The sequence below is a fragment of the Vibrio hyugaensis genome (assembly GCF_002906655.1).
Lineage (GTDB): Bacteria > Pseudomonadota > Gammaproteobacteria > Enterobacterales > Vibrionaceae > Vibrio > Vibrio hyugaensis.
Map to the genome: position 1 here is coordinate 2,822,257 of NZ_CP025794.1, position 230,686 is coordinate 3,052,942.

Below are 230,686 nucleotides of genomic sequence, written 5' to 3' on the forward strand. Positions count from 1 at the left end.
GTTTGGTGGTTCCAATACACTTATTTCTGAGCCAACCGGTCCCATGACGGTGATCATGACAGCGGTATTAACCAGTATGATGGCCAAATACCCAGAAACGGGCATGGCCATGACCTTTACCGTGGTGATGATGGCGGGCGCGTTCCAAATTGTGCTCGGTACATTAAAGCTTGGTAAATACGTAACGTTAATGCCATACAGTGTTATCTCCGGCTTTATGTCGGGTATTGGTGTCATTCTCATTATCTTGCAGTTGTCGCCTTTACTTGGCCATGCTGCGCCATCTGGCGGTGTGATAGGGACACTATCGGCTCTGCCAGATACGATTTCTAATCTTAAGTTCAGCGAACTGTTTTTAGGTTTGTTGACGTTGGGTATCTTGTTCTTCTTCCCTAAGCAATATCGCAGATACGTTCCAGCACAGCTGGTGGCTCTTGTGGCGGTAACGTTACTCTCTGTCCTTGTCTTTGATGCCGATGATATTCGCCGAATTGGTGAAATCCCAGCAGGTTTACCTTCTTTGGTGGTGCCACATATCGATCCTGCGATGTTTACCGAAATGGTCATCGATGCATTGGTATTGGGTACGTTAGGTTGTATTGATACCTTATTGACTGCGGTTATTGGTGACTCACTCACGCGTAAAGAGCATGATTCAGACAAGGAACTGCGTGGCCAAGGTTTGGCGAACATGATTTCTGGGCTGTTTGGCGCTCTGCCAGGTGCGGGGGCGACGATGGGAACGGTGACCAACATCCAAGTTGGCGCTCGCTCACCGTTATCCGGTGTGATTCGTGCTTTGATTCTCGCTTTAGTCGTGCTTGTCGCTAGCGGTTTGACTGAACCCATTCCGATGGCTGTATTGGCAGGTATTGCGGTTTATGTTGGCTTTAATATTCTGGATTGGAGTTTTATCCAACGTGCCCATAAGGTGAGCTTTCCGGGTATGGCGGTCATGTATGGCGTCATGCTGCTGACAGTATTTGTCGATTTGATTGTTGCTGTAGGGCTAGGGGTATTTATTTCTAATATCATCATCATTGAACGCTTGAGTCGTGAGCAAGCACGCCAAGTTAAAGCCATCAGTGATGCTGATGAAGACGATGTACCACTGACCGATAGCGAAAGAGGCTTGTTGGACAGAGCCAATGGTAAAGTGTTGTTCTTCTATCTGTCCGGTCCGATGATCTTTAGTGTTTCTAAGGCGATCTCTCGTCAACACTCGAGCATTTCTGACTATGAAGTCATGATCCTCGACTTAACGGATGTTCCTATGATTGATGTGACGGTCGGCTTGGCTTTAGAAAACGCCATTAAAGATGCTTTAGACGCGAGCTGTGAAGTGTACTTGTTGTGTCCTAACCAACGTACTCGCGAGCAACTAGAGAAATTCCATGTGATTGATTTAGTGCCGGATGCGAATACATACAAGTTCCGCTATGAAGCGCTCAATGCGGCTATCAAGCATGTTGAAACTGATGAGCATCAAATGCTGACGCTTTAATCAACAGTCTCTATTAACTAAGCGCTGCTGGGGTTCTGGGAGCGCTTTTTTATTGTTTTAGATTGAGTGATTAAGAATCATAAAAGATAGGTATTTCTAATTTTATAGAAAGGTTTATTTGTATTCATCGTTATTCAACGATAAACTAATTCAACTTTAGTGCAATACCGATTGTCGGTTATGACGCCGACAGCAGTTTCCCCATTTGGTATTGGCATTCACGATTCATCAACAGATGGCAAGTATTACGCAATGTACGCATTAGAAATTGAACAGCTTCGCAAGACCTATGCGGGCGGATTTGAAGCGTTGAAGGGCATCAGCTTACAAGTAAAGAAAGGTGACTTTTACGCACTTCTTGGGCCGAATGGGGCTGGTAAATCAACCACTATTGGCATTATCTCTTCTTTAGTCAACAAGACATCTGGCACCACCAAGGTGTTTGGGTATGACATTGATACGCATCTTGAATTGGCGAAGCAAAACCTAGGTTTGGTTCCTCAAGAGTTCAACTTCAACCAATTTGAAACCGTTGAACAAATTGTCATGCAGCAAGCGGGCTATTACGGGGTTTCAAAAGCGCTAGCTAAAGAGCGTGCAGAAAAGTACCTGACCAAACTCGACTTATGGGAGAAACGTAAGGAACGTGCGCGTAACTTGTCTGGTGGTATGAAGCGCCGTTTGATGATCGCGCGAGCTCTAATGCACGAGCCTCAATTGCTGATCCTTGATGAACCAACTGCAGGGGTAGATATTGAACTGCGTCGTTCAATGTGGGACTTCTTAAAGGAGATCAACCAAGAGCAGGGCATTACCATCATTTTGACCACGCATTACTTGGAAGAAGCAGAAATGCTGTGTCGTAATATCGGTATCATCAACAAAGGTGAACTGATTGAAAATACGACCATGAAGGCGCTGTTGGGTAAATTGACGGTAGAAACCTTTATCCTAGATATTGAGTTCGACGGTGAAGTGCCAGTACTTCAAGGGGTAAGTAGCCAATCGATGGTCAATGGTTCATTGGAAATCGAATTAGATAAGAGCCAAGGGTTGAACTCGGTGTTTAACCAATTATCTGATTTAGGCGTAAAAGTGCTCTCTATGCGCAACAAAGCGAACCGTTTGGAAGAGCTGTTTGTCAGTATCGTACGTGGAGGTAACCAATAATGTACCAATTGTATTGGACGGCTTTTTGTAGCCTAGTTACAAAAGAAGTGAACCGTTTTACGCGTATTTGGGTGCAAACTTTGGTACCACCTGCGATTACGATGACGTTGTATTTCATTATTTTCGGTAACTTAATTGGCTCTCGCATCGGTGACATGAACGGCTTTAGTTACATGGAATACATTGTTCCGGGTTTGATCATGATGTCGGTGATCACGAACTCATACTCGAATGTGGCTTCTTCTTTCTTTAGTTCCAAATTCCAAAGAAACATCGAGGAATTGTTAGTGGCGCCAGTGCCGAACTACATCATCATTCTCGGTTTTGTGATGGGCGGCGTCGTACGTGGCCTATTAGTCGGAACGATTGTCACGTTTGTTTCGCTTTTCTTTGTTGATTTGAAAGTCGATCACTGGGGCATCATCATTGCGACTGTCTTTATGACGTCAGTGGTATTTTCACTTGGTGGCTTAATTAATGCGGTTTATGCGAAAACGTTTGATGATATCTCGATTATCCCTACGTTCGTTCTGACTCCGCTGACTTATCTTGGCGGTGTGTTTTACTCCATCAGTTTGTTGCCTGAATTTTGGCAAGGGGTGTCTAAGCTGAATCCAATCGTCTACATGGTGAACGCTTTCCGTTATGGTTTCCTTGGTGTGTCTGATGTGGGTATCGTTACGTCGTTTAGCGTATTGATCGTGTTTGTGGTTGCGCTCTACGCGGTGGCTCACTATCTAGTGACTAAGGGCATTGGGTTAAGAAGTTAACCTTAACAACACATTCAAGGGCAGCCATGAGAGCTGCCCTTCCTTAATGCACACCAATACATTCCCATACAATTTTTCGACTTTTAACATGCTAGGTTTGATTCATTTGTTGTAAATGCATTTGCTGTAAATGAGTGAAGCCATGAATATTGTCCCCTCTCCATCTTTCTCTTTTAAATTACTTCTTCCTAAATATTGGTCTGTTTGGTTCGCCTTTGGTCTGTTGGCGCTGATTGTCAATCTGCTTCCATTCTCAGCCTTACGTTTGTTAGGTCGAGGTATTGGCTCGCTTGCGATGCTGGCCATGAAGCGCCGTAAAGGCATTGCAAAGCAAAATTTAAAACTCTGCTTTCCTGAATACAGCGCTCAAGAATGCGATGAACTGGTAAAGACAAACTTTAAATACACGGGCATGGCGCTGATCGAGACGGGAATGGCTTGGTTTTGGCCTGAGTGGCGAGTTAAGAGACTTGCGACGATTGTCGGTAAAGAGCGCTTACTCGAACAAGAGAAAAATGGGCGTGGTGTGCTGGTGGTTTGCAGTCATCACCTTAATTTGGAAATGACAGCGCGTATTTTTAGTCAATTTGCCAAAGGCTATGGTGTTTATCGACCGAATTCAAATCCAGTTTATGAGTTTGTTCAGCATCGAGGACGCACGCGTTGCGGCCATCAAATGATTGATCGGAAAGACGTTAAATCGATGCTTAAAGTGCTGAAAAACGGTCAGCGACTGTGGTATCTACCTGACCATGATTACGGTGTGAAAAATTCGGTCTTTGCCCCGTTTTTTGCTGTCGAGCAAGCCGCGAGTACTGCTGGATCGAGTGTGCTTATTGATGCGACAAAATGCGCAGTGATGTCAGGGGTTACGGTCAGTGAAAATTCTCACTACACGCTCTATATTGGTGAGGATCTCAGTGGACGTTTCGAGCGCCGTAATCCGGTCAAAGCGGCAAGTATCCTAAATCAAGAACTTGAAGGCATGATAAGAAGAGACGTGCCAGCTTGGATGTGGCTGCATAAGCGGTTTAAAACTCGTCCGGAAGGTTTGAGTGGCGTTTATGCGTAAGAGGGATACAAAAAAGGTCGGCTTAGTGCCGACCTTTTTGTTTGCGAATTTCGTTTATTCAGCGTTTGCTGAATTCGCTTCGCTAGATTCTTCTTCTTTAGCTTCTACCGCCATATCAACAGTTTGGTTGTCGATGAGGCGTGCTTTACCTAAGAAGGCAGACATCAGGATCACGGCTTGAGTGGTCTCTGTTGTGATTGCTTGAAGTGTGCGAGCATCACGAATGAAGATTTCATCTGGCTGCAAACCGGCAGCGCGTAATTGATCATTCGCATCTTCAATCACTGAAGCGTAATCGTCACGACCACCACGCATCGCGCTACTGATCCAGCGCATAGTACGTGCTAAAACAGGTGCGCGTTGACGCTCATCAATCGTTAGCAGGCCATTGCGAGAGCTCATTGCAAGGCCGTCCATTTCACGAACGGTTGCGACACCAACGATTTCGATGTCCATTGCTAGGTCATCAACCATCTTACGAATAACAGCAAGCTGTTGGAAATCTTTCTCACCAAAGCAAGCCACATCAGGTTGAACGATGTTGAATAATTTATTTACGATAGTCGTCACGCCACGGAAATGGCCAGGACGGGAAGCACCTTCAAGAATCGTAGAAAGCCCAGGAACATCGACAAAAGTCTGTTTATCTAAGCCTTCAGGGTAAATGATCTCTGGTGTCGGTGTGAATACCAACTCTACGCCTTCACCGCTTAGCTTGTTAAGATCTTCTTCAAGTGTACGAGGGTAGTTATTTAAATCGTCTGCACGTTCAAACTGCATTGGGTTGACAAAGATGCTTACCACAACGACATCGGCGTGCTCGCGTGCTTTACGAACCAGCGTTAGATGGCCTTCGTGTAGGTTGCCCATGGTTGGGACAAACGCAACTTTACGACCTTCACGTTTGAACGTCTTGATCTGTTCACGAATGGCTGAGATTTCTGCAAAAGTGTGCATGCATTTATCCTCTAGGCAATAGTATGAGCGTCGTCTGGGAATACAGCGCTTTCAACGTCTGCCATGTATTTTGCTACAGCTGTACGCATATCGCCTGTTTCAGCAAGGAAGTTTTTCGAGAACTTTGGCATGTAGTTCGCCGAAATTCCGAACATATCGTGCATAACTAGGATTTGACCGTCCGTTACGTTACCTGCACCGATACCAATTACTGGTACATCAAGTACTTGCGTAATACGTGCTGCCAATTCAGCTGGAACACACTCGAGTAAAACAATTTGAGCGCCGGCTTCTTGCAGTGCTAATGCATCTTTTACCATACGATCGGCTTTTTCTTGATCGCGACCTTGCACCTTGTAACCACCAAAGATGTTTACAGATTGTGGTGTTAGGCCCAAGTGTGCACAGACTGGTACCGCGCGTTCCGTTAGCATTTTTACGGTATCTACTAACCAATCGCCGCCTTCAATTTTTACCATATTTGCGCCAGCACGCATGAGTGCTGCTGCGTTCTCACACGCTTGCTCTGGCGTTGCGTAGCTCATGAATGGCATATCAGCCATCAAGAGACAATTCGGGCTACCAGCGCGTACACAGCGAGTGTGATAAGCAATATCTTCAACGGTAACAGGTAACGTGTCGGTTTTACCTTGCAAAACCATGCCTAGAGAGTCACCTACCAGTAAAACTGGCATTTCTTGGCTTTCGAAAAGTTGGGCAAAGCTTGCATCGTATGCAGTTGAAGTAGCAAATTTACGACCTTCTTGCTTCCACTTAATTAGGTCGTTAATGGTCATTTTTTTCATTGTTTTATCCTCACTAGGAGTTGGCTATGACTGCCAAATATTGAGGCCGTTGCGATCTACTTTTTCAAGTAGTGACGACACCTCTATCCCGTCTGGGAGTTGTAAACTTGGTGCAATTTCCGCAAGAGGGTAGAGTACGAACTCGCGCTCTCTCATTCCATAATGTGGAACTGTCAGTCTTTCGGAATCAATCACCTCATTGCCGTATAACACGATGTCGAGATCCAAGGTTCTTGGGCCCCAACGCTCGTCTTTACGGACACGCCCTTGCTCTTGCTCTATCGCTTGGGTGCAATCGAGCAGTTCAAGTGGCGTCAAATTGGTTTTAATTGCCACAACCGCATTGATGTAATCCGGTTGGTTTTGCGGACCCATTGGTGTGCTGCTGTATAGCGAAGAAGCTTGAATAAACTCTGTTTTAGGCAGGGTTTTCAGTGCTTCAATCGCTAATTTAGCTTGGCTGACAGGATCAGCCAAGTTACTGCCTACCGCAATGTACGCTGTGATCATGAGTTTGGTTTACTCTTTTTCTTGCGATAGGTTTTACGGCGGCGTTGGCCTGTTTTTGGTGCTTGGCCATCTAGGTCTGCAGCCATGGCTTGGCGCATTTCTCGGCCAGCATTTTGGAAAGTTTCCCACCACTTAGCAAGCTTCTGAGTGTCGCCGCCTTCAATTTCACCGCGCATTTCAAGAAAATCAAAGCCAGCTCTAAATTTATTGAGCTCCATCAGGCGGAAAGCACGTTTACCATTGCGACGTGGAAGACGTAATTGCAGCTGCCAAATCTCGCGTATGGTCGCGGTATGACGGCGCGGAATGGCGATTGAGCGCACTTGGTCATCAAGAATGATGTTGCTTGCTTCCATGATGGCATCGTAATGGCACAGATTACGCTGTTCCATGAGTTTGTCTGCCATTGCACACAGTGGGTACCACAGCATTGCAGCAAACATAAAGGCAGGGTTAATACGCTTACCTTCTTCGATGCGCATATCGGTTGAATCCAACACTAAATCAAGCATTTGCTCAGTGTGAGATTCATAATCTTCAGTGAAGTGCTCTGAAATTGCAGGGAACAACTGTTGGAATAAGTTGTACTCACGCAATAAGTGGTAGGTTTCTAGCCCATACCCAGACTGAAGCAGTTTCAGTGATTCCTCGAACAGACGTGCCGATGGAATATCACGGAGTAGCGGTGCCATCTCTTCGATTGGTGCCGCGGTATCTTCTTCGATATCGAAGTCCAATTTCACCGCAAAGCGAACCGCACGCAGCATACGCACTGGGTCTTCGCGGTAACGGGTTTCTGGGTCACCGATCAGGCGAATAAGGCGATCTTCTAGATCTTCAATACCACGCGCATAATCGTGAATTGAGTAATCTGCGATGTTGTAGTACATCGAGTTAATCGTGAAGTCGCGACGTTCGGCATCTTCATCTACGGTGCCGTAGACGTTGTCGCGAAGTAGCATCCCTTCTTTCGATTGCTGGGAGATACTTTTGTTCTGTTGCTCTTGGTGGTGACCACGGAACGTTGCTACTTCGATGATGTCTCGACCAAACATAATGTGTGCGAGACGGAAGCGACGACCGATCAAACGGCAGTTTCTAAATAACTGTTTGATCTGCTCTGGTGTCGCGTTCGTTGCAATATCAAAGTCTTTTGGTTTTTGTCCAAGCAGTAAGTCTCGAACCCCGCCACCTACAAGATAAGCATCGAAACCGGCACCGTTCAGTCGGTATAGCACTTTCAGTGCATTGTCACTGATATGCTTACGCGAGATGTTGTGCTCTTCACGAGTAATTACATTAAGAGCGAGTTCTGGGATCATGGCAGATTCGCTTGGTGTATAGTCGTTTGTATTCATGTGCATCTGGCAATAACTGGGTTTAATCCAATCTTGCTTTGGTTAGTTTCTACGCCTCGAGGGCCAATTTTGCGGCTAATGATAGCCTACGCAGTGCCATTTGAGAATCACGGTGTGATCTCGATCTCTGCTGGAAGCTGTTCTAAGTGCCAATTTTCGCAACCCCAACGCAGTATTTCTTCAAGGTTTGCGCCTTTTACATCGTCAGGTATATCAAAGCCTAAAAATGTCATGGCATGCAGCAGAGCTGGCTTCGGATTATCGACATCAATAGCCGTCGCATGGTTTTGTTTTGACAGCTTATTACCGTTTGAATCCATCGCTAACGGTAAGTGTAAATAGCTTACTTCTGGTTGCCCAAGTATTTGGTACAAGCTGATTTGACGACCTGTGGGCTCAATTAAATCCGCACCACGAACGACTTCGGTAACCCCTTGGTCGATGTCATCTAATACTACCGCAAGATTATAGGCAAATAATCCATCTCGACGCTTAATAATGAAATCTTCATTTACTAGAGCTTCTGGAATCGTCATGGTGCCTTGTTTCTTATCGAGAAAATCAGCGATAGGTTTGGTCATTTTTAGGCGAATCGCGCCTTCTTTCAAGCCTTTATCTCGACATGTTCCCGGATAATAGCCGCCGTGTTCTTTAATTTGCTTGCGAGTACATTGGCAATAATAAGCGTCGCCATTCTTTAACCAAGCATCGATTTGTGTTTGGTATAAGTGATGACGTTCGCTTTGGTATACGACGTTGCCGTCCCAGTGCAAATGGTAAGCGCGTAGCGCACTTAGAATCTCGTCAGAAGCTCCCGGCATTTCTCTCGGTGGATCAAGGTCTTCGATACGTACCAACCAGTCTCCGTGATTGGCTTTCGCTTGAAAGTAGCTGCCGAGCGCAGCTACTAACGATCCAAAATGTAATGGCCCAGAAGGGGATGGTGCGAATCGACCTACATAGCGTGTCATGCGTGTATCTCGAAATTATTCTAATAAAGCTAAGCCAAAACAAAAAGGGAGCCTGAGCTCCCTTTCAATAATCATCATGCTTGGTTGATTAACCTTGCATTTGTTTCTCTTTGATCTCTGCAAGTGTTTTACAGTCGATACAAAGGTCTGCGGTTGGACGCGCTTCAAGGCGACGAACACCAATTTCAACACCACATGATTCACAGAAGCCGAAATCTTCTTCAGTGATTTTATCTAGTGTTTTTTCGATCTTCTTGATCAGGCGACGCTCACGGTCACGGTTACGCAGTTCTAAGCTGAACTCTTCCTCTTGAGAAGCACGGTCAACTGGATCTGGGAAGTTTGCTGCTTCGTCCTGCATATGGTGTACAGTGCGATCGACTTCTTCCCTGAGCTGATTACGCCAAGCTGTTAAGATTTTCGTAAAGTGTTCAACCTGTTCTGGTGACATGTACTCTTCACCAGGCTTTTCCTGATATGGCTCCACACCGGCAATGGCTAGGATGCCTATCGTTTTCTTCTTTGATTCTGGCATACAGCATCTCCTACTTACACCTAGTCAACTGCTTTGCAGTCAATTTAAGGCGGGTATCTATAGCAAAAAGAGGCGGTGCAGGCAATTACTGAATTGCAAACTTATCGTCATTGTGAAGATGACATCATTTTTTCTCTTAATTGATAAATTCAATAGCAGAGATTAGCTTGACTTCAGTATTGCTCAGTTCAGCTTTGTAGCAGAGAACTTCCACTCCAGCGTCTTGTGCTTGTTTTAGTAAAGTTGAATATTTCGCGTCTATATGGTGCGCCGCAGATACTTTTTCAATACCTGAATGTAAAACAGTGAATAAAAGTATGGCTCTACTTCCAGTTTGTGCCATTTCTGTGAGCTCTCGCAGGTGCTTTTGTCCTCGAGTAGTCACGGCATCAGGGAAATAGCCTTGGCCGGATGCGCTTTCTTCATCCAACAGCGTGACGCTTTTCACTTCTATATAACACTTTGATTTGTCACTTGCGCTGAGCAAGATATCAATTCGACTATTTTCATTGCCATATTTCACTTCAGTTTGAAGTTTGTCATACCCACACAGTTCTGAAATGACATTATTTTCAATTGCTTCTACGGCAAGTTGGTTAGCTCGAGCGGTGTTAATACAGATTTTATGGCCCTGTTGTGTCTCACTGAGCTCCCAACTATTGGGATATTTGCGTTTAGGGTTATCAGAAGTGGAGTACCAAACTTTGTTGCCAGGTGTGGCACAGCCTGTCATTGCACCAGTATTGGCGCAGTGGATAGTGCGAACTTCGCCGTTATCCAATTCGATATCGGCAAGAAAGCGTTTGTAGCGTTTGAGCAGAGTCGCTGACTCTAGAGTAGGTTCGAAATGCATTTTGCTTCTTTAGGGGGGACTGTTTTTATGTACAATGTTGCCAACATTACAACACAAGGTATTTCCTTTGTCACAATTGCCGATTGAAGCCGTGATGCCGCAATTACTTGCTGCGGTTAATCATCAACATCAAGTGATCTTAAAAGCTGCGCCGGGTGCAGGTAAGTCGACATTCTTTCCTCTAAAGCTTCTTCAAAGCCAAACCGTCACGGGCAAAATCATCATGCTAGAACCAAGACGTTTGGCGGCTCGGAATATTGCGCTTTACCTAGCACAGCAGTTGGGGGAACAAGTTGGAGATCGAGTTGGTTATCGTGTACGTGGTGAGACGAAGGTAAGTAAAAATACGCAACTTGAAATTGTAACGGAAGGGATCATGACTCGAATGATCCAAAATGACCCAGAGTTAGATGGCATCGACCTGCTGATCTTTGATGAGTTTCATGAGCGAAGTATTCATGCCGATACAGCATTGGCCTTTAGTTTAGAGGTTCAAGAAGCGTTGAGAGACGACCTCAAGCTGGTAGTGATGTCAGCTACGCTTGACCAAGATGCCTTACAAACCTTGTTGCCAGAGGCTGAATATATTGAGTCTGAAGGGCGAAGTTTTGAGGTGGAAACGCGTTATTTACCTCTGGGTACAAATGATCATTTGCCCACATCAATGGCAAGGACGATTGAAAGCCTAATTCAGAAAGAAACGGGGTCGTTGCTCGCCTTTCTGCCCGGCGTTGGGGCAATTAAGCTGGTCGCGGAACGTTTGTCACATCTTCCTAATACTGTGGAAGTTTGCCCTTTATATGGTCAATTGAGCTTTGCCGAGCAACAAAAAGCCATTGCTCCTACGACATCTGGTAAACGAAAAATTGTACTGGCTACCAACATTGCGGAAACGTCTTTGACCATTGAAGGTATTCGCTTAGTGGTCGATTCAGGATTAGAACGAGTTGCACGATTTGATTTGAAAAACGGTTTAACGCGTCTCGAACAAGTTCGAATTGCTCAATCGTCGGCAATTCAACGAGCCGGTCGTGCCGGTCGTATTGAAGAGGGCATTTGTGTTCGTTTGTATTCTGAAAGCCAATTCAAACAACAACCAGTAGTGCCTCAACCGGAAATTTTGCATTCCGATTTAGCAAGTTTAGTGATGGAGCTTGCTTACTGGGGGGCTGGGGATATCAGCGAACTGAAATGGCTCGATATTCCATCGATAACGTCTGTTGCTCAGGCTAAGCAGTTACTTTTGTCTCTAGGGTTGCTGACTAAGCAAGGTCAATTGACAAGTGATGGTAAATTAGCTCATGAATTGGGCGTCGATCCTCGTTCTGCCGCTATGTTGATTCAAGCACAGCATCACAGCAGTAAGATGTTAAATACCGCGCTTGCAGCGGTCGCCCTTATTGAAGAGCCAGAGCGCAATGTGACGAACATCGCTCATAGCTTGCATCGTTGGAAGAATGGAGCACATTCAAAAACATCGATGATGCTAAAACGCACTCAAACTTTAGCGCGTAAACTAGATTCTGCGTTTCACCTCTCTAATGTTGAAGAAAATGCGCTACCGTTGGTTTTGAGTTTGGCATTTCCAGACCGAATTGCGCAGCAACGTGCGAATCAATATGGGCGGTTTACCCTAGCCAATGGCCACGGTGCAGAGTGTCGACCAGAAGAGACATTGGGTGGTTGCGAGTATTTAGTCGCCATTGACTTAATGCGTTCGCATTCGAATTCCAGTCAAATTAATCTGGCTTGTGACCTCGATATCAACGAGTTAGCAGATGTGTTTGTCCATCTGTTTGCTAACGATGATGTGGTTGATTGGGATGAAAAGAAAGGGCGTTTGAGCGCTGAGCGACAATTTAAACTGGGCCAACTCGTGATTAAACGCGAGGTGTTACCAAGTCCCGGTAAAGAAAAAATGACACAAGCTTTACTCACGTATGTCCGCCGTCAGGGCTTACAGAGTCTAAACTGGACATCGTCAGCGAAGAGTTTATTAGAACGTATTCGCTGCGCAGTGGAATGGTTACCAGAGCAAGGTTGGCCGAGTTTCGATGAGGCAGGGTTGCTGGAAAGCTTGGAAGAATGGCTAGAGCCGTACATGAACACGGTTTCGTCAGTAAAAGATTTGGCGAAGGTGAACTTGGTGGAAGCACTCAATGCTCGACTGGGATGGCCTCTGAATCAAAATATTGATGAATGGCTGCCCGAAGACTATCGCTTGCCGACAGGATCGAAAAAGCACATTCGTTATCAGTTTGGTTACGAGCCAGTGCTGTCTGTCCGGATGCAAGAAGTGTTTGGTGAAAGCAGTTCACCGACGGTGGCCTTGGGGCGAAAGCGATTGGTGTTGGAGTTGCTTTCCCCAGCACAACGCCCTCTTCAAGTGACGACTGATTTAGCTGCCTTTTGGGCAGGAAGTTACAAAGAAGTGCAAAAAGAGATGAAAGGGCGCTATCCGAAACACGTTTGGCCTGATGATCCTGCAACTCATGTAGCGACAACAAAAACAAAAAGACAATTGAATAATGACTGATACAAAAAAGCCCGGTGCGAAAAGAACACCAGCCAAGAAAACAACGTCAAGTAAGGCGACAACGACGAAGAAAAGTTCGCCTAAGCGTCCTAGACGATCGCCATCGAAAAAGCCAAGCAATGGTAAACGTTCTTGGTTGAAAATCATTTGGTCATTCAGTTGGAAGGCGGGTATTGCGTTGGCCGCAGTATTGCTTTTCGTCGGGATTTATTTAGATAGTGTGGTGAAAGATCGTTTCGATGGGCAGTTATTTGATTTGCCAACGGTCGTGTACGCTCGCATTCTCAATTTGAATCCGGGTGAAAACATAACCATCAAAGAAATGCGTAACGAGCTAGATGTTTTGAATTACCGTAAGGTTAGTCAACCGCGTTATCCTGGCGAATACTCTTCCTCTTCGACTCGTATTGAGCTCATCCGTCGTCCTTTTGAATTTGCTGATGGCCCTGAGCCTGATCGTCACGTGATGTTGCATTTCTCAAGCAGCGGCTTAACGCGCATTCAATCTCTCGAATCAAAAGGTGATTTAGGTTACTTGCGTATTGAACCTAAGATGTTGGGTATGCTGGAGAAAGATCAAAACGAACAACGGTTGTTCCTACGTCGTGATCAGTTCCCTGAAATTCTTGTCGATGCACTTCTTGCGACCGAAGATCGTGATTTCTACCAGCATGATGGAGTCTCTCCTTTGGCGATTGGTCGTGCACTTGTTGCCAACATCAAGGCAGGCCGTACTGTACAAGGTGGCAGTACGCTGACCCAGCAGTTAGCAAAAAACTTATTCTTAACTCGCGATAAAACGTTATGGCGTAAAGTTCGTGAAGCGTATATCGCACTGATTTTGGATTATCGATACAGCAAAGATCGAATTCTTGAGGCTTACCTCAACGAAGTTTATCTCGGTCAAAGTGGCGGGGATGCGATTCATGGCTTTGCTTTGGCATCACGATACTACTTTGGACAACCAATCCAGGAGCTTCGTATCGACCAACTTGCGATGCTGGTGGGTATGGTTAAAGGGCCATCTTACTACAATCCAATTCGTTACCCTGAGCGCACGAAAACACGTCGTGATCTAGTTTTACGCCTCTTGATGCAACAAGACATGCTGACTTCTGAACAGTATGAACAAGCGGTCAATCGTCCGTTAGATACGCAAAGTAAACCTCGTATAGCAAGCCGTCAGCCCGCTTATTTCCAGCAACTGAATATTGAGCTGAAAGAAAAAGTGGGTGATAACTTCAAAGCTGAAACGGGGTTACGTTTGTTTACGTCTCTCGATCCTGTTTCGCAAAGTAAGCTAGAACAAGCGATTGCGAAAAAGGTACCTGAGTTGGCTAAACGAGCAGGTAAAGAACTTGAAGCAGCAGCAGTTGCTGTCGATCGCCACAGCGGTGAAATTCGTGCCATGGTTGGTGGTAAGCGTGTCGGCTACGAGGGCTTTAACCGAGCATTGAATGCGAGTCGTCCAATTGGCTCGTTAGTGAAGCCAGCAATTTACTTGACGGCATTAGAGCAACCAGAGAAATACAATCTCGCTACCACGCTTCACGATACGCCGTTAAGTTTGAAAGGCAGTAAGGGCAGCGTTTGGTCGCCACGTAATTTCGACCGTAAATTCCGTGGTGATGTGCCTCTATACCTAGCGCTAGCGAAATCTCTTAATGTGCCAACCGTTCGCTTGGGTATGGAACTCGGTATTCCTGAGGTTTCTGATACGTTAGAACGTCTCGGCGTTGATAAAAATGAAATCCGCCCAGTGCCATCTATGTTCTTAGGTTCTTTCTCTCTGACGCCATTTGAAGTCGCACAGATGTACCAGACGGTAACAAACTCGGGTAAACGCGCGAAACTGTCAGCATTGCGTTCGGTTATCGATATGGATGGTAATGTGATTTATCAATCACTGCCTCGTTCGGCTCAGGCTGTTGATCAGCAAGCGGCATGGCTAACTACGTACGCAATGAAGCAAGGTGTTGCACAAGGAACGGGCCGTTTCTTACAAAGCCAATTCTCATGGGCGGCGTTAGCAGGTAAAACGGGCACCAGTAATGACAGCCGCGATAGTTGGTTTGTCGGTGTTGATGGTCGGGAAGTGACAACCGTTTGGCTGGGGCGCGATGATAATAAATCCACCAAGTTGACGGGTTCAAGCGGTGCTCTGCGTGTTTACGCCGAATATTTGCAGCAACGTATCCCTGAGCGACTGGAATTGCCATGGCCAAAAGAAGTGACGACATTGGGTTTCCAAAAAGCGGCGAATGGTGCGTTGGAACTGAACTGTCGTAGCGAATATAAGTTGCCAGTGTGGGATAAAACAGGCCAAATAAAACAGCAGTGCGAGAAAAAATCGAACTGGTTGAATAATTTATTTGATTGGTAAGGCTACCAAAAACGCTATCACTGACTTGTTTCATTGGTCGATTCTTAGTAAAAGTAGTTGATCAATATTCAGTAAAGGAAGATGTGAATGTTCAAAAAGATGTCCAATAGCCCGTTAGTGCATGGTTTTGCGCTTTGGGTCTGCTCCTTTTTGATTGCCACACCTTCCTTTGCAAAACATCTTGAAGAGGACGGTTCTCGCCCTAAAATTGCGGTGGTTCTCGCTGGTGGTGGTGCGAAAGGGGCTGCGCATATTGGTGTGCTCAAAGCCCTTGAAGAGATGAACATTCCGGTTGATATCATTACCGGCACCAGCATGGGGGCTTATGTTGGTGGTTTGTACTCGACAGGTATGAGTGCAGATGAAATCGAAAGCTTTATCTACAGTGTTGATTGGAACAGCGGTTACCGAGACAGAGTAGATCGCAGCCAACGTCGCGTTCGCGACAAAGAATACGAAGACCGCTACCAAATAACGACAGATCTTGGTCTGAGGTTTGGTGAGGTGCGTTCCCCAACTGGTGTTGTGCAAGGGCAGAACATGTTGCGCATTCTGCGCGAAACGACGGGCAATCTAGGACGCTTTGACTCTTTTGACCAACTTGCTATCCCTTATCGTTCTGTCGCGACTGACATCGTCGAGCTTGATGAAGTCGTGCTCGATAACGGTTACTTAGTTGATGCGATGATGGCGAGCATGTCGGTACCGGGCGCGCTTCCTCCATACGAGCTCAACGGTCATATGCTGGTGGATGGTGGCGTTGTCAATAACATGCCTGTCGACGTAGCGCGCGCGATGGGAGCGGATATAGTCATTGCGGTCGACATCAGTACAGATTATAAAAACAAAGAAGACTTCACTGGTTTGTTTGCAGTTGCGGATCAGTTGTCGAATTATTTGGTGCGTCGTAGCACTCAAGAGCAAGCGGAAACTCTGAAAGATGATGATGTTTACATTCGTCCAGATGTTGGGCAAATGGAAACCGTAGAATTTGAAAAGATGCCGAGTGCATTTCAAGCTGGCTACGACATCACGAAAAAACTCAAACCCAAGCTTGAATCCTTGAGTGTCTCTAACGCGGAATACCAGAAATATATCGAGCACAAACAAGACGTTCGTAAAGGATTAGAATATGGTGATGAGCGTGTCGTTGACCAGATCGTCATTGTTAATAATACCCACTACAGTGATGTGCTGCTCACCAATCGACTAGAGCTAGATACTGGTCGTCCATTGAAAACGGCTGAAATCGAAAAAGCGGTCGAAAATTTATATGCCTTGGATCGTTTTGAGCTGATCACTTATCACTTTGAAGAAATCGAAGGCGTTAACCTATTGGTTTTTGATGTTAATGAAAAATCGTGGGGGCCAAATTACCTCAACTTCCGATTTTTTCTTGAAGACGACTTTAATACCGAAAGCCAATACGGGATTGGAATTTCGTCTAATTTTACCAACCTCAACTCCCATGGCGCAGAGCTTACTCTTAATGTCGATATGGGAACCGATAAGCTAATCGAAGCGGAGCTTTACTCCCCAGTTCTGTCGAGTCAGGAATTGTTTGTTTCTGGCAAGGTGAACTACAACACCGAAAATCGTAATTTGCCTGTCAATGATTTCGAAAATCCGGATATCTCGTCGGTATATGATTATCTTCCAGTGTCCTACACCGAGTTCATTACTGAGCTTTCTGCTGGAGTTCAACCTACCTTGTGGCAAGAGTTTCGAGTGGGTGGGCGCTATACAAAAGGGTCGATAGAAGCATCTACCTTCTCCTCTTTTGGTGAACTTGATTACGAGCGCTTAGGTGTGTTTGCCAATTATCGATTAGATACGCTCGATGATTTTGCTTTCCCAACTCACGGGATGTTGATCGATTTGGATTACTTGGTGTCTCACGATAAGAGCCCAGAAGGGTTCCAACCGACCGAACCTGATGAAAAGATAGAAGACACTGTCTATGAAATTACCGCCCGTTTTAAAGGCGCTGTGACTCATAGCCGTCATACTTTAGTCGGACAGGCCGAATACAGTTTTGTCGAGAGTAAGAATTCTTCCGTTCCATTAGACCCTAGAGAGCTTGGTGGTTTCTTGAACTTATCCGGTATTCCACGTAATAGCCTCATAGGGCAAAACTTGTTCTATACCAGTTTAGTGTATCGCTATAAGTGGATGGACAATGATTTTGGATTGTTTGAAGCGCCCGTTTATCTAGGGGCTTCACTTGAACATGGTGGTGTTTGGTCAGACAACGACCTGAAACTCAATGAAGCACCACTGTATAACGCCGCATCGATTTTCTTTGGTGTTGATTCGCCAATTGGACCAATCATGTTGGCATACGGTCGTACGGAGCAAGATTTAGACGCTGTGTACTTGATCGTTGGAACATCATTTAAATAACCGGGACAAGGACAGCAAAATCTCCGCATATTTAGCCAAAATAAACAGGACTTTAGTCGTAAGTTGCTATGTTGGTCAAAATGATGAGATTTTAATTTAAGGTTAAATTTGCTATCCTTTCGCCCACAGTTTGGCCTCTGCGGCGCTGTTTCTCAATCAAGAATTGAATGAAAACAAGGGCAATGGAGAGCCAAGTTTCCAAGGATGTTCACTCCTTTACTTTTAAAAACAGTAATAAGAAGGAGGAACCGCAATGAGAGGAAAAAGTCGTGCTTGAAGCCTACCGTAAACACGTCGAAGAGCGTGCTGCCGAAGGAGTTGTTCCTAAACCGCTAGACGCAGAACAAGTTGCTGGACTTGTTGAACTTCTGAAAAATCCCCCGCAAGGTGAAGAAGCCTTTATTCTTGACCTGCTAGAGAACCGTATCCCACCGGGCGTAGACGAAGCGGCTTATGTTAAAGCTGGCTTTTTGACGGCGGTTGCTAAAGGCGAAGTATCGTCTCCACTTGTTAGCCGTGAAAAGGCAGCAGAATTACTAGGTACGATGCAAGGTGGTTATAACATCGCTCCGCTCGTCGAGTTTTTAGATGATGATGTTCTTGCCGCTATAGCAGCAAAAGCACTGTCTCATACCCTGTTAATGTTTGATGCTTTCTATGATGTTGAAGAAAAAGCGAAAGCGGGCAACACGTTCGCTCAACAAGTTCTTCAATCTTGGGCGGAAGCCGAGTGGTTTACAACGAAAGAGAAAGTAGCGGAAAAAATCACGGTTAAAGTCTTTAAGGTAACCGGTGAAACTAACACCGATGATCTGTCTCCAGCTCCAGATGCTTGGTCTCGTCCAGATATTCCAGTACACGCGAAAGCGATGCTTAAGATGGAACGTGATGGCATCAACCCGGATCAACCTGGCAGCGTTGGTCCAATCAACCAAATTGAAGAACTGCAAAAAGACGGCATTCCACTAGCATACGTAGGTGATGTTGTTGGTACGGGTTCTTCGCGTAAATCAGCGACCAACTCAGTATTATGGTTTATGGGCGAAGATATCCCATTTGTACCAAACAAGCGTACTGGTGGTATCTGTCTAGGCGGTAAGATTGCGCCTATCTTCTACAATACGATGGAAGATTCAGGAGCGTTACCAATTGAACTAAACGTACAAGACATGAATATGGGCGATGTGATCGACATTTACCCGTACGAAGGTGTGGTTCGTAAAGAAGGTTCTGAGATCTCAAGCTTTGAACTGAGTAAAGTGCTGCTTGATGAGGTACGTGCTGGTGGTCGTATTCCATTGATCATCGGTCGTGGTCTAACGAGCCGTGCTCGAGTAGCTCTTGGTCTTGAAGAGACAGATTTGTTTGCTAAACCCGTTGATCCAACTGCTTCTGACAAAGGTTATACATTAGCTCAGAAGATGGTAGGTAAAGCATGTGGCGTAGAAGGTGTGCGTGCTGGTCAATATTGTGAGCCTAAGATGACAACGGTAGGTTCTCAGGATACGACAGGCCCTATGACGCGTGATGAGCTAAAAGATCTTGCGTGTCTTGGTTTCTCAGCGGATCTCGTGATGCAGTCATTCTGTCATACGTCAGCATATCCGAAACCAGTCGACGTGAACACGCACCACACACTACCTGATTTCATTATGAACCGTGGCGGTGTATCGCTTCGTCCAGGCGATGGTGTTATCCACTCATGGCTGAACCGTATGCTTCTGCCAGATACTGTTGGTACTGGTGGTGATTCGCATACTCGTTTCCCTCTGGGTATTTCATTCCCAGCAGGTTCTGGTCTAGTGGCATTTGCAGCAGCAACAGGCGTTATGCCTCTTGATATGCCTGAATCAATCTTGGTTCGTTTTAAAGGTGAGATGCAGCCAGGTATCACGCTACGTGATCTTGTACACGCCATTCCTCTATACGGTATCAAGCAAGGCCTGTTAACAGTAGAGAAAGCGGGTAAGATCAACGAATTCTCAGGCCGTGTCCTAGAAATTGAAGGTGTTGAACACCTGTCTGTGGAACAAGCATTTGAACTTTCAGATGCATCGGCAGAGCGCTCAGCAGCGGGTTGTACTGTGAAGCTTTCTCAAGAGTCGATTGATGAATACCTAAACTCGAACATCACTATGCTTAAATGGATGATTTCGGAAGGTTACGGTGACCGTCGTACAATCGAACGTCGTATTACTGCGATGGAAGAGTGGTTAGCAAACCCAGAGTTGATGGAAGCAGATTCAGACGCTGAATACGCACATGTGATTGAAATCGATCTAGCGGAAATCAACGAACCAATTCTTTGTGCACCTAACGATCCAGATGATGCGCGTCTTCTGTCTGACGTTCAGGGTACTCAGATTGATGAAGTATTTATCGGTTCTTGTATGACGAACATTGGTCACTTCCGTGCAGCAGGTAAATTGCTCGACAAGTTTAACGGCCAGCTTGATACTCGCTTATGGGTAGCACCACCAACCAAGATGGACCGTGACCAACTAACTGAAGAAGGTTACTACGGTATTTATGGCCGTGCCGGCGTTCGTATTGAAACGCCAGGGTGCTCGCTATGTATGGGTAACCAGGCTCGTGTTGCGGATAAAGCAACGGTAATGTCGACGTCTACTCGTAACTTCCCGAATCGTCTAGGTACTGGTGCGAACGTTTATCTATCATCGGCTGAACTTGCAGCGGTTGGTGCGATTCTAGGTAAGATTCCAACTAAGGAAGAATACCTGTCTTACATGGACCAGATTGATGCGACAGCAGCAGACACATACCGCTACTTGAATTTCCACAAGATGGAACAGTACACCAAGAAAGCAGATGATGTGATCTTCCAAGAGCCTGCATAATCTTAGCAAGTTTTGTTAATACTTGAATAAGCGCTCACCGATTGGTGGGCGTTTTTTTTGCAGAACGCTTCGCTCTAAGTGTTGGGAGGTACATGCAGGAATATTAGAGATAAATGCATGGGCTCAAAGGTGTTGACAGTAATTGTTCCTAAATCGGCAAAATGAAATCGTCTCTCGTCTCTCGTCTCTCGTCTCTCGTCTCTCGTCTCTCGTCTCTCGTCTCTCGTCTCTCGTCTCTCGTCTCTCGCTTCTCCCATCCAACATCTCCCTGTATACTCCGCACCAAATTGATACGAAAAGGCGATCACGATGGAATTTGAATTCATCCGCAACACATTGATGGGCGAATACTATGTCAAATGCAGCATGGGGCATGAGATTGTGGGTCGTTGGTTGCAAGAAGAAATAGGCAAAGACCCAGCAAAAATTGCTCAGGTAGAAGCTTTAATTAATCAGGCATTTTCTTCGCCATCTCAAGAGCATAGATTAACCGGTGCAGAGATCAGTTTGATGATCCACGGTGATGAGGTGCTAGTGCAAGAAAACGCACTGGGCCATGAGTATGAAGTGGAAATGGAAAGCGAGTTTGATTTCTACGATGCAGAGAGTACAGCCAGCTGTGGTATAGAAGATTTTTGTGCCTTGATAGAGCAATGGAAAGACTTTTTGAACATTTAATGCACAGTTTTGGGTAGTCAGACTTGAATTGCCTTATATTTGTGAAAAGGGCGCACCGATATGGTGCGCCCTTTTTGTTTATAAGTTTGTTAATTTTACTAATTCTATATAAATCAATGGGATAAAAAGTTGGCACGCCGCTTGGATTAATAAAACTGTTTCAGGATGAAAGCTGCGGAGAAGATTCAATGAAAATCATTAATGCCATTATAAAACCTTTTAAGTTAGACGATGTACGCGAAGCATTGGCTGATGTTGGTATTGAAGGGATGACAGTATCAGAGGTTAAGGGTTTTGGTCGTCAGAAAGGCCACACGGAGCTATACCGTGGCGCTGAGTATCAAGTCGACTTTCTACCAAAAGTAAAACTAGAAATCGCTACCCATGCAGACAATGTGGAGCGCGTGGTAGAAGCCATCACTAAAGCGGCGCAAACCGGCAAGATTGGTGACGGTAAGATTTTTGTCTACGACTTAAACCAAGCGGTGCGTATACGTACTGGTGAAATGGACGCAGAAGCACTTTAAGAATTCAAGGGATTGGAGAACTATCATGGAATTAACAACTACAGTAACGGAATTACGTTACGCACTCGACACTTTTTTCTTCCTCATTTCCGGTGCGTTAGTCATGTGGATGGCAGCAGGTTTCGCCATGCTGGAAGCGGGCTTAGTTCGCTCTAAAAACACAACAGAAATTCTAACTAAAAACATCTGTCTTTACGCGATCGCTTGTACCATGTTCCTATTGGTCGGCTACAACATTATGTATGTAGATAACGGTGAAGGCGGTTGGTTACCATCATTTGGTGCACTAATTGGCACACAAGGTGAAGGTGCAGACCACTCTCTAGAGTCGGACTTCTTCTTCCAAGTCGTATTTGTAGCAACAGCAATGTCAGTGGTTTCTGGCGCGGTTGCAGAGCGTATGAAGCTTTGGTCTTTCCTCATCTTTTCAGCAGTACTGACGGCATTTATCTATCCAATGGAAGGTTACTGGACTTGGGGTGGTGGTTTCCTATCAGAAGCAGGCTTTAGTGACTTTGCGGGTTCAGGTATCGTACACATGGCCGGTGCTTCAGCAGCATTAGCAGGCGTACTATTACTGGGTGCTCGTAAAGGTAAATACGGTAAAAACGGCGAAATCTACCCAATCCCAGGTTCAAACATGCCTCTCGCTACATTGGGTACGTTCATCCTTTGGTTCGGTTGGTTCGGTTTCAACGGCGGTTCTCAACTTATGGTTTCGGATTTTGAGAACGCGACTGCAGTTGGTCAAATTTTCCTAAACACCAACGCTGCAGCTGCTGCAGGTGCAATTGCCGCACTATTTGTATGTAAGACAACATGGGGCAAAGCTGATCTGACAATGATTCTAAACGGTGCGTTGGCTGGTCTAGTTGCGATTACCGCAGACCCTCTATCACCATCACCGCTTTATGCTGTAGCAATTGGTGCGGTATCAGGTGCGCTAGTGGTATTCAGCATCATTGCTTTGGATAAGATTAAGATTGATGATCCTGTCGGTGCTATCTCAGTTCACGGTGTGTGTGGTTTCTTTGGTCTAATGGTTGTGCCACTGAGCAACGGTGATGCAACGTTTGGTGCACAGCTTCTAGGTGCGGCAGTTATCTTTGCTTGGGTATTTGGTGCAAGCCTAGTGGTATGGGCTATCTTGAAAGCGACAATCGGTATCCGCGTGTCGGAAGACGAAGAGCTAGAAGGTATGGATATGCACGACTGTGGTGTTGGCGCTTACCCAGAATTCGTGACTGTGAAATAACGCTCACAATGTAATAAATAGTTACAAACTTAACATTAAAAAACCTGCTCCAATGAGCAGGTTTTTTTATTGATTAATTGTTTTCTTATTGAACATGCATATAATAACGCAACTGATAAACGTTATCATTAGCATGGTAAAGGATTAAACAATGAAAAAACTGCTAACTCTTTCAGCGATTACTTGCGCTACTCTGGCTCCAACAGCAATGGCTGCTGAAGAAGTGAACGTCTACTCTTACCGTCAACCTTTCCTAGTTGAACCAATGTTCAACGAGTTCACTAAAGAAACTGGCATTAAAGTAAACGTGAAGTTTGCGAAAAAAGGTCTAGCAGAGAAGTTGGCTCAGGAAGGCGAATACAGCCCAGCTGACGTAATCCTTACTACAGACATCAGCCGTCTAGCTGAACTGACTAACAAAGGTCTAGTTCAAAAGGTAGACAGCAAAATCATCGAAGAAAACGTACCAGCACAGTACCAAGACAAAGAAAACGAGTGGTTTGCTCTGACTCTACGTACTCGTAACGTTTACTCTTCACGTGACCGTGTTGGCAAACTAGGTAACGACTTCAACTACGCGGATCTAGCGAAGCCAGAATTCAAAGGCAAAATCTGTACTCGTAGCGGTAAGCACCCTTACAACGTATCTCTAGTGTCTTCTATGATCGCACACCACGGTGAAGCTGAGACAAAAGAATGGCTAGAAGGCGTAAAAGCGAACCTAGCTCGTAAGCCTCAAGGTAACGACCGTGCTCAAGTTAAAGCAATCAAAGAAGGTCTATGTGATGTTTCTTTAGGTAACAGCTACTACCTAGGTAAAATGGTTAACGACAAAGAGCAAAAGGCTTGGGCTGACGCGGTATACATTAACTTCCCTAACCAAGAGACAACAGGTACACACGTAAACATCTCTGGTATGGCGATGGCGAAGTTCTCTCCAAACAAAGACAATGCTGTGAAGCTAATGGAATTCCTAACGGGTGACAAAGCGCAGCAAATGTACGCAGAAGTAAACTACGAGTACCCAGTGAAGGAAGGTGTTAAGCGTTCTGAGCTTGTGGAATCTTGGGGTGGCTACAAAGCAGATACGATTTCTCTAGACGACATTGCTTCTCACCATGAAGCGGCAATTAAGCTACTAGATGAAGTGAAATTTGACCTTTAATTCTATGTGGGGGTATAACTGTACCCCCATTTAATTAAAGGATATGAGATGTATTTGCAACTGCATTTGTATTTCATAAAGCCTTGCAGTATTTAGGCAATGAAGAATAAATATTCTCTATGGAAAACCAGTAGTGGGGCGATCACCCTGTTACTGGTTTTGCCGATCTTAGCGATCTTCTATACCGCCATTGGCGAGACGGATGACCTGTTCACACACTTGATGTCGACGGTCATGCCTACCTACATCTATAACACCGTAGTTCTGACTGCTGGTGTGATGCTCCTTTCTTTGATTCTCGGTATTCCAAGTGCTTGGTTTATGGCTATGTGTAAATTGCCAACTGAGAAGTGGCTGCAGTGGGCATTAGTTCTCCCGCTTGCGATGCCGGGTTATATCATTGGTTACATTTTTACGGATTGGTTTGATTTTGCTGGGCCAATTCAAATCTTCTTGCGTGATATAACGGGGTGGGGACCTAGTGAATATTGGTTCCCTGATATTCGTACCTTAGGTGGTGCGACGTTCGTTCTTTCTCTTGTTCTTTACCCATATGTTTACTTGCTTTGTCGAGCTGCATTTATGGAGCAGAACGTCTCTCTACTACAAAGTGCGCGCTTACTCAAATGTTCCCCTTGGGAGAGCTTTTGGCGTATCTCTTTGCCGCTTGTAAGGCCTTCTATTGCTGTCGGCTTATCTCTGGTCGCTATGGAAACTATTGGTGACTTCGGAACCGTCAGCTATTTTGCGGTGAATACGCTAACTACGGCGGTTTACGATACTTGGCTTGGGTATTCGAACCTAAATGCGGCAGCGAAAATTTCAGCAATGATGTTGATGATTGTGGTGTTGTTACTGAGTGCTGAACGCTACAGTCGCCGTAAGCAGAAGCTGTTCCAAAGTCAGTTTAATAGTCATGAAGACTTCCGCTATGAGCTACGAGGTTGGCGAAAGTGGGGTGCATTAGTTTGGTGTTGGGGCTTGGTGGCAATCGCGTTTATCTTCCCATTGCTACAGTTAATTGATTACGCCATCACTTACTTTGCACAAAGTTGGACGCCGGAGTTTCGTGAATACGCATGGAACAGTTTGGTGGTGTCAGTCGTGGCAGCAATCATTGGTGTTGCGATTGCGTTGACCGTGAACTTCAGTCAACGCGTAAACGGCGGCCGCTCTAGCTTAGCGTTTATGCGTTTGTCATCGTTGGGCTATGCCGTCCCTGGTACGGTACTGGCTATCGGTGTGATGGTTGCGGTGTTGTTTATGGATCACCGTGTTAACGATATTGCTAAAGCGATGGAATGGGGTAGACCTGGGCTTATTTTCTCTGGCTCTATGTTTGCGCTGATTTTCGCGATGGTGGTACGTTTCTCGGCTGTTGCAATTGGCAGTGTGGAAAGTAACTTAAATAAGATCTCTCCATCGCTGGATATGGCTTCCCGTACCATGGGCTGTACGCCAAATACCATGCTTTGGCGAGTGCACTTCCCGTTGGTTAAACGTGGTGCCCTAATTGCTGGTTTGTTGGTGTTTATTGAGTCAATGAAAGAGCTCAATGCTGCGTTACTATTGCGACCATTTAACTTTGAAACCTTGGCGACGTATGTATATAACTTCGCTTCGGATGAGCATTTAGAACTTGCTGCTCTGCCAGCAGTATTACTGGTCCTTGTTGGGTTAATCCCGCTTGTAGTTGTTAATCGTTCACTGGAGCAAAGTCACTGATGAGCTGCGCATTATCCATTAAAAACCTAACTTGTCAGTATGACGACCAGACTGTCCTTGAATCACTTTCTCTCGAAGTTGAGCAAGGGCAGATTGTCTGCCTACTTGGCGCGAGTGGCTGCGGTAAAACAACGCTTTTGAAAGCGATTGCTGGCCTGCTTCCTCTGAGTTCAGGTCAAATGAGTTTGAACTGTCTTACGATTGATGACGGTAAAAACTGGCTACCACCAGAGCAGCGTAATATCGGTATGATCTTCCAAGATTACGCTTTGTTCCCGCACCTGACAGTCGCTGAGAACATTGCTTTTGGTTTGAAGAATGAAACGGCGCAGCAAAAGCTGATTAAAGTCGAAGAGATGCTCAGCTTGGTTCACCTTAAAGGTTACGGTGACCGTTATCCTCACCAACTTTCTGGCGGCCAGCAGCAACGTGTGGCGATTGCTCGTTCATTGGCTTACAAACCAGACCTTCTGTTGTTGGATGAACCGTTTTCCAATATTGATACCCAAGTTCGTCATGAACTGATCCGTGAGATCCGTAAAATCTTCAAAGAACAGGGGGTTACCGCGATCTTTGTCACCCATAGCCGTGAAGAAGCTTTTGCTTTTGCCGATAAGATGGCAGTGATGAACCATGGTGTGATTGAGCAGTACGGCACGGCATCTGAACTTTACTACCAGCCTTCGAGCAAATTTGTTGCGGACTTCTTAGGTGGTGGTAGCTACCTTGTTGCGAAGAGAATTTCCGACAATGAATATCAAACCCACCTAGGTGTGGTGGAAGCCAATGCTCAGCAGGAAATCCAAGTAGATGATGAGTGTGCATTACTGCTTCGTCCTCAACATGTTCAAATTACTGCGGATGAAGAGAGTGCAATCAAAGTACTTGAACAGCACTTTATGGGGGATCACTGTCGCTACGTGATAGATGTCAATGGTGACCGACTGTTGGCTACTTCAGCTCAGGCGTTGAATGTTGGAGATAGTGTGATGGTAAAAGTTGAAACCCAAGGTGTGTTAGCTTTCGCGTAATGTTTACATCTATAAAAATAAAAAAGCCCGGCGCTGATGCCGGGCAAGTGTTCTTCACCTATAGGATTGTGCTCAAAGCGAGCACAAGGTTCAGTTATAAAGACAAGAAGTCTTTAAACTGTTGAAGAACACGTTCTGCAGTGTCCTTATCTTGCATTTCTGCAAAAATTCGTAGTAGTGGCTCAGTACCTGAGAAGCGAGCAATAATCCAACCGCCGTTCTTGAAGTACACTTTCGCACCGTCTTCGTAGCTGACTTTCTCGATCTCAAATTCAAACTCAGGCAACTGCTTCTCAACATAAATCTTGTTGAACAGCACTTCTTTTTGCGCAGGTTTGAACTTGCAATCGCCTTCTGCCATGTAGGCATATCCGTACTTGCCGTAGATTTCATCCAGTAACTCAGACAGTTTCTTACCAGTGACTGAAATCATTTCTACTAATAGGCTTGATGCAAATACGCCATCTTTGCCTTTAATATGGCCACGAATAGTTAAGCCGCCAGAGCTTTCACCGCCAATTAGTGAGTCGTCAGCTTCCATTTGAGAGCTGATGTGCTTAAAGCCTACAGGTACTTCAAAGCACTTCTCACCGTGGTCTTCCGCAACTTTGTCTAACAAGTGTGTTGTTGCGATATTACGCACTACTGAACCTGTCCAACCTTTGTATTCGAGCAAGTAGTAGTAAAGCAGCAGTAGCACTTCATTCGGGTGAATAAAGTTGCCTTTCTCGTCGATAATACCAAGACGGTCCGCATCACCATCGGTACCAATACCGATGTCATAGCCTTCTTGCTCGACAAGGTGCATCAAGCGGTAAAGGGTTGCTGCACTTGGTGATGGCATTAAGCCGCCAAAGTCAGGGTTCTTACCGTCGTTGATTACGTCTACTTCACAGCGGCCGTTAATCAATACGGTTTGCAGCGCATTTTTAGCAACACCAAACATCGGGTCGACCAAAACGCGAAGGTTCGCTTTTTTGATGGCTTCAATGTCGATAAAGTCGATGATCGAATCGACGAACTCGTTCATCGGGTTAATAATATCAATCAGTTTGTCTTGTACTGCTTGATCAAAATCGACGCTTTTCACATCTTGTGCTGTAAGCGTTGCGATTTGAGACTCAATTTTTTCTGTGATGATTTCATCGGCATCACGACCACCTTCGATGAAGACTTTGATGCCGTTATAATCCGCAGGGTTGTGTGAGGCTGTAATACACGCTGAGTATGCACAGCCCATCTCTTTTGCTTTAAACATCACGATAGGCGTCGGCACGAACTTATCGATAAAGCTAACTACGATGCCATTTGCCGCCAAAACTTCAGCAAACCAGCGACCAGCTTTATCAGAAAGAAAACGGCGGTCATAACCGATAATAAAGCCGCGATCAGCAACGGACTCTGCGTTGGTAATGTTTGCGACTGCTTGAGCAACCAAACGTACATTATCTTTAGTGAACTCCTCACCAATAAATGCACGCCAGCCGCCTGTACCAAATTTGATCATGATTCGATCCTCGATAAGAGCGGCATCCCACCGCTTCTTAAATCTTTGCTAGCAACCCGATGCACTTATCGAATTCAAGTGCATCGGATAAATCAAAAGGGGGATAAGAACTCCCCAAAAACCTGATTAACCTAGAGTAACGATAACTTCGTTTACAGAGTCTTCAGCTTGAACTGGTACAGAAGCACCACTTACTGCTTCACCGTTCACTGTAATCGACTTAACACCTTTGCTTACTGAATCAGGGTTAACCACTTTGATGTTGTACGTTGCACCTAGCCACTGACGAGTCACTTCGAAACCAGGCCAGTTAGTTGGGATACAAGGATCGATAGTTAGGCCATCGAAGCCTGTACGCACACCAAGGATAAAGTTGGTAACAGCGAAGTAAGCCCAGCCAGATGTACCTGTTAGCCATGGGTGGTTTGCACGACCGTGGTCTTGGTGGTCACGACCCATGATGAACTGAACGTATGAGTAAGGTTCTGCAATACGTTTTTCAATGATGTCGTTTTGGTTGTATGGGTTTAGTGCATCGTAGAACTTCATTGCGCGGTCACCACGACCTAGTTTTGCTTCAGCAACCCAAGCCCATGGGTTTGGATGCGAGAAGATAGCGCCGTTCTCTTTTACGCCTTGGTAAACACGAGTCACGAAACCGATGTCATCGTTCGGCGTTGCAAATGATGGTGAGTTTAGGTGCAGGCCGTACTCAGAGAAAAGGTTCTCATCGACTGCGTCCATCGCTTTTTCACCGCGCTCTTGAGAAACCGCACCAGAAAGTACTGCTAGCGTGTTTGACTCAAGGTGCACTCGGCCTTCAGCTTGTTGCGCTGTACCGATCTTGTCACCATTTTTCGTTAGACCACGGATGTACCAACCGCCTTCGTCGTCCCAAAGGTGTGTTTCACACGCTTCACGCACGTTTGCTGCCATTTCCGTGTATTTCTCAACATCCGCTTCTTTGCCTAGGTATTTCGCTAGGTCGATAAACTCTTGCAGTGCCCAGAAGTGAAGGAACGATACCATTGAAGATTCGCCACCACCTAGGTTCAGACAGTCGTTCCAGTCTGCGCGCAGACCTTTACAGATACCCGTTTGACCCACGTATTCAGCCGAGAAGTCTAGTGCTGCTTTCATGTGGTCATAAACGCTTGCATCGCCGCCATCTGCGTAAGGGATCACTTCGTCGAAGAAGCTGTGCTCACCCGTTTCCATCACGTACTTACAGATGGTTGGGACTAGCCATAGGTGATCATCAGAACACGTGTCTTCGATGCCGTGGATCTTGTCTTCATCAGAAGGAGTTGGAACGACGGTTGGAGATTTAGATGGCTTAACATCAGCTTTCTCTGGATCGAACCAGTCTGGATCGAACAGGTGCAGACCGTAACCTGCTTTCACTTGGCCACGAAGTAGGTCAACAAGACGCTTGCGGGTCATTGCTGGGTTGGCGTGAGGAACAGAAATCGCATCTTGCGCTGTATCGCGGTAGCCAAGACCAGTACGACCACCCACTTCGATGAATGAAGCAAAACGAGACCAAACCACACAGGTTTCTGCTTGGTATAGGGTCCAAGCGTTGATCATGGTATCTAGACCTTCGTTTGGTGATTTCACTTGGAATTTATTACAACGCTCATCCCAGTGTGCTTTGATGCCCGCAAATGCATTGTCTACTTCAGCGAGATCTTGGTATTTAGCGCGAAGGCGGTCGCCGTTGCCTTTACCGATACCTAGGATGTATGCGAAACGAACTTCTTCACCTGGTTGGATAGTAAATTGCTTGTGTAGAGATCCACAGTGGTTGTAACACGTTTGTGCCGTGTTAGAACATTTACCTTGTTCTACTGCTAGCGGGTTTGCTTCGTCGCGGTATAGACCTAGGAAGCTGTCACGTTGGCCGTCGTATGAATCTGGGTCAAACGTTGAAGCTAGGTAGTAGAAACCTTCGAAATCGTTGGTGTTGTAGTACAAGTCGTATTCAATCACACCTTCATTGTAAGACGTGCCTGCAGAGTACAGAGACATCTGGTGGTTTTGGTTGTCTGATTGAATATGGCTGAACGAAAATTCTACAAACGAGAATGCACTGATTGTACGCGGCTTGTCTGAAGTGTTCTTGATAACCACATCCCAAACTTCAGCGTCTTCGCCTTTTGGTACGAACAGTGTTTTCGTTGCTGTAATGCCGTTGTATTCACATTTGAACTTAGAGTAAGACAAGCCATGGCGAACTTCGTAGTTTGCTTCGTCTAGGCTTTTTGCAACTGGTTGCCAAGAGATTGACCAGTAATCACCTGTCTCATCATCACGTAGGTAAACGTAGTGCCCAGGGCGATCGAATGTCGCGTTTGGACGGAATTTAGTAACACGGTTGTATTCTGGAGAGTTGTAGAACGAGTAGCCGCCTGCGTTGTGCGAGATAACGGTACAGAACTTCTCAGTACCTAGGTAGTTAGTCCATGGCGCTGGTACGTCAGGGCGAGTGATGACGTATTCGCGATTCTCGTTATCGAAATAGCCGTATTTCATTTGTGTATTTCCTTTTTACAATACTGCGTTTGCAGTCAAATTTAATAATTCTTTAAGCACGATGTATTGTCATCTAGCTTGGTATTACTTCCACGGTTTACGGTAATTCACTCCCTGCAAATCAAGCAGAGGAAGGTGTCCTTTCAAACGTGATAAATAGTCGGTCCAATCGCGGTGTTGTTTCTCAGTCCAACATGCTTCTGCCATGGCTGTTAAGCGAGGGAAAATCATGTAGTCCATACGCGATGGGTTGTTGATGATTTCGCACCACAAGGCAGTTTGAATGCCCCAAATGCGCTTTCTGATTGGGTCATCAGCAGGGACTTCTGCTAATGGCTCATAGTTGTATGCTTTCTCTAATGGCAATGGGTTTGCCCAGTCCACACCTGGCTCTTCTGGTGCATAGTCTTGAGTCATGTCGAGGTAGGTGGTTTGCGCTGGTTGCAGCACTACATCAAAACCTTGGCGAGCACAGTTCAATGCCGCTTCTTCGCTTAGCCATGAGTAGATCACCGTATCTTTACTGACCTTGTTGCCGTGTTGAGCTTCTTCCCAACCCAGCATGCGTTTGCCTAATTTTCGTAGCTTGTCTTCTGCATGACGTAAGAAGTGCCCTTGTAGCTCTTTGTAGTCGGTATAACCCAATTGCTCCATAAGAGCTTGGCAAGAAGGGCTCTTAGACCACACGCCGTTAGGTACTTCGTCTGCACCAATGTGGACATAAGGCGCTGGGAATAGAGCTGCTACTTCTTCAAGTACTTTGTCGATAAACTCGTAGCTACCCGGCAGGGCAGGGTTGATGACATTATCGTTGTAGTGCTGAATGCTGCGGTATTCGGTCTTGTCTTCCGCTTCAACAAGTAGGTGTGGCAGAGATTTGATTGCTGCGCGGCAATGCCCAGGAACGTCAATCTCAGGGATGATAGTGATGCCGCGCTGTGCTGCAAAAGCCACCACGTCTTTAATTTGCTCTTGGGTGTAGAAACCGCCGTAACGCTGAGTTAAATGGGTGTATTGCGGTTCGATGGTTTCATCGATACCACGCCACGCGCCGATGTCCGTTAGTTGAGGCAAGGATTTAATCTCGACACGCCAACCTTCATCGTCCGTTAGGTGCCAATGGAAGGTATTGAATTTGTAATGTGCCAACAAATTGATGAGGCGTTTTACTTGCTCTACAGAATGGAAATGACGAGCGCAGTCCAACATCATGCCACGGTAGCGAAAGCGAGGACTGTCTTTAATTGTGCAACAGACAACATCCATGGTATTGGTATGCCCATCATGCTTCATTAATTGCAATAGAGTTGCACAAGCGTGAGTAAAGCCGGATGAAGAACCCGCTTCAATTTTGATCGACTCTTCAGATATTTTAAGTCTGTAAGTACCTTCGTCCAGTGTTGGGTTACTTTTGAATAAGATTTTCCCACTGTTAGAAGAAGACAATTTGAATTGGTGAATGCGTTCAAGCTCTTCCAGCAACCATGCTTTTGCTGAATTCGCTAAATCTGTGTATATCGCGACACCAACTTGCTCATCGAAGCTAAACGACTGGTCACTCACTTCAATATAGTTGGGTTTTGGTAATAAAGGCTGTGCATGCGTTAAGCTTGCTGGAATATCACTGCGTTCACGATAAGGTGAGGCCAAAACGATAGGAGTAACATCAACTTGTGCGCGTTGTGGGTTTCCATCAACGACAAAGTCGATCATGGCTTCATTAAATCCATCCGAGTAATAACGGAATGGGTTTGAACCAATACTGAATTCACAGTAATAGTGATGGTTGGCAGCCAGTACCATACCTTCCGGTTTAAGTGTGCAAAAGCTACCAATTTGAGTCAGTTGACCATTTGAAACGCTGTCTGGAAGAATATAGCGGTCGAAAGCGAAAGTCAGGCTCCAACTGTTTAAGTCTTGGTCGCTCAAATTGTGAAAGGTGAGTCCAAAACGGCAGTTTTGTTTTTGCTCAGAAAGGACCACTAGATCAACACGATATTCCATGTTCACTCCTACTCAACACTCACGGCGTAAAGGTTATGCTCTGGTTTACCAGCAAACATAATAGCTCCTTCAATCGCATCAAATTGAGGCTCTACCACCCATTGTTGAACAGGAGGTGACAGCCAATGCAGGATGCGTTCAGCAATACCGCCCATTAAGCAAATACGAGTCGCCCCGCGTTTGTTTAACGCAACCAGAAACATCTCAATATCGGCAGCGGTCTGCTTAAGCATTTCAATCGCCAGTGCATCACCTTGTTCTGCATGTTGGAAAATTGCTGGAGAAAATTGACCGTAATCGCGAGGTAGAGCTTGTTTAGACCATGCCACTACGTTGTCGATGTCATTTTCAAAATGAGCCATGACATGCGCTGCTAGAGGTGTTTTTTCACGGATGCCATCTTCTGCTAGCAAGACTTGTTGAATCAGGCGTAATCCCATTACTGCGCCGCCGCCTTGGTCGGAGATCGGGAACTCACGTCCACCAACAACGTGTTGCTCAAGGCCTTTCAGGAAAATACCGCAAGAACCGGTTCCAGCAATCATGATTGCGCCATCTTTACCGCTGTGCGCGCCAATACAAGCACCGTAAGCATCAGTGTTGAGTGTCATACTGGCAAATGGGTGTTCCAAAGCCATGAATGCTTGCCAAGAGGTTTTGTGTTCAGCTCCCGCAAGAGCTAAGCCAACGTGCATAGAGGCAAAGTCTTGCTGAGTAAGGCCACCCTGTTGGGCTGCTGAAGCTATTGATTCAAGAATGGATGCCATTGCGACTTCCGCTCCCAGCATGATGTTTGCACTGCCGCTTTTCGCTTCACCAATGAAGTTACCTTGCGCGTCTTTGATACGGGCTCGGCATGAAGTGCCGCCGCCGTCAATACCTACAAAATACATCCCCATGGTTATTGCTCCTTAATTTCTTGAGAGTTCGCTAAAGTCGAGATGTGCTGAGCCTGACTCATTACTGCGAGTAGGTACCAAGCGCCATGCGGGATCCATTGTTCTCCCCAACGCCAGTTCTGAAGCATGTCGTCTTTCTGTGCTGGTGGATTAAATGCAATGTCTTCCTCATCTTCGAAACCGCCGGTGATACCGTTGCAAACGCCACCTTTTGCGTTGAAGAAACCATATTGAGGAAGGTAGTCCGGATTGTTACGGCCATGACCGTCCAACATGCACATGTCGTACGGGTTCAGACCAACAATCCAGTTGATAGAATCTTGTGCGAGTTTTGAAAGCTGTTGTTTTAGAATTTCTGACTCGATAAAAGGTTGTGCCAAATACGCCATGGTTGCCAGTGAACCCAAGCGAGCATTTTCACCTTGCCACCAGTAACCCGATTCATTGTTGTGTGCCACAAAGAACGCATCACGCTTCGCTTCGTCTACGCCTTTTACATATTGGCGTGGGTAACCAAATGGGTTCTTCACTTTATTGGTGATTGCGACTTCAAACTCACAAGCTTGGGTGATGATTTGTTTTGCTACTGAAGCGCGCTCAGAGTCGTCTTCAATCGCCAAGTATTCGCATAGCGCAATAACCGGAAGTCCTGCTTCTGCCGCATGGAAGTAAGGGCGGCTGCCATCTTGATTGGCTGCCCAAAAATGTTGAATGTACTCATCACTCATTTGACGAGCAGAAAGACGGTTTGCCCATACGCGGCTTTCTTCTAGGTAGCGGGTTTCTTTGGTGGTCTTGAATAGCTCAACGGCTGCAAGCAATGCGCAGTATTCATCGATGATGTTCTCTTCACCATCGTTTAGATATTGGGTGTTGTGCTCTTTTAAATGCCAGTAGCCGTTTTCTGCTGCATTACGGTATTTTTGTTGGTCGAACTCACCGTGAAACTCTAGACGTGCTGCTGAAGCTAATGCTGCAATGCTAATGCCAGCTCCTTGTCGGTAACCGGCTTGGTAGTCATCAAACTTATGACCAAGTTGGGTTTCGTAGGCGCAGATTTCACGTTGAGCTATGTCTTTACTCCACTTGTCGAACACCGTCATGTAGAAGAAGCCTTTTTCGTTTTGCATACGAACAAGGAAGTCTGCACCGAACAGTGCTTCTTCAATAAGGCGAGTAGAAGTGAATTTAGCCAGTTTGTCGTTGCCTTCAAGCAGAGACAAACCTTTCAACATGTTCCACACCACCATTGGTGTCTGCTGTGGGTTTAGGTAGTTTGCGTATGACAAATGACTCAGATATTTACTGACATCGCCTGAAGCGTCATACCAACCGCCGTGAACATCTGTGGTTTCGTCGGAATTTAGCAGTGGAACCTGACGATCTTGTTGATCAAAAATGCCACCACAACGTTGAGACTTAAAGTAGTGGATCACGTCAGATAGTGTTTGATCGAGAAGAATATGTTCACCAATTTCAAAGTGAGATGAACGCAAATGATCGAAACGAAGGTAGTAGTTACCAGGAGTATTAAATGAAGAAAAGTCTACAAGATAGAAATGACCTTGATGCCAGCTCGCTACTTTGCCTTGCTTTTCCACTGTTAGCGTAGCGACAGTTTGGTGGCTGTCCGCACAAACCAATAAAGCAGTATAAGAAGACAGACGTGGTTGGCTTGTCTGGATGATCGCTTTTTTAGGGCCCAGACGCTCGTAACCAATGTGGTTAGTCAGTAGCAGCATTCAAATTTCTCCGGGAAACAATAAAATATAAAGGGAAAAAGGGGCCAGATTTATACCTGACCCTCGTTATGATTAATCTTCAAATAAGTAACAACGAACAAAGTGGTTGTCAGATAGCTGAGTTACAGCAGGCAGTCGCTCACGACATTTGTCTGTGGCATGAACACAGCGTCCTGCGAATGGACAACCAACTGATTCTGGCGTCCAAAGTGGTATCTCGCCTTTGTTGCCTTTCAACTTCTCGTGGATTGACTTCGATGGATCAGGAACGGCAGAAACCAGTAGTTGTGTGTATGGGTGTTGAGGTTTATGAATGATTTCCTCTGTATCGCCCCATTCAACCATGTGGCCTACATACATAACCGCAAGATCTTCAGCGATGTAACGCGCTGTCGCGATATCGTGCGTGATGTAAAGCAGAGACATTTGTTTCTCAAACTTCATTTCTTCCATCAGGTTAAGAACACCGGCACGGATCGATACATCAAGCATTGATGTTGGTTCGTCAGCCAGTACCACTTCTGCACCAACCGCAATGTTACGAGCCAAGTTCACACGCTGGCGTTGACCGCCAGAAAGTTGATGTGGGAATTTTTGGGCAGTTTCCTTTGGTGGAATAAGACCAACTTGTTCCAGCAGGTCATACACGCGTTCTTCCAGTTCCTTTTTATTGCCCGGTGATACCTTTTTGTGGATCAACAGTGGTCGAGCAATATGGTGGAAAATGTTGTGTGTTGGGTTTAGCGAGCCGAACGGGTCTTGCCATACCATTTGCACACCTTCACGGTAAGTCATCAAATCGTGACGAGAAGTGATGTCTTGGATATCACGACCTTTGTATTCAATGATGCCATCGGTTGGTGCGTACATTTTAGCAATCATTTTTGCAGTAGTAGACTTACCTGAACCAGATTCACCTACCACTGACAAGCCGCGGCTCTTGTACATTTTGAAAGATACGTCGTTGATTGCACGCATCTTAGATTGTTTGATTGAGTTACTGTTTAAAGGGAAGTCCTTAACGACATTTTTACCTTCAATCAGCAGTTCGCCGAATTGTTTGCTCATAATTCTCTCCAGTGTAATTTTTGTTCTTAGCTAGCGTTATTTTTTGTTGTTAAACCTTAGCTTGAGCAATGGTGTCGCCGTACAAATGACAATTTGAGAGACGACCTGGTTCAATTTGACGTAGTTGGGTTGGTACTCGTGTACATGCTTCATGTACGCGGTCGCAACGAGCTTGGAAGCGGCAACCTTGTGGCACTTCTAGCAAGTTCAGCGGGTTGCCTGGAATACCAGTCAATTTGGTCTTTGGACCAGTTAGTGGAGGGAAAGAGCTACCCAAACCTTTGGTGTAAGGGTGGTAAGGACTTTCCAGAATCTGCTTAGAAGGTGCAACTTCAATTAATTCACCTGAGTACATGATGCCGATACGGTCAGAAAACTCGACCATTAAAGACAAATCATGCGTGATGAACAGGATTGAGAAACCAAACTCTTCTTTAAGCGCGTAAATCTTTTGTAGAATTTCACGTTGAACTACTACATCTAGTGCGGTAGTTGGTTCGTCCATGATGATCATTTTTGGATTCAGAGCCAAAGCGATTGCGATGACTAGACGCTGACGCATACCACCGGAGAACTGGTGTGGGTAGTCGCTTAAGCGGCTAGGGTGGATATCAACGATTTCCAGCAGACCTTCAGCTCGTGTTTTTGCTTGAGCACGCGTCATATTGGTATGACGCATGATGACGTCGCAGAACTGTTCTTCCATAGTAAGAACAGGGTTCAAAGCGTTCATCGCACTCTGGAATACCATCGACATTTCGCTCCAACGGAACGCTTGCATACGGTCATCGCTGTACTGGAGGATATCTTCACCATTGAAGATAACCTCACCACCAGTGATAAACGCTGGCGGCTTATGAAGGCGCATTAGCGAGAAGGCAACAGTCGATTTACCACAGCCTGATTCACCTGCTAGGCCGAATACTTCGCCGGGTGCGATGTCAAAGCTGACGTTGTTACAGGCGCGGACATCGCCCGCATCTGTAATGTAGTCTACGCATAGGTTACGGATAGAAATTAGTGGTGCAGTCATGATTATTTATCTCCGCTCCATAGTGCATTTTGTGGTGCCAGTTCAGGCTCACGCTCTTTCTTGTCTTTTGCTGCTAGTTTCTTCCAGCGCTTCATGCCTTTGTGAGAGCGAAGCTGCGGGTTCGCAATTTCATCAACGGCGAAGTTAAGTAGAGCAAGACCTGTAACCAGTAACGTTAGTGCAATACAAGGTGCTAGAACTTCCCACCATGCGCCGATTAGCATCGCCGATGAGGTTTGTACGTTGTACAGCATGATGCCCCAACTGATGGTGTTCGCATCGCCCAGACCTAGGAACGAGATTACGGCTTCCGTGTTGATTGCTAGCATTACTGAACCGATGAAGCTTGCACCTACGATTGGGATAAGGTTTGGTAGAATCTCAACGAAGATGATACGAAGAGATGACTCACCAAGAACCTCAGCCGCTTTAACAAATTCTTTTTCACGCAAGGCCATGGTTTGAGCTCGAACCACACGTGCACCCCAAGCCCAGGAGGTACCGGCAATGATTAATGCAATGGTGAGTGGCCCAGCCTCCCCGATAAAGGCGGCAAGTACAAACAGCAGCGGTAATTGTGGAATAACCAGCATGATGTTCATTGCGGCACTTAACACGTCATCAACACGACCACCAAAGTAACCAGCAGAGATACCGATAACCGTTGCTAGGAAACACACGATAACACCAGCACCGAAACCAACACCTAGAGATACTCGCGCGCCGTATGCCACTTGAGACCAAATGTCACGACCCATGCGAGACGTACCTAGAACGTGGTCCGCTTTTTTCGACATGATAAGCGTGCGACGGTCGTCGGCTAGATTTTTAGCCACCCAGCCATCAGGATTGTTTTGCGCTTGTTTTACAACAAAACCAGGGTATTCATGTGGGTTACCCGTGCGTTTGTCTGGTGCGTGTTGAGTAATTAAAGGAGCAGCCACTGCAACAAAGATAAACAAAGCGATAATGGCTAAACCAACACGTGCGAACGCGTTACCTAAAATCAGTTTAAATAGTTCTTTCATGATTATTTGCCTCCCTTACGTAGGCGAGGGTCTAGAATCATGTACAGCATGTCAGCCATTAAGTTGAAGCACAGCATGAACATAGTCATGATAATTAGCTGACCTTGAAGTACTTGGTAGTCACGTGCGTGAATTGCGTTTAGAAGCACCGTGCCTAGGCCTGGGTAGTTGAAGATCATCTCGATGATAAGCTGACCACCGATTGCCATACCTAGAGACATTGAAAGTGCAGTAACACTTGGTAGTAGCGCGTTACGTGCAGCGTAGTTAAATACAACACGGTTTTGGCTTAGACCTTTACCCTTTGCCATCGTGATGTAGTCTTCAGCAAGAAGGTTGATCATGTTGTTACGCATGTTTACTAGGAAGCCACCAATCTGAACAATCGTTGCACAGAACAATGGAAGAACCGCGTGATAACCAACGTCCTTTATGAATTCCCAGCTTGTCCAGTCAGGAATGGTACCCGGTGTGTAAGCGTAACCAGATGGGAACCATTTAAGACCTATTGCAAAAATAAACAGCGCTAACATCGCGATAACCATCTGCGGGATTGCTTGGATAATCAGCGTTCCAGGCGTTACAAATGCATCGTATTTGCTACCACGTTTCCATGCTGCAAAGATACCCAGTACAGATGCAATAGAGAATGAAAGTACAACTGCCGTACCTGCTAGGAATAGTGACCAACCAAATGCACTACCTAGTAGAGAGTTAACTGAAAGCGGGTAGAACTGGATAGAAGTACCTAGCTCCCAGCTTAGAATGTTTTTAATGTACGACAGGTATTGAACATAAATTGGACCATCAACGAAACCTAACAGCTCTTTCATTGCTGCGATTCGCTCTGGTGTTACCTGTACTGATGCGTTAGCAAACATCATGGTAACTGGGTCACCAGGCATTGCTCGCGGAATAATGAAGTTTAACGTCGCTGCAACCAAGAGCGCGACAAGATAGAACGACAAACGTCTTAAAAAATAACCCATAACTCACACCTTACTCACCCAGATTTTTTCCCTGTTTCTGGTTTCAGGTCGCTCCTAGCGAAATTTAGAGCGAAAAATCCCCTGACGACGAGCGCCATATGTTGGTTTGGTCACAAGGGGATTTTTATAGGCGGCACACGGGATGTGTGCCGCTAGAAATGAACTTCTACTTATTTAACTGGTTTTAGATCCAATACGTGAAGTAGACGCTCTGGGATACCAGCCCAAATGTTTGGACGGCCCTTAGGATTTTCTTCGTTCCACCAACCAGTGAAGCGAGTTGTGTTGTATTGGTACATGTAAGCACCAGACAATACAGGGATAGTCACTTGGTCTTGAGCGATGATTTGCTGGATACCGTGAGCGATTTCTAGCTGTTCTTGCTTATCAGCTGTTTTGTAGAAGCTGTTAAGTAGGCCATCTAGCTTATCGTTCTTGTAGAAGTGCATCGCGAAACGAGGCATACCGTCGCCAGACTGAAGCGCTGAGTTGTAAGCACTGTTCCAGTAAGTGTATGGGTCTGCACCGTGGAAGTAGTTGGTGTACGCAACATCGTAAGTACCTTCAAGCATTGCTTGGTTGTACACAGAGAAGTCTGGTGTACGAGCACGTGCTTTGATGCCTACTTCTGCAAGTTGCTCAACAGCAAGCTGTACAGTGTTGTTGAAGTCAGTCCAACCGTTTGGCGATTGAATTAGAAGCTCGAAAGACTTACCTGATGGTGTGTCAACAAAACCATCTTTGTTTACGTCTTTAAAGCCTGCTTTAGCTAGAAGTTGCTTAGCGCCTTCAGCGTTGTATGAGTTGTAAGCTTTGAACTTGTCATGAGTCTTTTCGTCAGACCAAGCTTCGAATGCGTAGCCAAGGCCAGATGCGAAGTCGTTCACAGTACCGCCGCCGTAGAAAGCGATATCAATGATAGTTTGACGGTCAAGAGCCATAGAGAATGCACGACGGAAGTCAACGTTAGTTAGTGCTTCGTTTTTCGCTGCATCTGGGTTCTTGAAGTTTACAACGAATGCCTGTGTACCTGCTGGCGGGTACCAGTAGTGGTGTTTAGGGCTCGCTGCTGCGTAAGTACGGTCGATATCTGGAACGAATGAAGAAGTCCAGTCCATCTCACCGTTTACAACTTTACCTAGGAATTGGTCGTTGTTTGCGATTTGTGGAACACGTAGACAGTCAACGTCTAGGTTCGTTGCATCCCAGTAGTTAGGGTTTTCACACTGGATGTACAGTTGAGGAGTGAAAGTATCGATCACTGTGAATGGGCCAGAACCTACTGGATTTTCGTTAGTGAATGTTGATGGATCTTTCACTTTGCTCCATACGTGCTTAGGTACTACTGGTACTTTAGCAATTTCGTAAGGAACGTTTGAGTTTGCTTCGCTTAGGCGGAACTTAACTTGGTAATCGTTAATTTTATCTACGCCAGTTACCCAAGAGTTGATACCAGATTGGTCTAGCTCTGGCTTCTCTTTAACTAGGTTGAAAGAGTAAACAACGTCATCAGCGGTAAACGCTTCGCCGTCAGACCATTTTACGCCTTTACGGATATCGAAAGTTACGCTCATTAGGTCGTCAGACATTTGGAAGTTTTCTGCTAGACGGAATACCGGTGTGTTACCGTGCATTTCGTTGAAAACAACTAGTGGCTCGTAGATAAAGTCAGTAGTTGTGTGCAGGTTTGTTGCACCCAAGAAAGGGTTAAAGTTACGAACAAAAGTTGTAAACTCTTTAGGGTGGATAGTCAGTTCACTGCGCTCAGCGGCTGTAGCTACTGATGCAAAACCTGTAGTAGCCGTTGCAATAATTGCTGTTGCTAGTGCTGTTTTTTTAATATTGGCAAGCATAGCTGTTCCTTACTATTTGCTTTCATTTCACTAATGGAATTGAATGTTATCAATTGATAAACACTCTCCAAGGCCCACCTCTTCACTACACTTCAAATTGTGTCGCTTTAAGAGTGGCCTGTAGGCCTTAGGCAGGACTAAGAAAACACCTTATCCACAAAATAATCAAACTCGATTCCCGTTAAAAACGTTAAAAACCCAGCCAACTACGTTACAAACGTCATTTTGTTCGTTTTTAAGTCTTTGTAGGCTAAAAAATAAACGTTGATATGTGTCGCAGTTTATATCCCCCTTAAATACTATGTGTTAGTGGTTGCTTACGTTTTTGGCCTTCTATTGTATGTTGTTTTTGTGTTCCCTTTGCTTTGGCGATCTGGCTCACACACGAAAATTTTGTTAATTAACTAGGTGAAATTTAATCTGCCGTTCTGTTGTGATTGACTTCGCAATCTCCGTTAATTGTTGGTCAATTTTCCCTTTAAAAGTAAAAAACAGCCCATTTCGGCGATGAAATTTGGCGGCTGATTATGCTTTTTTTATAGGGGAAAGGAAGTGTTTTTTCTGCGTATTTGTTCGAAATGACACGATGCTATTTGCCGTCACTCAACCCAGAAAAAACTTGGTCTAATCGCCTTTTAAAAATGATTCTGATATGTTGCTTCCAAGTCTTATAGGAAGGACTGAGGTGGGAAAGAGGTTCATTATTGAGTGGTGAATGAGGTGAATACATTTGAGCATTGCTGTGGAAGCTAGGATGGCTGCTTTTACTATCAAAAAAAGCCCTGCGCGAGGCAGGGCTTGAATTAAAATAGGCATGCTTAGCTAGTGAGGAGCCTTTGCAGTTTGTCCCGCTGTGCTTCGATGTAAGCACGTTCTGGGCTTTGTTCTTTACAGTGCTCAAGAATAAACTCTATCGAGTTTAAAACGGTTCTCCAGCGTGGTGTTTTTGGCAAAGTTTCGATGCGCATGTATTTATCAAGTGTTCGAGTCTGTAATGTACTGCGGTCTAGGTAAACACGCCAAAAGCCGCTTTGCTCAGCGAAAGCAAACTTGGTTTCTCCTGTAACGGACTCCCAGTATTCTAAAGCATGTGTCATCGCATCAACCAGTACTTCACGCATCAACTCTTGTTTATCTTTCTTATTGCCTAATGCTTTGTCGGCAAGACGAGTAAACTCTCCGCCCAGCTCTTTCAGTTTTTGTAGTTGATCTTTGTCTCCATCGAACGCATAGCATGAAAGAACTTCTACTGCCGTTTCCAGATTATGAATACGTGCTGCGTTTGCTCCACCACCAACGTTAAAGATGTACATAACGTCTAAACCAGAGCCTTCTGGCAGTTTGAGAATGTCTGCTTCAATGTTTTGACGAATATCTTCGATGTAGATATCAATCTTGCCACAGTAGTGTGGTTGCTTGACGGTTAAGAATTTTGGCGCAATGAGTTCATCAGCTGATGAGCGTTTTAACTGTTCTAGGCTGCGTTTGAAGAGTTTACAAGCCGCCTCGTTGGCAAAGCGAATTCGTTGGTCTTCTCTCAAGCAGATGATGGCTTCTGGAGCAGACTCAAGTTGCTCTAACAAACGTCCTTGTGTTTCAAGTAAACTAGCTTCTACTTCTGCGCGTTGACGTAGCTCAGATTCAAGCAACTTGTTTTCCATGTGACGCATTTCGGCTTTGCTTGCTGTCAAATGCGCTTGGATTCGAGCGGCGAGTTCTTGTTTATTAAATGGTTTGGACAAGTAATCATTTGCACCAGCCTCGAAGCCTCTTACACGATCTTCTGTCTGGCTTAATGCCGTTAACATGATGATCGGCAGTTCTGCGTGGTCGTAAGTGTTACGTAGCTCGCTGCATACCTGGTAGCCACTCATGCCTGGCATCATGATATCCAATAGCAACAGCTCTGGTTTCTCTTGTTCAATTAACGCTAGCGTATCAGGACCATCTGAAATCGTACGCACTCGATAGCCTTCCAATCGTAAGAAGCTCTCTAAAACGCGTAAGTTTACCGGTTCATCATCTGCGACGTAGAGTAGTGGGCCATCCGGGTTTTCTGGCAGAGATAAATCGTCGGTGTTTTCTAAATTTGCTTCAGGGATTTGGAAGTGACCACGAGCCGCCAGAGTTTGTGTTGCTTTAATTTCCTCTTCTGTTGCAAGAGGTAAAGTGAAGCTAAAGGTTGTTCCTACCATTGGTTGACTACTTACATACAGTGAGCCGCCCATCAACTCGATAAGCTGACGGCTAATGGATAGGCCGAGTCCTGCACCTTGACGGTAACGACTTGCATCTTGGCCCGCCTGAATGAGCGGTTCAAAGATGTGCTCCAAATGTTCCGCTGGGATACCTTGGCCAGTATCAACGACTTGGACGCGCACCTGATCGTCCACCACATTGGCCGAGATGACAATTTTACCTTCTGAGGTGTACTTAATTGCGTTACCAATCAAGTTGTAAAGCACTTGCTCTATACGTTGTGGATCGGCAGAGACCGCTTTTAAATCCGCCGGGACTTGGTTAATGATGCGGATTGTTTTGTTACCTAATAGGTGGCCAGAGAGTTCCAGTACCAAACGTGTTGCACTTGCTAAGCTTACCGCTGATTTTTGGATATCCATGCTGCCATAGCGCATCTTATGATAATCCAATAAATCATCAACGAGATTTGCCAAGCGCTGACCACTCTTAATAATAATGTCTAGCTGGTATTTTTGACTCGCTGGAATCGCACCGTTTGCGCCAGATACTAACGTCTCTGCAATCCCCACCATGCCGTGTAGCGGTGTCCGCAATTCGTGAGACGTAGTCGCTAGGAATTCATCTTTGAGTTTGTCTGCTAATTGCAACTCCTCGTTTTGCTTTTGAATCAACTTAATGTTGCTCTCAAGCTCTTCGTTTTGTTGTTTAATCGTTTGAATCTTTTCACGAATTGAGCGCTGCATACGCTCAAAGCTGATCGCAAGACGCCCGATCTCATCTTTTCGCTGAGTATTAAAGGTCGTTTCATCTAAGTCACCAGCAGACACTTTCTCTGCTGCCCAAGTAAGCTTGAGTAGCGGCGAAGTGATGAAATTAGATAAGTAATGTGAAGCGATAACGACTAATACGATCGCAATCAACATCGCAATCACAAACAGTTTCTCAAGCTGATGGACACGAGCAAACGCTTCTTTTTCAGGAAGTTGCACGACTAGCGCCCAAGTTAGGCCACGAGTTTCAATGGGTGCAAACGCCGCGATCATCTCTTCACCTAAGCGGTTGCTGTAAGTGCCTACTTCGGTTTCGCCCGCCAGTGCTTTATCGATAATTTCCAAGCTGTTTTGGATGTTTTCCTGCTTGGTGTTAATCGTGCGAGGTTTATGATCACTACCAACTAACAAGGTTTCAATAGAGGAATCACGATTAATTTCCGCAATAAGTTTGGTAATACCATTGTTCGGCAGGCGGAACATTGCATAGCTATGCAGGTAACCCTGCTGAACAATGGGCGCACCTAGCCAAGCAACTTGCTTACCACTTTCTACCTCAAAGTCAGAGACCACGATAGGCGTGTAATCTTCATTGACCTTACGACGCGCATTAACGTCCTCCGATAGACGTTTGAATGTTCGGCCCAAGGCGCTGTCGTTATAGCTGCCTGTCAGTAAGTTTGTGCCGTAATTGTCATCTTTATTGATCGAGTAAGTCACGTTACCGTCAATGTCGACCAACAAGATGTCGTTGAAGTCAGAGCGCTTTAACAGTTCTAGGTACGCCCAGTGGTAGCGTTTATGTAATAGACGATAACGCTCACTACCAACATAGTTAGAAGACTCTGGCAAAATTGAGGTTTTTATCTGGTCGCCACTGCCTTGGATATAACGTTGCTGTGCGTTTTCTCTCGCTTCGTCAATATCATGCCCTAGGCGACTGAATGCATTGACTAAACCATAGAATCGACCACCACTGGCATACGCCAATTCTGAGCGAACAAAGCCCATGACTTCAGTTTCTTGAGCCGCAAAGTAGTCGATGATCTGTTGTTGCTTCGTGTCACGCACAGAAAGTAGGTGTGAGGTACTTTGTTCTTGAAGATCTTTACTGTGTGACTGCAGGAAGAAAATCGCAGTGATCGTCAAAGGCGTGATACTAAGAACCAAAAACGCGGTCATTAGCGTGCTTTGCAGGCGCTTAAATTTCTGCTTTTTGTAGAATTTAAACATGAATAAGATTACAACTCATAAAAGGGCAGCGACCAAATTACTAGGGCTTGCCAAGGTTCTCGTTAAAAACGGATAAGAAGTTAGATTCGATAGAATTAACAAAATTAACGAGTTTTTTTTCTTTGACAAGAAAGTTGATTGCAAAGCGTGGGGAGTGACGCAGTTTTTCGAAGAGTTGAATGAAATTTAAGTAAGAAGTGCGCAGGATTTCACCTGCGCAAAGAGAAACTAAGACTTTTTCGCGTAGTAAATCGAGAACTTATTGGTCTTATTTAGCGTCTCGCAATTATTGAATGTTTGCTCAATAATTGGAGGGTATTTCAAGAAGCTGTTTGCAACGATGATCATTTCACCATCTCGCGTCATGTAGCGTGGTGCTTGTCCTAGTAAGGTTTCGGCAGCGTTGTAGTTGGTGTCTAAACCACTATGGAATGGTGGGTTACTAATGATGAAGCGGTAGTCTTTAGCCGTGTCTGAGTAGATATCTGAGGCAAAAACACGACCTGATAACCCATTCGCTTCGAGTGTTGCTTGGCTTGAAGTGATGGCATAAGCGTTGATGTCACACATTTCAATCGCAATTTCTGGATTGGCTTTCGCCATAAATGCGCCTAAAACACCAGCACCACAACCGAAATCGAGCACTTTACCTGACAGGTTTGGCAACGTTTCTAAAAGTAATTGGCTACCCAAGTCAAACTCACCATGGCTGAATACACCTGGAAGGCTTTTTACTTCAACGGATTGTTCACCAAGGGTAATGGTATAAGATTTAAACCATTCTGCTTGATCAAACGGCTTTGGTTCGCTCAAGCATGTTCCCCAGTAAAATGAACAACGACGAGCCGTGTCGTACTTCTTCACAGGACCATAGTCTTTAAACATTTTCTCAATGCTTTTCACGCCAGAGCGATTTTCGCCGACGACCACGATCTCAGTGTTGATGCCTAGCTTCGCCATTAACATAGCGAGTAAGTACTCCGCCTCTGGTTTTGCCTTTGGCCAGTACAGTAACACCATGTCTGCCTGCGTATCGGCATCAAACTCTGAACCAAAATGGCTTTTGATTTTTTCAGAAGTGCTGATTTGACGGTAATAGCTGTAGTTTGAAGTGAATACTTCAACAGACTCACAGTGATCCACCAGTTCCAGTGGAAACAAGTCTTCTACTTCACCAGCAACTAAAACGTGTTTTCCGTTAAAATACTCGAGTTGACGCTGAGCTATTTGGCTTGGAGCGATATAAGCAGACATAAATTTGGTTCATCAGAAATAATTAGGGCCAGATTTTCGCATAATCTGGCCCAAGCTTGAAGTGAATAAGCGGTTGTTAGCTATTGTCTTGTTGGTTGAGGAAGTCTTTAAACTCTTCTTCGTAGATATTGAATAGAACCATGGTCACGGCAAAGATCAGTGGGCCGTAAATAAGACCAATTAAACCAAATAGATGCAGACCACCTAGCAGCGAGAAGAAGATCATTAGCGTGTTCATGCCTGCGCTGCCTTGCATCAGCAATGGACGCAATAGGTTATCGATCGAACCAACTACAACGACACTCCACGCCGTCAAGAAGATTGCCCAAGTGGTGTCACCAGTCAGGAACAAGTAGGCTGCGGCTGGAATCCAGATCAGTGCGGTACCGACCACTGGAATGAAAGAGGCGAAGCCCATCATGGTGCCCCAGAATAAGCCCGGAAAACCAGCAAGCCACATACCGATACCGCCAGCGAAACCTTGCGCTATTGCGGTTAAGAATGAGCCCATAACTGCAGATTTCGATACTTGCTCAATTTCGGTCAGAATTTTGTCTTCTTGGCTACGAGAGAGCGGCAGAATATGGCGCATCGCCGAGATGATCTTATCGTGGTCACGCAGCAGGAAGAACAACACGAACAACATTAGGAAGAAATCCATCAAGAAGTTTGTGGCGTCACCTAAGATCTTGGCACTAATAGCAACCAAATTTGAACCAAATGATGTGGCGAATTGACCAATCTTCTCTGCGATAGCTTGAGGTTCTATTTTATCGAAAGGTAAGTACTCATTAACCAGCGCTAAACCTTTGACTACCCACGGGTGTTGGAAGATATCTTGGATACCACCATTGGTCACCCATTTATAGGTATTTTGAGAAAAGACGGACCCTTGCTGAACGATGGCAGCAAAGACAAACAACAATGGAATCACAATAATAAAGGTTAGAACCACACAGGAGAGTAGTGAGACCAAGTTTTTGTGGTTAGGCATTTTGCTCTCAAACCACTCATGTATTGGGAACATCAGTAGTGAAATGATAAAGGCCATTACGATCGAGTTTACATAGGGCTCAACCAATAAATAGCAGGCAAAAGCAGCGGCGAGCAGCGCAACAACTAGCACTCGATGACTCGACGTGATTTTTACATTATTCGGCATGGGATTAATCCAACTTACGGATGACTTTTACGAACAACGTCTTTAGCAATGACGCTGAATCTATATTACTTTGCCCCGACGATTCTTTCAGCCTTATGACATAGCTGAATTTGGAAGGGCAATGGACCTTGTTATAATGACCACAAATCAGGCGGTTATCAATCAAGAGATGGAAAAATGGGTTGTTGTAACGGTGACAAGAAGTGTCAGAGTGAAAAGAAAACTAAGCGTATTCCGTGGTTTGGTATCGTTCTTGGCGTGTTAGCTATCTTAGTGATTTTTAACTGGCAAGCGTAATGCAGGCAATAAAAAAGGACCGTGAAGGTCCTTTTTAGTATTGATGTTCTGGGAAAAAGCTTACTTCGCTTCTTCTGCCAGAATTGCAAAACAGCGATCTGCCGCTTCTAATGTTGCATCGATTTCTTTTGAACCGTGTGCAAGAGAAGTGAAGCTTGCTTCGAATGCCGATGGCGCTAGGTATACGCCGTGTTTCAGCATTAGGTGGAAGAAGCGTTTAAAGCGTTCTACATCACACTTAGTTACGTCTTCGTAGCAAGTGATGCTGTCTTGCTCTGTAAAGAAGAAGCCAAACATGCCGCCAACTTGGTTTACTACCAATGGCACGCCGTGTTTGTCGGCAAGTTCTTTGAAGCCTTGTGCAAGTTGCTTAGTTTTCGCTGCTAGGCGCTTTTCGTTTCCTTCTTCTTTTAGAAGGTTCAAACATGCAAAGCCTGCTGCCATTGCAACTGGGTTACCAGAAAGCGTGCCCGCTTGGTAAACAGGACCTGTTGGCGCTACGTATTGCATGACTTCTTTACGACCACCAAAAGCGCCCACTGGCATACCACCACCGATAACTTTACCCAGTGTTGTTAGGTCTGGTTTGATGTTGTAGTGTGCTTGCGCGCCACCAAGAGCAACACGGAAACCTGTCATTACTTCATCAAAAATCAGTAGTGCACCTTCTTGGTCACAGATTTCGCGCAGACCTTCATGGAAGCCTTCTACTGGTGGAATACAGTTCATGTTGCCCGCAACTGGCTCAACGATGATACAAGCGATTTCGCCTTTGTTTGCAGCGAACAGTTCACGGACTGAATCTAAATCGTTAAATGTTGCCGTTAGTGTGTGCTTAGCAAAGTCAGCAGGAACGCCAGGAGAGCTTGGTTGGCCCAGTGTTAGTGCACCAGAGCCCGCTTTGACTAGCAAGCTGTCAGCGTGACCGTGGTAACAACCTTCAAATTTCATGATCTTGTCACGACCAGTGAAGCCACGAGCAAGACGGATAGCACTCATGGTCGCTTCTGTACCAGAGCTCACCATGCGGATTTGTTCCATTGATGGCACTAGCTCAGATACAAGCTCAGCCATCGCAATTTCCATCTCAGTTGGCGCACCGAAACTTAGACCGCGTTGTGCTGCATCGATAACCGCTTCACGGATTACTGCGTGGTTATGACCTAGAATCATAGGACCCCAAGAGCCAACGTAATCAATGTACGCTTTACCATCGGCATCAAAAATCAGGGCACCGTCTGCTCGTTCGATAAATAGCGGAGAACCGCCAACGCCGTTGAATGCACGAACTGGTGAGTTCACACCGCCAGGAATGGTTTGCTGAGCCTTTTGATATAGCTCTGATGATTTGGTCATGGGGTTATCCTCTTTTGATTGCTCGGACCAAGTGGAGCGCATTGTACCTAGCTAAACTCAAGTTAGAAACGTTTTGGGTAATTTATGTGTAGTCTGGCGTTGTAATCTTACATATCAGCATCGGATATAAAGAATCGGCGGTGAATACTTGAACGAGTTGGTCAGGTATTGGATAATCGCTCTAATTAGCACAAATTTGACGTCTTGCTTCAGGCTTGACGCATTACACGAGTGAGAGAGGTCTTCGTGAGCGAAGTAAACGTACCATTATCTTTTTCTGATGCCGCGGCATCTCGCGTTCAAACGTTGATTGCGGAAGAAGAAAACCCAGCGCTGAAATTACGCGTATACATTACTGGTGGCGGCTGTAGTGGTTTCCAATACGGCTTCACATTTGATGAAAACGTAAATGAAGGCGACACAACAATCGTAAACAGTGGCGTAACACTGGTTGTAGACCCAATGAGCCTGCAATACCTAATCGGTGGCGTGGTTGATTACACTGAAGGTTTGGAGGGAGCACGCTTCTTCGTTAATAACCCAAATGCAACAACAACGTGTGGTTGTGGTGCATCGTTCAGCGTGTAATTAACACGACAACAGGCAGCCAATTGGCTGCCTGAGTTTTACGTAGCAGGAAGTCACGTAAACGCACTCCCGGTTCCAAAGAGAGCTGAGAGCTAAAAATAAAAAGGACTTTGTATGTCTGGATCTTCTTTTGGGCGTCGTATTGTAGAGCGTCCATGGCTAGTCTCTCTAACGCTTGTGATCGCTTTAGCTGCTTGGCTCGCAATGGGTCAACTCAAAGCACAAGACGAAACGGTTTCTCCTTCAAACTCTCAATCTGAAGACACGCCTGTTGCTAAGGTGATGTTCAACTCTTTTACCGCCCAACCAACCAGCAAAACCATTGAACTGTATGGTCGCACCGCGCCAAATCGCCAAGCTCGTCTCGGCGCAGAAGTGGCCGGAAAAATCATTCGTCTTAACGTAAATAAAGGCCAAAGTGTTAAACGAGGCCAAGTTATTGCCAATATTGATGAGCGTGACCTCGATATTCAACTTAAACGTGCCAAGGCGATGCTGCGCGTAAAAGAAAAAGAATTTAAAGCGGCGGAATCTTTAAAAATTCGTGGCTTACAAGGGGAGGTGGCTTTCGCGACGGCGCAAGCCGCATTAGTTGATGCTAGGGCTAACTTAAGTAATGTCGAAACAGCGCTTAGAAATACTAAAGTAAGAGCGCCGTTTGATGGCATTCTTGATCACAAATTTGTAGAAATAGGGGACTTCGTTGGCGTTGGAGACCCAATAGCGACCGTGATCGATCTAGAAAAACTGGTGATTGAAGCGGATGTCAGTGAGCGTCATATCCAATACCTAAAAGAAGGTCAGAAAGCAGACGTTCGCACCATCAATAATGTTCATCACCAAGGTACCATTCGGTACATTGGAAGAGTTTCTTCAACTTCCACCAATACTTTTCCGGTTGAAATTGAAATCAAGAACGATGAAATCGCAATGCCAGCAGGGATAAGTGCCGAAGTGGTTCTGTCTTTGAGCGAGGTTCTCGCGATCAAAGTCACAGCAGCTATGTTAGCGCTTGATGAAGAAGGAAACCTTGGCATTAAGACCTTGCGTGATCAACATGTTCACTTTGTACCGATCCAATTGGTTAAAGCAGAGAAAGATGGTGTTTGGCTGTCTGGCTTAGGTGATCAAGTTGACATTATCGTGTTAGGGCAAGGTTTCGCTCGTGATGGTGACTTAGTGATGGCGACGAAGGTGGCTGACGCCATTAAAGCCGCGAATCAGCAGTAAGGAGGCGATATGTTTGCTTTGATTGATGCTGCGCTGTCGCGTGCACGTACGATGCTAACACTCTTAGTCATGATCCTGATTGCGGGTGTTATCACTTACATTACGATCCCAAAAGAATCCAGTCCTGATATCACCATCCCTATTATCTATGTTTCGGTAGGTCACCAAGGCATTTCTCCAACTGATGCTGAGCGTTTGTTGGTACGGCCAATAGAACAAGAATTACGCTCCATTGAAGGGGTAAAAGAGATGACTGCCGTTGCCTCGGAAGGTCATGCCTCTGTGACGTTAGAGTTCAGTGTAGGCGTCGATCTTGCTGAAGCAATGGCCGATGTGCGTGATGCTGTCGATCTAGCTAAGCCGAAGTTGCCAGAAGATAGCGATGAACCGACCGTAAATGAAGTCACATTTGCCTCTGAAGAACCAGTACTTACGGTTGTGCTTTACGGGACTGTACCAGAACGTACAACCGTACAAATTGCCCGTGTACTTCGCGATAAATTAGAAAGCTATCGCCAAGTCTTGGAAGTGGATATTGCGGGAGATCGGGAGGACATTGTAGAGATCGTCGTCGATCCATTGCTGATGGAAAGCTACGGTTTGGATCAAGCGGATATCTACAACTTGATCGCGTTAAACAACCGTGTCGTTGCAGCAGGTTTTGTCGACACGGGGTACGGACGATTCTCAGTTAAAGTCCCTTCTGTTTTTGATTCTTTAAAAGACGTCTTAGAGTTGCCAATTAAAGTTAATGGCAAAGAGGTGATTACCTTTGGAGATGTCGCCACTGTGCGTCGCGCGTTTCGAGATCCAGAAAGTTTTGCTCGTTTAGATGGTAATCCTGCTGTTGTTCTCAACGTCAAAAAGCGCGCGGGTGAAAACATCATTGAGACGGTTGAGTTAGTCAAACAAGTAATGCTCGAGGCACAAAAGCGTTCAGAGTGGCCGAATAACCTACAAGTCAAATACACGTGGGATCAGTCTGATGACGTCAAACTGATGCTCAACGATCTGCAAAACAACATTCTCTCGGCAATCATTCTTGTGGTGATTGTTATCATTGCAATTCTTGGGGTTCGAACGGCGTTGCTTGTTGGGATCTCTATTCCGGGTTCTTTCCTTACGGGGTTATTAGTTCTGTCGGTATTTGGCTTAACGGTCAACATTGTTGTGTTGTTTGCTCTCATCATGGCAGTCGGCATGCTCGTTGATGGGGCTATTGTCGTGACAGAGTTTGCCGATAGGCGGATGCAAGAGGGTATACCACGTAAAGAAGCCTATCGTGATGCTGCAAAACGTATGGCATGGCCGATTACAGCCTCTACGGCCACCACTCTCGCCGCATTTGCTCCATTACTCTTTTGGCCAGATATTACTGGCGAGTTCATGAAGTATTTACCATTAACCTTAATTGCCACCTTGACTGCTTCTCTTGTAATGGCGTTGTTGTTTGTGCCGGTTATAGGCGGAATCATTGGTAAGCCTCAAGCTGTTAACCAGAAAAGCCAGCAAGAGATGGTTGACTTGCACAACGGAGAGTTTGAGAAAGCGACGGGCATTACAAAGCTTTACTATCGTACGTTGTCGATTGCGATTAAGCACCCACTTAAAGTGTTACTCAGTGCGATATTGCTTGCGGGTGGAGTCGGTTTTACTTACAGCAAAGCTGGCTTAGGTGCGGAATTTTTTCCGGAGGTAGATCCTGCTTTCTTTACCGTCAAGGTCCGTTCTTACGGTGATTTATCGATCAACGAAAAAGACGTCGTGATGAAAGAGATCGAAAAAGTCATGCTAGGACACGATGAGTTTGAAAGTGTCTATACGCGTACCGGAACGGATTCAAATGATGGTGATGAGATTGGTCAGATTCAGATTACGCCTGTCGATTGGCAATATCGTCGCAAAGTGAAAGACATCATTGAAGAGCTCAAACAGACTACTAATCAATTCTCAGGCGTAGAGTTGGAATACAAATTCCCCGATGCTGGTCCGCCAGTAGAGCATGATCTCGTCATTGAAATGTCGGCACAAAACTCAAGCATTGACCAGTTAGACAGTGCGGCCAAGATGGTTCGTTACTGGGCTGATCGTAATCCCGCTTTAACTAACTTGAGTGATACCACTAATAAAGAGGGAATTGACTGGCAGATTGATATTCGCAGGGACGATGCTTCTCGCTTTGCCGCTGATGCGACTTTGGTTGGTAATACTGTCCAGTTTGTGACTAACGGTTTGAAGATTGGTGATTATCTTCCCGATGATGCCGATGAAGAAGTCGATATATTAGTGCGTTATCCGCAGGATAAACGTGATATCGGTCGGTTTGACCAATTACGTGTAAAAACGGCTGCGGGTTTGGTGCCGATCACGAACTTCGCTCAAATTAAGCCTGATCACAAGCAGGATACGATTCGTCGTGTCGACGGTCGCCGAGTGATCAACATTCAAGCTGATATGGTCGAAGGTTATAACCTCACGTTAGAGTTACCTAAAATTACTGAAGAGGTTCAGCAGCTTGGTTTGCCAGCGGGGATTGAGTTTAAAATTCGCGGTCAAAACGAGGAGCAAGAAAACTCTTCTGCGTTTTTACAAAGTGCTTTCATGGTTGCACTAGGTGTGATGGCTTTGATCCTGATTACTCAATTCAACAGCTTCTACCAAGCATTTTTGATTTTAAGTGCTGTGCTGTTCTCTACGGTTGGTGTGTTTGCCGGTTTGCTTATCTTCCAAAAACCGTTCGGTATTATCATGTCAGGTATTGGTGTTATTGCGTTAGCGGGCATTGTCGTCAACAACAACATCGTCTTGATCGACACCTATAACCAAATGCGTAAACGTGGTCTAGAAAAGTCGGACGCGATATTACGGACTGGGGTTCAGCGCTTGCGCCCTGTGTTGCTTACCACAGTGACGACCATATTAGGTTTGTTGCCAATGGTGTTAGAAATGAACATCGATTTGGTGAATCAAAAAGTTGAATTTGGCGCACCAAGTACCCAGTGGTGGTCGCAATTAGCAACCGCGGTTGCTGGTGGCTTGGCATTTGCGACCGTGCTGACTTTGGTTTTAACGCCTTGCCTGTTAATGCTTGGACGTGAGCATAATATTGATGATTCTCAAACAGAAACAAAAGAGGCAGCCTAGGCTGCCTCTTGGTGATTCAATTTTTACTCGCATCACTCAACATTATTTCATCGCGAGTAACTTACTGTAACGGTCAAGCTTCGCCATGCTGGTTTTCGCGTTAGCCATAAAGGTTTGCTTCGCTTTCCCCGTCAAAGATTTCGATTGCGGCAATTTTACCGTTCTTGCGTTCTTGTGTACGCCGTTTACTAAGAACTCATAATGCAGGTGAGGTCCGGTTACTCGTCCAGTACCACCTAGAGTACCAATCGTTTGTCCTTGTTTAACACGTTGACCTGTCTTCACCATTCGTTTGGTTAAGTGTAAGTACTTAGTCACATAGGTATTGCTGTGTTTAATGAAGACGTAGTTACCATTGAATTTGTTGTAAGCCGACTTAAGCACTACGCCGTTACCCGCAGCCCAAATTGGGGTACCAACTGGAGCTGCATAGTCTGTACCACGGTGAGGGCGAACTTTCCCGGTTACTGGGTGAAGGCGACGAGGGTTGAAGTTTGAGGTTACACGGCGGAAATCCAAAGGTGCACGTAAGAAGGCCTTTTTCATTGCTCGACCATTTTCATCGTAATACTTGCCACTCTTTTCATCCAAAATCGCCGTAAAGGTATCACCTTGGTTTTTAAATACTGCAGCGATAATTTTGCCACGACCAATGACTTCACCTTCTACAACTTCTTCTTGATAAAGCACTCGGAAGGTGTCGTTTTTACGAATATCCAGCGCAAAGTCGATATCCCAACCAAAGATTCCCGCCAGCTCCATGATTTGATTTGCATTCAATCCCGATGAAATACCAGCATTCCAGAAGTTAGATTTAATCGTTGCTTCGGCGTAGTTGTATTGATAGTCGACTTCTTTTTTGTCGACTTCAGAGACGTATTTACTTCCCTGCAACTTGATACGAAAAGTTTCAAAAGCATTCAATGTACGTTTTAGCTGTATAAAATCGTTATTTTCATCAAAGCCAAATTGCAATCGGTCTCCGGGACGAAGCCGAGTAAGCTGCGCTTTGATCTCTTTATCTGAAGTGATGAGTTCGTGAAGAAGACGAGGGGAGAGCCCTACGCGATTAAACAGGACGGCAGCGCTTTCGCCATTTTTGACTTTATAGGTTTCCCAACGCAAAACAGAAGGAAGATTAGAAGAGGCGCTGCGCTCGGGAGATTCTACAGAAATCGGTACCGAATAGTGCTCACCAACTTTGAGTCGGCTTTGCTGCGGGTCGAGGTCTTGCGGATCAGGCAAAAAGAATAGTGCAAAGATGATGAGGGCACTAAAAAAGCCGATCAATACTTTGTGCAAGAGTGGGAGTCTGACAAAAATCGAATGCATAAGGTACTTGATTGCTAAATTAAACGTAAAAATTGACAACTACCTAGTCTAACGTGTTTCAAAATGCATCGCTATTCAAGTAAGATGTTCAGCTATTATATTTTTGCCAAATCTGTGGGAGTGAACAAGAATGGCGAGCATTGAAGCTGCATTAGCCGAGATTAAGCGCGGTGTTGAAGAGCTGATTCCAGAAGAAGAGCTGATCGCGAAACTAAAAGAAGGCCGTCCTCTACGTATTAAACTCGGTGCCGATCCAACAGCACCTGACATCCACCTAGGCCATACGGTTATTTTCAATAAGCTTCGCTTGTTCCAAGAGCTAGGTCATGAAGTGACGTTCCTAATCGGTGACTTCACTGCAATGGTTGGCGACCCAACAGGTAAGAACACAACGCGTCCACCACTAAGCCGTGAAGACGTATTGCGCAATGCAGAGACATACAAAGAGCAAGTATTTAAGATTCTTGATCCGGCTAAGACTAAGATTCAGTTCAACTCTGAGTGGCTATCTGAGCTTGGTGCCGAGGGTATGATTCGTCTAGCGGCAAACCAAACGGTTGCACGTATGCTAGAACGTGACGATTTTAAAAAGCGTTACGCAGGTGGTCAGCCAATCGCTATTCATGAGTTTATGTACCCACTACTGCAAGGTTGGGACTCAGTAGCAATGGAAACAGACGTTGAGCTTGGTGGTACTGACCAGAAGTTCAACCTACTAATGGGTCGTGAACTGCAAAAATCTCACGGTCAAAAGCCACAAGTGGTATTAATGATGCCACTGCTTGTTGGTCTAGACGGTGAGAAGAAGATGTCTAAATCTTCTGGTAACTACATTGGTATTAGCGAAGCACCAAGTGAAATGTTTGGTAAGATCATGTCTATCTCTGACGATCTAATGTGGAGCTACTATGAGCTACTGTCTTTCCGTCCTCTGGAAGAGATCGCACAGTTCAAGTCGGATGTTGAATCTGGTAAAAACCCACGTGATATCAAAGTGCTGCTAGCAAAAGAAATCATCGCACGTTTCCACTGTGAAGCGGACGCTGATGCAGCAGAGCAAGAGTTCGTTAACCGTTTTGCTAAGAACCAAATTCCTGACGAAATGCCAGAGTTTGATTTTGACGCGGGCACGCCAGTAGCAAACCTACTGAAAGAAGCGGGTCTATGTGCTTCAACTTCTGAAGCTATGCGTATGGTTAAACAAGGCGCAGCGAAGATTGAAGGTGAGAAAGTTGCTGATGCGAAGTTTGCGCCAGAAGCCGGAACTTACGTATTCCAAGTTGGTAAACGCAAATTTGCACGTATTACTATTAAGTAATCAATAACTGCTCAAAATGAAAGCGCCTAATCGGCGCTTTTTTTGTATTAAAATTTGGTGAAATCGTGTGACATTGACTGTAAAAACAGATGAACTTTGTTACTATACGCGCGCTGCAAAATGAGCAGCTTTATCGGAGATTTACATGAACAATACCGACCATCCTCCCAGTTGCTGGGTGAGTAAGATTAAGGGAGCGAAGTAACCCGCTTCGGTATTGGCGATCTCCGCCTTACCTGAGTGGTAAGGCATCTTTTCTATTTTTCCTTCTTGTTATTTCCTTCAACTAATTCTGAACAGACAGTGCAATTGCATTGATGTCTTCACGCATCTTGATTTTCTTATATAGAAAGCAAGTGCGCGAACAACTTTTTGCGCGCGTTGTCGATGGTCGTTACCAATGCCAATCGGGAGATTCGCCATGACGGTAATGAACAACACTTTTATTGAAACAACACCAAACTTCTCAGAGGTTGAAATTGGTGCCGCTCGTAATGCATTTCTGCAATATGAGCAGGAGCAACAGCTACACTTATTGACCGTAATGCCTATCGACGAAGCCGTCGGTATTTTACAGCACTGCTCGGTTGGTTATGTGAACAGCCTAATTGCTCAACTGGAACAAGCAGGATATGACAAACGAGCGAGACATTATGCGCACCAGCTGGGGCTGCATATGTCAGAGGTTGATACACCGGACGGTTATTTATCGACGAGTGTTATCGAGCATGTGAAGCAGCGCATTGGCTGGATCATTGCCCTTGCATTACTTGGTATTGTCTCTGGACTTATCATCGCTCAATACGAGGACACACTAAGCCAATTGGTTTTGCTGGCTGTATACATGCCTGTGATTGCTGCTGCTGGTGGTAATACAGGAACGCAGGCGGCTACGTTGGTTATCCGAGCTCTTGCAACTGGGGAGCTTAAGAAGCGTCAATGGCTTGCCGTGCTTTGGAAAGAAAGCCGCGTCGCTTTATGTATCGCGTTTACGATTTCTATCGTGATGATTGGCAGAATTATGCTGTTTAGCGGTAATCAATCAACGGGCGGTTTTGAGCTTGAAACCATCGCATTTGCTATTGCAGTCGCTCTGTTTATTCAGGTGACGATTTCGACGACATTAGGTGGGCTACTGCCTATTGTTGCTCGAGCATTTAAACTGGACCCAGCCGTTTTGGTGAGCCCAGTTTTAGCATCAATTGTTGATATCTCAGGTATGTGGATTTACTTTACCGTTGTTAACTACTTCTTAGGCATTGCCTGACTGAAGCTGATAATGTCTTGATAGAAGAGTTTCTCAAAACGCGTAATAGGGGCGACGACAGGTTTGTTATCGTCCCTTTTTTCTGGGAAATAATCCGATACAAACTGAACAAACACAGTGTTTGGTTTACCATTCTTATCTAACCCATACCCTGCCATATTGTAAGTCCCGTACAACGAGCCACTCTTTGCTATCAACTGCCCTTTGATTGGTGCTTTACGCATACTTTTGCGGTACTGCAAAGTCCCAGACTCACCTGACCTTGGCATAATGGCGATTAGGTTGAGTTCCTTTTCATGCTGCCAAATGTAACGCAGGATTGCTGCCATAGAGGTTGCTGAGATTCGGTTATTACGTGATAATCCAGAGCCATCTTCTAGTCTTGCATTACGGATATCGACGCCAGTATTGGCAAAAATAATTTGCTTGATCGCTTCTGTGCCATTGGCGAAGCTTCCTGCCTGGACAAAAAACTTCGCGCCCAATGTTTTGGTTAGTGTATCGGCAATAAGGTTATCAGAGCGTTTAAGCATTTGATCCAACAATTGAGGTAAAGGCTTCGATTCATGTATCGCGAGCAATTTACGCTGCTTTTCTGGAGGCGTGCCGATACGGATATTGCCTTTCAAGCTGATTCCAACTTGTTTAAGCAACTTCTCCAATTTTTTGCTGGTGTAACTTTCTGGATCTTGCACGGCAAATTTAAGAGGTAACGGTTTGTCCCCTCGGTCAACGAGGCAGCCGTTAAGTTCATAATGATTGTCAGGCTTGGCAATTAGGTCTAAATCGCAATGACGGCTCTTTTGAACGCTTCTAGAGACGGTTTTTACACTAGTGCTGACATTAATTGGCTGATGCTCAGGAACATAAACCCGCGTTGAACCGTTTTTCTTGGTGTAGATGGAAGCTTGAACACAGTTGTCATTCAGAGTGATCGCCGATGCTGGCGCGCTATAACAAACCCCTAGGATATCCCATGGCCAGCCGACCGCGCGGTTGTATCCAGTAAAGGCACTATTATCGAGCCATAGATCGCCTTTGATTTGTGTTAAACCGTTTTTCTTTGCGCGAGTCAGTAGATTTTTGAGATCGCCAGTCAGCAACGTTGGATCACCAGAAAAATGAATGACGGCGTCCGAACTAGAGCTTTCTAAGGTAGTGCGAAAAGCAAAGTTGTTTCCCAGTTCAAGTTTCGCAGCCAAGGCGGTGACGACTTTTAGCGTGCTAGCTGGCGGGAAATACTGGTCGGTTGGATGAATACCGGTTAGCTCACTTTGGTCGTTGAGTTTTTCAGCAATCAAGCTGACACGCGAACCTTCTGGTAAGACCTCTTGGTGAGGGTAGGCTATTGATGTGAGTGGGGCGAGACTAGAAAAAAGTAATAAAGACCAACGTAAGCGCATAATGACATTTCGTGAGGTTAGTTATGCAATTGAGTATATACCGAAAAATTGCAGAATTCTGGATATAAAAAATGCCCGCATAGTGCGAGCATTTTATCTTCAAGTCTTAAGACTGAATTAGAAGTCGTAACGTAGGCCTAGAGCTAGCTCGTCTTCTGCGTCAGCTTTAGTCGCTTTGTAGTTAGCAGACTCTGTTGAACCCATTTTATCGCCAGCATCAATTAGGTTGAAGTTGTACGATACGTAACCACGGAAGTTAGGCTTGAAGTAGTAAGACGCGTCGATAGCGAAGTTGTTCGCTGAAGTATCGCCGTTTGTCTCTGCGTTGTTGTATGTAGAAGTGAATACAGTTTGACCTAGAGTGTAAGCACCCGCTAGTTCGTAACCTGTGTAGTCTACAGTGTTTTTGAAGTCAGCTTCTTTTTCGCCGTCAGTGAATACACCAGCGAAGTATAGGTCGCTCATTGTGTAAGAAGCAGCAAGCATGTATTCGTTAGCGTCAGCTTGATCTGCGTAACCAGCACCTAGGTCAAGACCAGTGTCGCCTAGAGTGTAGATTGCAGATAGTGAGTAACCATCTTCGCCGTTGTCTTTGTATGCGCCGTTTTCTTCTACACGGTCAGCAAAACGGTAGCTAGCTTTAACAGCTAGGTTCTCGAATTGGCCTTTGTAAGAGAACATGTTGTCTGAACGGTCAGCAGCAGCTAGTTTGTCAGCAGCTGTGTTACCAGCGTAAGCCATGATATCAGTAAAGTCAGTGATAACACCTAGTGCACCGTCGTTTTTACCGTAAGTAACTTCACCGAAAGCACCGCCTAGACCAGCGTATGCGTAACGAGTGTCTAGATTGCTGTTACCGTCTACACCGCCGTCTTCAGCAGTAGTGAATTCACCTTCCCAGAAACCAACACCGTATAGGTTGTCGTTGATTGCTTGAGTACCAAGGAAGTTTAGACGGATGCGAGAGTTGTCCGCTACGTCGCCATCTTTCATAGATAGACGCGCTTCAGCACGGCCGCCCATTTCTAGAGAAGTGCCGTCTTGGTTGTAAAGTTCAGCTGCGTTAACGCCAGTTGCCATAGCTGCTGCAGATACAGAAAGAGCAATTAGAGTCTTTTTCATCTTATTTGTCCTAGTTAGCTGTCCATAATCATTGTTTTATGGGGGAGAGGTTGTCTCTCACAAGTTGTTGTAGTGCGTATAGTTTCACTCGTGAGAATCGCCCACATTCGAAAAAGCTATGACGTAACAACTTGCCGGACATGTTTTACTGCTAAAGTTTCCTTATGAGTTAGTAAAATGATATAAATCCAACTAATGAACAGTGTTCAATTGTTGTTGGTTTTAAAGTAAGTTGCTGTATTTTAATGATTATAGAGGGGTTAACATTGGTCTGACATTGATTTGTTTTTATCTTTTTTGATGTTTTTAATGTAATGAACAGTGTTGTTTTTCAATAAATTGCGATGATAGTTAAATCTAAAAACAATTCGTGGCTCTGCATTTCCTAAGCTGCCACGCTATGAAATCGAATTAGGGTGATTTCATATCGGAGTTTGTTTAAACTAACTGAAACAAATCTTTGAACGCACTACCTAACCATTCGGTTGGGTGGGCTTTTTTTGTCCAAAGACACCTTTGGCCTTGAGGTTATATAATGGAAAAAGTTCCAATGACAATGCGTGGCGAACAATTACTACGCACAGAACTCGAACGTCTACTAAAGCTTCGCCCACAGATTTCAGAAGCAATCGCAGAAGCACGCGAACTTGGTGACTTGAAGGAAAACGCGGAATACCACGCAGCTCGTGAAGAGCAGGGAATCTGTGAAGCACAAATTCGTGACATCGAATACAAACTGTCTGTGGCTCAGGTTATTGACGTAACTAAGATGGACAACACGGGCAAAGTAATTTTTGGTTCAACCGTCACTCTGATCGATTGCGATACAGAAGAAGAGAAGACCTACCAAATCGTTGGTGATGACGAAGCGGATATTAAAGCTGGTCGAATCTCTGTTAGTTCTCCAATCGCTCGTGGTTTGATTGGTAAGATGGAAGGCGACGAAGTCGTTATTCAAACCCCTGGTGGTGCGAAAGACTTCGAAATCGACAGCGTAGAATACGTGTAATCACTCGATATGTCTTATCGCTAGATGCAAAAAAGGTCGCCATTGGCGACCTTTTCTTCTTCCATAGAGTAAGTTGGGATTACTTACGAGGAATTTCGATTTTACGCTCTTCAGATTGGCGGTACAGCACAAGTACTTTACCAATAGTCTGAACTTTTTCAGCGCCCGTCTCACGTACGATAGCGTCGATGATTAGCTGTTTTGTCTCACGATCTTCTGATGCAACTTTCACTTTGATCAGTTCGTGATGGTTTAGAGCGATTTCAATTTCTGCTAGCACGGCTTCTGTAAGTCCATTTGCGCCCATTAGCACAACAGGTTTTAAACTGTGAGCCAGGCCTTTAAGGTGCTGCTTTTGTTTGGTGCTTAGGTTCATTACGCGGCCAATTTTCTTTAAAATAAGGGTTGAAAAAAGCTATTTTAACGCCATCTATTGCTGAAGACTATAATTTATTGAGTAATAGGTTGAGCCTATTAAAACAATAGCTCCTATTTGCGCCTTGTTGGGATTAAAATGAGTAAACAAAAACATTCGGCTAGTTCTGGTCGTTGGTTGAAAGAACACTTTGATGATAAATACGCTAACGAAGCTCGTAAAAAAGGCTATCGTTCTCGTGCTTACTTCAAAATTGATGAGATCCAAACGAAAGATAAATTGTTGAAACCTGGCATGACTGTGGTCGATTTAGGCGCAGCTCCGGGTGGTTGGTCTCAATATGCTGCTAAGATAATAGGTGACGAAGGACAAATCATTGCGTGTGACTTGCTACCAATGGATCCAATCGCTGGTGTAAGCTTCCTACAAGGTGACTTTCGTGACGATGCAGTATTAGAAGCGTTGTTGGAAAGAATCCAACCTTCGATGGTAGACGTAGTAATGTCTGACATGGCGCCTAATATTGCAGGCAACAACTCAGTAGATCAGCCGCGAGCTATGTATTTAGTTGAATTGGCTTTAGATATGTGTCGACAAGTTCTAGCACCTAATGGTAGCTTTGTCGTAAAGGTTTTCCAGGGGGAAGGCTTCGACGAGTACGTTAAAGAAGTCCGAAACATGTTTAAAGCCGTAAAAATCAGAAAACCAGACTCATCGCGAGCTCGCTCACGAGAAGTCTTTGTTGTAGCCACTGGTTACAAAGGTTAACTATTTCGCTCGTTTAGAGCATGGTTAACACTATAGCTACAGGTCATAAACTGTAGTACCCTACCTTTAATTACAATTAGTTATCGAGAGGCTGACACCTTGAGTGACATGGCAAAAAATTTAATTCTGTGGCTTGTTATCGCTGTCGTGTTGATGTCGGTATTCCAGAGCTTTGGCCCTGGAGAGAGCAATGGCAGAACCGTGGATTACACCACGTTTGTACAGGAAGTTGGCCAAGGCCAGATTCAAGAAGCAACTTTTAAAGACGGTGAGATTAGTTTCGTTCGTCGTGGCGGTGGTGCCAAAATGGTCACCTACATGCCAGTGTATGATCAGAAGCTTCTAGATGACCTAATTAACCAGAATGTAAAAGTACAAGGTACGCCTCCTGAAGAGCAGAGCTTACTAGGTACTATCTTCATTTCTTGGTTCCCAATGATCTTACTGATTGGTGTGTGGATTTTCTTCATGCGTCAAATGCAAGGCGGCGGCGGTAAAGGCGCAATGTCCTTCGGTAAGAGTAAAGCTCGTATGATGAGCGAAGAACAAATCAAGACGACTTTTGCTGACGTCGCAGGCTGTGATGAAGCAAAAGAAGACGTTAAAGAACTGGTGGATTACCTGCGCGATCCGAGCCGTTTCCAGAAACTGGGCGGTAAGATCCCAACGGGTGTTCTAATGGTTGGTCCTCCTGGTACCGGTAAAACGCTATTAGCAAAAGCCATTGCAGGTGAGGCGAAAGTACCGTTCTTTACTATCTCTGGTTCTGATTTCGTAGAAATGTTTGTTGGTGTTGGTGCATCTCGTGTGCGTGACATGTTCGAACAAGCGAAGAAAGCGGCACCTTGTATCATCTTTATCGATGAGATCGATGCGGTAGGTCGTCAGCGTGGTGCTGGTGTTGGTGGTGGTCACGATGAACGTGAACAAACACTAAACCAAATGCTAGTAGAAATGGATGGTTTTGAAGGTAACGAAGGTATCATCGTTATCGCTGCGACTAACCGTCCTGACGTATTGGACCCAGCGTTGCTACGTCCAGGTCGTTTTGACCGCCAAGTTGTGGTTGGTCTACCTGATGTACGTGGTCGTGAACAGATTCTTAAAGTACACATGCGTAAAGTGCCTCTTGCTGGCGATGTAGAGCCTTCTCTCATTGCACGTGGTACGCCTGGTTTCTCTGGTGCTGATCTTGCTAACTTGGTCAACGAAGCTGCACTGTTTGCTGCTCGCGGCAACAAACGCAATGTATCTATGGTTGAGTTTGAACTAGCAAAAGACAAAATCATGATGGGTGCAGAGCGCCGTTCAATGGTGATGTCTGAAGAGACAAAAGAGTCTACGGCTTACCACGAAGCTGGTCATGCTATTGTTGGTCGTCTCGTGCCTGAACATGATCCAGTGTATAAAGTATCTATCATTCCACGTGGACGTGCGCTTGGTGTGACAATGTACTTACCAGAGCAAGACCGCGTAAGCATGAACCGTCAACATCTTGAGTCAATGATTTCTAGTTTGTACGGTGGTCGACTGGCTGAAGAACTTATTTACGGCAAAGAGAAAGTATCAACTGGTGCATCAAACGATATTGAACGTGCAACAGATATTGCTCGTAAGATGGTGACACAGTGGGGTTTTTCTGAAAAATTAGGTCCGCTTCTTTATGCAGAAGACGAAGGCGAAGTATTCCTTGGACGTAGTGTGACACAGACTAAACACATGTCTGATGATACAGCGAAACTTATCGATGACGAAGTCCGTAAGATCATCGACCGCAACTACGATCGTGCGAAGCAAATTCTGGAAGACAACATGGATATCATGCATGCGATGAAAGATGCGCTAATGAAGTATGAAACCATTGATGCTGGCCAGATTGATGACCTGATGGAACGCAAAGCAGACATTCGTGAGCCTGCTGGTTGGGGTGATAAACCTACTAATAAACCAGAAGACGACGATAAGCCTCAAGCGAAGCCTGAAGTAAAAGCGGAAGAGAAGCCTGTTGAGCCTACTAAACCAGTAGAGCAATCAACGTCTCAAGAAGCGACTTCAAGCGAAGTGCCAGAAAAGAAAGACTCTGAATAAAGAGTAGTCTTTGATAAGAAACCCCGAGTTAAGCTCGGGGTTTTTGTTTATGTTGTAATTATTAAAGCTATGATCATTAAAGCAAACAATAAATCCCTCAACCTATCCCATCCTCACGTGATGGCGATTCTCAATGTCACGCCGGATTCATTCTCTGATGGTGGCAAGTTCAATAATCTTGATTCTGCTTTAATCCAAGCTGAGAAAATGATTAAGGCTGGAGTGAGCATTATTGATATCGGTGGCGAATCGACACGTCCAGGGGCGCCAGACGTTACATTAGAGGAAGAGTTGCAACGTGTTGTTCCTGTGATCAAAGCTATCCGTGAAAAGCACGATGTTTGGATTTCTGTTGATACCAGTAAAGCAGAAGTGATGCGTCAAGCGATTGAGGCTGGTGCAGACCTCATTAATGATGTTCGTGCCCTTCAAGAGCCGGGAGCGTTAGAGGTGGCTGCTGCATCAAACTTACCAATCTGTTTGATGCACATGAAAGGGCAACCTCGAACCATGCAAGCTAACCCTCACTATGATGATTTGATGAGTGATGTGGCTGAATTTCTGCATGAACGTATTACCGCGTGCGAATCGGTAGGGATCGAAAAGTCACAACTTATTCTTGATCCTGGTTTTGGTTTTGGCAAAACCATAGAACACAATTATCATATGCTTGCTCATCTCGACAAGTTTCATGACTTTGGTTTACCTATATTGGCTGGAATGTCGCGTAAGTCCATGATTTTTAAATTATTGGATAAGCCAGCGAGCGAGTGTGCTAACGCAAGCGTTGTCTGTGCTACTTTAGCAGCGATGAAAGGTGCACAGATCATTCGAGTTCATGATTTTGAAGAAACCATTGAAGCAATGAAAATTGTCGAGATGACGAAAAATAATATCTAAAAAAGAATTAAGGAAAGTTTTATGTCTGATAAAAGACGTTACTTTGGTACCGACGGTGTGCGCGGGAAAGTAGGACAATACCCAATTACCCCTGATTTCGTACTTAAGCTTGGCTGGGCTGCTGGTCGTGTACTAGCAAAACAAGGCACTAAGAAAGTGATCATCGGTAAAGATACGCGTATCTCTGGCTACATGCTTGAATCTGCGCTAGAAGCCGGTCTTGCTGCTGCGGGATTAAAAGCGACCTTTACTGGTCCGATGCCAACACCGGCTGTGGCATACCTAACGCAAACCTTCCGTGCGGAAGCGGGTATTGTGATTTCTGCTTCACACAACCCTTATTACGACAACGGCATTAAGTTCTTCTCGTCTGAGGGTACTAAATTACCAGATGATATCGAGCTTGCTATTGAAGCTGAGCTAGACAAAGACATCGAGTGTGTTGAGTCTGCTGAGCTCGGTAAAGCTACGCGTCTAAATGATGCTGCTGGTCGTTACATTGAATTCTGTAAGAGCACGTTCCCATCAGAGCTTAGCCTAGCAAGTCTTAAGATTGTCGTTGACTGCGCACACGGTGCGACTTACCACATCGCTCCTAATGTATTCAAAGAGTTAGGTGCAGAAGTTGTTGCTATGGGGGTTGAGCCAAACGGTACTAACATCAACGCTGAAGTTGGCGCGACTGACGTTCGTGCGCTACAAAAGCGTGTTGTAGAAGAGCAAGCTCATCTTGGTCTGGCGTTCGATGGTGACGGTGACCGTATCATTATGGTTGACCATTTAGGTAACAAGATCGACGGTGACCAAATCGCTTACATCATCGCACGTGACGCACTGCGTCGTGGTGAGCTAAAAGGTGGTGTCGTTGGTACGCTAATGACAAACCTAGGCATGGAAAATGGTTTGAAGCAATTAGGCATTCCATTTGTGCGTGCAGCAGTGGGTGACCGTTATGTGATGGAACAGCTGCTTGCTAAAGGCTGGAAAATTGGCGCGGAAAATTCTGGCCACGTTATCTTGCTAGACAAAGTAACAACGGGTGATGCTATCGTAGCAGCACTGCAGGTGATTGCGTCTGTAGTTGGTAGTGATATGTCGTTGCATGACTTGTCTCAAGGTATGACACTTTACCCTCAAGTGCTTGAGAATGTCCGTTTTGCTGGTGATAACAATCCACTTGAAGAGCAAGCCGTACTAGACTCTGTAGCGGCGGTTGAAGCGGAGTTAGGCGATAAAGGCCGTGTATTGCTTCGTAAGTCGGGCACAGAGCCATTGATCCGAGTTATGGTGGAAGGTGAGGATGCAGACCTTGTTCAGAGCTCTGCGCTTAAGATTGCCGAAGCTGTAAAAGCAAGTTGTTAATCATTGCTTTAATGCCTTTTGCGAGAGAAAAGGGCAACTTTTGCCCTTTTTTTGAGCGCTTAATGCGTTAGTGCTGATTTTTTGCTAATTTTCCCTTGTCAGCGTTACTGGCTTTCGCTAGTATTGCTCCGCCTCCCGTTAGGAGGTCGCTAGCCTTGTTCTAAAATGAAAATATTATTTTTGAACGGCGCTGGCTCAACAATTTGGAACATAGGTGGAAAAAATGTTTTCAGTTCTACTTGTGATTTACCTGTTGGCGGCGCTTGGTGTGATTGGCCTTGTGTTGATTCAACAAGGTAAAGGCGCAGATATGGGAGCCTCGTTCGGTGCAGGTGCTTCAAACACAGTGTTTGGCGCAAGCGGCTCAGGTAATTTCTTAACCCGAACAACTGCTATTTTAGCAACCGTATTTTTTATCATTAGCTTGTTACTTGGTCGTATGTCTACGCACAAGACTGAGTCACAATGGGTAGACCCAACATTAGGTCAACCAGTTGTAGAACAAGTTAAAGATGCAGCGAGTGAAGTTCCAGCACCTACTGGTGATGGGATTCCTCAATAAGCTGTAAAAGTTTATGCGCCGAGATGGTGAAATTGGTAGACACGCTAGCATGAGGTGCTAGTGCCTTTGGTGTGAGGGTTCGAGTCCCTCTCTCGGCACCATGAGTTTACAAACTTGTAAATCACTTGTTTGAGGGTATAATGCTCAGCAAGTCGGACGCGGGGTGGAGCAGCTTGGTAGCTCGTCGGGCTCATAACCCGAAGGTCGTCGGTTCAAATCCGGCCCCCGCAACCAATCTCTTCTTTCATTGGAAAGAATGATGCGATTGGCAAGTTTGCACAGTGCTAACCACACTGTGAGTTAAGAAAAGCATTTTTGGCTATTCTTAACGTATCAGGGTCCAGCAGCATAAAACCCCGACTTTCGGGGTTTTTTGTTATCTGAGTTTTTATAATCGCTCAGATACTGCTTGGTTTTTTGATTGGGCTCTGAGCCCTTTTTTTGTTTCTGGAGTGGTTAAAATGACTGGTTTAGAAAGACAACTTACTGAAATGCTTGAAGCTCCAGTAGAGGCATCAGGCTACGAGTTGGTTGGATTAGAATTTATTCGTGCGGGTGCGCACTCAACGTTACGTATTTACATCGACCATGAAAATGGCATCAATGTAGATGCCTGTGCAGAAGTTAGCCATCAGGTAAGTGCAGTATTAGACGTTGAAGATCCAATTTCTGTTGCTTACAGCCTAGAAGTTTCTTCTCCAGGCTTAGAAAGACCACTTTTCAAAGCAGCACATTACGAGCAATTTATTGGTCACGAGGTCAGCATCGTATTGAAAATGGCTGTTGCCAACCGCCGCAAGTGGGCAGGTACTATCCACAGCGTTGATGGTGAGACAATAGCGGTTACTGTTGAAGGGCAACAAGAAGAGTTTGCTCTAAGTAACATTTCAAAAGCTAACCTGATCCCTAAATTTTAGTTCCCTAAAAAAGTTTAAGCTTAGAGGCTAAATACAATGAGTAAAGAAATTTTAGCGGTAGCAGAAGCGGTATCGAATGAAAAAGCGGTACCTCGTGAGCGTATCTTTGAAGCTCTTGAGATTGCTCTAGCAACTTCTACTAAGAAAAAGTACGAGATCGAAATCGACGTACGTGTTGCTATTGACCGTAAAACGGGCGAATTCGAAACATTTCGTCGTTGGTTGATCGTAGAAGATGTAGAAAATCCAACAAAAGAAATCTCACTAGAAGCTGCACAGTATGAAGATCCAGAACTTCAACTAGGCGACTTTGTTGAAGATGATATCCCTTCAGTTACTTTTGACCGTATTACGACACAAACGGCTAAGCAAGTTATCGTACAGAAAGTACGTGAAGCTGAGCGTGCACAAATCGTTGAACAGTTCATTGACAATGAAGGTGACCTTATCACTGGCGTTGTTAAGAAAGTAAACCGTGAAACTATCGTAATGGACCTTGGTAACAACGCTGAAGCGGTAATCCTACGTGATGACCAACTTCCTCGTGAAAACTTCCGTCCAGGTGACCGTGTTCGTGGTCTTCTGTACAAAGTAGCTCCAGAAGCTCGTGGTTTCCAACTGTTCATCACGCGTTCTAAGCCTGAAATGCTAGCAGAGCTATTCCGTGTGGAAGTGCCTGAGATCGCTGAAGAAATCATCGAACTTAAAGGTGCGGCACGTGATCCAGGTTCTCGCGCTAAGATCGCGGTTAAAACAAACGATAAACGCATTGACCCAGTGGGCGCTTGTGTTGGTATGCGTGGTGCACGTGTACAAGCAGTATCTGGCGAACTTGGTGGTGAGCGTATCGATATCGTTCTTTGGGATGATAACCCTGCACAGTTTGTTATCAACGCAATGGCGCCAGCAGACGTAGCATCAATCATTGTTGATGAAGATGCACACTCAATGGACATCGCAGTTGAAGCAGACAACCTAGCACAAGCTATCGGTCGTGCAGGTCAAAACGTTCGTCTAGCTTCTCAACTGACTGGTTGGGAACTGAACGTAATGACTGTTGCAGATCTTCAGAAAAAACACGCTGAAGAATCTCAAGCATCAATCGAGAACTTCATGAAGTACCTAGACATTGAAGAAGACTTCGCTCAACTGCTTGTTGAAGAAGGTTTCTCAACGCTAGAAGAAATCGCATACGTACCAGTTAACGAACTGCTTGACGTAGACGGTCTTAACGAAGAACTTGTTGAAGAACTACGTAGCCGTGCTAAAGACGCACTAACCACTATCGCACTAGCACAAGAAGAGTCATTTGAAGGTCTTGAGCCGGCTGAAGACCTACTAGGTCTTGAAGGTCTAGAGCGTGAAATGGCGTTCAAACTAGCAGCGAAAGGTGTTGCAACACTAGAAGATCTAGCCGACCAAGGTATCGACGATTTAGAAGGTATTGAAGGCCTAACAGAAGAACGCGCAGGTGAGCTTATCATGGCTGCACGTAACATCTGTTGGTTCGGCGAAGAAGCATAATATCAGCAAGGAGGAAGCGGCATGACACAATTAACAGTTAAAGCTCTGAGTGAAGAGATTGGTACTCCAGTCGACCGCTTAATGGAACAACTTGCTGACGCTGGCATGAACAAAGCGAGTTCTGACCATGTATCGGATGAAGAGAAGCAAAAGCTTCTCTCTCACCTGAAGAAAGAGCACGGCGATACGTCGGGCGAATCTGAACCTACTAGACTGACGCTTCAGCGTAAGACTCGCAGCACTCTGAGTGTTGCAGCAGGTGGCGGCAAAAGTAAGGATGTTCAAGTAGAAGTGCGTAAGAAGCGCACGTATGTGAAGCGCAGCACTATCGAAGACGATGCAAAACGTGAGGCTGAGGAAGCAGCAAAGCGTGAAGCTGAAGAGCTTGCGAAGCGTGAGGCAGAAGAACAAGCCAAACGTGAAGCTGCAGAGAAAGCACAGCGCGAAGCCGAAGAGAAAGTGAAACGTGAAGCGGATGCAAAACGTGACGCTGAAGAAAAGGCAAAACGCGCACAAGCTGAAAAGGCTAAGAAAGACATGAATGCAAAAAATGCGGATGTTAATACGCAAGCGAAGAAAGAAGCTGACGAGCTAAAGCGTCGTCAGGAAGAAGAAGCCCAACGTAAAGCTGAGCAAGAAGCAGCGAAGCTTGTTGAAGAAGCTCGTAAACTTGCAGAAGAGAACGAAGCTCGTTGGTCTGAAGAAGAGTCTAAGAAGAAAGAACTTGAAAACTCTGACTACCACGTAACCACTTCTACGTACGCTCGTGAAGCTGAAGATGCAGCTGACCGTAAAGAAGAAGGCGGTGCTCGTCGTAAGAAGAAGAAACCAGCTAGAGAAGAGCAGTCACGTGGTGGTCGTAACCAACGTGGTGGTAAGGGCCGTAACAAAGGCAAACTTGCTAAGCCAACTTCAATGCAACACGGTTTCGATAAGTCTGCGACTGTAGCAAAACAAGACGTAGTAATTGGTGAAACAATCGTTCTTTCTGAACTTGCTAACAAGATGTCGGTTAAAGCGACAGAAGTTATCAAAGTGATGATGAAGATGGGCGCTATGGCGACTATCAACCAAGTGATCGACCAAGAAACAGCACAACTTGTTGCTGAAGAAATGGGTCACAAGGTAGTTCTTCGTAAAGAGAACGAACTGGAAGAAGCAGTACTATCTGATCGCGACACTAACGCAGAAGCAGTACCTCGCGCTCCAGTTGTAACAATCATGGGTCACGTTGACCACGGTAAAACGTCAACACTTGACTACATCCGTCGTACACACGTTGCTTCAGGCGAAGCGGGTGGTATCACACAGCACATCGGTGCTTACCACGTTGAAACTGACAACGGCATGATCACGTTCCTTGATACTCCTGGACACGCAGCGTTTACTGCAATGCGTGCTCGTGGTGCTCAAGCGACAGATATCGTTGTTCTTGTTGTAGCAGCAGACGATGGCGTAATGCCACAAACAGTTGAAGCGATTCAGCACGCGAAAGCGGCTGGTGTTCCTCTGATTGTTGCTGTGAACAAGATCGATAAAGAAGACGCGAACCCAGACAACGTTAAGAATGAGCTAGCTCAATACGACGTAATCCCTGAGGAATGGGGCGGTGAGAACATGTTTGTTCACATCTCTGCTAAACAGGGTACAAATATCGATGGTCTTCTAGAAGCTATCCTTCTTCAGTCTGAAGTTCTTGAACTTACGGCTGTAGCTGAAGGGATGGCGTCTGGTGTTGTTGTTGAATCTCGCCTAGATAAAGGTCGTGGTCCAGTTGCAACCGTACTTGTTCAATCAGGTACGCTAAACAAAGGCGATATCGTTCTTTGTGGCCAAGAATACGGTCGTGTTCGTGCAATGCGTGACGAACTAGGTCAAGAAATCACTCAAGCTGGTCCATCTATCCCTGTAGAGATCCTAGGTCTTTCAGGCGTACCATCTTCAGGTGATGAAGCAACAGTAGTACGTGACGAGCGTAAAGCACGTGAAGTAGCAAACTACCGTGCTGGTAAGTTCCGTGAAGTGAAACTTGCTCGTCAGCAGAAATCTAAACTAGAGAACATGTTCTCTAACATGACTGCTGGTGAAGTTGCTGAACTAAACGTAGTACTAAAAGCAGACGTACAAGGTTCTGTAGAAGCGATTGCAGACTCACTACTGAAACTGTCTACTGACGAAGTGAAAGTGAACATCGTTGGTTCTGGTGTTGGTGGTATTACTGAAACTGATGCAGTACTTGCAGAAGCTTCTAACGCAATCATCCTTGGCTTTAACGTTCGTGCTGATGCTTCTGCTCGTCGTGCGATTGAAGCAGCAAGCGTTGATCTACGTTACTACTCAATCATTTACCAATTGATTGACGAAGTTAAACAAGCAATGGGCGGTATGCTTGCTCCAGAATTCAAGCAAGAAATCATTGGTCTTGCTGAAGTACGTGACGTATTTAAGTCACCGAAACTGGGCGCAATCGCTGGTTGTATGGTTACTGAAGGTCTGATCAAGCGTAACAACCCAATCCGCGTACTACGCGATAACGTTGTTATCTACGAAGGTGAACTAGAATCACTTCGTCGCTTTAAAGATGACGTTCAAGAAGTTAAAAATGGTTACGAGTGTGGTATCGGCGTTAAGAACTACAACGACGTTCGCGTAGGCGACCAGATCGAAGTATTCGAAATCGTTGAAATCAAACGTACTCTAGACTAATTGACTAAAATTACTAAACGTCTAAAAGACAAATAGTAATTGGTTGTTGAATACACCATGGGGGGCTGGCTTGACCATCCCCCCATTCTTTCTATTTAAGAGAATGAATATGTCAAAAGAATTTAGCCGCACGCAGCGCGTATCGCAGCAGCTGCAAAAAGAACTTGCAATGATCCTTCAACGTGAAGTTCGAGACTCTCGCCTTGGTATGGTGACGATTTCTGATGTAGAAGTATCACGTGACCTTGCGTATGCAAAAGTATTCGTTACTTTCCTATGTGTGGGTGAGCAAACGCCAGAATCATGCCTAGCGGCATTACGTGAGCACGAAGTGCACATTCGTATGATGCTTGGTAAGCGTATTCGTCTACGTCTAACGCCTGAAATCCGTTTCTACTACGACAACACGTTAGTAGAAGGTATGCGCATGTCGAACCTAGTGTCTGAAGTCGTGAGCGAAGACAAACGCAAACAGCAAGATTCAGGTCGCGAAGAAGATCAGGCAGGGGAAGAGTAATGGCTCGTCGTCGTAAAGGTCGTCCAATTAATGGCGTTATCTTGTTGGACAAACCAACAGGTATTTCTTCCAATGATGCACTACAAAAAGTAAAACGTATTTTCTTCGCTGAAAAAGCAGGTCATACGGGTGCATTGGACCCACTAGCGACGGGCATGTTGCCAATCTGCCTAGGCGAAGCAACCAAGTTCTCTCAGTTCTTGTTGGATTCTGATAAACGCTATCGCGTGATTGCTAAGTTAGGCGAGCGTACTGATACGTCAGATTCTGATGGCGAAGTGGTAGAGACTCGTCCAGTCGACGTAGATCTAGCGAAGCTTGAATCGTGCATCGATACATTCCGTGGCGAATCGGACCAAGTTCCTTCAATGTTCTCTGCATTGAAGTACCAAGGTAAACCATTGTATGAGTACGCGCGTAAAGGTATCGAAGTACCACGTGAGTCTCGTAAGATCACGGTATACGAAATCGTGCTTCACCGTTTTGAAGGCGATGAAGTGGAGATGGAAGTACATTGTTCAAAAGGCACGTACATCCGTACTATCGTTGATGATCTTGGTGAAATGCTTGGTTGTGGTGCGCACGTGACGATGCTACGTCGTACGGGTGTTGCTAAGTACCCATATGAGAAAATGGTGACGTTAGAGCAGTTAAACGAACTTCTGGAGCAGGCTCATCGCGATGAAGTTGCGCCAAAAGAGCTGCTTGATCCGTTATTGCTACCAATGGATACTGCGGTTGAAGATTTACCAGAAGTAAACCTCAATGCAGAGCTTACCAATCTTGTTCAGCATGGTATGCCTGTACAGGTGTTCGGCGCACCTGCTGGTACGCCACTTCGCATGACTTCAGGTGAAGAGAAACTTTTCATCGGTGTCGCTGAACTAAACGATGATGGAAAAGTAGCACCAAAGCGTTTGGTGGTTTTCCGTGACGAAGCATAAGCTCACCAATGAATTGAAAATACCGGCGAAATCGCCGGTATTTTTGTATTGCGCGGATAAGGAAACTTCCCTATAATTCGCGCTTCGCGTAGCGGCTGAATCAGAGATTGGCTGCTACAACTTTAAACTTACTCTTATTAGGAGAGAATTATGTCTCTGAATGCAGAAACTAAAGCAGCAATCGTTGCAGAATACGCACAAGGCGAAGGCGACACTGGTTCACCAGAAGTTCAAGTAGCTCTACTTACAGCTTCTATCAACCACCTACAAGGTCACTTCAAAGCACACAAAGGCGATCACCACAGCCGTCGTGGTCTTCTACGTATGGTTTCTCGTCGTCGTAAGCTTCTAGATTACCTAAAAGGTAAAAATCTAGCTCGCTACCAAGACCTAATCAAGCGTCTAGGCCTACGTCGCTAATAAGCGACTGCATAGCAGTTTGTCTAAAAGGGGCTTTATGCCCCTTTTTTGTTGCCCGTTACTTATTTTGGCTGCTATAGCTTAGCCAAATCAAACTTATGCCGTTATACTACACGCGGCTAAATCTCGTTTTGAGATTTTCACTAAGCTCATCGTATTACAGTCAACCACGTCGACCAAAAGGTCGCGACTATTAAAAGTGTACTTCAGTCTGACTCAGTCCATTTTTACTAGTCGCGATTCGTAATACCTTGAGTGTCAATTAACACACTCTGAGGCGCCTTTATTCGTAAAGAACGCTCGGAAACAAGGAATAACAATGTTCGAAAAACCAGTTGTTAAAACGTTCCAGTACGGTAACCACACAGTTACTCTAGAAACTGGCGTTATCGCACGTCAAGCTACGGCTGCAGTAATGGTTACAATGGACGATACAGCAGTATTCGTTTCAGTTGTAGGTAAGAAAGAAGCGGTTGCAGGCCAAGATTTCTTCCCACTAACAGTAAACTACCAAGAGCGTACTTACGCGGCAGGTAAAATCCCTGGTGGTTTCTTCAAGCGTGAAGGCCGTCCTTCTGAAGGCGAAACGCTAACAGCTCGTCTAATTGACCGCCCAATTCGTCCACTATTCCCAGATGCATTCAAAAACGAAGTTCAGGTTATCGCGACAGTAATGTCTGTAAACCCAGACGTTCAGCCAGATATCGTAACAATGATCGGTACTTCTGCTGCGCTTGCTATCTCTGGTATCCCGTTCAACGGTCCTATCGGTGCTGCGCGTGTTGGTCACGTTGATGGTCAACTTGTTCTAAACCCAAGCAACACAGAGCTAGATGCATCTAAACTAGACCTAGTGGTTGCAGGTACAGAATCTGCGGTACTAATGGTTGAATCAGAAGCGGACAACCTAACTGAAGAAGAAATGCTAGCTGCGGTTGTTTACGGTCACGACCAACAACAAGTTGTTATCAACGCGATTAACGAATTCAAAGCTGAAGTTGCTACTCCTGCTTGGGATTGGGTTGCTCCTGAAGAGAACACTGCGCTTAACAACAAGATTGCTGAGCTAGCAGAAGTGAAACTTGTTGAAGCTTACCAAATCACAGAAAAGATGGCTCGTTACGACCGCATTCACGAAATCGCGGCAGAAGTAAACGAAGTTCTACTTGCTGAAGATCCAGAAGCGAACACAAAAGAAATCCACACTATCTTCCACGATCTAGAGAAGACAGTTGTACGTCGTAGCATCATTGCTGGTAACCCACGTATCGATGGTCGTGAGAAAGACATGGTTCGTGCGCTAGACGTACGTACTGGCGTTCTTCCACGTACTCACGGTAGCGCGCTATTCACTCGTGGTGAAACTCAAGCGATCGTTACAGCGACTCTAGGTACACAACGTGACGCTCAAATCATTGATGAGCTAACTGGTGAGCGTAAAGATCACTTCCTACTACACTACAACTTCCCTCCATACTGTGTAGGTGAAACAGGTTTTGTAGGTTCTCCTAAGCGTCGTGAGATCGGCCACGGTAAACTGGCTAAGCGTGGTATCGCTGCAGTAATGCCATCTGTAGATGAGTTCCCATACACAGTACGTGTTGTATCAGAAATCACAGAATCTAACGGTTCTTCATCAATGGCTTCTGTATGTGGTACTTCTCTTGCTCTTATGGATGCAGGTGTGCCAATCAAGTCTTCTGTTGCGGGTATCGCAATGGGTCTTGTTAAAGAAGGTGACGATTTCGTTGTTCTTTCTGACATCCTTGGTGACGAAGACCACCTAGGTGATATGGACTTTAAAGTAGCAGGTACTCAATCTGGTATCACTGCACTTCAAATGGACATCAAAATCGAAGGTATCACTAAAGAGATCATGCAAATTGCGCTTAACCAAGCTCAAGGTGCACGTAAGCACATCCTATCTGTAATGGATGAAGCAATCTCTGGTGCTCGTGAAGACATCTCTGAATTTGCTCCTCGCATTCATACAATGAAGATCAGCTCAGAGAAGATCAAAGACGTTATCGGTAAAGGTGGTGCAGTTATCCGTGCTCTAACGGAAGAAACTGGTACAACTATCGAAATCGAAGACGACGGTACTATCAAGATTGCAGCAACTGAAGGTGCTGCAGCGAAAGAAGCTATCCGCCGTATCGAAGAGATCACTGCTGAAGTTGAAGTAGGCCGTATCTACACTGGTAAAGTAGCTCGTCTAGCTGACTTTGGTGCATTCGTTACTATCCTTCCAGGTAAAGATGGTCTAGTACATATCTCACAAATCGCTGAGAAGCGTGTTGAGAAAGTGTCTGACTACCTAGCTGAAGGTCAAGAAGTTCAAGTTAAAGTACTTGAAATCGACCGTCAAGGCCGTGTACGTCTAAGCATGAAAGAAGCAGTAGAGAAGCCAGCAGAAGAGGCGTCTGACGCATCTGAAGCGAAAGGCGAGTAATCTTAGTTTCGACTTTTGGTCTTTTATTAGCTTAAGAGCCTGAAAGCATGCTATAAAAGGGGAGCATTTTCGCTCCCTTTTTTTGGTTTGTTTCGAAGTATTTACCCTCAAATGAGGATAACTATCCTATAGTGCATAAAAGAGAAACAGACCCAGAGCGGTCCAAACAGGAGTACTAATTAGTGAAATGGTTTCAAACCGCAAGTTTATGTGTTGCTATCGCGCTGACCGGTTGTGCTAATACATCTCAACAATCATCGGAGAAATGGATCTATCCACCGATGGCCGTTCCTCTACAGCCGAGCGTTCAACAAGAGGTTCAGATCGCGCGTCTGTCTCAGCTTCTACAACGTCCTGACCTAAGTGATGAAGTGCGCGCAAAAATGCATTACGAGCGTGGTAACTACTACGACAGTGTTGGTCTTCGTGATCTTGCTCGTTTGGACTTCAACCAGTCTCTACAATTAAATCCTGCTCAACCTGATATATTTAACTTACTTGGGGTGTACTTTACCCAGGTAGGTGAGTTTGATGCGGCTTATGAAGCCTTTGACTCAACGCTAGAATTAGCGCCAGAAAACTCTTACGCAGAACGTAATCGTGCCATTGCGTTGTACTACGGCGGTCGAATTGATCTTGCTTTAGAGGACATGACTAAGCACTACGAAGAGATGCCTAGTGACCCATTCCGTGCATTATGGTTATACATCATAGAAGCAGAGCAAAACCCTGAGCAAGCGAAAGCGAACTTAGAAAAACGCTACCAACGTGATCGCAGCGAAGAGTGGGGATGGGTGCTTGTTGCCATTATGCTTCGTGATGTGTCAGACGATGCCGCACTTAAAGCCATTATGGATGGAACGCGTGAAAATTACCGCCTTGCGGAGCGCCTGACAGAAACCTACTTTTATTTAGGTAAGCGCTACCAACTGGAAGGGGATGTGGCTGATGCCATTGCCTTGTATAAATTGGCGATTTCTTTCAATGTGTATGAGTATGTTGAGCATCGTTACTCTTTCCTAGAGTTGGCTCAAATATACGATAGGCTACAACAAGAACAGCTGGCTAAACTCAAAGCCGAGCAACAAAAAGAAGAAGCAAAATAACAGAAGGCCGCTCACTTAGAGCGGCTTTTTTGTGCTTGAAGATTTTGAACCTCTTCACTAAAATAGTTAGCCTTGCTAACTAAATGGGTTGTACTCGATGGCATTAGAAAAAAGCTTGATTGATTTGGAACGTTTTTGTGCAAAAGCGTGGCGTGTTTATGCCAAGGAAGATCCGCTTTCTCATTTGAGCTTTAACGAGTTTGATTATCTACGAGTGATCCAGCTTTACCCAGAGGGAGTTCGAATTACGGACCTTGCTGAAGAGCTGCAAGTCACCAAACCTTCAGCTTCAAATATGGTGGTTCGTTTGGAGAAAAAAGGATTAGTACAACGCATTGCTTGTAATGAAGATGCACGTTCAAAGCGTGTTCTTTTAACGGAAGAAGTCATTCAAGAAATGTCGTTAGAGCAAGTGGTTTACAAGGATATTTCTGAACAACTCGTGCGTAAACTTGATAAGCAAGAAGCACAGCAACTGAAAGCGCTACTGGATAAAGCGCTCGGAAACTAAACATACATTTTATTCTTTTATCTATTTAGTTAGCTTTGCTAACTATTGGTGGTAGTCATGCAAAACTCTATATACAAACAGTTTTGGAAATACACAATTCCGACCGTTGCAGCCATGTTGGTCAACGGCTTATATCAAGTCGTAGATGGCATTTTTATCGGTCGTTATGTAGGGGCTGATGGATTAGCCGGGATCAATGTAGCCTGGCCGATCATTGGCTCGATACTTGGTATTGGTATGATGGTGGGCGTAGGTACGGGTGCACTAGCCTCTATCAAACAAGGTGAAAAAGACAGTGAAGGTGCTAAACGCATTCTCTCAACAGGTCTTTTACTTTTAGTTGCTTTGATGCCTGTCGTAGCGACAACCTTGTTCTTCTTCGCTGATGACTTTATTCGTTGGCAAGGGGCTGAAGGTCGTGTTTACGAGCTTGGTTTGCAGTACCTGCACATCCTAAGCGTGGCGTGTGTGTTCTCGTTAGGGTCAATTGCAGTGCCGTTCTTGCTGCGTAATGACGATAGCCCGAACTTAGCTACCATCTTGATGGTGATTGGTGCCGTAATCAATATCGTGCTCGACTATCTCTTTATTGCTTGGCTTGGATGGGAGCTTAAAGGTGCTGCTATTGCAACGGCGCTGGCGCAGATGATTGTGACGATTTTGGGTGTGGGTTACTTCTTTACTTCCAGAGCCAACATGCGTTTGTCTTTCAGTGACTTGAAGATGCAGTTTGATGTTATCCCTAAGATTGTCATGATCGGCACATCAAGCTTCTTCATGTACGCATACAGCTCAATGATGGTCGCGCTGCACAACGCTCTGTTTGCTCAGTACGGTAGCGCTCTGTTAATTGGTGCTTATGCTATCTTGGGTTATATCGTAACGGTCTACTACTTGATCGCGGAAGGCATCGCTAATGGTATGCAGCCTTTAGTGAGCTATAACCATGGCGCACGCAACCAAGACAATATTCGTAAGCTGTTGAAGGTCGCAATGGGCACGTCAGTGCTCGGTGGTGTCGCGTTTGTTATTTTGATGAACATCTTCCCATACGAGTTTGTATCGGTGTTCAACAATGCCGATCAAAACCTGATTGATGCGACAGTGGTTGGTATTCGCCTCCATATGTTTGCATTGTTCTTGGATGGGTTCTTAGTGGTTGCTGCGGCGTACTACCAGTCGGTGAACAAAGGCAGCAAAGCCATGTTTGTGACCATTGGTAATATGGCAATTCAATTGCCGTTCTTGTTCATCATGCCGAAACTTCTAGGCGTAACGGGTATTTGGATTGCATTCCCACTATCTAACATCGCCTTGAGTTTAGTGGTGATGAGTATGTTGTGGCGCGATATTAAGAAGTTAATGAATGAGAGTACTGTAGAGCCGAGTGTTCAAGTTTCCTAATCGAAAAACGCAAACGAAAAAGCGAGGTTAACACCTCGCTTTTTTATTGGTTTGAAAACCCTGAGAAGAGCTTAGATGTTCTTCACTTCTAAGCCAGCAAGCTGATGCCAGTAACCGTTACATTGGCGGTCTTGGATCTTGCCTGGATTAGTGCCTTTCTCGTTTGAACGGAATTGGTCTAGTTCAGAGAAGGTACTGATACCGAGTGGGCTTAGACGAACCACATCAACCAAACCTCCCATACTCGGGAGATCATTGACCAAGTTGTAGCAGTAACCCGATTGAGTCTGAATGCCATTTAGGTTGAAGACTTCTTGACCTTCTTGGCTGCTGACTTGGATACCTGTTGGGTACTTAATACAGCAAGTTTCGCAGTCGTCTTTGGCTTTGTTTTCTGCACGAGCGGTAAAGCAGCGTGCCGAGTAAGCCAGTGGCAGGTAACCATGGCTGAAAACTTCCACTTCAAACTTATTGCGAATACCCAGCTCGTCACATTGAACCAGCGTGTTGCTGAGCCACTCACGCGATAGCTCTACTGGCATACACCAGCGGGTCATGCCTTGTTTTAGGAACAAGTTAAGCGTGTGGGCGTTGTATGTATTAACCGCTGGGCCTACTACGAAAGGCACTTTGTGTTCAGAAGCTAATTGAACTGCAGATACGTCGTTAGCTTCAATCGCGAAGTCACCATTGTCGATGTATTTCTTCATGATGTTGACTTCACTTGGCGCTTCTAATAGTGCCATCGTTGAAAGCACCACTTGTTTACCAGATGTAGACAGTTCTTTCGCGATATCAAACCAGTGCGCAGGTTTTATCTCTCGACGTTTTGAACACACGGTTTCACCTAGGTAGATGATGTCCGCAGAACTTGATTTTGCCTGCTCATAAAACGCTTCAATATCTTGCTTTGGCCAGAAGTACAACAGCGGACCAAGTGCGTATTTCATTGAGTTATCCATCTTAACCTCTACTGCCATTTACGGTGGTAAGCACCAAGTGTGGTTTGCGTACCTTCCGATACATTTGCCAACGCTGCATCCCAAGCCGCTTCTACTTGGTAAGCCTCTGGGTTTGCTTGGTAACGATCAATCGCTGCACGCCATGTGCGCGTTACTTGCTCTACGTACGCAGGGCTACGTTGGCGGCCTTCAATTTTTACTGAAGCCACATTTGCCGCAAACAGCTCAGGTATCATAGAAAGGGTGTTTAAACTGGTTGGCTCTTCCAGTGCGTGGTAGCGTTTCTTCTCGCCTTCAATTTCAGCGTCGAAACGACCTTTACACAAGGTTGGGTAGCCCGCGTTTTCACCGGCGCTGTAGCGATCGATCAGGATGTCGTTAAGACGAGATTCCAGACCGTTTTCTGTTTCTTGCCAGCGAACGTATTTCGCTGGAGAACACGCACCCACGGTGTTTGGTGACTCGCCGGTCATGTAAGACGACAAGTAACAACGACCTTCTGACATGATGCACAAACTACCAAAAGCAAAGACTTCCAGCTCGACATCGCTGGTGATGTTGCGAGAAAGCTGTTTCACCTGATGTATAGACAATACGCGAGGCAGTACAACGCGCTTTACGTTGAAGTTTTGTTTGTAGAAATCAACAGCCGCAACGTTTGTCGCTGAGGCTTGCACAGATAAGTGCAATTCTAGTTCAGGGTATTTGCGAGCAGCGTATTCCAGAACCGCAATGTCAGCGACAATCAAAGCATCAACACCAAGAGCCGCTGCGTTATCGACGGCATTTGTCCAGCGATCAAAGCCATTTGGATGGGCAAAGGTGTTGAGCGCAACGTGGATCTTTTTGTTGCGGTCATGAACGTATTGCACCGCTTTTTCTAGCTTCTTGCCGTTAAAGTTAAGACCAGCAAAGTGACGAGCGTTGGTATCGTCTTTAAAGCCGATATAGACGGCGTCTGCACCGCAATCAATCGCGGTTTTTAGCGCAGGCAAGTTACCCGCAGGACACAAGAGTTCCATATGCTCACAATTTTAGAGAATAAAAAGGTGCCCGCATTTTATGAAGAATTATGAATAGCGAAATTGACCTAAGTTAGGTTTAGCTCAATAAAGTTGAGATTTACCCCTTGGGAGTAAGGGGTAAAGGCAAAAAGAGAGAAAAATGAGTGGTTAGTTTTTATGACGACGGTTTTGCGCAAACAACTCTTCAACTTCATGTTTTGGTTGAGGGCGATAGAAATGGAAGCCTTGAATCGAGTTACATTGTAGGTTCGATAACAGTGTCGCTTGCTGGTGGGTTTCCACACCTTCGGCAACCACGGTTAAATCTAATGACTTACCGAGATTGATGATGTTCTCAATCACCGTCACTTGTTTCGGTAGGGTGTCGATGTCGTTGATAAACGCGCGGTCGATTTTCAACTCATCGATTGGGAAGCGAGCCAAGTAAGACAGTGAAGAATAACCAGTGCCGAAGTCGTCGATAGACAGAGCAAAACCAAGCTTTTTGATTGCGTTAAGCATTTGCAGTGTGTGTTCACTGTCACTCATTACCGCACTTTCGGTTAGCTCGAAGGTAATACAGCTTGGGTCAAGCTCGGTAGTGCGCAGTAGCTTCTCCATATAGTCGATCAATTGCGGGTTGCCAAACTGTTCTGGAGAGAGGTTGATCGCGACACGTCCGGGCAAAATGCCTTGCAGTTTCCAGCGTTTTACCGTGTTAAACACATCACGCATCACTACGCGACCAAGGTGTTCAATCAAGCCTGCACGCTCAGCTACGGGGATAAATGCGCCAGGGCTGATGTAACCTTCGACGGGATGCTTCCAACGTACTAGTGCTTCTGCACCGTTAATGCTGAAGTCACGCGCGTTGACCTTTGGTTGGTACCATACTTCTAAGCCGTTTTGTTGCAGTGCTTTTTGCAGTTCAATCTCTAACCATAAACGCATGCGCGCTTCTTTATTCATCTGATCGTTAAATTTAATCAGACGGTTACGACCTCGGTCTTTCGCTTCGTACATCGCGGTATCAGCATTTTGCAGCAGAATACGTGCGTCTTGGCCATCTTCTGGATAGCGCACGCTACCAATAGAACACGCAAGGCGCTTACTGAAATGATGCAGATCGAATGGTTGATTGATCAGAGAGATAATGCGTTCAGATAAAATCTCCGCCATGCGAGTGTTTTCTGGCTCAGGCAGGATGATGCCAAATTCGTCACCGCCTAAGTGACCAATGATAGCTTGATTTGGTAACGAACGTTTTAGGCGGGCGGAGACTTCTTGAATTACTTTGTCGCCGATATGGTGACCAAGAGAGTCATTGATATTCTTAAAGTTATCGATATCGAGGTAGAAAACCAGCAGTGGCGTTTGGCTTTTGATCAATTGTTCTAGGCGTTTGGTAAAGCCAAAACGATTATAAAGCTTGGTCAGGGAGTCGATGTGCGCGTCTTCATTGGTGGCAGAAGAGAGTAGTTTTGGCGCATCATCGGCGTCTTGGATCAATATGATTTGGGACTCGCTACCAAGAATTGCCGTAGTGTCCGCATGCAATTGGACTTTACGTTCAAATCCACAACGTGCGCTGGTTAAACAAACAAAGGGCTTTTCTGATAACAGCGTGCTGATGCGATGGGTGAAAACCTTTTTGCTGTTTTCATCAATGAACAAGCGAGTAAGCTCTTCACCCAGTAATTCGTGGGGAGAGTTTAACCCCAGTAAGCGAGCTGAAGCAGGGTTTGCAGAGATGATAATGTCATCTTCAACAAGCAATAAACCGTCAGGTAAGAGCTGGGTGAGCTTGGCAAACTTGCTTTCAGATTCTTCTAAAGAGCGAACCAGAATTTGTTTTTCTGATGTATCGACGGCATGAAAAACCACAAAACGGATTTCGTTTTCTTCGTGAACCGGAGAAAGACTGAAGTGCAAACTGGTTTCGAGATCGGTTTCGTCGAGTGTGATTTCTGCTTCGACATGCTCGCCTTTGAAGGCACGCTGATAGTAGGGCGCGAGCTTTTTGTAGAACTGCTCTCCCAATACCTGACTGTCGTTAAGGCCGATGATTTCATCATGACCTAAGCCTGCAATGTCACAATAGCGATCACTTACCATTCGATAATTGTGTTTCTTATCAAGAATGGCAAAAAAGAAAGGGCTATTTGAGGTTAGCGTTGCAAACCAATGTTGTAATTGCTGGGAAGGCATTAAGGTGTTACCGATCTCCAATGAGCCTGATTATTCGTCCGTGTAATAAAAACGCTATTTTGATAACTATAACTTTGAACATACCGTTATTAAAGCGTTTATCCACGACTTAGCGTCAATAATACACGTAAGGTCAAAAAAACGACGCTAAGGTTGGTAAAACTGCCTACTTCTAAAACAAACAGTTTTTTTGATACATAACAGGTACTGGTATTACTCTATTGCGTAATATAAACGACCTTATGACAAAGTAACGGATAATTAGCGTGTTAAACAAGATTCGCAGTCAACTAGTAAAGAACGCAGCATCAATTTTGCGATCTCCAGTCCAGTTATTGCCACAAACTGTTCAGAAAAAAGCCTTGTTAGAAGGCCTAAAAATGGTGTTCAAAGAAGCCTTAGAAGATGGCGATTTTGAGTTCCTTGAAGACAAGTGGCTAAAAGTTGCGATTAAAGACTTGAACTTAGCATGGTATATCAGCTACCAAGATGAAAAGTTAGTGGTAGCAGAGAAACCGGTTCAGGAAGATGTGAGTTTTAGTGGTAACCTTAACGACCTAGTACTTATTGCTGGTCGTAAAGAAGACCCTGACACGCTGTTCTTCCAACGTCGTCTTTCTATTGAAGGTGACACCGAGCTAGGCTTGGAAGTGAAAAACCTGATGGACAGTGTCGACTTAGAGCAGTTACCAAAAGCAATGCAGGTTGCACTGAACCAACTGGCTGACTTTGTTCAAAAAGGCGTTCAAGCACCAGCACAAGAAACCGGAGTAGCGAATGCTTATTCGAACTGAAGCCCCAGCGGACATTCTGACCATTGACCGCCTATTGAAACATGCTTTCCCCACTGAGGCGGAAGCCAATCTAGTGATGCGCCTACGTGAAAACGGCAAGCTCACTTTGTCGTTGGTAGCATGTACAGATGAAGGTGAAGTCATTGGTCACGCATTGTTTAGTCCTGTGACGCTAAACGGTGAAGATTTGTCTTGGCAAGGGCTTGCACCACTGGCGGTACATGAAGACTACCGTCGTCAAGGTATTGCGGCTGAAATGATTAAAGAAGGTTTCGATTCTTTACGTGATTTTGGTTACCCAGTCTGTGTGGTATTAGGTGAGCCTGAATACTACGCTCGTCAAGGTTTTGAAGCCGGTGAAGAGATGGGTTTTGACTGTGCATGGGAAGTTCCACAAGGTGCATTCCGTGTCGCTGAATTAGTAGAAGGCCAGTGTGATGATCGTTCAGGTCGTATTGATTACTCACCAGAGTTTTCTGAGTTGTAGTTTGCCGTCTATCTACTCGACTTAGAGAAACAAAGCCCGCATTAAAAAGCGGGCTTTGTTGTCGATGCGCAAAGAGAAAACGTGGATTAATCTTGCTCTTGGATACGTTTTTTGCCCCAAACCTCGATTTTGGCTTTTTTGCTCATACCTGCGGCATTCAGAGTCATGTTACCCCAGCTTTTATATTCCATATCCAGACGCTTAAATTTAGCATCTTCAGAGCCTGGTAGAGTCCATGCGCGCGTCGACATGCCCTTGGTTAAGGTGCCGACCATGGTCTTGAGTTTTTTTTCACTGCCATCAGTCATGGTCACTTTCATGTTCTTGATGCTCATGGTGCCTTGAGTACACTTGATTTTAATCTTGCTGAATTTACGATTTTTGAAAAGACCATTTGGCTCAACCGTATCAGTTTCCGTTTGGAAGTTTACGGTTTTTTCAGCGATCAGCTCCCAACCATCGTTGCTATCCTTAGCAAAAGTAGTAAAGCTGGTGGTCGCGATGAGCAATGTGATTGCGAATGATTGGAAAAGCTTCATAACACCTCTGACTTTAAATGCGAAATTTTGGTAGGATTGCCTCGTTCAAATAGGTGACAAAAGATGTCAATTAACGAGAAACAATATTTACATGAAATGGGGATCAGCACATGGGAGCTGACTCACCCAGAAAGATTGGAAGGCTATCAGTCGCCATTATTGGATTTGCAAAGTTCTTGTAAACTCCTATTGGTATCGCCAATGTGTCCTGAAAACGAGACAGCTTTGATGTTTGAGCGTGTATTGAAGAGCATTCAGCTCTCGCTCGCCGATGCGCTGTATTTAGAACCGAGCCGAGTATCTTCTTTAGGCGAGCACGAGTTGGAGTGGGTATGGTTTGCTGGGTGTGAAGTAGATGCAAACGTTAATGCAAAACAACTGACCTCCCCACTACTGAAAGATATTGATGGCAACAACGAACAACGTCGCGCCTTGTGGCAGCAGATCTGTTCGTATTCGTAACGGAGCAAAAGCGTGACGATTCAAATTACGCCGATGGAAGCTAAACACTTAGATCAAGTTTGGCAAATTGAGCAGCAAGCACATTCCCACCCTTGGGCTGAATCACTGGTTCGAGATTTATCGAGTCGAGGTGCTTGTCATCATGTGATGACGGAAGATCATCAAGTATTGGGTTACTTTTATGCGCAGAATATTGTGGGTGAAGTGACCTTACTCAACATCGCGATAGCACCGCACCAACAAGGAAAAGGCCTAGGTCAGAAGCTTTTGGATGCTTTCCTTGAATACTGTGAACAAGCAAAAGCAGAGAGCGCTTGGTTGGAAGTGCGTGAAAGTAACCATCCAGCTATTCATATTTATGAACAAGCGGGCTTTAATGAAGTGGATCGTCGTTACAATTATTACCCAGCCAAAACGGGCAATGGCAAAGAAGATGCCATCATTATGAGTTACTTATTTTTGATTTAGTTTTTAGTCATTACGAATTACCTCATCAAGACTTATGCTATAAATGCGTATCTGACTTCGAGGCTTTTGAATATGTAATAATAATTTTTTGAATTTTTTACATCTCTTTGTGTGGAGCTAGTTTTCCATTGTTGGCGCTAGGGAATGTGAGCCCTAGGGAAAGGGGGGATGAACCGAGCAAATTGAGTTCATGTCTTTCCAGTTTGCTAGCATAGCGATAATAAGCGAGAATACCGCACAATATCGAATAGTAGATATGCTTGCCCATTTTGTGAGCATGAAAGTAACTTAGAAGATTAACTAATGTCAAATCCCCTTTTTTTAGGCGAAGTTTCTAAGCGTAGAACGTTCGCTATTATTTCTCACCCGGATGCGGGTAAAACCACCATTACTGAAAAAGTACTGTTATTCGGAAACGCAATCCAAAAAGCAGGTACGGTTAAAGGTCGTGGTAACGCACAACACGCAAAATCAGACTGGATGGAAATGGAAAAGGAACGTGGTATCTCGGTAACCACGTCTGTCATGCAGTTTCCTTTCAACGATTGTCTGGTTAACCTACTTGATACTCCTGGACACGAAGACTTCTCGGAAGATACATACCGCACACTTACGGCGGTTGACTCGTGCTTGATGGTTATCGATGCGGCGAAAGGTGTCGAGGATCGTACTCGTAAGTTGATGGAAGTTACTCGTCTGCGCGACACACCAATCGTAACTTTCATGAACAAACTTGACCGTGACGTTCGTGACCCAATGGAAGTATTGGATGAGGTTGAAAACGAATTGGGCATGATGTGTGCGCCAATCACGTGGCCAATTGGCTGTGGTAAAGAGTTTAAAGGCGTTTACCACATTCACCGTGACGAAACGATTCTGTACGAATCTGGCCACGGCCATGAGATCCAAGAAGTTCGCATCATCAAAGGCCTAGATAACCCTGAGCTTGACGAGAAAGTAGGTGAAAGCCTAGCCGCAAGCGTTCGTGAAGAACTTGAACTTGTTATGGGCGCTTGCCCTGAGTTTGACCAAGAAGCGTTCCTAACGGGTGAGCTAACGCCAGTTTACTTCGGTACAGCACTAGGTAACTTCGGTGTAGATCATATGCTAGAAGGTCTGACTGAATGGGCTCCAGCACCGAAGACTCGTCAAGCGGTTGAACGTGATGTTGAAGCGACAGAAGACAAGTTCTCAGGTTTTGTATTCAAAATTCAAGCAAACATGGATCCAAAACACCGCGACCGTATCGCATTTATGCGTATCGTTTCGGGTACTTACACACAAGGCATGAAGATGAACCACGTTCGTCTAGGCAAGCAAGTGAGTATCTCGGATGCGGTTACCTTCATGGCGGGTGACCGCTCTCGTGCAGAACACGCTTACGCGGGTGACATCATTGGTCTTCACAACCACGGTACGATTCAAATTGGTGATACGTTCACTCAAGGTGAAGCGTTGAAGTTCTCAGGTATTCCAAACTTCGCACCAGAACTGTTCCGTCGTATTCGTCTAAAAGATCCATTGAAACAGAAGCAGCTACTAAAAGGCTTGGTTCAGTTGTCTGAAGAAGGTGCGGTACAGGTATTCCGTCCACTACAAAACAACGATTTGATCGTTGGTGCGGTTGGTGTGCTTCAGTTTGACGTGGTTGTGGCTCGCTTGAAGTCAGAATACAACGTTGAAGCAATCTACGAAGGCGTTAACGTGGCAACGGCGCGTTGGGTTGAGTGTGGTGATGCGAAGAAACTGGATGAGTTCCAACGTAAGAACCAAACTAACCTAGCGTTGGATGGTGGCGACAACCTAACGTATATCGCACCAACCATGGTTAACTTAAACCTAGCGCGTGAGCGTTTCCCTGATATCGATTTCCGTGCGACTCGTGAGCACTAATCGAATCTAACTCGCTTTATATCGCGTACTAGATCATAAGCCGCCGTTAGCTATACACTTAGCTAACGGCGGCTTTTTATTTGGCGCAACGCGAATTCTATTAGCTAAAAAGGGTGTGTGATGAACTGGTTTAAGAAAGGACTCAAACGCTATGACGATTGGTGCAAAGAAATGGGTCTGACACCAGATCAAAAGCGCAGTTGTGTGCCGTATAAACAAGACCCAGTTCATGAAGACGAGTCTGCTAAAAAAGCAGAGCAAGAGAAAGCAAACAATGAAACTGTTTGATACCCACTGCCATTTTGACTTTGACGTCTTTCAACAGGATTTTGCTCACCAAGTCGACCTCGCTCGTAAACAAGGGGTAGAGCGTATCTTGATTCCGTCTATCGGGCCGAGTAACTGGGCTCGTATTCAAGAGCTGGCCAATCAATACTCTCACCTTTATTACGCGCTGGGTTTTCATCCCTATTTTCTACAACAAGAGTTTGAGCAGTTTGTTCCTGAGCTAGAATCGCTGCTTTCCTCACGCAACCGACAATGCGTTGCGATAGGGGAGTGTGGTTTAGACTTTGCTATCGAGGTTCCCGCCGAGCTTCAAGAGCAGGCGCTCAAATTACAGTTCGAACTGGCAAAACGATTCGAACTACCCGTTATTTTACACAGCCGAAAAGCACACAATCGTCTCATCCAAATGGTCAAAGCCGCTAAGTTGCCGAAAGGTGGTGTGTTGCATGCTTTCTCTGGCAGTTATCAGCAGGCGATGGAATGGGTTCGATTAGGTTTTCTTATCGGAGTCGGAGGGACGATTACCTACCCAAGAGCGAACAAAACACGCGACGCGATTCAAAGGTTACCACTGCAACATCTTGTACTCGAAACCGATGCTCCAGATATGCCTATACTTGGCTATCAGGGCGAACCGAATCACCCTTCAAAACTCATTTATGTCTTAAATGAGCTGTCTGCGTTGCATATAGAAAACAAGCAATCGATTGCGTCTCAGCTGTGGGAAAATAGCAATTCTGCCTTCTCTATATGTGAATAAAATCTAAAGATGGTGTTTAAAAGCGAAAACGTTTTCCTTCTTATTGTGAGATAACTCACAAACGGGAGTGAATCAATGATGAATCTTATAAGAAAGTGTGAGGGTGGCATTACTTTAATTGATTCGGGATGAGTATAATTGCCCCCGCTTTATAGCTCCATTTTGTAACACGCCAATAAATAACTTATAAGGAAGTCATAAACTATGAGCCTGTTTATGAGCCTAGTCGGTATGGTAGTGCTTCTTGCTATTGCATTTGCATTTTCTAATAACCGAAAAGCTATCAACTTTAGAACTGTGGGTGGCGCATTTGCTATCCAATTTATCCTAGGTGCATTTGTTCTTTACGTACCTTGGGGCCGTGATCTACTAAACGGTTTCTCTACTGGTGTATCTAACGTTATCAACTACGGTAACGATGGTTCATCTTTCCTATTCGGTGGTCTTGTTTCAGACAAGATGTTCGAAGTATTCGGCGGCGGCGGCTTCATCTTCGCATTCCGCGTTCTTCCTACACTGATCTTCTTCTCTGCACTGATTTCAGTTCTTTACTACATTGGCGTTATGCAGTGGGTTATCAAGATTCTTGGTGGTGCACTACAGAAAGCGCTTGGCACATCTCGTGCGGAATCAATGTCAGCAGCTGCTAACATTTTCGTAGGTCAAACAGAAGCGCCTCTAGTTGTTCGCCCGTTTGTTCCAAAAATGACTCAATCTGAGCTATTCGCGGTAATGTGTGGTGGTCTAGCGTCTGTTGCTGGTGGTGTACTAGCAGGTTACGCATCTATGGGTGTTCCACTAGAATACCTAGTAGCAGCATCATTCATGGCAGCACCAGGTGGTCTACTATTCGCTAAGATTCTTCACCCAGAGACTGACCAGCCTCACGAAGATATCGAAGAAGCAATGGACGGTGGCGACGACAAACCAGCTAACGTAATCGACGCAGCAGCGGGCGGTGCGGCTTCTGGTCTACAACTTGCGCTAAACGTAGGTGCAATGCTAATCGCATTCGTTGGTCTGATTGCTCTGGTTAACGGTATGCTAGGTGGCATCGGTGGTTGGTTCGGTATGCCTGAACTAACACTAGAACTTATCCTAGGTTACGCGTTCTCTCCACTAGCATTCCTAATCGGTGTTCCATGGGACGAAGCAGTTGTTGCTGGTTCATTCATCGGTCAGAAACTAGTAATCAACGAATTCGTTGCATACTTGAACTTCACACCTTACCTAGGTGAAGGCGCTCAAGTTGTTGCAGCAACTGGTGAAGTAATGTCTGCTAAGACAACAGCTATCATCTCATTCGCACTATGTGGCTTCGCGAACCTTTCTTCTATCGCGATTCTACTTGGTGGTCTAGGTAGTCTTGCACCAAACCGTCGTTCAGATATCGCTCGCATGGGTATTAAAGCAGTTCTTGCTGGTACGTTGTCTAACCTAATGGCAGCGACTATTGCAGGCTTCTGCCTTAGCCTTGCAGCACTATAATTAGAATCGGTTCTTAATATATAGACGCCGTTTTAAATCATGCCCTGTAGCAAGAAATTGCTGCGGGGCATTTTTCGTTTTTCAGGCCTGAAAATTTTATCGTATGTAGGTCGATGCAATTCGCTTACGCAGTCGATGGAATAGGGGCTGGGAAATTTTGAGATACAAACCGTTTGCGCTCTATTTGGTGCTACAGTTTTGCGGTGAAACTCTATAATGTAGTGATCATGAAATGGTGGTTCTGATAACCACTTAATCACAGAGTGAATATTACATGCTCGATGGGCAAATGAATTGCCCTCCAATATCAGTTCCCACAAGCGTTTTATTGTGTGATGTGATATTAAAGACACCGCAATCATAGATTGTTGTGCCATAGGCCAAACTGGTACTGTGCGGTGACAAGGATAGCAATTGGTATATGATTTTTCGCAGTATATGCCGAGTCTTCAGGGAACCAAGTCCGTTCATTAATAGACTGCTTAGCTAAAATCTCACGCTGTCTCTACTTATTGATTATAGTTAGAGAAGTGATGTGAAGCTGAGTAGTGAATTTTTTGAATATTGATCGGAGATAGAAATGAGCGATTTAAAAGCAGCAGCGCTACGTGCACTGAAACTTATGGACCTTACTACGCTAAATGATGATGACACTGATGCAAAAGTGATCTCGCTATGTCATGACGCGAAAACTGCAGTAGGCAACACAGCTGCAATCTGTATTTACCCTCGCTTTATTCCTATTGCTAAGAAGACACTTCGTGAGCAAGGTACGCCAGAAGTTCGCATTGCGACTGTAACGAACTTCCCACACGGTAACGACGATATCGACATCGCTGTTGCTGAAACAAAAGCGGCTGTTGCTTACGGTGCAGACGAAGTAGATGTAGTTTTCCCATACCGCGCTCTAATGGCGGGTAACGAGAAAGTGGGCTTCGAACTAGTTAAGCAATGTAAAGAAGCTTGTGGTGATATCCTTCTTAAAGTGATCATCGAGACAGGTGAACTAAAAGAAGAAGCGCTAATCAAGAAAGCATCTCAAATCTGTATCGAAGCAGGTGCTGACTTCATTAAAACTTCAACTGGTAAAGTGCCAGTAAACGCAACACCAGAATACGCTCGCATGATGCTTGAAGTTATTCGTGATATGGGTGTTGCAGAATCTGTTGGTTTCAAACCAGCAGGTGGTGTGCGTACTGCTGAAGATGCAGCGGCATACTTAGCAATGGCTGATGAAATCCTTGGTGACAACTGGGTTGATGCTCGTCACTACCGTTTCGGTGCATCTAGCCTGCTAACAAACCTACTAAATACATTAGAAGTATCGGACCAAGTCGCTGATCCAACAGCGTACTAATTCCAAAAAAAGCGTCTGAACGGTAGCACCAGCTTTGGTGCTACCAAACCTCTTCTATCCTACTTTTACCATGGCTCATTATGAGCTTGGGAGGCACTAATGTATTTACCACAAGAAATCATTCGTAAAAAACGTGACGGCGAAGTTCTAACAGCCGACGAAATCAACTTCTTTATTCAAGGCGTAGCAAACAACAGTGTATCTGAAGGCCAGATCGCCGCTTTTGCTATGACAATCTTCTTCAATGAAATGACGATGCCAGAGCGTATCGCACTAACGTGTGCAATGCGTGATTCAGGTATGGTTATCGATTGGAGCCACATGAATTTTGGTGGTCCAATTGTCGATAAGCACTCTACTGGTGGTGTGGGTGACGTGACTTCTCTAATGCTTGGTCCAATGGTGGCTGCATGTGGTGGTTTCGTACCTATGATCTCTGGTCGTGGTCTTGGCCACACTGGCGGTACGCTGGATAAGCTTGAGTCTATTCCTGGCTATAACATCACGCCGACAAACGACGTGTTTGGTCAAGTCACTAAAGACGCAGGTGTGGCGATCATCGGTCAAACGGGTGACCTAGCACCAGCGGATAAGCGCGTTTACGCGACTCGCGACATCACAGCGACAGTAGACAACATCTCTCTGATCACGGCGTCGATTTTATCGAAGAAGCTTGCTGCAGGTCTTGAATCTCTAGTAATGGACGTAAAAGTAGGCTCTGGCGCATTCATGCCAACTTACGAAGCATCTGAAGAGCTAGCAAAATCTATCGTTGCGGTAGCAAACGGTGCAGGAACGAAGACAACGGCAATCCTAACGGACATGAACCAAGTATTGGCGTCTTCTGCGGGTAACGCAGTGGAAGTTCGTGAAGCAGTTCGCTTCTTAACAGGTGAATACCGTAACCCACGTCTACTTGAAGTGACTATGGCTTCATGTGCTGAAATGTTAGTACTTGGCAAGCTTGCTGAGAGCACAGAAGACGCACGTGCAAAACTGATGGAAGTGCTAGATAACGGTAAAGCGGCAGAGTGCTTTGGCAAGATGGTTGCCGGTCTAGGCGGTCCTGCGGACTTCGTAGAAAACTACGATAATTACCTAGAGAAAGCTGAAATCATCAAACCAGTATACGCAACTGAAACGGGCGTTGTATCTGCAATGGATACTCGTGCAATCGGTATGGCTGTGGTTTCTATGGGCGGCGGTCGTCGTGTAGCAACAGACGAAATCGACTACGCGGTTGGTTTTGATAACTTCATTCGTTTGGGTGAAGTAGCGGACAGTGACAAGCCTCTAGCGGTGATCCACGCTCGCACAGAAGAGCAGTGGGAAGAAGCGGCAAAAGCGCTTCGCAGCGCAATTAAAGTGGGCGGTGAATACACACCAACGCCAGAGGTCTACCGCCAAATCCGTGCAGAAGATCTTTAATCGAACAAGTAATTACACAAGGCCTACTCAATCATAATTAGAAGCCGAGTGGGCCTAAGGAACGAGCAATGAAAAGAGCATTTATTTTAGTACTAGACTCATTCGGTATCGGCGAAACCGCTGATGCGAAGCAATTTGGTGACGTAGGTTCGGACACGCTTGGTCATATTGCTGACCAGTGTGAACAAGGCTTAGCAAACAACGACAAACGTGAAGGCGCGCTTCGTCTTCCAAACCTATCTAAGCTGGGTTTGGCAATGGCGCATAAAGAGTCAACAGGCCGTTTTGCTCCTGGTCTAGACGCAGACGCAGAGATCATCGGTGCGTACGGTCACGCAGCAGAGCTTTCGTCAGGGAAAGACACGCCGTCTGGCCACTGGGAAATTGCAGGTGTGCCTGTACTGTTTGATTGGGGCTACTTCACTGACAAAGCGAACAGCTTCCCTAAAGAACTGACTGACCGCATCCTTGAGCGTGCTGGCCTGGACGGTTTCCTAGGTAACTGCCACGCATCGGGAACTCAAGTTCTTGACGATCTTGGTGAAGAGCACATGAAGACTGGCAAGCCAATCTTCTATACATCAGCTGACTCTGTATTCCAAATCGCATGTCATGAAGAGACATTCGGTCTAGACCGCCTACTAGAGCTTTGCCAAATTGCACGTGAAGAGCTAGAAGATTACAACATCGGTCGTGTTATCGCGCGTCCATTCGTTGGTGCAGGTAAAGGTCAATTCGAGCGTACAGGTAACCGTCGTGACCTTTCTGTTGAGCCACCATCGGCAACGGTTCTACAGAAACTCGTTGAAGAGAAGCAAGGCAACGTGGTTTCTATCGGTAAGATTGCGGATATCTACGCAAACTGCGGTATCACGAAGAAAGTGAAAGCGACAGGTATCCCAGCCTTGTTCGAAGCAACACTAGAGCAAATCAAAGAAGCGGGTGACAACACCATCGTATTCACTAACTTCGTGGACTTCGATTCAGCTTACGGTCACCGTCGTGATGTTGCAGGTTACGCGGCAGCACTTGAGTACTTCGATGGTCGCATCAATGAAGTGCTAGAGATTATGGAAGAAGACGACGTGCTTATTCTAACGGCAGATCACGGTTGTGATCCAACATGGCCAGGCACTGACCATACTCGAGAACATATTCCTGTGATTGTTTACGGTCAGAAAGTACCTGCGGGTTCATTAGGCCGTCGTGACAGCTTTGCTGATATCGGTCAAACATTGGCAACGTACTTCGGTACTTCTCCAATGGATTACGGTAAGAACTTCCTATAATTAGGAATTGAAAACTAGGAGCAATATTGCTCCTAGTTTTATGTTTGCAGTATGAAAATGCTGCTTGTCGGAAATGAGAATATTCTAGCCCAAAGCGCCAACAGCAGCGCGGATTGCTAGAGACAGGTTAAGGAAAAGAAACATGGCAACTCCACATATCAACGCAGAAATGGGTGCTTTCGCAGACGTCGTTCTAATGCCGGGTGATCCGCTACGAGCAAAATACATCGCAGAGACTTTCCTTGAAGATGTGGTTCAAGTATGTGACGTTCGTAATATGTTTGGTTACACAGGCACTTACAAAGGTCGTAAGATCTCGGTAATGGGCCATGGTATGGGTATTCCATCTTGTTCAATCTACGTGACTGAGCTGATCAAAGATTTTGGTGTGAAGAAAGTGATCCGAGTTGGTAGCTGTGGTGCAGTAAACGAAGACATCAAAGTACGTGATGTTGTGATTGGAATGGGCGCGTGTACGGACTCTAAAGTTAACCGTATCCGCTTCAAAGGCCATGACTTTGCCGCTATTGCTGACTACAAAATGGTTCGCGCAGCTGAAGAAGCAGCAAAAGCACGCGGCGTAGACGTAAAAGTAGGTAACCTATTCTCAGCAGAGCTGTTCTACACGCCAGATCCAGAAATGTTCGACGTAATGGATAAATACGGCATCGTGGGTGTTGAAATGGAAGCGGCTGGTATCTACGGTGTGGCAGCGGAGTACGGTGCAAAAGCACTGACGATCTGTACTGTTTCTGACCATATTAAGACTGGTGAGCAAACCACATCAGAAGAGCGTCAAAATACGTTCAACGATATGATGCTTATCGCACTTGATTCAGTACTGTTAGGTGATGAAGAGTAAGACGAAATTCTTTTCACTTTAAAGCATTAAAAAAACAGCCCGCATTGTGCGGGCTGCTTTTTTATCCGAGATCGAATGAGCAAGTTACTTTGTCAGTAACAGGTTTTCACCTTTTTTACGGCGGATCGGTTGTCTACGTAAAATCACAATGAACAGCATGCCACACACAAAGCTCATCAGGACCATCATGTACATGTAGCGATCACTTTTACGGTAGTGATGATCAGAAATCGCAGTGACTCGGCCCGTTTCAAAGGTCACGCGAACAAAGCCAATCACAGCGCCATCCGCCGATACGGGCTCAACGAGTTGTTGGCGACCGATAGAGGCCGTCGCCAGTGGTGTATCTAACCCTAGTACTTCACGTACCGAAAGCGCCTCTTCACTTGAAGCCAAACGCACACCTTGCGCATCATAAATGGTGGCATCAAATACTAAACGGTCTTGTGCAAGTTGGTTGGTTAGCTTAAGTAGACTTTCTTGGTCTTTATTAATGATCATTTCACTAGCGGATAACGACGCTTGCGAAATCAAAACTTTTGTCAGTGTTTCAAGCTGCTGCGCTTGAATCTTCTCGTTGCCCTTACTGATCACGACACTGTTTTTTATGGTGATAAATAGCATCACGCATAGCAGGATCAGCGCTAGGATTCGTAGGGCATTCCTCACTGAGAACAGGGATTCACTCATGCTGTTTACTCGTCCATTCAAAACAAAACAAAGACTTGCCTTTTTAGCTTGTTGAGGTAACGTTTTAGCAAAGTCACAAGGGATTATATACATGGACGCGTCAAAAAGCTTGCCTATCAGAAGGCATACGACTCTTTTAAAACGACTACCCGAAACTCGCTTTGCCACTCAGCTTGATAAAGCCAAGGCAAACTGGATTGTGTTTGGTGAACATCTAGAGCCTCGCAACTTTGAAGATATCGACTTTTTTACTGGTTTCTACAATCCAATCTTAGACACATGGAAAGTAGGGCAGTATGAAGTTGCATTGATGGCTGGGCAACTCACGCCAGAGCACGAAATTATTTTGAAGAACCTCAACCTTGATTATGCGTCGCTTAATGAAGTGCCGGATCTCTCTGCGCCGGGTTTGGTGGTTTTCGATATGGACTCTACTGCGATTCAAATCGAGTGCATTGATGAAATCGCTAAACTAGCCGGTGTTGGTGAAGAAGTGGCTGAAGTGACCGAACGAGCCATGCAAGGGGAGTTGGATTTCGAACAAAGTTTGCGTCAGCGCGTTGGTAAACTGAAAGGTTCCGATGAAGCTATTTTGGAGCAAGTACGCAGCCAATTACCATTCATGCCAGATTTTGAAGCGCTGATTGCGACCTTTAAAGCACTCGGTTGGAAGACGGCGATTGCTTCAGGTGGTTTTACTTATTTTTCTGATTTCATCAAAGACAAAGTTGGCTTGGACTTTGCTCAATCGAACCAATTGGAAATTATCGATGGCAAGTTGACCGGTCAGGTACTTGGCGATGTTGTATCTGCACAAACGAAAGCGGATATCTTGGTTGAACTTGCAGAAGAGTATGATATTGAGCAACACAATACGGTGGCCGTAGGCGATGGAGCCAATGACTTGGTGATGATGTCTGCCGCAGGGCTTGGTATTGCTTATCATGCGAAACCAAAGGTAGAACAACAAGCACAAACATCGGTTCGATTTGCGGGGCTTGGTGGAGTGCTATGCATTCTGTCAGGCGCTTTGGTTAAGCAACAGAAAATCAGCTGGCAAGCGAAGCCATAAGCTCAAGGTTTAAGACCGACCAATAGAAAACACCGCCTATAGTTTGGCGGTGTTTCTTTATTCGGTGAGTTCAAGCCTGACGACGACCTCTTCCGTGATGTCTTCAAACTCACTGTAGCCGACGAGAGCAGTCAGTTCTTTCTCTAATTTGCTGGCTTGATGGACACCAAACTGAGTAAGGTCGCTCAAATCTTGGCGCAGTAACGATGTCATCGGGTCAAAAATTGGCGCGGTTGAAATGCGTGTCGCATAGAACTCACCCATCATGCGTGCTTTCTTGATGAACTGAATACGCTCTTTCACACTGGTGAATTCTTGATGCAGTTTTGACTCGACAGCCGTGATCTTAATGCCTACTTTCGTCAGGCTAATATAAATGTCTTGATGCCTTGCCTGCGCGCCATCAATACGCTTAATAGGGTCAGCAATCAGCGTGCTAGAGCGCCCTTTAAATAGTGGTTCTAGTGAGAATTGTTGGTTATGACCCAAGCGAGCATATAACTCGATATGTTTAGGAAGTGGGAAGTTTACACCTATCACCGGCGTTTTAACCGAAGAGGCGGCACTCTTACTAATGAAGATTGGCGTACTTAAAGTACGTGAAAGCAGCACACTGTGTAGCCTCTCTAACAGAGGGTTACTTGGCAACATCTCTTTTTGCTGAATGAGCTTGTCTTGGTTATGTTCGATAATGCTATTGAAGAAGGCAATCACGCGCATGGTTTTGCTGTGTTCGTCTATCACCATTTGCACGCTACGACCATCCGGGCTAACTCGAATAATACGATAAGGCACATCGGACAACGGCAGCTTTTTATCGTAGAGTTGCAGCTCACGGAAGTTGATCTTTACTTCCTGCCCTGAACGCAACGCAGTTGGTTCATCCAGCCTGATCCCTAAACCACGCTTGGAGATATCCATAGTGAATCCGGCCGTTTTTACATTGCCTACATTCAACACTAATGGCGTTTTGAACCGATAACGAGGTTCTTTACGACGCGACTGAGCATCGAAATAGATACCTTTTGGGTTACCGGCGATCTTTCTCGGCTGACGAAATGCATTTAACGTATTTGCAGGAACGCGAGGCTTCTCTGTGAGCAGGTAATCTTGACCTGATTTGTCATCGGCGATTTCTTGTAGGATGCCGACGTGGGTCAGCCTTTGTGAACTCTCCGCCAGTTCAGAAGAGAAAGCCGCAAGGTCATTTTTCTCTTGGTTTGAGAGTTCAAAAATTGAAATTCGAAACGCACGCCAACTCGAACGTTTTGCCCCTAAGTGCCAAAACAGCTGACGTTGTTCTCTTGTCGCTTCTGGTCGAAGCATCGAATAGAAGTAGGTTTTGTTATCATGCTCATGGGTAAAAGAATAAAGCACATTCGTAGTGCCTTTTACTCCAGGAGTAATTAAGGACGCCATTCTCCGTTCATGAAATAACGAACCAAACACTTGTTGATTGCGTTCATCGTGCCAGTATTGCCATAACTTCTGGTTGTTTGGCGTTAGCATAGCAAGTTTCAGTTCACTTCCCTCAAAGAAGAGCGGCAAGTTGCTAGTGTGTTTAAGAGCGATGTGTTCATAGCCACGAGTACGAGCACGGATGATTTTGTCTTGGTTATCATGACGCGCGCGTTTAGCAGCACTATTTAGCGCTTCGTCAATCACACGAGCGATGATGTTGGTTTCGGTAAGGCGGATCGTTCTTAGATAGCGAATAGAGTCATTCTCATAGCAGTCATCAACGGCTAACACACGGTAGGTGAGTGGCTTTTCAATACCCGCAACTTGAGACTTACTTGCAAACTCGGTAAAGGTCACTTGAATGACTTCACCCAAACTGTACTTGAATGCGCTAGGGACTTTGAACTTGGCACCTGAACTGGACAGGTCGATACTTAATCCATGGATTACTTGGCCTTTTGGGCGAATGATCTCAACTTGAGACTGCACTTTTAAGCGCTTCTCTTGACGTTTTAGATCGTAACCCAGATGGACAGGTTCGGCTAAGAAAGGGCTTTTAGGATCGGTAAGCGATTGCTCTTCATTCTTGCCGTTGTTCTTGCTCATCACCCGGAAGTTATTGCGTGTGTTGACTAAGGCTTCCCACATGCCTTCTGTGTAGCTACCAAATTTTTTGAGGTTTTTGTGGTAAGCGTTAAAAGCGACGTCATCCAACCAATGTGGGATGCCATCTAATTGGTATTCACGACATTCACCTTTCACCCGACCTCGCAAATCAATACTCTTCTTACAAGGAGCCATGACACGGTTGAGTTCCATCTTCACAAGAATTTTGGCCGATGGTGGTTCTCCCTCGGTCAATTGACCAAGGACAAAATCAAAGTCATCAGCGCCATAAACAGGGATGAGTCGTTCCGCGAGCGAGAGAATTTCAGATTGCTGCATTATTTCTGTTAAAGTATATCGTTATTTAGATTATATCGGCTAAGCAAAGCAAACCTTGAGTATATCAAGAGTTCATGTTCAAGAAGGTCAGACATGGCGGTGCTTGGTCACATTTGTTGAAAAAACCGAGAGTTGAAAAAATCGAGGCATCATGGCGAAAGCAAAACGAGCGTATGTTTGTAATGATTGTGGCGCAGACTTCCCGCGTTGGCAGGGGCAATGTAACGCATGTGGCGCGTGGAATACGATTACTGAAGTTCGTATTGCAGCCTCTCCGACCGTTGCGCGCAATGAACGCTTGAGTGGTTATGCTGGATCAGCAACAGAATCGAAAGTTCAAACCTTATCGGAAATCGATTTACAAGAAGTCCCAAGATTCACCAGTGGTTTTAAAGAACTAGACCGTGTACTAGGTGGTGGTGTTGTTCCTGGCGCTGCGATTTTGATTGGTGGTAGCCCAGGTGCGGGTAAGTCGACCTTATTACTGCAAACCATGTGCTTACTCTCTTCTCAAATGCCAACCTTGTATGTGACGGGTGAAGAGTCTTTGCAGCAAGTCGCGATGCGAGCCTCTCGCCTTGGTTTGCCGAAAGACCATCTAAAGATGTTGTCGGAAACGAACGTCGATAAAATTTGCCAAATCGCCGAGAAAGAGCAACCTCGCATTATGGTTATCGACTCGATTCAAGTTATGCACGTGTCTGACGTTCAGTCGTCACCGGGCAGTGTGGCGCAGGTACGTGAATCAGCAACGGCATTAACGAGATACGCAAAGCAAAACAATGTCGCCGTCTTTATTGTTGGTCACGTAACAAAAGATGGTACCCTTGCCGGCCCGAAAGTACTTGAGCACATTATTGACTGTTCAGTTCTGCTCGATGGTGGCACTGATAGCCGCTTCCGTACTTTGCGTAGCCACAAAAACCGTTTCGGTGCTGTGAACGAGCTTGGCGTATTTGCCATGACGGGACAGGGACTGAAAGAGGTCAATAATCCTTCGGCGATTTTCCTATCCCGTGGTGAAGAGGAAACATCGGGTTCTTCCGTTATGGTGGTGTGGGAAGGTACGCGTCCTCTATTAGTAGAGATTCAAGCGCTAGTGGACTACTCACAACTGGCAAACCCGCGTCGTGTTGCGGTTGGCCTAGAACAAAACCGCCTGTCTTTATTATTAGCGGTACTGCATAAGCATGGTGGTCTTCAAATGGCAGACCAAGATGTGTTCGTGAATGTCGTCGGTGGTGTAAAAGTGACAGAAACCAGTGCTGACCTTGCGTTAGTTATGGCGCTTTTATCGAGTTTCCGCGATCGTCCGTTACCGAAAGATGTTGTCGTGTTTGGTGAGGTTGGCTTGGCGGGTGAGATTCGCCCAGTACCAAGTGGCCAAGAGCGTTTAAATGAAGCATTTAAACACGGCTTTAAGAAAGCGATAGTGCCAGCGGCGAATATGCCTAAGGGCGGAATTCCTGGTATGCAAATCCATGGTGTGAAAAAACTCTCGGAGGCCATCGAAGCATTTGATGAGTTGTAAATGCCATCTTGTGCCCCAATTTAAGGGGTAACAATAATGTTGAATCCATCCTCATTATTCTTGAATTAAGCACACAAATTGCGAAGTTTGACTATTATTTGAGGGTGGAAAATCGACGTTAAAATTTTTTTTGTTCCAATGGCACGCAAAGGTATCCGTCTTGACAGATTGTGATATACTCTGCGCGCACTTTATACCTTATTAACAGAGTAAGACAATGACTGATTTATCAAAATACAGAAACATTGGTATTTTCGCGCACGTTGATGCGGGTAAAACTACCACAACTGAGCGTATCCTGAAGCTTACTGGTAAAATCCATAAGACTGGTGAAGTACACGACGGCGAGTCTACAACTGACTTCATGGAGCAAGAAGCTGAGCGTGGTATTACAATCCAGTCTGCAGCAGTAACTTGTGAGTGGAACGGTCACCGCCTGAACGTAATCGACACTCCTGGACACGTAGACTTTACAGTTGAAGTATACCGTTCACTTAAAGTTCTTGACGGTGGTATCGGTGTATTCTGTGGTTCTGGTGGTGTTGAGCCTCAGTCAGAAACAAACTGGCGTTACGCGAACGACTCAGAAGTTGCTCGTCTGATCTTCGTAAACAAACTAGACCGTATGGGTGCAGACTTCTTCAACGTTGTTGACCAAGTTAAGAACGTACTAGGTGCAAACCCACTAGTTATGACTCTACCAATCGGTCGTGAAGACGATTTCGTTGGTGTTGTAGACGTACTAAACCGTAAAGCTTACGTTTGGGATGACACAGGTCTACCAGAAAACTACGAAATCCAAGACGTTCCTGCGGACATGCTTGATGACCTAGAACAGTATCGTGAAGAGCTAGTTGAAACTGCTGTAGAGCAAGACGACGACCTAATGGAAGCTTACATGGAAGGCGAAGAGCCGACTATCGATCAACTAAAAGCTTGTATCCGTAAAGGTACTCGTGATCTAGCGTTCTTCCCAACGTTCTGTGGTTCTGCATTCAAAAACAAAGGCATGCAACTTATCCTTGACGCTGTTGTAGATTACCTACCAGCTCCAAACGAAGTTGATCCTCAGCCTCTAACAGATCCAGAAACTGGTGAAGCAACAGGTGAAGTTGCTACAGTAGACGCTGACGCGCCACTAAAAGCACTTGCGTTCAAGATCATGGACGACCGTTTTGGTGCACTAACATTTATCCGTATCTACTCTGGTCGCATGAAGAAGGGTGACACAATCCTTAACTCTGCAACTGGTAAGACTGAGCGTATCGGTCGTATGTGTGAGATGCAAGCTGACGAACGTAACGAACTTACTGAAGCTCAAGCTGGTGACATCATCGCTGTAGTAGGTATGAAGAACGTTCAAACTGGTCACACTCTATGTGATCCTAAGCACGAATGTACTCTAGAAGCTATGATCTTCCCAGAACCAGTAATCTCTATTGCTGTTTCTCCAAAAGACAAAGGTTCTACTGAGAAAATGGGTATCGCGATCGGTAAAATGGTTGCAGAAGATCCATCATTCCAAGTTGAGACTGATGAAGATTCAGGTGAAACTATCCTGAAAGGTATGGGTGAACTTCACCTAGACATCAAGGTAGACATCCTTAAGCGTACTTACGGCGTTGAGCTAGAAGTAGGTGCTCCACAGGTAGCTTACCGTGAAACTATCACTCAACCAGTTGAAGATAGCTACACGCACAAGAAACAGTCTGGTGGTTCTGGTCAGTTCGGTAAGATCGACTACCGTATCAAACCAGGTGAGCCAAACTCTGGCTTCACGTTCAAATCAACAGTTGTTGGTGGTAACGTACCTAAAGAATTCTGGCCTGCAGTTGAGAAAGGCTTTGCGTCAATGATGGATACTGGTGTTCTAGCTGGCTTCCCAACTCTAGACGTTGAAGTTGAACTATTCGACGGTGGTTTCCACGCAGTTGACTCATCAGCAATCGCTTACGAAATCGCAGCGAAAGGTGCATTCCGTCAGTCTATGCCTAAAGCAGGCGCGCAACTTCTTGAGCCAATCATGAACGTTGACGTGTTCACTCCAGAAGACAACGTTGGTGACGTAATCGGTGATCTTAACCGTCGTCGTGGTATGATCAAAGACCAACAAGCTGGTACTACAGGCGTTCGTATTAAAGCTGACGTTCCTCTATCAGAAATGTTTGGTTACATCGGTCACCTACGTACTATCACTTCTGGTCGTGGTCAGTTCTCTATGGAGTTCGCACACTACGCAGCATGTCCAGCAAACGTTGCTGAGCAAGTAATCGCAGAAGTTAAAGAGCGTGACGGTAAGAAGTAATTCTTAAGTTAACTCTTTAAAATCTCAAAGCCCCGCCTAGTGCGGGGCTTTTTACTATCTGTTCTCTCACTTTCTATCAACAGCACTTGTTGCTGGGCTCGTCATTGAATCTTAGTTTTATTGATCCAAGGTTATGGTCTCAAAGTCTCGAACCGTGGTCTTTTCAAACTCAGCAATTTCTTCTTTTATCCACTGGCTAAACAATAGTGCTTTTGGTCGTTTCAGGTAACCAGTGGGAGCGCAAAGGTAATAAGCATATTTGGGTTGAATTCCTACATCGCCAATTCGAACCAGTTTACCTTCTTGAATATAGCGATAGGCCAAACTGTGCTTAACCAAAGCGACACCTTGTAGAGACAGTGCACCTTCCAGTACTAAATGAGAGCCACTGTATTTAAGGGTCGGCTTGGCTGACTTATGGCCTAGCGTCTCTAGCCACAAACGCCAATCTAAATCTGGCCACAAATCCTCAATCAGTTCTGCTTTGTGTAAATCTTCAATCCGATAGATTCCGTGTTCCTTTTGATAAATGGGATGACAAGCCGGATAAAAAGCCTCATCCATCAGCCATTGAGACTCTAAGTTTGGGTAATCACCACGGCCGTAACGAACACACAGGTCAATCTGACTATCTTGAAATGACACCAGTTCATTGGTGGGCTCCATCAGTAGCGATAACTCAGGGTGCCTCTGTCGAAAAACGGTAATACGAGGAACCAACCAATGATGGGCGAAAGATGGCAAGGTTGAAATAGAGAGGTGATTCGGATTGGGATCTTGGTTAATCAAACGCACACCTTGTTGAGGGTGATTAAACCCTCGTTCAGCTTGAGCAAAAAGTAAATTGCCTTCTGGTGTGAGAAGTATCTTACGGTGCTGGCGCACAAATAAATCGGTACCAAGAAACTCTTCCAATTGACGTATCTGTTGGCTAATCGCTGCTGGGGTAACAAACAAGTGTGTTGCTGCAACTTTAAAGCTGCCTTCCTTTGCTGCGATATAGAAGTAATACAGTCCCTGTAATGGTGGCATCCGCTCTTTCACATTAGTTTTCCTTAACTCAATGTCAGATTCTATCGTTTGAGCATTACAGGGTAGTCGTTGATTATTAAGTGGTCAATGTGAATCAAAAGGAGGAGATATGAACAATACAGCACAAACTTGTGGGCGATGGGCCTCGAAACCACGTCAGCGTTTAGTTCAGTATATCTTTTCCAAGTTAGCCGTATGGAGAAAGAATTACCGTACACGGCGTCATCTATCAGACCTTCCAGAGCATCTTTTGGATGACATTGGTTACAACGAAAGTGAAGTACAAAAGGAAATTCAGAAACCGTTTTGGCGAGATTGAACGCTAGCTAAAGAAAAAGCCAACGGGCAATTCACCGCTGGCTTTGTACTTGATGGTTTCACTTTAAGGCATCGCTTTCACTTCTACCGTAATCGTGTCTTGGTATTTACCGGCTCGGGCAAAGTCTGCATTACCAATAGTGACCTCAAACGGTATCCCCCAGTTTTTTACTCCACTTCTATTTGAAAAAGAGAAAGTAGAGTTGTTGCTTGCTGGGGTGTTGTTAATACGAAACGTATATGGAATTTTCAGCTCTTTCGATGCTTTATTAGTGAGGGCTCCATATTTTTGCTTTACTCGAACTTTTACGTTTGAGTTGGAGATTAAATCGAATTCAGCTAAGTACTTTTTATTGCTTTCTATCGTACCAAGCTCAAGAGCATAAGCGTTTGATCCCATTCCTCTCAGTGTGCTTGAATTTGTTGATGCCGTAAGTGACACAAATGCAGGGATGTTCAGCTTTACGGTCTTTCTTAGACGCTTAGTTCCACTCTCTAAGACCATTTTTGCATCTAGTTGAGCTGAGTAATTACCAGCGTTTGCAAGCTTCGCTTTTGGGACTTTTATCCACATTCGAGTTACTGGGCTATTCTCCAAAGGCAAACCAAACCCAAACCTTGGCTCATAGCTAAGCTGCCTGAAGTTCTTGTCTAATAACTGAGCTTCTAAGGTATCTGAGCGATTTTTTAAAACGCCCTGTTTTCTATTGTCTAGGCTAACAAAAGTCAGCATAGGACTGCATTGTTGTAGGCTTTTCGATAACTGAATATAAACAGGAATATTCGCACTCAAATCCTGATTAAACTGGATATTATTTTTATCGATATTGATAGACCATTTACCTTCACAGTCAGCTAATGCCAATTCAGGTAAAAAAAGCAAGAGTATGAGGTATCTATATCGTGTTCTCATAATTTAGCCCTCTTCGTATGTAACAGAAGGAAGATATATCAAGTTATCTTTCACATCTGGTATTGAAATTGATATTCCTGAGCCACCTAAACTATTAATCTTTAATAAATACTTACCTGGGGCGATGCCTTCAACAACAAACCTACCAGACTTGTTTGTAAAAATTTGATAATACTCATCGTTTCCAGTTAACGTACCTGTAGCTAATTCTATTGGTTTTCCAGATGCGCTAGAGATTATTGAACCAATGACCGTTTTAGAAGCAGCTGAGCCGATTTGTATTAGATGTCCAGTTGCAGAGCCAGGAACAATTGTTCGTTGATAATCTCCAATATTGTAGCCCGGAGGTGCGTTCGGAGCGGTAACGAAGGTGCTAGATTGAATATGTCCCGTTGAAAGCCCAACAGCGTTGCTGATTCTTGGTGTTGAAATAGCCTCTGGTGGATCTTGCGCAAATGCGTTTATTTCAACATCTGATTCTAATGAGTCATGTATATTGACTATTGCTACAGGCCCGGTTAGTGGACGTGATAGGGCTATGTGTCCATCTGCTAAGGTCAAACCTGTATTTGCTCTTAGCGCTATACTTTGGTTTGAACTGCTGTCGTCAAAATGTGTGTAGTCATACTCTGTATCAACAAGGAATCTGTTCCCAACATAGTTACCTTCTAGTCTACCTGTTGTGGATTCATTGTTGCCCTCGACAGTAACACCGTAACCATAGCTTCCTACATAATCATCAGAGTTTCTTTGGAGTTGCCCCCTGTATGTATCTGGTTCATTTGAGTAGCTAACGTTTGCACTATATACGCCATCATTCGAACTCCAATCCCACTCGACAGAAGCTAAGAAGCGTGTTTCGTCTATATTTTCATTCGGGTTACTTTCTTGTTCTACACCTAAGCTCACGTTCCAATCATAATAACGCCATATGAGCTCACCACTTGTTAGCCATGTAACTTCTTGCTCTTCAAAATCGTCATACTCGCCTGATAAAGATAAATCTAGATCGGTAAAAATGTTGATTACATAGTTTCCAAATAGGCGATAACCTGTGGAACTCTCGCTGTCTTCCCAAGGTATTGAAAAATAATCTTGTTGAAACTCGAATCCAAGTCGAAGGTTAGGTGTGCTGTAGTTGTCAGCTCCCCAAATTTGATGGGAGTAGTCCAAGCTAGTAATGGTGCCTATCTGTTCATTTGGTTTGTTGTTAACTGCAGAGGCTCTTATTCCCAGATTTCCAAGCGACGTCCCTAGGGTGGTAATAAAGCCGATTTGTTGTCCATCTGGGTGTCCGATACCGTTTAAGCCGACAGTTAGGTAGTCATTTATCCCATATTCATAGAATCCGGAGGCGATATAGTCATCAGAGTCATAATCAAACTTATTGTTTTCAATCGTTGAGAGCAGGCCTGCATAGAAACCAAAATCTGAAATGTCAGCACGTAGTAAACGAGAGTTAAAGAATTGACTATACACAATGGTGTCTTTTTTCCCTGACTGATAATCGACTTCTATTCTAATATCGTTCGTGCCTGAAGAGAGTGGCAAGTCGTCTAAATTATAGCGGCCAGGTGGTAGGCGAAATTCAGTCAAAAATATATCGTTGATGTATATTTCTATGTTGGCACTTTCATTCAATACTAATGGTTGTGTTCCCCCATTCTGGATGTTACGCGTTGGCTGTAGGTCTTGATAAAGTCTTTCGAATGCAACACCGCCAATAGGAAGGCTTGGTAAGTGACCTGGACTTTGTGGCGTGACATCTCCCAGCGTTACCCGCCAAGGAGACTCTGGTCGATCAAAGAAGAGTCTTACCTCTCCGCGATACAGCTCTGTGCTTTCTGAATCATTCCCCGAAAGAAAAAACGAGTACTCAAAGTTCGCACCATGGTAACCACCAATATTGCCATATGATATCCATTCTCCTAGCCAAGTGCCGAGGTTATCTATGTCCTGGCCATCGTTGTAATCATAGGTAGCTGAAGCATTGAAATTGTTTTGCCAAAACCAAAACGCACTCTCGGAGTATTGAGCTGGCTCATATTCTTCCCCGAAAGCAATGTTGAGTTGTCTAGATGCTGATTCTGCTACATCAACAATGACTATCAACTGGGTTTGATCAAATGCTAACTCAATTCCAAGTGTTTTTAGCTCGTCAATTGTTAAGTAAGGTTTACGAGTGTTTAGGATTGCTTCTCTCGTTTCTTCTGAAGCAAACTCTTTACTTAATTCAGCAAACTCAATGGTATTCACCGCACTGATCGAGGTGCCATCTGATAGCGTGGTAATTTCCCCAATTTCTTGCTCCGACCAAAACAATGGAAAAGGAAAAGGGAACTCCTGAGCTATAATAGCTGGGCTTGATAAAAAAAGTACCATAGCATAAAGAAAACGACGCATAAGCTCTCTCCGCTATTGAGCAAGTGAAATTTGAGTCGCTTTATTTACGTTTGTAGGAACCTTGAATTGCGCTTTCGAGCCCGGCATTAACCAAGACCCTGAGTCTTCGTTGAGATCTCGCCAAAAAAATGTTTTGTTTCCGCTATCGGTTTTTATATCAAAAGCAAGGTCGTACAAATCCAAAATTCTGTTTCCTTTGTTCTCGACCTGAATTTTATTGTCCGCCAGAGAAACTTTTGGTACAGGTTTACCATTGCTTGGGGAGACGAACGCTATGGTTGACATATCTATTAGCATGTTTACAGTGGAGCCATCACTTTCTTTATCTGCGTCAAGGTCAAGTTGACTAAATACAATCCGATAAACTGCGGTTGTAGATAAGGGGCTTTTAGGAATGAACTTAACTCGGAAGTTTTGTATCGCAGCGCTGGGAATTTGTGCTTGGGGTGGGAGAATAAGGAACTCATCCTCGGCTGGCGTTAAAACTTCTTCGCCGTCTTTATATCCGACTTTGAAAGCACTGACTTCTACAGCAATAGTTTTTTGTTCGACGTTACCAATAGTGTAGTTTCCACTAGATTGTCGGCCTGTATCCTCAAGGTCGAGATACATTGGGCTCACTTCATAGCTGTGTGCGTTAAAAGTAGTTGCTAGAAGGGAACATAGTACACAAACAAACTTTTTCATAATTCTCTCCTTGAAAAAGCTTGGCTCATTTGTGAGCCAAGCTTCCGTATTAGTGTCTGTGTCCATCTAAATATTATGTTCTACATTGGGCTTTTCGCTTTCAAGTGAACTCGGATTACGTCACGATATTTACCAGCTTTAGCAAAACCAGAACCTTGTGGTTTCACCGCTAAATCCATTTTTTTCACTTTATTGCGTAAGTGGACACCGTTGTTATTGACTTTCTTGTATGCAGAGGTTTTAACACCAGTGGTTTTCATTACCTCTGAACCGTTTAAGAAAATTTTGTAGTTTATGATCTCGCCGTCGTTGTGAACGCCTTTACCTTCCAAGCCTCGTGCTTTGAAAGTGATTTTCAGTTTCTCACCGTAATTACACCAAGCTTTAAGATGACCGATATCCACACGTTTGTTCGATGCTTTGGAAATTTGACCATGTGCATTTTTCGCGTATTTCAAAATGTTGTTAGGCATCGCTCGATCATTGATACGTAGTAAGCAGCGCTCTGGCACTCGTCCTTTCAGTACGACAGTTTTCGAATCGGTTGCTTCTAGCTTTTTGAAGTTAATAGTGTTATTAAACTTCGCGGCTGAAGCTCCAAATGCCACAGACGAAACAATCGCCGCTAGAACTAATTTTTTCATAACTCAATCCCTCGTTAGTAATGAATGCATATCGTTGCATCGCTCTACTAGCTTATGAGGGGAGGAGTCTCTCAACCTCACCGACAAAGGTGAGATGATGTTATTAGTTAGGGTGAAAAAGGGGTGAACTTGGTTCAACTCTATTTGATTACACCCTGACTAATGTTGAATCAATCAATAATCCTTTTTTATTTCTTATAGTTAGCTTAGAACTGATCTTTTGCCATCGCCATTAACTCGTAGCGAGAATGCACATCTAATTTATGCAATACGTTGGACGCATGAGTTTTGACCGTATTCACACTCACATTTGAGTGTCTTGCGATTTGCGTATTAGAGAGACCTTGAAGCATGAGTTTGCAGACTTCACTCTCTCTTTTGGTAAGTAAGAATTTAGAGCTAAGCTCTTCGGCCGCGACGACAGGATTTTCTGTGCCCTGTTGGTAGTGATGAATGGCTTTATTTAAGATGTGGCGCGGGAACCAAACATCGCCATTTGCGACCGCAGAGACGGCTTTGGGAAGCAGTTCAAGTCCATGGCAAATCTGCCCTGAGTAGCCTTTTTCTAGCCACTCTAATGAGGTTTGGGAGCTGACATTAACGGCGATCCACTTCTCATCTCGTTCGTTAGGCGCAATACCATATCGTTTAGGGCATGGCATGGTCTGTACGTCGAACAATATGATCGAGTTGAGGCTGTTTTCATCCAACTGGGTGAAGCGGTCGCTATTGACGAAGTTGACGTATGGAAAGGAAACCTTAATTAAGTCGCGAATCACCCTAGAGTATGAATTATCTCGACTTAAAAGGTGTACAACAAAATGCTGAGTACTGAATTCCATGGCAAATATTCCTGTAGGTCTAGTCTTTGAGTTTTTATTAACCTAGTTCTCAACGCGTTGATGTATAAAATTATTTAACGAATAGACTGCGGCATATGATTCATGCATTTTCATATTGTTGTAAGCAAAACTACGCTAACAAATCATGTGCACCTGTATTAAAAAAGGTTAGTACCAAATGACTAGAATACAAATATCGACAAGACAATAAGTTAGGAAAATCGGCGGTGAAGCTAGAGCGGGCGGAGTATGAAAAGGTATGAAAAGAATCACCCCTGATGCACAACTTTGTCAGCATCAGGGGTGATATTGGGGTGAGTTAGGAGGGATAATTACAAATCTTCTTCCCAAACAACGAGATCGCCTTTCGGCCAGTTGTGACCAATTTCATGATACTTTTGTTCAAGCACATGACGTTTTATCTTGAGTGTTGGTGTGAGCACACCATTCTCGATACTCCACGGGTCTTGGATCATCAATACGCCTTTAATCTGTTCATGAGATTCCAAATCTTGGTTCATTCTCTCAATCACTTTACGAGTGGTACGCGCGTAGCGCTCTCGATCAAAGTTCGGGAAGTCATGTGGTACGACCAACAGAATCGGTGCAGGCAGACCTAAGCCGATCAAGCACATCATTTCTACACGGCTGTACTCAAAGAGCTTATTCTCAATTGGCACTGGGGCAACAAACTTACCTTTGGCAGTTTTAAAGGTGTCCTTTTTACGACCTTGAATGGTGAGGTAGCCTTCCGCATCAATAAAGCCGATATCGCCTGTATGCAGCCAACCATCGCTGTCAAATGACTCCTGAGTTGCGATGTCGTTTTTGTAATAACCCGAGAATAAACCGTTACCACGAACCATGATTTCATCATCGTCAGCGATCTTGAGCTCAATACCTGGGCCTGCATTACCAACCGAACCAATTTTATCTGCTCGGAATGGGTAGTTGAGGGTGCTGTAAGCGAAAGATTCGGTCATGCCCCAAGCTTCGGTAATGTTGAGGCCGACACTGCGGTACCACTCCAATAAGGCAGGAGATACTGGCGCAGAGCCACATCCCAATACACGTGCTTGATCAAGGCCAAGGCCGTCAGCCAGCTTCTTCTTAATAAGAGAGTTGACGAAAGGAATCTTCAGCAGAATATTGAGCTTTTTCTGTGGCAGTTTGTCTTGGATACGTTGCTGGAACAGTGTCCATAAGCGTGGCACGGAGATAAACAGCGTAGGGCGGTGCATCTTCACGTCTTCAATAAAAGTATCGAGTGACTCAGGGAAAGCGGTGGTCACGCCACCCATGACTGAAGAACCAAAGATGTATACCCGCTCTGTGATGTGCGCGAGTGGCAAGTAAGAGAACAAGCGATCGTTTTCTTGAATACCAATATGGTTGATCAGTTGCTGTACAGACCAACTGAACGCGCCATAGGTCAGCATTGCGCCTTTAGGCAGGCCAGAAGTACCAGATGTATAAACCAGAGACATCAGCTTATCATCGTAGTGCTGAGGACGCTCTTTACTCGGCTGCGCGTTAGCGATCAATTCTTTAAATTGATGTTGGCACTTCGGCGCGGTGTCGTAAGGTAAAGCAATACTGATCACATCAGGCATGGCATCAATGACTTGTTGGGTCGCGGCCGGATCATCCAACTTACCGCCTATGATCGCTTTACTTTCACTGTGTGTGAGGCAGTACTCAATAGTATCTGCACCCGCAGTCGGGAAAATAGGTACGCTGACGTAATCGCCAAGCATCATGGCAAGGTCACAGATAAACCATTCGGCACAGTTTTTTGAAACCAGTGCGACTTTATCGCCTGGCTGAATCCCCAAATTGCGCAAAGCGGTAACCAATTTTAGTGCTTGGTTGGCCACTTCGGCGTAAGTGAACTCAACAAACTGTCGGTTGATGATTTGTTTTAAGTAGACTTCATCTGGGCGCTCCGCTGCCCATTTGAGAATCATTTCATTTGGTGGTGGGAGAGCGCAAGTCTGCTCACTTAACTCGTTAGGCTGAATCATTCTCTAACTCCATGTTAATCGCAGGGTTTGTTGTTGTTAATGTAATGTTAACGATAGCATGAGTATGATTATTTGGGGAGAGAAAAAACAGTAACTTGCTGTCAAGGATCACAGCTTATCGATTCTTTGGGCCAAAGTACGGTTAAGCCCATCATTAAAGTGTATTGGTGAGGTGCTTTTTATAGTGCTGATAAAGCTTCATCACTTTCACTACATAGAGCCGAGTTTCCTCAATTGGCAGTGTTTGTGTCAGTCGAAAATAGACTTCTTCATCATTTAAATTATTCATTTCTTTAGTAAAGTTTGGAACGGACTGTGTATAAGATAAGTAGCGCATTAAATTCGATAAACCGCAGTTGTAGGCTGCAATTGCGAGTAAGGTTCGACTCTTTTCTGAGTGAATAGCATGTAAATACTCCGTTTCGAGAATATGTAAATATGCCGTGCCTATGTCGATATTAAATTCAGGCTCAAACAATGCTTCTCTTTCTATCCTTCGGCCAAAATAGATCTGCTGAGAGACTTCTAATGCCCCACCGTTTTCCATCACCTGCATCAAGCCAATTGCATCGGCATGAGATACCGCATTGGGGTTAAATGCGCTTTCCGTATGAATGACAGCAAGAATAAGAGCAGGATCAATCTGCCATTGTTTCGATGCTGCGACGATGGTGGGTAAATACTGTAAGGCGGCAGGCGATGTTGGCTTTTTGATGAACGAATAAACCGTTTGGGAAGAAGGCGTATTTTTTCCTCGAAGTTCAATAACGCGATTTCTTGAACTGGTAGAGGCGGTTGGAGCAGGTTTCAGTCTGAGCTTTTTATTGTTTAACGATTGCCGATTTTGTTGAGCAACGGAGTTTTTGTCTACCGCAGTCATTTTTGCTTGAATTGGGTAAGAGGCATAAAGCAAAACACTGCTCAAGACGATGAGAAGGTGGTTTTTGAATAATGGAGAGTAGAAAGACATCTCGACTCCGGTTAAAAGTGTTTGTGCCCTTTTCTTAATTTATCGTGCAACCATTGATGGTATTTGCCGTAGTCAGAGTGTATTGGCCAAATCAAAGAGGCGTACAGCTGTTTCCCAAACAACGCACTTTCGCTGGGGGCCTTTGCTAACACCCCCTGATGCATGGAGTTATCAATCGTATGTTGCGGTAGGAACGCCATGCCTTTCTTAGCAATACATAATTCCATGATGGTACTGATGTCATCGAGTATCCACATGTTGTTTTTGGCTACATTCGAAAGGTCGATCAAATCTTCGCACCCATCTAATAAGAGTAGACGAGACTCAGTGGGCTTACCCTCTTGAATTAACTCTCGATGCACAACCCAATTGCAGTTGACGGTAAAAAGCTCATCAATATTAAAATCTAATTTGGTGCGGTGGTAAGGGTTACAGATAGCAATGTCGATTTGATTATTGCTGATGAACTGACCCAGTATCCGGCTTGGTTTGGTTACTACAGTCAGCTCTATTTCAGGAAAAGCTTCAGAGAACTCAATCAAGGCACTTTTCACCTCGTTATTGAACACCAAAGAATCAATGCCGACTCGCATGTGGTAGAGGTCAGTTCGGAGTAGCGACTCAGCTATCTGGCTCAGTTCGTTGTATTTATTAATTATGGGTGTCGCGAGTTGATAGATTTTTTTTCCTCGCTCTGTTGGCTCGACTTGTTTATTGCTTCTGTCTATCAATAAATACCCAAGCTCTTCCTCCAAGCTTTTTACCGCGCCACTTACTGTGGACTGAGACTTACCCAATTTTCTCGCCCCACTGCTAAAGGAGCCGTGAGTGATCACCGCGTGAAAAGAGATCAGATTATCGAATGGAAGTTTCATTTCGGGCTTCCCCGTATCTCTAGTCCATAAGTTTTAGCTTAAGAGGTATGAAGAAGGCTGAATTAATAATCTAGATAAATGTGATCTCGATCACGTTTTAAATTTACTGTACAAAATCTTATTTATGCCAGTTAAAGAAGAGGAGCTATTACTAATTAACTGAACTGTAGATAGAAGTTTTTCCAGATACCTCTAAAGAATAAGAACAAATGGACACAATATTATTGGCAGAATCGGTCTCACCGATGTTGTTCATTTTTGAGACAGTGATCCGGTGTCTACGATAAAAGGGCTAAGCAATTAGTACGAAACAAGGAAAGAGGGACAAACCATGATTACTAAACTTTATGTAGACATCACAAACTACCTAAATGAACTTAAAAATGATGAGCAGGGCGTTACTGCCATTGAGTACGGGTTAATTGGTGTCGCAATGGCACTTATGTTGATTGCAGTACTTGGTACCGGCAACAATGATTTTCTTGGTGCGTTACAAAATGCATTTGAGAAAATCGGTACTGAAATTAACAGTAAAAATGGTTAATCAAGGGCCAGCATATACATCAGTATGACTGATTCCTTAGAGCTATTTCTATATGCGATATTGCTGATTACATGCTTGATTATTTCCATTTCTGATGTGAGGGACAGAAGAATAGAAAACAAGCATGTGGTCATTATCGCGATAGTTAGCTTAGCTCTAGGTTTTTCAGACTACTCTATGAACAGTTTGTGGTACCTAGGGACATGTTGGGCCGCTTTAATTTTTCTTCATCGCTTGAGAGTTATGGGAGGCGGAGACGTTAAGCTCATCGCTGCCTTTTCACTATCGCTACCATTTGTCGGACTTTGGTTTGCACTTTGGTTAGTGGGCATTTTTGGTGGCGTATTGGCCGTTTTTTACCTCGCTAAACGTTCTCTACAAGCCAAAAATCAAGTCAAGCCTTCGATTCCAACTGGTTTACCTTATGGCATCGCTATCTGCTCTGGTTTCTATGTTGTTCTTATAACAAGGATAATAACGTAGGGAGACAGATCATGAGATCTCGTTTAGCGTTGTTTGTCGCTTTTCTCGCAGTATTTGTGGGCGGTTTGGGTATTTTTCACAACATTACGTCGACACAAAATCAAAATAAAACCGCGGAAGAAAATCGTCCTGTTAGATCCGCAATTGACGATATTCAGTATATCCAAGTCTGGCGTGCGGCAACCGATCTCGAACGCGGAATCCCGATTGATGTGAATAATGTCAAAAGAGAGCAATTGCAGTTAAACATTGCTTTGGAAGAGGGTATTAGTTCAGACATTAAATTGGATTTCTCTCCTTCGACGCTGCTCAACAAAAGCATTAAACAGGGGCAGCTCGTGCTGCCAGAATATCAGGTTAATGAGACTGACCCTCGTTACATTGATCTATTGATCACTGAAGGTATGGAACCTTACTCATTGTTAGTCAGCACTAGCAATTTAGTGCAAGGATATATTCGTCCCGGTACTTATGTAGATTTACTTGCCGTCAGTTCTCCTCAAGAAAACTTAGCTGATGAAGACAATGATGCTATCGATTTTAGTGGTGTGAACGCACAGCTGATCTTACAGAATGTAAAAGTTCTGAGTATCGGTGGGTCTTCGCAGGAAGAGTCGTCTGTGCAGTCGAACGTCTCAAGCGAAGATGAGCATCAAGTTGTTATTGTGGTTGAAGTTAGGCCTCAAGCGATCGCAAGACTTTCCATCGCCCAAAAAACCATGCACCTCGAAGTTTATAGGAGTCACAGATACAAAGAGCCTATTTTTGCCGAGGTTAGAGATGTGATCGGAAACTACAGTGGCGTAACAGAATTACGCGGTTCGTCTCGCCAATCAGCTCAGGGAGAGGAACTGTAATGAACAGCCAAATACTAAGAAAAACTCATATATATGTGCTGATTGTATTCGCCTTATTCTTTAGCTCTTTTACGCTAGCAGCCGATCGATACATTACTGTGAGTGATGGCCAACATATCCAAGTGAAAGAAGATATCTCAACGGTTTTTGTTAGTGACCCTTCTATCGTGGATTATAACGTCATCAATGAAAATACGGTCGTTGTCTTCGCTAAAGAAGTCGGCCAAGCCAGATTCATCATTTATGGCAAATCCAAAAAAGTCCTCCTTTCTGACCGAATTATCGTGGACATTGATTTGTCTCTTGTTCGTCGTCAACTCAAACTTCACTACCCAAACCTAGATGTAAAAGTGGAGTCAGTAGGCTCACAAGTTGCCGTGAGTGGTACTGTTGATTCTGAGCAACAGCGCGATGATATCTATCGAATGGTAGCAACGCTCCTTGGTAGAGAAAAAGTAGAAAAATGGGAAGAAACTCAAGTGCTGGAGTTTGAAAATGAGGCATTTGATATTGAAGAGCCTCAAGCGCTGATCTTTGCACGTAACATGACTTGGGAAGGGATATTGGAGCTCATCGAAGTTGCAACGGATCAGCAGGTCAATGTGAAAATCTCAGTCGCCCAAGTGACAGAAACTTTCGCCCAAACTGTCGGTGTGGATTGGTCTTCTGTGGGGGCCGATGTCGGTGAGTTTTTATTCCAACAATTTGATGCCGCTGATTTGACAACCTTAATTACTGCTTTGGGGAATGAAAATGTAGCTCAAGTACTCGCCGAGCCAAACCTTACCGTTATTTCTGGTGAATCTGCCAGCTTCTTAGTTGGTGGGGAAGTCCCAGTGATTGTGACCACCAACAATAATATCAACATTACCTTTCGAGAGTTTGGTATCAAACTCGATCTGACTGCCAAAGTGCTTCATGAAGAAAAGATCAGAATGCAACTCATGCCAGAGGTGAGCGAAGTTGAGCGTTATATCCGTGCTGCTGGCATAGAGGTGCCACAGTTCGCGACAAGACGAGCAATGACGACAATTGAGTTGGGTGATGGTGACAGTTTTGTTTTAGGTGGTTTGATGAGCAGTTCTGACCTAGAGGAACTGCAAAAAATTCCACTGCTTGGCGACATCCCTGTACTTGGTGCTGCGTTTCGTAAAGCTTCGACTGATCGAAGACGAACGGAGCTCATTATTGTTGCGACAGTGAATCTTGTGAAGCCAATGAAAAACAAAGAAATTCAGCTGCCCTACATGAACAAAACATCAACGTTACGCCGCTGGCTAAAAATATCGGACAGTGAAGACGGTAATAGAGGAAACGATCCAACCATTGAATTGCTTTCTCAAGGAGGGTTTATCGAATGAAATCGATCGTATTTACCATGCTAGTTACCGCTTTGTTATCTGGTTGTGCGGAGCGCTACTTTAACGGTTCAAGCACTGAAGCGCTTGTGTATCCAGAAACGCATGTATACCAATTTACCGTGAAATCAGGACAGCAAACGACAAATCAAATCGCGAGTATTTTGGATATCGTTGAGGAGAATGACTCTGGGGCGAGCTACCTCCTTGAGTACAGGAACACTAAAGGCAAAAAAGTCTTAGATGGTGTAATGAAAGGAAGAGAAAAGCTCCCTCTAAGGGCGGAAACATTTTCTCTGCGTCGCAACAATGCTTTGAGCAATGATATTCAACTGACTATTACCTATCACTCGCTTTTGACTCAGCCCTGTCAACCTTCAGAAATAGAAGAAGCAGATGTCAGTCGTAACTGTTTCTCCGAAGTGGCTAGGATGAAGCAAATCTCGCACAAGGAACGTTTAGTGGAGGGGTTGTAGATGTTCGATTTAGGGAAAACATTAAAAGAGACAAACACACAACAGGTTATTGAAAACACGCATGGTCCAGCTGGGTGCGTACTGCTTTATCAAAGTCTTGAGTGTATCTCTTTGGTGAAAGAGATGTTTGAGTTTGAAGGGTGGAATTCTCCCAACTGTCTCAAGCAATCAAATATTCCACAGAGTTTTTACTCTGAGCAGAGCGGTAATATCGTTATCTTGGAGTTAAATGAATCCGACGACATCGTACGAGATGCCCAGCACTTTGCGACACATTTGCCTACTCATAAAGGGATCATTGTGATAGGTAAAGAAGACTCGATTTCAACGCTCCGTCAACTTAAAGAGATGGGCTTTTATTACCTATTTTGGCCAATAAATAAACACGAATTTGCCGACTTTGTGATGAATGTTCATCGCAACTTACAGACTTATTCGGGAGTGAGTAAACAACGTAAAGCGAAACGAGTCGCAGTTGTTGGTAGTAAAGGTGGGATAGGAACATCGTTAATTACAACGGAACTCAGTTCGAAGCTTTCCTCACAAAACATCGATACGATTTTAGTCGATCATCAATACAACGACAGTAACATCGACGTACTTCTTGCAATGGAAGATTTCAAGTCACGAGCGATTGATGAGTTTTCTGTCCCTATCCACGAGTTAGATACGGAAGGGGCGCTTAGTTACCTGACTAAAATTCGTAAAAACCTTCGTCTACTCGCGTTACAGAGTGAGCGCAATCAAGATGATATTTTCAGTTACAACCAAACACTTTGTGAATTGCTCAGCAGAAATACGAACTTCATCATAGAGGACTTTTCTGGAAGTGTTGACTTTAGAGTCGATCCGCATTGGTTGATTGAGAACTACGATGTCGTGGTCGTGGTCTTTGAGCCATCAGTGTCGTCTGTTCGCAATGCGAAAGTGTTGCTCGAACAACTTGAGAGCAAGCAGGTTTCAATGAGTAAGCGTATCCGAACCATCACGCTTGCTAACCATCACCGTCCTGAAAATACCTTTGTCATCGAGCAAACTGATCTTAAAAAATACTTAGGTTCCGAGGTTAACTTGGACATGCCTTACTGCCGATCTTTGTCTCATTTGCTGCTTGAAGGTAAGCGTGCTCATAAGCATGACCGTTCTATAAACCGCACAATAGAAGACCTTACTCGCCTGATTAACGGTCAGCAAACACATCATTCAACGAGCTGGTTATCCAGATTGGGGGCACGATGAGTTCAAACAAAGAGTTATACATCACATTTCGTTCGCAGATATTCGAAGCCTTAGATGTTGAGGCAATACAAAGCCTATCAAGACCTGAGATTGAGGTGCAGATTCGAAATGCGGTTGATGTACTGGCAAGTAACTTTGAGCGACCTGTGACCTCAATGATGAAGTCGAGCTTGGTCAAAAGTATGCTTGATGAGCTATTTGGTTTGGGGCCTATTCAGTCTCTTGTTGATGATAAAAACATCACGGATATTATGGTTAATGGGGCGAATAATGTATTTTTTGAGAAGCACGGTAAACTCGAAAAATCAGAGATTACTTTTGTCGATGAGGCTCAAGTTCTCAGTATTGCTAAACAGATAGCATCGCGTGTTGGCCGACGCGTTGATGAGTTATCGCCAACCGTAGATGCTCGCCTTGAAGATGGCAGCCGTGTCAATGTCGTCATTCCTCCTATCGCCCTAGACGGCACCTCTATCTCTATTCGTAAGTTCCGAGAGCAAAACATTGGCTTAGAAGAGCTAGTGGACTTTGGTTCTATGTCTTTGGATATGGCTAGGCTTCTCTCTATCGCTTCTCGATGCCGAATGAATATCCTAATTTCAGGTGGTACAGGTTCAGGTAAAACCACGCTGCTCAATTCTTTATCTCAATACATTAGCGATGATGAACGTATTGTAACGATTGAGGATGCAGCTGAGCTTCGTCTCGAACAACCAAATCTAGTCCGCTTAGAAACGAGAGCGGAGAGTGTTGAGCATACCGGCTTAGTGACTCAGCGTGATTTAGTTATTAATGCGCTGCGTATGCGTCCAGACCGTATCATTTTAGGTGAGTGTCGTGGCTCTGAAGCATTCGAAATGTTGCAAGCAATGAATACGGGCCATGAAGGTTCCATGTCGACATTGCATGCTAACTCACCTAGAGACGCAATATCTCGCGTGGAATCCATGGTAATGATGGCGAATTTGAATCAGCCTCTCGACGCGATCCGACGCGCGATTGTTAGCGCCATTGAGCTGGTGGTTCAAGTAAATCGGCTTCGAGATGGTTCGAGAAAAGTCACCAGTATCTCTGAGATTGTTGGTTTAGAAGGCGATAGCGTGGTGATGGAAGAGATCTTCCGTTTCCAATATGACGAAGTCGGATACGGAGAAGCGGTACGAGGTCGCTTTGCTACCGAAGGCATCATGCAGCGATCTGAACTTGTGAAAAAAGCACATTTCTATGGCCTATATGAAGAGCTTATGGTGGCCTTCCAAGGAGTCCGCTCATGATGCTTTGGATTTCCATTATTTTGTTTGGTTTAGCGCTTTATCTACTTCTGAGTAATAGGCAAAGTAAGATCAGCGGATACTTTCCTGAGTCTGAAGTAGATGAGGAAATTATCAGTGCGATTAACCTCAATTCTCTGATGGAACAAAAGCGTTGGCAGCGTTTTAAAAACAACCTTTCTCCAACGATTCAGGTACTTGGACCAAGAGCAAACTTTATCATTGTCGCTTTTGTCTTTATTGTTGCCTATCTCACTTACTACGTGACTTATGAGTTTTTAAAAATCAATTCGCTACTTGTTGCTGGTGGTATCTTCTTCCTCATTATCGTTTGGGCCTATCACTGGCTACAGGATAAACGTCGAATAACGTTTGAGAAAACCTTCCCAGATGCTTTGAATATTTTGATGAGTGCCGTGACGGCTGGTGAAAGTCTTATGCACGCTTTCTCATTTGTTGGGGACAACATGGATGGTGAAGTAGGGCGAGAGTTCAAGGAAATGGGGGACCGGTTGAAGCTGGGTGAAAGTGCAGAACAAGTCCTTTTACGTTCGTGTAAAGCGTTTCCATATCCAGAATACATCTTCTTCACGATTACTATCCGCGCCAACATCAATCGAGGTGGTCAGCTTAAAAATGTATTGGCGAGACTTATTCGTATCTTGGTGGATGCTAGGACATTAGAAACCAAAAAAATGGCCATGACATCAGAAGCGAGAATTTCAGCCAAAGTCGTAGCTGCCATCCCCGTTGCATTTGCCTTGATGGTGAATCAAGTGAGTCCAGACCATATCAACTTCATTTTAAACGACCCGAATGGACGTTGGATTCTTTATTACGTTGTTGGTAGCGAGGTACTTGGTCTGTTTATTGTTTGGCTGCTTGTAAAAGGAGTAAGGCAATGACGTTGATTGTATGCATCATTTTAGTGCTCGGTGCGCTCGCTTTTATCTCCTACGATCTGTATTTCAGTCATCGTAAGGCGGTGGCTTTAGATAAATATTTAAAAGGCGCAAACAAAGAAGACTTAAAACCAAAGTTGAACTCTTTTTTGGTGAAGTTCGGTAAAGAGAACCGAAAAGACTTAGAGCAAAAATTACAAAATGCGGGTTACTACAACAAAGAACTGGCTAGTTATTACTTCCCGATAAAAATCACTTTGGTCATGATCGCTGCTGTTGTCGTGTTGTTTTTGAATGTCGACTTGCTGACCAAAGCTCTCGTGTTCTCTATCGCGCTGGTTGTGGTCATTATTGTTCCAGACTTCCTACTTGAAATGCGCAAAAGGCTGATGGTTAAGCGTATCTCGAAAAATCTGCCCTATGTATTGGACATCATGTCGGTGTGTGTACAAACAGGTATGACGATAGAGGCTTCCTTTGCTTATCTCTCTAAAGAACTGAAAATTTTCGATAAAGACCTCTGTTATCAGATTAAAAAGACATCCGAAGCTGGCAAGGTACATGGCATTGAAAAAGCGTTGCATGACTTATCCGAGCGCTTACCTGCGCCTGAGGTTTCCAGCTTTGTGTTGACGATTATCCAAAACCTCCACTATGGCGCGTCCGTTGCCAATGTATTGAGTGATCTCGCAGAAGATATGCGCCGCATACAGCTGCTAAGAGTTGAGGAGAAAATGGGTAAGTTATCAGCAAAAATGAGTATTCCTTTGATTTTGTTGATTATGTTTCCAATCGTCATTTTTATTCTTGCCCCTGGTGTTATGCAAATTGACCTGAACAGTTTTGGAGGACAACGATGAAGATCATAAGGGATATGACCATTTTCTCCGCAGTCGTCTTGTTAAGTGCTTGCTCATCAAGCTCTAGCAACGATATCGACGTCGTTCAGAGCATGGAGCGTGTCGATAACCACTCAGGATTAATTCAGCATTATAAGGGCCATCTGGAACAAGACCCTGAAGACGTCCAAATAATGCAAGAGTTGGCCAAAGTCTATTTTGATAAAGGTGATACCGAATCCTCAAAATTCTATGTGGATCATTTGCTCGACAAGGGTGTTCGAAACGCTGCTCTACTTCAACTCAGAGGACAAATCCACAGCCAAGAGGGAGAGGATAAACTTGCGATTAATCGCTACAAACATTCCATTGAATTAGGCAACAATACCGGAGAAATCTATGTTCTGTCAGGGATTGCCTATTGCAACACCGATCAATTTAACCAAGCCAAAACCGCATTCAACCAAGCCCGTCTAAAAGGCTATAACGACGTGGCGGTAAAAAATAACTTAGCCGTAGTTTACCTTGCTCAACGACAGTATGACGACGTGATAACACTGCTGGTTCCTGTTTATCAGGAAAACCCTAGCAACCAGAAGGTGCGTGCAAATTTAGCCATCGCATTATTCAAAGTAGGGGATATTCATCAGGCGCGAGATTTATTAGAAGGGTCTTTTACTGACTCTCAAGTGCTGGAAATTTCGCGAAGGTTACACCAGTAATGAGGTGATAGCTATGAAGCATACTCTATCGAAATCGAAGGGTGTCACTATCATCGAGTTTGTGTTGGGCGCACTTGTTTTAGGTGTCGCTATGCTCATGCTCTTTGAGATGAGCTTTCGAATTTATGTAACGAACTTGGTTGAGTACGCGTTAAGAGAGACGGTTCGCAGCACCAAAATTTACGAGGGCGGCGACTCTTACGACAATTACAAGTTAACACTCGATAATGCGTTAGGCGAATCGGATTCGATGTGGGCGACTTTGGTTCCTGCAGAGAACTTTACGCTGACGGGACAGTACTATTTGTCATATTCAGATCTCATCTCCAACGTGAGTTACACCGACGTACAAATGGATGAAGGTGGCGGTGGTTATGCGATCGCCGAGTTTACTCTTCAATATGATCACAGCCCAATGTTTAGCGTGTTCACCGGAGATGTTGTTCCGATTACACGCAGTACTTTGATAAACCTAGAACATGAAGGATGGGAGGAGGAAACACCATGAAAACTCTTACCCGTCAAAAAGGCGTTTTTGCGATTGAGCTATTCATAGTACTCGTTGCGTTAATTGCTGTTTTCTACTTTATGACTGACCTTAGTCATAAGCTATTAAGCCGCGCGCAGTTAGATAGAGGAAGCTTTGCGCTGGCGAATGTCTTAAAAGAGAGGACTCGCTATTACGATGAGCGATTTACGCTCAATGCCAGCGATGAATCAGACATGAAGACGTTGGCGGCACGTTTGTTTGATACCACGCCAAACAGTATCGCAATTAAAATTGAAGCATTGCACGATAAATCTACCCTCAATGCTTTTGAAAGCGATGAATACCGAAACCTTGGTTGTAACGCGAATAGTCTTGCGAACAAAGCGGACTTAGCTCCGGTGGAAAATGGCAATACTTTTTCGCTATATCAAGTCACATTGTGTCAAGAGGAGAACTCTTGGTTCGCTCGCTTTTGGGGCAATAACGCGTCTCCAACCATGACTATTACTTCCAGCTCTGTTGTTGTAGGGAGGTAACTATGAACCTTACACATTTGAACCGAATCAAATCGCATTGCGCCCAAAGAGGGGTTGCGGCAATTTGGTTTGCGCTTACTTTAGTGCCAGTCTTCGGCATGACATTTCTAGCCGTTGAAGGCACCCGTTATATTCAAGAAACCAGTCGTCTGCGCGACGCCGCTCAAACTGCGGCATTGGCAGTTACGATAGATGATAAATCGAACGTGTCAGATGCATTAGCCACACTTTACATTAATGACTATGTCCGTGATGTTTCTCATGTGAATATCCAGACGGTACGTACCTATCAAGAGCCAACGGAACAAAATGACAATACTGAGAAAATTCAGTATTCCGTTGATGCTGTTACGACGCACAACTCTTGGTTTGCCAGTACTTTTATTCCCTCTTTTGAGCAAACTCAGAAACTAGCAGGACAAGCCGTTGCGGCAAAATATCCGTTTTACTTAGGCGACAAAATCATTGACCTTGTTTTGGTTACTGACTTCTCAGGTTCGATGAATAACAACTGGCAAGGACAGGTTAAAATTGACTTATTGAAAGATGCAGTAGAGGAAATTGCTGACCGAATTCTAGTTCCAAGAGAGGGGGAGAGTGAGGTGCTGAATCGAATCGCGATCATTCCATTCAACCTTCGTGTTCAAGAAAAGCTCAGTGGTACTTTGTTTGCTACAAGCCAATTGCGATACAAAGATGACTATCATAGCAGTGCTTCTCCTATTAAGTATGAACAAGTGAATTGGTCCTATTGGTCTCCATATTCCGAAACCTATGTAGAAAATTGTGCCGCAGATGTTGTCAATTGCCCTAATCAGCTTGCTTGGGAGCAGCGACATGCTCAACGAGTCGCTGATGTCGTAAACATCAACAATAATCGTCTAGAAATTCCGAATTACATTGGTTACACCAAGTCCGTAAATCACATGTTCGACAACAAGGTAGCCAACCCTAGTTTCAACTTCCATTTCCGTTCCAACAGCAACTCTTTGTACAACGGTAGCATGACGATGACGGGGGATAATGGCTTTTTCACTATTCCTCTAACAGCCGATAAAACTCAGCTTGAGAAAGTACAAACCATGAACTCAGGCGGCAACACTGCTGCTTATCAAGGGATGTTACGCGGACTACAAATCATGGAAGCCGGACGACCAAGTGGCAACGATGCTGAGGAGACGCAACAATACAACGATCGCCTCAAAATGCTAATTGTGATCAGTGATGGTATGGAGTTCCCTTATACACAAATCCTTCCGGGATTAGTAAATCAAGGCATGTGCGATAAGGCGCGTGAACACTTCCAAACCGAGAACGGCAATTTGTACATTGGCGTCATTGGCGTGAACTTCAGTGCATCTTCGCAAAGTGGTTTCCAAGATTGTGTGTTGAATCCGGACGAAGACATCATCGATGTAACAGAGACGGAAGACTTCATTAAGAAAATCGAAGAACTAATTCAGAAAGGATCTCGTGGTAATGGTGTATCGAGACTATATGGGTGAGAGATATGACCAAAACAATGCTAATTACAGGGATGCTGGTGGCCGGTTTCACGACCGTTAGTGCGAATGCCAGTGAAGTCAGTTCAAAAGTGACTGAATACTGCGGGACGTCATATTATGAATACTCGCACTCGATTCAGGTTGGCGACGTGACGGGGGTGGCATCGCATCGTGATGGTTATTTGCAAGTAACGGATGTGAGTAACGATCCTGCACTGAAGTGGGCGCTGATGAAGAACTCATCGTTACTTACCAATCCTAATGATTGCCTGACTTATATCTCCAATTTAGGTATTGCTCAGTTTAGCGGAGAGGTCAGCGATAAAGGCAAATTGATTGCGCGAGTGCACTTCGCCTTTGACAAGTTTAACCTTACCCCGTTGGCCAGAAATGTATTGAGTGATGTGGCTCGTCAACTTGCTCAAACGAACTATCAAGTAACGGTAGAAGGGCACACCGATTGGATTGGTACCAAAGCGTATAACCAAACCTTGGGTCATAACCGAGCCAAAAGCACCGCTCGTGAATTGTATTATTACGGGGTGAGTGAACAGAAAACCACGCTTAAATCCTTTGGGGAATCTGAGCCGATTGCCACCAACAATACCTCGTCGGGTCGTTCGAAAAACCGCAGAGCGGATGTTTACATCCCAGCAGATGAGCAGGAAAAGCCACCAGTAACGGAATAGGTGTTAACTACTGACTCGATGGAACTAAAAACGCCCGCCTCCAACTGGAAGCGGGCGTTGTACTCTTATCTTTATCTTTATCTTTATCTTTATCTTTATCTTTATCTTTATCTTTATCTTTGTCTTAGCTATGCGCTTACATCATGCCAGTCACAATGCCTGCCGCGACAAAGAACACAATCATCCAAAGTACCGACAAGTTAAGTTTCTTATGTAAGTAGAAGCCAGCTATCACAAGAGCGATGTCAATCGGGGCAACTACCGCGCTGCTGAATACGGGTTGGTAAAGTGCTGCTAGTAGCAAACCAACGACCGATGCGTTTACGCCGTTGATCGCACCTGACACTGCAGGTTTACCAGCCAGCGCTTGCCAGTTCTTTAGCACGCCAAGCAGCAATAAGAAGCCCGGTAAGAACACACCTAATGTTGCGACTAGCGCGCCTAGGATAGGTGCATCAGATAGTTCGTAACCAATGTAAGTCGCGAAGGTAAACATTGGCCCCGGTACCGCCTGCGCTGCGGCGTAGCCCGTTAGGAACGCGTCTTGGCTTAGTTGATTGCCAACGATGTTTTGCAATAACGGAAGTACCACGTGACCGCCACCGAACACTAAGCTACCCGCTTGAAAGAAGTCGCTAAACAATCCAAGCATTGGCAGGGAATGAGCCACAAACGGTAAACCAACTAGAAGTACTGCGAACAGTGCCAATGGTGCAATGGTTGGTTTAAATGGTTCGGCAGGTGCTGCGGATTCTTTCTTTAGATATTGAGTACCAATCAAACCCGCCACCACAAGCACCAGCATTTGAGTTGCGATGCTCGGTGCAACCAATAACGCAATCGCGGTTGCCACACACAAGCCGGCTGTTAGTTTGCTTTGGCAGAAGTTTTTGTACATTCCCCAAGTCGCATCCGCCACCACAACGACCGCAAGTAACTTCAAGCCGTGAACGATGTTTTGGAACAGCGCGGTATCAGTGATCTGGCTGCTTACCATAGCAAGCGCCAACATGATGATCACGGAAGGCAGTGTGAAGCCAAGAAACGCCATGCATGCGCCGCCTAGGCCTCCGCGTTTGTAACCCAGAGCAAAGCCAACTTGGCTAGAACCAGGGCCCGGTAAGAATTGGCTCAAAGCCACGATCTGTGCGTATTCGCTGTCATCAATCCATTTGAGCTTTTCAACGAACGTTTGGCGGAAGTAACCGATGTGCGCCGCAGGGCCACCGAAACTGATCCAACCAAGCCAAAAAAAGGTTTTAAAAATGGTAAACATGTTGAGCCTGTTAAATCTCCAATAAAACTGCATCTACTGTAAGAAATGTACTAAGATGATTCAAATTAATAGTTTTAATTTCATCTATGAATGAAATGGGATGAAGTGTTCTGTGAAAGATGATGTTCAGTGGCGCAATATCGACTTAAATCTATTGGTGACCTTTTCTTACCTATATCGCTATCGCAGTGTGAGCTTGGCGGCCGAGAAAAGCTTTGTCAGTCAGTCTGCCATGAGCCACAGCTTGTCGCGTTTGCGCGTGTTGTTTGATGACCCATTGTTTGAGCGTAAAGGTCATAAGATGGACCCAACGGAGCACGCGCATCATATTGCGCCGACGGTGCATCACTTATTGGATTCGATTGCCAAAGACTTACTGACGAAGTCCGCTTTCTTGCCAGAAAACTACGCCGGCGTGTGCCGTATTGGTTTAACTGATTACGCCGAATTCATCTTCGCGCCATTGCTTTATGATGAAATCCGTAAGCGTGCGCCTGAAGCCCAAATCAGTTTTATTAACGTCAACCGCAGCAATTACGTGGCGATAATGGAACACGATAAGTTAGATGTCATCATCGGCAGTATGCCTGTGCTCGACGATAATTTTGAGAGCCAGTACCTTTACACAGAAAAGCACGTATGTCTGTGTGATAAGCGAGTGTTGAAAGGCGAAACACAATTGTCGATTCACGCTTTTGCCAATATCGAGCAAGCGCTCGTGAGTCCTGATGGCAGCTTGAGTACACAAGTAGACAAAAAGCTTGCCGAACATGGTTTGAGCCGAAAAGTCACCGTTGCTTCACGTAACTTCCTGACGATTCGAAACTTGCTTAAACAGCGAGAGTTGGTTGCGATTGTGCCGGAGAAAATGGCGCAAGCGGAAGGATTCTCGGACGATTTGGTGAGTGTCCAGCCGCCGATTACGGTAGCAGATTTTGATATCGCGATGTTGTGGCATACCAGTCGCAATAACGAGGATAAAGGGATTTGGCTGCGTCTGCTGGTGGCAGAATTGATTACAGGTAATTGAGCTTAAAAGGGCACCACGAGGATGCCCTTTAAGTAACTGGGCTAGAGGTCGTTTATGCTTGAGTTACTGGCTCTTGCGCCTTTTCTTGCGTTGCTTGTTGTTTGATAGCTTGCTTCTTTTCAAAGCGAGAGATCCACCACCAAGCCAGAGCAGAGAAGACGGCAGTCATAAACACGTTGATGAAGAACGCACGTACCAAGTCAACGCCTGTAGGGAATGCCGATGCGGTCATACTCACCACGAAGATTACAATCAGTACAGACACCACACTCATGCCCACTTTGCGTGAACCCATGCGGAAGTCACGCGGTGTATCGTCGTGTTTTAGACGGAACACAAAGTACGCCACCATGATGAAGATTGGCGGTAGCATTGCCGTACCTGCCGTTAGGTTGATCGCTTGGTTCATCATGTCCTGCACGGATTCTGAACCAAAGCCGTTGACGATCAGCATCACCACAACGAACGCAAACTGCCACCATGCTGCACGTACTGGAACACCATGCTCGTTTAGCTCTGTGGTTTTCTCGCCGTACACACCTTTTGGAATTTCAGAGAAGTGAATTTTTACTGGTGCCGCAGTCCACATCATCATTGAACCAAACATCGCGATGAACAAGATGATACCAACGAAGCGTCCAACCAATGCTGTTGAAATGTCGAAGTATTGCGCCATACCAGTAAAGATTTCTACCATGCCGCCTGCATACGTTAAGTCTTCACGCGGAACGAACACGTTCACCAAAAGTGAGCCAATAGCGTACATCGTACCAATCAAGACGCCCGCCATGATGATCACTTTAATAAAGGCTTTTTGGCCGCCTTTTACGTCTTTTAGGTAAGCCGCTGCGGTTTCTGCACCACCTGCTGCTTGGAAGATCCAACACATAATGCCTAGCGTTGCCCAGTTAATGGTTGGGCTCATTGCTTCTAGCGTGATTGGTTCTGCTGGCGTGTAGGTGTCGCCGCCTAATGCCATGAGCGCGCCGAGAACGTAAATACCGAATAGGGCAAACACACCGTAAGCAACCAGCTCAGAAATTTTACCCAACCAAGATGCACCTTTGGTTGAAATGTGGGTCGCAGCTGCGAACAGAACGATCGAAATAATCGATGTCACCATTGGTGAGAAGGTGTATTCGTAACCAAGCATCGCGTAAGACGCGTAAGCAATCACGTTTGGTAGCAGAGACACAAACCAAAATAGGTTCACGAACCAGTATAGGAACGAACCTAGGTAAGCGGCTTTAGAGCCAAGCGGTTGTTTAAGCCAGTCGTACATACCTGACTCAGAGTTTTTGTTCGCCGATACGAACTCAGCAATGATGAATACAAATGGAATGAAGTACACGATCGTCGCTAACAGGAAGATAGGGGCAGAGCTAAGGCCAAGCTCAATGTTGTTGTTCACGATGTTACGGACGTTAAATACCGCCGCAAATGTCATCGACAGCAAGGCGAATTTGCCAATGGTGCCGCGCATAGATTCAGACATAGAGTCCTCCGATGAATCACGTCAATTCCCTTCGTAACTCAGTAATAGTGCTATTGACCGTTTTATCATCCTTGGGCGAATGCTATTCGTAATCGCGTTGGATTGCTGAGGTCTACAACTGATCTGTGATCTGAATTACTTTGGGTTTATTTAATTATTTTGTTGTTAGGCCAGACGCGTTGTCTGGCCTTGCCTGTAAGCCGTTATTTATTTAGGAAATAGCCATCTTCGATGGTCACTTTGAGCACCACTTTTCTTACTCGGTTGTCACCGTGGAAGCGGTACGCTTTATCGTTATCAAAAATTACCACTTGGCCTTCGCAAAGCTCACGAGTCTCACCTTGGCCGGAGAGAAATTCGCGGTCAGTTTCATCTCGATATGCTTGCTCTAGGCGTAAATCGGATTTGTCGGCGAACTCCACTGTTTCGCGACCTTCTAGGTAGTAATGCACGTCGAAGTAGCGGCGGTTACCTTCAAACAGTTCGGTCTGTTTTGTGCCGTCGTCAATCATGTAAACCAGAGAGTCACCAATCGAATACATCACGCCGTCTTTGATGTTGGCGAAGTTCTCAATCGCTTCCACGCAGCGGTTCCATTTACGACCGTCGCGGTACACGACTTTGAATTGTTCTAAGTTGTCTAACACGATCATGGATTACGCCTCGTTTGCTGTTTGAGTATTAGGTTGAGTGAAGAACGCATTGTCGAAATCATGGTGTGCCATGGCTTGTGCACTGCAATCGCCTGCTTGAAGTGGAATCAGTGTTAGGCCATAGCGGAACTCGTCCATGTACACGCGGTATGAATCAAGCACTTCGCTGCCCCATGAGTTTGAGCCCAGTCCCATCACTTGATGGTCAAGGTTGAGTGTGATGTAGCCGCTCTTCTCTAGCTCAATGGTGTGTTGCGCTTCGTGTAGGTTTTGGTTGGTGTAGAACCAAGCGCTGAAGTTGATTTCTTGCTGTGGTTTCACCAACAACCCCGTGCCGTGGCGATTCGTCAGTGATGCCCAACGAACGTGTTGGCGGTTGCCATTGTTTTGTGGGAACGGGTAGTTCTCAAACATGTCGGCTACTGTGCTGTGGTAGACATCAATCAAGTTTGCTTGGCGGCTGTCTTGGTAGTTTTCTTCAGGGCCACGACCGTAGTAACTCACTTGGTCAAAGCTGCCGTTGATGCCCAAATCCAAGCCAATTACAGGGATTACGTGCGGGTAATCGCCATAGCGCTCGCCGCTCAGTTCCACATTCAAATGACCTTGTGCGTTGATTTGGTAGCGGTAGGTACAGCGCATGCCAAAATCGAACACCGGTGGTGCAATGATGTTGGTGGTCGTAATCGAAACCGATTCATCCGTTGCTTCGACTTGTAGCGTGCGGAAGTGCTCTTGCATGATTTGTAAGTGCGCTGGGTGCCACAAACCTTCGTACTCTTGTTTGTGGTTATCAATCATTGGCTTGAAGAAGTTCAATCTAGGTTCTGATTGAATTAGCTCTTCACCATTGACGCGCCAAGAGGTCAGCTTGCCGTTGACTTTGGAGAAAATCAGCGTGAAGTTGTGGCCTTCAATCACGTGCTCTAAGAGGCTTTCTGTCGTGACTAACGCTTGTGCATTGTGGCTAACAAATTCGACTTCGCTTGCTGTGTTCTCTTTCAGTTGGAACTGGTACACCGAGATGTCGTGGTTCGCTTTGCTGTACAAAGTGCGGCTGTCTTTACGCACGGTGAAGTTAATAAAGGCTTCGCGTTCGTCCAGTTCTGGCAGGTTAATTGTGATTTCACGCGCGCTGTTTGCTGCAAGTTCTTCGACCTTAAACTGAACGCTGCGCAGCGTTTCACCTTCCGCTCGTACATCTGCCGTGATGGTGTAATCATCAAGGTTGGTAAACCACAATTTATTCTCTACGGTGAAGGTGTTTGTCGTGCCTTCTACTGCTTGAATTTTCACTGGAGCGATGACTTGTTTGTACTCTTTCAAGCCCGGTCCAGGTGTTTGGTCTGGGTAAATCAAACCATCCATACAGAAGTTGTAGTTGTTCGGGTAGTCGCCGTAGTCGCCGCCGTATTTGTAAAACTCTTGGCCGTTTTCATCACGTGCTAATACGCCGTGATCACACCATTCCCATACGTAGTGACCTTGAATGTGGTCGTGCGCATAGAACACGTTTTGGTATTCCGTTAGACCGCCAGGGCCATTACCCATCGCGTGTGCGTATTCACAAATGATGCGTGGTTTCTCGTGTGGGTGCTCACCAAAGTGATTCATGAGCTGCGCACGTGAGTACATGGTTGAAATCACGTCGACAACTTCTGCATCACGGTCTTCTTCGTAATGCACTAAGCGGGTGCCATCAATCGCTTTGGTTGCGTCGTACATTGCGCGGATATTGCAGCCGTAACCAGACTCGTTACCCAGTGACCACATGATGATGGAAGGGTGGTTCTTTTGGGCGTGAACGTGGCGTTCTGCACGGTCAACAAACACACTTTCCCATGCTGAATCGTTGGTGATGCGGCTTAGATCGCCAACGTTCGCGAAGCCGTGGGTTTCTACGTCTGTTTCTGCCATTACGAACAAGCCGTAAATGTCACACAGTTCGTAGAAGCGTGGGTCGTTAGGGTAGTGCGCGGTGCGAACTGAGTTGATGTTGTGTTGCTTCATCAAGATCAGATCTTTCTCGATGCGCTTCATGCCGACTGCTCGACCTTTTAGGTGGTCGTTATCATGACGGTTTACACCGTGCAGCATCACGTATTGGTTGTTGATGTAGAACAGACCGTCACGCACTTTGATGTCACGGAAGCCAACACGTTGCGGGATCACCTCAATCACATTGCCTTGTGCATCTTTTAACGTGATGAACAGTTGGTAAAGGTATGGATTTTCCGCGGTCCAATGGGTTGGGTTCACCACATCAATGGCAAAGCTTGCTTGGCTGTTGTCTTGGATAGTCAGTGCATCACATTGGCCATTTGCAATCACAGTTCCTCTGTCTTGGAGTGTGTATTCCAGCGTGTAACCGGACGCAACTGCAGTAGACAGGTTTTCTAGCTCAACTTGGCAGCTTAAAGTGGCACTTTGGTAATCGTCGGCGAAATCAGTACGAACAGTCAGATCTTGGACGTGAACGTGCTCTTTCCCGACAAGGTAAACATCACGGAAGATACCCGCCGTCCACCACATGTCTTGGTCTTCAATGTAAGTCGAATCTGCCCATTGCATGACGCGCACAGACAATAAGTTCTCGCCTTTTTGAACGTAAGAAGAAATGTCGAACTCAGCGGTTAAGCGACTGCCTTTGCTAAAGCCAACGTAATGACCGTTTACGTAAACTTCGAAGTAAGTTTCAACGCCATCAAATTTGATGATGGTTTGTTTGTTGTCCCATTGTTGGCCAAGCGTGAAAGTGCGTTGGTATGCGCCAGTTGGGTTGTCGGTTGGGACAAACGGTACGTCGATAGGAAATGGGAAACCTTCGTCAGTGTATTGAAGGTCACCGTGGCCTTCCATTTGCCACATGTTTGGAACGGTAATGCGTCCCCAATCTTCCATTTTTTGAGAGTAAAACGCTTCAGGCACCAAAAGCGGGTTAGTGAAGTAGTTGAATGTCCATTGACCACTCAGCAGTTTAAAGCGGCTGCTCAGCTCGCGTTGGAATGTTTGTGCGTTTTTAACTGAATCGTATGAGAAGAAGTAAGCACGTGGTGCCATACGGTTCTCATGTAGGTGAAGGAAGTTTTCCCAGTTGTTCACGTTTGTTCTCCCCTCGGCTTCGCTTGGTCATTTCGGCGCGGTATCGTCAGCGTCGAATCTGCCCAAAAGAAATGCAGCCGATGTATTGTGAAAAGACTTATGAGTTATCTGGGAAAGATATTAGTAAAAGTTTTACTAAAATAAATTAGTGAAAACGTTTAACTTTAACTTGATCACGTTTTAAATAGCGATCGGTGAGCAAGATGTGATCAGCATAAAGGAATAGCATCCCAAGCTTATTTGCTGGGTAAAACGAGTAAAAAATGACGGGAATTTAGATAAGGGAAATAAAAAAGCACTGAGGATTCAGTGCTTTATAAAATAAGAATGAAGAGGGAGAACTACTTAGTCGTGCCGCGCAGTTTGAGTTTGCTTGGTACGTGAACTTGCAATGGTAGCGCACGACCATCGCGGTATTTTTCTACCAATAAGTTTACCCCTTGTATGCCCATCATCTCTGAGTGAATTCGTACAGTAGAGAGCGGTGGGAAGGTAAATCGCGCGGTTGGAATGTCATTCACACTGATAAGAGCAATGTCTTGTGGAATGTTCAAACCGAACTCATGAATGGCTCGTAAAACCCCAATCGCAATCGAGTCTGATGCGATAAAGAGTGCCGTCGGAAAGTCGCCTGTTGCCAACATCGCTTTGGCTAAGTCGTAACCCGATAAGCTAGAAAAATCGCCACGGTAAATGTCATTCTCTGACACGACACCTTTTAGGTTGCCGTATTCCACAAACGCGTTTTCGCGAATGTCCGCGGTGTTTGGTTCGTCTTGTCCACCAATAAATCCAATGCGCTGGTAACCTTGTTCGACGAAGAAGTCGACTACTTGCTTACTGATGCGAGCAAGATCGATATCAACGCTGTCGTACATGCTGTCGCTGTCTGAGAAGTCGATATAACAAATGCTGTCTGCGAGGCGCTTAGGTAGTTTATTGATGATCGCTTTATCGGTTTTACCAACCAAAAGGATGCCGGTGATCTTTTGTGTTTCGACATCAATTTCGCTGTTGTAGCAATTGGTTAGCGTAATGCCCAATCTATCACATTGGGTTTCAATCCCGTGACGAATAGACAGGTAGTAGGGGTCATTCACCTCTGCTTCTTGCTTGTAGTTATACAAAGCTAAAAAGTGATGTTTTTGTTTGGCCTCTTTCGTGGCCTTTTTTGAACTGCTGGTGCGGTATTCCAACTTTTCAGCAATTTCTAAGATGCGGTGTTTGGTTTCTTCTTTTACGCTCAGAGTCGGATCGTCATTCAACACGCGTGATACGGTTGCAAGTGAGACGCCCGCTTCTGTAGCGATATCTTTTAGTGTTGCCATGTTCACTTCCCGTTGGCAAAGCTCACTGTCCCAGTGAGATAAGCAATAATCCCACCATTGTAAACAGCTACTTATGGATGCACAAATTTTTAGTAAAACTGTGCGAGTGGGTGAAATAAAGTGATTACATGGAAAAGAGAAACAAAAGCCCGAGCGACTATGACTCTCCGGTCGGGCTTTGTTGTTCACTATTGCTACTTAACATGAGTGGCAAGGCGATAAGGTTAAACCTAAGACTTTTTACCTTTGGTTTTATCTGGTTCGACAAGCAAGTGGTCAAATACATGGCGAATGAACGGTGCCCCGACTTTTGAACCACCGTTCCCGTGCTCAATCACAACTGTCGCCACGTATTTTGGATGGTCATACGGAGCAAACGCAGTGAACAACGCGTGGTCAAGCAGGTGGTTAGCGAGCTTTTTCGAGTTATAGACCTCATCTTTGCGCAGGCCAAATACCTGGGCGGTACCGGATTTGCCACCACTGCTGTATTCCGCGCCTTTAAATGCGCGGCGACCAGAGCCATGTGCGCCATTGTTTACCAAGCGCATCGCATTGATTGGAATGTCCCAGTATTTATCTGGCACACCTTCAATTGGTGGTAGATCTTTCGGTGCGACTTCGACTTGGTTTTCAAAATCTTCGCCGTGCTCAATCACCGCTCTTAGCAGATGTGGTGCTTTCATCTCACCATGATTGATAAGGAATGAAGTGGCTTTGGCGATCTGCATCGGAGTGGCTGTCCAGTAACCTTGCCCAATACCAATCGGCACGGTATCCCCTTGATACCAAGGCGTACGGTGACGGGCAATTTTCCATTCTCGTGTCGGCATGTTGGCACTGCTCTCTTCATAGATATCGATACCGGTTGGCAATCCGAAGCCGAATTTGTTCATCCATTTAGAGATGCGGTCAATACCCAAATCAAATGCCGTTTGGTAGAAGAAGGAGTCAACCGATTCCTCGATTGCCTTGGTAACATCCACGTTGCCGTGACCCCAACGTTTCCAATCTCGCCAAGCTTTTGAATTCGGTTTTGAACCTGGAATACGCCAAGAACCGTGATCGTTACGCACTGTACTTGGCGTGATCACATGTTCTTCAAGCCCAGCGACAGCCATAAAGGGTTTGACGGTTGATGCGGGTGGATAGACACCTAGCGTGGTTCGGTTTACGAGCGGGTGGGCTGGATCGTTCAACAATGCGCTGTAGGCTTTGCTTGAAATGCCGTTCACAAATGGGTTTGGGTCATAGCTTGGGCTAGATGCCATCGCAAGGACGCTATTATCTCTTGGATCGAGTACAACAGCGCTGCCCTGACGATTATCCAATTGCTGATAAACATACTCTTGTAGTTCGATATCGAGGTTTAAAACGATGTCTTTCCCTGCAATTGGCGGCACGTACTTAATGGTACGAATCACGCGCCCGCGACTGTTTACTTCTACTTCTTCATAGCCTTTGGTGCCATGCAAAATGTCTTCGTAGTAACGCTCCACGCCCAGTTTTCCGATGTTCTGAGTCGCTTGGTAGTTTTGTGCTTTGCCTTCTTTGTCTAAGCGTCGTAGATCGCGGTCATTAATATGAGAAACATAGCCTAGGACGTGTGTTAATTCCTTCCCGTAAGGGTAGTAACGTTTAAGATCCGCAGTTACAAATACACCATCAAATTCATGTTGATGCACCGAAAAACGCGCAACTTGTTTGTCGTTGAGTTCGTTCAAGATGGTGACAGAACGAAAACGGCGAGTGTGCTTGTAGCGTTTTTTGAATGACTCAATTTGTTCTGGTGTGATGTCGATGTAATGAGCGAGTTTTTCAAGCAAAGCATCGGGGTCGCCTGCTTGCTCAGGGATCATATCGAGGTTGTAAACTGGGCGGTTTTCAGCAATCAAAACGCCATTGCGGTCATAGATAAGACCGCGAGTGGGCGCGATAGGAAGAATCTTAATGCGATTGTCATTAGAGCGAGTTTGGTAATCTTTGAAATGATTAACTTGCAAGTTGTAGAGGTTCGCGACCAATCCTCCCAGCAAAATAACCATGCCGAGAAAGGCAACGACGGCACGGTTTTTAAATAACCTTACTTCTTGATTGTGATCTCGAAATTCGTTTCGCTTGCGTAGCATGAGGGCCCTTCAGATTTGTTTTTATTCTCAGCATGCCCCGATAAAAGGAAAAAGACGCAGATTTGAGTCTTGTTACAAAAGGTTACATTTGGGGGCGGGGCTACTGTAGCGGGCTTTATCTCTTGCTTTGTAAGAGCAATGTCAGGTATCGATTGCGGAAAATCATCTTTCTTGTTTGCGTGAATCACCGTGTTTTCCTTATATTGTGTAAACGTTTATACATGTAAGTATCATAAATCTTTCCCACTTTTCTGCTCTAACTCAGTTTCCTTTATTTTTATTGATTTTAAATCGTGATGTAATTTTGTGGAAACGTTTACACTATTTTGAGTTTGATCACGGATCTGGATCGGTTTTGATTGGTAGACTTTTAGCCAGTTAAGAGATGAGCGAATTTGCTTGGTGAGCAGGCTCAACCAATTTCCAAGCATCGAGCAGCAAAAGTGGAGAAGCAAAAGTGAAAGTTCTTGTCACAGGCGGTATGGGGTACATCGGCAGCCACACATGTGTCCAGATGATTGAAGCAGGTATGGAGCCAATCATTGTCGACAACTTGTGTAATGCCAAAGTGGAAGTGTTAAGCCGCATTGAAGCGCTAACCGGTAAGCAGCCGGCTTTCTACCAAGGCGACATTCGTGATGAAGCCTTTTTGGACTCAGTATTTGCCAAGCATGACATTCAGGCTGTGATTCACTTTGCTGGCCTTAAAGCGGTGGGCGAATCTGTCGCGAAACCATTGGAATACTACGACAACAATGTGAATGGCTCATTGGTGTTGGCGCGCAGCATGCGTAAAGCGGGCGTGAAAAGCATTGTATTTAGCTCATCGGCAACGGTTTACGGCGATCCTGACATTGTGCCGATTACGGAAGACTCTCCAACGGGGGCTACCACTAATCCATACGGTCGCAGCAAGTACATGGTGGAAGAGTGCTTGAGCGATTTGTTCAACGCAGAAAATGATTGGAGCGTGACGTTGCTGCGCTACTTCAACCCAGTTGGTGCGCATCCATCGGGCACTATGGGTGAAGACCCTCAGGGCATCCCAAACAACTTGATGCCGTTTATCGCGCAAGTGGCAGTAGGCCGCCGCGAAAAACTGTCGGTATTTGGCAATGACTACCCTACACCAGATGGCACGGGTGTGCGTGATTACATCCACGTGATGGACTTGGCAGACGGCCATATCGCAGCGCTGAAATCGGTAGGTGAAAAAGCCGGTTTGCACATTTACAACCTAGGCACGGGCAAAGGCTCTAGCGTGCTTGAAATGGTAGAAGCGTTCGCAACGGCTTGCGGCAATCCAGTGCCTTACGAGCTTTGTCCTCGTCGCCCAGGTGACATTGCAGAATGCTGGGCAAGTACAGATAAAGCGGAGCGAGACCTAGGTTGGAAAGCGACGCGCAGTGTTGCGGAAATGACGGCAGATACGTGGAACTGGCAGTCAAACAACCCGCAAGGTTATTCCCCTGCGTAATTGAAGCTGCAGCGTTGTTGATTGACCGCCTAGCTGCAACTCCAATTTCATTGGGGAATGCAGATGAAAGAAATTTTAAAAGTTGAGTAAGTAAGATGTCGAATGTTGAATTTAACCCAGTGGATCACCCACACCGTCGTTATAACCCACTAACGGGTCAGTGGATTTTGGTGTCACCGCATCGTGCAAAACGTCCTTGGAGTGGCGCTGATGAGAAGCCTGCGATTGATGAGTTACCAAGCTACGACGAGAAGTGTTTCCTTTGCCCAACCAACGAGCGTATTTCTGGTGATGTAAACCCAGATTACCAAGGCACGTACGTGTTCCAAAATGACTTCGCAGCACTGATGGTGGACTCTCCAGATGCTCCTGAGTCAGATAACCCACTGTTCAAAACGCAAGGTGTGCGTGGTTTGAGCCGAGTGATTTGTTTCTCGCCTGATCACAGCAAAACCTTGCCTGAGCTACCGGTCGACAAAATCCGTGGCGTGATTGACACGTGGAATGATCAAATCGAAGAGCTGGGTAAAGACTACGTTTGGGTTCAAGCATTTGAGAACAAGGGTGAGACCATGGGTTGTTCTCAGCCTCACCCGCACGGTCAAATCTGGGCAAACAGCTTCTTGCCAAACGAAATCGAGCGCAAAGAACAAAACTTAAAAGTCTACTACCAAGAGCATGGCAGCAACTTGCTGGTGGATTACGTGCAAGCTGAACTTAAAGACGGTTCACGCACAGTGGTTGAGACCGAACACTGGGCTGCTGTTGTTCCTTACTGGGCGGCGTGGCCATTCGAAACCATGCTACTTCCTAAAACGCACATTCGTCGAATGAGTGAGCTAACCGATGAGCAACGTGATGACCTTGCGGTTGCAATCAAAAAGCTAACCAGCCGTTACGACAACCTATTCCAATGCTCTTTCCCTTACTCAATGGGCTGGCATTACGCGCCGTTCTTTGAAGAAGGCACCGATATCGACCATTGGCAACTGCACGCGTTGTTCTACCCACCACTGCTGCGTAGTGCAACGGTTCGTAAGTTCATGGTTGGCTATGAAATGCTGGCAGAAAGCCAACGCGACTTAACCGCAGAACAAGCGGCGCAGCGTCTGCGTGACGTAAGCGACGTGCATTACAAAGAGCAATAACCTCTGTCATATTTGAAGCTGCAGCGTTGTTGACTGCACAAATTCCCCCTAATCACATAGAGAATCTATGCTCATAGGGTTGAATTCGTTTGTCGCCTAGCTGCAACTCCAACTATTTAAGAGGTGCGATTATCGTGGCTTGAGATTTGAGCTGCTATTTAAGAATACAACAGTTTGAGAGTTACCTATGTCTGATCTAATCCAAAACGTAAAAACTTCTTTTGCACAGGTGCTGGGTTACGCCCCAAGTCATATTATTCAAGCGCCTGGTCGTGTAAACCTGATTGGTGAGCACACTGATTACAACGACGGTTTTGTACTGCCATGTGCGATCAACTACCAAACCGTTGTGGCGGCAGCGAAGCGTGAAGACAACCTAGTGCGCGTGGTTTCTGTGGATTACGGCAACGCCGTGGATGAGTTCGACATCACGCAAGAAATCACCTTCCAACAAGACAAAATGTGGGCGAACTACATTCGCGGTGTGGTGAAGTGTCTGCTTGCTCGTGGTTACCAATTCTCTGGTGCGGATATTTCTGTTAGCGGTAACGTCCCTCAAGGTGCGGGTTTAAGCTCGTCTGCAGCGTTGGAAGTCGTGATCGGTCAAACGTTCAAAGTGTTGTTCAATCTAGAAATCAGCCAAGCGGAAATCGCACTAAATGGGCAGCAAGCAGAGAACGAATTCGTCGGTTGTAACTGCGGCATTATGGACCAAATGATTTCGGCAGAAGGTCGTGCAAACCACGCTATGCTATTGGACTGCCGTAGTCTAGAAACTGAAGCTGTATCGATGCCTGAAGATATGGCCGTGGTGATCATCAACTCAAACAAAAAACGTGGCTTGGTCGACAGCGAATACAACACGCGTCGTGAGCAGTGTGAAGAAGCCGCGCGTATCTTCGGTGTGAAAGCACTGCGCGATGTGACGATTGAGCAGTTTAACGAGAAAGTGTCCGAGCTGGATGAAATGGTCGCAAGACGCGCTCGTCACGTGATCACAGAAAACGATCGCACGGTAGAAGCGGCGCAAGCACTTCGCGCACACGACATGAAGCGTATGGGTGAACTGATGGCTGAGTCTCATGCTTCCATGCGTGATGATTTCGAAATCACAGTCAAAGAAATCGATACGTTAGTTGAGATGGTGAAAGAAGTGATTGGCGAGCAAGGTGGTGTGCGCATGACGGGCGGTGGCTTTGGTGGTTGTATCGTTGCAATGGTACCGCCAGCATTGGTTGACGAGGTGAAAGCAACGGTAGAAGCGAAGTACCAAGCAGCAACGGGTCTAAAAGAATCCATCTACGTGTGCCAAGCGAAAAACGGCGCTGGTTTAGTCGAAGTGCTTTAAGTGAAAAATTGCTTTAAGTTCAAAGTGCTTTAAGACGCAGTAGGAGCGAGATATGACTGAGCCATTAACTATCACGATGACACAGCAGGCCGCCTTTGATGGCGCGCCTGCCAACGTTGTCGAACTGAAAAATAACACAGGCATGAGCGTTACCTTTATGGATATTGGCGCGACATGGCTGAGTTGTCGTTTACCTTTGGCGAATGGGGAGTTGCGTGATGTGCTTCTCGGAGTGGGGACGATGGGGAGTTTTATGCAGCAACAGTGTTACATGGGTGTCACTGTTGGTCGCTACGCAAACCGCATCGCCAATGGTCTTTTTGAAGTGAATGGCGAAGTATTTCAAGTGTCTACTAACCAAGCGGGCAACTGTCTGCATGGTGGTGAAGAAGGTTTTGATAAACGTCGTTGGAAGATTGAGTCTCACTCGAATCAGCAAGTGACGTTCTCTTTGTTGTCTGAAGATGGCGACCAAGGTTTTCCGGGTAATCTAGAAGTGCAAGTGACGTATACGCTGACTGATGATAACCAAGTGAGCATTGCGTACTTCGCTAAGACAGATAAAGCAACACCGATCAACTTGACCAACCATGCTTACTTTAATTTGTTGGGGGCAGAAGCGGACTTAGATTGTCGCTCGCATCGCTTAACCATCGTTGCAAGCCAATACTTACCAACCACTGAGGTCGGTATTCCGCTTGGTGAATTGCAAGACGTGAAAGGCACTGGGTTTGACTTTAGAAGTGAAAAACCAGTTTCAGAGCACTTCTTACAAGATGAACAACAGATGGCTGCCAAAGGGTATGACCATAGCTACCTATTTGATGCTCATCGTGATGTATCAAAACCGGTTGCGCTGGTGGTTTCTCCTGATGAAAAAGTGCACCTGTCAGTGGTGACAAACAAGCCTGCGATGCAATTGTACACGGGCAACTGGTTAGCTGGCGCACCAAATCGCCGTGGCGGTGAATATAACGATTACGCGGGTCTGGCGTTAGAAACGCAGTTTTTACCAGATTCGCCAAACCATGCTGAGTGGGCGCAGCCAAGCTGTATTCTTGAGCCTGAACAAGAGTACCGCTTCTGCACCACTTATCAGTTTGCTTTCTAGTTAAACTGAGCATTTTCGTGCTTTTGGGTTACCGTAGGCTTTTTGCTCACAGTAGGTCAAAAGCTCATCGAAGTTGGCAAAATAACGCTCTCTACAAACACCCCAAAAAGAAAAAGCTCTGTCACTTCGGTGGCAGAGCTTTTACTTTTTAACCTTTCTTGGCACTGACTCGCGCGATATCTTAAAGACGATCCACCGAGTTACGGCGAACTAAAGTCGGGCTAAATATGATGGTGTCATCTTCCACTTGCTCATCACGTGATAACGCTAGCGCCAAACGCGCGGCACGCTCTGCCATCATTTCGATTGGGTAACGAATCGTGGTCAAACTTGGATTGACGAAGCGAGCAATTAAGCCATCGTCGAAGCCAACCATGGACACTTTTTCTGGTACGTCGATACCATTTTGGTCTAACGCCGCCAGCGCACCTGCTGCCATGTAGTCGTTGTACGCAACCACGCCAGTGATTGCGAGTGATTTGGTTAGCAGGTTGGTCATGGCTGTTTCGCCACCGTCACTGTTTGGCTCGCCATATTCGACATAGCTTTTTGATAGCTCGATATCGTGATCTTTCAGTGCCGCTTGGTAACCTTGTAAACGCTCGTCGGTATCTTCGATGTCATGGGATGAGGCGATACAAGCGATCTTGGTGTGACCATGACGAATCAAATATTCCGTCGCTAAGTACGCGCCCTTAAGGTTATCAAGAGAGATGCAACGCTCTGCCAATTCTGGGATATGGCGATTGATCAACACCATACCTTTGACTTCTTTGGCGTAACCAATCAGTTCTTCATCTGATAGACCTTTAGAGTGAATCACAATGGCTTCACAACGGCTGTTGATCAGAAGTTCTAGCGCTTGGCGTTCGTCTTCTGGGTTGTGGTAGCCATTACCAATCAGAATGTGTTTGCCGTTTTCACGCGCCACGTTATCTACCGACTTCACCAGTGTGCCGAAGAACGGGTCTGAGACATCACCCACAAGCACGCCCATGGTGTTGGTACTTTGGCTGACGAGTGCACGCGCCGCTGCGTTTGGACGGTAGCCCAGTTTGCTCATTGCTTGCGTCACTGCGTCGATAGAAGATTGGCTTGCTTTCGGTGATTTATTGATCACGCGAGAGACGGTCGCGACCGATACGCCGGCTTCTTTCGCGACATCCTTGATTGTTGCCATGAGGGACCTTTCGTGGGCTAAATAACGTTAATTGGAGTATTAAACACCCATTGTGTAATAAGTGCAATTTGAACCAATGTTTGCTTTCCAAAATGCGATCTTTACCACTTGTAATTATTAGGCTTACTGATAGTGTAAACGTTATCTTTTTAGTAAACTTTTACTGAGGTTTTAATTATGGACACTATTGCTTACGCAGACTTTGCAAAGTTAGAAATTCGCACCGGAAAAATCATTGAAGTGGCTCGTCACGAGAACGCAGACAAGCTGTACATTGTGCAGATCGATATCGGTGAGAAAACATTGCAAACCGTCACCAGCTTGGTGCCTTACTACACAGAAGAAGAGTTGATGGGCAAACAAGTGGTGGTGCTGTGTAACCTCGCGAAAGCCAAGATGCGTGGTGAAACCTCAGAGTGCATGTTGCTGTGTGCTGAAACCGATGATGAATCAGAAAGTGTTCTGCTAACGCCTGAACGTGCAATTCCTGCTGGTGTGAGAATCGTTTAGTATCTAAATCAAACCTTTCACACCTCAATGTTAAAACTGATGGTAGCGATGTTGGTTTCAACTACGGCGCAGAAATTGGCTATGAGTTCGCTTCAGGTCTAGTTATTTCTGGCGGTTACCGTGTGTCTACAGTAACGATCGATGTTGAAGGCGGTGGTGATATCGACTTCGATTTCGACAGCCTGTACGCTGGTGTTGATTATAAGCTCTAATCTCGCATAAGCAGAATATGAATAGCAAAAGGGAGCCACTAGGCTCCCTTTTTAATTAGGCTATCAATCAACTCATAATGATGATCTTGTACGCCCGCTAAGTTGCCATATTTTGGCTGGTGGCGATCGTTTTCTTTAGCATGATGCCAACCAACGGTATGGTGGACGAAGTGCTCAGCAAAGGCGTGAGACACTTCCAAGCATCCAGCGAGAACCGTATCAACATAGCTTTGCATGATGGGACTGAGCGAGCAGGGTGGTAAAGGATCGTTTTTCACATAAACCCAAATGCTGTGCTTTGAGTTAAAAGTGGCTTCTGTTTCAATCTGATCAGGACGGATTTGAATGCGATGGTAGCCACGCTCGCGTCGGTCAAAATCCGCTAGCGCTTGATCGTCGACTTCAAGCAGCACGCCATTGACTTGCCCTTCGCCTTCATTCACAACCAAGGGTGACAAGATATAGCTGTCGTCAACTTTGCCCCAATAGCGCACCAGCCCATGAGCGATGACAGGGATGGCTTCTCCCGTTTGACCCGTTAACTTGCGCGAGGCGGCATTGATTAAACTACCGTAGCCAAATATATACATCTCGATTGCTTCCCTTACTTCGACGAAATCACAGTTATCCGTTATACCTAAACACTACCAACCAAGCAACGCGTGAAGCACAGGTTTTACCTCGAAAGGGTAGTTTGATTTTATAACATGTATTTTTTATGCATGTTTGTGTTAATATCGAACGCGTAGAATTTTTGAATGGTATCAAATGGGTACTTAAGGGCATCACAATGCTGAATATCACCGATAAAAAAGTGGAAGAAAAAATCCCTGCATGGCTGCGATTAGGGTTTAGACCATTTTTCCTGTTTGGCTCTATTTACGCCATCATCGCGATTGCGGTATGGGTATGGATGTTTCAAACCGGGCAGCCAAGTGCGTTGAGCGTTCCGGCGTTGTGGTGGCACGTGCATGAAATGTTGTTTGGTTTTTCAATGGCGATAGTGGTGGGCTTTGTGCTGACTGCGGTGCAAAACTGGACTGGCATTAATGGCACTAAACATTACACCTTGTTAGCGATATTTACCTTATGGCTTGCACCGAGAATACTGCTTTGGACACCCGCACCACTTTGGTTAACCAGCAGTATTGAAGCGCTATTTTTGCTGTTTGTGGCTTATGAGGTGGGTATTCGTGTTTACCGCGCGAAAGGTTGGCGTAATCTGTTTTTTGTGCCGTTATTCTTGCTCGCTATCTTCGCCAACTTTGCCAGTTACGCAACGGTGAAAGGCATGCCGCCATTTACCTCATCAGCGGTATGGCAAGCGATGCTTTGGTGGTTCACCTTATTGCTTTCGGTTATGGGGGGACGTGTGATTCCTTTCTTCACCGCTCGCCGTTTTAACTTCGAAAAAGCGCAACCCTTAATGTGGCTAGATTGGTTAGCGAACATACCTTTGGTCATGTTGTTCGTATTGAGCTTCTTCCCCGTGACGTTTGCAGAACTTGGTCAGACATTGATGCTGTTCGCAGGCGTGGCGCAGTTGGTTCGATTCCTGCGCTGGAAGCCTTGGCTGACACTCAGCGAGCCGTTGGTCTGGTCGTTACATGCGGCTTATTTGTGTCTGCCTTTAAGTCTGATTCTACGTGGCAGTTGGGATAATGCGTTTGCGAGCCACAACTTAATTCATTTGTTTGCTATCGGCGCGTTGGGTGGATTGATCCTAGCGATGATTGCTCGAGTGACCATGGGGCACACAGGTCGCATGATTTACAAAGGCCCGAACATGAGTATTGCCTTTGCAGCGATCTTTTTAGCGGCGTTGGTGAGAAGTCTCTGTGTGATATTTGACCCAGCGAACATGTTACTTTGGATAGATATTAGCGGTGGCTTGTGGATCGTTGCCTTCGGGTTGTTTGTATGGCGATTTGGCATGATGTTGATTACGCCTCGAGCGGATGGACACCCAGGTTAATACGCAACCAAATCAGATCAATTTAAGGGCAAGGCGGCTTGCTGAGCTCTTTTTATTTGAGTTTGGTTCAGTAATTGCCCCATTTCTAGTAAGGAAATTGTTAGGAATGTGAAAAACGTTGAATTTCAAAGTGGGATTTAAGCGTGCTAGAAATCTTGGAGTCCGCTACTCTGTAGGTGTTATTGCTCGTATGCACATGAGTGATTAACTAGCCAATTGACGTTTCAGACCTATAGGTGTCTTTCGTGTAATTACATGGCCGCTTAGCTCTCTCCCTCCGTGGAGCTAAGCGGCGTTTTTCGTTTAACGGCTAGTAAAATTTAGATATTGCCTTCGCTAAAGTCTTTCTGGAAGTAGAGTACCTTTTGCAGATAGCGTCTTGCCTCGCCTTTCGGGTGCTGAGTGGTCAATGCATCATAAACCTGAGTTGGTTTGAGGCTATTCAGTTCATTCATAGCCCGCTTTCTATCGCTATCAAACGTTGAAAGCACGCCACCTGTGCCACCGTTGTAAGCGGAAATCATACTAAAGTGTTTCGAAGTAGGATGTTTTACATCTCGTAGGTAGCGATTCTTCAAGATATAGAAATACGCAGCTCCGGTATCAATGTTATTGGCAGGATCGAACAAGTACTCTTTGGTCGGAATGCCCGGTTTGTTTTTCACTAAATTAAACACATCTGCCCCCGCTGTTTTGGGGATCACTTGCATCAAGCCGTAAGCACCAGCATGGGAAACCGCATAAGGGTTAAAGCTACTTTCGGTTTTGATCACGGCGAAGATCAGGTCTTCTGGCAATCCATACCGCTTGGCAGCATCGCGAATCAAGCCTGCATATTGATACTCACGTTGCTCTAGGTGATCTTTCACCATATTGATTTCGACATAGTAAGCACTGCCACGTTTGATGGCTTTCTTTTGTAGCTTATTCTCGATCAGGTAATCCGAATAACGGTTAGCACGCCATTCCCACTCTATTGGCTTACCATCTTGATCAAGCACTTGGCCAAGCAAGAAGGGTTTTCCACGCAGAACCGCTTCTTTGTCACTAAACAATTCTGCATGAGCTGGATCGGCAGGCATGACTAGTGTCTGAACGATGGCTTTTTGCAGCTTCTCTGTTGGTTGGTACTGAGAAATCGTCGAAACATAAATCTTACCCGTTTCGAAGTCGATGTGTGCACGAGTGTTGTAACCATCAAGGTACTTCACGTAACGGTGTTTACCTGCTTCAACAAACTCATCTTCACCCCAGCGATCTTTGGCTTTTTGAGCAATGTAAGCCAGTAACTGTTTGATGTTGTCTTCATTCGATGCACTTGGCGGTTTTACATAGGGAGGAACGTAGTCATCACATGCGCATGGTGGTGTTTCTTCGGGAGCTACAGAACAACCACCGAGAAGGAGTAAGCTCAGGATTAGCGATTTCTTCATCGGATACCGATTAAATTAGAGGTGAGGGCAATTGCCGACTAAAGAAAATAATAAGTAAGAGTGCTAATTGCCTGAAATTAAAACTTTTTGTGCTTTCGATAAAGAACCTTACTTTTGACTAAGCTCTCACCAACCCTAACTTTTCTTTGTGAGACCAAGTCGTTTGAACAACAGCCACTCAAAGATAAAGATGGCGAATAAAGCGATGCAAAACCACGTAAATGCATGAGGAGAGTCAACACCCGGCATCCCGCCTATATTGATCCCTAAAAGACCTGTGAGAAAGCTTGTAGGTAAAAATATTGTTGCGACAAGAGTGAACAAATAGCTGTTTTTATTATTTTTCTCGTCTCTAAGTAATCGGATTTCTTCTTGAATTAACGTCAGTTCTCCAAGATAAAAATCGATGGTCTCGTTGATACGGACAATATTGTTATACGTAAACCGATATTGGTGAAGATTGGAAGATACGAGTGGAGAATCTGACTCTAGCAAATTTTTGATCGCATACTGTTGCGGGCGTATAAAGCGCTTCACACTTAGTAAGGCTTTTTGTACCGAAATATGCTGGTAGGTGCTTTCATCATTCACATCAAACTGTTGCAGTTTGTCTTCGATAGAGTCGAGATAATAGTCAATCTTGCCGTTAAGTCCTTCGATGATTTTGTTCAGCAATTGAGCGATATCTTGCGGTCCTTTGTTTTCACTCAATGACTGCCGAATATCCGAAATGGCACGTGATGGGACTTTCCTTGTCGAAATTAAAGCTCCTTGAAAATAGAGTATACGTACACTGAGCATATCTTCTGGCGCGGTGTTTTCATTCATATTGATGCCGCGAAGGATGAGCATAAAGTTGTCATTACCAAGGGAATGAAAGCTTGGACGAGTCTCATTAGTGAGTAGTTGATCAATGGTTGAGAGAGGGACGTTGTTGTTCTCAAGCCAGTTACGAATGTCTGGGTGAGTACGCTCACAATGATACCAGTGGTTTGCTTTGATCTGACTTTGAACGTCAGTGACCTGTGTTGGTTTGTTGGCAGAAAAATCCCAGTGTTCAATTAAGAAATCCATAAATATCTCGTGAAGTCCCTTTTCAAGTTTTGATCAGAGTATGACGGTGTTTTGGGTTTTATGCGTATGTTTTATAAAACTTATTTTCATTAGAAGGCAAATGCGAAAAAAGCCTGCGGGTGCAGGCTTTGTATTCGGAGAGTCCAATTTAACTTACTTGTGAGAGGCTAACGACTTTTTGTTGCAGCTTCTCTTTTAGATATTCTGCCAGTGCGAGTTTCTCCTCTTCATTCATGTATAAACCAAGTTTGGTGCGACGCCATAAGATGTCTTCATCGGTTAGCGCCATTTCGTGATTCATCAAGTAATCAATTTCACGTTGATATACGCCGCTTGCTTGCTCTGAGAAGCAGTGACCAAGATCTTCGATGCTGCTAGTGCCTTCCATCAGATCCCAAGTTTGTGTACCAAACTGAGTTACATAACGGAGTAACATCGCTTCTGACGCCCATGAGTATTTAGCATGAATCATCTTAGCAAGTTGCTCACGGCTGCAACTGAAGTTACCGCCAGGAAGCGTTTGGTTTGCCGTCCAGTCTTTACCCATTTCAGGTAGGTATGGGGCAAGTTTTTTCATTGCCGCTTCGCCAAGCTTACGGTAAGTCGTGAGCTTGCCGCCGAACACTGAAAGTAAAGGTGCGTGGTCGTATTCAGCATCCAGTTCTAGTGTGTAGTCACGTGTGATCGCTTGCGGTGAGTCAGACTCATCATCACACAATGGACGTACACCACTGTAGGTCCACACCACGTCTTCGCGGCTTAGCTGGTGGACAAAGTGTTGGTTAACGATATCGATCAAGTAATCGACTTCGTCTTCGGAGATCGCGACTTCACGCGGATCGTCTTTGTATTCCACATCCGTTGTACCAATGATCGAGAACTTATCTAAGTAAGGGATCATAAATACGATGCGGTTATCTTTGTTTTGCAGGATGTAGGCTTGCGGCTCGTTGTGGATACGAGGAACAACGATGTGCGAGCCTTTGATCAAACGAATGTTGCGAGGGGAGGTTTGCTCTAATCCTTCATCAAAGAACTGTTTCACCCATGGACCTGCAGCGTTAACCAGAGCTTTCGCTTTGCGTTCGAAACGTTGGTCTGTAGTGACGTCATGAATAGTGACATGCCAAATGCCGCCTTCACGGTGTGCTTTTTCTACGCGGCAGTAGTTGCGAACTTCTGCGTTATTCTCTTTAGCCGCTAGAACGTTCAACAACACTAAGCGCGCATCGTCTACCCAACAATCTGAGTATTCGAAACCCGTTTTCATTTCAGGTTTTAGTAGACCTGATTTTGCTAGGTTGACGGTTTTGCTGCCTGGCAGTGTGGTTCGTTTACCCAAGTTATCGTAAAGGAACAGGCCACAGCGGATCATCCAAGCTGGGCGTAAAAATGGACGATGAGGTAAACGGAAGCGCATTGGCAGAGCCACATGTGGTGCTTTACGTAAGATCACTTCACGCTCAGCGAGCGCTTCCGAAACCAAACGAAATTCATAGTGTTCAAGGTAACGCAATCCGCCGTGGATCAGTTTTGAACTTGCAGAAGAGGTTGCCGATGCGAAGTCGTTCGCTTCGTACAAACCGACGCTTAAACCACGACCAGCAGCATCTGCAGCAATACCAGCCCCGTTAATGCCGCCACCGATCACGATCATGTCTAGAGTAGGGGAAGAATTCGTCGTGGAAGCATTTTGTTGGATACTCATAAATTTGACCTCTTGGTGAGCGAACGAGCATTTTAGAACATGAGTTTATCCTAGCTTAGGTTTCGTTTGTGGTCATTATTTATTTTCGTTTATGAGCGTTTTGTGTGATTTGGGCACAAAAAAACCTCTGCCTAATTAAGGCAGAGGTCATTTATGCGTATAGAAAGAGAGGTAATTTGCTATTCGTTCTCAGATCTTTCTATTTGTGTATCAACCACTTCAAGGGGAACTGAGGCTTCTTTTAGAATCGCTAGAATCTCTTCTGGCGGTTGTTTGTTGGTGAATACCATGTTCAATTGCGCGATATTGCCCAGTTTCACCATCGCATTGCGACCAAACTTCGAATGGTCAACCGCAAGGAACACACTGCGGCTGTTATCAATAATCGCCTGTTTAACGCGAACTTCATGGTAATCAAAGTCCAGTAGTGAGCCATCAAAATCGATACCACTGATGCCCAAAATGCCGAAATCAAGGCGGAATTGCTTGACGAAATCGAGGGTCGCTTCTCCAACAATACCGCCGTCACGGTTGCGAACTTCACCGCCCGCCAAAATCACTTTGATTTCTGGGTTTGGTAACAAAATGGTAGCAACATTGATGTTGTTGGTTACTACACGAAGTTGTTTGTGATTTTTATTGAGCGCACGAGCAACTGATTCTGGTGTCGTTCCGATATCAATAAACAGAGTTGCGCCATCGGGAATATGTTTAACCAACTCGTCAGCAATCACGTCCTTTTCGTTGAAGTTAAGTGCTTTGCGCGTGTTGTAGGAGGTATTCTCTGAGCTTAAAGGGATAGTTGCGCCACCGTGGTAGCGACGAATCTTGTTTTCATCTGCGAGATCATTTAGGTCGCGGCGAATAGTCTGAGGACTAACATTAAATTTTTCTACCAGCTCATCCGTGCTGACATAGCCTTGTTTTTTCACCAACTCAACAATCTGTTGGTGTCTTGGTATTTGCTTCACTTAGCACTCCCTTGTGCACTGGTAATCGCCAATGCTTCAAAATCGAAAATAGAAACTTGCTCTATTGTGCTCGAATTAGCGCATTGTGAGAAGCTGTGGGAGTGTGGAATCCGCGATCGAACGCAAAAAAAGAGCGCCAACTTGGCGCTCTTTACGATTAATCAGGGGGAAACTAATCGTTTATCAGAAATTAATCGTCTTCGTCGTGAAGCTCAGACCAAGTTTGAGCACACTTCACCGCGCGCTTCCAACCTTTGTAACGACGGTTACGTTTCTCTTCATCATCGTGTGGTTCGAATGTGCGATCGAGCACGGCTTTATCTTGCAGTTCATCAATACTATTCCAGAAGCCAACCGCTAGACCTGCTAGGTAGGCAGCACCTAGAGCTGTTACTTCGGTCACTTGAGGGCGATGAACTTCGGTATCTAACACATCAGATTGGAACTGCATTAGGAAGTTGTTCGCAACTGCGCCACCATCTACACGAAGGTTCGCGAGCTTGATGCCAGAGTCTGCTTGCATTGCATCTAGCACGTCGCGAGTTTGGTAAGCAATACCTTCCAGCGTTGCACGGATTATGTGGTTAGAGTTAACACCACGAGTAAGACCAACAATCGTACCGCGAGCGTAAGCATCCCAGTATGGTGCACCTAACCCAGTAAAGGCAGGAACGACATAAACGCCGTTTGAAGAATCGACTTTAGTTGCGAAGTATTCTGAATCTTCGGCACCAGCCAGAATCTTCATTTCATCACGTAGCCATTGAATTGAAGCGCCACCCATGAATACCGCACCCTCAAGGGCGTAAGCTGGCTCACCTTTTGGACCACATGCTAGCGTGGTCAACAGACCATTTTTCGATGTTACCTTCTCTTGACCCGTGTTCATCAACAAGAAACAACCTGTGCCGTAGGTGTTCTTCGCTTGACCAGCTTCAACACACATCTGACCGTAAAGAGCGGCTTGTTGGTCACCTGCAATGCCCGCAATTGGGATACGAGTACCGCCTTTACCACCAATGTTGGTTTGGCCGTAGATTTCTGATGAGCGTTTTACTTCAGGCATCATGGATGCAGGGATGCCCATCTCATCCAGCATTTTTTGATCCCAGCATAGGTCATTAATGTTGAACAGCATGGTACGAGAAGCGTTGGTGTAGTCGGTTACGTGAACGCGACCTTGTGTCATCTTCCAAACCAACCAGGTGTCAACAGTACCGAATAGCAGTTTGCCTGCTTCGGCATCTTCACGCGCGCCTTCAACGTTATCTAGAATCCACTTCACTTTTGTACCTGAGAAGTAAGGGTCTAGAACCAGACCTGTATTGTCGCGAACGTAGTCTTCTAGTCCGCGCGCTTTTAATTCTTCACAAATATCGGCAGTGCGGCGGCATTGCCATACGATCGCGTTGTAAACCGGTTTGCCTGTTTCTTTGTTCCATACAATCGTCGTTTCACGTTGGTTGGTAATACCGATACCTGCAAGTTGGTCGCTACGGATACCGGTTTTCGCAAGTGCTTCAACCAAAGTAGAGCTTTGAGTTGCCCAGATTTCCATTGGGTCATGCTCAACCCAACCAGCCTCTGGATAAATCTGAGTAAATTCTCGCTGAGCGACGCTTACGATATTCGCGTCATGATCCAGAATGACAGCACGAGAGCTTGTCGTACCTTGGTCTAGGGCAACAATGTATTTTTGCTCAGTCATGGTAAGAATCCTTTTGTTTCGTTATTTATATTTTAGTCGAACTAGTTGGTTTTAAGCTTGCGCTTGTTCTGCTTCTTCTTCGGTCTCGCACTGATTAGGGATAGTACAGCCGTGACCTTGTTGTGGCAGATACGCAGCGATCGCTTTCGGGTACAACCAACCACCGAAGCAAGCACCTGCGATAGGAGCAAGAATTGGAACAATAAAGTATGGGATTTCACGCGCCCCCGTCAGTGCATAATCCCAGCCTGCGAAGTAAGCAAACAGTTTAGGACCGAAGTCACGAGCAGGGTTCATCGCAAAGCCAGTGAGTGGACCTAAAGAACCACCGATAACCGCAATCAGAATACCGATCAGTAGAGGGTTCATTGCGCCACGAGGCGCGCCGTTGTTCTCATCACCAAGAGCAAGAATGGCAAACATTAGTACTGCAGTAATCACGAATTCCACAGCAAAAGCGCCAAAGAAAGAGAGAGAAGCGTGTGGGTAAGTCGAGAAAATACCTGCTGTTGCTAATGCGTCTTGGCTGCTACGAACGAAGTTGTGTGCGATTTCGTAATCAGTAAATAGGTTGCTGTACAAGCTGTAAACCAAAGCGGCAGAGCAAAATGCACCTAGCATTTGCGCAATGATATAAGGCACCGCTTTCGCCTTATCGAATCCATGGAACATAGCTAGCGCGATGGTAACGGCAGGGTTGATATGTGCACCGGATACGCCCGCAGTACAGTAAATAGCAATGGCGACGCCAAAGCCCCATACAATACTGATTTCCCATTGACCAAATTGAGCTCCGGTCAACACTAGTGCAGCAACACAGCCTACGCCAAAAAAGATAAGTAATCCTGTACCGATAAACTCGGCCAAACATTCTCCGAGCAGTGAGGGGTGTTTGTTCGTTGTCATGTTAAGAGTCCTTTAATGTTTATGCTTATCTAGCACGGTTCTATTGTGCATATATAAACGTTTGCGAAAACAAACGAGCGTTAAAATTGAGCGTTTGAGCATAAATTTGTTAATCAAACTCTTCGTTTTTGTTAATTGACGCATCTTTTGCTCAAAAAGGAAACTCGATAAAACGATTCAGAAGCTTCTACTTCTATTTTTCGGCCTAAAACTACCGATGTGAAAATCAATGCACAAACTGGTAAGAGGAGTTTTGTGAAGCTGCTTCGCGAATGGTGGGAAATTACTCAGATTACTGATTGAAAACTAACCCTAAAGAGCTGGCTGACACTAATGATGATAAGGGGGGGCTGATATTGATGCGCTCGTTGCTCTGAGTTAAACCACAGTTAAGAATGAAGAAGTTTATTCGTGGTTGATACGACGTCTTTTACTAGAGATTTGCTTTGAATGCGCTTTGAGATTGGTTGGCTGATGTCGATGCTAATTGTTAACGAAGTGACATTGTTGCAACACGTCATGTTGGTCTTTCATTACTTAAATAGCGTGTTTTATCTCTTCAACCTCTACCTTTTATCCATTTATGTGGTCATTTGAGCGCTTGGCTTACTTAAGATAGCGATGATTTTGTTCGTTTGCGCACTTCATGCTCTATATGAACGGTAACGGAATGTGGGGGAAATGGAAGCGCTGTCTAATTAAATGCTTCTAGTTTACTGTATTTACTGAAATTTAATTCCTATGCAACATTTATCACAGAAATAAAAATTGTATTTCATAAAATGCATTCACTTTCGAACGAAGCTCCTTTTTGCTCGTTCACGATTTATTACTCCCTACCATCGCTCACATAATTAATGAGGTTCCTATGTTTGGAATATTCAAACCTAAGGCGCATATCGATCGCTTATCGTCCGATAAGATCGATGGCACCTATTCTCGCTTACGTTGGCAACTCTTCATCGGTATCTTCGTCGGTTACGCTGGCTATTATTTAGTGCGTAAAAACTTTAGCTTGGCGATGCCTTACCTTATTGAACAAGGTTTTAGCCGTGGTGACTTAGGTGTTGCTTTAGCTGCAGTTTCTATTGCTTACGGTTTATCAAAATTCTTAATGGGCAGTGTTTCTGACCGCTCTAACCCTCGTTACTTCTTAAGTGGCGGTCTATTAATGTCTGCGCTTGTGATGTTCTGCTTCGGCTTTATGCCTTGGGCTACTGGCAGCATTACAGCGATGTTTATTCTATTGTTCCTAAACGGTTGGTTCCAAGGTATGGGATGGCCAGCCTGTGGTCGAACCATGGTTCACTGGTGGTCGCGCAAAGAACGTGGTGAGATAGTGTCGGTTTGGAACGTGGCACATAACGTAGGTGGTGGTTTAATTGGTCCGCTATTTATTCTTGGTCTTTGGGCATTTAACGACGATTGGCGCACCGCTTTCTACGTACCCGCATTTTTTGCCACGCTCGTTGCTATCTTCATTTGGTTCACGGTAAGAGATACGCCCCAGTCGTGCGGTCTTCCTCCGATTGAAGAATACAAAGAAGATTACCCAGACGATTACGACAAGTCGCATGAGAAAGAAATGAGTGCGAAGGAGATTTTCTTCAAGTATGTCTTTTCTAATAAATTGTTGTGGTCAATTGCGATCGCGAATGCGTTTGTTTACTTGATCCGTTACGGTGTGTTGGACTGGGCGCCAGTGTACTTAAAAGAAGCAAAAGACTTCTCTGTAGATAAATCTTCTTGGGCTTATTTCCTTTACGAGTGGGCTGGTATTCCTGGCACGTTATTGTGTGGTTGGATTTCTGACAAAGTGTTTAAAGGTCGCCGCGCCCCTGCTGGCATCCTATTTATGGTACTTGTCACGGTTGCGGTGCTTGTTTACTGGTTCAACCCTGCGGGTAACCCAGCTGTCGATATGATGGCACTAGTGGCTATCGGTTTCTTGATTTACGGCCCAGTGATGTTGATTGGTTTGTATGCACTAGAGCTTGCTCCTAAAAAAGCAGCGGGTACTGCAGCAGGCTTAACCGGTTTATTTGGATACTTAGGTGGCGCTGTTGCTGCGAACGCGATTCTTGGTTACACCGTTGACCACTTTGGTTGGGATGGTGGGTTCATCATTCTTGTAGGGTCTTGTATTACCTCTATTATTTGCTTGATTTACGCTTTCTTGGGTGAACGTGCTCATCACGAACAAAAAGCACGTGAGAAAGAAGCATTGGCGTCATAAAACATTAAAGGGGCGGTGGAATACTGCCCCTTCAATAAGTTAAGGAAAGAACAATGAAAACAACGTCAATTTGCATGACGATTCTCGCTCTCAGCATTTCAGCTGGAGCGATTGCACAACCGCTTGTTATCGCACACCGAGGGGCGTCGGGTTACCTGCCAGAACATACGTTAGAAGCAAAAGCTCTTGCGTACGCAATGAAGCCGGACTACATCGAGCAAGATGTGGTGATGACCAAAGACGATCAATTAGTCGTTTTGCATGATCACTATCTTGATCGCGTGACTGATGTGGCAGAGCGCTTCCCAGAACGAGCTCGTAAAGATGGTCGCTACTACGCGATTGATTTCACCTTGGCAGAAATCAAATCATTGCGAGTCACTGAAGGATTTAATATCGACGATAAAGGCAATAAGGTCGCGGGCTATCCGACACGATTCCCAATGTGGAAGTCAGATTTTACCGTTCCTACTTTTGCGGAAGAGATTGAGTTGATCCAAGGTTTAAATAAAACACTGGGTTATGACATCGGTATTTACCCAGAAATCAAAGCGCCTTGGTTCCATCGCCATGAAGGCAAAGACATCTCAAAAGCGGTGCTTAAAGTTTTAAAACAGTACGGTTACGATTCGCAAGACGACAAAGTGTACCTTCAGTGTTTTGATGCGAATGAACTTCAGCGCATCAACAGTGAACTCATGCCTGCAATGGACATGGATTTAAAGCTCGTTCAACTCATGGCTTACACCGATTGGAACGAGACCATGGAGTACAAAGGCGACAAGGCAACACCATACAGTTATGACTGGATGTTTGAAGCCAATGGTATGAAGAAGGTCGCGGAATACGCGAAAGGGATCGGTCCTTGGAAGCCAATGTTGGTGGATGACAAATCAACCAAGGATAACATCATCATCAAACCTTTGATGAAAGCGGCAAAAGACGCGGGCTTACAAGTACACCCTTATACTTTCCGAGCGGACCCAGGGCGTATTCCAGCGTACACGGATAGCTTCGATGGCATGATGGATATCTTCTACAACCAGGTGAAAGTGGATGGTTTGTTTACTGACTTCCCTGATAAAGCGGTGAACTTTCTGAACAAGTAAAGTTCTAAAAAACTGAGTATTTGAAACTCTCAGTATTACGTCACACGCCATGTCGTAACAATAGGCTCTTTATCGAGCAATAAAAATCCCCCAACAGTTACCTGTTGGGGGATTTTTTATCCGTATTTGACTAAACAACACAGCTTCGCTTCACCTTAGTTGCTTTTATTGTATGCATCTCCATCGTTCTTGATTTGCAGATGCTAAATATTCATCCCCCCGACATGGTTACTATATGCAGGTATTGTAAATTGGTGCCCTTTGCTAAAGCCATTGTGGAGAGAATTGTGTTCCAGTGGCTTGGTTTACCCTTTCAGCTTGCCGCTTAAGTTTTGCTTCACATACCGGCTCGTAACTCCAAATTCTTAGGCGGCTTTTCTTCTGAATTTAATGATCTCGGCGGCAATCTGTTCGCTAACAAGCCGGGCATCAGTACACAATTCGATCATGAATAATAAAATACTAAATAGGAAATGACATGAGATTAGTACTTGCCATTTTAATTCCTTGGCTTCAATTTTTTACCATCGGTCGTTATTGGGCGGGTGTGATCTGTTTGCTACTACAAATTACTCTGATTGGCTGGCTGCCAGCTGCTATTTGGTCAATCTATGCTCTTGTCAATTACGAGACAGATAAGAAAATCGAGAAGTTGGTGGCTGAGCAAGATAGCCCTGAGTTTTTTTCTAATTACGCTCGAAAAGCACCAGCGTCGTCTGACCAAAATGGTGGTGGAGACGAGTAAGTGTTTTCACTTAAGACAGATAAACCGTATTTTTTGTTGTGTCTATTGGCCAGTTGTCTAGGTTTCTCTTCTATGGCTCAAGCAAAGCTTACCATCCAAGAAGCAGTAGATTTATGGATATTGGAAGGGGCTGAGTTTCGTCAGATGGTGAAATGTTCCCCACAAGCGCAGCTAAATAATGGCGTGCAGCAAATTTACTACGACTCATCATCTTGCGTATTGAGTGAACTTGCGACTTACGCGTTGGCAAAAGAGTGTTTTGGTGACGCGAAGGCGCAGCACGTTAATATTCTGGATGCAGTGAATAAATCGAAAGTGATGTCTTTTGATATTAACTCGGCGAGTTGTTCTCTTTTAGAGAAACAGTCGAGTAATAGAAAAGCTAAACCTGAGCGCCCGCCACTACCATCTCAGCCTGCGGCATCAGGTTCTAAGGCTTACGTTGTTCAGCTTTACTCTGGAGCTAAGCCACCAAATAAAGTATTTGCTAAGTGTGCGACGGCAACGCTCTATGAGCACAACATTAATGGTGCTTACTATTTGTTTAGTGATGTTTATTTCCAATATTCGGAAGCGAAACAATTGATGGATCACTTGCAGTATGAATGTCCTGATTTATCGATGTGGATTCGTCCGATAAAACGTTAGATACGACTGCTGTATATCAACTTTACATAAAAAATCCCCCAACAGTTTCCTGCTGGGGGATTTCTCGTAGGGCTATTTGGGTATTCTTATTAGTTGTTTTTATGCAGTTCGCTGTTCAGCTCAACCGCGCTCTTGTTTGCAAGACACTCGATTTGACCTGTTACAGAGTTACGACGGAACAGTAGGTCAGAAACACCAGCAAGATCGCGAGCTTTCACCACTTCCACTTCTTGGCCAGCAGAGTCTAGCATGCGCACTTTAGAGCCAGCTGTTACGTACAGACCTGATTCGATAGTACAACGGTCACCCATTGGGAAGCCAAGACCTGCGTTCGCGCCTAGTAGAGAGTTTTCACCGATAGAAACCACAACTTTACCGCCGCCAGATAGCGTACCCATGATAGATGCGCCGCCACCAATGTCAGAGCCGTTACCAACCACTACGCCAGCAGAGATACGACCTTCAACCATGCTCACGCCAGTTGTACCCGCGTTGAAGTTAATGAAGCCTTCGTGCATTACTGTTGTGCCTTCGCCAACGTGTGCGCCAAGACGTACGCGAGAAGTGTCAGCGATACGAACGCCAGTTGGTACCACGTAGTCCACCATTTTAGGGAACTTGTCTACGCAATCTACGCTTAGTGCACGACCCGCTAGGCGAGCTTCGATTTGACGCTCTGCTAGTTCAGGTAGGTCGATTGGACCTTCGTTAGTCCATGCGATGTTGTGTAGTAGACCGAAGATACCGTCTAGTACCGTGCCGTGTGGCTGAACTAGGCGGTTAGAGATAAGTTGAAGTTTTAGGAAACCTTCAGCAACGCTTTGTGGCTGCTCGTCAGTTGCAAGGATAACCAGTACAAGTGGTTGTGCTGATTCTGCTGCTTTTGCTGCGAAAGATGCGTTTGCAGCATCGCCGTTTGCTTCAAATGCTGCTGCCAGTTCTGCGCTTTGTGCAGCAGAGATCCCGATAGCTTGGTTGCCTTGTTCGTAACCTGCTACTGCTGCTAGTGCGTTAACAAGCGCTTCGCTTGGGTTAAGAACTGGGTTAGGGAAAAACGCTTCGATAATTTTGCCGTCGCGGTTTTTAGTTGCCGTACCAAAGGCTAGAGAGAAGAAAGCCATAGTTGATCTCCATGTGTTGAGTCTTGTGTCTCGTCTGTTCACTGACAAGAAATAATTAAGTTGTCAGTCATCATAAAGAGAGTATTGGGGAGTTTAAAGAGGGGAAATGGAGAAAGTCTGTAGATGGATACCTTTTGTCTTTTTAGAGATATGTTTGTCTGATGAGAAATGTGTCGCAAATCATTGATTAATTATCAAGGCAACAAAAATAAGGGGAGGACCGAAGTCACTCCCCCTACACTGGGTTTGTTGGATTTACTGGCTTTGGATAGTAAAGCGATAAATCGACTTAGAGGCTAAGCTCACCGACCTCTACTGCAAGTGCAACAGTTGCACCTACCATTGGATTGTTGCCCATCCCGATGAAGCCCATCATCGCTACGTGTGCTGGTACTGAAGAGCTACCCGCGAATTGCGCATCAGCGTGCATTCGACCCATGGTATCTGTCATGCCGTAAGACGCAGGACCTGCCGCGACGTTATCTGGGTGTAGAGTACGACCAGTACCACCACCTGATGCCACCGAGAAGTAAGGCATGCCTTCACGGTTACGCTCTGCTTTGTAGATACCAGCAACTGGGTGTTGGAAGCGAGTCGGGTTGGTTGAGTTACCAGTGATGCTCACATCCACTTGTTCTTTATGCATGATAGCCACGCCTTCACGCACATCGTCTGCACCGTAGCAAAGGATCTCACCACGTGGACCTTGGGAGAAACGGCGACGTTCTACTTCCACTAACTCACCAGTTTGGTAGTTGTATTGAGTGCGTACGTAAGTGAAACCATTGATGCGTGAGATTAGGTAAGCGGCGTCTTTACCCAAACCATTCAAGATAACTTTCAACGGATTTTTGCGTGATTTGTTCACGTTCAATGCGATTTTGATTGCGCCTTCTGCCGCTGCGAATGACTCGTGACCCGCAAGGAAAGCGAAACAGCCACTTTCTTCATTCAGTAGACGAGCCGCCAATGCACCGTGACCAATACCCACTTGGCGTTGCTCTGCTACGCTGCCAGGTTTCGTACAGGCTTGAAGACCTTCACCGATTATGTTTGCAGCTTCTTCTGCTGTTTTTGCACCGCGGAAAATCGCCAAAGCGGTGCCTAGCGTGTAGGCATCGGCTGCGCTTTCAAACGCGATAGGTTGAGTGTCCATCACCAGCGCTTTAGGGTCGATACCACGATCCATACAGTATTGATAAGCCGCTTCCAGAGAAGAAAGTTGCATTTCGTCTAATGTGCGACGTACAGATTCAGTAATTGGAGTGTTCATAATCTCTTTCCTCTTGGTGGCAATTATTGTTGGCGTGGGTTGATGGTCGTTACGGCTTCATCAAAACGACCGTAAGTCCCTGTTGCTTTGTCTGCCGCTTCTGCTGCAGGTACGCCTTCGTTGATGGCTTTCATCATCTTGCCGAGGTTGAGATATTGGTAACCAATCACTTCTTTGTTTTCGTCTAGTGCGAGTTTTGTTACGTAACCTTCAGCCAGCTCCATGTAACGCACGCCTTTTGCTTTGGTTGAGTAGCTAGTACCCACTTGGCTGCGTTGAGTTTGACCAAGATCTTCCAGTGCCGCACCAATTTCCAAGCCGCCTTCAGAGAAAGCAGATTGAGTACGACCGTAAACAAATTGAAGGAAAATTTCGCGCATTGCGACGTTGATAGCATCACACACTAAGTCAGTGTTGAGTGCTTCAAGAATGGTTTTACCGGTTAGGATTTCTGCGGCCATCGCTGCTGATTGAGTCATGCCTGAACAGCCGATCGTTTCGATCAAAGCTTCTTCGATGATGCCGTTTTTGACGTTAAGGGTCAGTTTTGCTGCACCTTGTTGAGGAGCACAAGCACCAACGCCGTGGCTAAGACCGGAAATCGCGATAACGTCTTTTGGATTGATCATTGCGCCTTCAACAGGGATCGGTGCAGATGCATGAAGATCGCCGCGTTGAATCGGGCACATTGATTGGATTTCGTGTGAGTATTGCATAATGTTTTCCCAGTGTACGATATCCAGCATATTGGTCAGACTCAACGGCGTTGACTGCTCTTATTCGCTCCATCAAATAGAAAAACTATGTTCAGGAGGCTTACGCGTTTGTCGCCTTGTTGAGTTAACAACTATTTTGGATATCTTTTTAATTTTTGAGAAAACAGGAGCGGGGTTGGAGAAGAGTTGAATTGCTCACTACAGAACTCTTACTTTTACACTAGAGGCAAAAGTACTTCCAACAGGGCTTACCTGTTCTCGTTTCTGTAGGAGTCATCAGCTTTAAAAGCGGTTTGAATCTTTCGATTCCGGTGGTACCCCATCACCGTGCCCATTTAGATTAGATCTAAGTCACACTAATCTGCAACATGAAATTTAGAGCAATTTGGGATATTAAATCGGTTCTTTATATTCTCAGAGATATATGACGACAAACGGAAGGCATAAAAAAACGCCGCATGGTGCGACGTTTTTTTGAAACAAATGAGAGGCTTATGCAGCGTCTTCTTGTTCGCTATCTTCTTCAACAGCTTCAAGCTTCTTTGCTTTTTTTGGCGCAGGCTTACGTTTTGCACCCAAAGCGTAAAGTACTTCTTCTTTGTTTTGCGCAAGGAACATTGCAAGATCTTCTTGCTTACCTTCGTCTTCTAGAAGTTCACTTTTACCTAGCAGTGAGAATAACTCGTCCGCCATATCCAGCATTTTGTCGTATGCGTCAGCTTCCGCTTTAGAGGTAAAAGTCATTTTCTCTTCTCCATTGCGTTCTACCACGTACTTGACGATTACAGCCATGGTTGGTCCTCTAACTTGATGAATTTATACTGGCTTTTTATACAGTTTTTGACCAATTAAGTCTAGCGACAAGCCTCAGAATGAGAGCCGGGTACAACTAACTGACCAGCATTTGAGCTATCTACCTTGGATTCTCTACCTTGAACTATCCACCTCGAACTAGTCATCTTTAAGGTGCGGGTTCTCTGGGCGTTCCCAATTTTGGCAGAATTCAATAAACGTGCGCAGAAGTGGGTTTTGATACTTCTCTTTGTGGATCAAAAGCCAGAAGCGACGCTTCATATCCAGTGGCATGTTGAGCATTTTCACACGACCATCGCGAATTGCAGGTTCTGCAGATAGGCGTGATAAGCAACCTAGGCCAAGTCCAGCAGATACCGAATTGATCAGCGCTTCGGTGGTGTTGAGCTGAAAAGCCTCGTGCCAGTGTTCTAGACGCGGAGCGATAGCGCGCATGAAGAACTCTCGAGAACCAGAACCAGCCTCACGCAGAATCCACTCTGTGTCTTCGAGTTCGTTTAGGCTGATTGGCCCTTCGTCGAAGTTAGGGTAATCCGGTGGGCAAATCACACACATTTCGTCTTCACTGAATTGCGTTGATTCCAACTCTGGGTGTATGGTCTTGCCCTCAATGAGCGCGATGTCGAGTTCGTAAGCGATCAACATGTCACAAATCTGGGCAGAGTTGGAGATGAACAAACTCTGCGATTGGTGATTCGTTTCATCACGAAAATCACTTAACAGGTAGGGCGCAACTTGGTTGCCAATAGTGTCACTGGCACCGATGCGAAGCAGCCCTGATAGGGTTTGGTCGCCATCAAACACACTCTCAATATCTCGAGCTCGGTTGAGGAGTTCATCCGCGAGGGGCAAAAGTTTTTGTCCTTCTTGGTTGAGAATTAAGCGGTTGTTCACCCGGTCAAATAGGTGATGGCCAATTTGTTTCTCTAATTCAGACAGCGCCATACTCACGGCCGCCTTAGAAAGAAACAGGCTTTCAGAAGCCGCTGTCAGCGTTTTGTGCTGAGTGATCGTAGTAAACACTTTCAGTTGTTTAAGAGAGATATGACTAGGCATGACATTCCGTTAAGTAAATCTGAACGTTAGTTTTAAATAATTAGATATATTGGAACGAAGTGCAAGAGTAATATACACCCCATAGAAAGTTAGCCTAGATTTTGAGGTCGTAATGATTCAAAGAACAAAAGCAAAAGTAATGGGAGCACCAACCCCAATGGCGGGTCTGGCTCTTGGTATTGCGAGCTTAGGTTGGAGTTGGGAAAACTTCGCCGAATTACATGGCTATGGACAGTGGATTAGCGCAGGTATTGCAAGCGTATTGCTAGCAATCTTGGCGACTAAATTTCTTTTTCACAATCATTTGTTGAGACAAGATCTTGCGCACCCTGTGGTGGGTAGTGTCGTTCCGACTTTCGCGATGGGAACCATGGTGGTTTCAAATTCTCTAGGGCACTTTTTCCCTGTTGCAGGTGACGTGCTTTGGTTAGTGGCGGTAGCTCTACATATCGTGTTCCTAGTGAGCTTCTTGTACCACCGCGCGAAAGACTTCGAACTACACCACATGGTGCCAAGCTGGTTCGTACCACCAGTGGGTATTATCGTTGCAGACGTGTCTTTCTCAGGTAACCCAGTGCTTGCACCTATTGCACACGGTGCGTTGGTCTTCGGTATGGTGGCTTACGCGGTGATGTTGCCAATGATGATCTACCGTTTCATGTTCACTCATGAAATCCCAGATGCAGCAAAACCAACCATGGCAATCATGGCGGCACCAGCAAGCCTATCGTTAGCGGGTTACTTAACGGTAACGGCAACACCTTCACCAGTGATTATTGCTCTGTTGTTTGGTATCGCGGTATTGATGACAGCCATCATCTACTTAGCCTTCTTTAAATTGCTAAGACTGCCATTTAGCCCTGGCTATGCAGCGTTTACCTTCCCAATGGTGATTGGTGCAACGGCTCTATTCAAAACAGCAAATTGGATGGAAGCAAATGGTTTAGCAGCGCACTATGTACAACAAGTTCGCGGTCTAGCAGGCATCGAATTGATTGTGGCAACGATTGTGGTGACTTACGTAGGTTTGCAATACATCAATAACTTACTAATCCAACCACGCTTGATGACGACACATCACGCATAAGTCTTACTCGTAAAGCAAAGTCTCTTGGTCTCTCTCGCCAAGAGGCTTTTTTTTGTATCGGTAGGATCGGGACTAAAGCTAATCTGAAGATAAAAAAATGCCACCCCAAAAGGGTGGCAGGAAAAATAGATACAATTTTAATACATCAAACTTTAGTAACCGCGGCCATTGTAGCGAGAGTTCTCATGCAGAAGATGGCAATTCGAAACTTACCTCTCTTCACTATGCCTACCTGTCTGATGGGCGTGCGTTCTTTTTATCCTTTCTTATAGAAGCGCGACATTTCATCGAGAGAGTCCTGAATCACGTTCACTGGTACTTGGTGTTCCGTATCCACTTTAAGTTGATTATTGAGTTGCTGAGAATGCCCTCCTGGGTTTACCACTAACATGGTTTCTTTCCCTACCAGCGCATAGTTGTAATAACTGCCCGCAATGAACCAATCTCGCGGAACACAATTATCAAATAGGTCTCGTCCTACGCTATACGATTGTGTGTCGCCTTGAACGTCGAATAGTTCGTTCATTAGAGTTGGCACAATGTCATAGTGTGTGGTGCGGTAGTTGATCTGCTCTGGCTGATGATCTGGAAGATAAACGTATAACGGCACATGCACTTGAGTATCACTGTAGTTACCCGTATGGCCCCAGTAATTCATCTTGTGGTCGTTAAATTCCTCTCCGTGGTCGGAAGTAATCACCACAATGGTGTTCTCTAGGTCGACATTCTTCAGCACTTTTGCGATCAAACTGTCGATGAAATACAAAGAGTTCTTATAGCGGTTATGATAAAGCGAGGCGTCAAAATCGTTGTTCAGAAGAATATGATCGACACGTTCCCAATAAGGCTTGAATTTAGCAAACTCAGGCTCTGGAAAACTGGTGCCATGAGCCGAATCGTAAAACAAGAAGCTGAAATACGGTTTGTCGCTATCTTGCTTTTGAAACTGAATAAACTCATCGGTGATCTGCTGGTCACGTTTGATTTGTGTTTCGCCAGTTTGCTTAAGGGTGAGATCTTTCACCTTCTTAAAGACGGTGCGTGATAAAGGCGGGCTGGTTAATGGTGCTGAGCCAAAAATACCCATTCGATAGCCTTGGTTTTGCAGGGTATCCATGAAGACTGGAGATTTTTGACTCGCATAAAAGCTGTCCCAGTAAGTTGCTGGCAAGCTGTAGAACAGACTAAAAATGCCTGCTTGAGTAGAGTTACCACCGCTCATATGCTGAGAGAAATTGACGGTTTTATCGGTGAACTTGCTGACATTTGGCATAATTTCTGGTGTTGCATCGCTGTAGCGCCAAGCATCAACCAGAATGAACAATACATTCGGTTGTTTAGCTTTAGGTTCTACATTTACAGGGGCGAGTGGGTAGTTCAGTGAACTGCTTTCAATGTTTTTCAGCTCCACTCGGTTTTGTGAAGCCATATTTTCATCCACCAAGTGATGACGATAGATAAACTTACGCGCCGTTAATGGGTAGTAAAGAGGCCAGTTATTCGAGAACTGGCTGACTTCGTCGTCATAGAGTGCGTTCTTATAGGCGTGGATAACCTGAGTGCTCAGCAACAAGCCAAACCAAACCGCAACAATCACGAACTTTGCTCGGCTTTGAGCCAGTTTATTGGCTAACCAAACGGTGCATGCCAAGCCAATGGCGAGCAGTGCAATGTCGCTAATAAAGATCAGCCAACTCATCCAAGAGATTTCAAATACGTCACGACCGCCTTCAAAGAACATGCGGATCAGTAGACCATTGATGTGCAGTTTGTATTGCTGGAAAACGAGGATATCGACTTTCAACATGATCAAGAGTGTGATGGCAATGGTGATCACAACGACTTTGAACATGCGTGTCGGCAAAAAGGACAGCAATAAACAACCCAGCATCAGCGGAAGAGCAATTAAACCCAACCAGCCAAATTGTGTAGCGAGTAAATAATATTTTTGCAGAAAGGTGAGCGGTTCTGCTTGGTTGTTTGACAGCAAAAATGGGTAACAAGCGATCGACAGATAAAGCGCAAAGCAAGCAAAAAATGCAATCAGCCAAGCGCTATTTGAAGAAAATTTGCGCAACATAGTTTTGGTATTCCAGTGCTTTTTCATCCCTATCAAATCAAGAACAAAGTGCGGCTCAGCGTGAAATCAAGATGACTTGAACCCCGTGATTCTTCGCCTTTCACTCAATATTCAATTTGATGGGTATTGTTATAAAAATTTGCGTGAATTATAAAACAGTGTTTTTTATCATGAAATAGTTGTGACTGATGTCACGCTTTGTATTTGCGTGTAAGACGTGACTTACAAATGTCAGTTGCTGGTTATTTGCGCAGAGTTTGAGTGTTCTCTAACCTTTTGTTATTTAAGCTATCGAGATCGCTCTAGGAATAAATGTGGCTGTGCTAAGCTTGCTAGCAGTTTCCATTGGCATTCGGTGCTTCTACTTTGTTTACTGTCTATCACTCCAATCAGGTCGATGTTCTCAAATCACTTCTTGTTGAACTGATTCGCATCAATCCATTAGAAAACCCATTCGAAAAAGAGCAAATTCTGGTGCAAAGCCCGGGTATGTCTCAGTGGTTAAAAATGGAATTGGCGAAAGAGTTTGGTGTTGCGGCAAACTTAGAATTTCCGCTGCCAGCGACTTTCATTTGGGACATGTTCACCCAAGTATTGGCTGATGTGCCTAAGCGCAGTGCCTTCAACAAAGAAGCCATGACGTGGAAGCTGATGCACTTGCTTCCGGGTTTACTAAACGAAGCATCATTCGAACCTTTGGCTCGTTATCTTCAAGACGATAGTGACAACTCCAAGCTGTATCAATTGGCAGAGAAAATTGCCGATATTTTCGATGGTTATTTGGTGTATCGCCCAGAATGGATTGCAAGCTGGGAAGCCGGACAAACGGTGCCTGAACTTGAAGACGAACACCCATGGCAGCCGATTTTGTGGCAGGCGTTGTACGATCACACGGTTACTCTTGGGCAATCGCCTTATCATCGTGCCAATTTGTACGAACACTTCATTGATACGCTAGAAAACTTCAACGGTAACTTTGACCATCTGCCGAAGCGTCTGTTTGTGTTTGGTATCTCTTCACTGCCGCCACGTTACATGGATGCGCTCAAAGCCATTGGTGAACACATTGATGTGCACTTGATGTTTACCAACCCTTGTCGCTATTACTGGGGTGAGGTACGCGACCGTAAATTCCTAGCTCGCCTAGCAGCAAAACATCGTCAGCACGTGGTCTGGCAAGAAGACCATTCTGAAGTACAAGGTGAGAGTGAGCAGTTAAAAGGTTCACTAGAAGAAAACGTGGTGGATGAGCTGCATACCGATGTGGTGGGTAACAGCTTGTTGGCGTCGATGGGTAAACTTGGACGCGATAACATGTATCTGTTGTCGCAGCTCGAATCCCATGAGATTGAAGCTTTTGTTGATGTCGAGCGCGACAGTCTGCTCCATCAACTTCAAGCCGACATTCTTAATTTAGAAGAGCACCAAGACGACGAGCAAATCGACAGCAGCCAGCACAAACAAGTGGTGAGTTTGGGTGATAAATCCCTGAGCTTGCACTTTTGCCACAGCCCAATGCGAGAAGTGGAAGTGCTACACGATCAGCTTTTGGCAATGTTCGATGCCGATCCGACACTGAAACCGCGCGATATTATTGTCATGGTGGCAGACATCAATGCCTACAGCCCAGCGATTCAGGCGGTGTTTGGCAATGCGCCGGGTGAGCGATTTATTCCTTACTCGATTTCAGACCGAACGGCCGACCAAGAAAGCCCAATTTTGGCGGCTTTCATGCAACTTGTTAATTTACCGAATACACGTTGCTTGGCTTCTGAATTACTTGAGTTGTTAGAAACGCCAGCGATTTTGAAGCGATTCGACTTAAGCGAAGATGATTTCCTTCAAGCTAAACAATGGGTGGAAGAATCTGGTATTCGCTGGGGGCTAGATAGCCATACGGGCAGCGAATTTGAACTGCCAGAAACACGCCAAAATACATGGCAATTTGGTATCCAGCGTATGTTGTTAGGTTACGCGATGCCAGAATCTGCCGGTTTGTTTGAAGCGCAAGAGGGTAGCCTCTCGCCATACAATGAAGTGCAAGGTATGGGCGCAGAACTTGCCGGTAAGTTAGCCCACTTTATTCAACAAATTAGCCAATATCGCCGCAAACTTTCCCATGTTCAGTCGATTGATGCATGGCGTGAAACCTTGGTGGCGATGTTGGATGACTTCTTCTCTGTTGAGCTAGAAGGGGAAATGGCGCTTAAGTCGATTCGAGATACCTTAAGCCAACTGAAAGAACAACTTACCGATGCGGCATTTGATGATGCCTTGTCGCCTTCTATTGTAAGCCAGTATCTACAAAACAAGCTGTCAGGAACACGGGTCAGCCAGCGCTTCCTTGCCGGGCAAGTGAACTTCTGTACTCTGATGCCGATGCGCTCGATCCCATTTAGAACCGTGTGTCTGCTGGGTATGAACGATGGGGTCTACCCGCGCTCAATGCCACCAGAAGGTTTTGACTTAATGACGGGTCGTACTAAACCGGGCGACCGTTCACGCCGAGACGATGACCGTTACCTATTCTTAGAAGCCATGTTGTCTGCGCAGCAAAGTTTGTACATCAGTTACGTTGGGCGCTCTATCCAAGATAACACCGAGCGCGTGCCGTCTGTTCTGGTATCGGAGTTGATGGAATATTGCCATCAGAACTACTGCTTAGTGGGCGATCAAGACCAGCCCGTCGATGACTCCGGAGATAAACTACTCAACGAGTTAGTAAACGTACATGCCATGGTGCCATTCAGCCCAAGTGCATTCCAAGGTTCTCACTCAAGCTATGCTAAGGAGTGGATTCCGGCCGCGTTGACCCAAAGCAATCAATCGCAAGGTCATGCGCGTGGCGAGTTTAACCGCGCATTGGATGATTACTTGCTTGGCGCAACCTTCCCAATCGAATTGGATTTGGTGGAATTACAACGCTTCTGGCGTTTACCAGTTCAGTATTTCTTTAACCGCCGTTTGAAAGTGATGTTCGAGCCGCCATTGCCTGTGATGGAAGATGATGAGCCCTTTGTATTAGGCGGCTTAGAAAGCTATCAAATGCGCGATGAGTTACTAGAAACCTTGCTCGAAACCGCCATTACTCAACCGTCCGCAAAAGCAGACGTGCTCAAGCACTTTATGAGTGAGCAACGTGCACAGGGCAAATTACCGGTTGGCGCATTTGGTGATATCGAGTTTGAAACCAACCGCGTGCAAGCTGAAGAGCTGGTGGATAAGTTGGCGTTCTTATCCGGTGCACCGCAAGACGATTTAGAAATCGACCTTACCTTCGATGTGCTTGGTGAAGGAAAAAATATCCGTCTAACCGGTTGGTTAACTCAATGCTATCAATCCGGTTTGATTCGCTACCGCAGTGGTAAAATTCGTGCGCAGGATTACCTTGCTGCATGGATTGATCATCTTGCTATGTCTGCCTCTGGTTATCCGAGAAAGACCCACGTTATTGGTTATGACCGCAAGGAAGGCGCGGTGCATTTAGTTTACCCAGCAATGGCAGACGCTGCGCAAGCGAAACAATTGCTTGCTGAATTAGTGCGTTTGTTTTTTGAAGGCATGACTAAGCCATTACCATATTTCCCGAAAACAGCACTGGCGTGTGTCGAGGCAGGCTTTAGTCGTGGCCACTGGGCTGATGACGAAGAGAAATCGCTGAAGAAAATGGCGGATGCATTCAATGATGGTTACCTGAGCCCAGGCGAAGGAAACAATGCGTATATTTCGCGTATTTGGTCTGCTTGGAATGATGAGCTTGCAGCAGAAGTTCGCACACTGACTGCATTGGTTCTTCAAGGCGCAAGATTGACGGCGATGGATGCTGAAAGTATACCCAAGTAACCTCAAGATGCTTGGTTCAGCGAGATTGACTTGGCTTGTAGGCGAGGCGATGATTTGAAGATCTAGTGGCTCTAAATTAAAAATCGTCAACGAAGTATACGAGCCAAGACAACTCGCCCTTCGGGAGCGTGTCACTGAAGCAATTTCATCGTCAAACAACTTGGAAAGAGCAATCTATTACACAGCGTTGTTTTCCTTGAACTTGAATCAGTGACAACGCTCTGAATCCTGTATCTTGAAGTCACTTGGGTATAAGAATAAGTTGGATTATTTAGATAAAGAAGAGAGTAGGGTGGCCGCCAGAAAATCATTATTTTTTGTAGGGCGTTCGCTGTACGGCCACAAGGTCAGAGGGACCATGATTCGTTTGAGTGTAGCCGCCTGAAAGGCTTGGCTTATCTCGTGAGGCGCATACTAACGGTACTCCGTAATGATAACCGTGAGTGAGATCCCACAAAGGTCTAAATATTCCAACCTATTAGACATATTAATAGAATTTTTAACGATAGATCACAGTTCGATCAGTCGATAATCCGGAGAGATTCAGCGTTATGGCGCAAATGTCAGTTCCAACTCCACTGCAAACCATGACTTTTCCGCTGCATGGTGCAAGGCTAATTGAAGCTTCGGCGGGTACGGGTAAAACCTTTACCATAGCGGGCTTGTATCTGCGACTCCTACTAGGGCATGGCACTGCCGATACGAAGCACCGCGTGCCGTTGACCGTGGATCAAATTCTGGTGGTGACCTTTACCGAAGCTGCAACGGCGGAGCTGCGTGATCGTATTCGTGCGCGTATTCACGACGCGAGGATCGCATTCGCTCGCGGGAAAAGCTCAGATCCTGTGATTCAGCCTTTGTTGGAAGAAATCGAAGATCATAAGCAAGCCGCTGAGATCCTTTTGCAAGCAGAGCGCCAAATGGATGAAGCCGCGGTGTACACCATTCACGGTTTCTGCCAACGCATGCTGACGCAAAACGCATTCGAATCCGGTAGCCGTTTCAATAATGAATTTGTAACGGACGAAAGCCACCTAAAAGCGCAAGTGGTTGCCGATTACTGGCGTCGTAACTTCTACCCTCTGCCATTCGCTTTGGCAGGAGAAGTACGCCAACTCTGGGGCTCGCCATCGGATCTGTTGTATGACATCAGCAATTACCTCACGGGCGCACCGCTAAGTCTCTCTGTTCCTGCAATGCAGGGGAGCCTTGCCGATTTGCATGAGCAAAACCTAAAGCAAATTGATGCTTTGAAAGCCCAGTGGCGTGATAACCAAGATGATTTCCTCGCGTTGATTTCTGATTCCGACGTCAACAAACGCAGCTACACCAAAAAGTCTTTACCGACGTGGCTAGAGGCGGTCAATACATGGGCTGCGACAGAAACCACGGGCTATGACTATCCAGATAAGCTGGAGAAGTTCGCGCAGAATGTGTTACTTGAGAAAACCCCGAAAGGCACTGCACCACAGCACCCTGTGTTTGAGGCGATTGAAGCCTTCCTTGCAAACCCAATCAGTTTAAAAGCGCCGCTATTGGCTCATGCGATTGAGCATTGTCGCGTGATGCTGGCAAAAGCAAAAAATCAGAAGCAATGGTTGTCATTTGATGACTTACTGACTCAGCTTTCTGCCTCGATTGACACCGATGAAACCGCACTACTGACAGAGCGCATTCGCACGCTTTATCCGGTTGCGATGATCGACGAATTCCAAGATACCGACCCACTGCAATACAGTATTTTCAGCCGCATTTATTTGGATAATCCTGAGTGTGGGTTATTTATGATCGGTGACCCGAAACAGGCGATTTACGGTTTCCGTGGCGCGGATATCTTTACCTACATCAAGGCTCGTAACCAAGTTAGTGCTCACTACACGCTTGGTACCAACTGGCGTTCAAGTGCCGATATGGTATTGGCAGTGAACCAGATTTTTGCTCTGCCAGATAGCCCGTTTATTTATGACTCCGACATTCCATTCCATTCTGTGGATTACAGCCCAAGCGCTGACAAACGCGTTTGGACCATGGGTGGTCAAAAGCAACCTGCACTGACTTATTGGCTGCAAGAAGCGGAAGATAAACCATTGCCAAAAGGTGAATACCTCACAACTATGGCAGAGGCGACAGCAAGCCAAATTCAAACCATTTTGACCGCAGCGCAACAAGGTCAAGCGTGCTTGGTTAATGGCGAAAAGCAGAAGCCAGTTAAAGCGGGCGACATTGCAGTATTGGTGCGAACGGGTAGCGAAGGTCGCATGGTCAAACAGGCGTTAGCAGACCAAGGCATTGCTAGTGTGTATTTGTCCAACCGCGATAGTGTGTTTACCAGTTCCGTCGCACAAGACTTACAGCGTTTGCTGCAAGCGGTATTAACGCCAGAAAACGACAGAGCATTACGCGCCAGCTTAGCATCAGAATTGTTCGCTCTGGATGCTGCCAGCTTAGACGCCCTCAACAACGACGAAACTGTGTGGGAAAATGCGGTTAACGAGTTCAAAGAATACCGTAAGCTTTGGGTGCAACGTGGTGTGCTACCTATGCTACGAGCAGTGATCAGCAAGCGCCATATTGCTGAACGTTTGTTGGAAGAAGGGGCGAGCTCACAAAGCGAAAACGGTGAGCGAGTGCTTACCGATCTGATGCACATTGGTGAGTTATTGCAGCAAGCCAGTAACGAATTAGACAGCGACCACGGTTTGCTGCGTTGGTTAGCGCAATCCATCAGCGATGCCGAGCACGGGCTAGGTGGCAGCGATGACCAAATTCAGCGTCTGGAATCAGAGCGTAACTTGGTGCAAATCGTCACCATTCACAAATCCAAAGGTCTGGAATATGACTTGGTCTTCCTACCATTTGTGTTTGGTTACCGAGAAGCAAGTGAAGCCAAATACTACGACGCTGAGAACGATCGTACCGTACTTGATATCACGGGTAACGATGCGTCGTTAAAACAGGCAGATAAAGAACGCCTCGCTGAAGACTTGCGCCTTATCTACGTAGCGCTAACGCGTGCCGTGTATGCCTGCTTTATTGGTGCTTCGCCGCTGCGCAATGGTCGCTCAACCAAAGAGCCAACCGGTGTGCATCACAGTGCGATTGGTTACTTGGTGCAAAATGGTCAAGAGGGTGGCATCAACGACCTGTTTGTGGGGCTGAAAAAGCAGCAAGAGAATCTCGATAACGTGGTGATTTGTGATCCTCCAAAGCAGCAAGACGAGATGTACGTTGCGGAGCAAACCGAGTTGGATGCACTGACAGCTAAAGAGCTGCAAAACCCAATTGATAGAAACTGGCGAATCACCAGTTATTCGGGTTTGGTTAAGCAAGGTTCTCATCATGCTGAACATGACGCCACGATTGAAATCACCGGCTTTGATATCGATTCTTCAGAAGAGCAAGATGAGGCGGAATTGGTTGAGCCAGAACGCTCTATCTTCAACTTCCCACGTGGTGCACGCCCGGGTACCTTCCTGCACAGCTTATTTGAGGAAATAGAGTTTACTCAACCTGCGACGACGGAAGAGAACACCCAAATCATCCTCGGTTTAATGGAAAGTGAGCAGCTTGATGAAGAGTGGCTGCCAATCCTGCAACAGTTGATTGATACCGTGCTGGCAACGCCTTTGGATAGCAAAGCACTGCTGCTCAATCAAAAAGGCCCGGCACAACGTTTGGTTGAGATGGAATTCTTATTACCGATTGAAGTGCTATCTGCACCAGCATTGAACCGCGTGATTCAACGTCATGATCCGCTGTCTGCCAAAGCGGGCGATCTGGGTTTCCAAACCGTGCAAGGCATGTTGAAAGGCTTTATTGACTTGGTGTTTGAGCATCAAGGCAAATACTACGTCCTCGACTGGAAATCGAATCACTTAGGTGATGATGTGTTCCATTATCATGGCGACGCGTTGAAGTCGGCGATGGCGGATCACCGCTACGATCTGCAATACCAAATCTACGCTTTGGCGCTGCATCGTTTCTTGCGCAGCAGATTGCCAAATTATGATTATGAACAGCACTTTGGCGGCGTTTATTACCTGTTCTTGCGTGGTATGGATGGGCAAAGTGAGCACGGTATTTTTTCTGCCAAGCCAACCTTCGAATTTTTACAAGAGATGGATCATTTGATTGATGGTCAAGCACCAGACACGCGATCCAGCGAATCCGGTCAGATGGAGTTAATTTGATGAAAACCAATGATCTTCTTTCTGCACAAAACAGCGCAATGGCAACGTCAGATCTATTGGTAACTTTAGAAACGTTAGCGAGTAAAGGTGCGATTCGCCAGTTGGATTTCCAGTTCGCGCGCTTTATCTATTCGCAAGTTGAGCAACAAGCGAACAGCCAAGAACTGGCATTTATTGCTGGCGTCGTCAGCAGTGAGTTAGGTAAAGGACACATCTGCTTGCCTCTGTTTGACAGCCAAGGGCAACCAGCGGACCTTGCCAGTAAGCTCGGTTTGTTTGGAGAGTCTGCGCTGACGCTTAATACTCAGCTGCAAGGCGTTAATTGGGTTGAGCTTCTGCAAGCGTCGCCTTTGGTTGGTGCGCAAGGTGAAGCCTTGCCAATGATGTTTGATGGCGAGCGTCTCTACTTGCACCGTTACTGGCACTATGAAGTGACGTTGGCGGACAAACTCAATCAACTCAGTGCGGCTGTAAACCTACAGCCTCAAGAGTTCACACGTTTGTCTGAGTTGCTGTATCATTTATTCGCTCGTCAGTACCACTTTCTGTTCAATGCATTAGCTAAATCGGCAGAGACAGGAACCAGCAACCAAGTGCTACGCCAGCAATTAGTCTGTGACCATTTGGATGTGGTCACTGTAGACAGTCTCGATTGGTCAGCCATTGATGCGGCAGTCTGCCAAGCGAAACAAGTTCACGATCTACAAGTGCTGGACAAGCTTGTACCGTTGTCAGCTTGTGTTAACTGGCAGAAGGTCGCGGCAGCGGTGGCTCTGACACGTCGTTTTGCGGTGATTTCCGGTGGTCCGGGTACGGGTAAAACCACCACGGTAACCAAGTTGCTTGCCGCGCTGATTGAGCAAGCAGGACAAGAGAAAAACCTCACCATCAAGCTGGTGGCACCGACAGGTAAAGCCGCAGCGCGTTTGACTGAGTCTATTGGTAAAGCGATTCAAGAGTTGCCAGTAGAGCCTGAGCTTAAAGCGAAAATTCCAACCGAGTCGAGCACTTTGCATCGACTACTGGGCGCGATCCCGAACAGTGCTGAGTTTCGCCACAACAAACAAAATCCGCTACACCTCGATATTTTAGTGGTGGATGAAGCTTCCATGGTCGATCTGCCGATGATGTACAAAGTCGTCGATGCGCTGCCAAAGCATGCACGTTTGATTCTACTGGGAGATAAAGACCAGTTGGCATCGGTAGAGGCAGGTGCGGTGCTAGGTGATATCTGTTCGTTCCACGCATTTGGCTTCGGAAAAGAGCAGGCGTCTGCGGTCGCGAAGTTAACAGGCTTTGACACCTTGGCGTACAGTACCAATAGTAATGCTTCGATTGCCGATAGTTTGTGCATGCTGCAAAAGAGTTACCGATTCGATGCCCGTTCTGGTATCGGTCAGCTAGCGAAAGCGGTCAACGCTGGCTCAGCCGCAAAAGTAGACGACGTTTGGAATCGTGATTTTGCTGATATCGAGCATTTCGCACTGAGCAGTCAAAACTACAATCAGATGATGCAGACTTTAGTTTCCGAATATGGTCGTTATTTAAAACGCATCGGACAGCAAGAGATTGACCAAAAGACAGGGGAGCCAGAAACGCTAACCCACAAAGCCAAAGCCGTGTTGGATACCTTTAATCAATGCCGATTATTGTGTGCCATCCGTGAAGGTGATGTTGGTGTGACCGGTTTAAACCAACGCATTGAAAAAGCACTCGCGGCACGTAAGTTGATTCAAACCCAAGATGAACTTTGGTATCACGGTAGACCAGTGATGGTCACGCGTAATGATCATGGTTTGGGGTTGTATAACGGTGACATCGGCATTTGTATGCGAGACGACAGCGAAGGTGAATCGCGTCTTAAAGTGTTCTTCGAACTGCCGGATGGCAGCGTCAAGTCGGTGCTGCCAAGCCGAGTCCCTGAGCATGAAACCGCATATGCGATGACCATTCATAAATCACAGGGCAGTGAGTTTGAATACACGCTAATGATTTTGCCGCCAGATTTCAGTCCAATCCTCACTCGCGAGCTGATCTACACAGGAATTACTCGCGCGAAGAAACGCCTTGCGATGTACGCCGAGATGAATGTCCTCAAGCGTGGTATTAAGGTGAAAACTACCCGATCGAGTGGGTTAGTATCTCGCTTATCTAGTTAAAACAAAAAGACCGAGCGCGATGCCCGGTCTTCTTTAATTTTGTGTAAACGCATTGGTAAATGACACGCTGCGAATTTTGTATTGTTGCTGATAAGCCAAGATAAAATCTTTAATAGCGTCATTGACAGGAAATACGCAGTGGACGTCGAGCCCTTCGAGAAAATGGTTATCCGCCATATCCCAGAAGCTTTGAAGTGAGTTACAAATAATGGTTTTCATAACAGTGCTCATCTTATTCATTGTAAGAGTAACAACTGTCCTTGATGTGTCATGCAGAGCAATTTAACTCGCTCTGCACTTTAGGGTGATAGTTATTCACCTAGATCCATTTGCCGATTGTTTAAAATGCGACCGTTTGTTGCGCAGATTATAACCAACAGTATGTATATTGAAAAGGTTAAATTGCGATCAATATCAATGTAAACCTTTGCATAACTACTTAGATGTAGGTTGAATTGCGTTTCTTTATTTCTCACAGGTCTAATGCAAGGATTTTCGACTTACGTTGGAAGTTATACAGACCTTGTTTTGCTCCTGGTAGGTAATCAACACTCACTTCATAGAAGCCCTGTTCTCTAAACCAATGCAGGCTGTGTGTGGTCAGCACAAAGATCTGATTGATGTTGTCTGATTTTGAACGATGCTTCATATAGTTCAGGAGCAACAGACCACGGTTACCATCGCGATAATCTTGATGGATGGCGACACAGGCCATTTCTGCTTTACGTTCTTCGACATATGGATACAAGGCGGCACAACCAATGATCAATCCGTCTTTTTCAATGATGGTGAATTTATTAATTTCTTGCTCTAGTTGTTCGCGAGAGCGTCTGACCAACACGCCTTGCTCTTCCAATGGTCGAATCAAATCTAAGATGCCGCCAATATCGTCAATGTCAGCTTCGCGTACCTGTTCGGCACTGGCCATGACAACTTGTGTACCGATACCATCAAAAGAGAACAATTCTTGGATGAGTGCGCCATCCACTTTATAACTGATAAGGTGACTTCGTGGCACACCTGCACGGCAGGCGGAAATCGAACCTTTGAGAAAGCGCAGTGTACCGGAGTTATAGTCGGAATCTGGTGAGGTGTCTGCCATGAGTTTCGTGATGACATGTTCTGCTTCAATAGGGAATAATTCCGCGACTGCGTTACCGTTATCATCGATAACCCCTTGCTCAGAGCAGAACCCAATCAATTTATCTGCACCAAGCTTAATCGCTAGTTGAGTCGCGACTTCTTCCGAGGGAAGGTTGAAGCATTCCCCTGTCACTGAGCTGGCGATTGGGCCGAGCAAGACAATTGAGCCTTGATCGAGTGTGCGGTGGATAGCATCAGTATCGATTCGACGAATGCGGCCGCTGTGACAGTAGTCGATACCATCATCGACGCCAAGCGGTTGAGCAATGACAAAGTTGCCGCTCACAACGTTAAGCTGGGTACCTGCCATTGGTGTATTGTTGAGGCTCATAGATAAGCGCGCAGTAATGGCTAGTTGAAGTTGCCCTGCGGCTTGCATAACTACCGAAAGAGCTGCTTCATCCGTGATTCGAACGTTTTTGTGGTATGGCGTAGTAAGGTCTTGTTTTTCGAGTAGTTGATTGATCTGCGGTCTGGCACCATAAACCACAACTACTTTAATGCCAAGGCTGTGCATTAATGCAATGTCGTTGATAATGTTGCCAAAGTTTTTATCAGCGACCGCTTCACCTCCTAGCATTAATACCATAGTTTTTCCACGGTGCGCATTCACATAGGGCGTGGATTGACGGAATCCTTTAACCAGAGCAGTACTACGAATTTTCACTACAGCCATTCCTTGTGTTTATTTATGCTTTAATATTGTCTTTTTATTCATTGGTTGGCAAGGCAATTTTTTGGCATCCACTACAAATAACCGGACGATGATGCTTTGTTCAGGTTATGGGGAGAGGGTACAATATTCGGGTCTAGTTAAAATACGTGAGCCTCATGTCTTCAGTTGTAAATAAGAATGCTGCGATCGCCGCTCAATCAGAGCAAAATATCTCCAAAAAATCGACACTTCGTAAATGGATCGAGCGTTCGCTTATGCTAACGGCGATCGTAGGTACGATAGTTGTATTTATGATGTATGGTGATCTGATCACTCGCTATATAAACCCACCAATTTCTAAGTCAGTGATTTATGGCAAGTGGGTAGAGCAAGATGTGGCGCCATATGCTCGTGAAGAGTTTATTCTTAGTGAACGTGGTGTAACCGTAAGAGGTGCAACCGTCGCAACGGATTTCGAATTTGATGGTGATACGCTTTCTTATAAGGTTGGCTCTACGGTACGTCGATTTGACTTCCTCGATCAGCACCATTCCGAGATGAAGCTGGACTCCAATGCCCATTATCTACCGGTTTTTCACTTAGAAGGCCATTCCAGCTTAGCGATACGCTAATCGTGATACATCAGACACACTGTTTAGGCTGCTCTATTTCTCGATGCTTCTTCTAGTGTGTCATCACATCTCAAGTCTCTTGCCCCGTTACTCAGACATTTTCTGGACAATTCACTGATTCGCATACTGTTATTATGTTGTCTATCCCATTGTTATGGATAAAATGGCAGCATTTAAAGTCTTTGCCTTATCGCTGATACACTTTGTCGCAGCTTTTCAATTGCGTCGTATGCATTTGTTTGCCATCCTTTTGCTATCTTCTATTACGGAAAAAACACGTGTTAAAAAAACTCCTTCCTATTGTTTCTTTGAGCCTGCTATTTGGCTGTGCCGCTGAGCCTGAACAGAATCTGCTTGCTAAGCAAAACTTAGATGGCGAGTTTCCACATATCTTGAATAAGGTGGATGTGGTTGAATCGAATAAACCGCAAGATTTCACAGAGTTCAATAAACAGGCTGAACAAGTGGTCATCAAATCACCTTCAATGGCAAAAATGTACCAACCACTTTATGAAAAGTTAAGTGAATGGGCTTTGCAAAGTGGTGATACAACAGCCTTGAGTGCTTACGGTATTCAAACGGCACAACTTGGCGGCGGTGATAAGAAGGGCAACGTGCTGTTCACAGGCTATTTCTCACCTGTGATGGAGCTGCGTCATAAACCAAATGCAACGTATAAGTACCCTGTTTATGGCAAGCCAAATTGTGGTTCAAACTGCCCAACGCGTGCAGAAATTTATAACGGAGCGTTAGACGGTCAAGGTCTGGTATTGGGTTACGCACCAAACCGTATTGATCCATTCATGATGGAAGTGCAGGGTAGCGGATTTGTTCATTTCGAAGATGACGATACGCTGGAATACTTTGCTTACGCAGGCAAGAACAATAAAGCGTATGTGAGTATTGGCCGAATTCTAATTGAGCGTGGTGAAGTGCCACGTGAAGAGATGTCACTCAAAGCCATCAAAGACTGGGTGATGAAGAATGATGAAGCAACGGTTCGTGAGTTGTTAGAGCAAAACCCTTCTTATGTATTCTTTGCTCCACAAACGGACGCGCCAGTAACAGGCTCTGCGGGCATTCCTTTATTGCCAATGGCATCAGTAGCAGGCGATCGTTCGATTCTACCTATGGGGACGCCAATTTTGGCGGAAGTGCCATTGCTAAATAAAGACGGCACATGGAGTGGGGCACACCAACTTCGTCTTCTTATTGTGTTAGATACTGGCGGTGCGGTGAAGCAAAACCATCTCGATCTATACCATGGTATGGGACCACGAGCAGGTACAGAAGCGGGTCACTACAAGCACTTTGGTCGCGTGTGGAAGCTGGGCTTGGAAAACACGCCAACGCAAGCGCCTTGGGCTTTACCGCCAGAGAAGTTACAATAACCGCCTAGCGAGAGGAATCGCCTCTCATCATCTAGACATTTCCTCAAAGAGTGCGTATAAATCGCACTCTTTGTTTTTCTATCGATCATCTGGAACTTCAATATGCGTGAAATCGATACTCCGGCATCTGACAGCTACAACCAACGTTTTGGTGGCACTCGTCGTCTCTACGGCAACAGCGAAGTAGAAATCCTTCGTGCTGCACACGTGTGTGTGATTGGTATTGGTGGTGTAGGTTCATGGGCGGTAGAAGCGCTCGCACGTACTGGTATTGGTGAGTTGACGCTTATCGATATGGATGACGTGTGTGTGACCAACATTAACCGTCAAATTCATGCGATGACTGGCACGGTTGGTCAAAGCAAAATTGAAGTGATGGCAGAGCGCGTTAAGCTGATTAACCCAGAGTGTAAGGTGAATCTGATTGACGACTTTATCACGCCAGATAACCAGCACGAGTACTTGAGCAAAGAGTTCGATTACGTGTTGGATGCGATCGATAGCGTAAAAGCAAAAGCCTCGCTATTGGCTTACTGTCGTAGCAACAAGATTAAAGTGATCACGACAGGCGGTGCTGGCGGTCAAATCGATCCAACCCAAATTATGGTGGCGGATCTGACCAAGACTATCCAAGATCCACTGGCGAAGAAGATCAAAGACACTTTGCGTCGTCATCATAACTTCCCGAAAAATCCGGCTCGTAAGTTTGGCATCGATTGTGTGTTCTCTACGGAGCAATTGAAGTACCCACAAGCAGATGGTTCAGTATGTGGCGTGAAATCGACAGCAGAAGGTCCAAAACGTATGGACTGTGCGAGTGGCTTTGGCGCGGCGACGGTTGTAACAGCAACGTTCGGTTTTGTTGCGGTATCACGCATCGTTGAAAAGCTGATTCAAAAGCATAAGAAGTAATTCAAAGAAGAGAGCGCATCATGACTGATTTCCCTGTCTCGCCGTTTGGCACTGACATCACCAGTGAAGACATCGCCGCAACCATGCAGCAATTTAAAGGTTGGGAAGACCGCTACCGTCAGGTGATCCAATGGGGTAAAAAGCTGCCTCAAATGCCTGAAGAGCTTAAATCAGAGCAAGTTACGGTATCTGGTTGTGAAAGCTTAGTGTGGTTGGTGAGCAAAGAGCAAGAAGGCGTATGGCACTTCTGCGCTGATTCTGATGCGCGTATTGTTCGTGGTCTGATTGCCTTGGTGATGGCGGCTTACGATGGCAAAACGGCAGAACAAATCCAAGCGTTTGATATTGATGCTTACTTTGAAAAGCTGGGTTTAATTGCTCACCTAAGCCCATCGCGTGGCAATGGTTTGAAAGCGATTGTTGAGCAGATCAAAGCGCAGGCTCAGTAGTTGGCGTTGGTTAAAACCGCACAAAGAACAGAATAAAGAAAAGGGTTGAAGCCAAACGGTTTCAACCCTTTTTCTATCTACGGTGGTATTTTTAAAGCATATCGACCGCTTTCTCGACTGCTGCAATCAGCTTCTCGACATCTTTTAATGTGTTGTAGATACCAAAAGAAACACGCACTGTGCCTTTGACATTAAGTGCATCCATCAGAGGATGAGCACAGTGATGCCCAGCACGAACAGCGATACCTTGTTGATCAAGCAGTGTAGCAATGTCTTGGTGGTGAACGCCGTCCATCACAAAAGTAAGCACTGAAGCGTTCGGCTGGTAACCGAGGATTTGAATGTCGTCCAGCTGAGTCATTGCTTGGTAAGCTTTGTCCTGCAGAGAATGCAGATGTGCCTCTACTGCGGCTTGGTCGAAGCCTTGGTACCAATCGATAGCTTTCGCTAGAGCAATCGCGCCTGCGACGTTCGGTGTACCTGCTTCAAACTTACCCGGCAAGGCAGAGAAGGTCGTTTTCTCAAACGAGACTCTTTCGACCATTTTGCCGCCGCCGTGCCATGGTGGCATCGCTTCTAAAAGGTCAAGCTTGCCATACAGTACGCCAATACCAGCGGGTGCATACAGCTTGTGACCTGAGAAGACATAAAAGTCGACATCGAGCTCTGCCAAGTTCAACTGTTCATGAACAATACCCTGTGCACCATCGACAACCACAACAGCGCCTACCGTATGTGCCATGGCGATGATTTTCTCGATAGGTTGACGAGATCCCGTCACATTGGTGATTTGTGCACACGCTACGATTTTACAGCGCTCCGACAACAGTGCTTCAAACGCATCGATATCGAACTGGCAATCGGAGGTCATCGGAACTTTAACTATTTTTGCGCCCGTTTGCTCTGCGACAATTTGCCAAGGCACGATGTTCGCGTGGTGTTCCATTTCACTGATCAGAATTTCATCACCCGCTTGGAGTGTGCTACGAGCATAAGTTTGCGCGATTAGGTTTAGTGCTTCGGTTGCGCCTCGAGTCCAAATGATTTCTTTTGAATTGCTCGCCCCAATGAACTTAGCAACGGTTTCACGAGCGGCTTCAAATTGGCTGGTCGCGTTGGCTGTTAAGCTATGACTGCCACGGTGCACGTTAGCATTTTGTGCACTGTAGTAACGGCTAATCACATCGATCACACACTGTGGCTTTTGTGTTGTTGCTGCGCTATCAAGGTAAACCAAAGGTGACTGGTTGACGTCTTGCTTCAGAGCTGGGAACTGTTCGCGTACAGCGTTTACGTCAAACATTATTCGTCACCAAATTCGTGATAATGCAGTGTTGGGATAGTGACTAAAGGTTCTGCAACCATCCATCCATGCTCTTTACCGGAAAGTTTGATAATGATTTCCATCGCGAACTCAAGCGCGGTTCCTGGTCCCTGACTAGTCAGTAGGTTGTGATTCACATCCATGGTGACACGCTTAGCTCGCCATTTGTCTTCAGGAATATGAGATTGGAAGCTTGGATGACATGTCATCAAGGCTTCTGGGTAAAGGTTGTGGTGTTGCAAAACCAAAGCAGGTGCAGCACAAATTGCCGCAACCAGTTTACCTTCGTACATGTGCTGTTTCAGGATTTCTATCATAATGGTGCTATCACGGAAGGTTTCTGCACCACCGATGCCACCAGACAGAACAATCGCATCAAACTCGTCATCGGCAATATCAACCAGCTTGCAATCCGCGGTAAGTGTCACGCCTCGAGACGCTTTCATAGTAAGTGCACCATCGAAATCTGCGCTTGCGACCGTTACGTCATAGCCTGCTCGAACCATCAAGTCGATAACGGTTACCGCTTCCATTTCTTCTGTGCCCGGCGCGATAGGTACTAAGATCTTTTTATTCATTGTTCTGTCCAGCTTTGTTCAATCTGTTTGATGTGTTGATAGAGTTTGGTGTTCTCTGGCGTACTCATTTGATGCTTTTCGGCGGCTTTCAGCAAATAACCGGTAATAAAATCAATTTCGGTGCGACGTTGGTGAAAAACATCTTGTCTCATTGAAGAGTAGTTGGCTGCTGTTGCGTTCACCACTTGCATAATGGTGGTGTGAAGAGAATCAAAATCGACTTTTATCTCTTCTTTATTCATGACCTCCACCAACTCGCGGGTGATGTTCGCCAACTCGGTGGCGAACTTCGGAGCGGCAAGCTCACCATTCTTACATTGGTGAATTGCGGTCAGGGGGTTGATAGCACAATTGATCGCAATCTTAGTCCATAATGCAGCGTTGATATTTGGGTTCCAGTTCACCTCTGGCAAAGCGTGATTCATCACATCTGCAAGAAAGCCACACTGAGCACCTTTAGCATTAAAACCACCCAGTTGAGTATTTCCCTGACCAGTGTGAAGAACCTGCTCTTTACTTGGTTTGTAAGCACCGTGTGTTGTTGTTGCAACTATTAATGGGTTATCAGCAAGTTTGGCTTCGATGAGTTGTGCGGTTCCCATTCCGTTGTGCATCAACATGATGATTGTGTCAGTGTTGATATAAGGAAGAAGAGGCTCAATAGCGGTTTCAACCTGCCATGCTTTTACTGTCACAACAATCAGATCTGCATTTTGCACAGAAGGGATGTGCTGATTAGAAAAACTGATTGCAGGGTTGTCATCGAGTTGGAGTAACTGCTCGCTGCTTGAGCTTCTTCCCCACAAGGAGACGTTGTGTCCAGCAAGTTTGAAGTTAGTCGCCCAAAGTGAGCCAACGGCTCCCGGACCTAGGATGAGAATATTCACCAAACGCTCTCATTAAAAAGGTTTGCTGCAAGGATAATGAGGGAAAAAAGGAAAGCAAATAAAAATGGCGCCAAGAGGCGCCATTTCTGGGGAACTTATCGGTTCTATTAGAACTTGTAAGTTACAGCTAGGTAGTGACCGAAGCCAGTTGACTTGAAGCCATCTGTATCTTTGATACCGTAGATGTCTTTGTAACCTTTCAGACCGTAACCCACTGCGAAGCGGTCAGAGTGCCAGTAGATACCGTTGAACATCGCGCCACCGCTGCTTGCAGTAGTGTATTCGTCTTTCATACCAAATTGGTAATCGATGTAACCTTGGTAAGAAATGAATGAACCGTTTTCGAAGAAGTAGAAAGGTTTGAACCAGTTAGTCGAGATTTGGAAACCGTTCCAATCTTTTTGGTTTGAATCGTAAGTACCGTAAAGGTTAAGACCTACTTTACCGAACCAAGGAACCATTACGTCAGAACCAAGACCTACTTTTTGAGTGTTAACTTGAGAAGCGCCACCCCACTCCATAAGAGTAGATACGTAAAGCTCTTGAACTGGACCGAAAGATAGGTCTTTACCAGTTAGTGCGTCTAGAGACATACGTGGTGCGAACTTCATGAAGATCTTCTCAGCACCAGCTTTGTCGCTGCCTGGATCTGAAGTTAGGTTGAATACGTCAACGTAACCGTATAGGTCGAAGATACCAGAGCGACCGCCGAATTCCATTTCTAGGTAGTCGTGTGAAGACTCACCAGGAAGTTCGTCAAATGCACCCATTAGGTTGAATTGCATCCACTTGTAATCGTTCTTGTGGATGTCGCCATCTGAGTAGTCAGCAGCCAGTACTGGTGCTGAAGTAGCCGCTAGAAGGCTAAGAGCTAAAAGTGATTTACGCATAAGGGGACTCTCTATGTTTGTAATGATTCAGAACACGCAATCTGTGCTGCGCTTTCCAATTGGCGGGAATAATAGCGATAAAAATCTCAAATGAAAGTGATAAAGGATGCAAAAATGAAGGTTTTTAGTGAGGTTCATCACGAAATTAATTTATTTCACGGAACTTTTTGGTTGTTGCATTGATTTGCAATAAATATGTGACGAGTGTCGTTTGCGTAAACGTTTTTATGACTTTTTAAGCCAGTCGATTAACCAACATAAATCGTTAGTGATCTGACTAATAGGCCGTTCGTATGAGTGTGGGAACCAAAGAGGACGTTTGAATGAAAGAAGTCATGTTATTCCCATTAACCTCAGTTGTTTTACCGGAAGGCAAAATGAATCTGCGTATTTTTGAACCACGATATACAAGAATGGTGAAAGAATGCAGCCTCCGAAACGTTGGTTTTGGTGTTTGTCTTGTCGGTAGTGAGGGGGCCCCTAAAGCGGTGGGAAATGTGTCATCCATCGGGACTTTGGTCACCATCGTTGATTTTGAAACACACAGTGATGGGCTTCTTGGTATCACCGTAGTCGGTGAAAAACGTTTTACGGTCAAGCGAATCAGAGCAGACTCTGATGGTTTGCGTCATGCAGAGGTCGAGTGGTTAGACAACTGGCAGCAGCCTTTGTCGTCACCGGATTTCATTTATCTAAGCCATCAGCTCGCTCATGTGTATGAGCAATTTCCTCAACTAGGGACACTATACCAACATCGTTTTTATGATGACCCATCATGGGTAGTGCAAAGATGGCTTGAGCTATTACCATTGGAAAGCGCTTTATTTGAACGATTGGTGGGGGCAGAGGATTGCCTTCCCGCATTAAATTTTCTTAACGATGCCATTGAAGCCCCACCTCAAAGAGAGACAAGGATATGAAAGGACTTACAAAAACCGCAGTAACTTTTGTTGCTGTGCTAGGGATTGCTGCCTGCGGCTCGGATAGCGACTCGATAGAATATTCCAACCTTCAAGCAGTGCATGCTTCCGCTGACGCGCCGTTGGCGAACGTTTTAATAAATGATGAAGCCGCATTAACCGGTGTCGACTATGGCGTCGGTTCGGGATACGTGAAGTTGCCTGAGGGCAGTAATTCTGTTCAAGTTGACGTACAGCTTCCAGGCGGTGAAACGGTCACTGTCGTACCAAAAACTTCATTGGATCTAGACTCAGACCTAAATTATACAGCATTTGTCGTAGGTGACGCTTCAGGAACACCAAACCCTGTTGAACCTTTAATTGTTACTCGTAGCGCGACTTCCATGGCGGATGCAAACAGCTTAGATGTTCAGGTGGTACATGCTGCTTCTGGCGTCCCAGCCGTAGACCTTTATGTGACTGAACCCGATGCAGCTTTGGCAGATTCATCACCGATTACTAATCTGGCTTACAAAGCGTCAACGGATGTGCTGAATATTCCTGCAGGCGATTACCAAGTGAGATTGGCTGTGGGTGACACAGTAGCGTTTGATTCGGGAACCATTCCTCTCCCAGCCAATGCTAACTTGACTATCGCTGCTATTAAGACAGGTGATTCAAATAGCACCTCTCCGGTGAAGTTAATGGTATTAGATGGTTCTGGCTCTTCTATACTTGAAGATATGGGAAGCCAAGCAGAAGTGCGAGTCGGGCACTTAGTTGACGGTGCTCCGATTGTAGACGTCCACGTTGATGGCGCTGCGTTTGCCCCGCTTGCGGATTTGGAGTTTAAACAAATTCGAGGGTACTTGGACCTTGCGCCAAAAGCTTACGATATTGATGTGTTTGTCGACGGCACAACGACGGACCCAATTATCGATGTTGACGGTTTGGAAGTGAAAGGCGGTATGGATTACAGCGTTTATGCAGTCGGCGTTGTTGCTCCTGCAATCGCAATTGAACCGCTGGTAGTCGAAGATATGCGTCGTGCAGTTGCAACAAGCGCAACCTTGAATGTAACGCACGCAGCTGCAAATCCTGTGGCTGAAATGGTCGATATTTATCTCACTTCTAGCGCGGGAATCGAAGGAAGTGATCCAGCAATAGCTAATTTTGCGTATAAAGAAAGTGTACAAGGCGTATACGTGGCGGAAGGGTCTTATTTTGTGACGGTAACGGTTGCCGGTGACCCATCTACAGTAGCCATAGATTCTGCACCCGTAACGGTAATGAATGGCGTCGTATACCAAGTAGTCGCTATCGATGATGGCAACAATGGTGGCTTCAACCTAATCGTTGATGACATCACAGACTAAGGACGAAGGGGGAGGAGGGCACTCCTCCCAATGATTAAGGCCGATTATGATGAGTGAAAGCCCACAGAAACTTGGGCGTAGCGATTGGAATGAATACATGGACAAGGTGAAGGCGCGGGATAAAAATGCGTTCGAATTTGTCTTTCGTTTTTATGCGCCTAAGTTGAAACAGTTCGCCTACAAACATGTTGGAAACGAGCAAGTTGCTTTGGAGATGGTACAAGAGACCATGGCAACCGTTTGGCAAAAAGCCCATTTGTACGATGGTACAAAGAGTGCGTTATCCACATGGATCTACACCATAATTCGTAATCTCTGTTTTGATTTGCTGAGAAAGCAGAAAGGCAAAGACTTACACATTCATTCTGACGACATTTGGCCTTCAGATTACTATCCGCCTGATTTGGTTGACCATTACTCACCAGAGCAAGACATGCTCAAAGATCAGGTAGTCAAATTTTTAGACATACTGCCGAAAAACCAAAGAGAAGTACTCCAAGCGGTGTACCTTCAAGAACTGCCGCACCAACAGGTCGCTGAATTGTTCGACATACCTTTGGGCACTGTGAAATCTCGATTGAGGTTAGCGGTTGAAAAACTGAGGCATTCGATGCATACGGAGCAATTATGAACAAACATCCAGATAACAACTTGTTAGAGGCTTACGCTTCAGGAAGCATTGATGCAGTTTCTGGTTTGGTGGTTGCCACTCACCTAGAAACCTGTTCAAAATGTCGGGCGTATGTAAACCAGTTAGAAGCGGCGCAGGCCGACGTAGTAATAGAAAGCTCGGTGATGGAATATGATGTCGAGTTCGACAGCATGTTCAATGACATCATCACCGCTGAGCCAAAATCAGACAGCATTATCATAAAAGATGTTGCGCGAGTTGCCGTGGCTGGCAAAGATTTTAAGTTGCCGAAAACGTTGAGTCGTTTTTCTGATTTAGTCGGTGAATGGAAGAGTTACGGTGGTAAAGTCTACAGCGCACAGATTGATTTGGGCGAAGATGCACGTGTCAATCTTATGTACATAAGTGAAGACGTGAGAATTCCTCAGCATACACATAAAGGGCAAGAGTCAACATTGGTTCTGCACGGTGGATTTAGTGATGAAGATGGTCACTACGAAGTGGGTGATGTACTTGTTAGAGATGCGTCTGTTAAACACAGCCCATTTACTAAAGCAGGTGAAGACTGTTTATGTTTAACCGTACTCACCGAGCCGATGATATTTACACAAGGCGTAGCAAGAATCTTTAACTTGTTTGGTAAAGGCATGTACCCTTAAACACTGCGGCAGACAAAACCAAAAAACCACCGAATCTCGGTGGTTTTTTTTCAATCATTTTTCTTTAATCTCTTTGCCTTGCTTTCTCGAGTAGCTCAGTAAAGTAGTGTCTGAGTGAATAAAGCATGATCAAACTAGGCACAACCATCAATGCGGTTAGTATGAAGAAAGTCGTCCAATCATTGAGATAATCCACCAGTTCCCCGCTGAAAGAGGCGAGGGTAGTGCGACCAAAGTTGCCAAGAGATGCAAGCAAGGCGTATTGAGTTGCCGAGAAGGCTTGTCCGGTTAAGATAGTCAAGAAGGACACAAATGCAACGGTCGAGAATGCCGTTGTAAAGTTGTCGACAATGATCGTTGCCAAGTAAAGATGCTCGTTTGGACCCACTTTCGCAATCCAAGCAAACATCAGGTTACTTGCTGCCATTGCGATACCACCTATCATTAAGCCGCGTACGATACCAAACTTCACATTAAACATACTGCCGACAAAGGTGAACAACATGGTTGCGCCCCAACCAATCAATTTGGAGTAATAGCCAATTTGTTCATTGCTAAATCCAATTTCTTTGTAGAAGGCAATCGACATTCGACCTAAGAAAGCTTCACCAATCTTAAATAAGAAAACAAACAGCAATAGCGTGATAGCGACGCGAACACCATTTCGGTTAAAGAAGTCTAAGAAGGGCTCTACAACCGTTACGGTAAACCAAGCTACTACTTTAGAACCCACCACTTCTTTATGGCGTTGCTCAGCTTCAGATTGAAGTTGCTCTCGTTGGGTTTTCGGTTCACCGACCAACAGCGTAAAAATCATCAGTAAAATGACAATAAACGCCATTCCGTAGTAGACACCATTCCAACCGATACTGTCTGCATTGATAAAGGCTAGATACCCAGGGAGTGAGTAACCCGTCCACCAACCAATCACCGCCATAGCAGAAGCTTGTGGCAGTTTAGATTCTTCTGTTTTTGGGAAGGTATCGATGCGGAAAGCATCAATAGCAATATCTTGTGTCGCAGAAGCGGTCGCAATGCAGAGTGCTAGTAATGATGCCAACACAAGATTCTCGGCAGGGTTTACACCGGCAATAAACAGTGTCGCTACTAACACGATACTTTGGCAAAGGAATATCCAGCTTCGACGTTGCCCAAGTAAACGATGCAAAATGGGCAGTTTAAGTCGGTCTACCAGAGGTGCCCACATAAAATTGATCGCGTAAACCGCGAACACGCTACCAAAGTAACCGATAGCAGAAAGCGTCAGGCCCGCATCTTTTAGCCAGCCAGACATATTGGATCCGATAAGGACCCAAGGGAAACCACTGGAACAACCCAGCATGAAAACCCAAAGTAGGCGTTTATCGAGGTAACTTTTTACCGTTTCCAACCAAGTGATGGAAGGTAATGAAGACATAAATCAATCCGTTAAAATAGAGCCACTAAAAGAGAAAGCCCTTCGAATATTCAAAGGGCTTATGGTTTTGGCTACTTGAGTAGAGTTGCTTTGGTAATGACGATTTGCGTCTCTGGGACATCGCGCATGCGACCGATAGACTTGGTTGGCTGCTTCGCCATATTCTGAATGACGTCAAAACCTTCCGTCACTTCTCCAAATACCGCATAACCAGGTGGGCGAGCACCATAGTTTAAGAAGTCATTGTCGACGAGGTTAATAAAGAACTGACGTGTTGCAGAATCAGGTGCGTTTGTACGAGCCATAGCGATCGTTGCTCGGTCGTTGTTCAAACCGTTGTTACCCTCGTTCTTGATTGGCGCGTAAGTTTTTTGCATCTGCATGTCTTGGTTGAAGCCGCCACCTTGCGCCATAAAACCAGGGATAACACGGTGGAAAATGGTACCTTCGTAACTGCCATCTTCCACGTATTTAAGGAAGTTAGCGACAGTAATAGGTGCTTTCTCTTCATTAAGCTCAACAGTAAAGTTACCTAGTGTTGTTTCAAACGCCACTTTAGGGCCTGCAAAAACACTGCAACTTAATAGTGCCAAAGAAAGAATCGCTTTGCGTAACATTAGAATCGCTCCTGCATGTATTGACGAAGCTCAGGATCGTTTGCGATTTCCTTCAGAGTTAAAGCCACGACATCATTCAATGTTTGTTCAATGTCTGAGTCTGAAGCGCTAAGTGTGCCTGAGCGTTTAGCTGTACCAGTATAGGTCTTAACTAGCTTGCCTTGCGGAGTTTCTGCGGTGATTTCAAGAATCACTTTCGCGTCCATCTCGTTTTCCATCACAGAATGTTTAACGTTGACTAGCGCTTCTTGTACTTCTAATTGAATAGAATTATCGCTGTTTAAATCCGAGTGAAAACCTTGAGAAGAGAACTGTTTCTCTAGCGCCTCTTCTAGCGAAATACGTAGGTTTTGCTTGGCATGGATTGGCAGAATGTTAGAGCGTCCGTTATCGACAAGTGCAACGTATTGCGCTGCACGAACGTCTTTACTGGTTAAGCTGTACGTCTTACCTTGCACGATCGGGTTAGTGCTTAGTGTCGATTCAGCCTGTAGGTTCAGTTGTGGTTGTTGTGGCGCTGAACATGCAGCAAGCAAGGCAACCGAAGCCGCGAGTACCAGTTTTCTCATTTTATTATTCCTTTTAAACATGTTGCTAAAGTCAGGACTTTATTGCTTTGCGCCTAATTTAGCAGGATCTTTTGTTGCCTGTAAAATCACGAACTTACTGTTAGAAGCGACTAGTTTCACATTTTTGTCGCCAAACAGACGTTTTAGCTTCGCATCGTAACCAAGGTGACGGTTACCTATGACTAGTAACTTGCCACCTTTGTTCAAAATTTGTTTAGAGTCGCAGAACATCTGCCAAGCGATATGATCGGTTACCGCTTGTTGTTGGTGGAATGGCGGGTTACACATCACCATGTCAGCACTATCAGGGTTAAAGCCATCCAAACAGTTATTTGCAATGCATTGAATGTCGTAAGTTTTGCCTAGGTTATCAACTAAGTTTTGTTTAGCTGACTCGATAGCCATAAAGCTTTCATCCACACTCGTTAGGCGGGCTTGAGGGTTCAATTGCCCCATTTTCACTGATAGCACACCGTTGCCACAGCCGAGGTCGATGATGTGTTTCAACGTTGGATCTTGAGGTAGGTGTTGAAGCATAAAACGTGCACCTAAGTCCAGACTTTCGCCTGAGTAAACATTTGGTAGATTTTTCAGTTGAATGTTTTCTCCGTCTACTCCCCAAACGGTCATCGGATCGACTTCTATGACTGGCAGTGCATTAGCATTAGAAAACACCAAACGATGTTTTTTCCACGCGAGAGACGTTTTCGTCTCACCTAAGTGTTTTTCAAACAATTTAAGTGTTGAAGTGTGAATCTCTTTTGCTTTGTTGACGGCAATAATTGGGCAAGAGTCAGGGAGCGTTTTACGTAGTTGACTTAATAACCAAACTAGGTGGCGATTACTTTTTGGCAATTGCATCAAGACCAAGTCTGTATTCTCAGGAATATCGTCCATCGTAGTGAGAAAGGCGACTGGCTTACATTGGTTATCTTCGAGGTTTTGCTGTGCGCCCTTGTGTGAGATGAAGGAGTCACTCATGAGGGTGACATTGTGATTGTCCGAAAACCAACATGCCAAAGCGCCGAAGCTATCGTTAATAACAACAATGTTTTGGTTATCTGGTATTGCTAACTCTTCCACGTGATTGATGAGGTACTCATCCCCCGCATCCCATGCTTGAAGAGTCTCGTTAGAGCGCTTAGGGAAACGATGAAGCGATAGGCTTCTCTCGTGAAGATTCAGTTCGGTTTTCATAGCTAAACGTAAGTCAATTTGGAAATAAGTGATTATTGTCGCAAATGATGAGAGCTCAAGATACAAAAAGCTGTCAAATTTACTGATTTTCACAGGCTTTTGCTAAATCATTTCGCATTGAAAGAGAGGGGATTATGAGTTCGCTTATTTAATTTGCCAATCGAGAGTATATACTTAGCGAATTGGCATCGATGAGGATGAAATATGATCCAAGAAATCATAGAAAAGAAACTGCATAGTGAGTTGCAACCTAATTATTTGAAAGTGATCAATGAGAGTTACATGCACAACGTTCCACCGGGTTCAGAAAGTCACTTTAAAGTGATAGTGGTCAGTGATGCATTCGCTGGTCAGCGCCTCATTGGGCGTCACCGTCAAGTACACACTGTACTGGCTGATGAACTTGATAATCACATTCACGCATTGGCGATTCACACCTACACCAATGAAGAGTGGAAACAAGAGCAAGACGGTGCGCCAGATAGTCCGATGTGTATGGGTGGCGGTCGTTAGAGTGTGATTAAAACACTGATTTAGAAAGATGGTTTCGACCATCTTTTTTTGTTTTACATCTTTACGGGATTAAAATGTGGCACAAATAAAGGTTAAAAAATGTGTTAACAGTGTTTCAACAAATGAATGAAAATTAACGCATGTTTCAAAGCGTGAATGTTTTATTTCCTTAGCAGATGCAAGGGATTTGGCATTTGTGCGATGGGTCAAAGTTATGACTATTCTTTAACCTTTTACACTCGATTCTACCGAAATAAACCCTCCTTTCCTAAGATTGGTCATGGCATCAAGTTCCTAAAAAATGCTAGACTACCGCACCTGATAAATCTCGCCTAATATTTGTGACGAGATAATTAATAGGATGTTGCGATTTTGATGTTTTAAACAACGTCGAAACCGGACACTGATGTCGTGTCTAAAAGTTACGCAATCAAAAGAATCTTTTTCCCGATAAAAGTAGTGCAAGTGCGTATGATTACAATAAAGAAGGGCTTGGATCTTCCTATCGCAGGAACTCCATCCCAGGTGATTAATGATGGTAAGACCATCAAAAAAGTCGCCTTGCTTGGCGAAGAGTACGTTGGCATGCGTCCTACCATGCATGTCCGCGTTGGTGATGAAGTGAAAAAAGCGCAAGTTCTTTTTGAAGACAAAAAGAACCCTGGCGTTAAGTTCACAGCACCAGCAGCCGGTAAAGTGATCGAAGTTAACCGTGGCGCTAAGCGTGTTCTCCAATCTGTAGTGATTGAAGTGGCAGGCGAAGAGCAGGTAACATTTGATAAGTTCGAAGCAGCTCAACTAGCAAATCTAGATCGTGAAGCGATCAAGACTCAACTGGTTGATTCTGGCCTTTGGACCGCTTTACGTACTCGTCCGTTTAGCAAGGTTCCAGCAATCGATTCAAATTCTAAGGCTATCTTTGTAACTGCAATGGATACTAATCCACTAGCAGCTCAGCCTGAGTTGATCATTAATGAACAACAAGAAGCATTCGTTGCAGGTCTAGACATTCTTTCAGCCCTGACAGAAGACAAGGTTTACGTATGTAAATCTGGCACTAGTTTGCCACGCTCTTCTCAGTCTAACGTAGAAGAACACGTCTTCGATGGCCCTCACCCAGCAGGTCTTGCTGGCACCCACATGCATTTCCTATACCCAGTAAATGCACAAAACGTGGCTTGGAGCATCAACTACCAAGACGTTATCGCGTTCGGTAAGTTATTCCTTACTGGTGAGCTATACACAGATCGTGTTGTATCTCTTGCTGGTCCTGTAGTGAATAACCCACGTCTTCTTCGTACTGTTGTAGGTGCTTCTCTTGAAGACCTAACTGACAGCGAATTGATGCCAGGTGAAGTTCGTGTGATTTCAGGCTCTGTACTTTCAGGTACTCACGCGTCTGGTCCACATGCTTACCTTGGTCGTTACCATCAGCAGGTTTCTGTCCTGCGTGAAGGTCGTGAGAAAGAACTGTTTGGCTGGGCTGTTCCTGGTAAAAACAAATTCTCAATCACGAAATCTTTCCTTGGTCACATCTTTAAAGGTCAGTTGTTCAACATGACAACAACGACTAACGGTAGTGATCGTGCAATGGTTCCAATTGGCAACTACGAACGTGTAATGCCACTTGATATGGAACCTACTTTGCTGCTTCGTGATCTATGTGCAGGCGATACAGACAGTGCTCAAACACTGGGTGCGCTTGAACTGGATGAAGAAGATCTAGCATTGTGCACCTTTGTATGTCCTGGTAAATACGAGTACGGTCTGCTACTTCGTGAATGCCTAGATACCATTGTGAAGGAAGGGTAATCCATGCTTAAGAAATTCATAGAGGATATCGAGCATCATTTTGAACCAGGCGGCAAACACGAAAAATGGTTTGCACTGTACGAAGCAGCGGCAACGCTTTTCTACACGCCAGGTCTAGTAACAAAACGTAGCTCGCACGTCCGTGATAGCGTTGACTTAAAACGTATCATGATCATGGTTTGGTTCGCGGTATTCCCAGCAATGTTCTGGGGTATGTACAACGCGGGTGGCCAAGCTATCGCAGCACTTAACCACATGTACGCTGGTGATCAACTAGCGACAGTTATCTCTGGTAACTGGCACTACTGGCTAACAGAAATGCTTGGCGGCACCATAGGTGCTGAAGCAGGTGTTGGCAGTAAAATGCTACTAGGTGCGACTTACTTCCTACCAATCTACGCAACAGTATTTATTGTTGGTGGTTTCTGGGAAGTGCTTTTCTGTATGGTGCGTAAGCACGAAGTTAACGAAGGTTTCTTTGTAACTTCTATTCTATTCGCACTTATCGTTCCACCAACGCTACCTCTATGGCAAGCGGCACTAGGTATCACATTTGGTGTTGTTGTAGCTAAAGAGATCTTCGGTGGTACTGGTCGTAACTTCCTTAACCCTGCACTTGCAGGCCGTGCGTTTCTATTCTTCGCTTACCCAGCTCAAATCTCGGGTGACGTAGTATGGACAGCAGCTGACGGCTTCTCTGGTGCAACTGCTCTTAGCCAATGGGCTCACGGCGGTAGCGGCGCGTTGATCAACAACATCACTGGCGCTCCTATCACTTGGATGGATGCTTTCATCGGTAACATCCCAGGTTCAATTGGTGAAGTATCGACTCTAGCTCTAATGATCGGTGCAGCGATGATCGTATACATGCGAATCGCTTCATGGCGCATCATTGCGGGTGTAATGATCGGTATGATTGCAGTGTCTACGTTGTTCAACGTGATTGGCTCTGACACCAACCCAATGTTCAACATGCCTTGGCACTGGCACCTAGTTCTAGGTGGTTTTGCATTCGGTATGTTCTTCATGGCGACGGACCCAGTATCAGCTTCATTTACCAACGGTGGTAAGTGGTGGTACGGCATCCTTATCGGTGCAATGTGTGTGATGATCCGTGTAGTTAACCCAGCGTACCCAGAAGGTATGATGCTGGCGATTCTATTCGCGAACCTATTCGCACCTCTGTTCGACCATGTAGTTATCGAGAAGAACATCAAGCGGAGACTAGCACGCTATGGCAAGTAATAACGACAGCATTAAAAAGACGCTGGGTGTTGTTATCGGGTTGAGCCTTGTTTGTTCAATCATCGTATCAACAGCGGCAGTAGGCCTGCGTGATAAGCAAAAAGCTAACGCTGTCCTAGATAAGCAATCAAAGATTGTAGAAGTTGCTGGCATTGAAGCTGACGGTAAAAAAGTACCTGAGCTATTTGCTGAGTACATTGAACCTCGTCTAGTTGACTTCAAAACAGGTGATTTTGTCGAGACTGCAGAAGACGGTTCTACAGCAGCTAACTATGACCAACGTAAAGCAGCGAAAGATCCAGCAGAGTCTATCAAGCTAACAGCTGATGAAGACAAAGCTAAGATCCTACGTCGTGCTAACACAGGTATCGTTTACCTAGTGAAAAGCGGTGATGAAGTATCTAAAGTTATCATCCCTGTTCACGGTACTGGTCTTTGGTCAATGATGTACGCATTCGTTGCGGTTGAAACTGACGGTGACACTGTGTCTGGTATCACTTACTACGAGCAAGGTGAAACTCCTGGACTTGGTGGTGAAGTAGAGAACCCAGCATGGCGTGCTCAATTCGTTGGCAAGAAACTATTCGACGAGAACCACAAACCAGCAATCAAGATTGTTAAAGGTGGTGCTCCAGAAGGTTCTGAACACGGCGTTGACGGCCTATCTGGTGCGACACTAACTGGTAACGGTGTTCAAGGTACATTCGACTTCTGGTTAGGTGACATGGGCTTTGGTCCTTTCCTAGCAAAAGTTCGTGACGGAGGTCTGAACTAATGTCTAGCGCACAAAACATTAAAAAGAGCATTATGGCGCCGGTGTTGGATAACAACCCAATCGCGCTACAGGTTCTTGGTGTATGTTCTGCTCTTGCAGTAACAACTAAACTAGAAACAGCATTTGTAATGACACTAGCGGTAACATTCGTAACTGCACTGTCAAACTTCTCTGTTTCTTTAATCCGTAACCACATTCCTAACAGTGTGCGTATCATCGTTCAAATGGCGATCATCGCATCTCTAGTAATCGTGGTAGACCAAGTGCTTAAAGCATACCTATACGATATCTCTAAACAGCTATCGGTATTCGTAGGTCTGATCATTACGAACTGTATCGTAATGGGTCGTGCCGAAGCGTTCGCGATGAAGTCTGCGCCAATCCCATCTCTAATCGATGGTATCGGTAACGGTCTTGGTTACGGTTTCGTTCTTATCACTGTTGGTTTCTTCCGCGAGCTATTTGGCTCAGGCAAACTATTTGGCCTAGAAGTACTACCTCTAGTGAGCAACGGTGGTTGGTACCAGCCAAACGGCCTGATGCTACTTGCACCATCAGCATTCTTCTTAATCGGTTTCATGATCTGGGCTATCCGCATTATCAGACCTGAACAAATCGAAGCGAAGGAGTAAGGACGTCATGGAACATTACATCAGTCTGCTAGTTAAATCGATTTTCATCGAAAACATGGCACTGTCTTTCTTCCTAGGTATGTGTACTTTCCTTGCCGTATCTAAGAAAGTTAAGACCTCTTTCGGTCTGGGTGTTGCAGTTGTGGTAGTACTAACTATCGCGGTTCCTGTGAACAACCTAGTTTACAACCTAGTTTTGAAAGAGAACGCGTTAGTTGAGGGCGTAGACCTTAGCTTCCTAAACTTCATCACCTTTATCGGTGTAATTGCGGCACTTGTACAGATTCTAGAGATGGTTCTTGACCGTTTCTTCCCACCTTTGTACAACGCGCTTGGCATCTTCCTACCGCTGATCACAGTAAACTGTGCGATCTTCGGTGGTGTATCTTTCATGGTACAACGTGACTACAACTTTGCTGAATCTGTTGTTTACGGCTTCGGTTCTGGTGTGGGCTGGATGCTAGCAATCGTTGCTCTTGCAGGTATCCGTGAGAAGATGAAGTATTCAGACGTACCTCCTGGTTTACGTGGTCTTGGTATCACGTTCATCACTGTAGGTCTGATGGCGTTAGGCTTCATGTCTTTCTCTGGTGTTCAACTGTAAGTCGGGTAAACCGCATTAATTAAGGAATAGTCAATGGACATTATTCTTGGTGTAGTGATGTTTACTCTGATCGTACTTGCGCTAGTACTAGTGATTCTTTTCGCTAAGTCTAAGCTTGTACCAACAGGTGACATTACAATTTCTGTGAACGATGACCCTTCACTGGCGATCGTTACACAACCAGGTGGTAAGCTACTATCTGCGTTAGCTGGTGCTGGCGTATTCGTATCTTCTGCTTGTGGTGGCGGTGGCTCATGTGGTCAGTGTCGCGTAAAAGTTAAATCAGGTGGTGGCGACATCCTACCTACCGAGCTTGACCATATTACTAAAGGTGAAGCACGTGAAGGTGAGCGTCTAGCGTGTCAAGTTGCAATGAAAACTGACATGGACATCGAGCTTCCTGAAGAAATCTTCGGCGTTAAGAAGTGGGAATGTTCAGTTATCTCTAACGATAACAAAGCAACATTCATCAAAGAGCTTAAGCTACAAATCCCAGATGGCGAATCAGTACCTTTCCGTGCTGGTGGTTACATCCAGATTGAAGCGCCAGCTCACCACGTTAAATACGCTGATTTCGATGTACCTGAAGAGTACCGTGGTGATTGGGATAAATTTAACCTGTTCCGCTACGAGTCTAAGGTAAACGAAGAAACGATCCGTGCGTACTCTATGGCTAACTACCCAGAAGAACACGGTATCATCATGCTTAACGTACGTATCGCGACTCCGCCGCCGAACAACCCAGACGTACCACCTGGTATCATGTCATCGTTCATCTGGTCTCTAAAAGAAGGCGACAAGTGTACGATTTCTGGTCCATTCGGTGAGTTTTTCGCGAAAGACACTGACGCTGAAATGGTATTCGTTGGTGGTGGTGCAGGTATGGCTCCAATGCGTTCTCATATCTTCGACCAGCTAAAACGTCTGCACTCTAAGCGTAAGATGTCATTCTGGTACGGTGCACGTTCTAAGCGTGAAATGTTCTACGTAGAAGACTTTGATGGCCTAGCGGCTGACAACGATAACTTCGTATGGCACTGTGCTCTGTCTGACCCTATGCCAGAAGATAACTGGGATGGTTACACAGGCTTCATTCACAATGTTCTTTACGAGAACTACCTACGTGATCACGAAGCACCAGAAGATTGTGAATACTACATGTGTGGTCCACCTATGATGAACGCGGCTGTAATCGGCATGCTAAAAGATCTAGGTGTAGAGGATGAGAACATCCTACTAGATGACTTCGGTGGTTAATCCCTCTAAGTGATTGAATCTATGGCTAGCTCTCTAAGAGCTAGCCATTCTTTTTTGTAAAATACAAAATGATATTCAACAGTTGCTATAGGAAATCGGTTTATCTTAAGAGAACCCATTTTCCATATCAATTTAACAACAATAGGAGTAAACAAGTGAGTAAATGGCTTGTTGCATTCGCTTCTCTATTGGTTTTGGCTGGCTGTGAAAAGTCTGCGGATCAAATTCATCTAAGTGGCCCAACAATGGGCACAACTTACAACATCAAATACATTGAGCAAGACGGCCTACCATCGCCTGAAGCGCTTCAGACAGAAATCGATCGCCTACTTGAAGAAGTGAACGATCAAATGTCAACGTACCGCGAAGATTCAGAGCTTAGCCGTTTCAACCAACACACAACAAGTGAGCCGTTTGAGGTATCGCCACAAACTGCAACAGTAGTGAAAGAAGCGATTCGTCTAAACGGTCTTACTTTAGGTGCATTGGACGTCACTGTTGGTCCTTTGGTTAACCTTTGGGGCTTTGGACCTGAAGCGCGTCCAGATGTGGTTCCGACAGACGAAGAGCTAGCGGCTCGCAAAGCGAATACAGGTATCCATCATCTGTCTATTGAAGGCAATAAAATGTCCAAAGACATTCCAAACCTTTACGTTGATCTATCAACTATCGCAAAAGGTTGGGGTGTTGATGTGGTTGCGGATTACCTACAAGCTGAAGGTATTCACAACTACATGGTAGAAGTAGGCGGTGAAATGCGTTTGAAAGGCCTTAACCGCGAAGGTGTGCCATGGCGTATCGCGATTGAAAAGCCAACTGTTGATGAGCGCTCAATCCAAGAAATTATTGAGCCTGGTGATATGGCAATTGCAACAAGCGGTGACTATCGTAATTACTTTGAGAGCAATGGTGTGCGATACTCACACATCATCAATCCTCAAACAGGCAAACCTATTCATCATAAGGTAGTGTCTGTAACGGTACTGGATAAATCGTCGATGACAGCTGATGGCCTTGCTACTGGTATTATGGTGCTAGGCGAAGACAAAGGCATGGAAATCGCGAATGAAAATAACATCCCAGTTTTCATGATTGTGAAAACGGACGATGGTTTTAAAGAACTGGCTTCGGAAGCATACAAGCCGTTCATGAAGAAATAACAACTTAGTGAGCATGTCCCAATGAGTACATTTCTAATTACTTTTGCTGTCTTTGTTGCGGTGATTGCCGCGATGGCAGTTGGCTACATCTTCCAGAAGAAGGTAGTGAAAGGCAGTTGTGGTGGTCTTGGTGCGGTAGGCATCGAGAAGGTATGTAACTGTCCTGAACCATGTGATGCGCGTAAAAAGCGTGAAGCTCGTGAAGCACTACGTGCTGAAAAACTTGCTGCATGGGAAAAAGATCGCATTGCTTAATATGTGAATCCTAAACAGAAAAACCCAGCCTCGCGCTGGGTTTTATTTTTTCTGAGCAGTGAATGTTCGTTACTGGTAAATGGTCTGATTTCGGCCATTCCCTTTTGCTTGATACAGCCGGTCATCCGCTACCTTAATCTGTTGGTCAAGGTTGCCGTCGATGTTTGATACTCCAACGCTAATCGTTACTTGAATACTCTCGTCCTGATAAGGTACGGGTGTTTTCTCTACACGTTGACGCATTTGTTCCAGTCGATTGACGAATTCATCATAACTGCCACAAGATTGTATACAGAACTCTTCACCACCAAAGCGTGCAATCACGTCTTCTGGGAAATAGATCTTCAGGATATTCGCTACCATCACCAAGGCTGCATCCCCCCCGTCATGCCCGTAATTATCATTCACCTTTTTGAAGAAATCTATATCTAGCATCGCGATGTTTCGCTGTTCACACCCGTAACAAGCTTGACCAAACAAAAATCGACGATTCCATAAACCAGTTAATGAATCTTGGTTGGCCATCCGGAACAATTCGGTAGTAGCTTCTTTCATGTCTAAGATTTGATGGACACGACAGAAAAATTCTTCTTGGTTGAAGGGCTTATATAAAAAGTCGTTAGCGCCAGCCTTCAGAAAGCGTGCGGTCATGGTGTGGTCGTCACTGCCAGAGATGCCTAGGATAGCCAGTTGGTTTTTATCCAGCTTTTGGCGCAGTTCTCGGATCATAGTGATGCCGTCTTTTACCGGCATGTCATGATCTGTCAAAACCAAGGTGATGTCGGGATTTTGCTCGATGAGCTCAATGGCTTTTTGTCCATTTTCAGCTTGCAAGGTTTGGATGTACTGGTGCTCTAACAATTGAACAACGTGTCGACGAACCGTCATCGAATCGTCAACGACTAAACACTTGTGTCGCTGATTATTGGTCAATCGTTTGAGCAGTGGAAGGAGGTAAGAGACGGAAGCCATACTGTCTTTCAGAATGTAGTCCAAGACGCCTTTCGCCAGCATTTTCTCACGAACATCATCTTGAAACATTGCAGTAAGCACGATGACTTTTTGTTGATGAGCTAAAGAAAGGTCGATGATTTCGCCTTCTTGGGCGTCAGGTAAGCAGTAATCTAATACCGCACACAACAGCTCTGGTTTAGCCGCTAAAATGGATTGAGCGTCCGCATAGCTCTCTGCAGCAAGTACCTCATAACCAGCCTGAGTTAAGATCTGTACGAGATAGTTTCTAAAGGCGCGACTGTCTTCGACGACCAGTATTTTATTACTCAAAGAAGTGTCCCTACTTTTTTAGTGTTATTTGAATCAATAATAACGAAATATGAATACATCGCTATTAAAAACTCCGACAAAAATTTCCAATATTGACTCCAGATAACAGTATTTCCAATACGTATATTTGCAGCTATACTGTGTTTTTGAACAGTGTATTTGTGTGTAGAGCGTGATTGAGCGAGTAAGAAAAATTATTCACGTGGATATGGATTGTTTCTATGCGGCGGTAGAAATGCGAGACAATCCAAATTACCGTGGTATTGCGCTTGCAGTAGGTGGCCATGAGAAGCAGAGAGGTGTCATCAGCACGTGTAATTATGAAGCACGTAAGTTTGGTGTACGCAGTGCAATGCCAACCGCAAGAGCATTACAACTATGTCCGAACCTCCTCGTCGTTCCGGGGCGCATGCACGTGTATAAACAAGTTTCTCAGCAGATTCGCGCCATCTTTGAACGATATACATCGCTTATTGAACCGCTTTCTCTTGATGAGGCTTATCTCGATGTTACCGACTCTACGGTATGTCGTGGTTCCGCGACCTTGATTGCGGAATCGATTCGTAATGACATCCGAAATGAGCTGGGAATTACTGCATCTGCAGGTATTGCTCCGATTAAGTTTCTCGCCAAAGTCGCTTCAGACATGAACAAACCCAATGGTCAGTTTGTGATCCCACCCGATAAAGTCCAAGAGGTGGTAGATAAACTGCCTTTGGAAAAGATCCCAGGTGTTGGCAAAGTGAGTTTAGAGAAACTCCATCAGGCTGGCTTCTATCTATGTGAAGACATAAAAAACAGTGATTACCGTGAACTATTGCGTCAGTTCGGGCGTCAAGGCGCTTCGCTTTGGAAACGCAGTCATGGTATTGATGATCGCGAAGTGGTGGTGGAACGTGAACGCAAATCGGTTGGAGTAGAGCGAACCTTTAGCGAAAACATTTCGACTTACGACGAATGTTGGAAGGTGATTGAAGATAAGCTGTACCCTGAACTGGAGAGACGCTTAGAAAAAGCCAGTCCAGATAAATCGATCATCAAGCAGGGTATCAAGCTCAAGTTTGCTGACTTTCAACTCACAACGATTGAGCACATTCACCCTCAACTGGAACTGGATGACTTCAAAGTTCTGTTAAGAGACATTCTTAAACGTCAAAACGGCCGAGAGATACGCTTGTTAGGCTTGAGTGTGATGCTCAAGCCTGAAGAACAAGCACGGCAATTGAGTTTCTTCTAAGCTCGCGCTAACTCAACTTGCTTGAGCACTTGTTCAAAGGAGACATTCGCCATTGAACCATAGCCTCGTAGTTTACTGGCTTTAAGTTGAGTGATGATTGGCGTGCTAATACCACATAGGAATCGAGCTACGGCGGCATTACTGATCGCCGTTGGTGAAAGCTGAACAAACTCATCAACCCAAGTGGACAAATGTGCCAGTTCAGGCTGCTCTTGTTTTGTCTGAGTGAACGATGCGACTTGTCCACGACATACTGAGCAGTGACCACATTGCGTCGGTGCATTGTGATCAGCAAAGTAATGTGCTAATTGATAGCTCAAGCAGTCCGATGATTGGAACAGATTCAACATCGTATGAATTCGTTCAATGTCTTTTTGTTCTTTGGATTGGAACAGTTCAACCAAATGTTGAGAGGTCGCTTCTTGGTTTTGAGTAGCAGGGAGAACCGAATACACATCCGTTAGCTGCTTGCTTTCTAATTCAATCCAACCGTTTTGGTGGAAGTAATCAAGCGCCGCAACCACACGGCTACGCTCAGATTGATAGTTCATCCATAACGCTTCCAAATCCACCTGGCACCATACTTTCGCTTTGGTCGAGCAAGCAAAAATAGCTTCAATAAACTGACGTCGTTCACCTTGGAACTGATTGAGGATGAAAGATTGGTCTTGCAAAAACTTGAAGCGATATTCAGCAAAATAACTGTATTTTGCCGTAATAACTTGGGCGAGTTCCAAATAAACTAGCAATGTCTTTAGTGGCAACTGACGAATGTTACTGTCTCGAGATAAACGCAAAGCCATCACCTCCCATTGAGGAGCATGCTCGCGAATTTGTTCCAACACATAATGAATCGAGCTAGGTTCTGGAGTATCACCAAACACAAAGTTTTCTAGGACGGTCAAGCCCGAAGTATTCCCAAGTAAAATGCATTCTGAGCGCTCGCCATCACGCCCTGCACGTCCAATTTCTTGCGCGTAGTTCTCGATTGACTTAGGTAAGTCAAAGTGAATTACTCGGCGAATGTCGGATTTATCGACTCCCATACCAAACGCGATGGTCGCGACAATGCAGTCAATTTGTGACGCCATAAATTGATGTTGAATCTGTTCGCGGATTTCGCTTTTCATGCCAGCGTGGTAAGCATGTGCATTGACGCCTAAATGGATCAAAGACTTTGCCACTTGCTCGGCGGTTTGCTGCTGTGTCACGTAGACGATGGTAGGAAGTTTTGGTGCAGCCGTAATAAGATCGCCAAGTTGAGTGGTCTTATTCGCTTCTTCACAAGGAACAACGGAGATATCAAGGTTAGGGCGATAAAAGCCAGTCACTGTAATGTGTTCACTCGCGATATTGAACTTCTTCTGCATATCTTCAATAACCGCAGGGGTTGCAGTGGCGGTTAACAATAGAGATTGTTTGATGTTGAGGTCTTGCTGATATTGTGGAAGTTTGAGGTAATCAGGGCGGAAGTTGTGGCCCCATTCAGAGATACAGTGCGCTTCGTCGACCACCATTAAAGAGATAGGAATTTGACGAATAAACTCTCGAAAGCGTTCGTTCTTCAAGCGTTCAACCGAGATCATCAAGATTTTAATCTTGCCACTTTTTACGCCCGCCATTACTTGTTGAGTTTCTTCTCGACTTTGGCTGCTGTCCACTGATGCCGCAGGAATCCCTCGACTTTGTAGAAAGCTTAATTGGTCTTTCATTAAAGCCAAAAGCGGCGAGATCACTAACGTTAGATTGGGTAGCAAAGTCGCGGGCAGTTGGTAACAAAGTGATTTACCTGAGCCAGTTGGAAAGATTGCGGCAGCGGAATGACCACTCATCACAGCTTCAATGACGGGTTGCTGTCCTGATCGTAAAGAATCAAAACCAAACACAGACTGAAGTGTTTGCTGAAGTGGGTCACTTTGCATAATAGGGAAACCTCTATTTGATGGTAAACTGTCGCAGAAAACGATTCTTTAAATTACCACATTCTAAATGCTTAATGCGCGCCCTAAAAGTATGAACAAAGCTGACTTAGTCCAAATTATCATTCAACACTTAGAAGAGAAGCTGCAAGTTGCTCACGCCTCTACACAACGAGCAATTGACGCCGCTACGGATGAAGAAACCGTCCCTGAGCATAAATACGATACGCTAGCACTTGAGGCATCTTATCTTGCGCATGGACAGGCAATGCGCGTGCAAGAAAGCGAAGAAGAGCTTCGCCAGTATCGTAGCTTAGTGATTCGTGATTGCACCAATGGACCAATTGCTGTTGGCGCTTATGTTGAGCTAATGGATGAGAATGATATTGAAAAAGCTTTCTTTATAGGGCCATGCTCTGGAGGAGCAACCGTTGAGTGGCTGGGTAAGGATGTGTTTGTTCTTACGCCTAAATCTCCGCTAGGGCAAGCTTTGCTAGGGAAAGAAGAAGGGGAAGATATTGATGTTAAAATTGGCGATAAAACAACTTGTTATGAAGTCGTGACGGTTTACTGACATCGTATCCATAGTTGGCTGTTATAGTTAACAGAAATAATTATGATAGAAGAGAAAGTCATGAAGAAACTGCTCACATTCTCCTTGTTGACCATCAGTGCAAGTGGTTATGCGGCTAAGTGTCGTGTGGATATTAACAATGAAGTTCGAATGGATGGCCAGAATTTGGAGATTGTCCATACGAACGGCGAAAAGGCAGTCGTAGATGAAGACAACAACTTGTTCATTAAAGGTGAGCAGGTTGAGCTCGATGCCGATCAAAAAGCGGCAATTGAAGACTATCGCGAGAAGATGAATGCTTATATTCCACAAGCGAAACAGCTGGCGAGTGATGGCTTAGCGCTAGCAAATGACATCATAGATGATATCGCAGTAAGCCTTGATGCGCCTGACTCGTTTGATAACGTTAAAGTTGCGGTAAAGGATTTCTTTGCCGATGTAGAAGCCCGTTATTACAAAGACGGTGATTTTATTCTACCTGCTGACAGCTTTGATTCGATGACAGAATCATGGTCACAAGACTTCGAAAAGGCACAAGAAATCTTTAACAAAGAATTCCTAACCAGCGCATTTGATGCCTTATCTGCCAAGATGAAAGAAGACGGTGGTTTGAACTTAACTGCGCTGTCTGAAAGCATGACGGAACTGCAAGCCAAGGTACAAGAACGCTTAGCTGAGCATTCGAAAGACGTCGAAAAACAAGCGGAAGATTTGTGTGAATCACTGGATGATATGGCAGACCAAGAACAGGATTTATTGAAGAAAATCCCTGCGTTAAAAGACTACCAAGTCTTTACGATTTAACGTTCAAGTCCACAGAGTTAAAAAGAGCGCCAATCATCGGCGCTCTTTTTATTAGGTTTTTAGCTCGCAGCTAAGCGAATTACTCTGCGTTCATTTGAGTCAACTTATCTCCTACTGGTTTCGAGAAGTTGAAGCCATCATGTTCATCCCAGTTGATTGACCACGTCATTACTCCCGCATAATTCGGGTAGTTAAACGCTGGTTTCACTGTGCCACATGACGTGCCTTTGGTTAAGCAATCTAATGCGTCTAGGATGTTCTGTGTTGGCGCTTGACCTGAGTTAGCTGAGCTTGGACCTGATGGTAAGCCAATCGCCACTTGGTCATCACGCAGCGGCTCAAACATAGTACCGTCTGCAAGTTCAAAGCCTTCAATTAACATTTTAGATTGCGCTACCATCATATCGACCGAACCCTCTGGCGCAGAGCCTGGCAGGTAAGGGTTTGGCAAGCCACCGTTGTTGTATAGCTGAACGTGTAGCAGGTCGAGCGTGCTGCGTGTTTCGTTGATCACAGGAATGTATGCGCCCCAAATGCCGCTATAAGCGATATAGCCACCTTGGACATAAGGATGCTCAGGCGCCATAGTTAAGTACATATCGCCGCCCATGTTCTGCTCGATTTGTAACAAAGCACCACCTAAACGTGCTTGGATTTGCGAACCATGCAGTAGGTTAGATCCACTTTCTAGATCCACATCCAAACCATCAAAACCCCACTCAGCAATCAATCCGGTCAGACTTGAAACGAAGTTTGCTTCATCTTGGTCTGTGTTGAGCGTAATCGTGCCTTCTGCGCCACCAAGAGACAGAACAAACTTCTTACCTTTGGCTTGCAGTGCGGCCATGTCTTGCTTGAACTGGGTTGGATCTAATGCTGGGCAATCACTGTAGATGTCACCAGAGTAAAGATTGAAGTGCACGGTACCATCGCTGTTGCGGTCGTTTTCTGCAAAGGCAATATCAATGACATCCCATGCATCAGACATGTCCGCCAAGCGGATAGGGCAGCCAGCGCCGTTTACGAAGTTGTGCCAGTAACCAATCAACTTGTGGCGTTTCTCGGTTTGTTCAACAACGGTAATCGATGCGGCATCAGAAAGCGCTGTTGTACCTGCAAGGTCGGTGGCTTGAGCGCTTACCGTAAAGCTGCCAATCGCGGCAGGTGTCCAGTTCGCTGAGTAAGGTGCCATCGTGTCTGTTGCGACAATCGCACCGTTCACCATAAAGTCGACGTGTTTAACGCCAGAGGTTAATGAGGTTGCATCTGCGCTTAGAACGAGATTCTTACCTAAACCGACTGTTTGACCTGCACTCGGTGACGTCAAGGAAATCACCAAATCTTGGTCACTCACTGTTACGTTAACTAAAGATTCTGATGTGTTGTTGTCGTTGTCTGTCGCAATAGCTTTTAGCTGGTTGGCTCCAACCAGAGTGGCATTCCACAGGACTGAGTATGGTGCTTGAGCCACAACACCGAGGCTCGTGTTATTGGCAAAGAACTCCACTTGAGTAACGCTACCGTCTGCATCGCTGGCATCCGCTGAGACTTCAACACTGTCGCCTGCTAGCAAGACTTGTCCTTCGCTTGGGGCGGTAATGGCTACTTGAGGCGGTGTCGAACAGGCTCCTAGCCCAGTCCACGCATCCTGCCAGTACAAACCTTCACCCGGCTCATAAGCCCAAGCTGCATCCGAAGAACACCAGCCTGCAACATCACAGCGATATTTCTGGTTCAGGTTAGAGACGAGTGCACCTGCTTCATAGCGGTTACCTGCCACATAAGGCACGGCGTCTGCACAACCGCCAGAACTAGAATCGTTGACGACGAGCGAGACTTCTTGGCTCATGGTTGACAGGTTCGAATCATCGGTTGCTTGCGCTTTAAAGGTATGAGTACCGACTGCTGCGGTCCAGACGTATTCATATGGAGCCGCAGTATCGACGGCAACGGATTGGTTGTTTACGAAGAACTCAACTTGGGTGACTAAACCATCGCTGTCTGCTGCATCGGCCGTTACCGAAATAGTGTCACCTACATTTGGTGTTTCTGTACCTGTTGGGCTCGTTAGAGATACGGTTGGAGGTGGCAATTCGGTTTGTGATTGAACGAAGATAGAGACATTTGTAGTGGTCACCGCTCCTTCATTATCTGTTGCAATTGCCGTTAACTGAGAGGTGCCTTCGACTGCAGTCCAGTGAGCTTGGAAAGGGGCTTGGCTTACCATTGCAACAGTTTGATTCCCAGCAAGGAACTCTACTTGAGCGATTTGCCCATCTTCATCAGCAGCATTGGCTAATAGCGTTATTACGCTGCCTTCTGGTATCTGTGCGTTATCGGTTGGAGAAGAGAATGAGACTGTTGGAGGTAGGTTTGTACCACCACCATCACATTGCCCAAGGCCTTTCCAAGCCTCCCATGGTCCCGAGTTGTTTACCGGATTATTGCCTTGAGTCCAATAGGCCGCTTCATAAGCTGCGCCTTGGGTCTGTACTTGATCGCCAGAGTTATAAACGGTGGTACCATCCCATGCTGATAAATTTTGGCAGTTATAAGCTTGAGCTTGGTAGCTGACACTGAGTGCCGCGATGACCGCACCATGCAGTAGCGTGACCTTCATTTTTCTCTCCTTGAGTTACAAGATGTTCTGTTGAACTAATTAGATAACTAGTTGATAAATAGACATCAGGAGAGAAAATCGAAGCGTTGTGTTTCACTTTTCAACACGAAATCACGCTGAACTATTCGTGCTTTACAGCGCGGCTCATTATTTTTCGGCTCACTTCACGCTGATTTATAAATCCATCAAAAGGGAGGAGTGGGAGACTTGGTGAATATGAGATGTACGTGGAAATTTACAAACTGAATGTCTGCTAATTGTTCTGATTGTCGAGTAATTAACCTAACCATTCTTGTTGAGTAGAAGATATTGCTATACTGTACTAGTTAGCTAGTTCATTGATATTTTGTGTGAGTGGTATGACACAACAAACTTCTTCTCAGCCTCGTGAGCATTTTGGCTCACGCCTTGGATTCATCTTAGCGGCAGCTGGTGCTGCAGTAGGTCTAGGGAACATTTGGGGCTTTCCTACCCAAGCAGCAAGTAACGGCGGTGGCGCCTTCTTGTTGGTGTACTTGGTGATGATTCTTATTGTTGCTTTTCCTATGCTGGTGGTTGAAATGGCGATCGGTCGTCATGGTCAGGCAAACCCCGTTGATAGCATGCGCTCTCTTACGGAAAACCCTATAGGCAAAAAGCTAGGCGGCCTTGTTGGTTGGATTGGCCTAAGTGTGCCGAGTGCAGTGTTGGCGTTTTACTCGATTGTAGGCGGTTGGTTGATCTGCTTTATGTTGGGTGCAGTTACCGACATCATGGGCATGGAAGCGGCGACACAATGGTTAAAAGGCTTCAGCGTTGAACGCAACTTGTTTGGTACGATTACATTTTATGTATTAACCATTTTGATCGTACAAGGCGGCGTGAAGCAGGGTATTGAGAAGTGGTCTACACGTCTAATGCCAGCACTGTTTGTGCTGTTTGGTTTGCTGTTCATCTACATCATGACGCAAAACGGCGCGATGGAAGGTTTGAAGCACTACCTAGTGCCGGACTTCGAGAAAGTTTGGGACCGTAAGCTTATCCTTGCAGCAATGGGTCAAGGCTTCTTCTCACTGACCATCGGTGGCTGTTCGATGCTTATCTATGGCTCTTACCTAAGTAAGAAAGAGAACCTACCGAAGATGGCAATGAACGTGACTATGGTTGATACCGCGGTTGCCTTTATTGCTGGTCTAGTGGTGATGCCTGCAATGTTCGTTGCGATGCAAAAAGGCGTTCAAATCTATGCAGAAGATGGCTCGCTATTAAGTTCAGATACACTGGTGTTTACAGTTCTACCGCTGATGTTTGATAGTTTAGGTTTGCTTGGCCAACTGTTCTCAATCGTATTCTTCTTACTACTGACGATTGCAGCATTGACGTCTTCTATCTCGATGCTTGAATGTCCGGTTGCTCTGGTTGGTGAGCGATTTAACACTAAACGCAGCACGACAAGCTGGGTATTGGGTGGCCTGATTGCGTTGTTCAGTGTGGTTATCGTATTTAACTTCGGCGCACTTTTTGGCATGGTTGCGACTATCGCGACGCAATACTTACAACCGATGGCAGCACTGTTGTTCTGTCTGTTTGGTGGTTGGGTATGGAATCGTCACTCGAAAATCAAAGAGCTTGAACAAGGTTGTCCTGAGTTCACTCAAGGTTGGTTTGGTAAGTTGTGGCCTGCATACGTGAAGTTTGTTTGTCCGATTCTCGTGGCGACTGTTATCTGGGCTTCGTTCGGCTAATAAGCTGACTCAAAACATAAAAGAAAAGGGCTTGATGAATGCATCAAGCCCTTTTTTCTATTCGTGTTTTTGCTATCCGTCTCGGCTCACGATTAACGGAACTGACCTGCATCAGGTAAGAAATCGAAACCTGCCGTCGCTAGCTTTGCTTCAAGCGCAGCACGGTCGATATCAAAAAATACGACCAACTTATCCAGATCACCGCCAAAGTCGTCACGCAGCTTCATATTGACGATGCTCATTAACATGATTGGATCCATGGACTCAAAATTTGCCAGATTCATTACTTATCCTCAAAATCTGAAATCAGCAGGTTTGCTGCTGCAAACGCGGCTTTTTCACGAGCTTCTTTTGGTAGGGATTCGTCGGCAGCGATGTCGTTTAACGCTTTTACTGCACACGAGATCGCTTGAGGAATGTAGCCTTGATCGCCACTACCGATTTGAGCGTAAAGCTCACGAACTAATTCACAACAGCCGTATACTTGCATGGCTAAATCCTTAAGAAATGATAACTGCTCTCAAATATACACATAGCCGTTTTGAAACTCAAAGCAGAGAATTGTTTTGGCTCAAGTTAACACGCAACTTGAGCAAACATTCATCACTGTAATTGTGCTTCTAACTGATAAGTGACCTCTGGAGAAAGGTTGAGCTGCTTCGCAAGCTCCTGCAAATACGTTTTCTCCATAAAGTTTTGCTCATCGGCCACAATCAACGACGCCAGATAAATTTCTGATGCCTGTTGTGGCGACGTTGCTAAGCGCGCGATTTCTGCTGGATCGAGAGGTTTATGCAGCTCTTGATGAACCAACTGTCTTACATGATCATCTGCGCCCATTTCTGTCAGTGCTTGTTCGATGCGAGCCATTTCTTGTTCATCGACGTGGCCATCGGCTTTGGCTGCACCAATCATGGCTTTAAGGATCAGTTTTGCATGTTTGTTGTCATCAGGATCGAAGCTTTCGTTGACGCCTTGTGTGTCCTGCTTCGCTTGCCAATCGTTGTAGACTTTGTAAGCCAGAGCTCCTAATGCCGCTGCGCCACCGACTTTGAGTGCGCCTGTACCGACTTTCTTGGCCATCTTTTTGCTCTTTTTAGAGCCCATTAACATGCCGATAAGACCGCCACCAATCGCGCCGGCACCAAGTGTTTTTAGTTGGCTAGAGCTTGATGAGGATTTGATATTGCTGGTTTGTTTACCAATCGCATCGGTACCTTTCTTGATTAGGTCTGATTTGAGCGCCTGGTTAAGAAGACTTTTTAGATCCATGAATGACCTCCTTACTAGATTGAATCCAGTGTAAGGTGATGAATCTGAACCAAAGATTAACAGCGCCAATATTAGATAGGGCCAAAAGGCTTAAAAAACAGACGTAAAAAAGGGCTGACCGAAGCCAACCCTTTTTATCACTCTGTATTCAGCACAATGTGCTTATTGCAGCTTATTGTAGTTGAGCTTTAACGTGCTCAACGATGTCTGCCATAGCAATCGCTGTTTTCTCACCAGAGCGGCGGTTCTTGTACTCGAAGTTGCCTTCTTTCATTGAACGATCACCGATCACGATAGTGTGAGGAACACCGATCAGTTCCATGTCAGAGAACATTACGCCTGGGCGCTCTTTACGGTCATCGAATAGCACTTCGATACCCATAGCAGTCAGTTCAGCGTACAGCTTCTCAGCCGCTTCTTTCACTTCTTCAGATTTGTGCATGTTCATAGGAACGATAGCCACTTGGAAAGGCGCTAGTGCGTCTGGCCAGATGATGCCGTATTTGTCGTGGTTCTGTTCGATTGCAGAAGCAACAACACGAGATACACCGATACCGTAACAACCCATCTCTAAGATAACGTTTTTACCGTCAGGACCAAGAACGCCACAGTTCATCGCTTGAGAGTAAACATTACCTAGTTGGAAGATGTGACCAACTTCGATACCACGTTTAAGCATTAGCGTGCCTTGACCACATGGGCTTGGATCGCCTTCTACTACGTTACGTAGATCTTCAACTTGGCCTAATTCAACGTCACGGCCCCAGTTGATACCGAAGTAGTGTTTGCCGTCGATGTTTGCACCTGCGCCGAAGTCGCTCATTACAGCAACTGAGCGGTCAACGATGAATGGCAGTTCAAGACCAACAGGGCCTAGAGAACCAGCGCCAGCACCGATCAGTGCACGCATTTCCTCTTCTGATGCCATCTCTAATGGAGAAGCAACTTGAGGTAGGTTTTCTGCTTTCACTTCGTTTAGCTCGTGGTCACCACGAACGATAAGAGCAATGATGTCAGCATCTACTTCATCAGACGCTTTTACGAATAGAGTTTTCACTGTCTTCTCCATTGCTAGACCGTGTTGCTCTACAAGCTCCGCGATTGTTTTCGCGTTTGGCGTATCAACTAACGTCATCTCTTGAGTTGGCTCAGCGCGCTCACCTGCAGGTGCTGCCGCTTCTGCTTTTTCGATGTTCGCTGCGTAATCAGACTCAGTAGAGAATGCGATTAGGTCTTCGCCGCTTTCAGCAAGTACGTGGAACTCTTGAGAACCACTACCACCGATAGCGCCAGAGTCAGCAAGTACTGGACGGTACTCAAGACCCATGCGATCGAATGCTTTACAGTAAGCGTCGTGCATCGCTTGGTAAGATTTCTCTAGACCTTCTTTGTCGATGTCGAAGCTGTATGCATCCATCATGCAGAATTCACGTGCACGCATTACGCCGAAACGTGGACGACGTTCATCACGGAATTTAGTCTGGATTTGGTACAGGTTTAGCGGAAGCTGTTTGTAAGAGCTCACTTCGTTACGCACAAGGCTAGTGATCACTTCTTCAGCTGTAGGGCTAAGAACAAACGGACGAGTATGACGGTCAGTAAAGCGAAGTAACTCAGGACCCATCTTCTCAGAACGACCTGTCTCTTCCCATAGTTCAAACGGCTGAACAACGGGCATCAAAGTTTCGACTGCACCTGCATTGTCGATTTCTTGACGAACGATGTTTTCGACTTTACGCAGCACACGTAGACCAGTAGGCAGCCAGGTGTATAGACCTGAAGCCAGCTTACGGATCATACCCGCGCGTAGCATGAGCTGGTGGCTCACTACTTCTGCGTCGTTTGGAGTCTCCTTCAGAGTAGAAAGAAGATAATTACTGGTACGCATTAAATTTATCCGTTTATTAAAGTTAGATACTCAAGCCAGAATGGACAGGAGCATGAAGGTCCCACAAAGGGAAAATTGTTAGCCGCTTATAATATCAGCCAAATGCCTTTGTCAAAAGCTTTCAATCGCAGTAACTGTTATTAAGTTATCGCTAACCGTGAACTTAACGTTCAGATCGAACAAATTTACCGCATATTCCTTATTGTCAGGCTTATTTTTCTTGTAAGCCGGACGAGGATCTTGTGCCAGAACTTGCTCGATCACCGTTTTGACATACTCAGTATCGTCACGCTTTTCGACTGCCGCCAGTGCAGCTGAAGAGAAGTCGACCTGAGATGTTTCGGGTTCTTCTTCTGCGTAACCACCTTGTGCTTCTACAATCGAATCCGAGTAGGGGATGTATGGCTTGATATCGATAATCGGCGTGCCATCGACCAAATCTACGTTACCAAGATCCAAATAGATCTGATCGCCTTTCTTACTAATACCTTTGACTTCCACTGCCGACATACCAATGCCATTGGGACGGAAGGTAGAACGTGACGTAAAGACGCCAACACGTTCATTGCCTCCTAAACGAGGCGGGCGCACGGTGGGCTTCCATCCCGCTTCTAAGTTTTGATCAAACAAAAACAGTAGCCATACATGAGAAAACTGCTCTAAACCACGAAGGGCTTCTGGACTATTTGCTGCGCCTTGAAGTTTGACGCGTGAACGCGCTGCAGGCACCAAGCGAGGTTGGCGAGGGACCGCAAACTTCTCTTTATATGGGCTTTCAATTACGCCAATAGGCTCAATGGAATACATGAATATGGTGTCTTATACATGGAAGATGAAAACTAAAGTACCACAAAATTCCGCTTGCTTTTTTGTTGATAATGATTACTAATTGATATGTTATATCATAACAATTAATCGAGAGGGAAATTTTAATATGAAACCAGGCATTCATCCTGAATACCGTCCTGTGGTATTTCATGACACCAGCGTAGACGAATACTTTGTTGTTGGTTCAACACTGCAAACTGATCGCACCATTGAATGGAAAGACGGCAAGACTTACCCATATTTCACACTGGATGTGTCATCTGCCTCTCACCCGTTTTACACAGGTAAGCAACGTGTCGTACAAGCTGAAGGTCGTATTGCGAACTTCAATCGCCGCTTTGGTCAATTCAGTAAAGATAAGGAGTAAAAAATGAAGGTTGTTAAGTCATTAAAGAGCGCAAAAAGCCGTCACCCAGATTGCCAGATCGTAAAAAGAAGAGGGCGTTTATACGTTATTTGCAAGACGAACCCACGCTTTAAGGCGGTGCAGAAATAACCATGAATATCGTGGTAATTTATGGAATACAGTTACTTATAATCCTGATTTATGATCTTTATGTGGGTGATATAACTATATTTTTATCCATAATGGGTCATAAATTCGCCTTTTGGTTACATTCTGTAACGCTTTGAACTTTCACTTAACCCTTGTGTCGAGTACCCTGCGCAGGCTTTATGACATTTTTGTCACAAATGCGCAGGAATAAATACAAGGAGGGAACAGATGAGTTCATCTGCTTCAATGAAACAAAACTCGCCAAAGAAGCCACTATTCACGCGCTTCTTAGATACAGTTGAATATTTGGGGAACCTTTTACCCCACCCAATCACACTTTTCGCCATTTTCTGTCTTGCTATCCTCGTCACGTCTGGCATCGCCGGTTACTTCGAAGTTTCTGTTGTAGACCCGCGTCCAGAAGGCGCTCCAGGTCGCGCTGCTGATGGCATGATCCAAGTCGTAAGCTTATTAAACGCGGAAGGCTTACAGCTGATTGTGACTAACCTAGTGAAAAACTTTGTTGGCTTCGCACCGTTAGGTACCGTATTGGTTGCGATGCTTGGTGTTGCCATTGCAGAACATTCTGGTCTACTTTCTGCTGCAATGCGTGGCCTAGTAATGGGCGCTTCTCAGCGCATGGTTACCGTAACCGTTGTTTTCGCTGGTATCATTTCAAACACGGCATCTGAGCTTGGCTACGTGGTATTGATTCCACTGGCAGCAATGCTGTTCCACTCATTAGGTCGTCACCCACTTGCTGGTCTTGCAGCGGCATTTGCCGGTGTATCGGGCGGTTACTCTGCGAACCTACTTATCGGTACGGTTGATCCACTGTTATCAGGCATCACTGAAACAGCAGCGCAGATGATTGACCCAACTTACACTGTTGGTCCAGAAGTAAACTGGTACTTCATGTTTGTTTCGACGTTCTTCATCGCGATTACTGGTGCATTCGTTACTGAAAAAATCGTTGAGCCAAAACTTGGCAAATACAATGAAGAAGAAGCCGCAGAAGACCTGTCTCAAGACAAAATGGGCAGCCTAACAGACCAAGAGAAGAAAGGTCTTAAGCTTGCGGGTATCGCAGTACTGGCAGTTTCTGCACTACTAGCATGGACTATTGTTCCTGCTGATGGTGTTCTACGTTCTGACGCTGGCACAGTAGCGGGCTCTCCATTCTTGAAGAGTATCGTTGCGTTTATTTTTGTTTTCTTCGCGGTACCGGGTTTTGTGTACGGTCGCGTAGTTGGCACGATGAAGAATGACCGTGATGTCATTGATGCCATGTCGAAGTCAATGTCTTCAATGGGCATGTACATCGTGCTGGTATTCTTTGCTGCGCAATTTGTTGCTTTCTTTAAGTGGACGAACTTTGGTCAAGTGTTTGCAGTAGCTGGCGCAAGCTTCCTACAAGAAATCGGTCTAACTGGCCCAATGTTGTTCTTTGCCTTCATCCTAATGTGTGGCTTCATCAACTTGATGATTGGTTCAGCATCAGCACAGTGGGCAGTAACAGCACCAATCTTTGTACCAATGTTAATGCTAGTCGGTTACGCTCCTGAAACCATTCAAGCGGCTTACCGTATCGGTGACTCAACGACGAACATCATCACCCCAATGATGAGCTACTTCGGTCTTATCCTTGCGGTAGCAACGCGCTACATGAAGAATCTAGGTATCGGTACGCTGATCGCGACCATGTTGCCTTACTCGATTGTCTTCCTTGTTGGTTGGAGTGTGCTGTTCTACCTGTGGGTATTCGTATTCGGTCTACCAGTAGGTCCTGGTGCGGCAACATACTACACGCCTTAATAGGTAACCTCACTCAGCTCCCAAAGGCCTGCGTTTATCGCAGGCTTTTTTCGTTCAAAGACCTGCGAAACGATAGGTTAGGCCGACTTCAAACGACCAGCCCACGTCACGCTGAACCAAAGGGCTGCCACTATCGTGAGGCATAAACTCAGCTTTAGAAATGCCAATCCATGATGGTGTGAACTCATACAAACCGATAATTCCCGCTTGGTAAACAAAAGTAGAATCGGCTTTGAACTCGTTTAACCCAGATGTAGCTGCCTCTTGCGCAGAGACACTGTACAGATGGTTAGAGAGTTTTTATCTCGGTAATCGACTTCTAGAAAGGGGGTGAGGGTAAACGGTGGTAACCAAGTTTCTAGTGTCCGACCGAGATGCAGTTGAACTTCGTAACCATTGTGCTCTGAGGTGACATCATGCAGATAAGTCAATCTTGCTCCAACCGTACCCAAGGTAATGCCGAACTCACCATTGCCATCGCGATCGTTGATGCCATTTGGTAAATCGACAAAGGTGTTGGAGACTCCCGCAAAGCGCCAATTAGCCGATAGGCCCAAATAAGTTAATGCTTGCCAGTTGGCTAAGCTGCCATCGACAAAGCCAATGGGGCCCGAATAGAACAAGTTAGGTGTCGCGCCAAACTTAGGTGTGTCTTTGACGGAAAAAGCGCTTTCGCCAGAGGTGATACTGCCGCCAACAATGCCAAAGGGTTCTTGGCTGGCAAGCAACGTCGTAGAAAAGAAAAGTAATGAAAAGGGGACGGCGATCCGTGCGTTCATAAATAAAACTCCATTCTTGTTATAACAACAAAGAACGGAGTTTTGAGGTTCTCATTTCACTGGCGACGATTTTCGTGGGTAAAAATGTATGCCTAACGTTTTGCGAGGATTCTGTCGAGGTGATTGGCGAACTCGCGACGTTCCGTTTGAGACAGCGCTGCTGGCCCTCCCGTTTGAATACCGCTTGATCGCATGGTATCCATAAAGTCACGGATATTGAGTCGCGCTTTGATAGTATCTTTCGTGTAAAGCTCGCCTCGTGAACTTAGCGCCAATGCGCCTTTGCTAATGACTTCATCTGCAAGTGGAATATCTGATGTGATCACCAGATCATTGGCTTCGACACGACGAACAATTTCGTTATCCGCAATATCAAAACCGGCAGGCACTTGCAGAGAGTGAATATTTGCTCGCTTTGGTACAGGAACCACGTGGTTTGCAACAAAGGTACACTCAACACCGGTTCGTTCAGCGGCACGTACGATAGTCTCACGAATGACTTTCGGACAAGCATCCGCATCTACCCATAATTTCATGCTGTTTTCTCATTTAGTTTGGCTTCAAGCTCTTCAACACGAGCCACCAGTTTAGCTACCGTGTTTTCCAGAACAGTGATGCGATCTTCTTCTTTCGGTGTTTGTACCGCAACTTCAACTTTAGGAATGCGATTCGCGCTTTTCCAACTTTTGATGGTTGCGATTAATGCTGGCATAGGCACAGGTGTTTTCATTCGAGCTTTGACCAGAGCAACGGTTGGCTCTTTACCTTGCTGTTGCAACTGCTCCATCACGGCTTCCAGCTCTTTAGTGACGTCTTGAGTTAACATATTTTGTCCCTACTAAAATGACTTCTGTCATCATACGATGAGGCGCTGAAATTAGCGAATGGCAATTTCGGCAGTCCCTTGTGCGAGATCTCTCACAGAGGTTGTGAGAGAAAACGATTTCGTCGTCAGAACAAAAGAAATTAGTTGGTATAAGATTATGAAAAATAACGATTTAACATCTTTTTAACTAAGTTTTTAAACAAAAGAATGTCTTGGGCTGATTGTGATTTAAAAGGAAAAGCGTAAATTAAACCTTGTCGGCAGGAAGCAGACATGGAACAGGAAAGCACCAAGGATTTGGTCATCGTCAGGACGACGATTTGATTATTCAGGATGAGTGATCAAGCACGGAGCGCAGGACATTGTAAGGACACAATCATCAATAGGATGTTGATGACTAAGGATAGACAATGGACCCCTCTTAGGATTGAGGTAAGGACAGCATCAGGAAGATGCAATGGACACCGCTCAAGGAACAAGTGATGCGCGCTAACGAGGATTGTTAGCTATCAGGATGATAAGGACACCGCTAGGACGGCGACGTAAGGACTAAGCTGACGGAATCAGCCACTATTATGGATGATGCATGGAGCACTATTTAGTAGCCGGACTGCTGCGAGTAAGACTATGACCCCGATACGCTAGTGTCGGGGTCTTTCTTATTTTGCACTTTCATAATTTCAGATAATTAAAAGTGTCAATATCACATAATTTATAAATTCCTCATAACACTGAATAAAAAACAATCCAGATCAATATCCTTTCCAATCAGTTGGTTTAACTTTCGGCTTCTCTAAAAGGCGTTATGTACCGCATAACAAATGAAGAGCTCTTGAGCTTCTGCTATGCGGATAAATTAAGTTTGCTGTAATCAAGGAACAGATGTGACCATAGTAACCAGAAGAATGCTTCTTCTACCCTACAATGAGTCGTTGCAACTAGAGTTCGTGATGTTAAATTGCTGCGCTAAGAATCGCGCAGAGATGAATGGACCACATACCGTGTCTTCTGCGAAACAGTTGTTTGAGAAGATTCTGGATGATGAAAATGTCTACAGTATGGCGGTACTTGAGAGTACCAGCCGTGACTATATGGGACACGTGTTCATTTCGAATCTGGAGCATGAACCAGAGCTGGGATTTATCTTTGATAAAGCTTATTGGGGTAAAGGATTAGCAACAGAAGCGCTAAAGGCGTTTTTCCCGAAGGCGTGCCGTGAGCTTGGACTACACAAGGTCAAAGCGAATGTGAATAGTCATCACAAAGCATCCATGGCAGTACTGGAAAAACTTGGATTTACAAAGACAAGAGAAAGCAAGGACCTACACGGCCCTTACTTTGAAATGGAATTTACAAGCGATGTGGCGGTAGGTGAAAGTTCAGCGGCCTAAATCCGATCATCGTCAATTCTCCTTGGTAGCAATCGTCACCAAGGGATGAAAACTCAAATTGATACACTGTATGCCAACGCCAGATTCCGTCTGGCGTTTTCATTTTATGTGCTCCAAATGCGATGCTGACCAATTGCAGATCAAGTTGCTCGCATTTGCGTGTAATAGCCGCTTTCGCTAATTCTGATTGGCGTCTTTGTTGCCAGAACAAAAAGCAGAAAAAGCACAGCCCTAAAATGGCTAGTAAGTCACCAATCATCCCTAATCCTTTATTATCCCTTAGTCGCTTGCTGCAATTTGACTAATGCCGTCGCTAGCTCTTCCGATGGGCTAGAGTGTAATAGAGGTAGCAGAACCATTCTTAGTTCTGGCAGCATCACTAAGTCGGCAAATAATTGGTTGAAGAGTGCTTGGTTGCCTGTTTGCGCAAGGCGCAGTAAAAACTGCTCAGCGACATTTGCATCAGCCAATAAGTGCCAAGTGCGGCCTGCGATACCAATTAAGACCTCTTGATGACTTAAACGTGGGCTTTGTAAAATTGTGTTTAACACTGGCAGTGAAATTTCCGACGATGCGCCTGCTAGAGCACGGATTAACGCAGATAATAGGAACAGATCAGGCTCATCACTTTCAATCTCTTGCTGTGCTTGTTCTGCAATACGCTGTGCTAGGCGCTCTTGCAGTTCTACATGTTCTAAAGCACCAAGCAGAGCGTAGCGTGGTTCGTTTGGTAGATGGTTTAAGGCCTTACGTAGTGTCACCGCATTTTGCTCTTGGCCAAGGCGTGCGGCCATATCAGTAATACCTTGTAGACCAACGGTTTGCCAGTTTTCCCAACCGAGACCACCAGTGAAATAGTGCTGAGTATGTTCGTAATACTGGCTGGTGGGTAAATCTAAACTAGCGCGAACTCGGCTATGAAATACCGCCATCTTCTCTTCAGCGGGTTTGAAAGTATATGGGTTGTTAGAAAGCTTTTGTTGTTGCTCTTCCGACATTTCCTCATTCAGACGAGTTCCCATCGCCTCTACAACGTATTTAATGAAGTTACCGATATCGGATTGCTTTAGCAAACCACGTTCATCCAGCTCAAATTTTAGAAACCAAATCCACGGTTGCTTTTGTTCATTCCAATACGCGATGGCAAGGTGTGCTTTGCGTTGCATTGGGAATGGGTATGGGCATTGACCTTTTTCCACATCAGCAAATACTTGTGGTTCGATGGTCTTGATACGACGACCAAGGTCGAAGATTTGATACTCACATTGGCTGTTGCTTAGCAACTGGGTGAGGGTTTGAATGTTTTCCATTAAATACGACATCCTAATGTTCTTTTCACAAGAAATGGTATCATTCTCGGCTAATTCAAGGTTCGAGACGGAATTAATGGCAACAAACATCCAATTGGTCGACTTACTTCAACAACTTGAAGCGCAATTACAGCACCATGAGCTGTGGCAACAAACCATGCCTACGGCAGAAGCGTTACAGAGCACAGAACCTTTCGCGATTGATACGCTGCATCCCCATGAGTGGTTACAGTGGATTTTTATTGCACGTATGCGCGCGTTAGTGGAAAGTAACCAGCCTTTGCCGCGTGGCTTTTCTATCGAGCCGTATTTCGCGGAAGCCTGGAAGCAAGAACCACATTATGCTGAGCTACTTGTAACCATCCGAACCATCGACGAACTATGTAAGTAATCTCAATGTCAGAACAAGAAACATCACAAGTTGTTACTCCAGTGGAATTGGAGATCGTTTATCAGGATGAGTACTTTGTCGCAGTGAATAAGCCTGCAGGTATGTTGGTGCACCGAAGTTGGCTAGATAAACACGAAACAGTTTTCGTGATGCAAACGCTGCGCGACCAAATTGGCCAACATGTGTTTCCTTTGCACCGTCTGGATCGTCCGACGTCTGGTGTGCTTGTGTTTGCATTGTCGAGTGAAGTTGCATCGCAAGTGATGCCGATGTTTGCTGAACATAAGATGGAGAAAACCTATCACGCTATTGTTCGAGGTTGGATTGAGGAAGAAGGCGTCCTCGATTACGCGCTAAAAGTTGAATTGGACAAAATTGCCGATAAGTTTTCTTCGCAAGAGAAAGAAGCGCAGGACGCAGTGACAGCCTACAAACCGTTAGCGAAAGTTGAGGTGCCGTATTCAACAGGTAAGTTCCCAACCACTCGCTATTGTTTGATGGAGATGAAGCCGAAGACAGGGCGTAAGCATCAGCTGCGTCGTCACATGGCCCATCTACGTCATCCTATCGTCGGTGACACCAGCCATGGTGATGGTAAGCATAACAAGTTGTATCGCACAGAGTTTGATTCGCACCGTTTGTTGCTGCACGCGTCGGAGTTACGTTTTGTCCACCCATTTACCGAGCAAGAGATCGTAATGAAAGCGGGTATTGATGAAACGTGGCAGCAATTGTTTGCACGATTCGAGTGGGATGAATCATTGGTGCAATAAGCCGTTAGTTTGATGAGCTCCGCTTTGATTCAATCAAAAAGAAAGGGGTTGGTATCGATACCAACCCCTTTTAAATTGTTTAGTTCTTAACGTTTTATTTCAGCTTTTCTAGATCCGCTTCGATCTCGGCGATCTTACTCGAAACCACTTTTTCCAGGTGACGAAGATCGGACAGAATCTTCTGCTTCACGTCCACTTCTGCTGTTTTCACCGGTTTAGTTATCTTGTTTAATTCGTCGATGACTAGAGTTAAGTTACGATTAATTTCAGTAATTTCTTTGTACTTATGACTGCCGCTGTCGACCAAGACGTTCTTTACTTGGCGTGGATATTTAAACTTAACGCTTTTGGCAAAGAACTCGCCTTTTTGTTTGTGGAAGTAAATTTTGAGGACGTCTTTGTGTGCTTCTTGGCGTAGGGAGTAACGTTCAATTTGTTTTGGCTCGTGGATACCCAAACCAGTGAGGTGGGGATACATAGGCTACCTCTGTCTCATAACTAGAATAAGTTTTCCGTATAACTGTAGCAGCCCATTTATGAGCTAGATAGCTGATATTTAGTCAAATTGCTCAACTTGTGGGCAAGATCGCTCTGGTTCTTGCCCACCGTTTTATTGCTTAATCGCCTTTAAGCAGAAACAGAATCGGACAACTTTTCAATCAGCTTCTCGCGCAATTCGTCTTGTTGCTCATCACTCAGACGGCCACCGGCATCACTTGTGAGGATAAACAAATCTTCTGCACGTTCCCCAATTGTGGTGATCTTAGCGGCGTGTAAGTTAATGCCTAAGTCTGCAAACGTACGCCCCACTTTGGCGAGAAGCCCGGGCGTATCAAGCGCCACGAACTCCATTAAAGTGCGTTTCTTGCTCTTAGTTGGCAGGAAGTCGACTTTGGTTTTGACGTTAAAGTGCTGAAGTTTATTTGGTGTACGACGTGTTTTGATTTTTGTCGGACGACCGTCTTCCAATACGTGAGTAATGTGCTTGGTGACAGCGCCATGACGACCTTCTTCAATTGCTTTACCGTGTTGATCTAGCACCATAAAGGTATCGAGTACATAGCCATCTTTACTGGTCATGATCTGCGCATCATGAACGTTAAAATTACGACGATCGAGCTCTGCAACCACCGTCGCGAATAGGGCTGGTTGGTCTGGGCAGTAGACGAACACTTCGGTACCACCACGCGTGGCTTTTTTGCTGATCAGAACCAGTGGTTTACTTGCGTCTTCCATACGCAGCAAGTTCTCACAATGCCAAGCAATTTGTTTATGGGTATGACGCAAAAAGTAGTCGGCTTTAAAGCGCTGCCAAAGCACCTCGATCTCGCGTGCAGAGAAACCCTCTTTACGCAGTAGCGCTGACGCCATTTGCTGGTTGTGGCGTATACGTTCACGAACATCCACAGGGTTCTCCAAGCCGCGACGCAGCGCGCGCTGAGTTGAGTAGAACAATTCCGCGAGCAGGGTACGCTTCCAGCTATTCCAAAGCTCTGGGTTAGTCGCACAGATATCGGCAACAGTCAGGCATACGAGGTACTCAAGATACTCTTCATCACGTACTTGTTTCGCAAACTCAGTGATGACGTCTGGATCGTATATATCGCGTCGCTGAGCGGTCACAGACATCAGTAAGTGATGCCTTACTAGCCAACTTACCAATTTCGCTTCAGGTTTAGATAGGCCGTGCTCAATACAAAAATCATACGCTTCACCTTCACCAATAACGGAGTGATCGCCACCACGTCCTTTACCGATATCATGGAAAATCGCAGCCAGAATCAGCAATTCTTTCTTTTGAATACGAGGGTAAACTTCGCAGCAAATCGGGTGCTTACTGTGGTTTTCTGCGTAGCTAAAAGTATTGATGTGTTTGAGTAGGCGAATGCTATGTTCATCCACGGTATAAACATGGAACAAATCAAATTGCATCTGACCGACAATTTGGCTCCATTGCGGAAGATACGCCGCCAGTACACCAAGTTTGTGCATCAGACTGAAAGCCTTATGCAGCGCATTTGGATGACGACACAGCGCCATAAACTTTTCACGCGCTTCAGGAATAGTGTGCAAAAACTTGTTCAAGCGACGACGCGCAGTACGTAACTGACGCAACGTAGGAGGGCTCACGCCTTCGATGCTCGAATCATTGGCGATGTGCAGGAACATATCCAAAATGGTTTCAGGGCGAGCCTGGAATAGCGCGGGTTTGCGAGCCTCGATCAGTGAACCACGGCGTTGGAAATCCTCATCAATGATTTCGGCATCTGCAGAGGCGCCACCGTTGATGATCGCTTGATCAAACAGTTTGAGAAGCATTTTATTAAGCTCTGCTACACGTCTAAGCGTACGGTAGAACTCTTTCATCATCATTTCGACGCCGCGGTTACCTTCGCCGACATAGCCCAAATGTTCAGCCACTTGTGCTTGATGTCCGAACGTTAAACGGTTGTCATAACGGCGTAGTTCAATATGCAGAGCAAAACGGACTCGCCATAAGAAATCCTGACACTCAACCAACTCACGGTACTCTGCGTCGGTAAGAAAGCCATAGCGGCTCATTTCCAGCAATGAAGTCGCACCAAAGTGACGACGCGCTACCCAACTTAAAGTGTGAATATCCCGTAGACCGCCTGGGGTTGACTTGATGTCAGGTTCAAGGTTGTAGGTGGTGTCATGGTAACGAGCATGGCGCTCACGTTGTTCTTGAATCTTGGCGCGGTAAAAGGTTTCACTTGGCCAGAAAGAGTCAGACAGCACCACTTTCTTCAACGCTTGGAAAGTGTCTTCACTACCACACAACAAACGTGCTTCCTGTAGGTTGGTCGCAACGGTTAAATCCGCTCGGCCAATTTCCGCACATTCAGCAACAGTTCGAACGGCATGACCGACTTCGAGGCGCAAATCCCAAAGTAGAGTAATGAATTCACTGATTTTAGCTTCAAGGGCGTTCGGTAATTTGTTGTTCGACAAAATCAAAATATCGATATCAGAAAGGGGGTGTAACTCACCACGCCCATAGCCACCTACTGCAACCAGCGATATATTATGGATGTCTTTGAAGCCAAAGTGTTGCCACAAACGGTTGAGGAGTAAGTCCATGTACTCAGCGCGTGACAACACCAAATTGGTGACCGGATGGTGGTTAAGAAATTCTTGTTTTTGGAATGAACTGAATTTTTCGAGTTCTTGCTTAAGTTCAGCGATGTTGATCTGTTCATCGGTAAACGAAAGAGGGGACTGAAGAGTCATATTTGCTATCCGTGCAACTTGCTACTGTAAGCAATCTAACAAATTTGAAGCAGATAAAAAATATCCCCGCATGGGCGGGGATAAGGAAAGTGATATGCGATTACGCGTTTTTCATTAAACGAGGAATCGTATCGTCGCTGCGCAGTGTTAGCACTTCACAACCGTCTTTCGTCACCACAATGGTGTGTTCCCACTGTGCCGAGTTTTTACCATCGCCAGTGTATACCGTCCAATCATCTTGTGCGTCGACTGTACAGCCAAACTTACCTGCGTTGATCATTGGCTCGATAGTAAAACACATGCCTTCTTTTAGTACGCGACGGTCTTTGTTCTTGTAGTGAACCACTTGTGGCTCTTCGTGGAACTCATCACCGATGCCGTGACCGCAGAAGTCTTTCACGATAGAGAACTTGTTGCGTGGGTTGTTCTTGTTGTTCTCTTTGATGTACTTCTCGATTGCTGTACCGATATCACCAACTGTTGCACCAGGCTTAACTTGACGCATACCGATGTACAGAGACTCTTGAGCAACCATACACAAACGTTTGTTTGCAGGTGAAACATCACCAACTAGGAACATCTTAGAAGTGTCACCGTGGTAACCTTGTGGACGAACGCTTAGATCTGCGTTTTCATCGTTAGGCACGATAACCGTGATATCAACGTTAATGATGTCACCATCTTTAAGTACCGCTGGTTTCATTTGGCCGTTTGCACCTTTCTCATCTTGTGTCGCAGGGATACCGTGACAAACGATGTGGTTGATAGACGTACAAATTGATTTAGGGAATCCATGGTAATCAAGCGGTGCAGAGTAAGCGCCTCTTTCTAGAGCGTAATCGTGACAGATTTGGTTTAGCGCTTCCGTCGTTACACCAGCTTTGATGTGTGGTTCGATCATTTCTAGAACATCTGCGGCTAGCTTGCCCGCAATGCGCATGCGTTCGATTTCTTCAGCAGTTTTAATCTTGATTGACATTGGCTTTCTCTACTTATTCGTAAGCACGTAAACGTGCGAATGCGCGCATTCTATCAGACAACCCTTGCTTAACCCAAGCCAGTTAAGAATATGAGTCATTCTTACTTAAAGTGTAGTGATGGAATTTGGTGAAGAGTAGGGTGGTCATGCAATGGAGGTAAGAAGTGTAAGAAACAATTTTTACTAGCCATCTTAGGCTAAAATATGGTATAAAGCGCGCCGGAATCGAGGACTGTTCTCTTTGCTTTTCGTTAGAAGAGTGGCGAAGCAAGCTTCTTCCAATTAACTTTTATCTTTAAATCACACACATTCCGTCACATGTTCCGGGGTGCTGAGCAGAAGCTTGGTCGGAATTATGGGGGATGTGGAGGCCTAACCCCATAGAGGATTTTAAAATGGCAACTGTATCAATGCGCGATATGCTGAAAGCTGGTGTTCACTTCGGTCACCAAACTCGTTACTGGAACCCAAAAATGAAGCCATTCATCTTTGGTGCTCGTAACCGCGTTCACATCATCAACCTAGAAAAAACTGTACCAATGTTCAACGAAGCTCTAGCTGAACTAGCTAAAGTTGGCGAGAAGAAAGGTAAAGTTCTATTCGTAGGTACTAAGCGCGCTGCATCTGAAGCTGTTAAAGAAGCTGCAATCGCAAGCAACCAATACTACGTTAACAACCGTTGGTTGGGCGGCATGCTAACGAACTACAAAACAGTTCGTCAGTCTATCAAGCGTCTAAAAGATTTCGAAGCACAAGCACAAGACGGTACTTTCGAAAAACTAACTAAGAAAGAAGCTCTAATGCGTACTCGTGAAATGGAGAAGCTAGAGAAATCTCTTGGTGGTATCAAAGATATGGGCGGCCTACCAGACGCTCTATTCGTAATCGACGCTGATCACGAGCACATTGCAATTAAAGAAGCTAACAACCTAGGTATTCCAGTATACGCTGTGGTAGATACTAACTCTAACCCAGACGGCGTTGACTACATCATCCCAGGTAACGACGACGCGATCCGCGCAGTTCAACTATACCTAAACGCTGCTGCATCTGCAGTAACTGAAGGCCGCAACAAAGACGTTGCAGTAGTTGCTGAAAAAGACGGTTTCGTAGAAGCTGAATAATAGCGGCTCTGCGTCACACTTAGTCTATGTGAAACCTTGTTGTAGCATAGACTGAGTTATAGTTAGCAATGGGGGCCGACAATGTAGGCCCCTGTTTTTTACCTTATTTCGAATCAAACGAGGAATAGAGAATGGCAACTGTAACTGCTGCTCTAGTTAAAGAACTTCGCGAGCGCACTGGCGCTGGCAT

The 230,686-nt window shown here is 45.4% G+C and carries 194 protein-coding genes, 2 tRNA genes, 2 pseudogenes and 1 riboswitch (2 of these 199 running past the window's edge); of the genes and pseudogenes, 112 read left to right on the plus strand and 86 right to left on the minus strand.

The annotated features are described in order from the left end of the window. The 4 genes from C1S74_RS14020 to lpxL all read left to right on the plus strand — a co-directional run. Window positions 1-1,504, plus strand: partial view of a SulP family inorganic anion transporter gene (locus C1S74_RS14020; RefSeq protein ID WP_045403785.1) — the 3' portion only. 167 nt of this gene lie to the left of the window's left edge; 1,504 of the gene's 1,671 nt are visible here — the last part of the coding sequence; its start codon lies beyond the left edge, outside the window; its stop codon occupies window positions 1,502-1,504. Window positions 1,505-1,756: 252 nt separating this feature from the next. Then, window positions 1,757-2,674, plus strand: coding sequence for an ABC transporter ATP-binding protein (locus C1S74_RS14025; RefSeq protein WP_045404063.1), 918 nt, complete (start codon window positions 1,757-1,759; stop codon window positions 2,672-2,674). Continuing rightward, window positions 2,674-3,444, plus strand: coding sequence for an ABC transporter permease (locus C1S74_RS14030; RefSeq protein WP_045403787.1), 771 nt, complete (start codon window positions 2,674-2,676; stop codon window positions 3,442-3,444). Before C1S74_RS14025 ends, C1S74_RS14030 begins: the two co-directional genes overlap by 1 nt. A gap of 142 nt (window positions 3,445-3,586) precedes the next feature. After that, complete coding sequence (gene lpxL, locus C1S74_RS14035) at window positions 3,587-4,516, plus strand: LpxL/LpxP family Kdo(2)-lipid IV(A) lauroyl/palmitoleoyl acyltransferase (protein ID WP_045403789.1); 930 nt, start codon at window positions 3,587-3,589, stop codon at window positions 4,514-4,516. A gap of 54 nt (window positions 4,517-4,570) precedes the next feature. Here the strand turns inward: lpxL and panC are convergent, their stop codons facing one another. From panC to sfsA, 7 genes are all read right to left on the minus strand, one after another. Further along, the gene (panC, locus tag C1S74_RS14040; protein WP_045403791.1) at window positions 4,571-5,473 is read right to left on the minus strand and encodes a pantoate--beta-alanine ligase; all 903 of its coding nucleotides are present in this window, start codon (window positions 5,471-5,473) and stop codon (window positions 4,571-4,573) included. Between the two features lie 11 nt (window positions 5,474-5,484). After that, entirely contained in the window at window positions 5,485-6,279 is a 795-nt protein-coding gene (gene panB / locus C1S74_RS14045; protein ID WP_045403792.1) for a 3-methyl-2-oxobutanoate hydroxymethyltransferase, read from the minus strand. Window positions 6,280-6,303: 24 nt separating this feature from the next. After that, window positions 6,304-6,789, minus strand: a complete 486-nt coding sequence (gene folK, locus C1S74_RS14050) for a 2-amino-4-hydroxy-6-hydroxymethyldihydropteridine diphosphokinase (protein WP_038870514.1) — start codon at window positions 6,787-6,789, stop codon at window positions 6,304-6,306. Further along, entirely contained in the window at window positions 6,786-8,153 is a 1,368-nt protein-coding gene (pcnB, locus tag C1S74_RS14055; protein ID WP_038870516.1) for a polynucleotide adenylyltransferase PcnB, read from the minus strand. The genes folK and pcnB overlap by 4 nt, the downstream gene beginning before the upstream one ends. 101 nt (window positions 8,154-8,254) lie before the next feature. Continuing rightward, window positions 8,255-9,118, minus strand: a complete 864-nt coding sequence (gene gluQRS / locus C1S74_RS14060; RefSeq protein WP_038878922.1) for a tRNA glutamyl-Q(34) synthetase GluQRS — start codon at window positions 9,116-9,118, stop codon at window positions 8,255-8,257. 88 nt (window positions 9,119-9,206) lie between these two features. After that, window positions 9,207-9,653: an RNA polymerase-binding protein DksA gene (gene dksA, locus C1S74_RS14065; protein WP_010450149.1), complete on the minus strand. Its 447-nt coding sequence runs from the start codon at window positions 9,651-9,653 to the stop codon at window positions 9,207-9,209. Window positions 9,654-9,789: 136 nt separating this feature from the next. Then, complete coding sequence (gene sfsA, locus C1S74_RS14070) at window positions 9,790-10,506, minus strand: DNA/RNA nuclease SfsA (protein ID WP_038870521.1); 717 nt, start codon at window positions 10,504-10,506, stop codon at window positions 9,790-9,792. A gap of 67 nt (window positions 10,507-10,573) precedes the next feature. On the opposite strand from sfsA, the gene hrpB reads away from it, so the two are divergent. From hrpB to C1S74_RS14120, 10 genes are all read left to right on the plus strand, one after another. Beyond that, window positions 10,574-13,042 carry an ATP-dependent helicase HrpB gene (gene hrpB, locus C1S74_RS14075; RefSeq protein WP_045404064.1) on the plus strand — a complete coding sequence of 823 codons (2,469 nt, stop codon included), beginning with the start codon at window positions 10,574-10,576 and terminating at the stop codon, window positions 13,040-13,042. Then, window positions 13,035-15,425, plus strand: a complete 2,391-nt coding sequence (gene mrcB / locus C1S74_RS14080) for a penicillin-binding protein 1B (RefSeq protein WP_045403795.1) — start codon at window positions 13,035-13,037, stop codon at window positions 15,423-15,425. Before hrpB ends, mrcB begins: the two co-directional genes overlap by 8 nt. Window positions 15,426-15,512: 87 nt before the next feature. Beyond that, window positions 15,513-17,828, plus strand: coding sequence for a patatin-like phospholipase family protein (locus C1S74_RS14085; protein ID WP_045403797.1), 2,316 nt, complete (start codon window positions 15,513-15,515; stop codon window positions 17,826-17,828). A gap of 269 nt (window positions 17,829-18,097) precedes the next feature. Further along, window positions 18,098-20,686: a bifunctional aconitate hydratase 2/2-methylisocitrate dehydratase gene (acnB, locus tag C1S74_RS14090; protein ID WP_038870528.1), complete on the plus strand. Its 2,589-nt coding sequence runs from the start codon at window positions 18,098-18,100 to the stop codon at window positions 20,684-20,686. A 309-nt stretch (window positions 20,687-20,995) separates the two neighbouring features. Further along, the gene (locus C1S74_RS14095; RefSeq protein WP_038865812.1) at window positions 20,996-21,364 is read left to right on the plus strand and encodes a YacL family protein; all 369 of its coding nucleotides are present in this window, start codon (window positions 20,996-20,998) and stop codon (window positions 21,362-21,364) included. A 188-nt stretch (window positions 21,365-21,552) separates the two neighbouring features. Next, window positions 21,553-21,891 (plus strand): P-II family nitrogen regulator, encoded by a 339-nt coding sequence (locus C1S74_RS14100; protein WP_005439398.1) that lies wholly within the window; start codon window positions 21,553-21,555, stop codon window positions 21,889-21,891. A 25-nt stretch (window positions 21,892-21,916) separates the two neighbouring features. Beyond that, window positions 21,917-23,146: an ammonium transporter gene (locus C1S74_RS14105; protein ID WP_045403800.1), complete on the plus strand. Its 1,230-nt coding sequence runs from the start codon at window positions 21,917-21,919 to the stop codon at window positions 23,144-23,146. 151 nt (window positions 23,147-23,297) lie between these two features. Then, window positions 23,298-24,311, plus strand: a complete 1,014-nt coding sequence (locus C1S74_RS14110; RefSeq protein ID WP_045403803.1) for a Fe(3+) ABC transporter substrate-binding protein — start codon at window positions 23,298-23,300, stop codon at window positions 24,309-24,311. A 99-nt stretch (window positions 24,312-24,410) separates the two neighbouring features. Next, entirely contained in the window at window positions 24,411-26,036 is a 1,626-nt protein-coding gene (locus C1S74_RS14115) for an ABC transporter permease (RefSeq protein WP_045403805.1), read from the plus strand. Continuing rightward, on the plus strand, window positions 26,036-27,067 hold the full coding sequence (locus C1S74_RS14120) for an ABC transporter ATP-binding protein (protein WP_045403807.1): 1,032 nt from the start codon (window positions 26,036-26,038) through the stop codon (window positions 27,065-27,067). The genes C1S74_RS14115 and C1S74_RS14120 overlap by 1 nt, the downstream gene beginning before the upstream one ends. A 94-nt stretch (window positions 27,068-27,161) precedes the next feature. On the opposite strand, the gene C1S74_RS14125 is transcribed toward C1S74_RS14120, so the two are convergent. From C1S74_RS14125 to hemL, 14 genes are all read right to left on the minus strand, one after another. Further along, complete coding sequence (locus C1S74_RS14125; RefSeq protein WP_038878937.1) at window positions 27,162-28,574, minus strand: phosphoglucomutase/phosphomannomutase family protein; 1,413 nt, start codon at window positions 28,572-28,574, stop codon at window positions 27,162-27,164. A gap of 126 nt (window positions 28,575-28,700) precedes the next feature. Then, a complete protein-coding gene (locus C1S74_RS14130) occupies window positions 28,701-31,109 on the minus strand; it encodes a glycoside hydrolase family 94 protein (RefSeq protein WP_045403809.1) in 2,409 nt (802 codons plus the stop codon). Window positions 31,110-31,193: 84 nt separating this feature from the next. Next, a complete protein-coding gene (locus C1S74_RS14135; RefSeq protein ID WP_045403811.1) occupies window positions 31,194-33,113 on the minus strand; it encodes a beta-N-acetylhexosaminidase in 1,920 nt (639 codons plus the stop codon). An 8-nt stretch (window positions 33,114-33,121) separates the two neighbouring features. Next, a complete protein-coding gene (locus C1S74_RS14140; RefSeq protein ID WP_045403813.1) occupies window positions 33,122-34,012 on the minus strand; it encodes a glucosamine kinase nucleotide-binding domain-containing protein in 891 nt (296 codons plus the stop codon). Window positions 34,013-34,014: 2 nt separating this feature from the next. Then, the gene (locus C1S74_RS14145; RefSeq protein WP_045403815.1) at window positions 34,015-35,754 is read right to left on the minus strand and encodes a glycoside hydrolase family 9 protein; all 1,740 of its coding nucleotides are present in this window, start codon (window positions 35,752-35,754) and stop codon (window positions 34,015-34,017) included. A 72-nt stretch (window positions 35,755-35,826) separates the two neighbouring features. Further along, complete coding sequence (locus tag C1S74_RS14150) at window positions 35,827-36,822, minus strand: ABC transporter ATP-binding protein (RefSeq protein WP_042603152.1); 996 nt, start codon at window positions 36,820-36,822, stop codon at window positions 35,827-35,829. Between the two features lie 49 nt (window positions 36,823-36,871). After that, the gene (locus C1S74_RS14155) at window positions 36,872-37,855 is read right to left on the minus strand and encodes an ABC transporter ATP-binding protein (protein WP_005386550.1); all 984 of its coding nucleotides are present in this window, start codon (window positions 37,853-37,855) and stop codon (window positions 36,872-36,874) included. Between the two features lie 2 nt (window positions 37,856-37,857). Then, on the minus strand, window positions 37,858-38,883 hold the full coding sequence (locus C1S74_RS14160) for an ABC transporter permease (RefSeq protein ID WP_039976207.1): 1,026 nt from the start codon (window positions 38,881-38,883) through the stop codon (window positions 37,858-37,860). A gap of 2 nt (window positions 38,884-38,885) precedes the next feature. After that, entirely contained in the window at window positions 38,886-39,872 is a 987-nt protein-coding gene (locus tag C1S74_RS14165) for an ABC transporter permease (RefSeq protein ID WP_038865841.1), read from the minus strand. Window positions 39,873-40,042: 170 nt separating this feature from the next. Beyond that, on the minus strand, window positions 40,043-41,725 hold the full coding sequence (locus C1S74_RS14170) for an ABC transporter substrate-binding protein (RefSeq protein WP_045403818.1): 1,683 nt from the start codon (window positions 41,723-41,725) through the stop codon (window positions 40,043-40,045). An 818-nt stretch (window positions 41,726-42,543) separates the two neighbouring features. Then, window positions 42,544-45,930 (minus strand): response regulator, encoded by a 3,387-nt coding sequence (locus C1S74_RS14175; RefSeq protein ID WP_045403820.1) that lies wholly within the window; start codon window positions 45,928-45,930, stop codon window positions 42,544-42,546. Between the two features lie 228 nt (window positions 45,931-46,158). After that, the gene (rsmC, locus tag C1S74_RS14185) at window positions 46,159-47,184 is read right to left on the minus strand and encodes a 16S rRNA (guanine(1207)-N(2))-methyltransferase RsmC (RefSeq protein WP_045403823.1); all 1,026 of its coding nucleotides are present in this window, start codon (window positions 47,182-47,184) and stop codon (window positions 46,159-46,161) included. Window positions 47,185-47,260: 76 nt separating this feature from the next. Continuing rightward, the gene (locus C1S74_RS14190) at window positions 47,261-48,346 is read right to left on the minus strand and encodes an AI-2E family transporter (RefSeq protein ID WP_045403825.1); all 1,086 of its coding nucleotides are present in this window, start codon (window positions 48,344-48,346) and stop codon (window positions 47,261-47,263) included. A gap of 357 nt (window positions 48,347-48,703) precedes the next feature. After that, window positions 48,704-49,999: a glutamate-1-semialdehyde 2,1-aminomutase gene (gene hemL / locus C1S74_RS14195; RefSeq protein WP_045403827.1), complete on the minus strand. Its 1,296-nt coding sequence runs from the start codon at window positions 49,997-49,999 to the stop codon at window positions 48,704-48,706. 246 nt (window positions 50,000-50,245) lie between these two features. Here hemL and erpA point away from each other — a divergent pair, with 246 nt between their 5' ends. The 3 genes from erpA to C1S74_RS14210 all read left to right on the plus strand — a co-directional run bounded on the left by erpA (window position 50,246) and on the right by C1S74_RS14210 (window position 54,961). After that, complete coding sequence (gene erpA / locus C1S74_RS14200) at window positions 50,246-50,587, plus strand: iron-sulfur cluster insertion protein ErpA (RefSeq protein WP_005439421.1); 342 nt, start codon at window positions 50,246-50,248, stop codon at window positions 50,585-50,587. A 114-nt stretch (window positions 50,588-50,701) separates the two neighbouring features. Continuing rightward, on the plus strand, window positions 50,702-51,817 hold the full coding sequence (locus tag C1S74_RS14205; protein WP_045403828.1) for an efflux RND transporter periplasmic adaptor subunit: 1,116 nt from the start codon (window positions 50,702-50,704) through the stop codon (window positions 51,815-51,817). A 9-nt stretch (window positions 51,818-51,826) separates the two neighbouring features. Continuing rightward, a complete protein-coding gene (locus C1S74_RS14210; protein ID WP_045403829.1) occupies window positions 51,827-54,961 on the plus strand; it encodes an efflux RND transporter permease subunit in 3,135 nt (1,044 codons plus the stop codon). A gap of 42 nt (window positions 54,962-55,003) precedes the next feature. Here the strand turns inward: C1S74_RS14210 and shyC are convergent, their stop codons facing one another. Continuing rightward, on the minus strand, window positions 55,004-56,293 hold the full coding sequence (gene shyC, locus C1S74_RS14215; protein WP_045403830.1) for a peptidoglycan DD-endopeptidase ShyC: 1,290 nt from the start codon (window positions 56,291-56,293) through the stop codon (window positions 55,004-55,006). A gap of 130 nt (window positions 56,294-56,423) precedes the next feature. On the opposite strand from shyC, the gene tyrS reads away from it, so the two are divergent. Both tyrS and C1S74_RS14225 read left to right on the plus strand, forming a co-directional pair. Then, window positions 56,424-57,611, plus strand: coding sequence for a tyrosine--tRNA ligase (tyrS, locus tag C1S74_RS14220; protein WP_045403831.1), 1,188 nt, complete (start codon window positions 56,424-56,426; stop codon window positions 57,609-57,611). A 421-nt stretch (window positions 57,612-58,032) separates the two neighbouring features. Continuing rightward, window positions 58,033-58,878, plus strand: a complete 846-nt coding sequence (locus C1S74_RS14225) for a magnesium transporter (RefSeq protein WP_045403832.1) — start codon at window positions 58,033-58,035, stop codon at window positions 58,876-58,878. On the opposite strand, the gene dacB is transcribed toward C1S74_RS14225, so the two are convergent. Next, window positions 58,857-60,281, minus strand: coding sequence for a serine-type D-Ala-D-Ala carboxypeptidase (gene dacB, locus C1S74_RS14230; protein WP_045403833.1), 1,425 nt, complete (start codon window positions 60,279-60,281; stop codon window positions 58,857-58,859). The genes C1S74_RS14225 and dacB overlap by 22 nt on opposite strands. A 117-nt stretch (window positions 60,282-60,398) precedes the next feature. Next, window positions 60,399-61,403, minus strand: coding sequence for a porin (locus tag C1S74_RS14235; protein WP_045403835.1), 1,005 nt, complete (start codon window positions 61,401-61,403; stop codon window positions 60,399-60,401). 535 nt (window positions 61,404-61,938) lie between these two features. Here C1S74_RS14235 and greA point away from each other — a divergent pair. Next, a complete protein-coding gene (greA, locus tag C1S74_RS14240; RefSeq protein ID WP_045403837.1) occupies window positions 61,939-62,412 on the plus strand; it encodes a transcription elongation factor GreA in 474 nt (157 codons plus the stop codon). Window positions 62,413-62,491: 79 nt separating this feature from the next. Here greA and yhbY read toward each other — a convergent pair whose 3' ends face one another. Continuing rightward, the gene (gene yhbY, locus C1S74_RS14245) at window positions 62,492-62,788 is read right to left on the minus strand and encodes a ribosome assembly RNA-binding protein YhbY (protein WP_005380066.1); all 297 of its coding nucleotides are present in this window, start codon (window positions 62,786-62,788) and stop codon (window positions 62,492-62,494) included. A gap of 138 nt (window positions 62,789-62,926) precedes the next feature. Here yhbY and rlmE point away from each other — a divergent pair, with 138 nt between their 5' ends. The 17 genes from rlmE to vmrA all read left to right on the plus strand — a co-directional run bounded on the left by rlmE (window position 62,927) and on the right by vmrA (window position 80,969). Beyond that, window positions 62,927-63,556, plus strand: a complete 630-nt coding sequence (gene rlmE, locus C1S74_RS14250) for a 23S rRNA (uridine(2552)-2'-O)-methyltransferase RlmE (RefSeq protein ID WP_045403838.1) — start codon at window positions 62,927-62,929, stop codon at window positions 63,554-63,556. Between the two features lie 108 nt (window positions 63,557-63,664). Then, on the plus strand, window positions 63,665-65,644 hold the full coding sequence (ftsH, locus tag C1S74_RS14255; RefSeq protein WP_045403840.1) for an ATP-dependent zinc metalloprotease FtsH: 1,980 nt from the start codon (window positions 63,665-63,667) through the stop codon (window positions 65,642-65,644). 69 nt (window positions 65,645-65,713) lie between these two features. Further along, a complete protein-coding gene (gene folP, locus C1S74_RS14260) occupies window positions 65,714-66,544 on the plus strand; it encodes a dihydropteroate synthase (protein ID WP_045403842.1) in 831 nt (276 codons plus the stop codon). Between the two features lie 21 nt (window positions 66,545-66,565). Continuing rightward, entirely contained in the window at window positions 66,566-67,906 is a 1,341-nt protein-coding gene (gene glmM / locus C1S74_RS14265) for a phosphoglucosamine mutase (RefSeq protein ID WP_045403844.1), read from the plus strand. Window positions 67,907-68,129: 223 nt separating this feature from the next. Further along, window positions 68,130-68,468, plus strand: coding sequence for a preprotein translocase subunit SecG (gene secG / locus C1S74_RS14270; protein WP_045403846.1), 339 nt, complete (start codon window positions 68,130-68,132; stop codon window positions 68,466-68,468). A gap of 17 nt (window positions 68,469-68,485) precedes the next feature. After that, window positions 68,486-68,569: transfer RNA gene (locus C1S74_RS14275), tRNA-Leu, on the plus strand. A 56-nt stretch (window positions 68,570-68,625) separates the two neighbouring features. Further along, window positions 68,626-68,702: transfer RNA gene (locus C1S74_RS14280), tRNA-Met, on the plus strand. 227 nt (window positions 68,703-68,929) lie between these two features. Next, the gene (gene rimP, locus C1S74_RS14285; RefSeq protein ID WP_038865875.1) at window positions 68,930-69,385 is read left to right on the plus strand and encodes a ribosome maturation factor RimP; all 456 of its coding nucleotides are present in this window, start codon (window positions 68,930-68,932) and stop codon (window positions 69,383-69,385) included. Between the two features lie 36 nt (window positions 69,386-69,421). After that, window positions 69,422-70,909 carry a transcription termination factor NusA gene (gene nusA / locus C1S74_RS14290; protein WP_045403847.1) on the plus strand — a complete coding sequence of 496 codons (1,488 nt, stop codon included), beginning with the start codon at window positions 69,422-69,424 and terminating at the stop codon, window positions 70,907-70,909. Window positions 70,910-70,930: 21 nt separating this feature from the next. After that, entirely contained in the window at window positions 70,931-73,615 is a 2,685-nt protein-coding gene (gene infB, locus C1S74_RS14295) for a translation initiation factor IF-2 (protein ID WP_038865880.1), read from the plus strand. A 109-nt stretch (window positions 73,616-73,724) separates the two neighbouring features. Beyond that, complete coding sequence (gene rbfA / locus C1S74_RS14300; RefSeq protein ID WP_005449148.1) at window positions 73,725-74,132, plus strand: 30S ribosome-binding factor RbfA; 408 nt, start codon at window positions 73,725-73,727, stop codon at window positions 74,130-74,132. Then, on the plus strand, window positions 74,132-75,076 hold the full coding sequence (truB, locus tag C1S74_RS14305; protein WP_045403849.1) for a tRNA pseudouridine(55) synthase TruB: 945 nt from the start codon (window positions 74,132-74,134) through the stop codon (window positions 75,074-75,076). Before rbfA ends, truB begins: the two co-directional genes overlap by 1 nt. Window positions 75,077-75,226: 150 nt before the next feature. After that, a complete protein-coding gene (rpsO, locus tag C1S74_RS14310; protein ID WP_005380094.1) occupies window positions 75,227-75,496 on the plus strand; it encodes a 30S ribosomal protein S15 in 270 nt (89 codons plus the stop codon). Window positions 75,497-75,815: 319 nt separating this feature from the next. Continuing rightward, window positions 75,816-77,948 (plus strand): polyribonucleotide nucleotidyltransferase, encoded by a 2,133-nt coding sequence (pnp, locus tag C1S74_RS14315; RefSeq protein WP_045403851.1) that lies wholly within the window; start codon window positions 75,816-75,818, stop codon window positions 77,946-77,948. A 182-nt stretch (window positions 77,949-78,130) separates the two neighbouring features. Then, on the plus strand, window positions 78,131-79,054 hold the full coding sequence (gene nlpI, locus C1S74_RS14320; RefSeq protein ID WP_038878965.1) for a lipoprotein NlpI: 924 nt from the start codon (window positions 78,131-78,133) through the stop codon (window positions 79,052-79,054). Between the two features lie 97 nt (window positions 79,055-79,151). Further along, entirely contained in the window at window positions 79,152-79,565 is a 414-nt protein-coding gene (locus tag C1S74_RS14325; RefSeq protein WP_045403853.1) for a MarR family winged helix-turn-helix transcriptional regulator, read from the plus strand. A 57-nt stretch (window positions 79,566-79,622) separates the two neighbouring features. Beyond that, complete coding sequence (gene vmrA / locus C1S74_RS14330; RefSeq protein WP_045403855.1) at window positions 79,623-80,969, plus strand: sodium-coupled multidrug efflux MATE transporter VmrA; 1,347 nt, start codon at window positions 79,623-79,625, stop codon at window positions 80,967-80,969. 71 nt (window positions 80,970-81,040) lie between these two features. Here vmrA and C1S74_RS14335 read toward each other — a convergent pair whose 3' ends face one another. The 3 genes from C1S74_RS14335 to C1S74_RS14345 form a co-directional block, all read right to left on the minus strand. After that, the gene (locus C1S74_RS14335) at window positions 81,041-81,919 is read right to left on the minus strand and encodes a U32 family peptidase (protein ID WP_045404066.1); all 879 of its coding nucleotides are present in this window, start codon (window positions 81,917-81,919) and stop codon (window positions 81,041-81,043) included. A gap of 20 nt (window positions 81,920-81,939) precedes the next feature. Further along, entirely contained in the window at window positions 81,940-82,953 is a 1,014-nt protein-coding gene (gene ubiU, locus C1S74_RS14340) for a ubiquinone anaerobic biosynthesis protein UbiU (RefSeq protein ID WP_038865894.1), read from the minus strand. 150 nt (window positions 82,954-83,103) lie between these two features. After that, window positions 83,104-85,143: a sensor domain-containing protein gene (locus C1S74_RS14345; RefSeq protein WP_045403856.1), complete on the minus strand. Its 2,040-nt coding sequence runs from the start codon at window positions 85,141-85,143 to the stop codon at window positions 83,104-83,106. A gap of 266 nt (window positions 85,144-85,409) precedes the next feature. Between C1S74_RS14345 and ubiT the strand changes: the two genes are divergently transcribed. Next, window positions 85,410-85,937, plus strand: a complete 528-nt coding sequence (gene ubiT, locus C1S74_RS14350) for a ubiquinone anaerobic biosynthesis accessory factor UbiT (protein ID WP_005431915.1) — start codon at window positions 85,410-85,412, stop codon at window positions 85,935-85,937. After that, window positions 85,921-86,424, plus strand: a complete 504-nt coding sequence (locus tag C1S74_RS14355) for a GNAT family N-acetyltransferase (RefSeq protein ID WP_045403857.1) — start codon at window positions 85,921-85,923, stop codon at window positions 86,422-86,424. The genes ubiT and C1S74_RS14355 overlap by 17 nt, the downstream gene beginning before the upstream one ends. 86 nt (window positions 86,425-86,510) lie before the next feature. On the opposite strand, the gene C1S74_RS14360 is transcribed toward C1S74_RS14355, so the two are convergent. Next, entirely contained in the window at window positions 86,511-86,963 is a 453-nt protein-coding gene (locus C1S74_RS14360; RefSeq protein WP_038865900.1) for a hypothetical protein, read from the minus strand. A 63-nt stretch (window positions 86,964-87,026) separates the two neighbouring features. Between C1S74_RS14360 and C1S74_RS14365 the strand changes: the two genes are divergently transcribed. From C1S74_RS14365 to deoD, 10 genes are all read left to right on the plus strand, one after another. Beyond that, on the plus strand, window positions 87,027-87,425 hold the full coding sequence (locus C1S74_RS14365; RefSeq protein ID WP_045403859.1) for a DNA polymerase III subunit psi: 399 nt from the start codon (window positions 87,027-87,029) through the stop codon (window positions 87,423-87,425). A gap of 12 nt (window positions 87,426-87,437) precedes the next feature. Beyond that, window positions 87,438-87,893, plus strand: a complete 456-nt coding sequence (gene rimI, locus C1S74_RS14370; protein ID WP_045403861.1) for a ribosomal protein S18-alanine N-acetyltransferase — start codon at window positions 87,438-87,440, stop codon at window positions 87,891-87,893. Between the two features lie 303 nt (window positions 87,894-88,196). Beyond that, window positions 88,197-89,786, plus strand: coding sequence for a peptide chain release factor 3 (gene prfC / locus C1S74_RS14375; RefSeq protein ID WP_038865904.1), 1,590 nt, complete (start codon window positions 88,197-88,199; stop codon window positions 89,784-89,786). Window positions 89,787-89,906: 120 nt separating this feature from the next. Continuing rightward, window positions 89,907-90,074, plus strand: a complete 168-nt coding sequence (locus C1S74_RS26425) for a DUF5363 family protein (protein WP_158652390.1) — start codon at window positions 89,907-89,909, stop codon at window positions 90,072-90,074. After that, a complete protein-coding gene (locus C1S74_RS14380; protein WP_045403862.1) occupies window positions 90,061-90,834 on the plus strand; it encodes a TatD family hydrolase in 774 nt (257 codons plus the stop codon). The genes C1S74_RS26425 and C1S74_RS14380 overlap by 14 nt, the downstream gene beginning before the upstream one ends. Before the next feature lie 204 nt (window positions 90,835-91,038). Beyond that, window positions 91,039-92,322, plus strand: coding sequence for a NupC/NupG family nucleoside CNT transporter (locus tag C1S74_RS14385; RefSeq protein ID WP_038894262.1), 1,284 nt, complete (start codon window positions 91,039-91,041; stop codon window positions 92,320-92,322). A gap of 580 nt (window positions 92,323-92,902) precedes the next feature. Then, window positions 92,903-93,679 carry a deoxyribose-phosphate aldolase gene (gene deoC / locus C1S74_RS14390; RefSeq protein WP_038865907.1) on the plus strand — a complete coding sequence of 259 codons (777 nt, stop codon included), beginning with the start codon at window positions 92,903-92,905 and terminating at the stop codon, window positions 93,677-93,679. A 99-nt stretch (window positions 93,680-93,778) separates the two neighbouring features. Then, window positions 93,779-95,107: a thymidine phosphorylase gene (gene deoA, locus C1S74_RS14395; RefSeq protein ID WP_045403864.1), complete on the plus strand. Its 1,329-nt coding sequence runs from the start codon at window positions 93,779-93,781 to the stop codon at window positions 95,105-95,107. Window positions 95,108-95,175: 68 nt separating this feature from the next. After that, window positions 95,176-96,396 carry a phosphopentomutase gene (locus tag C1S74_RS14400; RefSeq protein ID WP_045403865.1) on the plus strand — a complete coding sequence of 407 codons (1,221 nt, stop codon included), beginning with the start codon at window positions 95,176-95,178 and terminating at the stop codon, window positions 96,394-96,396. A 142-nt stretch (window positions 96,397-96,538) separates the two neighbouring features. Beyond that, the gene (deoD, locus tag C1S74_RS14405) at window positions 96,539-97,258 is read left to right on the plus strand and encodes a purine-nucleoside phosphorylase (protein WP_038865914.1); all 720 of its coding nucleotides are present in this window, start codon (window positions 96,539-96,541) and stop codon (window positions 97,256-97,258) included. Window positions 97,259-97,342: 84 nt separating this feature from the next. On the opposite strand, the gene C1S74_RS14410 is transcribed toward deoD, so the two are convergent. Then, a complete protein-coding gene (locus C1S74_RS14410; protein WP_045404067.1) occupies window positions 97,343-97,948 on the minus strand; it encodes a YtjB family periplasmic protein in 606 nt (201 codons plus the stop codon). A 91-nt stretch (window positions 97,949-98,039) separates the two neighbouring features. On the opposite strand from C1S74_RS14410, the gene serB reads away from it, so the two are divergent. Further along, entirely contained in the window at window positions 98,040-99,020 is a 981-nt protein-coding gene (serB, locus tag C1S74_RS14415; RefSeq protein WP_045403867.1) for a phosphoserine phosphatase, read from the plus strand. A 57-nt stretch (window positions 99,021-99,077) separates the two neighbouring features. Here serB and C1S74_RS14420 read toward each other — a convergent pair whose 3' ends face one another. Then, window positions 99,078-101,426, minus strand: coding sequence for a PilZ domain-containing protein (locus C1S74_RS14420; RefSeq protein WP_045403869.1), 2,349 nt, complete (start codon window positions 101,424-101,426; stop codon window positions 99,078-99,080). A gap of 151 nt (window positions 101,427-101,577) precedes the next feature. Here C1S74_RS14420 and radA point away from each other — a divergent pair, with 151 nt between their 5' ends. Both radA and fusA read left to right on the plus strand, forming a co-directional pair. After that, entirely contained in the window at window positions 101,578-102,957 is a 1,380-nt protein-coding gene (gene radA, locus C1S74_RS14425) for a DNA repair protein RadA (protein ID WP_038865921.1), read from the plus strand. 217 nt (window positions 102,958-103,174) lie between these two features. Then, complete coding sequence (gene fusA, locus C1S74_RS14430) at window positions 103,175-105,262, plus strand: elongation factor G (protein WP_045403870.1); 2,088 nt, start codon at window positions 103,175-103,177, stop codon at window positions 105,260-105,262. Window positions 105,263-105,379: 117 nt separating this feature from the next. Here the strand turns inward: fusA and C1S74_RS14435 are convergent, their stop codons facing one another. Next, entirely contained in the window at window positions 105,380-106,306 is a 927-nt protein-coding gene (locus C1S74_RS14435) for a LysR substrate-binding domain-containing protein (protein WP_045403872.1), read from the minus strand. Between the two features lie 97 nt (window positions 106,307-106,403). On the opposite strand from C1S74_RS14435, the gene C1S74_RS14440 reads away from it, so the two are divergent. Next, window positions 106,404-106,613, plus strand: coding sequence for a DUF1127 domain-containing protein (locus C1S74_RS14440; RefSeq protein WP_045403874.1), 210 nt, complete (start codon window positions 106,404-106,406; stop codon window positions 106,611-106,613). A gap of 63 nt (window positions 106,614-106,676) precedes the next feature. On the opposite strand, the gene C1S74_RS14445 is transcribed toward C1S74_RS14440, so the two are convergent. The 8 genes from C1S74_RS14445 to C1S74_RS14480 form a co-directional block, all read right to left on the minus strand. Next, window positions 106,677-107,525, minus strand: a complete 849-nt coding sequence (locus C1S74_RS14445) for a hypothetical protein (protein ID WP_045403876.1) — start codon at window positions 107,523-107,525, stop codon at window positions 106,677-106,679. 3 nt (window positions 107,526-107,528) lie between these two features. Beyond that, window positions 107,529-109,928, minus strand: a complete 2,400-nt coding sequence (locus C1S74_RS14450; protein WP_045403878.1) for a fimbria/pilus outer membrane usher protein — start codon at window positions 109,926-109,928, stop codon at window positions 107,529-107,531. Between the two features lie 12 nt (window positions 109,929-109,940). After that, window positions 109,941-110,615, minus strand: coding sequence for a fimbrial biogenesis chaperone (locus C1S74_RS14455; RefSeq protein WP_045403880.1), 675 nt, complete (start codon window positions 110,613-110,615; stop codon window positions 109,941-109,943). Window positions 110,616-110,695: 80 nt separating this feature from the next. Further along, window positions 110,696-111,259, minus strand: a complete 564-nt coding sequence (locus tag C1S74_RS14460; RefSeq protein ID WP_045403882.1) for a hypothetical protein — start codon at window positions 111,257-111,259, stop codon at window positions 110,696-110,698. A gap of 206 nt (window positions 111,260-111,465) precedes the next feature. Further along, window positions 111,466-112,101 (minus strand): response regulator transcription factor, encoded by a 636-nt coding sequence (locus C1S74_RS14465; protein ID WP_038865932.1) that lies wholly within the window; start codon window positions 112,099-112,101, stop codon window positions 111,466-111,468. Between the two features lie 332 nt (window positions 112,102-112,433). Then, window positions 112,434-114,125: an AMP-binding protein gene (locus C1S74_RS14470; RefSeq protein ID WP_045403884.1), complete on the minus strand. Its 1,692-nt coding sequence runs from the start codon at window positions 114,123-114,125 to the stop codon at window positions 112,434-112,436. Window positions 114,126-114,279: 154 nt separating this feature from the next. Then, entirely contained in the window at window positions 114,280-115,095 is an 816-nt protein-coding gene (locus C1S74_RS14475) for a transglycosylase SLT domain-containing protein (RefSeq protein ID WP_045403885.1), read from the minus strand. Between the two features lie 11 nt (window positions 115,096-115,106). Then, window positions 115,107-115,970, minus strand: coding sequence for a LysR family transcriptional regulator (locus tag C1S74_RS14480; RefSeq protein ID WP_045403887.1), 864 nt, complete (start codon window positions 115,968-115,970; stop codon window positions 115,107-115,109). 331 nt (window positions 115,971-116,301) lie between these two features. Here C1S74_RS14480 and C1S74_RS14485 point away from each other — a divergent pair, with 331 nt between their 5' ends. Genes C1S74_RS14485 through C1S74_RS14550 form a run of 14 tightly spaced genes read left to right on the plus strand, consistent with a single transcriptional unit; the run spans window position 116,302 to window position 127,881 of the window. Then, window positions 116,302-116,514, plus strand: a complete 213-nt coding sequence (locus tag C1S74_RS14485; protein ID WP_045403889.1) for a Flp family type IVb pilin — start codon at window positions 116,302-116,304, stop codon at window positions 116,512-116,514. 24 nt (window positions 116,515-116,538) lie between these two features. Next, window positions 116,539-116,997: an A24 family peptidase gene (locus tag C1S74_RS14490; RefSeq protein ID WP_045403891.1), complete on the plus strand. Its 459-nt coding sequence runs from the start codon at window positions 116,539-116,541 to the stop codon at window positions 116,995-116,997. Window positions 116,998-117,008: 11 nt separating this feature from the next. Continuing rightward, window positions 117,009-117,854 (plus strand): Flp pilus assembly protein CpaB, encoded by an 846-nt coding sequence (gene cpaB / locus C1S74_RS14495; RefSeq protein ID WP_045403893.1) that lies wholly within the window; start codon window positions 117,009-117,011, stop codon window positions 117,852-117,854. Next, window positions 117,854-119,215 carry a type II and III secretion system protein family protein gene (locus C1S74_RS14500; RefSeq protein WP_082037779.1) on the plus strand — a complete coding sequence of 454 codons (1,362 nt, stop codon included), beginning with the start codon at window positions 117,854-117,856 and terminating at the stop codon, window positions 119,213-119,215. Before cpaB ends, C1S74_RS14500 begins: the two co-directional genes overlap by 1 nt. Next, window positions 119,212-119,688 (plus strand): hypothetical protein, encoded by a 477-nt coding sequence (locus C1S74_RS14505; protein ID WP_045403895.1) that lies wholly within the window; start codon window positions 119,212-119,214, stop codon window positions 119,686-119,688. Before C1S74_RS14500 ends, C1S74_RS14505 begins: the two co-directional genes overlap by 4 nt. After that, window positions 119,689-120,927, plus strand: a complete 1,239-nt coding sequence (locus C1S74_RS14510; RefSeq protein WP_045403896.1) for a CpaE/TadZ family protein — start codon at window positions 119,689-119,691, stop codon at window positions 120,925-120,927. Next, a complete protein-coding gene (locus C1S74_RS14515; RefSeq protein ID WP_045403898.1) occupies window positions 120,924-122,201 on the plus strand; it encodes a TadA family conjugal transfer-associated ATPase in 1,278 nt (425 codons plus the stop codon). Before C1S74_RS14510 ends, C1S74_RS14515 begins: the two co-directional genes overlap by 4 nt. Next, a complete protein-coding gene (locus tag C1S74_RS14520) occupies window positions 122,201-123,103 on the plus strand; it encodes a type II secretion system F family protein (protein ID WP_045404070.1) in 903 nt (300 codons plus the stop codon). Before C1S74_RS14515 ends, C1S74_RS14520 begins: the two co-directional genes overlap by 1 nt. Then, on the plus strand, window positions 123,100-123,960 hold the full coding sequence (locus C1S74_RS14525; protein WP_045403900.1) for a type II secretion system F family protein: 861 nt from the start codon (window positions 123,100-123,102) through the stop codon (window positions 123,958-123,960). The genes C1S74_RS14520 and C1S74_RS14525 overlap by 4 nt, the downstream gene beginning before the upstream one ends. Beyond that, window positions 123,957-124,661, plus strand: a complete 705-nt coding sequence (locus C1S74_RS14530) for a tetratricopeptide repeat protein (protein ID WP_045403901.1) — start codon at window positions 123,957-123,959, stop codon at window positions 124,659-124,661. Before C1S74_RS14525 ends, C1S74_RS14530 begins: the two co-directional genes overlap by 4 nt. A 13-nt stretch (window positions 124,662-124,674) precedes the next feature. Next, complete coding sequence (locus C1S74_RS14535; protein ID WP_045403903.1) at window positions 124,675-125,169, plus strand: TadE family protein; 495 nt, start codon at window positions 124,675-124,677, stop codon at window positions 125,167-125,169. Beyond that, complete coding sequence (gene tadF, locus C1S74_RS14540) at window positions 125,166-125,687, plus strand: tight adherence pilus pseudopilin TadF (RefSeq protein ID WP_052437328.1); 522 nt, start codon at window positions 125,166-125,168, stop codon at window positions 125,685-125,687. Before C1S74_RS14535 ends, tadF begins: the two co-directional genes overlap by 4 nt. A gap of 2 nt (window positions 125,688-125,689) precedes the next feature. Continuing rightward, window positions 125,690-127,192, plus strand: a complete 1,503-nt coding sequence (locus C1S74_RS14545; RefSeq protein WP_045403905.1) for a TadE/TadG family type IV pilus assembly protein — start codon at window positions 125,690-125,692, stop codon at window positions 127,190-127,192. A gap of 5 nt (window positions 127,193-127,197) precedes the next feature. After that, on the plus strand, window positions 127,198-127,881 hold the full coding sequence (locus tag C1S74_RS14550) for an OmpA family protein (protein ID WP_045403906.1): 684 nt from the start codon (window positions 127,198-127,200) through the stop codon (window positions 127,879-127,881). A 136-nt stretch (window positions 127,882-128,017) separates the two neighbouring features. On the opposite strand, the gene chrA is transcribed toward C1S74_RS14550, so the two are convergent. Further along, on the minus strand, window positions 128,018-129,157 hold the full coding sequence (gene chrA, locus C1S74_RS14555; RefSeq protein ID WP_045403907.1) for a chromate efflux transporter: 1,140 nt from the start codon (window positions 129,155-129,157) through the stop codon (window positions 128,018-128,020). A 112-nt stretch (window positions 129,158-129,269) separates the two neighbouring features. On the opposite strand from chrA, the gene C1S74_RS14560 reads away from it, so the two are divergent. After that, on the plus strand, window positions 129,270-130,187 hold the full coding sequence (locus tag C1S74_RS14560) for a LysR family transcriptional regulator (protein WP_045404072.1): 918 nt from the start codon (window positions 129,270-129,272) through the stop codon (window positions 130,185-130,187). A gap of 52 nt (window positions 130,188-130,239) precedes the next feature. Here C1S74_RS14560 and C1S74_RS14565 read toward each other — a convergent pair whose 3' ends face one another. From C1S74_RS14565 to mrdA, 5 genes are all read right to left on the minus strand, one after another. After that, window positions 130,240-131,682: an amino acid permease gene (locus C1S74_RS14565; protein ID WP_045403908.1), complete on the minus strand. Its 1,443-nt coding sequence runs from the start codon at window positions 131,680-131,682 to the stop codon at window positions 130,240-130,242. Between the two features lie 203 nt (window positions 131,683-131,885). Beyond that, window positions 131,886-132,335, minus strand: a complete 450-nt coding sequence (locus tag C1S74_RS14570) for a beta-galactosidase subunit beta (protein ID WP_045403909.1) — start codon at window positions 132,333-132,335, stop codon at window positions 131,886-131,888. Window positions 132,336-132,338: 3 nt separating this feature from the next. Next, window positions 132,339-135,437: a beta-galactosidase subunit alpha gene (gene ebgA / locus C1S74_RS14575; RefSeq protein WP_045403911.1), complete on the minus strand. Its 3,099-nt coding sequence runs from the start codon at window positions 135,435-135,437 to the stop codon at window positions 132,339-132,341. A gap of 341 nt (window positions 135,438-135,778) precedes the next feature. Continuing rightward, window positions 135,779-136,765: a transcriptional regulator EbgR gene (gene ebgR / locus C1S74_RS14580; protein ID WP_045403912.1), complete on the minus strand. Its 987-nt coding sequence runs from the start codon at window positions 136,763-136,765 to the stop codon at window positions 135,779-135,781. A gap of 230 nt (window positions 136,766-136,995) precedes the next feature. Further along, a complete protein-coding gene (mrdA, locus tag C1S74_RS14585; RefSeq protein WP_038879032.1) occupies window positions 136,996-138,894 on the minus strand; it encodes a penicillin-binding protein 2 in 1,899 nt (632 codons plus the stop codon). A 457-nt stretch (window positions 138,895-139,351) separates the two neighbouring features. Here mrdA and galE point away from each other — a divergent pair, with 457 nt between their 5' ends. The 4 genes from galE to galM all read left to right on the plus strand — a co-directional run bounded on the left by galE (window position 139,352) and on the right by galM (window position 143,978). Continuing rightward, window positions 139,352-140,371 (plus strand): UDP-glucose 4-epimerase GalE, encoded by a 1,020-nt coding sequence (gene galE, locus C1S74_RS14595; protein ID WP_045403914.1) that lies wholly within the window; start codon window positions 139,352-139,354, stop codon window positions 140,369-140,371. Window positions 140,372-140,466: 95 nt separating this feature from the next. Continuing rightward, window positions 140,467-141,519 carry a UDP-glucose--hexose-1-phosphate uridylyltransferase gene (locus tag C1S74_RS14600; protein WP_045403916.1) on the plus strand — a complete coding sequence of 351 codons (1,053 nt, stop codon included), beginning with the start codon at window positions 140,467-140,469 and terminating at the stop codon, window positions 141,517-141,519. 187 nt (window positions 141,520-141,706) lie between these two features. Then, entirely contained in the window at window positions 141,707-142,867 is a 1,161-nt protein-coding gene (gene galK, locus C1S74_RS14605) for a galactokinase (RefSeq protein ID WP_045403917.1), read from the plus strand. Window positions 142,868-142,919: 52 nt separating this feature from the next. Further along, entirely contained in the window at window positions 142,920-143,978 is a 1,059-nt protein-coding gene (gene galM, locus C1S74_RS14610) for a galactose-1-epimerase (RefSeq protein ID WP_045403919.1), read from the plus strand. Window positions 143,979-144,159: 181 nt separating this feature from the next. Here the strand turns inward: galM and C1S74_RS14615 are convergent, their stop codons facing one another. After that, a complete protein-coding gene (locus C1S74_RS14615; protein WP_039976289.1) occupies window positions 144,160-145,158 on the minus strand; it encodes a substrate-binding domain-containing protein in 999 nt (332 codons plus the stop codon). Window positions 145,159-145,335: 177 nt separating this feature from the next. Between C1S74_RS14615 and C1S74_RS14620 the strand changes: the two genes are divergently transcribed. Both C1S74_RS14620 and C1S74_RS14625 read left to right on the plus strand, forming a co-directional pair. After that, window positions 145,336-145,668 (plus strand): tRNA-binding protein, encoded by a 333-nt coding sequence (locus C1S74_RS14620; RefSeq protein WP_045403920.1) that lies wholly within the window; start codon window positions 145,336-145,338, stop codon window positions 145,666-145,668. 26 nt (window positions 145,669-145,694) lie between these two features. Continuing rightward, window positions 145,695-145,880 (plus strand): annotated as a pseudogene (locus C1S74_RS14625) (outer membrane beta-barrel protein); the annotation flags it as partial. A 38-nt stretch (window positions 145,881-145,918) separates the two neighbouring features. Here C1S74_RS14625 and C1S74_RS14630 read toward each other — a convergent pair. Then, complete coding sequence (locus C1S74_RS14630; RefSeq protein WP_045403922.1) at window positions 145,919-146,470, minus strand: gamma-glutamylcyclotransferase family protein; 552 nt, start codon at window positions 146,468-146,470, stop codon at window positions 145,919-145,921. Window positions 146,471-146,670: 200 nt separating this feature from the next. Between C1S74_RS14630 and C1S74_RS14635 the strand changes: the two genes are divergently transcribed. Then, window positions 146,671-147,855, plus strand: a complete 1,185-nt coding sequence (locus C1S74_RS14635; RefSeq protein ID WP_045404075.1) for an NnrS family protein — start codon at window positions 146,671-146,673, stop codon at window positions 147,853-147,855. A 320-nt stretch (window positions 147,856-148,175) separates the two neighbouring features. Here the strand turns inward: C1S74_RS14635 and mltC are convergent, their stop codons facing one another. The 6 genes from mltC to C1S74_RS14665 all read right to left on the minus strand — a co-directional run bounded on the left by mltC (window position 148,176) and on the right by C1S74_RS14665 (window position 155,655). After that, window positions 148,176-149,288 (minus strand): membrane-bound lytic murein transglycosylase MltC, encoded by a 1,113-nt coding sequence (mltC, locus tag C1S74_RS14640; RefSeq protein ID WP_045403923.1) that lies wholly within the window; start codon window positions 149,286-149,288, stop codon window positions 148,176-148,178. Window positions 149,289-149,423: 135 nt separating this feature from the next. Next, complete coding sequence (locus C1S74_RS14645; RefSeq protein WP_045403925.1) at window positions 149,424-150,362, minus strand: CorA family divalent cation transporter; 939 nt, start codon at window positions 150,360-150,362, stop codon at window positions 149,424-149,426. A 148-nt stretch (window positions 150,363-150,510) separates the two neighbouring features. After that, window positions 150,511-152,070 (minus strand): glycerol-3-phosphate dehydrogenase, encoded by a 1,560-nt coding sequence (gene glpD / locus C1S74_RS14650; protein WP_045403927.1) that lies wholly within the window; start codon window positions 152,068-152,070, stop codon window positions 150,511-150,513. A gap of 179 nt (window positions 152,071-152,249) precedes the next feature. Next, entirely contained in the window at window positions 152,250-153,041 is a 792-nt protein-coding gene (locus C1S74_RS14655; protein ID WP_045403929.1) for a DeoR/GlpR family transcriptional regulator, read from the minus strand. A gap of 190 nt (window positions 153,042-153,231) precedes the next feature. Then, window positions 153,232-154,749 (minus strand): glycerol kinase GlpK, encoded by a 1,518-nt coding sequence (gene glpK / locus C1S74_RS14660; protein ID WP_045403931.1) that lies wholly within the window; start codon window positions 154,747-154,749, stop codon window positions 153,232-153,234. A 51-nt stretch (window positions 154,750-154,800) separates the two neighbouring features. Continuing rightward, a complete protein-coding gene (locus tag C1S74_RS14665) occupies window positions 154,801-155,655 on the minus strand; it encodes an MIP/aquaporin family protein (protein WP_045403932.1) in 855 nt (284 codons plus the stop codon). Between the two features lie 868 nt (window positions 155,656-156,523). Between C1S74_RS14665 and glpT the strand changes: the two genes are divergently transcribed. The 4 genes from glpT to C1S74_RS14690 all read left to right on the plus strand — a co-directional run bounded on the left by glpT (window position 156,524) and on the right by C1S74_RS14690 (window position 160,393). Next, window positions 156,524-157,891, plus strand: a complete 1,368-nt coding sequence (gene glpT / locus C1S74_RS14675; RefSeq protein WP_045403934.1) for a glycerol-3-phosphate transporter — start codon at window positions 156,524-156,526, stop codon at window positions 157,889-157,891. A 53-nt stretch (window positions 157,892-157,944) separates the two neighbouring features. After that, on the plus strand, window positions 157,945-159,000 hold the full coding sequence (gene glpQ / locus C1S74_RS14680; protein ID WP_045403936.1) for a glycerophosphodiester phosphodiesterase: 1,056 nt from the start codon (window positions 157,945-157,947) through the stop codon (window positions 158,998-159,000). 478 nt (window positions 159,001-159,478) lie between these two features. After that, window positions 159,479-159,745: a YqaE/Pmp3 family membrane protein gene (locus tag C1S74_RS27130; RefSeq protein WP_045403938.1), complete on the plus strand. Its 267-nt coding sequence runs from the start codon at window positions 159,479-159,481 to the stop codon at window positions 159,743-159,745. A 72-nt stretch (window positions 159,746-159,817) separates the two neighbouring features. Beyond that, entirely contained in the window at window positions 159,818-160,393 is a 576-nt protein-coding gene (locus C1S74_RS14690; RefSeq protein WP_231565433.1) for a hypothetical protein, read from the plus strand. Between the two features lie 89 nt (window positions 160,394-160,482). Here the strand turns inward: C1S74_RS14690 and dapD are convergent, their stop codons facing one another. The 5 genes from dapD to C1S74_RS14715 all read right to left on the minus strand — a co-directional run bounded on the left by dapD (window position 160,483) and on the right by C1S74_RS14715 (window position 165,372). Then, on the minus strand, window positions 160,483-161,514 hold the full coding sequence (gene dapD, locus C1S74_RS14695) for a 2,3,4,5-tetrahydropyridine-2,6-dicarboxylate N-succinyltransferase (protein ID WP_045403942.1): 1,032 nt from the start codon (window positions 161,512-161,514) through the stop codon (window positions 160,483-160,485). Between the two features lie 289 nt (window positions 161,515-161,803). Beyond that, window positions 161,804-162,787 carry a GGGtGRT protein gene (locus C1S74_RS14700; RefSeq protein WP_045403944.1) on the minus strand — a complete coding sequence of 328 codons (984 nt, stop codon included), beginning with the start codon at window positions 162,785-162,787 and terminating at the stop codon, window positions 161,804-161,806. A gap of 23 nt (window positions 162,788-162,810) precedes the next feature. Further along, complete coding sequence (locus C1S74_RS14705) at window positions 162,811-163,503, minus strand: iron-sulfur cluster assembly scaffold protein (RefSeq protein WP_005427365.1); 693 nt, start codon at window positions 163,501-163,503, stop codon at window positions 162,811-162,813. Between the two features lie 260 nt (window positions 163,504-163,763). Continuing rightward, window positions 163,764-163,839, minus strand: a riboswitch (Fluoride riboswitch). 156 nt (window positions 163,840-163,995) lie between these two features. Continuing rightward, window positions 163,996-164,295, minus strand: a complete 300-nt coding sequence (locus C1S74_RS14710) for a YebG family protein (protein ID WP_005380208.1) — start codon at window positions 164,293-164,295, stop codon at window positions 163,996-163,998. A 159-nt stretch (window positions 164,296-164,454) separates the two neighbouring features. Next, on the minus strand, window positions 164,455-165,372 hold the full coding sequence (locus C1S74_RS14715) for a LysR family transcriptional regulator (RefSeq protein ID WP_045403945.1): 918 nt from the start codon (window positions 165,370-165,372) through the stop codon (window positions 164,455-164,457). 112 nt (window positions 165,373-165,484) lie between these two features. Here C1S74_RS14715 and C1S74_RS14720 point away from each other — a divergent pair, with 112 nt between their 5' ends. Beyond that, window positions 165,485-166,459, plus strand: coding sequence for a TDT family transporter (locus C1S74_RS14720; protein WP_038866047.1), 975 nt, complete (start codon window positions 165,485-165,487; stop codon window positions 166,457-166,459). A 256-nt stretch (window positions 166,460-166,715) separates the two neighbouring features. Here the strand turns inward: C1S74_RS14720 and C1S74_RS14725 are convergent, their stop codons facing one another. Further along, complete coding sequence (locus C1S74_RS14725; protein ID WP_045403947.1) at window positions 166,716-168,539, minus strand: DUF3413 domain-containing protein; 1,824 nt, start codon at window positions 168,537-168,539, stop codon at window positions 166,716-166,718. A gap of 366 nt (window positions 168,540-168,905) precedes the next feature. On the opposite strand from C1S74_RS14725, the gene recC reads away from it, so the two are divergent. The 3 genes from recC to recD all read left to right on the plus strand — a co-directional run bounded on the left by recC (window position 168,906) and on the right by recD (window position 178,731). After that, window positions 168,906-172,382: an exodeoxyribonuclease V subunit gamma gene (gene recC, locus C1S74_RS14730; protein ID WP_045404076.1), complete on the plus strand. Its 3,477-nt coding sequence runs from the start codon at window positions 168,906-168,908 to the stop codon at window positions 172,380-172,382. 551 nt (window positions 172,383-172,933) lie between these two features. Then, on the plus strand, window positions 172,934-176,572 hold the full coding sequence (recB, locus tag C1S74_RS14735; protein ID WP_045403949.1) for an exodeoxyribonuclease V subunit beta: 3,639 nt from the start codon (window positions 172,934-172,936) through the stop codon (window positions 176,570-176,572). Beyond that, entirely contained in the window at window positions 176,572-178,731 is a 2,160-nt protein-coding gene (gene recD, locus C1S74_RS14740; protein ID WP_045403950.1) for an exodeoxyribonuclease V subunit alpha, read from the plus strand. The genes recB and recD overlap by 1 nt, the downstream gene beginning before the upstream one ends. 33 nt (window positions 178,732-178,764) lie before the next feature. Here the strand turns inward: recD and C1S74_RS14745 are convergent, their stop codons facing one another. Both C1S74_RS14745 and argA read right to left on the minus strand, forming a co-directional pair. After that, window positions 178,765-178,950: a hypothetical protein gene (locus C1S74_RS14745; RefSeq protein ID WP_005427310.1), complete on the minus strand. Its 186-nt coding sequence runs from the start codon at window positions 178,948-178,950 to the stop codon at window positions 178,765-178,767. Between the two features lie 253 nt (window positions 178,951-179,203). Continuing rightward, window positions 179,204-180,541 carry an amino-acid N-acetyltransferase gene (gene argA / locus C1S74_RS14750; protein ID WP_045403952.1) on the minus strand — a complete coding sequence of 446 codons (1,338 nt, stop codon included), beginning with the start codon at window positions 180,539-180,541 and terminating at the stop codon, window positions 179,204-179,206. Window positions 180,542-180,705: 164 nt separating this feature from the next. Between argA and C1S74_RS14755 the strand changes: the two genes are divergently transcribed. The 4 genes from C1S74_RS14755 to csdE all read left to right on the plus strand — a co-directional run bounded on the left by C1S74_RS14755 (window position 180,706) and on the right by csdE (window position 183,913). Next, window positions 180,706-181,161 carry a DUF2850 domain-containing protein gene (locus C1S74_RS14755; RefSeq protein ID WP_045403954.1) on the plus strand — a complete coding sequence of 152 codons (456 nt, stop codon included), beginning with the start codon at window positions 180,706-180,708 and terminating at the stop codon, window positions 181,159-181,161. 278 nt (window positions 181,162-181,439) lie between these two features. Then, the gene (gene mltA, locus C1S74_RS14765; protein ID WP_045403956.1) at window positions 181,440-182,552 is read left to right on the plus strand and encodes a murein transglycosylase A; all 1,113 of its coding nucleotides are present in this window, start codon (window positions 181,440-181,442) and stop codon (window positions 182,550-182,552) included. A gap of 102 nt (window positions 182,553-182,654) precedes the next feature. Next, window positions 182,655-183,464, plus strand: coding sequence for a tRNA cyclic N6-threonylcarbamoyladenosine(37) synthase TcdA (gene tcdA / locus C1S74_RS14770; RefSeq protein WP_045403958.1), 810 nt, complete (start codon window positions 182,655-182,657; stop codon window positions 183,462-183,464). Window positions 183,465-183,484: 20 nt separating this feature from the next. After that, window positions 183,485-183,913, plus strand: a complete 429-nt coding sequence (csdE, locus tag C1S74_RS14775) for a cysteine desulfurase sulfur acceptor subunit CsdE (RefSeq protein ID WP_005436614.1) — start codon at window positions 183,485-183,487, stop codon at window positions 183,911-183,913. Between the two features lie 91 nt (window positions 183,914-184,004). Here the strand turns inward: csdE and csdA are convergent, their stop codons facing one another. From csdA to C1S74_RS14795, 4 genes are all read right to left on the minus strand, one after another. Continuing rightward, entirely contained in the window at window positions 184,005-185,216 is a 1,212-nt protein-coding gene (gene csdA / locus C1S74_RS14780; protein WP_045403961.1) for a cysteine desulfurase CsdA, read from the minus strand. Continuing rightward, window positions 185,216-185,815 (minus strand): DJ-1 family glyoxalase III, encoded by a 600-nt coding sequence (locus C1S74_RS14785; RefSeq protein WP_045403962.1) that lies wholly within the window; start codon window positions 185,813-185,815, stop codon window positions 185,216-185,218. Before C1S74_RS14785 ends, csdA begins: the two co-directional genes overlap by 1 nt. Then, window positions 185,812-186,702: a 2-dehydropantoate 2-reductase gene (gene panE, locus C1S74_RS14790; RefSeq protein WP_045403964.1), complete on the minus strand. Its 891-nt coding sequence runs from the start codon at window positions 186,700-186,702 to the stop codon at window positions 185,812-185,814. The genes C1S74_RS14785 and panE overlap by 4 nt, the downstream gene beginning before the upstream one ends. Window positions 186,703-186,809: 107 nt before the next feature. Further along, window positions 186,810-187,592 carry a nucleoside-specific channel-forming Tsx family protein gene (locus C1S74_RS14795; RefSeq protein WP_045403965.1) on the minus strand — a complete coding sequence of 261 codons (783 nt, stop codon included), beginning with the start codon at window positions 187,590-187,592 and terminating at the stop codon, window positions 186,810-186,812. A gap of 323 nt (window positions 187,593-187,915) precedes the next feature. Between C1S74_RS14795 and C1S74_RS14805 the strand changes: the two genes are divergently transcribed. From C1S74_RS14805 to C1S74_RS14820, 4 genes are read left to right on the plus strand one after another with little or no spacing between them, the layout of a single operon-like run. Continuing rightward, window positions 187,916-188,512: an LON peptidase substrate-binding domain-containing protein gene (locus C1S74_RS14805; protein ID WP_045403967.1), complete on the plus strand. Its 597-nt coding sequence runs from the start codon at window positions 187,916-187,918 to the stop codon at window positions 188,510-188,512. Beyond that, window positions 188,509-189,867 (plus strand): DUF4397 domain-containing protein, encoded by a 1,359-nt coding sequence (locus tag C1S74_RS14810; RefSeq protein ID WP_045403968.1) that lies wholly within the window; start codon window positions 188,509-188,511, stop codon window positions 189,865-189,867. The genes C1S74_RS14805 and C1S74_RS14810 overlap by 4 nt, the downstream gene beginning before the upstream one ends. Window positions 189,868-189,913: 46 nt before the next feature. After that, complete coding sequence (locus C1S74_RS14815; RefSeq protein WP_038864633.1) at window positions 189,914-190,498, plus strand: RNA polymerase sigma factor; 585 nt, start codon at window positions 189,914-189,916, stop codon at window positions 190,496-190,498. Then, on the plus strand, window positions 190,495-191,157 hold the full coding sequence (locus tag C1S74_RS14820) for a ChrR family anti-sigma-E factor (protein ID WP_038864634.1): 663 nt from the start codon (window positions 190,495-190,497) through the stop codon (window positions 191,155-191,157). Before C1S74_RS14815 ends, C1S74_RS14820 begins: the two co-directional genes overlap by 4 nt. A 64-nt stretch (window positions 191,158-191,221) precedes the next feature. Here C1S74_RS14820 and C1S74_RS14825 read toward each other — a convergent pair whose 3' ends face one another. The 4 genes from C1S74_RS14825 to C1S74_RS14840 all read right to left on the minus strand — a co-directional run bounded on the left by C1S74_RS14825 (window position 191,222) and on the right by C1S74_RS14840 (window position 194,957). Continuing rightward, on the minus strand, window positions 191,222-192,574 hold the full coding sequence (locus C1S74_RS14825; protein WP_038864637.1) for an AmpG family muropeptide MFS transporter: 1,353 nt from the start codon (window positions 192,572-192,574) through the stop codon (window positions 191,222-191,224). 71 nt (window positions 192,575-192,645) lie between these two features. Next, on the minus strand, window positions 192,646-193,191 hold the full coding sequence (locus tag C1S74_RS14830; RefSeq protein ID WP_038864639.1) for a peptidylprolyl isomerase: 546 nt from the start codon (window positions 193,189-193,191) through the stop codon (window positions 192,646-192,648). After that, complete coding sequence (locus C1S74_RS14835; protein WP_038864641.1) at window positions 193,191-193,760, minus strand: YajG family lipoprotein; 570 nt, start codon at window positions 193,758-193,760, stop codon at window positions 193,191-193,193. Before C1S74_RS14835 ends, C1S74_RS14830 begins: the two co-directional genes overlap by 1 nt. Window positions 193,761-193,799: 39 nt before the next feature. Then, the gene (locus tag C1S74_RS14840; protein ID WP_045404078.1) at window positions 193,800-194,957 is read right to left on the minus strand and encodes a methyltransferase; all 1,158 of its coding nucleotides are present in this window, start codon (window positions 194,955-194,957) and stop codon (window positions 193,800-193,802) included. Between the two features lie 204 nt (window positions 194,958-195,161). Here C1S74_RS14840 and bolA point away from each other — a divergent pair, with 204 nt between their 5' ends. The 9 genes from bolA to nqrM all read left to right on the plus strand — a co-directional run bounded on the left by bolA (window position 195,162) and on the right by nqrM (window position 203,210). Further along, window positions 195,162-195,470 (plus strand): transcriptional regulator BolA, encoded by a 309-nt coding sequence (gene bolA, locus C1S74_RS14845; protein WP_005427328.1) that lies wholly within the window; start codon window positions 195,162-195,164, stop codon window positions 195,468-195,470. 471 nt (window positions 195,471-195,941) lie between these two features. Next, on the plus strand, window positions 195,942-197,282 hold the full coding sequence (locus C1S74_RS14850) for a Na(+)-translocating NADH-quinone reductase subunit A (RefSeq protein ID WP_038864644.1): 1,341 nt from the start codon (window positions 195,942-195,944) through the stop codon (window positions 197,280-197,282). 3 nt (window positions 197,283-197,285) lie between these two features. Further along, window positions 197,286-198,527: an NADH:ubiquinone reductase (Na(+)-transporting) subunit B gene (locus tag C1S74_RS14855; protein WP_005436648.1), complete on the plus strand. Its 1,242-nt coding sequence runs from the start codon at window positions 197,286-197,288 to the stop codon at window positions 198,525-198,527. Next, window positions 198,517-199,302 carry a Na(+)-translocating NADH-quinone reductase subunit C gene (locus C1S74_RS14860; RefSeq protein ID WP_038864645.1) on the plus strand — a complete coding sequence of 262 codons (786 nt, stop codon included), beginning with the start codon at window positions 198,517-198,519 and terminating at the stop codon, window positions 199,300-199,302. Before C1S74_RS14855 ends, C1S74_RS14860 begins: the two co-directional genes overlap by 11 nt. After that, the gene (locus C1S74_RS14865) at window positions 199,302-199,934 is read left to right on the plus strand and encodes an NADH:ubiquinone reductase (Na(+)-transporting) subunit D (protein WP_005436651.1); all 633 of its coding nucleotides are present in this window, start codon (window positions 199,302-199,304) and stop codon (window positions 199,932-199,934) included. The genes C1S74_RS14860 and C1S74_RS14865 overlap by 1 nt, the downstream gene beginning before the upstream one ends. A 7-nt stretch (window positions 199,935-199,941) precedes the next feature. After that, window positions 199,942-200,538 (plus strand): NADH:ubiquinone reductase (Na(+)-transporting) subunit E, encoded by a 597-nt coding sequence (gene nqrE / locus C1S74_RS14870; RefSeq protein ID WP_005436652.1) that lies wholly within the window; start codon window positions 199,942-199,944, stop codon window positions 200,536-200,538. 33 nt (window positions 200,539-200,571) lie between these two features. Beyond that, the gene (gene nqrF / locus C1S74_RS14875) at window positions 200,572-201,795 is read left to right on the plus strand and encodes an NADH:ubiquinone reductase (Na(+)-transporting) subunit F (RefSeq protein ID WP_038864647.1); all 1,224 of its coding nucleotides are present in this window, start codon (window positions 200,572-200,574) and stop codon (window positions 201,793-201,795) included. 155 nt (window positions 201,796-201,950) lie between these two features. Continuing rightward, a complete protein-coding gene (locus C1S74_RS14880) occupies window positions 201,951-202,955 on the plus strand; it encodes an FAD:protein FMN transferase (RefSeq protein WP_045403970.1) in 1,005 nt (334 codons plus the stop codon). Between the two features lie 21 nt (window positions 202,956-202,976). After that, complete coding sequence (gene nqrM / locus C1S74_RS14885) at window positions 202,977-203,210, plus strand: (Na+)-NQR maturation NqrM (RefSeq protein ID WP_005427386.1); 234 nt, start codon at window positions 202,977-202,979, stop codon at window positions 203,208-203,210. Window positions 203,211-203,279: 69 nt separating this feature from the next. Here nqrM and C1S74_RS14890 read toward each other — a convergent pair whose 3' ends face one another. After that, entirely contained in the window at window positions 203,280-204,494 is a 1,215-nt protein-coding gene (locus C1S74_RS14890) for a diguanylate cyclase (protein ID WP_045403972.1), read from the minus strand. Window positions 204,495-204,702: 208 nt separating this feature from the next. Between C1S74_RS14890 and dinB the strand changes: the two genes are divergently transcribed. Then, window positions 204,703-205,731, plus strand: a complete 1,029-nt coding sequence (gene dinB / locus C1S74_RS14895; protein WP_020195479.1) for a DNA polymerase IV — start codon at window positions 204,703-204,705, stop codon at window positions 205,729-205,731. Here the strand turns inward: dinB and C1S74_RS14900 are convergent. Further along, complete coding sequence (locus tag C1S74_RS14900) at window positions 205,728-207,653, minus strand: RecQ family ATP-dependent DNA helicase (protein ID WP_045403974.1); 1,926 nt, start codon at window positions 207,651-207,653, stop codon at window positions 205,728-205,730. The two genes, dinB and C1S74_RS14900, sit on opposite strands and share 4 nt — an antisense overlap. A gap of 91 nt (window positions 207,654-207,744) precedes the next feature. Here C1S74_RS14900 and C1S74_RS14905 point away from each other — a divergent pair, with 91 nt between their 5' ends. Further along, window positions 207,745-208,224, plus strand: a complete 480-nt coding sequence (locus tag C1S74_RS14905; protein ID WP_045403976.1) for a GreA/GreB family elongation factor — start codon at window positions 207,745-207,747, stop codon at window positions 208,222-208,224. Between the two features lie 60 nt (window positions 208,225-208,284). After that, on the plus strand, window positions 208,285-209,028 hold the full coding sequence (locus tag C1S74_RS14910; RefSeq protein WP_082039120.1) for a YggN family protein: 744 nt from the start codon (window positions 208,285-208,287) through the stop codon (window positions 209,026-209,028). 79 nt (window positions 209,029-209,107) lie between these two features. On the opposite strand, the gene C1S74_RS14915 is transcribed toward C1S74_RS14910, so the two are convergent. Continuing rightward, window positions 209,108-211,648, minus strand: a complete 2,541-nt coding sequence (locus C1S74_RS14915; protein WP_045403979.1) for an Ig-like domain-containing protein — start codon at window positions 211,646-211,648, stop codon at window positions 209,108-209,110. Window positions 211,649-212,007: 359 nt separating this feature from the next. Between C1S74_RS14915 and C1S74_RS14920 the strand changes: the two genes are divergently transcribed. After that, on the plus strand, window positions 212,008-213,372 hold the full coding sequence (locus C1S74_RS14920) for a sodium-dependent transporter (protein WP_045403981.1): 1,365 nt from the start codon (window positions 212,008-212,010) through the stop codon (window positions 213,370-213,372). A 92-nt stretch (window positions 213,373-213,464) separates the two neighbouring features. On the opposite strand, the gene C1S74_RS14925 is transcribed toward C1S74_RS14920, so the two are convergent. From C1S74_RS14925 to tsaA, 5 genes are all read right to left on the minus strand, one after another. Then, window positions 213,465-213,656, minus strand: coding sequence for a DUF4250 domain-containing protein (locus C1S74_RS14925; protein WP_042600065.1), 192 nt, complete (start codon window positions 213,654-213,656; stop codon window positions 213,465-213,467). Then, on the minus strand, window positions 213,656-213,862 hold the full coding sequence (locus tag C1S74_RS14930; protein ID WP_038864665.1) for a YaeP family protein: 207 nt from the start codon (window positions 213,860-213,862) through the stop codon (window positions 213,656-213,658). The genes C1S74_RS14925 and C1S74_RS14930 overlap by 1 nt, the downstream gene beginning before the upstream one ends. A gap of 113 nt (window positions 213,863-213,975) precedes the next feature. Continuing rightward, on the minus strand, window positions 213,976-214,644 hold the full coding sequence (locus C1S74_RS14935; RefSeq protein WP_045403983.1) for a tellurite resistance TerB family protein: 669 nt from the start codon (window positions 214,642-214,644) through the stop codon (window positions 213,976-213,978). A gap of 172 nt (window positions 214,645-214,816) precedes the next feature. After that, window positions 214,817-216,532 carry a proline--tRNA ligase gene (locus C1S74_RS14940; RefSeq protein WP_045403985.1) on the minus strand — a complete coding sequence of 572 codons (1,716 nt, stop codon included), beginning with the start codon at window positions 216,530-216,532 and terminating at the stop codon, window positions 214,817-214,819. A gap of 111 nt (window positions 216,533-216,643) precedes the next feature. After that, entirely contained in the window at window positions 216,644-217,339 is a 696-nt protein-coding gene (gene tsaA / locus C1S74_RS14945; RefSeq protein ID WP_045403986.1) for a tRNA (N6-threonylcarbamoyladenosine(37)-N6)-methyltransferase TrmO, read from the minus strand. Window positions 217,340-217,466: 127 nt separating this feature from the next. Here tsaA and C1S74_RS14950 point away from each other — a divergent pair, with 127 nt between their 5' ends. From C1S74_RS14950 to C1S74_RS14960, 3 genes are all read left to right on the plus strand, one after another. After that, the gene (locus tag C1S74_RS14950; protein ID WP_045403987.1) at window positions 217,467-217,727 is read left to right on the plus strand and encodes a type B 50S ribosomal protein L31; all 261 of its coding nucleotides are present in this window, start codon (window positions 217,467-217,469) and stop codon (window positions 217,725-217,727) included. Between the two features lie 3 nt (window positions 217,728-217,730). Then, window positions 217,731-217,856, plus strand: a complete 126-nt coding sequence (gene ykgO / locus C1S74_RS14955; RefSeq protein ID WP_005380299.1) for a type B 50S ribosomal protein L36 — start codon at window positions 217,731-217,733, stop codon at window positions 217,854-217,856. A 228-nt stretch (window positions 217,857-218,084) separates the two neighbouring features. Next, a complete protein-coding gene (locus C1S74_RS14960) occupies window positions 218,085-219,671 on the plus strand; it encodes an AbgT family transporter (protein WP_045403988.1) in 1,587 nt (528 codons plus the stop codon). Between the two features lie 54 nt (window positions 219,672-219,725). Here the strand turns inward: C1S74_RS14960 and C1S74_RS14965 are convergent. From C1S74_RS14965 to C1S74_RS14975, 3 genes and pseudogenes are all read right to left on the minus strand, one after another. Further along, window positions 219,726-220,450: pseudogene (locus C1S74_RS14965) on the minus strand (MipA/OmpV family protein). 92 nt (window positions 220,451-220,542) lie between these two features. Further along, window positions 220,543-220,986 (minus strand): YaiI/YqxD family protein, encoded by a 444-nt coding sequence (locus tag C1S74_RS14970; RefSeq protein ID WP_038864678.1) that lies wholly within the window; start codon window positions 220,984-220,986, stop codon window positions 220,543-220,545. Continuing rightward, window positions 220,983-221,276, minus strand: coding sequence for a hypothetical protein (locus tag C1S74_RS14975; protein ID WP_042600062.1), 294 nt, complete (start codon window positions 221,274-221,276; stop codon window positions 220,983-220,985). The genes C1S74_RS14970 and C1S74_RS14975 overlap by 4 nt, the downstream gene beginning before the upstream one ends. 905 nt (window positions 221,277-222,181) lie before the next feature. Here C1S74_RS14975 and C1S74_RS14985 point away from each other — a divergent pair. Continuing rightward, complete coding sequence (locus C1S74_RS14985) at window positions 222,182-222,667, plus strand: GNAT family N-acetyltransferase (protein ID WP_045403990.1); 486 nt, start codon at window positions 222,182-222,184, stop codon at window positions 222,665-222,667. On the opposite strand, the gene C1S74_RS14990 is transcribed toward C1S74_RS14985, so the two are convergent. Together C1S74_RS14990 and C1S74_RS14995 are read right to left on the minus strand one after the other, a co-directional pair. After that, window positions 222,627-222,926 carry a DUF3301 domain-containing protein gene (locus C1S74_RS14990; RefSeq protein WP_039976952.1) on the minus strand — a complete coding sequence of 100 codons (300 nt, stop codon included), beginning with the start codon at window positions 222,924-222,926 and terminating at the stop codon, window positions 222,627-222,629. The genes C1S74_RS14985 and C1S74_RS14990 overlap by 41 nt on opposite strands. A 13-nt stretch (window positions 222,927-222,939) precedes the next feature. After that, entirely contained in the window at window positions 222,940-223,977 is a 1,038-nt protein-coding gene (locus tag C1S74_RS14995; protein ID WP_045403992.1) for a DUF3549 family protein, read from the minus strand. Between the two features lie 76 nt (window positions 223,978-224,053). Between C1S74_RS14995 and C1S74_RS15000 the strand changes: the two genes are divergently transcribed. Further along, window positions 224,054-224,368 (plus strand): YqcC family protein, encoded by a 315-nt coding sequence (locus tag C1S74_RS15000; RefSeq protein WP_045404080.1) that lies wholly within the window; start codon window positions 224,054-224,056, stop codon window positions 224,366-224,368. Window positions 224,369-224,373: 5 nt separating this feature from the next. Further along, a complete protein-coding gene (gene truC, locus C1S74_RS15005) occupies window positions 224,374-225,141 on the plus strand; it encodes a tRNA pseudouridine(65) synthase TruC (protein WP_045403993.1) in 768 nt (255 codons plus the stop codon). A 94-nt stretch (window positions 225,142-225,235) separates the two neighbouring features. Here the strand turns inward: truC and C1S74_RS15010 are convergent, their stop codons facing one another. The 3 genes from C1S74_RS15010 to map form a co-directional block, all read right to left on the minus strand. After that, window positions 225,236-225,619, minus strand: a complete 384-nt coding sequence (locus C1S74_RS15010) for a DUF3461 family protein (RefSeq protein WP_038864687.1) — start codon at window positions 225,617-225,619, stop codon at window positions 225,236-225,238. A 149-nt stretch (window positions 225,620-225,768) separates the two neighbouring features. Continuing rightward, window positions 225,769-228,393 carry a bifunctional uridylyltransferase/uridylyl-removing protein GlnD gene (glnD, locus tag C1S74_RS15015; RefSeq protein ID WP_038879145.1) on the minus strand — a complete coding sequence of 875 codons (2,625 nt, stop codon included), beginning with the start codon at window positions 228,391-228,393 and terminating at the stop codon, window positions 225,769-225,771. A gap of 100 nt (window positions 228,394-228,493) precedes the next feature. After that, window positions 228,494-229,372, minus strand: coding sequence for a type I methionyl aminopeptidase (map, locus tag C1S74_RS15020; RefSeq protein WP_045403994.1), 879 nt, complete (start codon window positions 229,370-229,372; stop codon window positions 228,494-228,496). A 395-nt stretch (window positions 229,373-229,767) separates the two neighbouring features. Here map and rpsB point away from each other — a divergent pair, with 395 nt between their 5' ends. Further along, window positions 229,768-230,496, plus strand: coding sequence for a 30S ribosomal protein S2 (rpsB, locus tag C1S74_RS15025; protein WP_041853288.1), 729 nt, complete (start codon window positions 229,768-229,770; stop codon window positions 230,494-230,496). A gap of 131 nt (window positions 230,497-230,627) precedes the next feature. After that, window positions 230,628-230,686, plus strand: partial view of a translation elongation factor Ts gene (tsf, locus tag C1S74_RS15030; RefSeq protein ID WP_045403995.1) — the beginning only. It continues 787 nt past the right edge of the window; 59 of the gene's 846 nt are visible here — the first part of the coding sequence; it begins with the start codon at window positions 230,628-230,630; the stop codon falls past the right edge of the window.

Coding starts and splice junctions, on each gene's coding strand:
- C1S74_RS14025 (WP_045404063.1), top strand. CDS start 1,757: ATGTACGCATTAGAAATTGAACAGCTTCGCAAGACCTATGCGGGCGGA.
- C1S74_RS14030 (WP_045403787.1), top strand. CDS start 2,674: ATGTACCAATTGTATTGGACGGCTTTTTGTAGCCTAGTTACAAAAGAA.
- lpxL (WP_045403789.1), top strand. CDS start 3,587: ATGAATATTGTCCCCTCTCCATCTTTCTCTTTTAAATTACTTCTTCCT.
- panC (WP_045403791.1), bottom strand. CDS start 5,473: ATGCACACTTTTGCAGAAATCTCAGCCATTCGTGAACAGATCAAGACG.
- panB (WP_045403792.1), bottom strand. CDS start 6,279: ATGAAAAAAATGACCATTAACGACCTAATTAAGTGGAAGCAAGAAGGT.
- folK (WP_038870514.1), bottom strand. CDS start 6,789: ATGATCACAGCGTACATTGCGGTAGGCAGTAACTTGGCTGATCCTGTC.
- pcnB (WP_038870516.1), bottom strand. CDS start 8,153: ATGCACATGAATACAAACGACTATACACCAAGCGAATCTGCCATGATC.
- gluQRS (WP_038878922.1), bottom strand. CDS start 9,118: ATGACACGCTATGTAGGTCGATTCGCACCATCCCCTTCTGGGCCATTA.
- dksA (WP_010450149.1), bottom strand. CDS start 9,653: ATGCCAGAATCAAAGAAGAAAACGATAGGCATCCTAGCCATTGCCGGT.
- sfsA (WP_038870521.1), bottom strand. CDS start 10,506: ATGCATTTCGAACCTACTCTAGAGTCAGCGACTCTGCTCAAACGCTAC.
- mrcB (WP_045403795.1), top strand. CDS start 13,035: ATGACTGATACAAAAAAGCCCGGTGCGAAAAGAACACCAGCCAAGAAA.
- C1S74_RS14085 (WP_045403797.1), top strand. CDS start 15,513: ATGTTCAAAAAGATGTCCAATAGCCCGTTAGTGCATGGTTTTGCGCTT.
- C1S74_RS14095 (WP_038865812.1), top strand. CDS start 20,996: ATGGAATTTGAATTCATCCGCAACACATTGATGGGCGAATACTATGTC.
- C1S74_RS14100 (WP_005439398.1), top strand. CDS start 21,553: ATGAAAATCATTAATGCCATTATAAAACCTTTTAAGTTAGACGATGTA.
- C1S74_RS14105 (WP_045403800.1), top strand. CDS start 21,917: ATGGAATTAACAACTACAGTAACGGAATTACGTTACGCACTCGACACT.
- C1S74_RS14110 (WP_045403803.1), top strand. CDS start 23,298: ATGAAAAAACTGCTAACTCTTTCAGCGATTACTTGCGCTACTCTGGCT.
- C1S74_RS14115 (WP_045403805.1), top strand. CDS start 24,411: ATGAAGAATAAATATTCTCTATGGAAAACCAGTAGTGGGGCGATCACC.
- C1S74_RS14120 (WP_045403807.1), top strand. CDS start 26,036: ATGAGCTGCGCATTATCCATTAAAAACCTAACTTGTCAGTATGACGAC.
- C1S74_RS14125 (WP_038878937.1), bottom strand. CDS start 28,574: ATGATCAAATTTGGTACAGGCGGCTGGCGTGCATTTATTGGTGAGGAG.
- C1S74_RS14130 (WP_045403809.1), bottom strand. CDS start 31,109: ATGAAATACGGCTATTTCGATAACGAGAATCGCGAATACGTCATCACT.
- C1S74_RS14135 (WP_045403811.1), bottom strand. CDS start 33,113: ATGGAATATCGTGTTGATCTAGTGGTCCTTTCTGAGCAAAAACAAAAC.
- C1S74_RS14140 (WP_045403813.1), bottom strand. CDS start 34,012: ATGGGGATGTATTTTGTAGGTATTGACGGCGGCGGCACTTCATGCCGA.
- C1S74_RS14145 (WP_045403815.1), bottom strand. CDS start 35,754: ATGCTGCTACTGACTAACCACATTGGTTACGAGCGTCTGGGCCCTAAA.
- C1S74_RS14150 (WP_042603152.1), bottom strand. CDS start 36,822: ATGAGCAAACAATTCGGCGAACTGCTGATTGAAGGTAAAAATGTCGTT.
- C1S74_RS14155 (WP_005386550.1), bottom strand. CDS start 37,855: ATGACTGCACCACTAATTTCTATCCGTAACCTATGCGTAGACTACATT.
- C1S74_RS14160 (WP_039976207.1), bottom strand. CDS start 38,883: ATGAAAGAACTATTTAAACTGATTTTAGGTAACGCGTTCGCACGTGTT.
- C1S74_RS14165 (WP_038865841.1), bottom strand. CDS start 39,872: ATGGGTTATTTTTTAAGACGTTTGTCGTTCTATCTTGTCGCGCTCTTG.
- C1S74_RS14170 (WP_045403818.1), bottom strand. CDS start 41,725: ATGCTTGCCAATATTAAAAAAACAGCACTAGCAACAGCAATTATTGCA.
- C1S74_RS14175 (WP_045403820.1), bottom strand. CDS start 45,930: ATGTTTAAATTCTACAAAAAGCAGAAATTTAAGCGCCTGCAAAGCACG.
- rsmC (WP_045403823.1), bottom strand. CDS start 47,184: ATGTCTGCTTATATCGCTCCAAGCCAAATAGCTCAGCGTCAACTCGAG.
- C1S74_RS14190 (WP_045403825.1), bottom strand. CDS start 48,346: ATGCCGAATAATGTAAAAATCACGTCGAGTCATCGAGTGCTAGTTGTT.
- hemL (WP_045403827.1), bottom strand. CDS start 49,999: ATGACCAAATCATCAGAGCTATATCAAAAGGCTCAGCAAACCATTCCT.
- C1S74_RS14205 (WP_045403828.1), top strand. CDS start 50,702: ATGTCTGGATCTTCTTTTGGGCGTCGTATTGTAGAGCGTCCATGGCTA.
- C1S74_RS14210 (WP_045403829.1), top strand. CDS start 51,827: ATGTTTGCTTTGATTGATGCTGCGCTGTCGCGTGCACGTACGATGCTA.
- shyC (WP_045403830.1), bottom strand. CDS start 56,293: ATGCATTCGATTTTTGTCAGACTCCCACTCTTGCACAAAGTATTGATC.
- tyrS (WP_045403831.1), top strand. CDS start 56,424: ATGGCGAGCATTGAAGCTGCATTAGCCGAGATTAAGCGCGGTGTTGAA.
- C1S74_RS14225 (WP_045403832.1), top strand. CDS start 58,033: ATGACGGTAATGAACAACACTTTTATTGAAACAACACCAAACTTCTCA.
- dacB (WP_045403833.1), bottom strand. CDS start 60,281: ATGCGCTTACGTTGGTCTTTATTACTTTTTTCTAGTCTCGCCCCACTC.
- C1S74_RS14235 (WP_045403835.1), bottom strand. CDS start 61,403: ATGAAAAAGACTCTAATTGCTCTTTCTGTATCTGCAGCAGCTATGGCA.
- greA (WP_045403837.1), top strand. CDS start 61,939: ATGGAAAAAGTTCCAATGACAATGCGTGGCGAACAATTACTACGCACA.
- yhbY (WP_005380066.1), bottom strand. CDS start 62,788: ATGAACCTAAGCACCAAACAAAAGCAGCACCTTAAAGGCCTGGCTCAC.
- rlmE (WP_045403838.1), top strand. CDS start 62,927: ATGAGTAAACAAAAACATTCGGCTAGTTCTGGTCGTTGGTTGAAAGAA.
- ftsH (WP_045403840.1), top strand. CDS start 63,665: ATGGCAAAAAATTTAATTCTGTGGCTTGTTATCGCTGTCGTGTTGATG.
- folP (WP_045403842.1), top strand. CDS start 65,714: ATGATCATTAAAGCAAACAATAAATCCCTCAACCTATCCCATCCTCAC.
- glmM (WP_045403844.1), top strand. CDS start 66,566: ATGTCTGATAAAAGACGTTACTTTGGTACCGACGGTGTGCGCGGGAAA.
- secG (WP_045403846.1), top strand. CDS start 68,130: ATGTTTTCAGTTCTACTTGTGATTTACCTGTTGGCGGCGCTTGGTGTG.
- rimP (WP_038865875.1), top strand. CDS start 68,930: ATGACTGGTTTAGAAAGACAACTTACTGAAATGCTTGAAGCTCCAGTA.
- nusA (WP_045403847.1), top strand. CDS start 69,422: ATGAGTAAAGAAATTTTAGCGGTAGCAGAAGCGGTATCGAATGAAAAA.
- infB (WP_038865880.1), top strand. CDS start 70,931: ATGACACAATTAACAGTTAAAGCTCTGAGTGAAGAGATTGGTACTCCA.
- rbfA (WP_005449148.1), top strand. CDS start 73,725: ATGTCAAAAGAATTTAGCCGCACGCAGCGCGTATCGCAGCAGCTGCAA.
- truB (WP_045403849.1), top strand. CDS start 74,132: ATGGCTCGTCGTCGTAAAGGTCGTCCAATTAATGGCGTTATCTTGTTG.
- rpsO (WP_005380094.1), top strand. CDS start 75,227: ATGTCTCTGAATGCAGAAACTAAAGCAGCAATCGTTGCAGAATACGCA.
- pnp (WP_045403851.1), top strand. CDS start 75,816: ATGTTCGAAAAACCAGTTGTTAAAACGTTCCAGTACGGTAACCACACA.
- C1S74_RS14325 (WP_045403853.1), top strand. CDS start 79,152: ATGGCATTAGAAAAAAGCTTGATTGATTTGGAACGTTTTTGTGCAAAA.
- vmrA (WP_045403855.1), top strand. CDS start 79,623: ATGCAAAACTCTATATACAAACAGTTTTGGAAATACACAATTCCGACC.
- C1S74_RS14335 (WP_045404066.1), bottom strand. CDS start 81,919: ATGAAATACGCACTTGGTCCGCTGTTGTACTTCTGGCCAAAGCAAGAT.
- ubiU (WP_038865894.1), bottom strand. CDS start 82,953: ATGGAACTCTTGTGTCCTGCGGGTAACTTGCCTGCGCTAAAAACCGCG.
- C1S74_RS14345 (WP_045403856.1), bottom strand. CDS start 85,143: ATGCCTTCCCAGCAATTACAACATTGGTTTGCAACGCTAACCTCAAAT.
- C1S74_RS14355 (WP_045403857.1), top strand. CDS start 85,921: ATGCTTATTCGAACTGAAGCCCCAGCGGACATTCTGACCATTGACCGC.
- C1S74_RS14360 (WP_038865900.1), bottom strand. CDS start 86,963: ATGAAGCTTTTCCAATCATTCGCAATCACATTGCTCATCGCGACCACC.
- C1S74_RS14365 (WP_045403859.1), top strand. CDS start 87,027: ATGTCAATTAACGAGAAACAATATTTACATGAAATGGGGATCAGCACA.
- prfC (WP_038865904.1), top strand. CDS start 88,197: ATGTCAAATCCCCTTTTTTTAGGCGAAGTTTCTAAGCGTAGAACGTTC.
- C1S74_RS26425 (WP_158652390.1), top strand. CDS start 89,907: ATGAACTGGTTTAAGAAAGGACTCAAACGCTATGACGATTGGTGCAAA.
- C1S74_RS14380 (WP_045403862.1), top strand. CDS start 90,061: ATGAAACTGTTTGATACCCACTGCCATTTTGACTTTGACGTCTTTCAA.
- C1S74_RS14385 (WP_038894262.1), top strand. CDS start 91,039: ATGAGCCTGTTTATGAGCCTAGTCGGTATGGTAGTGCTTCTTGCTATT.
- deoC (WP_038865907.1), top strand. CDS start 92,903: ATGAGCGATTTAAAAGCAGCAGCGCTACGTGCACTGAAACTTATGGAC.
- deoA (WP_045403864.1), top strand. CDS start 93,779: ATGTATTTACCACAAGAAATCATTCGTAAAAAACGTGACGGCGAAGTT.
- C1S74_RS14400 (WP_045403865.1), top strand. CDS start 95,176: ATGAAAAGAGCATTTATTTTAGTACTAGACTCATTCGGTATCGGCGAA.
- deoD (WP_038865914.1), top strand. CDS start 96,539: ATGGCAACTCCACATATCAACGCAGAAATGGGTGCTTTCGCAGACGTC.
- C1S74_RS14410 (WP_045404067.1), bottom strand. CDS start 97,948: ATGAGTGAATCCCTGTTCTCAGTGAGGAATGCCCTACGAATCCTAGCG.
- serB (WP_045403867.1), top strand. CDS start 98,040: ATGGACGCGTCAAAAAGCTTGCCTATCAGAAGGCATACGACTCTTTTA.
- C1S74_RS14420 (WP_045403869.1), bottom strand. CDS start 101,426: ATGCAGCAATCTGAAATTCTCTCGCTCGCGGAACGACTCATCCCTGTT.
- radA (WP_038865921.1), top strand. CDS start 101,578: ATGGCGAAAGCAAAACGAGCGTATGTTTGTAATGATTGTGGCGCAGAC.
- fusA (WP_045403870.1), top strand. CDS start 103,175: ATGACTGATTTATCAAAATACAGAAACATTGGTATTTTCGCGCACGTT.
- C1S74_RS14440 (WP_045403874.1), top strand. CDS start 106,404: ATGAACAATACAGCACAAACTTGTGGGCGATGGGCCTCGAAACCACGT.
- C1S74_RS14445 (WP_045403876.1), bottom strand. CDS start 107,525: ATGAGAACACGATATAGATACCTCATACTCTTGCTTTTTTTACCTGAA.
- C1S74_RS14450 (WP_045403878.1), bottom strand. CDS start 109,928: ATGCGTCGTTTTCTTTATGCTATGGTACTTTTTTTATCAAGCCCAGCT.
- C1S74_RS14455 (WP_045403880.1), bottom strand. CDS start 110,615: ATGAAAAAGTTTGTTTGTGTACTATGTTCCCTTCTAGCAACTACTTTT.
- C1S74_RS14460 (WP_045403882.1), bottom strand. CDS start 111,259: ATGAAAAAATTAGTTCTAGCGGCGATTGTTTCGTCTGTGGCATTTGGA.
- C1S74_RS14465 (WP_038865932.1), bottom strand. CDS start 112,101: ATGGAATTCAGTACTCAGCATTTTGTTGTACACCTTTTAAGTCGAGAT.
- C1S74_RS14470 (WP_045403884.1), bottom strand. CDS start 114,125: ATGATTCAGCCTAACGAGTTAAGTGAGCAGACTTGCGCTCTCCCACCA.
- C1S74_RS14475 (WP_045403885.1), bottom strand. CDS start 115,095: ATGTCTTTCTACTCTCCATTATTCAAAAACCACCTTCTCATCGTCTTG.
- C1S74_RS14480 (WP_045403887.1), bottom strand. CDS start 115,970: ATGAAACTTCCATTCGATAATCTGATCTCTTTTCACGCGGTGATCACT.
- C1S74_RS14485 (WP_045403889.1), top strand. CDS start 116,302: ATGATTACTAAACTTTATGTAGACATCACAAACTACCTAAATGAACTT.
- C1S74_RS14490 (WP_045403891.1), top strand. CDS start 116,539: ATGACTGATTCCTTAGAGCTATTTCTATATGCGATATTGCTGATTACA.
- cpaB (WP_045403893.1), top strand. CDS start 117,009: ATGAGATCTCGTTTAGCGTTGTTTGTCGCTTTTCTCGCAGTATTTGTG.
- C1S74_RS14500 (WP_082037779.1), top strand. CDS start 117,854: ATGAACAGCCAAATACTAAGAAAAACTCATATATATGTGCTGATTGTA.
- C1S74_RS14505 (WP_045403895.1), top strand. CDS start 119,212: ATGAAATCGATCGTATTTACCATGCTAGTTACCGCTTTGTTATCTGGT.
- C1S74_RS14510 (WP_045403896.1), top strand. CDS start 119,689: ATGTTCGATTTAGGGAAAACATTAAAAGAGACAAACACACAACAGGTT.
- C1S74_RS14515 (WP_045403898.1), top strand. CDS start 120,924: ATGAGTTCAAACAAAGAGTTATACATCACATTTCGTTCGCAGATATTC.
- C1S74_RS14520 (WP_045404070.1), top strand. CDS start 122,201: ATGCTTTGGATTTCCATTATTTTGTTTGGTTTAGCGCTTTATCTACTT.
- C1S74_RS14525 (WP_045403900.1), top strand. CDS start 123,100: ATGACGTTGATTGTATGCATCATTTTAGTGCTCGGTGCGCTCGCTTTT.
- C1S74_RS14530 (WP_045403901.1), top strand. CDS start 123,957: ATGAAGATCATAAGGGATATGACCATTTTCTCCGCAGTCGTCTTGTTA.
- C1S74_RS14535 (WP_045403903.1), top strand. CDS start 124,675: ATGAAGCATACTCTATCGAAATCGAAGGGTGTCACTATCATCGAGTTT.
- tadF (WP_052437328.1), top strand. CDS start 125,166: ATGAAAACTCTTACCCGTCAAAAAGGCGTTTTTGCGATTGAGCTATTC.
- C1S74_RS14545 (WP_045403905.1), top strand. CDS start 125,690: ATGAACCTTACACATTTGAACCGAATCAAATCGCATTGCGCCCAAAGA.
- C1S74_RS14550 (WP_045403906.1), top strand. CDS start 127,198: ATGACCAAAACAATGCTAATTACAGGGATGCTGGTGGCCGGTTTCACG.
- chrA (WP_045403907.1), bottom strand. CDS start 129,157: ATGTTTACCATTTTTAAAACCTTTTTTTGGCTTGGTTGGATCAGTTTC.
- C1S74_RS14565 (WP_045403908.1), bottom strand. CDS start 131,682: ATGTCTGAATCTATGCGCGGCACCATTGGCAAATTCGCCTTGCTGTCG.
- C1S74_RS14570 (WP_045403909.1), bottom strand. CDS start 132,335: ATGATCGTGTTAGACAACTTAGAACAATTCAAAGTCGTGTACCGCGAC.
- ebgR (WP_045403912.1), bottom strand. CDS start 136,765: ATGGCAACACTAAAAGATATCGCTACAGAAGCGGGCGTCTCACTTGCA.
- mrdA (WP_038879032.1), bottom strand. CDS start 138,894: ATGCTACGCAAGCGAAACGAATTTCGAGATCACAATCAAGAAGTAAGG.
- C1S74_RS14600 (WP_045403916.1), top strand. CDS start 140,467: ATGTCGAATGTTGAATTTAACCCAGTGGATCACCCACACCGTCGTTAT.
- galK (WP_045403917.1), top strand. CDS start 141,707: ATGTCTGATCTAATCCAAAACGTAAAAACTTCTTTTGCACAGGTGCTG.
- galM (WP_045403919.1), top strand. CDS start 142,920: ATGACTGAGCCATTAACTATCACGATGACACAGCAGGCCGCCTTTGAT.
- C1S74_RS14615 (WP_039976289.1), bottom strand. CDS start 145,158: ATGGCAACAATCAAGGATGTCGCGAAAGAAGCCGGCGTATCGGTCGCG.
- C1S74_RS14620 (WP_045403920.1), top strand. CDS start 145,336: ATGGACACTATTGCTTACGCAGACTTTGCAAAGTTAGAAATTCGCACC.
- C1S74_RS14630 (WP_045403922.1), bottom strand. CDS start 146,470: ATGTATATATTTGGCTACGGTAGTTTAATCAATGCCGCCTCGCGCAAG.
- C1S74_RS14635 (WP_045404075.1), top strand. CDS start 146,671: ATGCTGAATATCACCGATAAAAAAGTGGAAGAAAAAATCCCTGCATGG.
- mltC (WP_045403923.1), bottom strand. CDS start 149,288: ATGAAGAAATCGCTAATCCTGAGCTTACTCCTTCTCGGTGGTTGTTCT.
- C1S74_RS14645 (WP_045403925.1), bottom strand. CDS start 150,362: ATGGATTTCTTAATTGAACACTGGGATTTTTCTGCCAACAAACCAACA.
- glpD (WP_045403927.1), bottom strand. CDS start 152,070: ATGAGTATCCAACAAAATGCTTCCACGACGAATTCTTCCCCTACTCTA.
- glpK (WP_045403931.1), bottom strand. CDS start 154,749: ATGACTGAGCAAAAATACATTGTTGCCCTAGACCAAGGTACGACAAGC.
- C1S74_RS14665 (WP_045403932.1), bottom strand. CDS start 155,655: ATGACAACGAACAAACACCCCTCACTGCTCGGAGAATGTTTGGCCGAG.
- glpT (WP_045403934.1), top strand. CDS start 156,524: ATGTTTGGAATATTCAAACCTAAGGCGCATATCGATCGCTTATCGTCC.
- glpQ (WP_045403936.1), top strand. CDS start 157,945: ATGAAAACAACGTCAATTTGCATGACGATTCTCGCTCTCAGCATTTCA.
- C1S74_RS27130 (WP_045403938.1), top strand. CDS start 159,479: ATGAGATTAGTACTTGCCATTTTAATTCCTTGGCTTCAATTTTTTACC.
- C1S74_RS14690 (WP_231565433.1), top strand. CDS start 159,818: ATGGCTCAAGCAAAGCTTACCATCCAAGAAGCAGTAGATTTATGGATA.
- dapD (WP_045403942.1), bottom strand. CDS start 161,514: ATGGCTTTCTTCTCTCTAGCCTTTGGTACGGCAACTAAAAACCGCGAC.
- C1S74_RS14700 (WP_045403944.1), bottom strand. CDS start 162,787: ATGAACACTCCAATTACTGAATCTGTACGTCGCACATTAGACGAAATG.
- C1S74_RS14705 (WP_005427365.1), bottom strand. CDS start 163,503: ATGCAATACTCACACGAAATCCAATCAATGTGCCCGATTCAACGCGGC.
- C1S74_RS14710 (WP_005380208.1), bottom strand. CDS start 164,295: ATGGCTGTAATCGTCAAGTACGTGGTAGAACGCAATGGAGAAGAGAAA.
- C1S74_RS14715 (WP_045403945.1), bottom strand. CDS start 165,372: ATGCCTAGTCATATCTCTCTTAAACAACTGAAAGTGTTTACTACGATC.
- C1S74_RS14720 (WP_038866047.1), top strand. CDS start 165,485: ATGATTCAAAGAACAAAAGCAAAAGTAATGGGAGCACCAACCCCAATG.
- C1S74_RS14725 (WP_045403947.1), bottom strand. CDS start 168,539: ATGTTGCGCAAATTTTCTTCAAATAGCGCTTGGCTGATTGCATTTTTT.
- recB (WP_045403949.1), top strand. CDS start 172,934: ATGGCGCAAATGTCAGTTCCAACTCCACTGCAAACCATGACTTTTCCG.
- recD (WP_045403950.1), top strand. CDS start 176,572: ATGAAAACCAATGATCTTCTTTCTGCACAAAACAGCGCAATGGCAACG.
- C1S74_RS14745 (WP_005427310.1), bottom strand. CDS start 178,950: ATGAAAACCATTATTTGTAACTCACTTCAAAGCTTCTGGGATATGGCG.
- C1S74_RS14755 (WP_045403954.1), top strand. CDS start 180,706: ATGTCTTCAGTTGTAAATAAGAATGCTGCGATCGCCGCTCAATCAGAG.
- tcdA (WP_045403958.1), top strand. CDS start 182,655: ATGCGTGAAATCGATACTCCGGCATCTGACAGCTACAACCAACGTTTT.
- csdE (WP_005436614.1), top strand. CDS start 183,485: ATGACTGATTTCCCTGTCTCGCCGTTTGGCACTGACATCACCAGTGAA.
- csdA (WP_045403961.1), bottom strand. CDS start 185,216: ATGTTTGACGTAAACGCTGTACGCGAACAGTTCCCAGCTCTGAAGCAA.
- C1S74_RS14785 (WP_045403962.1), bottom strand. CDS start 185,815: ATGAATAAAAAGATCTTAGTACCTATCGCGCCGGGCACAGAAGAAATG.
- C1S74_RS14795 (WP_045403965.1), bottom strand. CDS start 187,592: ATGCGTAAATCACTTTTAGCTCTTAGCCTTCTAGCGGCTACTTCAGCA.
- C1S74_RS14805 (WP_045403967.1), top strand. CDS start 187,916: ATGAAAGAAGTCATGTTATTCCCATTAACCTCAGTTGTTTTACCGGAA.
- C1S74_RS14810 (WP_045403968.1), top strand. CDS start 188,509: ATGAAAGGACTTACAAAAACCGCAGTAACTTTTGTTGCTGTGCTAGGG.
- C1S74_RS14815 (WP_038864633.1), top strand. CDS start 189,914: ATGATGAGTGAAAGCCCACAGAAACTTGGGCGTAGCGATTGGAATGAA.
- C1S74_RS14820 (WP_038864634.1), top strand. CDS start 190,495: ATGAACAAACATCCAGATAACAACTTGTTAGAGGCTTACGCTTCAGGA.
- C1S74_RS14825 (WP_038864637.1), bottom strand. CDS start 192,574: ATGTCTTCATTACCTTCCATCACTTGGTTGGAAACGGTAAAAAGTTAC.
- C1S74_RS14830 (WP_038864639.1), bottom strand. CDS start 193,191: ATGTTACGCAAAGCGATTCTTTCTTTGGCACTATTAAGTTGCAGTGTT.
- C1S74_RS14835 (WP_038864641.1), bottom strand. CDS start 193,760: ATGAGAAAACTGGTACTCGCGGCTTCGGTTGCCTTGCTTGCTGCATGT.
- C1S74_RS14840 (WP_045404078.1), bottom strand. CDS start 194,957: ATGAAAACCGAACTGAATCTTCACGAGAGAAGCCTATCGCTTCATCGT.
- bolA (WP_005427328.1), top strand. CDS start 195,162: ATGATCCAAGAAATCATAGAAAAGAAACTGCATAGTGAGTTGCAACCT.
- C1S74_RS14850 (WP_038864644.1), top strand. CDS start 195,942: ATGATTACAATAAAGAAGGGCTTGGATCTTCCTATCGCAGGAACTCCA.
- C1S74_RS14855 (WP_005436648.1), top strand. CDS start 197,286: ATGCTTAAGAAATTCATAGAGGATATCGAGCATCATTTTGAACCAGGC.
- C1S74_RS14860 (WP_038864645.1), top strand. CDS start 198,517: ATGGCAAGTAATAACGACAGCATTAAAAAGACGCTGGGTGTTGTTATC.
- C1S74_RS14865 (WP_005436651.1), top strand. CDS start 199,302: ATGTCTAGCGCACAAAACATTAAAAAGAGCATTATGGCGCCGGTGTTG.
- nqrE (WP_005436652.1), top strand. CDS start 199,942: ATGGAACATTACATCAGTCTGCTAGTTAAATCGATTTTCATCGAAAAC.
- nqrF (WP_038864647.1), top strand. CDS start 200,572: ATGGACATTATTCTTGGTGTAGTGATGTTTACTCTGATCGTACTTGCG.
- nqrM (WP_005427386.1), top strand. CDS start 202,977: ATGAGTACATTTCTAATTACTTTTGCTGTCTTTGTTGCGGTGATTGCC.
- dinB (WP_020195479.1), top strand. CDS start 204,703: ATGGATTGTTTCTATGCGGCGGTAGAAATGCGAGACAATCCAAATTAC.
- C1S74_RS14900 (WP_045403974.1), bottom strand. CDS start 207,653: ATGCAAAGTGACCCACTTCAGCAAACACTTCAGTCTGTGTTTGGTTTT.
- C1S74_RS14905 (WP_045403976.1), top strand. CDS start 207,745: ATGAACAAAGCTGACTTAGTCCAAATTATCATTCAACACTTAGAAGAG.
- C1S74_RS14910 (WP_082039120.1), top strand. CDS start 208,285: ATGAAGAAACTGCTCACATTCTCCTTGTTGACCATCAGTGCAAGTGGT.
- C1S74_RS14915 (WP_045403979.1), bottom strand. CDS start 211,648: ATGAAGGTCACGCTACTGCATGGTGCGGTCATCGCGGCACTCAGTGTC.
- C1S74_RS14920 (WP_045403981.1), top strand. CDS start 212,008: ATGACACAACAAACTTCTTCTCAGCCTCGTGAGCATTTTGGCTCACGC.
- C1S74_RS14925 (WP_042600065.1), bottom strand. CDS start 213,656: ATGAATCTGGCAAATTTTGAGTCCATGGATCCAATCATGTTAATGAGC.
- C1S74_RS14930 (WP_038864665.1), bottom strand. CDS start 213,862: ATGCAAGTATACGGCTGTTGTGAATTAGTTCGTGAGCTTTACGCTCAA.
- C1S74_RS14935 (WP_045403983.1), bottom strand. CDS start 214,644: ATGGATCTAAAAAGTCTTCTTAACCAGGCGCTCAAATCAGACCTAATC.
- C1S74_RS14940 (WP_045403985.1), bottom strand. CDS start 216,532: ATGCGTACCAGTAATTATCTTCTTTCTACTCTGAAGGAGACTCCAAAC.
- tsaA (WP_045403986.1), bottom strand. CDS start 217,339: ATGTATTCCATTGAGCCTATTGGCGTAATTGAAAGCCCATATAAAGAG.
- C1S74_RS14950 (WP_045403987.1), top strand. CDS start 217,467: ATGAAACCAGGCATTCATCCTGAATACCGTCCTGTGGTATTTCATGAC.
- ykgO (WP_005380299.1), top strand. CDS start 217,731: ATGAAGGTTGTTAAGTCATTAAAGAGCGCAAAAAGCCGTCACCCAGAT.
- C1S74_RS14960 (WP_045403988.1), top strand. CDS start 218,085: ATGAGTTCATCTGCTTCAATGAAACAAAACTCGCCAAAGAAGCCACTA.
- C1S74_RS14970 (WP_038864678.1), bottom strand. CDS start 220,986: ATGAAATTATGGGTAGATGCGGATGCTTGTCCGAAAGTCATTCGTGAG.
- C1S74_RS14975 (WP_042600062.1), bottom strand. CDS start 221,276: ATGTTAACTCAAGACGTCACTAAAGAGCTGGAAGCCGTGATGGAGCAG.
- C1S74_RS14985 (WP_045403990.1), top strand. CDS start 222,182: ATGCTTCTTCTACCCTACAATGAGTCGTTGCAACTAGAGTTCGTGATG.
- C1S74_RS14990 (WP_039976952.1), bottom strand. CDS start 222,926: ATGATTGGTGACTTACTAGCCATTTTAGGGCTGTGCTTTTTCTGCTTT.
- C1S74_RS14995 (WP_045403992.1), bottom strand. CDS start 223,977: ATGGAAAACATTCAAACCCTCACCCAGTTGCTAAGCAACAGCCAATGT.
- C1S74_RS15000 (WP_045404080.1), top strand. CDS start 224,054: ATGGCAACAAACATCCAATTGGTCGACTTACTTCAACAACTTGAAGCG.
- truC (WP_045403993.1), top strand. CDS start 224,374: ATGTCAGAACAAGAAACATCACAAGTTGTTACTCCAGTGGAATTGGAG.
- C1S74_RS15010 (WP_038864687.1), bottom strand. CDS start 225,619: ATGTATCCCCACCTCACTGGTTTGGGTATCCACGAGCCAAAACAAATT.
- glnD (WP_038879145.1), bottom strand. CDS start 228,393: ATGACTCTTCAGTCCCCTCTTTCGTTTACCGATGAACAGATCAACATC.
- map (WP_045403994.1), bottom strand. CDS start 229,372: ATGTCAATCAAGATTAAAACTGCTGAAGAAATCGAACGCATGCGCATT.
- rpsB (WP_041853288.1), top strand. CDS start 229,768: ATGGCAACTGTATCAATGCGCGATATGCTGAAAGCTGGTGTTCACTTC.